Here is a 196882-nt window from a genome sequence, read left to right on the forward strand (position 1 = left end):
GTCACCGTTATCCACCCTGGGTGTCCAGTGGTTCATGGCGGAAGCCAGTTGGTTGGTGTGTTGCCCGCGCAAATCCTCCAGTTTCGCACGATTGTAATTAATCACGTCATTGCCGTACGACCATTGGAAAAATATACTCAAATCAAACCCTTTATAAGAGAAATTATTCGTGAAGCCTCCGGTATGGACAGGCAGTCCGTGTCCGATTACAGTCTGGTCTTCCGTAGTCACCTTGCCGTCTCCATTGATATCGCGCAACTTCATGTCGCCCGGCTGGATTGTATTGCGTTCCTGGGTGTTATTAGGAATGCCGTCTTTTAAAACAAACACCCCCGGCGACACTTCATTGAAATCTTCATACTGATAAACGCCGTCATACACATAGCCGTACATCTCCGAAAGCGGATGCCCTACACGGGCAATGTACAAATTGTCAATCGTGGGATACTGAATCCCCGACACCAGAAAATCCTGGTCACCGGACAGGCCGGTGATTTTGCTCTTGTTAAAGGAGATGTTAAAATTGGTCGTCCATTTAAAACGTCCTCTTTCTCCGGTAAAGTTCACTGTGTTGACAGAGATTTCCAGTCCACGGTTGCGGATGCTTCCGATATTCTGTTGTATCTTATCAAAACCGATGGACAAAGGGACGTCGGCATTTAACAGCAAATCTTCGGTCTCTTTATTGTAAATATCAATCTCACCGCTGATACGGTTATTGAACAAGCCGAAGTCAAGCCCGATATTCGTCTGGTAAGTCGTTTCCCATCTCATCTCTTTGTTGGGCATCTGGGAAATGTATATGGCCGGATTATCTATGGAATTATTAAACGCATAGTTCTGGTCTCCCGAATACAACAATTGCGAAGGATAATTACGGTATGTATTGCAGTTGCCGGTAGCTCCCCAGCCGACTCTCAACTTCAGATTGGACAACCATTTACGCACAGGCGCCATGAAAGCTTCTTCCGAAATACGCCATCCGAAAGAACCGGAAGGGAAATATCCCCATTTGTGGTAAGGGAAACGTGAAGTCCCGTCGGCACGTATGGTAGCGGTCAGCAAATAACGCGATTTCCAGTCATAGTTGAAACGGGCAAAATAAGAAGCCATCTTATCGTCAAAATTGGTAGAAGTCAACTTGTCGGGCGTACCGTTGGAAATTCCCCAGAAACCGAGAGCGTCCCAAGGAACCATAGAAGAACTGGCTCCCAGCACGGAAGTGGTACGGCTGCTCAACGAACCTCCCAGCATGGCGGTAATGTTATGCCCTTGCAGCTTTTTCCGGTAGGTCAGCGTATATTCGTTCGACCATCCGTCCCATTCCTTATAACTGAAATTACCGTTCGAATGCTTGGCCGAATAACGCGGGTCTCCCCAATAAGTGTCCGCATTGTTGTAAGTCTCGCTACGGTCGGTGCGCCAGTTATAAGCAAATGTCGCCCTGAACGTCAGGTCCTTTGCAATGTCCCAATTCAAATAAGCATTCATGCTTAACTGGCGGCTTCGCGTTTTCGAATAAATGTTCTCGATAGTCTTGACCGGATTATACGGATAGTTGGGATTGTCCTGCAACAATTCATCTTCCGCTTCTTCCGAATCCGAATAAAAAACCGGACGATAGGCCAATACCTGATACAAGAAGTACTGGGTAGACCCTCCGCCGCCCTGTGAAGGCGCGGAACCTCTGGATATATTATTGGCGAAGTTAAAGGTGACGCCGGTTTTTACTTTTTTGGAAATCTGCTGGTCAAGAGTCATGCGCGCTTTCAAACTTTCATAAGAAGAATTGATGATGATTCCCTGTTGGTTGTAGTAGGATACGCTTGAACTGTATTTCGTATTTTTAGTGCCTCCCGTCAACGACAAATGATGGTTAGTCATCGGAGCGGCACGAAACACTTCATCCTGCCAGTCGGTAGAAGGGATGCCGGTATAATCGTCCAGAACGCGGTTGCGTCCCAATGCCTCGTCATACCTGTAATAGGTTCTCGCCATTTCCGAATCGCTGAGTATCTCTTGCTGCAGGGCGACAAAGTCCCGTCCTTGAAGCAATTTCAAGAAATGGGGCTTGGCCTGGTAAGTAATGTAACCGTCATAAGTGACGCGGGGAGCGCTTTCCATCCCTCGTTTGGTCGTAATGATAATAACTCCGTTTGCCCCCCGCGCACCATAAATAGCGGTTGCGGACGCATCCTTCAATACGTCGATAGATTCTATGTCATTGGGATTCAAAGCCGCCGGATTGGCATCTTCCGTGGCAAAGCCGTCAATAACATACAAAGGAGTGCCGTCCGAAGTGTCGGAAATGGTATTGCTGCCCCGAATCACGATATTGGCCTCCGCTCCGGGCTGCCCGTCACTGCTTACCACTTGCACGCCGGCTATCCGTCCTCCCAAAGCCTGGTCAAAAGAAAGCACCTGGCTTTTATTCAGCTCCTCCATATTGACTTTGGCGACAGAACCGGTCAAGTCGCTTTTTTTCACGGTAGCATACCCCACAGCCACGACTTCGTCCAAAGTGACTCCGTCTTCTTTCAATACTACATTCAACGTCTTTTTGTTTCCCACGGTCACTTCTTTGCTTGCATAACCGATAAATGAAATCACAAGTACGGAAGATTTGCCCGGGACAGAAATCTTAAACATCCCGTTCATGTCCGTAATAGTCCCGGTCTTCCCGCCCTTCAACATCACATTTGCCCCGATGACAGGCTCATTCGCCTCATCCATCACTTTACCGCTGACCGATATCTGGGCACACACCAAAGTGAATGAACAAAACATCATCAGCAGCAAACCGATACGTTTCGAAAGTTGTCCATTTTTCATAATATAAATCGATTGAGTTATTAATTAAGTTTTCTTGATTTCATTTTCTTTTCCAAATCCCGTTTCCGGCCCAAAGCTCCCGGGAAATGATAATCGGCAGTTTTGTTTGAGTCGCACCCTGCCGTCAGGACAAACATGCCCGCAAGAGTTAAAATAGTGTATTTCATATCCGATTTGTTTTCCGGTTACCGTTCATTGACGGCACAAATATAACCGCAGCCCGCCAAAGGCTCCCGGGCCATGCATACAAAATACATACGCTATGCGTACAACCGCATCCGGAACCGGTTATGTATCCACAACGCATAAATTATGTACTCACATTACAGCTCTATTTTCACAAAAGGCGTATATTTGCGTTGCGAATTTTAGTATCCTGACGTCTATGATTATAAAAAAACACCTCTTTCTTATCTATCTATCCGTTGCCTGCATCATAAAAGGACAAGCGCAAGATATTTCCTTTGGACATTTGACAACCAATGAAGGACTTTCCAACAATGCAGTCATGACAATGTACCAGGACGAACGGGGGTTTATCTGGTTAGGGACCAGGAACGGAGCGAACCTGTACAATGGAAACGAATTCAAAATATACAAATTCAAAAAGAACGACCCCAACAGTTTAATTTATAACAACGTCAACCAGATTACAGGAAATAAAAACGGAGAAGTCTATTTCATGACTTCCAAAGGCATATCCGCCTTCAACATCAGGAACAATACGTTCACGACACTGATACGAAAAGAAGTGAGGGCCATGTTTTTCCATAAACAGCTATATGCGGCCCACAACAACAAGCTGTATAAATATGACGGGAAACAATTCGGAACTTATTACGAACTGCCTCAAGGGAACAAAATAACAGCGCTTCACGTAAGCGACAACTACATTCTGATTGGCACGGAAAATCATGGCTTATTCCGCCTGAACCGGCAACGCCAACTGTCACATCCCATATCCAAAGGAAACATCTCCACTATCTTCCAGGACTCGTCCGGTAAATACTGGATAGGAAGTTGGGAACACGGGCTTTTCGTCATGGATGACAATCAGACCGTTAACTTCCGGTATGAAGAGAAAGACCCGTCCAGCATCAGCTCCGACTTTATCCGCTGTTGCTGTGAAGACAAACAGGGTAACTTATGGATAGGGACTTTCAACGGGCTCAACATGTTCCGCCCGGACTCCCGGACATTCACACGGCATCTGAAACGTGAAAACGGGCTGAGCCACTCTTCAATCTGGAGCCTTCTCTGCGACCATCAAGGCAGTATATGGGCGGGGACTTATTTTGGAGGGGTCAATTACTTCAACCCGAAAAGCCAGATATACAATCATTACCAGGCATCGAAAACTACGGATGAAGGATTAAGCTCTTCCATCGTAGGACGCATCACGGAAGACAGCCGGCACAATTTATGGATAGGGACCGAAGGAGGAGGACTAAATAAATACGACCCGCAAAAACGGAAATTCGAATGGTACAAGCACAACAACCTGCCCGGCAGCCTTTCGCATGACAATGTGAAGGCGCTTTATTACGACCCGCTACGCGAGATTATCTGGATAGGGACTCACTTGGGCGGGCTCAATAAAATGGATCTGAAAACGAAAACATTCACCCACTATCTCCACAACGAGAATGACCCCGAATCGCTTCCTTCCAACATCATCAGAGATATCATCCCTTATAAAAAGCAATTGCTCATAGCCAGCCACGCAGGTGTCTGCATATTCAACCCGGAGACCGGCAAAGTCAAACGCCTGTTCCAAACTCCGCCTTACAAGATAACAGACGCCAAAGGACTTTTTATCGACCACCGCGGAACCCTGTGGATTTGCGGAGACGGCAACGGCGTATATTCTTACCGGTTCGACAGCGGGGAAATCACCAATTACAAATACAACCATGCATCGGAACACGGATTGAGCAGCAACAGCATCAACCGGATTTATGAAGACAGCCAGCACAGGCTATGGCTGTGCAGCAATGAAAGCGGCATAGACCTCTACCGGTATGACACTGACGATTTCCTGAACTTTGACGAAGCCAGGAACGAGCTGGCCAGCGACTGCGTGTATGACGTATGCGAGTTGTCGCCCGGCAGACTTCTCTTTACTACGGATGTCGGCTTCTCCATCCTGGATTGCTCCACGCAGAAATTCAAAAACTACGACCGCAAAAACGGGGTTCCCCTTCTGGCTGTCAACGAACGTTCCTTATATAAATCCAAGCAAGGGGAAATCTTCATCGGAGGAATCGACGGAATGGTTTCCTTTAAAGAAAAAGACATCAATTATACATCCGAAGATTATGCAATCTCCCCTTTCCGCCTCATTGTCAACGGCGGGGAAGTTACCGTAAACGATAATAGCGGCATTTTAAAAGAGGATTTAAGCGTGACAGACAGAATCGTCCTCAAATCCAGCCAATCCATGTTCAGCATAGAATATGCCGTATCAAACTACATATCGACCGCTAAGGACGAGATAGAATATTTCCTGGAGGGCTTCTCCAAGACATGGACCGCTACGCGGGGACAAAACACAATTACCTATACCAACCTGAATCCCGGAAAATATACCTTACTGGTGCGTATGAAAAACAACCGGCCACAAATCCCGGAAAGCCGGTTGGAAATTGTCATACTTCCTCCTTTTTACCGGAGTGTATGGGCTTACCTGTTTTATTTCATCCTTACGGGCGGCGTTCTCTATTTCCTGATTCGTACCTATAATAACCGTATCAAATTACAGGAGTCGCTGAAATATGAGCAGAAACGCACCGAAGACATCGAGCGGCTCAATCAGGCTAAACTACGTTTCTTTACCAACATATCACACGAATTCCGCACTCCGCTGACATTGATTATAGGCCAGATGGAAATGTTGCTGCAAGTTCCTTCATTCGCCCCAACTGTCTATAACAAGATATTAAGCGTTTACAAAAGCAGCCTGCAACTACGGGAACTGATTACCGAACTCCTCGATTTCCGCAAACAGGAACAGGGATATATGACAATCAAGGTCAATGAACACAACATCGTTGATTTTCTCTATGAAAACTATCTCCTTTTCCAGGAATACGCCATACAACGGCAAATCACATTCAATTTCCATAAAACCAACGACTGCATCAATATATGGTATGACGCCAAGCAGTTGCAAAAAGTTATGAACAACTTGATTTCCAATGCTTTCAAACACACCAAAGAAGGAGGAGAGATTTCGGTTTCCGTACGCAAGGGCAACCGGGAAGCAATCATAGAGGTGACTGACAGCGGAACAGGTATTTCCCCGGAAGATATCGATAAAATATTCGACCGCTTTTACCAGGCCGACCAGATAGAATCCCTGTCTTATACAGGAACCGGCATAGGATTATCCTTGACTAAAGGCATTATCGAACTGCATCATGGTACTATCGACGTGTATAGCGAACCCGGAGAGGGAACAACATTCTGCGTCCATCTCAAAACCGGCAATGCGCATTTCACTCCCGAACAACTCGACAAACGGCAGGAAGAGGCACAACTGGACTTGGAAAACGTCACACATTTTCAAGAGATGCGACAACAGTCGTTGCTCGACCAGGAAATCATGAACGACAGAACGGTCGAGAAAAGCAAGGAGGCCCGGATACTCATCGTAGAGGACAACGGCTCTCTCCGCGAAATGCTTGTCAGGATATTCGAAACGTTTTATATCGTCAGCACCGCTTCCGACGGGCGCGAAGGATGGGAAAAGGTACAATCCGAACATCCCAATATCGTACTAAGTGACATCGTCATGCCTGAAATGTCGGGAACGGAGTTATGCAAATTGATAAAAGAAAATATAGAGACTTGCCATATTCCCGTAGTGCTGCTTACGGCACGCACCGCAATCGAACACAATCTGGAAGGACTCCGCCTGGGAGCTGATGATTATATCACCAAGCCGTTCAATGTCAATATCCTGCTTTCCCGTTGCAACAACCTGGTGAACAACCGCATCTTGCTGCAAGAGAAGTTCAGCAAACAGCCGCAGGCCACCCACCAGATATTAGCAACCAATCCATTGGACAAGGAGTTAGTCGATAAAGCGATGAGAGTTATCGAGAAACATATCGATAATGTGGAATTCAATGTAGATATACTGGCGCATGAGACAGGCATCGCCCGCACCAAGCTGTTCACCAAATTAAAAGCCATTACCGGACAGACACCTTACGAGTTTATTCTGACCGTCAGGCTGAAACGCGCCGCCATCATGCTCAAAGAGAATCCGGAGTTCAACATCTCGGAAATTTCCGACCGGCTCGGATTTTCATCTCCCCGGCAATTCAGCAAATGCTTCAAAGAGAAATACCACGTAGTGCCGCAGATATACAGGAAAGGAGAAAGCATGAACGACGAAGTGGAAAAAATAGAATAAAATGTATGCAGAAAGTATCATTCATGTACGCATAATACACTGTATTCCGATAAAAACAATCGTTATTTGCAAACGAAAACAGATATAGGTCATTCATTAGTAAAAAAGAAAAGCCATGAAAAAGATTTTTTTACACGTTCTTTGTTGCCTTACAGTTGTCACCTTACCGGTATGTACGGTCTTTTCACAAAAGATAGATAATCTGACAGAACTCAAACGGCAATCGAAAAACGAATTGTTCCACCGGTTGGAGAAGGCTCCGCGTACCCCCGCTTTCGAATCCGAAGGATATTGGGTATGGGGAAGTTCCGTCGTGAAAGGAGACGACGGCAAATATCACATGTTTGTCTCCCGTTTTCCCAAATCACTTCCTTTTCATCCGGGATGGATGATAGCTTCGGAAATTGTGCATGCCGTATCCGGCAATCCGGCAGGGCCTTACCGATTCAGCGACGTGGCTCTTCCGGCACGTGGCGCACAATATTGGGACGGCCGTTCCACCCACAACCCGCGCATAATGAAGTACAAGGGCAAATATTATCTTATTTACATGGGCTCTACCCATCCTTTCACGGAACCGGCATACGACAAACTGACTTTGAGCAGCCCGTGGTGTATCGTAGGCCGTTCCAACAAACGAATCGGACTAGCCGTATCCGACAGTCCTTACGGCCCGTGGAAACGTTTCGACGAGCCGATATTAAAAACAAAGCCTAATACTTTTTACAGTTTCCTGACTTCCAACCCGTCTCCCGTTCTTCAGGAGGACGGCTCGGTGATGATGATTTTCAAAGGACGCGCACATACCCGGAACGGGGAATACTCAAACATGTCGTTGGGTGTCGCTTACGCTCCTTCTATCGAAGGGCCTTACACCGTGCTCAACAACGACCGCCCCATCTTTCAGGTGGACGGGCAAGGAGAAGCGGAAGACCCGTTTCTATGGAAAGACAAAAGGGGATTCCACATCATATTTAAAGACCATGTAGCCAAATTCACCGGCGAAAGAGGCGGCGGCGTTCTGGCGCATTCCCAAGACGGCATCCACTGGACTGTCGACAAAGACCCCAAAGCCTATTCACTGACGATAGAATGGGAAGACGGGAAGATAGAAAAACAAGGACAACTGGAACGCCCGTTCCTTTTATTTGACGAGAACGGGAAAATGACACATGCTTTCTTTGCGACAATGGACGGGCCCGGCGGATTTGAAAACGCAGGCAAATCATGGAATATGGTAATTCCCATAAAACAGGCTGAGTAATTCACTGTATCTGCCCTATTGGGGGACATTTCATCCCAATAGGGTATCTTCCCAATTACCGCCATGCCTCTCCACCACTGTTTTATAACCTGCTTTTTTCAACGTATCCAGCGCTTCGGGACGTCCGCTGTTGATTCGTTCGGGATAGTGCGCATCGCTATTCACCTGCACCCGGATGCCTAACTCTTTCAAGAAGGAGAAATATCGCTCATTGGGGTAGAACGTGCCCAGTTCATGATAGGCTTTGGTATTAATCTCGACAATATACCCGCGTCCGGCAATCGCCTCGAAATACTCACGGACCAACGTATCGTACCAGGTTTCGTCAAGCAGTCCGGGACGGTAACGGGAAGCGTTATAATGCATCTTGTCCGCATGCCCGACAATATCAAACCCTCCCAGCTCTACCATCCGAAGTAAATTCCCGTAATAAAGACGAACGACGTAATCCAGGTCGCCGTCAAAATGCTTATCCACCAATTGACGGAAAATATCCGCCGGTGTGTCAATATCGACAATCGTCCCCGCCGGCGAATACAACATGTGCACGGAGCCGATGCGGTAGTCAAGAGGCAATTCCTGAAAACGGGATGAAGACGGGTTGTTGTCCGCATCCAGGTAATCAATTTCAAGGCCGACGGCGAGTTCTATCCTGTCTGCATATTTTTCTTTCAGGCGGGAGAACTCGGAAAGATAATCATCCATCCGGTCCCACTCCATCGTCCACGCAGTAGAGAAAGGCAACGGGGCATGGGAAGAAATGCCATAAGACGTGAAGCCTTCGCTAATTGCGAAACGAATAAAATCTTCCATATTGGCACGCCCGTCACAATACAGGCAATGGCTATGATAATTGGTCTGGTTTGTCATACAGTTTAATGTTATCAGGTTCTTTCATAATAGCGCCGGATGATCCCAATGCCACAATCCGGATTCGTGCCATCGAAGTGGCACGGTTATGCCATCGCATTGGCACTCCGATGCCACCGCGGTGGCACAGTCATGCCAACAAAGCGGCACGACTCAGTTTTCTATCTCACTCAGTTCCAACCAGCGCATTGTTTTCTCGTCAATCAGGTCGTTCACTACCGGCAAGCGCTTAGACTTCTCCGTCAGCTCGTCTATGGAAAGCGTTCCACTGCAAAGCTGTTCTTCAATCTGTGCTTTCTCGGCTTCCAGTCCGGCAATCTCTTTCTCCAATTGCTCGAATTCACGCCTTTCCTTGAAACTCATTTTCCGCTTATCATTCAGACGGACACGGGCTGTTTTCTCTTCCTGCGTCTTTTCCGCCTCTTTCTCCTTTTGCGTTTTCGCTTCTTTCCAGTTCCGGTAATCCGTATAATTGCCGGGGAAGTCGCGGATGTCTCCCTGCCCGTTGAATACCATCAGATGGTCTACCACTTTATCCATAAAGTAGCGGTCGTGGGAAACGACGATGACGCATCCCTTGAAATTCCGGAGATACTCTTCCAATACATTCAGGGTGATGATATCCAAATCGTTGGTGGGTTCGTCAAGCACCAGGAAATTCGGATTACGCATCAGAACCGTACAAAGGTACAGACGGCGGCGTTCGCCTCCGCTCAGTTTGTAAACGTAACTGTGCTGGGTTTCAGGAGTAAACAGGAAATGTTGCAGGAACTGGGAAGCTGTCAGCTTCTTTCCATTGCCCAGTTCAATCACTTCGGCGATATCCTGCACCACGTCAATCACTTTCATTTGCTCGTCAAATTGAAGGCCGTCCTGGGAATAGTAACCGAAACGGACTGTCTCGCCGACATCTACCGTACCGCTGTCCGGTTGTATCTGCCCCATCAATATCTTGATGAATGTAGATTTCCCCGTTCCGTTGTTTCCCACAATCCCCATTTTCTCATAACGGGAAAAGATATAGGAAAAATCATCCAGAATCTTCAAGTCTCCGAAGCTTTTATAGAGATGTTCTGCTTCGAATATCTTGCTGCCGATATAGGAGGCTTTTACTTCCAGTTTCACATTATCATTCCGGATACGCTGCTTGGCTACTTTCTCCAATTCATAAAAGGCATCTTCCCGGTAACGGGCTTTATGCCCGCGCGCCTGCGGCATCCGGCGCATCCAGTCAAGCTCAGTGCGATAGAGGTTGTTGGCGCGTTCTATTTCCACGCTTTTCGCGTCAATCCGCTCCTGGCGTTTTTCAAGGTAATAGCTGTAATTGCCTTTGTACTGATAGAGCTGCCGGTTGTCTATTTCTATGATTTCCGAACACACACGGTCAAGGAAGTAACGGTCATGCGTCACCATCAGCAGGCTGAGGTTTGTACGCCGAAGGTAATCTTCGAGCCATTCGGTCATATCCAAATCAAGGTGGTTGGTAGGCTCGTCGAGTATCAGCAAATCCGGTTCGGTAATCAGGGCGTTAGCCAAAGCGACCCGTTTCAACTGTCCGCCGGAAAGGTGTTTCACCTTCTGGTCGAAGTTACGGATTTTGAGCTGTGAAAGAATCTGCTTGGCTTTCTGCTCGTATTCCCATGCTTTTTCCCGGTCCATACGCTCCAAAAGCTCGTCCAGCCCCGGATGGCCTTCGGTTTCCATACAACGTTCATATTCCTTTATCAGCTCTACGATGCTGTTGCCATGATGGAAGCAGGCTTCAAGAACAGTCAATTCTTCCGGATATTGCGGGTCTTGTTCCAGGTAATCGACGCGAAGGTCACGGCGGAAGGCTATGCTCCCGCTCTCATACCCCTCTTTGCCTGCGATGATATTCAGCAAGGTGGTTTTCCCGCTGCCGTTCTTAGCGATTAAACCCACACGCTGCCCTTCGGCGATACCGAAGGATATATTTTCAAAAAGGACCAAATCGCCGAAGGATTTGGTCAGGTTGTCTACTTGTAAATAAGGTGCTGCCACAGAATCTAGCGATTTATCGGTTGACAGTTATAAACTGGTAACCAATGATTTATATTCTTCAATTATATTACAGGATTGCCCGGCCTTTTGTTTGCTCCAGACGATTTTCATCGGGTCTATGACACGGTCTTTGTATTGGAGGACGGGGGCTTCGCGGTTACCGTCAATCAAGGTTTTCCACTCCATGCCTTCCACTTCATTGGTAAGTATCACGCATACCGTTATGCCGATTGCCAGCCACTCTTCTTTTTTCTTCCTGCCAATCTTGCCGCTGTCAACCACTTGTTGAAGTTTCTCCAAATCATCTTCTGTTCCCTGGAAGTCTTTTTTCAGCTCCCGTTTTACAGTGGACACCGCCCATTCATACCCTTCATTGACCTGATAAATCTCGGAAAGACGAATCGGAATGAGTTCCGCCGGATATTTCTCTCCTTCCTTACGCACCTCCAACGTGGCGATTATCTCTTCCGCCTCTTTCGTGCTGCCTCCTTTGGGTACGGTAAACGAACATTCGAAAGCGACATCGGCAATGCCTGCAACCCACACATGGGAAGTGTAATAGGTCCCGTCTTCCTGAAACATTTCTTTACTGTAGGCACAGTCTAACGTGCCGACTTTTACCGGCGAAGCCGAATCGTTTTCCTTCAATTCCCGGCGCACGGTATCTTTGCCGTAAGCGGCGTCTCCCTTAAATGCGGATATACGAAAATTTCCCGTCCATACATCGGGGTTATAGAAAAGAAAAGAACCTTCGCCGTCTTCGAACTCATTCCAGTCTGACGGATAATTCATGGAAAACCATGCTCCGGGAGAGATAAACTTCTTGCCTTGCATCCTTTTTTCATTAAAATGATTACCGGACAAAAATACAAATTAATTTTGAATTACGGATTTCGACGGATGAATAAGAGCTGTCATTTCCCGATAGGTTGTATTTTCCTCCGCACTTCTCTGGATATTTCCAGAAACATATAGTTCAATCTCCCGGAATGGATGCCTTCCTTATTTTCTTCATATTTCTTATTGGCATACTGCTTGGATTTCTCAAAAGTGAGCAATGACATTTCATTCTGCGACTTGCCTGCCATCGTGGAGTCCAACTGTTCGTCCGGGAAAAAATCATCCAGATTGACATCGCCAATCATGGTTGTTTCGAGAAAGTTCTTGTTTTTATGGGAATGGTCTGTATAATATCCTACGAACATGTGTCCCGGCGTACGCACCAGGATAGGTTCGATATTGATGGCACGGAGCAGGGATGCCAGCAGCACGCTGCCGTCTACGCAATTGATTTGCGAAGAATCCAGCGCATCGTCAAACGTACGGACACGCTGTGAGAAAACGACATTGCTCGAAAGGCTGGTATTGGAAACGGAACTATAACGGAACTTACGTTTCTGCAATGCGTTCCAAAGGGCATATACCTGCCTGTCTACCGCACCTTCCGCCTTACTCTGATACCCTAGAAAACGGTTTACGATGCGCGTGTCCAGCGCTTCACGGAGCAACCGGTCAATCATCGGATTCTCTTCATTCACATAGGCGGCAAAAAAGATGCTGGTATCATGGAATTTCGTCCCGTTCGCCACGTATCCCAGCAGGCATTCGTTAATGCTACGCACAGAAAAAGTGCGGACCCGCTGCCCCGCGTCTTCCCCGTTCATCTCTATTTTCACCGCTACGCTAACGGGTTCGGCCTGCACGTTATTTTTCAACGCTTCATAGTTCCAGATGATATCAGGATAGACCGTGTAGGTCGTCCGCGGTTTGTTCAACACGAATTCCGAGATGGAACGGGAAAAGAAAGGCGTTTCCGCCACTTCAATGCGCACACGGCTGTAGGCTGTCTTTGACTTGACCCGGACGGCAATACAGGATTTCGGATTTCCCAGGTACATGGAGTCCGAGGGGACGATTACTTGCGCATCGGTAGTAGCCACCGACAATATGGCCGAGGGAAAGATGTTCCCTCCCAAATCATCCGTAATTTCAAAACCTGCGCTTAAAGAGGCGTATTTGAAAACGGATATCCCTCCTATCAAAAGGAAAAAGACGATGAATGCCCCTATCACTTCACGTCTGCGGTATTTCAAATCAAACTTTATCATCGTTTACAAACAACTTTTTCATGTATAGTTCATTTCTCTAACAAAGATAAGGATAAAAAACGAAAATAGAAGCGGATGCAAGAACAGACGCTCTTTTTCAAATGTAATATGATTGTAATATTTGTTTCATTCACCCGTAACAAAGTCTCGCCATCTTTGTCCCGAAATAAAAAAAAGACTAACTTTGTCATATCACATTAATACATGTATCTTTATGAATGATTACCGTATTTTAGTTGTCGACGATGAAGAAGACCTCTGTGAGATTCTGAAATTCAACCTTGAGAATGAAGGTTATGAGGTGGATACCGCCAATTCCGCCGAAGAAGCGTTAAAAACGGATATCGGCAGCTATCATCTGATTCTGCTTGACGTGATGATGGGAGAAATCTCCGGCTTCAAGATGGCGAACATGTTGAAGAAAGATAAGAAAACAGCGAAAGTACCCATTATTTTCATCACGGCGAAGGATACTGAAAACGATACTGTCACCGGCTTTAACCTGGGAGCCGACGATTACATTTCCAAACCTTTCTCCCTGCGTGAGGTCATCGCACGTGTAAAGGCGGTGCTCAGACGCACGGCAACTGCGGAAACGGAAAGAGTGCCCGAACGCCTGACCTACCGTTCATTGGTGGTCGATATCACTAAAAAGAAAGCAAGCATAGACGGCGAAGAAGTGGCATTGACTAAAAAAGAATTTGAGATATTGCTTCTGCTGGTGCAAAACAAGGGACGTGTATTTTCGCGCGAGGATATTCTTGCACGCATCTGGAGCGATGAAGTATATGTGCTGGACCGCACGATTGACGTCAATATCACCCGTCTGCGGAAAAAAATCGGCGAATACGGCAAGTGTATCGTAACCCGTCTCGGATACGGTTATTGTTTTGAAGCTGAATAATTATTTACTATGAACCTGCCTGTCAATCAAAAACATTTCCTCTCTTTCAGCCGGAAGCTTTTTCTATCGGTCATTTCGCTATTCCTTGCGTTTGCGGCCTGCTTCATCGCTTACCAGTACCAAAGGGAAAGGGTATATAAGATAGAGCTGTTGGACACGCAACTGCAGGATTACAACAGCCGTTTGTACGAACAACTGAACGATAGTTCCGACATTGCGGAAACTACCGATAAATATATACATGCTCACGCATTGAAAGATTTGCGTGTGACGCTGATTGACTTGCAGGGGAATGTAATCTACGACAGTTATAAGACTCAAGGGATAAGACTCGAAAATCATCATAACCGCCCGGAAGTACAGAAAGCAATCAAGGAAGGCAACGGGTTTGACGTACGCCGCACTTCCGAAACTACCGGATTGCCTTATTTTTATTCCGCTACACGTTATGGCGATTATATTCTCCGCTCCGCACTTCCTTACAACGTCAGCCTGGTCAATAACCTGAAAGCGGACCCCCGCTACCTGTGGTTCACCGTGATTGTCTCTTTATTGTTAATGGTGATATTTTATAAATTCACCAATAAACTGGGTACTTCAATCAGCCAGCTCCGCGAGTTCGCCATGCGGGCCGACCGGAACGAACCTATCGAAATGGCTATGCAATCGGCTTTTCCCCACAATGAGCTGGGAGAAATCTCACAGCATATCATTCAAATATACAAGCGGTTGCACGAAACAAAGGAAGCGCTTTACATCGAGCGCGAGAAACTGATTACGCATCTTCAAATCTCGCATGAAGGGCTGGGGGTATTCACCAAAGACAAAAAAGAAATTCTGGTGAACAATCTCTTCACTCAATACAGTAACCTGATTTCGGATTCCAACCTGGAAACGACGGAAGAAATATTCGCCATCAATGAACTGAAAGAAATTATCCGTTTCATAAACAAGAACCAGCAACAACGCTCGTACGGCAAAGATGAGAAACGGATGTCTATCACTGTCAATAAAAACGGACGGACGTTTATCGTGGAATGTATTATTTTCCAGGATGCCAGTTTTGAAATTTCCATCAACGACGTCACTCAAGAAGAGGAACAGGTGCGATTGAAACGGCAACTGACACAGAACATCGCCCATGAGCTCAAGACACCGGTCAGCAGCATTCAGGGGTATCTGGAAACCATTGTCAGCAATGAAAACATACCAAGGGAGAAAATGAATGTCTTCCTCGAACGCTGTTATGCGCAAAGCAACCGCCTCAGCCGCTTGTTGCGGGACATATCCGTACTGACCCGCATGGATGAGGCCGCCAATATGATTGATATGGAACGGGTAGATATCAGCGTGTTGGTGAACAACATCATCAATGAAGTCGCCCTGGAACTGGAGGAGAAACATATCACTGTCATCGACTCTCTGAAAAAGGGGATACAGCTTAAAGGCAATTATTCTCTGCTTTACTCTATCTTCCGTAATTTAATGGATAATGCGATTGCGTATGCCGGAACCGATATCCGGATTAGCATCAGTTGTTTCCGCGAAGATGAGAATTTCTATTATTTCAGTTTCGCCGATACGGGGATTGGCGTGCCCGCCGAACATCTGAACCGTTTATTCGAACGTTTTTACCGGGTAGACAAAGGCCGCTCGCGCAAATTGGGCGGTACGGGACTGGGACTGGCTATCGTAAAGAACGCTGTTATCATTCATGGGGGCAGCATATCCGCCAAAAACAGCCAAAGCGGAGGACTGGAATTTGTCTTTACGCTGGCAAAAGAGAAATAGGGTAACAACGGAGAGGCAGAATTTCAATCAGACCACAGAAAAAGCGGAGAATGTTTTGAATAATAGGAAAAGGAAATTATCTTTGTTTTCTCCGATACTTATGAGGACGGAACAAAAACGAGCTTGCCGTCGCTCTACTCCTGCTATTTCCCAACAACCAATCCGGAATTACAGGGCGTCAAGCCGGCACTGGTGATGTTCTCCATAAGTCCGGCATTAAGTATAAAGGTCAAAAAGGTCATGAAAACGAATATAAACTTTCTTTGGATACTGTGTTTCTTTCTTGTAAGCGCTTGTAAAAACGGCAATGCTTCCGGACAAAGCCTGAGCGAACCTTCAAAAGATACGCTCAGCAGTTTTACCTTGCCTTCTATTCCTTCAATAATCATAGCGCCGGAACAACGCACGGAATTCTTGGCGAAGCATTACTGGGATAACGTAAACTTTGCCGATACCAGTTATATCCATCATCCGGAAGTGACCGAACAGGCGTGGGCAAATTATTGCGGCATATTAAATAGCATTCCCCTCGAAATGGCGCAGGAGGCCATACGAAACACCATCGACCGGGCAAATGCGGACAAGAAGGTATTTATCTACATGACTGACCTGGCAGACAAATACTTATACAACCCCAATTCCCCGATGCGCAATGAGGAACTGTACATTCCGGTATTGGAAGCAATGGCAGTTTCTCCTGTCTTGGAAGAAATAGAAAAAGTACGTCCTAAAGCCCGGTTGGAACTGGCTAATAAAAACCGTATCGGAACGAAAGCGTTGAACTTTACGTACACCTTGCCTTCCGGCGTCCAAGGCACTCTTTACCAACTACAGGCTGACTACATACTGGTATTCATCAATAATCCCGGTTGTCATGCCTGCACGGAAACAATCGATGCTTTAAAACACGCTCCCGTCATCGGGCAACTTCTGAAAGAGAAAAAGCTAATCGTGCTTTCTTTCTATCCTGACGAAGAACTGGAGGAATGGCGCAAACATCTGAATGAATTTCCGGAAGAATGGATTAACAGCTATGACAAGGAGCTGACGCTCAGGGAAAAACAACTGTACGACTTGAAAGCTATCCCTACCCTCTACCTATTGGACAGGGAGAAAAAGGTATTGTTGAAAGATGCCACCGCGCAGGTTATCGAAGAGTATCTGATGCTGCACCGATAGCCGAAACACCCGAATCGGTTTTTCTTTTCTATCCCGACGCAAAAGAAAAAGAATACTCCCTTGCAAAAGACAAATAAACTGCCTATCTTTGTCGCGCATTGGTTTGCGACTCCCGCTTACGGGAGAAGCAATTAAAAGGGAATCAGGTGTAACTCCTGAACAGTCCCGCTGCTGTAAGTTCCATAATTATGTTACGGACAACCTACTTTCAGCCACTGGATTATACTCCGGGAAGGCGTTTGTAACAGGAACAAGTCAGAAGACCTGCCATGCAACCAATTTCACTGCTTTCGAGGAAAAAGCGTTGAGTCTAATGAACCGGACAATCCGTCTATCATTTCATTCATCACTCTGATTCAGAGAAAGTATGTTTAAACTAATAAACTCTGCCAAGTTTATTTTTCGTGTCCGGTCGAAGGGATTTCGCCCGGACACTTTTAAGATGTATCAACAGAACGGAGATTAAGAATGAGACATGTAGCATTTTATAAAAGTATGATTGCTGTATTCTGCCATCAGCTCATCTTCACATCTCTTTTTGCACAGCAAAAAGTAGATACGGCACATACATACTCCATTCCGGAAATCACCGTTTCAGATATTTACCAAACCCGCGAGGTGCGGTCTGCAGCCCCGTTACAAATACTTTCCAAAGAGGCCTTAACAAATTTACAGGCTTTGCAGGTGTCTGATGCAGTCAAACATTTTGCCGGCGTAACCGTCAAAGATTACGGAGGCATAGGGGGACTAAAAACCGTATCGATACGCAGCCTGGGAGCGCAGCATACCGCTGTCGGTTATGACGGAATTGCCATAACCGACTGCCAAACGGGGCAGATTGATATCGGCCGTTTCTCACTCGACAATGTTGACCGGCTTTCATTAAGCAACGGCCAGAATGACAATATCTTCCAACCGGCACGTTTTTTCGCATCAGCAGGTATCCTTAACATACAAACGCTGACCCCACGTTTTGAGAAAGGTACTCGCACCCATATAAACGCTTCATTTAAAACCGGCTCGTGGGGATTAATCAATCCCTCTATTTTGCTGGAACGGCAAATCAATCCCAAATGGGCAATTACAGCCAACGGCGAATGGATGTCATCGGACGGGCGATATCCTTATACCTTACATTACGGGAATACTGCGGACGACTTGACTTCACGTGAAAAACGAAAGAACACGGATGTACAGACTTTCCGCGCCGAAACCGGAATTTACGGTAACTTCTCCGACAAAGAACAATGGAAACTAAAAGCGTATTATTTCCAGTCTTCCCGGGGATTGCCCAAAGCTACTACACTTTATAACGATTACTCTACCCAACATTTATGGGACAAAAATACATTTATACAAAGCCAGTATAAAAAAGAATTTAACCGGAAATGGGTGTTCCGGACTTCCGCCAAATGGAACTGGAGTTACCAACGTTATCTGGACCCTGCCGTAAAAAATGAAAAAGGACAGACGGAAAACAGCTATTATCAACAGGAATATTATCTTTCCGCCTCCGTATTATACAGGTTGCTGGACAATCTTTCATTCTCTCTGTCTACTGACGGAAGCATCAACACGATGAATTCCAACATGACGGATTTCACACATCCTGCCCGGTACTCATGGCTGACTGCTTTTGCCGGAAAATATATCAATGAATGGCTTACTTTGTCCACATCTGCATTGGCGACTGTTATCGACGAACATGCCGACGAGGGAGGAAGCGCCGGCAACCATCGGAAACTGACCCCTTATGTGAGTGCCACATTCAAACCTTTCCCGAATGAGGAATTCCGTATCCGTTTTTTCTACAAAGATATTTTTCGTTTACCCAGTTTCAATGATTTGTATTATCAGGAAGTCGGAAACAGAAAGTTAAAACCCGAAAACGCGCGTCAATATAATGTCGGTATGGCATATAGCAGAAATGTATGTGCCTTTTTGCCTTACTTGTCGGCAACCGTCGATGCGTATTACAACAAGGTGACGGATAAAATCATTGCCTATCCGACCAAAAACCTCGCCGTATGGAGCATGAGAAACCTGGGTATCGTGGAAATCAAAGGAGTCGATATCACAGGAAACATATCGCTCTGCCCGGTGGAGAATATCCGTATCAATCTTTCCGGTAATTATACATATCAACGCGCTCTGGATGTCACAGCTCCGGAAGCCGACCCTAATAAATCGACTTATAAACATCAAATAGCCTATACTCCCCGTATTTCCGGTTCAGGACAGGCGGGGATTGAAACGCCGTGGATAAATCTTTCTTACTCATTTCTCTTTTCAGGAAAACGTTATGCATTGGGACAAAATATTGCCGAGAACCGTTTGGACAGTTACAGTGAACATAGTGTTTCAGCCTGCCGTAATTTCAAAATAAGAAAAATAACGACTTCAATCTGCGTGGAAGTATTGAACCTGACAGACGAAAATTATGAGATTGTACAGTTTTTCCCAATGCCGGGACGCTCTGTAAGGGCTACATTACGAATCAAATATTAAAAATTTAAATCGTATATTCACGTGAAAATAAATTTAACATATATATTTTATCTCTGTCTGACGCTATTCTTCTTTTTCGCCGCTTGTGACGACATGGAAGACAAACCTTTCACTTCACCGGACATTACAGGCGATGTGACGGAAACAAATACGGCCGAGCTCTATGTTTTATGTGAAGGATTGTTTAATCAGAATAACAGCTCGCTAATGCGTTTTTCTTTCGGCAACCAGAGAATGGTACGGGATTATTTTAAAACCATCAATCATCGCGGATTAGGGGATACGGCAAATGATTTGGCTATTTACGGAAATAAGATATATATTGTGGTTAATGTTTCCAGTACAGTGGAGGTCGTAGATTTCCAGACCGGTAAATCGTTGAAACAGATTCAACTGCTGGCTGATAACGGAAGTCCCAGGGAACCAAGATACATCACTTTTCACAAGGAAAAGGCTTACGTATGTTCTTACGACGGAACAGTAGCGCGTATAGATACCGCCTCGCTTACCATAGACGCTATCACATCAGCAGGACGTAATCCTGACGGTATCTGCGTACTAAATGACAAACTATATATTTCCAATTCCGGAGGATTGGATTATGCCTCCGGCTCAGGTGTAGACAATACGGTGTCTGTCATTGACATAGCAACCTTTAAGGAGACCGGTAAAATTGCAGTAGGCCCGAATCCGGGCAGGATAATAGCCGACGAGAAAGAACAAGCTGTTTACGTTGTTACCCGCGGGGAAGATGTTGAAACGGGAGATTACAACTTTGTTAAAATAGACTGCCGGACGAATTCGGTCATTCATTACGGCGAGAAGGTCCAGAATTTCGCCATCGACGGGGATATCGCTTATTTATATACTTATAACTACAGTACACAAACTTCTGCTATCAAGACTTTCAACTTGAAAACCGGAAAGACTGTCCGGGAGAATTTCATCACGGATGGAACCGTTGTAAACACTCCTTATGGAATCAATATTAATCCTTATAGCGGCAATGTATATATTACCGACGCTTACGACTATACCGTATATGGGGATTTGCTCTGCTTCAACCAACAGGGACAACTTCTGTTCCGTTTAAATAATATAGGGCTCAATCCCAACACGGTTGTATTCAGCGATAAGGCATCCCGAAGCGACATTGACAGTGATACTGAAGAAACCGGAAATACATTGGCGTTTGCCGACAAGGTCTGGGAATACAGGCCGGCTCCCGGACAGTTTATCAACACTACAACATCGGCATATAAAGAAGGATTCACCTATGAAGAGGTATTGGAAGAGGCTACCCGGAAAATACAGCAAAAATCAATTATTACGTTAGGCGGTTTCGGAGGCTATATCGTTTTGGGATTTCCCCAATCAATTCCGAACATAAAAGGAGAATATGATTTTAAAATAAGAGGTAACGCTTATTACAACTCAAAGACCGGAACCGGTGAATTAGGAGGGAGTGCAGAACCGGGCATCGTATTCGTATCTAAGGATGTAAACGGCAACGGAAAACCGGATGACGAATGGTATGAATTGGCCGGAAGCGAATACGGAAAAGAAACGGAGACCCGAAAATATGAAATTACATACTATCGCCCGGAACCCGGCAAAGATGTCTATTGGAAGGATAATCAGGGAAATGACGGGTATGTGTTTCGAAATGTCTTTCATAATCAGGAATCTTATTATCCTGTCTGGATACGGGAAGACGCAATGACATTCCGGGGAACACGCCTGAAAGACAATGCCGTTTTAGAAAACGGATTATGGGTGGGATATTGTTATCCGTGGGGATATGCCGATAATCATCCCAATAACAGGGAAGAAAGCAATTTCAAAATAGACTGGGCCGTGAACAGCAACGGGGAACCGATGACTTTGGACTGTATAGACTTCGTCAAAATCATGACTGCCGTCAACCAAGATGCAGGACAGATGGGAGAAATATCAACGGAAATAATGACTGTGGAAAATTTACATGCCGAGAATTAACTAATAGAATAATTAACAATTAAAATTAAAAAGAACATGAAAAAATTATCTTTGTTACTATTGTTATCAGTATTTGTATTTTGCGGATGTGACAATGATGATGATGATGTAAAAAACGAAATCGTTGTAAGTTTTGAGAATTTATTGACGGAAGACGAATCCGAGTTTAAGACAACAGAGGGAGAAATAGATGGTTATTACATGAAATGTTACTTCAGAGATTCTCAAAATTTAGTTGAATTACCGCATTATTACAATAACAATGCAGAAGATACCAGTTTCGGAGGCGGCTTCACTTACACTAACCGTACTGATATCACGACTGCCGGATTTTCCAATATCAGCGCTATAACAGCAAAAGGGAAAAACGGGAAAGTATATCTAACGTCAAATACCAATAGCTATACGCCTGCCCAAATCACGAATCTTAACACCGGAAGATATAAATTCAAAGGTGCATGGGTAACAAATACGACTTACGATTATCTTGCTATCAAGGATGGAAATGACGGTAATCCCACACCTTACGTAAAAGGTCCTTTTACCGATGGCGACTGGTTTAAACTAACGGCTACCGGATATAAGAACGACGGCAGTGTCATCGGGAGCATTGATTTTTACCTGGCTGATTTTCGCGACGGCAAACAGGAAATTGTCAATACATGGAAATGGTTTGACTGGAGCAGCATAAGCGATGCCGAATATATTAAATTCGAGATGAGCTCAACGGATGTAGACGAACACGGGATAGTGACTCCTTCATATTTCTGCCTTGACGGTATCACTTTTACCGAGAACTAGAATAACAGCCGGTTTATTCATCTAAAACCAACGACCTGTTTTCAGCGAACCGTCACCGTTGGAATTAAAAACGGTATTCATATTCGGAAAGATTGTATTCCAATAAAAGGATATTATCCTGTTATATAAAAATCAGCGTTTTCCTTTATGAATTCTCTTCTCTTTGAAGGGGTTCATAAAGGAATCTTTTCTCAATTATAAAAGACAGGCTGTATGGGAATACAATCTCTTTTTCTGCCTTATCTCTCCCTCCTCCCCAAAAAATCCGGGTTATGTGCAAAGCTCCTTCCTCATAAGAATAACTTGCCCGTGCAAACAAAAGCTTTTTCCAGGTGTTTATCTAATATCTGACTTAATACGAAGAGATATGATAGAAGATTATAAATTAATTGATAACGAGGAAAAGCATCGATATGAATTTCAAATCGATGGCAAGATAGCCGAAATAGATTATATAAAATCAAATAACGGAGAGATTTATCTCGTCCATACAGAAGTACCGGCATCATTAGGAGGAAAAGGAGTCGGCTCGCAGCTTGCCGAGAAAACTCTACAGGATATTGAACGTCAAGGATTACGATTGGTCCCTCTCTGTCCGTTCGTTGCCGGATATATTCATAAATATCCGGAATGGAAACGAATTGTAATGCGGGGTGTTCATATCAAATAAATTAGCAGATATGGGAAAGAAAATCGAATATAGTAATGGTGAGTTGACTGTCGTATGGCAACCTGAACTGTGCCGCCATGCCGGAATCTGTGTAAAAATGTTGCCTAAAGTGTATCATCCTGAAAAGAGGCCCTGGGTAGAGATTGAGAATGCGACAACGAAAGAACTGATTGCGCAAATTGGCAAATGCCCGTCCGGAGCACTGAGCTACCGACTTCATAAGCCTGAATAAGTAATTCATAAAAGAAATTTTCCGGACAGTTACGAACCGATATATCCCAGGATATGCTATCCCGTAGTCCATGTCAACACGAAGTCCGGAAAAATACGATAACCGACCGGAAAAACCGCCTGCTGTTCCGTTACGTGTTCCCTGACCTGGAAATTACCTTCTTTTTGAGGATTAAAATGTGATAAACAGAGTTTGCGTAAATCTGCATCGGCATTTTCCATGCATTTAAAAACGGTCTCTTTTGCCGACCAATGCAAAAGCAGGCTCCAAGTCGTATCTCCCTGGTAAGGTTCTATCTGTTCGTCAGGACGTATATAACGCTCACTTACCTTATGCACACGTTTTCCATATTGTTCGATATCAATGCCGACAGGAGCTTTCGAACCGGCAATAAGCGCTGCATAACCTTTGGTATGGGAGATGCCGATGAAAAAGGAGTTGTCTGTCAAATAAGGTTTGCCTGTCAAGGAATAATCTATTTGTTTGTCCTCTCCCAGGATAAGATGTAACAAAACACGAACCGACAACCATTCCATTTGCCTGCGTTCTGACGTAAACCGCCGCAGTTCATGTTCGTAGCAGGCTCTTCTCGTATCCGGTAGAAGAGCCAATAATGTATTCAAAGGCTCTTCTATTTTCCAAACAGCCCATTGCACATCATCTGTCTTATCTTGCAGAAATAACCCCATTTAAACTTTCTTCCAATATTCTACACGCTTTATTTTATCTACCAACGGGTTTCTTTTACGGTTTTCCTTACCCGATGATTATCTCCGCTATCCTGAATCTCCCCAAAGAGCGATTCATCCTCCGGCATAATCATTGCTTTCTTATTCTTTCTCTTCCCTGTTATCGGAATCTTTCGGCAAAATCGTGAACTTAACTTTCAATATACGACGACTGTCCATCTCCAGTACTTCGAATTCATAATTATGGTAAGTCACTTTCTCATGCAATGCCGGAAATTCTCCTTTAATCTCAAGTAACATGCCTGCCAAGGTATCGGCATCTCCCGCTACTTTCTCAAATTCATCTTCATCGACTTTTGCTATCTTATAGAAGTCCGTAAGCTGCGTTTTCGCCTCAAATATCCATGTATGCTCATTCAGCACTACGTAGGTACGTTCTTCGTCATCATACTCATCATGAATCTCACCTACAATCTCTTCAATAATGTCTTCCATCGTCACAAGTCCGGAAGTTCCTCCAAACTCATCCACGACAATGGCTATATGAATCTTATTCGCTTGGAAATCACGGAGAAGGTCATCAATCATCTTTGTCTCCGGAACAAAATAAGCGGGACGGATTAATGATTGCCAGCGGAAATTGTCTCCTTTATTCACATGCGGCAAAAGGTCTTTTATATACAGTACCCCTTTAATGTCGTCCCGCGAACCGGAATAGATGGGAATACGCGAATAGGCATTTTCAATAATACACTGCATCACTTCCTTAAAAGGGGTGCGAATATCCAAATCGACCATATCCAAACGCGATGTCATCACTTCCTTTACCGTCTCGCCGCCAAAACGAATGATTCCCTCCAGAATATTGTTCTCTTCGGAGATTTCCGCCTTATCCGTCAATTCCAAAGCATGTGAAAGTTCATCTACGGAAATATTGTGATTCTTTTTCGTGAAATGCTTATTTAAGAAGGCTGTCGAATGGACCAATACGGAAGCAACCGGACGAAATACTTTTTCCAGAAAATAAATTCCCGGAGCGGAAAAACGGCAAAAAGGCAGTATCTTTTGTGCAGAATAAATCTTCGGCATAATTTCACCGAACAGCAGCAAAAGGAAAGTAAGTATGACTGTCAATACCAGAAACTCCGCCAACGGTGAATGGAACACGAACACTGTCATGAAGAAATAATTGCAGAGCATGATAATTGTCACATTCACAAAATTATTCGTAATCAATATCGTTGCCAGCAAACGTTCGGAATCACTCAGCAAAGAGCTGATTTTTTCATCAGCAGGATGCCTGCGTTCATCAATTTCATTCTTGTCCGAAGGGGAGAGCGAGAAAAAAGCTATTTCAGAAGCCGAAGCAAAGCCGGAAGCCAGTAAAAGCACACCTGCCAATACTATGGCAATAATAGCAGAAATAGAAGGGGTGTTTACGGTAATACCGTTAAAAATGTCAGTCAACTGACTTAAATAACCATCTGAGTCCAAAGAGTATCTATTTTAGTTAAACAAAAGATAATGTGCCAACCAGCTTATCGGAAACTTATTGGCACACTATCATATCTTCTAGAACGGTAAATCATCTACCGGATTATCTTGCACAGTTTGTTGCTGGTTTTGCTGCACTTGCTGCTGATTCTGCGGCATCTGCTGCGGCTGCTGCAATGAGGCGGAATAAGGCTGTGCAGGCATTCCGGCACCCTGGCCGGCTCCCTTCGGAGTCAGCATCTCCATATTGTCCGCATAAATTTCAGTGACGTAGCGCATTGCACCCGATTGGTCGGTATAAGAACGGGTCCGAATCTTTCCTTCCAAATACAGTTTATCTCCTTTATGGACGTATTTATCCACAATCTCCGCCAAACGGTTGGATACAACGATATTGTGCCACTCCGTCCTATCGGGTATCTGGGTTCCATTAGCCAATGTGTACCCGCGTTCTGTAGTAGCCAACGAAAAAGTTGCCACAGCCGACCCCGTATCGAAATATTTTACCCGCGGATCCTGCCCCACATTTCCGATCAATATCACTTTGTTCACTGACATATATGCATCTATTTTTTGATTCTAAATTCGTGTCTAAACTGATTTTCAATTTAAATCTGCTGCCAAAATTAAACAGAATAACAATAGAATGCAAGAATTGTTGTAACTTTTATTTCTGTTCGACATATCTCTCTATAAAAGAATGTATCAATCTGGAAACAGCGTACTGCCCGAACTCATCTATCTTTATTCTCCGGAAGTCTGCGAAAGAGCCTGATTCTTCGGGTATGACCACTTCATAGAAATTAGCATAAATCACACGGTGTGACAATACATGCTTCACCTCTCTGCAAACCGGACGTACCACGGGTTCTTCTCCCCCGGTAAACAACGCCCGGAATTCCGGTAAAGCCATAAACTCCTCATCCGACAAAAGCCTTGAGGTTTCTATCAACGGCAATTCAAACAGATTTTTCCATATATCATCCGCTGTCCGCTTATTTATAAAAGTGTACGCGCCCGCACGTACATAAATATAATTGAAGTAACGGTTTGTCGTTTTTGTTTTATGCTGTTTCACGGGCAATTGGGCCACTTTTCCGGCAGAAAGGGCGGAACAGCTCTCCGACAATGGACAAAACAAGCAATCGGGCGATTGCGGAGTGCACTGGATAGCCCCGAAATCCATAATTCCCTGATTGTACAGGGCGGGATGTTCCGGGTCTAACACTTCATTTGCCAACGCGGAAAAACATTTCTTTCCCTCTGTCGAATCAATCGGGATGTCTACCCCGAAATAACGCGAAAGCACCCGGTACACATTGCCGTCTACTACTGCATAAGGCATTCCATAGGCAAAGGAACAGATAGCTGCCGCCGTATATTCTCCCACTCCTTTCAAAGCGAGTACCTCCGGATAACTTCTCGGAAAAACGCCGTTCATGCTTTTTGCAGCGGCATGGAGATTACGGGCACGGGAATAGTATCCCAATCCCTGCCAATATTTCATAACTTCATCTTCGTCGGCATCAGCCAGACTCCGTATATCGGGAAAACGTTTGATAAACCGTAAAAAATAATCATACCCCTGCACTACACGTGTCTGTTGAAGAATAATCTCGGAAATCCATATCAAATACGGATCGGAGGACTCCCGCCAAGGTAATTCACGCTTATTCTCTTTATACCATTCTATAATTACTTTACTAAAGACATTCATTCCAACTCTTATTTGATTACCTAACATTTATCTTGCAAATACTGTGTAAAAGCGGTACAAAAGTAATTCTTTTGACTCTAAGAAGACTTAATGCCTCCACTTTTTTAGAAAAATGTGCAGAATATATTTTTTTAGGAGCTCAAAAAGCTATATATTTGCAGTCCAAAAAATTAGCAAAAACCTAGTAATAATATTTTTTTTAAGGAAAAATGACTAAAGCAGATATTGTAAACGAGATTACAAAGAAAACTGGGATTGATAAGCAGACAGTTCTTACAACAGTTGAGGCATTTATGGATGCAGTAAAGGATTCACTGTCTAATGATGAGAACGTATACCTGCGTGGGTTTGGTAGTTTCGTAGTAAAGAAAAGAGCACAGAAAACTGCTCGTAACATTTCTAAAAACACTACGATCATTATTCCGGAGCACAACATTCCGGCTTTCAAACCGGCTAAGACATTTACAATTTCAGTAAAGAAATAATAAACAAGAGTATTAACCCATAAAATGTGAAGCTATGCCAAGCGGAAAAAAGAAAAAAAGACATAAAATGTCTACGCACAAGCGTAAAAAAAGACTAAGAAAGAACAGACATAAAAGCAAAAAATAATTTTTAAGTCTGGATCACACAGAAATAAAGAACAAACTTGCGAAGCTGATGTCTTTCAAGTTTGTTCTTTGTTTAAGTAGCTAACTCCAACGAACAATTTGTTAAAAAAGTTGTTCATGTAAATGAGATTCAATCAATAATAAGGAAACAAAACAGTGACAAGTGAACTAGTAGTTGACGTACAACCCAAAGAGGTTTCCATCGCTCTTCTCGAAGACAAGAGCCTGGTGGAACTTCAAAGCGAAGGGAGAAACATTTCTTTCTCCGTAGGTAACATGTATTTGGGACGTATCAAGAAATTGATGCCCGGTCTGAATGCCTGTTTCGTAGACGTCGGTTACGAGAAAGACGCTTTCCTTCATTATTTAGATCTGGGACCTCAATTTAACTCACTCGAAAAGTTTATAAAGCAGACTTTAAGCGACAAAAAAAAGCTGACCTCCATCAGCAAGGCAACCCTGCTTCCCGACCTCGATAAAGACGGAACCGTATCCAACACACTCAAGGTAGGACAAGAAGTAGTGGTGCAAATAGTAAAGGAACCTATCTCTACCAAAGGACCGCGACTGACTTCCGAAATTTCGTTTGCAGGACGTTACCTCGTGTTAATCCCTTTTAATGATAAGGTTTCTGTTTCACAAAAGATTAAATCGAGCGAAGAACGTGCCCGGCTGAAACAGTTGCTAATGAGCATCAAGCCGAAAAATTTCGGTGTCATTGTCCGTACGGTAGCTGAAGGCAAGCGTGTAGCCGAACTCGACGGAGAGCTTAAAGTCCTAATCAAGCATTGGGAAGATGCAATGGTGAAAGTACAGAAAGCCACCAAGTATCCGACGTTGATTTATGAAGAGACCAGTCGTGCCGTAGGTTTGTTACGCGACCTCTTCAACCCCTCTTTCGAAAATATCTACGTCAATAATGAGGCAGTGTACAATGAAATCAAAGACTACGTAACACTGATAGCACCCGACCGGGCGAACATCGTGAAACTGTACAAAGGCCAGCTTCCCATTTATGACAATTTCGGTATCACCAAACAGATTAAATCATCGTTTGGTAAAACTGTCTCTTACAAGAGTGGTGCCTATTTGATTATAGAACACACCGAAGCGCTTCACGTAGTAGACGTGAACAGCGGCAATCGGACCAAGAATGCCAACGGGCAGGAAGGTAATGCACTCGAAGTTAACCTGGGAGCCGCCGATGAACTGGCTCGCCAGCTACGGTTAAGAGACATGGGAGGTATCATTGTCGTTGACTTCATCGACATGAATGAAGCCGAAAACCGTCAGAAGCTTTATGAACGAATGTGTGCCAACATGCAAAAAGACAGGGCAAGGCATAATATTCTGCCTCTCAGCAAATTCGGGCTGATGCAGATTACACGCCAACGTGTACGTCCGGCAATGGACGTCAACACAACTGAAATCTGCCCGACTTGTTTCGGCAAAGGCAGCATCAAGTCGTCCATTCTTTTTACGGATACTTTAGAGAGTAAAATTGATTATCTGGTCAATAAACTGAAGGTTAAGAAATTCTCGTTACACGTCCATCCGTATGTCGCCGCTTATATCAATCAAGGGCTCGTGTCCCTGAAACGGAAGTGGCAGATGAAATACGGATTCGGTATCAAGATTATTCCCAGTCAGAAACTCGCCTTCCTGCAATATGTATTCTACGATACACAGGGAGAGGAAATCGACATGAAGGAAGAAATCGAAATCAAATAGACAGAAAAGGCGGCTCATTGGAATGAGCCGCCTTTTTGTATCCATGTCTCTCTTTCCGGCAAAAGCCGGGAACTCATTTTCTTACCTTATCCCAGCGCCAAATGATAAATCTCCTCGCTATCTTTCTTTGTCAGTCTGACATAATTCCCAACAAATTCACCTTTATTACGATGCAGGCTGTTTGCAAGACGGGCAATATCCGGATGTTCGATTCCCAGCTCTTTAAAGGTGACGGGCAATCCGATAGATGTAAAAAAGGTTTTCAAGCGAGCCACCCCTTCAAGCGCTACGGCTTTTTTATCTTCTGATTCAGGCACTCCCCACACACGAACGGCATATCGGGCAATCTTATCTGCATGATGCTCTGCCATCCATGTCATCCATGCAGGAAAAATAACCGCCAGCCCCGCACCGTGGGTCACATTATAAATGGCACTGACTTCATGCTCCAGAAAATGGGAAGCCCAATCTTCTTCACAACCTACACCGCAGGTCCCGTTATGCGCAATGGTTCCGCACCACATCAGATTGGCACGGGCTCCATAATTACAAGGTTCTTTCATCACAACGGCCGCTTCTCTAATAATGGCAAGCAGGGTTCCCTCACACAAACGGTCTCCTATCTCTACCTCTTCCGTATTCGTAAAATAACGTTCCATTATATGCGCCATCATATCGGCAATGCCACAGGCTGTCTGAAAAGAAGGAAGCGTATATGTCAATTCCGGATTCATCACGGCAAATACCGGACGCAACACCGCAGGCGCACGAAGACTTAACTTCTGCAATCCTTCGACTTTGGTAATTACCGTATTGCCGGAACCTTCACTTCCGGCAGCGGGAATAGTCAAAACGACCGCTACTTTCAACGCTTTTTCCACAATAGCCTTTCCGATATAGAAATCCCAGAAATCACCGTCATAAAGTACTCCCGCAGCAATTGCCTTAGCCGTATCAATTACAGAGCCACCGCCTACCGCAAGCATCATATCCACATTTTCTTTCTTGCAAAGGTCGATTCCCTCATATACTTTCGTATCTATCGGATTAGGTTGCACACCTCCCAACATACAATACGGGATGCCTGCTTCCTGTAAGGACTTCTCAATACGGACCAACAATCCGCTACGTATGACAGAGCCCCCTCCATACACGAGCATTACCTTGCGCGCACCATATTTTCGCAACAATACTCCAGTCTGTTTTTCCGTATCCCTCCCGAATGCAAATTCAGTCGGGCTATAAAAAATAAAATTATTCATTGCCGTACTTTTTTTATAGATTTCTTTATAAAAACTCTCCATAGAACTCGGTAAACTATTTATCAGCCTGTCAGCCAACTCAGATTTACAGATGGACAAAGTTATAAATTTAACCAGAATTATTTATTTCCCGATAGATAAAATTGACTATTGCCACACGGAAAAATCATGGATTCTTATTTCCGATTTTCATAAGTACAAGCCCGATAACAATCCAAACCATCTCACGGACACGGGTAATCAATGCAGTATAAACTCCATAAGCCCCGGAAAGGGACAACCCTCCTACGGCTAACGCAAATCCTCCTTCACGACCTCCCAGTTGCATAGGTAAGAAGAATAACAGATTAGCCAATAAGGAAGAAAAAGCCGCTATCAGGCAACAGTCGGCAAAACTGACGTTTGTTGTCAGCACATTAAGTATCAGCCATATTTCAAGACAACTGACAACACGCGCTACATATTCAAGAAGAAGAGCCGTATAAAAAACACGTTTCTTTTGTTGATGGAGAAGAGCGATTTGTCCGTCTATATTCTCCAGTTTTTCTTTATGGGCTTCGGCAAAACGGCACATTTTCTTTTTCAGGAAAGGAAGCCGGCTGCCTATACGGATAAAAGCAACCGCCATTCCATTACGATATCCTTTTATGAAAAAGACTGTAACCGACAAACAGAAAAGAGTGACAGCCCCCAACAGGATACCCGTCGTCCACCCTATCGGATAAAGGCAGATATAAAGCACAACGGAACTCAACCAAAAACAAAAATGAGAGAAAATATGCATCATCACATAGAGAATCACCGAAGATGTCGCCCTTTCTACTCCGATGTAAGGCCGCAATTCCATAATGCGGTACGGTTCGCCTCCCATCAGCCCCACGGGGGTTACATAATTGAGTGCAAACCCTGTAACGGTATATTTATAAAGCCGGACAAACGAAAGTCCCGTTTTACCTCCGCTACGGACAATAAGATACCAAGAGGCCGTATTGATAAGATAAACGAACAACCATAACAACAACACCAAAGGCAGATAAATCCCCGCATTCTTCAGATTCATCCAGAGTTCCCGATAATCCATATCAAAAGTAAACATCATTATCAGGACGGCAACAATGCCGAAGACCAGGAATATGTTACGGTATTTATTCTTCACTATTCCGATTATGCAATTACTTTATATACTCACAATACCGGTTAAAAAATCTACTGAATGCAGGAATCCTCATTAACCCGTGTTCAAATACCAGCCATCCGATTAACGCACAGGAAATGCCAAGCAATACATCAATGACATAATGATGGCAGGAATAAACAGCCGTTCCCCAGATTCCTACCATGATAACAGCGAAGAGAGCAATAACGTACCACTTACATCTTCCTACAATCGCATATATTAACGCGACTACCATATAAGCCGCATGAAGAGAAGGCACCGCTGCAAAAACATTCGCATTACGCCCGTAAATGGAGTCAAAAACCGTTATTCCGAAGAAAGCGTCAAAACGCCCTAGCCCGGCTACGTTGCCCGGAGTATCCAGCACCGGTTCAAAACCATAATTAATAGCATACCAGGGGGGAGCGGCAGGATGTATATAATATCCGGCAAAACCGATTAGATTAACAAACAAAAATACCAATGCAAAACGAAGATAGGTCTTTCTTTTCTTTTTAAAATACAGGCAAAGTCCGAACAAGATGGGTACCGGAACCCAACAAAGGTAGAAAATCCCGGCAAAGACATCCGCAACAGTCCAATGATGGCGGACAAAGTATTCGCACGGAATAACCAAGACACCGTTATCCATCACTCCGAAAAGAGACTTCTCCAGATTATACAATTCGGCTACATCAATCGGATTCACCTCATAATTGGGGCAAATACGCATCCAATCATACGAAATGCCGAAAATGGCAAAAGGCAACAAGGCCACTGCAAGTTTACGAGTAGGCAAACCGGTAAAAAACAAAACCAGGTAAAGCGCCGCCATCAACAGATGCTCGGAACGAAGTCCGATGAAAACAGCCGTTATCAAAAGAAAAAGCGCCATAATGACGACAACCGCCAGGCTTTCTTTCTTTGAGGGCTTTTGAATATTTTTTATCATCATAATAATACGCCAATGTGACAATATACACGCTAACAGGGTAGTATGCCGTGAGAGTGCAACAGAATCGCCGCACTTTTCAATGCATAATCCGATACTTATCCTTTCATCACTTTATAACAATGCCTCACACGTGCAAATGCCGTAATATTGGCAAATACAGCAACAACGGCTAAAGGAACGATTAATATCAAAATCGGTTCGAAAACTGTAATATCCTTAAAAATACCACAGAATAAAGCTCCCAGGCTAGTTAGCACCACCCGCTCCGGACGCTGCATGAACCCGACTTTACATTCGATATCCAACCCTTCGGCACGCGCACGCACATAGCTGACCATTAAAGAACCGATTAATGCTACAAAAGCAACCAACGCATAAAAGAAATAATCTTTCATCGACAGATAATAGCATATACCGAAGAAAGTCATCAGTTCGCTGTAGCGGTCAAGTACAGAATCATAAAGCGCACCGAACTTGGAACTCATATTCCCTACCCGGGCCACACGTCCATCCATCATATCGAATAATCCGGCAAACAAAATAACTCCCCCTGCCCATCCGATGATGCACAGTTCGTTCTCCCCACCGTAAACGCCGGCATAAACAAACATTCCCGCTGCTACCACATTCAATATAAACCCGGTAGTGGTAATGAAATTAGGAGTAATTCCCACCTTAATCATTCCATGTATCAAAGGATTGATAATCTTATAAATCAGTTGTTGCAAATAATCTCTGTAATTCATGTGTCAAAATCTGTTTTTATCCAAAATCTCCGTTTTATCTCAATCTTTTCTTCTGAACAAGCTTCCAATGTTTATATTCCGGTAAACAAAAAAACGCTGCATATTATAATTCCAGAATAACGCCACGACAATCGCCACTATCATTTTCGGAATAATGAAAAAATCACCGAAATATTGACTGAGAGTATCACGTACCCACGGAATCTTCGCCAATGACTCCGTCAGCGTATATGTCCCCCATGTATTCAGCCAAATGCTGCAAACCCATACAAGAATAAATTTTGCAGCGACATGTGTCTTCTTTCCTTTCGACTTAAAGGTCCATTTATAATTGATGACGCAATTGACAATACCCCCATATATAGCCCCTGCCAAAGTTGCATAAACATAGTAAACCTCGAATAAACTTACCAGAAGAATCGTGACGAGAAAGTCTGCAATGGTCGCCATCTGGGCGGAAAGTTGTGCCCGCAAAAACATGAAGACACCCCCCTTCTGGGAAATCATCCGCGCAACTTTTCTCAGCCAATCACCCATCTTACTCCCGCCAACAAGATAAAACTATATACTCCTGCCAATATATCATCCATCATTACCCCTAATCCGCCTTTCAGGTTTTCCATCTTACGTATGCCCAACGGTTTGGCAATATCGAATGCACGGAACAAGACGAAAGCCGCCGTCGCATACCATATCCATTGCTCGTCACCGGGAACGGCCAGCAACGGTATCCACACTCCTACCATCTCGTCTACTACCACGCGGGAAGGGTCTTCTCCCCAATAAGCTTCCAGCTTGTCAGCCGCCCAGACACCCGCAAAAGTAAATACAACCACTAAAGCGGCAGTAATCCATAAAACAACGGAAAAGGGTAGCAACAGATAAAGCGCAATCCAGATAACAGAAGCCAACAACGCCCCCGCCGTACCGGGAGCAAAAGGGGAAAAACCGGAGCCAAAGCCCGTACCTATCAATACAGGAAGAAAAGGAGCCTTCATTAATTATCAATTACTAATTACAAACTACTAGTCGGATGCAGGCAAGGTTCGTTTTGCCTCACACTAGTTTTTAATATAACCGGGGAACTATGCATTTAAAAGTAAAAGTTGAGGTTGAGTATCTACCGAGCTTTTCAGTAAGGCAAATCTCAATCTCAACTTATTATCTTCGATTTCCCGATTAAGCCAGGTAATCGGGTTCTTTTTCGCCAATCATGTTACGCAATGTCTGTTTTACCATTCTCCATTGAGTAAACAAATCGTGTTCCGGCTGGTGTTCGAAATCATGCATCGGGCTCTTGCAGAAGAATGATAGCCAGGTTTGGATGCCGCACATGCCCGCACGCATAGCCAAATCACTGAACAATACCAAATCGAGCGCGATAGGAGCGGCAAGGATTGAATCACGGCAAAGGAAATTCACCTTGATTTCCATCGGGTATCCCATCCAACCGAAAATGTCGATATTATCCCATGCTTCCTTGTTGTCCTTACGAGGGGGATAATAATTGATACGCACCTTATGGTAAACATCTCCATAAAGATCGGGGAATTTTTCAGGTTCAAAGATAGTATCGATTACAGACAACTTGCTGACTTCTTTTGTTTTGAAATTATCCGGATCGTCGAGGACTTCGCCGTCACGATTACCGAGAATATTAGTAGAGAACCATCCGTTCACACCCAACATACGGGTCTTGAACATCGGAGCAAGCACTGTCTTCATAAGCGTCTGGCCGCTCTTGAAGTCTTTTCCTGCGATAGGCACATTATTTTGCTTGGAGAATTCCCACATAGCCGGAGTATCCACACACAAGTTAGGAGCCCCCATTACGAACGGAGCGCCTTCTGCAATAGCGGCATACGCATAGCACATACTCGGAGAAACCACCTGCGTGTTGTTTTCTTTCATTGCTTTTTCCAAAGCGGCAAGCGACATATGCTCTTCCGACAACGGAATATAGATTTCGGTACTTGCAGCCCAAAGAACAACAATACGGTCACAATTATTGGCTGCCTTGAAATCGCGAATATCCTTACGGAGTTGTTCTACCATTTCCCAACGGGTAGCAGCATTCTTGATATGAGTGCCGTTCAGACGTTTTGCCCAATTATGATCAAAAGCTGCCGGCATAGGTTTAATAGCTTCCAATTCATCCTTCACTCCGTTCAGGTCCTTTTCCTTCAGAACCTCAGCGTACATAGCAGCTTCGTATGCGTTATCCGGGAAAATATCCCAACCTCCGAAAACAATGTCGTCCAAATTCGTCAAAGGCACAACGTCTTTGATGAGTTTTTCTTCGTTGTTTTCCATGCGCATTGTGGCTAACTGGGTAATAGATCCTATCGGTTTTGCCAGTCCCTTGCGAGAGGCTAGTGTACCTACAATCATCGTGGTAGCTACCGCACCACCCACTCCAACTACCAGTACGCCAAGACGCCCGGTAGCGGGTTTAATTTCTTGTTTCATTTCTATTCTATTAAAATTAAACTAAAATTGATGCAAAAATAAGATTAATTAATTACTAATACTGCCTTTATTTGTCATATAAACATTGCAATTAGGAGGATTTAACTTTTAAAAGGTCATGTGGAGGCTTATTCTCAAGCCGGACCTATCTATTCCGGGCAAATCACGGTATGTCAGCCGCCAAACATAATCCAGACGTAACACTTTAAAAATGTTCTCAATACCTACGCCTGCTTCCACATAAGGAGTCCTTCCCATCGGACGGGTATCCGCTACCGGAAAAACAAATAACCCGTCACTTGATTCAGGATTATTTTTATCACTCAAATGTCCGTACAATCCACGGCAGGACACAATCTCACGCCATTTCAGTTTCTTTAGCAAAGGGATGCGGTTGAACAGCCATCCGTTAAGAAAATAAGTAACATCCCATGAAAAATATTCATCGTTCATAAACTCCATCGCATTCATCAATGAATACGATTCGGGTTGAATGGTATAGGAAAGATTGGCATTGGGCATAATCAACAGGGGAAAGGGAACTTTATCCCATACTTTTCCCGCTTTCAAAATAACATCCGTATAACCGAAGGCGGAAAACCAGAAACGTTTCTGTATCCCAGCTTCCGTATGATTATAAGTATAATCACTTCCCAACACGCCTTTCCCTGCAATGGTATGGGACAGTGTAAAAACCGGAGCATCCAATGAGACGGGAAAACGATTCCATTGTGTCTGAAAAAATTTCTCATTCGGAGCGTAACGTAATTTCAATTCCGCAGCAGCGGTAGAAAATTTCCTGACCGAAGTCAGAGAGTTTCCGTCTTTCCTCAAAAAAGGAATCAGATAAGAAGATTCGTCAGTCCGGTGGCGAGCCGTCACTTGAAAAGAGAAACCTGAATAAAACTCATTTGTATAAGTCATCTCGGCCTGCCGAAAATAACCGATACGGTCGTCTTTCTCACGTTTCAATGCCAAAAACACATTATCCTTGCTTGTGTACAAATAATTCTGTCCATATTGATTGACGTCCGACTCATAGCGCAATTTCAGCGAATGGATAGGAAACTCATTCGCATATTCCTTCTTTTTCTTAAAAGAATATTCCAACTCAGCCAGTCCTTTCACACGTTTATCTTTGAAACCATAAGCTACATAACCCTTGCCGAAAAGATGCGGATTCAACCATGCCGTAGTCATTCCCCCGGCACGGATACGGGGTCCTTCAAGCGTGTTGCCGCTGATAGTGGCATTCATCGGCCCGATGTAGAAAAGAGGAGCTTCTTTAGAAGTCGGGATATATCCGGTAAAAAGGATGGAAAGAATCTTTTCAGTCCAATAATAAACCGGATAATCGCGCAACTGCGCCATCAATCTGTCAACCGAATCTTCCTGCCGGGAAATCGCGGCGGAAGGACGGTTCTCCGCCCAGAAGTCTGCTGAACGAGACAAGGCTTCCGTCTCTTCGATAATACGTTCCGGTTTGTCAAAAGCCTTGCCGGCTTCTGCTGTCGGAACAAAAGTATAATCGCTATAATCTACCAAACGACGGGCAAAAATCCCATCCTGTCCTTCGGCCAGCTTAAATTCTACCGTAATGCTCTCATGTTCCAGCAAACGTGTACCATCGGCCCCTCGGCCGAACTCCTGTTCGAGCAGCATATAGTCTACAAAATTCAGATTTATCTTCTGGGGGAAATTGAATACGGCGCGCTTTACGAAATACGTGGAATCGAGCGTTACGTACAAATGCCCGTTAAAACCGAAAGATTCGGAATTAAAAGGAGTAAAAGCCAAATCGACACATTGTTCACCCGCTATCTGTAAAGTATCCATAAGATAATATTTATAGAAAGCCGTACCTATACGGGACAAAGGACTGACAAATTTATTAGTGAACAAAGAGATATTATTCTCATAAATATCCACATCCTTGAATACTTCATTTATAGCAGCCTGCATCCCCTGTTTGGAAAGGAATTCATCAACGCCTGCCTGTTTACGTCCCTTCACCCATTGCTTTTCAGAATGAGGAGATTTACGGTAATAATCCGTAGCAAGCAGTTCACGGGCGGATATGGTAAGTATAGGTTTTCCCGTTACGGCAGAAGTATCCACATATTCCGTTAAAAAATCAAATTTACGATAAAGCCATTTTTTCTGTTTTTCCTTATCAAAATTATTCAATGCAAAAGTAGTCTTCTCGTAACGCTCCCTCTGCCAAAAGTCTTTCTCGTCGGGCGAATGGTCGTCACGATGTTCTATTAAACGGCGGACAAACTCCACAGCAGGATTACCCTTTTTACGATAACGTTCCCGTTTGGGCTTTACGACGACTTCATTTAAAGAATATGAGGTAGGGGAAAGAACGACTTTATGAAATGCATTCCGGGCGGGACGGACCACCCGGATATAATCATCATAACCGATAACGGAAACAACCAGTACCGCTTCAGAACGGCCAGTCTTAAAATAAAAACGCCCGTCACTCCCGGTAGTAGTTCCCTCAGTGGTATCTTTCAAACGTACAGATGCATAAGGCAGAGGCTCTTTTGTCACAGAATCAGTCACCACTCCCTGCAAGACATATTGTGCATTTAACGGAATACTGATAATCAAAAAAAGAAAGAGCGTCAGTACACTTTTCACCATTAATCTCATACCTTGAATCCTATTGAATTGAGCGGGGCAAAGGTAAGGGTATTTAAGGACAATCAATAGTTCTATTTGACGGAATAACTGTTCTTATTCGTCACATTCAAGGAAAAAGAATACGAAATTTAGTTAATCCGTCAGCATACGTACGTAAAGAAAAAGTACACCCGTGACGCATTAGGACTTCACGGATAAAGATAAGCCCTATCCCCTGCCCATTCGGTTTCGTAGAGAAAAAAGGAGTGAACAGTTTCGCTTCCGTTTCCTTGCTAATCCCCTTCCCGTTATCCACCACCTCAATAATGCCCGGAGACTGGGTACGAATAATGATTTCACCGTTCGACCCGATACTTTCCGCCGCATTTTTAATGATATTAATCAGCACTTGTTCAAACAAGGCACTATCTAGTTTTATGCACGGCAAATCTTCGTCAACTTCTATGCGAAAAACAATATGACGTTCATTGCACACTCCTTCCATAAAACGTTTACAAGCAAAAGCTATCTCATTCAAATTTGCCAAAGCGAGAGCCGGCTCCGGAATTTTCACCACATCGGAAAAGCGGGTTATAAAACGGTTCATAGAAAAACAACGTTCAATGCACACCCGCATCACATCACAGATATCCTCCATGTTTTCCTCCGAAGAAAGCGCCTGTTCCACAGTATCCAGCGTAGAAATAATTCCTGCAGTAGTATTGTTTACTTCATGGACTATCATACGGATTACTTTTTCATATACCTTCTTCTCGGCCTTTATCACCTCATCCGTCAGACTTTCAATCAGGAAAAAAGGATGTTGGAATCCGCGGTCAATAAAAAAAGAATGAGTACACCGATAAATATTCGAGTCATTCAAACGGACAGTCACAGTTTCCCCCCTCGGAATGCCGGCAAGTTCGATAGCCAAAGGAGAATCAATGTCACCCATTTTTTTCCCGCGCACATCATCGAAACGGACCCCTAACATCCGTAACGCTACCGGATTCAATTCCGAAAGCTCATCATCCGGAGAAGTGACAATGACCCCCATCGGAGAAGCCTTAATCAATAAATCGAGAAAATGGTTTTGTTCCCGGAGACGGAGCCGTTCATTCTTGAGTTGTTCCATCATGCGATTGAAAATATTCACGATACGATCTGCTTCATACTGTCCTACCCGGCTTAAACGACTGCTAAAATCCTGTTCGCGCAGAAGTTCCATACCATTTCCGATTGTGTTCAAAGGCTTCACAATCTTACGATAAAAAAAGACCAGATAAAGCAGGATAAATAAAAACAATCCTTCCCCTATATAAAAGTAAACCGGGCTCAATTGCCCGGAAAGGCAGAGAAGGCCGCCTCCCAAAACCAAAAGTAAAATGACGAGTATATAAAAATATCCCTTAATGCGCACGGCTGTTTATCATAGAGTTATACTATATTTTTCAAGACGACGATAGAGAGCGGCACGACTAATCCCCAATGCCGTAGCCACCTGACTCAAATTTCCCTTATACCGTTCCAAAGCCTGAAGAATCGTCCGACGTTCTATCTCATCCAGAGTCATACCGGCAAAAGACGCGCCGTCCGCACTTTTCGAATCCTCATGACGGATATATTGGGCATCGAAATCCGATGCGTTCAAAACAGGCTTTCCACCCACGAGTATGGTGCGTTCCACCAGGTTTTTCAATTCACGAATATTGCCAGGATAAGGCAGGCGGCTTAGAAACTGCAAAGCGTCGGCAGAGAATTCCGTATGGGGCAATCCGTTTATCTCAGCCTGGCGGTCAGCAAAATGACGCGCCAACAAAGGAATGTCTTCACGACGTTCGCGTAAAGCCGGCAATTTCACAGTTATCAGATTAATCCGATAGAATAAATCCTCACGAAAAGCGCGTTCACTCACCATTTTATGCAAATCGGCATTCGTAGCGGAAACGACGCGGACATCAGCCTTGCGGGGACGGCTATCCCCAAGCACCTCAAAAGTCTGATCCTGCAATACACGTAAAAGTTTCACTTGGCAGGAAGGAGCCAAATCACCTATTTCATCAAGAAAAATCGTACCCTTATTCGCCATCTCAAAACGCCCGATACGGTCAGAGAAAGCATCGGTAAAAGCCCCCTTCTTATGGCCGAACATTTCACTTTCAAACAAACTCTGCGAGATTCCTCCGAGATTCACTTTCACAAACGGCTGCCCGGCCCGCCGGCTGTTAATATGAATTGCTTCGGCAATCAGCTCCTTGCCGGTTCCGCTTTCTCCCGTAATCAATACGGAAGCGTTTGTTTTGGCAATACGGGCAACGGTATCCAATACATCCGTCAAACCTTGGCTACGGCCGATGATATGGCTGCGCTCAAAAGAATCATTCCGGACCTGTGCCGTTTCTTTAGGAGCGGCAGACAAATCCAAAGCAGTTTCGATGCGTTGAAGCAAAGCCGCATTATTCCACGGTTTGGGAATAAAGTCAAAGGCGCCGGCTTGCATTCCTTGCACGGCAAGCTGGATACTCCCCCAAGCAGTCATCAGTATCACCGGCGTTTCCGGACAAAACAACTTCACCTGTTTCAGCAAAGTCAGCCCCTCTTCGCCCGTTGTCGAAAGCGTAAAGTTCATATCCATCAAAATCAAATCCGGAACCACAGAACGCACGACATTCATCGCTTCCTGAGGACCGGGAACCGCCTGTGCCTCATATCCCGCACGTTTCAGCATAAAGCCAAGCGAAGAACGGACTGCGCTGTCATCATCAATTATCAGAATCATAGTTAAAATAATAATTTCCTCAAAACTTATCCTTCACCTTTTATTTTTCAAAAGTACTACAAATTGTCAATACTACCAAGCAATCGAAATACAAAACATAACAGCGCCCTGCAATCTTCTGCAATATCTTTTGCCGCTTTCGTCAAACGATTTACAAATTCAATATTTTGTTTATTGCCGGACAATTTCATCAAAATCGGCTTCCAGTTCGGTATTCGTACGGAAATCCCAAAGCGTCAGGCTACGAATCTGATAAAAATAATACCAATAATAATAAAGCTCGGAAATATGTTTCTGCCGCGCCGCATCCTTGGCACTCTGGGCATCATTCAAATCCAATGTATTAATCTTGCCAATCAGAAAAGTCTCGATACTGGTTTTATAACGTTGTTGCGCAATCATATCGGCTTCCTTTGCAATAGCCAACTGCTGTGCCTGGTTATTGAAATGTTCTACCAACAAAAAGATGTCCTGATTGAAGTTTATCTGTTCCTGGCGAATCTTCGAAAGCACCACCTCACGATTACTCTTGGCAACCCGGACTTTCCCGCGACGCTTCCCCCAATCTAAAATCGGAATCTTGACGCCTACCTGTATAATCTGATTATCCTGCAGATTCCTGTAAACAGAGGAAAAGTCGTGATTCTCCCCCGTATAGCCCACGCTTGCAAACAAATCGATACTGCGTAAATTGCCACGTGCCGTAGCTACTTCATAATCAGCCTCCAACTGGCGCCTGCGAATATTCTGTGCAAAAGAGTTACGCTCCAGCGCTTTATTTAAAACCTGATTATATTCCATTTTTATGTCTCCCACCGCTTCAGGAACAACCGGGCTCAGAACCTCATCTTCTCCCACTCCCAAGAAAGCGCGAAGCTGGAACATCTTGGCATTCAAATCACTCTCCGCTTCGGTCAAAGCCGCTTTAGCATTCAAAGCGGAAAGTTTCAGTTGCAAAAGCTCATTTTCTGAGATTTGTCCCATTTTACGTTTGGCAAGCGCCACCTCGTAAAGATGGTCGGCGTTCGAAAGATTTTGCTTTGCCGTGCCCAAGTTCTCTTCCGCCAGCAAAAGATTGAAATAATAAGTAATCGCCTGCATAGTCACTTCTTCGGTAGCAGTAATAAAAGCGGCTTTTGCTTCCGCATAGCGTACCGGTTCGATACGACGATTCCACTTCACCGTATTCACGCCAAGAATCGGCTGTGTCAGTTTCAACGTTACAGGAACAGACATAAAATGACGGTCGCCACCGGTTCCCAACTGCTTCATATAGTCGAGAGAAGACGTAAGAGAAAGCTTACCGCCGGTAAACCAGATATTCTGGTCAATGGAAAGCTCACCGGAAAGCCCTAACGCGCTGTTTCGGACAAAGCTATACGAACCGTCCGGGTTCTGATAAGAACTGTACGACTTATTATAATCCGGCAATGTACCCGTCAGATTGACTTCCGGAAGAAGTTCCGCACGAAAGGTCCGGTATTCCCAATACGCGGTTTTCAATTCATTCAGGGCAACAGCAGCATCCACGGATTGTACACGTGCCATAGCAATGGCTTCATTCAAAGTAATCTTCCTCTCCTGTTGCGCTGACAATGCTAAAGACAGACAAGAAGCGGCAATCGCAAACAATATACTTTTCTTTTTCATTTATACACGATATTTTTACCAAGAAAAGTTCAAACGATGTGCCAAAGAAATAAACAATTATCAATCAAATGATTACCTCATTATTACAGTGTTCGATAATGGACACTATGCTCAAAAATGAACGTTCGTTCACTCGCAATAATCAGGAAGACGAACAGTAAAACGAGTGCCTTTACCTACCTCCGAAGTAACACTGATAGTCCCTTTCAGACGTTCGACAATCGTTTGACAAATGCTTAATCCCAAGCCTGCCCCCTGCGTAAAATTATCGACTTTATAAAACCGTTCGAAAATATGGCGGATTCCTTCCTCGGAAATACCGACTCCGGTATCTTCTACAAAGATACGGGTATATCCCGGTTCCTCATCCTCTTCATAGCCAAAAGTAATGAAACCCTTATTCGTGAACTTGGCGGCATTGTTGATGAGATTATTAATCACCTGTTGCAGGCGGACATTATCCGTTGTCAGATATTTCTTGTCACTTTCAGGCATATACAACACCAATTCCACCTCCGGGGGCATGTTCAGACGCTGCGAATCATGAACAGTCTTTAACAATAGAGGCAAATTATGTTCTGCAAACATAAATTCCATTGTTCCCGATTCAATCCGTGACAAATCAAGGATATCATTAATCAGAGCCAGCAACAATCCGCAATTCTTATTAATTGTCGCAACGAACTGCGTCACTTCTTCCTCTGTAAAATTATTCATATCGCTTAACAAATCCGAGAAACCAACGATAGCGTTTAACGGAGTACGGATTTCATGGCTCATATTAGCTAAAAAAGCCGATTTCAGCTTATCCGCCTGCAACGCTTTATCGCGTGCTTCCCTCATCTCCTGTTCGGCTGTTTTATAACGTTGAATACTCTGGCATACCCCTAATACATAATAGAGCGAATCCTGGGTCAAACCGGTAATAACGGAAGTACGGTATTCCCACCATTCATATTCTCCTTTTATATTACGCTGACGGAAATTCAAACGGGTACTTGCAATTTCTCCCGATAATGCCTTATTAAAAAGAATACGTATGTCTTTGATATCTTCCGGATGAATCACACGCTCCATTTCGTCACGAGAAAGGGTCGTGGCTCCCCCGTCGTAACCAAGACGTTCCAGAAAACCTTGAGGAAATATAAAACAATTCGTCTCCATCTCAAAACGCCACGGATAGACGGCACTTTCCTCCACCGCCATATCAAAGAAATGCTTCTGCATCTCTTCATCCGATATATTGCGGGCAGAAAGGGCCATACCGGTAATTTCACCCTTCGAAAGAATAGGCACTACCTCGCCTGACACCGGAAAATACTTGTCGCTGTGAACCTCTTTCATAAAAGCCCCCTGGGGAATTAAAACGCTTTTTCCGCTATCCGCCACTTCCTTCAACATTCTGTGAAGAATATCCTCGCCATTATGATATATTTTGAAAATACTTCCCGCTATCATTCCTTCATACACCCTCCCACCGAACTCGGAGGGCAAATGCAGCATCCTCAACAAAGAACGATTGGTGAAATGAATATGCAAATCCGTGTCGTACGTAATGACCCCGTCCCGAATAGAATGAAAGACATTATCAAATTCATTTCTTTGTTCCACCAACTTGTTCTGTACCAGCAAGCGGGTCTGCGCCTGCATCCTCCGTTTGGACTCGCGACGATTAACACGCATCAGCCAAACGATGGAAATAATCAGCAACGCCAGGACAGAAGGATAGAAAAGAATAAAAAGAAGTTTATATTTCTCCCAATAAGGTTCATTCACGACAGTCCCCCTCTGGCTCACCTTATCAGGATTTATATGGAAAAACTCCAGTTGCTTATAATCGTATATGAACTCCTGTTTAATTTCAGCAATCCCCATATCTTCCGGCGATGCTCCTTTCAATACGGAAGAAGCTTTCCGGGCTGCCAAAAACGCGGATGTATAAGCATCGGAATCATAAGCGCTGAACACACCGTTCGTCAAACTCACATTCTGGGTCGCAAATACGGGAGCTTTCGAATTTTTACCGACAAATGAAAGAAAAGGCGACCATTTAGGAGCAATCACCAACCGCTCGTGACTGTTTCGAGGGTAGCAAATGGCAGAAATAATGTGAGTGGTTGTTTGAGTTTGGGTATTATACACCTTCATCGTATAATCAGGATGGTCTTTTTGAAAAATTTTCCACTCATCCTGAAAGTCTTCAAGCCCCTTATTGCTCAAAAAACTATTATCAATGACACAAATCACCTCCTTCCTTTGAGGGAATACCATTTGCGCTTCCCGCAAAATGATATCGAAATCCGGATTGGCAGTAAACCCGCAAATATTCGGATGACTGGCAAATAATTCCTTATCGGGATATTTGATACCAAAAAATACGACCGGAATCTGCAACGGCAATGAATCGCCGCACGCAAACAGAGTATAAAAAGCCTCATCGCTCACCGTCACAATCAAATCGGTCTTCCTTTCACGGGCACGCTGGCAGAAACGGCGCATGATTACCTTTTCCGACTTGAATGCCCAAAAATCCGCATCTAAATATTCCGTCGTTATATTGACTTTTAACCCGTTATCTTCAAATCCTTTAGCCAGTCCTCGGTTTAGGCTGCCATTCCACGGGGTTTGTGAAGTATATGACTGAATAAAAAGTACATTATATACACGTTCCGCCGCTACCGTCTGACACAAGACGACAATCAATAAAAACACAAATACACGGCAATATTGTTGTTTCATAAGCGAAAAATCTGCACTTTTTTCAATAATATAGACGCAAAGATAGGTTATTATATTGAAAGCGATGCAAATAGTTCTAACTTTTTATTTTTCCCGCAAAGCCTCTGCCGGCTGTATATGCATAGCCTGGCGGGCAGGGAACCAAATACCGATTAAAATCATCGATGCCATCAAAAAATAAGTTATGATTAATGTAATAAGAAAACGGACAAATCCCCATTCCGTATATCCGCCAGTCAACCCCAGATATCCCATATTATAACAAATAACGGCAGAAGGCAGAACTGCCAAAGCAAGCAATAAGAGCCCCTCTTTATTCAAATGTCCCCACAGTTGCATCCGGGTAGAACCGACAGCGATACGAAGTGCCAATTCCGAACGACGATGTTGCGTACGAAACCAAAAAGTGCCGACAACCCCTAACAAAATGTTCAGCAATAAAAAAAACATAATCCAGAAACGAGTCTTTACCAAGTTAAAACTGGAACGCTCAAACTCATTCCGTATATCTTCATAATCATGTACTTGCAGAATGAACAGATTACCGACATTCAACTGTTTATCAGACAATTTCATCAGATATTCCGGAAAATCCCCCGATGTGCCCGGCTTCACACGCAAACAAACCTCAATATTGGAAGGGTAAGATTCGCCTTCCAGGGCAGCCACCTGTTTCTCTGTAAAAGGAATACCGATATACCGGTCTGAATAATTGGCCCAAAAATCATTGTAACGGACCTTAGCCGATACGGCTGCTATCTTAAATCTATTGGTAGAATCATCCACATCAACCAGTTCCTTTCCTATCAATGTGCGTTCTCCCTTATAACCAGAAAACCAGAAATTCTCGCCGGTAATCACATTTCCATTCCGTAAAGCTTGCATCAACGGCTGATACCCGCGACCGTCGGCACTCTGGTAACGAAAGACCCGGACGAATTCCGGAGTGATAAAACGCTGTAACGGAGTGCTTACAAGAGTATCCATCCGTACCCTTATCCCCGAATTATTTCCTATGTACGGACGTGAGTTGCTGGAAACGGAGACAGCTTCCACCTCCGGCAATCGTTGAAGGCGGTCTGTCAACTCGATAATATCCTGTCCCAAAGTCGTACTCTTTTTACTTTCCGGAATATAAGAAGCGCTCTTATTGTTTTTCAAGCCAAGCTCCAAATAATAAGTATCGGTAATGTCGAATCCGACCGGTTCATAATAAACACACGCAATCATGTATGTCCAGTCAACCACATTCCACAGGACAACAAAAACAATCAGCAGTTCTGTCCACAACCACCCGTTGGACCGGCGTTCATTCCATATTTGTTTTAACAGTTGCATCTTCATCAAAATTAATTAGATTAAATAACGGATTATCTTTCATTTATAGCATCCACGATATTAGTGCGGGTTATTCTCCACGCAGGAATAGCCGCGCTCAACAAATTGAGCAGAAAACATGACAAGAACGCCAACATGAATACGGCAGGGTCAAACAGCAAATCGACACACAGAGTAGTCAAATCACTCACACCGTCGGCGACAAAATCAATAGAAAATAACATTCCGCCCAAAAGGAATGTAGCCAAATAACTTAATACCAGCCCAAGAATCCCTCCTAAAAGAGAATAGAGCATATTCTCGGAAAGCACCTGTACCATCAGTTCCCTTCTCGAAGCCCCGAAAGCCTTTCGTACCCCCATTTCAGAAAGACGTTTACGCATACGCGACAAAGTAAGCCCCGAAAGATTTACGGCAGGAACAATCAGAAAGACAAGCAAGGTCAATACATATTCCCGGACCGCTTCTTTCACAGCCGGAGGATTATTTGACGAAAGGCGTTGCGCAGCGACAAAATAAGTATCGGGCTGTCCACGATAAAGCAAATCAAAATTAGGATGCCCTGCCATAAATACCTCCTTCAAATGGTCCGCTTCCTGACAAATGGTGGGAAAATCATCCTTTGATTTTCCCAAAATAAACACAGCAGCCATACCCATGATATTCTCATCTCCCCAAGCAGCAGTGAAAGCACTGGTCGAGCTTAAAGGAATCCAGACCTGCGCATAAGCATAACGGGCTAATTTAGAAACCGGACGCACCACTCCGCTAATCATATAAGGCGAATGATTCAAAAGAAAAGTTTTCCCCACCACTTCCGATGTGCCAAACAACTGCCGCGCCATATCTTCGGAAATAACAGCCTTCATCGCTTTCGCGTCAAAATCGGCATCATCATAAGGCCTGCCTGACATGAAATCAAATTTGAAGACTTTCCAGAAAGCATCATCCGTTTGCAACACACTGCAACTTTGCATATCACCCGCCGGTTTAGAGGCTAACATCGTTTCCCTCAAAGCACTGGTTATGGAAACAGCCTCAGGAACCTGCATCCCTTTAAAACAGGCTTTTGCCGTCTGATAAGAAACAGGCCCGTTACTCTGCCAATTGGGATTTTCCTTATTTTGAAGCCCGGCAAACCGGAAAATAAGCATACGATCACGATAAACCTCCGGAGAAAACGGAGCGACTGTAGCACGCAAAGTAATTACAACCACCATAATCATAGCGATAGCCATTGCTGTGCCTATAATAGATATGAAAGAAAGAAGCCTGTTCTCTTTCAACAGATGAAATGCTTGTTTGAAGTAGAGTTTTATCATTATCGTTTCAGTATAAAGTTTCAGTATATTTCTTACTCGTCTCTCAACGCTTCGGCCGGTTGTACCCTCATCGATTGCAGGGCCGGATACAACACGCCCAAAATAATCATTACCGCCATCAAAAGATACGTCATTAAAACGGTTATCAGGAAACGGGGTACTGTAAATGCCATTTGCGATATATCCACCAGTTCAATATATCCGATATTGAATGCGACCAACAGGGCAGGAAGAGCCGACATACTCAATAATAACAAGCCTTCCGTAATCAAGCGATAGAATACGTTTTTCCGGTTGGCTCCCATCGCCATGTGTAAAGCGACTTCTCCCCGACGCTGCTGGGTACGGAACCAGAAAGTGCCAATCACACCCAGAAAGATATTCAACAACAGGAAAAAGAGAATACAGAACCGGGTACGCAATTCATTGTCATTGTCTATCTCACAGGCCGTCCGGACTTTGCTTAACGGGGTGATATCAAGTATATAAACATTCCCTGCCTGATAGATACGGTCGGCATCATTCATAAGACGTTCCGCAAACCCGTCGTCTACACCGTTGCGGACACGCAGGCTCAGTTCAAGATAAGTAACGTTTCCGACCGCTTCCATTTGTTCGTCAGAAAGGTAAGTGCCGATATAAGTCCCGGTAAAAGGTTTTCCGGCCATATTATAATGGTCGTAGCGGACAGGCTCCGTTAAAGCCGCAATACGAAAATTGTCATCACTCATGCGTACTTCTTTACCCAGAAGGTCTTTTCCGCGGAAAGTGGCATCCGGATAATAATCTGCAACATCGACAGGAACGATTACGGTATTTTTCTCCAGAGCCTTCACCAGGCCTTCATGGCCGGAACCATCGATATTCCGGAAACGGAACACCTTATAATATTCAGGAGTCGCCCAACGCTCCATCGTACCTATCCAAACCGTGTCGTTATCCGGGAAACGGAAACTCGCCCCACTACACCCTTCATTATATGGAATACTGTTTTGAGAGATACAGACAGATTCGACTTCCGGATGCCGGGACAAACGTCCGGCTATCTCCCTCAAAGCAGCCATATCATCTTTGACAGTCAGCTCCGGGTTGAAATCGGTCGATTTATCGGTCAGGCGGTTCATACGTAATACATACGTATTTTCTATATCAAAGCCCATCGGCTGATAATAGACATGCAAAGTGACATAAACCAAATCGACGATATACCACAATACGACAAACACCAGCAATAGTTCAATCCATAGAAAAGCATTGCTCCGGCGCTCATTATATATTTGTTTCAATAACTGTTTCATCATTTTATCTTTGGTTTATGGCATCTACAATACTCATTCTCGACACTCTCCAAGCCGGAATACCGGCACTCAACAGATTTAATAACAGGCAGAAACAGAATGCAACGAGGAATGTCGTCGAGCTGAACAGCATATCAGTGGAAAGAGAAGTTTCCCCGGCAAGGCCTGCATTCTCACTGTTACCGAAAAGGAATGAGTTTAACAGGAAAGTAGCAGAATAGCTCAACATCAGTCCCAGTACTCCGGCAAGCAGTGTCAATATCAGATTCTCCCAGAACATCTGTCGCAACAATTCGTTGGCAGTAGCACCGAATGCTTTCCGGACACCGATTTCCGTCATACGTTTCCGCATACGGGATAAAGTCATACTACTCAGGTTGATAGCCGGAACCAAGAGGAGAATCACAATGATAAGGATAAACCGCCCGACAATATATTTCATATCCAGGTCTGTTCCCCAATGGCGGTAAAGGTAGGCAAATTGAGTATCCGGCTGGCCACGATAAATCAATTCCATATCCTTCAGTTTGCTATTGTAGGCCTGGCGGTATTTTTCTACTTCGGCACGGATAGCCGGAAAATCGTCGGACGAACGTGCAAGGATGACCGCCCGCATAGGCCCCATCAGATTTTCTCTCCACGAGAAAGAAGCCAAATCTGTCGATGTATAAGGAATCCAGACTTGTGCATAAGAAGCTGTCGCCAACTTTGATACGTCTTTCACTACTCCTGTAATGGTATAATCGGCTCTATTCAATTGGATGGTACGCCCCACCACGTCAGTTGTACCGAACAGGCGGCGTGCCACACTGGCAGAAACCACTGCCTTGGACAGCCCGCTCTCAAAATCGGCTTTCGTATATGGTTTGCCACATAAAAATTCAAAGCTAAAGACTTGCCAGAACGCTTCATCCGTCTCCATTTCATCTACACTCATCCTGCCTCCTCCGGGAAGAGAAGCGCGCATCTTGTTATTGATGGAAATAATGGTAACCGCTTCCGGTATTGTCAACGCCTTAAAGCATTCACGGGCAGTCGTGACGGACATCTGGCTGCTGGCAGCATTATTGTGTTGCTCTTTATGCCGGGACGTCATTGCCTTGACATACAATGATCGTGAACGGTTAACTTCCGGCACGCAGTCTTTTATCCGTATCTGCAATGTCAGCACGATCACCATTATCATGCAAATAGCCAAAGCTGTACCTACCATACAGACAATACTAATAAGCCGGTTCTCTTTCAACTGGTAAAGAGCTTGCTTTATGTATTGCTTCCACATCTTCTTATTCTTTTTTTGATTTGATTCTACAGGAGTTCACAGAAGAATGTTCTACATTAGAAATTCCAACCTTTCTTTGTTACGTCTTTACACTTCAGGTTTTTGGAGTTGATTTTACCAACGCCATCCCGCTTAAAGAAAGCTGCATCCGCTTTACCGGATACAGTGATATTTCCTACTCCATCCACTTTAGCTTTGATAGTGCTGCAATCAACATTCAACTTCATATTGCCTACTCCGTCAACATCTAGTTTCAACTCATCGCAATATAGACTTTTCACGTTACAGTTGCCTACTCCATCAAGTTCGAAAGCTATATTTTTAAGTTTTAGTTCTTCTTTTGCATCAAAGTTCCCTACTCCATCAATTTTCACTTTACTCAAATCGGGAGCAGTAATATAGCAAATAAGGTTCTTGATATTCCTCGCATTCCTATCTTTATACGAGATAACCAAAGTTCCGTTTTTCACTGTCACCCTTGTTTTTTCTACAAATTCAGAAGGACCTTCCAAACGGCAGGAGCATCCTGCCGATTGAGTAAAAATAATATTCCCGACAGATTGCAGGTTTATGGCAGAAAACTCGTCTACATTATAATCTTTACTCACATTTTGTGCCGATAGCGAACAGAAAGCAACACTTAACAGGACAGCTATCGCAACGATGAAAATATTCTTTGTCATGATGATTTTTAATTTAGAGATACATTAATCAATTTTTCTATTTAGTTCTAATCGTAAGAGGCCGTTTCTATTGTACCTGGCGTCCATCGAAGAAACGAATAGTGCGCGAAGTCTGCTTCGCCTGTTCTTCATTATGGGTAACCATCACGATAGTACGTCCGTCTTCCTTATTCAACCGATGAAGCAGTTCCATTACTTCAGCTCCCATCTTTGAATCCAAGTTACCTGTCGGCTCATCGGCAAGGATTATTTCGGGATTACCGATAATAGCACGGGCAATAGCTACACGTTGGCACTGCCCACCGGAAAGTTGTGTAGGAAAATGTCTCATACGATGGCTTAATCCTACTTTTTCCAATACTTCTTGTGCCAACCGTTTTCGTTCACTACCAGCCATACGTCGATAAAGCAAGGGGAGTTCTACATTATCCATCACATTCAACGAATTAATCAAATGAAAAGACTGAAATACAAAACCGAGCGTTTTATTACGAAAAACCGCCAGTTCCTTGTCTTTCATTCCTTCGGTACGTATTCCGTTGATTTCCACCATTCCCATTGTAGGTGCATCAAGCAATCCCATTATGTTCAGCAGGGTGGATTTTCCGCATCCGGAAGGCCCCATTATACTTAGAAATTCTCCACGTTCTACCGTCAGATTCACATTCTCCAATGCTACCGTTTCAATCTCGTCCGTACGATAAATCTTGGAAAGAGAGCTCAATGTTATCATAACTTCCAGTATTTAGTTTATTTGATTTTCAATTTACCCTTATTCTTATAAGAACTCATGTCGCTCACCACCACCTGTTCACCCGGTTGCAGCCCGCTCAACACCTCCACAAATTCAAAATTGGAATCCCCCAACTGTATCTTACGTTTCACCAGTTCGTTATCCGGCGTACGGACAAAAAGCTCATATTCACCGCGCCCTACATAATAAGAACCGTTGGCAATACGCATCACATCCTCTTTAACAGCATTCATTACATATACATCCGTCTTCAACCCGGAACGCAGACGACGATGATTATCTTCCTTCAACTGTACGGAAAAAGAAATAACCCCATTTTTGGAAAGCGGTGTCACGCTGCTAATGATTCCCTCCAGCTTGTCACTGCCCACTTTCACAATCGCCTTTCCGCCTGCCGCCACGCGGTCGCCATAAGTATCGGCAATCTCTCCCTCCACCTTGAAATGACTTAAATCGGAAATAATAGCCACCTGTTCGCCCTCAGAAATCTGTGCGCCAATCTGGTCGTTGATATAAGTAAGAATAGCCTTACGGGGAGAACGAATTTGAGCATCCTCAAATGTCCGTTTCATTTCAGCCAGGCTCTTACGGAAAATATTAAAATCCAATTCCTGCACTTTCAGTTCGGCAGACGCCACTTCCTGTTCATTCTCATACTGCTGTTGAAGTTGCTCATATTCCAATTGCGCGACATTATAGCTCAATTCCGCCTGGCGGACTTTATCAGTCGTCCCCGCTCCAAGGCTATCCAGATAATGTTCATTTCTCAATTCCACTTTCATCCGGTTCAACTTCATGGCCGACACCTTAATCTGCATTGCCATATCGGAAAGTTTAGTCTGATTATTGACACGAAGCTGGTCGAGCTTGTAACGCCTCATCTGCTCCTCGTCCAAAAGTTTCTGATACTGCGTTTCCGTACTTTGAAGGTCGAGTTTCAAAATCGGAGTGCCGATATCCACACTGTCCCCTCCCTTTTTATAAACTTCGAGAATGCGGGAATTGATAGGAGAATTGATAATCTCCTCAAAAGCCGGAACCACCTTTCCGGACGCACTGACACTGACCTCAATCATACCTTCGTCAACAGTAGAGAACACCAAGTCTTTTTCCCCTACCCCTGCCCTCATCACAGAAATAAGCACACTGATAACAATAATTCCCGTCACTCCTACAGCCGAATAACGAACTATCTTCTTATTACGTTCCTTCCGGCGAACCTCTTTGGGTATTTCTCTATCCATATTCGATTATTTTCTTTTATAGTTATTTCATGTATTCATCCGGCATTAAACATACTAAATCCATGCCAGAATCATAAACCTCTGAAATTGAGACGAAAACAAAAAAACAGGGTGTCCGATATCGGACACCCTGTACGAATTTACCGTTCAAAAAACGGCGGAACTAAAAGAAACTTCCCGGTTTCAAGACACGACCACCCTGAAATCCGGAAAAAAGATTCAACGAACTAACGAAGACGCAGACGGTCGCCCACCTCCGGAATATAATCACCGTCCTTACGGTTCATCTTATATAAATATTTAAGACGAATACCGTACTTCTGCGAAATGCTGTGCATCGAATCGCCGTCTTTCACAACATAGACAGTATGAGGTTCGGAAGCCTTTTTCTTTTTCCCCTTCAGATAAATGATATCTCCCTTCACCAAGGTATATTCGCGGTGTAAATCGTTATACTTCACCAGTTTCTTCCAGCTAATATCGAATTCCTTGCCCAAATCCTTAAAAGTATCGCCATCCCTGGCAACGACATAAGCGATGTCATTGGCGATATATACCTGATGCGGATTCAGCAACCAGGGATTCTTCCTCAGTTTACGCTTGGAATAAATGCCCTTACTATCGTACTTGTACAAATCGTAATCCTCAATGATAGTAATCAAACGGTTCGCATAAGAAGGGTCAGTAGCATAACCGGCCTTTTTCAGCCCCCGCGCCCAACCCTTATAATCGGTAATATCCAATTTAAAGAGAAAAGCATAACGGGCCCCCCTCCTCAAGAAATCGGAATGGTCCTCATACGAATCACGCGCATGTTTATAAGCGCGGAAACATTCGTTACGGGCATCATCATCATGCCGGACAGTGCGTCCCCGCCAACTGCCGCCGCATTTAATCCCGAAATGGTTGTTACTCTTCCGCGCCAACTGGCTATACCCGGCTCCGCTTTCGAGCAACCCCTGCGCCAGCGTAATACTGGCAGGAATCTTATGAAGCTTCATCTGCTCCACTGCCAAGTCACTATACTTCTTTATATATTCCACATAACGGGTGTTCTTCCGCTGTGCCTGTACCCCTATTGCCAAGAAAAAAATAACGGTTAAAAAGACCAGCCTATACAGTTTATTCTCCATTTCATTTCAGATGTGAATTAGATGGCACAAAAATCTGAAAAATAATTGGGATTATCAATCTCTTTCCTAACTTTGTAACATTAATTGTAGAAACCAATCCCCTGAGATATATGAAAGACCTTACTATCACCGCAATTATTAAAATATACCAATTCGACGAATTGAACGAGACCGACCGGGCCCTCATGGAAACAGCCATGAAAGCTACAGAACGCAGTTACGCTCCCTATTCGCACTTCTCCGTAGGAGCAGCCGCGTTATTGAACGACGGGACAGTGGTGACCGGAACAAACCAGGAGAATGCCGCCTACCCTTCAGGACTCTGTGCGGAACGCACCGTTTTGTTCTACGCCAATTCCCGATATCCCGACCAACCGGTCGCCGCCCTTGCCATTGCCGCCAGGACGGAAAAAGATTTCATAGACAATCCCATCCCCCCTTGCGGCGCCTGCCGGCAGGTAATCCTGGAAACGGAAAAACGTTACGGGCAACCCGTCCGCATCCTGCTTTACGGCAAGAAACACATTTATGAAATCAAGAGTATAAGCGACCTGCTGCCGCTATCGTTCGACGCATCAGCAATGGAGGAATAACTATGCTACAACAATATCACACAAAACTAAAAGGGACACTCGCACTCACGGATTCCTACCTCACAGAGAAAGCGCTACAAAAAGAAAAAGGGCTCTATAAGTTCATATGGGTACGCAAAGGAAACATTACGGTAGAAATCGACCATCAGGAAACGCTGCTCTCGCAAAACGACGTCATTTCACTGACACACCTGCAACACCTTGAGTTCAAATCAATAGACGGAGAGTATATGACCCTGCTGTTCAACAGTAATTTCTACTGCATCTACGGCAACGACCATGAAGTATCGTGCAGCGGTTTTCTTTTCAACGGCTCGTCCCATCTCGTCCGTTTCACCCTCAACGAACAGGAATACCGCCAATTGAACGAAATTACCACAGCAATGGAAAACGAATTTTCCGTTTCCGACAGCCTTCAGGAAGAAATGCTGCGCATCCTCCTTAAAAGGTTTATAATCCAGTGCACCCGAATCGCACGTCACCGGCTGGACATTACCCGTGAAAAAGAGTCCGGGTTCGAGATTGTCCGCCAATATTACAATTTGGTAGACGAGCATTACAAAATAAAAAAACAGGTACAGGATTACGCCGATATGCTACACAAATCCCCCAAAACACTTTCCAATATCTTTTCCACCTGCAAATTGCCCTCCCCCTTGCGAGTCATTCACGAACGGGTGGAAGCGGAAGCAAAACGATTGCTGCTGTACAGTAACAAAAGCGCCAAAGAAATCGCAGATATCCTGGGCTTTGAAGACCAGGCGTCTTTCAGCCGTTTCTTTAAAAATATGACAGGACAGAGCGCCGTACAGTTCAGAAACGAACAAAACGGGAAGAATTGATAAGCAATGCGGCGGTATTGCCATTGGGAGGCCATAAGATAAGCACGACCTTTGCGGTGTAAGTTAAACTCATAAACAACAATATGAAAGAAAAATTCATCGCATTGCTGACCTTCACGTCAAGCCTGAAAGAAATTGGAATCAAATTCATCCGTGTAGCCATCTTAATCGTATTCGTATGGATAGGCGGGCTGAAGTATTTCCACTATGAAGCCGACGGAATCGTACCGTTTGTCGCCAACAGCCCGTTCATGAACTTCTTCTATGCAAAAGAAGCTCCGGAATACAAAAACTTCAAGAATCCGGAAGGGGCTCTAGTCCCTGAAAACCGCGCATGGCATCAAGCCAATCACACCTATACCTTTTCTTACGGTTTGGGAGCACTAATCATGAGTATAGGCATTCTGGTATTTTTGGGCATCTTCTTTCCCAAAATAGGATTGGCGGGAGACATCCTGGCCATTATAATGACAATCGGCACGTTGTCATTCCTCGTCACCACGCCGGAAGTCTGGGTTCCCGACCTGGGAGGCGGAGAATCCGGCTTCCCGTTATTGTCCGGTGCGGGACGGCTGGTGGTTAAAGACATCGTTATCCTGGCAAGCGCAGTAGTGCTTCTGTCCGATTCGTCACGACACGTACTCAAAACACTAAAAAAAGACTAGCATTCAGACTTTTCTGTCGCATAACTTCTTGAAACATTGAAAACAAATATTCCTTCTGTCTGTTATATAGTTGAATATTAACAGTTAATGAATGAAGTTATGAAACAATATGACGCAATTATCATAGGGTTCGGCAAAGCAGGAAAAACTCTTGCGGCCGAACTTTCAAACAGAGGATGGCAAATAGCCGTCGTAGAACGTTCAAGTCTGATGTACGGAGGAGCATGCCCCAATACAGCATGCATCCCTACCAAAGCCCTCATACATGAAGCAGGAATCTCCACCCTGCTTTATTACAATGATTTTCCCAAACAAGCAAGATGGTACAGGCAAGCCGTTAACCGGAAAAACAAACTGGCATCTTTTTTGAGAGACAACAATTACGAAAAGCTGAACAAACGCCCGAATGTCACTATCTATACAGGAGAAGGGTCTTTCACATCGGCAAATACCGTCAAAGTCACACTTCCGGAAGGAGAAGCCGAATTGCAAGGCAAGGAAATTTTCATCAATACGGGCTCCACTCCTATCATTCCGGCAATAGACGGTATCCGTCAAAGCCGGAAAGTATATACCAGCGCCACTCTCTTAGACCAGGATATCCTGCCCCGGCACCTGATAATCATAGGCGGCGGATACATCGGGCTGGAATTCGCTTCAATGTATGCCGAATTCGGCAGCAAGGTGACCGTCCTGGAAGGAAGCGACAGGTTCATGCCCCGCAATGACCGGGACATAGCCAACTGCGTCAAAGAAGTACTGGAAAGAAAAGGCATCGAAATTCATCTGAATGCCCGCGTACAATCCATTCACGACACCAATGACGGCGTGACATTGACCTATTCGGATGCATCCGACGGAACCCCCTATTTTGCAGACAGCGACGCCATTCTTCTGGCAACCGGCCGGAAACCGATGACAGAAGGGTTAAACCTACAAGCGGCAGGGATAAAAACAGACGCTTACGGAGCCATTGCGGTAAATGACCAGCTACGCACCAATGTCCCTCATATATGGGCAATGGGCGACGTAAAAGGAGGACCGCAATTTACTTACCTCTCGTTGGATGATTTCCGGATTATCCGTAACCAACTTTTCGGAGATAAGAAACGGGACATTAATGACCGTGCTCCTGTCCCTTACGCCGTATTCATCGACCCTCCACTGGCTCATATCGGACTCACGGAAGAAGAAGCCTTGAAAAGAGGATACTCCTTTAAAGTTTCCCGGCTGCCGGTCACCTCCGTCGTCCGTTCACGCACATTGCAACAAACAGAAGGCATGCTAAAAGCCGTCGTCAACAACCATACCGGAAAAATTATGGGATGCACCCTGTTCTGCGCCGATTCTCCGGAGCTGATAAATCTTGTCGCCATGGCTATGAAAACAGGGCAACCCTCTGCATTCCTGCGCGATTTTATCTTCACGCATCCCAGCATGAGCGAGGGATTGAATCAACTGTTTGACGTATAAGATAAACAGGCTGTCTGCTTGCAAAAAACAGAAAAAATAACGTACTTCGTCCCGTCATTGGTTGAATACAGGAAACCTCCGTAATAAAAAGGAGGTTTCCGTTAACGATACGGAATTATGATAAGGAAAGCAGATTCGGAAGACGCAGAAGCAATTGCAGCCATCTATAACGAATACGTCATAAACAGTACGGCCACATTCGAAACCGAACCCGTAACTGTCGAAGAGATGCGTGAGCGCATCACACAGATTTCCGCCGGCTTTCCTTATCTTGTTTATGAAACAGGCAATGAGGTGGCAGGCTACTGTTATGCACATCCGTGGAAAGAAAGAGCCGCCTATAAATACACTTTGGAAACAACCGTCTATCTGTCCGCCCGACATACCGGAAAAGGAATCGGGAAACTGCTTATGGAAAGACTCATAGACGAATGCCGGAAAAGAGGCTACCATGCGCTGATAGCCTGCATAACGGAGGGAAACGAAACCAGTTGCGCCTTACATTCGAAACTGGGTTTCAAACAAGTGTCCGGATATGAACAAGTCGGACGGAAATTCAATCGCTGGCTGGGAGTAGCGGACTACGAATTACTGCTCGTCCCATAGTCATGAACCGCCACAGAACACAGTTTCCGGACAAGGCAGACAAAAGCCGTATTTGAAACAATCGGAAACTCTGTTTCTCATGCAAAGCCCCGAATAAACAAATCTCATTCTTTTTTCCATCCCCATAGAATGAAATCCGGCAGAAAGCGTTATCTTTGCCGTCAAGTTAAACCATATACCTACCGCGATGAAAATTAGCAAGTAAGACAACGCTTCCAGTCAAACATCACTTTTTCCAATGCTTTTTCCATATTGCCAAGCATCACGAAATCCGTGTTGTCCGGCCGGTATTGTGTTTGTCGTCCCCCCATCCCGTGATTTTCCCTCACTCCGTTTCCAACCTCAAACCCAATAACCAACCATGTCTATCAGCATCCGACAAATCAGTTATATCCATCCGGATAAAGAAGTATTATTCAGCAATCTCAATTTCACCGTCAACAAAGGGCAGAAACTGGGATTAGTCGGCAACAACGGCTGCGGCAAATCCACTTTGCTGCAAATTATTGCCGGCCGACTTTCACCCTCCTCCGGCACCGTCACCCGTCCGGACGACCTATACTATATCCCTCAACACTTCGGGCAATATGATTCATGGACCATCGCCCAGGCGCTCCGGATAGAACGTAAGCGGCAAGCCCTCCACGCCATCCTGTCAGGAGATGCTTCAAATGAAAATTTCTCCGTCCTGGACGATGACTGGAATGTGGAAGAACGTTCCATTGCCGCCCTCGATTTATGGGAACTGGGTCAGTTTCCCCTCTCCTACCCGATGAACCTGCTTAGCGGAGGTGAAAAGACCCGTGTATTTCTGGCAGGGACGGACATTCATCACCCATCCGCCATACTTATGGACGAACCGACCAACCACCTCGATTCTTCCGGCAGGCAACGTCTATACGGATGGATAGAGAAATGCCGCTCCACGCTGTTAACGGTAAGCCACGACCGCACCCTGCTCAATCTCCTCCCCGAAATATGCGAACTGGAAAAACAGCAAATCAATTACTACGGCGGGAATTATGAATTCTACAAAGAACAAAAAACACTGATGCAAGAAGCCTTGCGACAACGCATCGAAGAAAAAGAGAAAGCACTGCGCATTGCCCGCCAGACAGCACGCGAAACAGCCGAGCGCAGAGACAAACAAAATGTACGCGGAGAAAAGAACAACATAAAAAAAGGACTCCCGCGCGTTGCGCTCAACGCACTTCAAGGAAAGTCCGAAAAAAGTACCGGCAAACTTAACAGCATCCATCAGGAGAAAGCCGGAAAGTTAACAGACGAACGCAACCGGCTTCGAAGTTCACTCTCCCCGGCCGCCACATTAAAAACCGATTTCAACAGTTCCCCGCTCCACACCGGAAAAATATTGGTGACGGCAAAAGAGATTAACTTCGGCTATCCCCCACATCCGACCGACAATCATATTCAGACAACCAACGAAACAAATCCTTCCGATACAGACAATCGCCCCGGTCAGGACAATACCGGTATCCAATACGATAGCGGCTCCAGACAACAGCTCTGGCAACCTCCCGTCAGCTTCCAGTTAAAGAGCGGAGACCGCCTCCGCATAGAAGGGGCCAACGGCAGTGGGAAAACAACCCTTTTAAAATTAATCGCCGGACAACTCCAGCCACAGGAAGGAAACCTGACACGAACGGAATTCACATCTGTCTACCTGAATCAGGAATATTCCATCATCGACGACCGGAACAGCGTTCTGGAGCAAGCTTACGCTTTCAATAACCGGAACCTGCCGGAACATGAAATAAAAATGATTCTGAACCGTTATTTATTCCCCGCTTCCGAATGGGACAAATCCTGCCGGAAGCTTAGCGGCGGCGAGAAAATGCGCCTTGCTTTCTGCAGCCTGATGATTGGCAATAATACCCCCGACGTGTTTATCCTGGACGAACCGACCAACAACCTGGACCTACAGAGCATTGAAATCATCACTGCCACCGTCAAGAATTATACGGGTACTGTCATAGTAATCTCGCACGACGATTATTTTATTCGGGAAATCGGCATCAAACAACATCTTTTATTAGACCGGCCTGCTGATATTTTATCCGGTAAACCTAAATATCAACCCGTTTTTTTATAACTTCGCAACGTAAAAAAAGAGGTAGAATAAAATGAATCAGACAACACAATCCTGGTGGTTTATCTTTTATAAAGACCAGCTACTGCTTGAGAAAAAAAACGATGGCACATACGCCATCCCATACGAAAACCACTCACCCGTCACCATTAAAGAAAACACAACAGTACATAATGTCGCCACACTGGAAGGGAAAAGCTGCAAAGCCTTCTCCCTTCCTTCCCCCGTCGAAGAATCGGAGAAATACATCATGACCGGCCTCCGCGCCTCCTATGACTACCTCCCTTCCCTTCACTACCAGACAGCAGGAAAAGCGCACGAAATCCTGCACTGGGACAGAAACAGCCGCTTCTGTTCCGCCTGCGGCACACCGATGGAACAGAAAGAGTCTATCATGAAACGTTGTCCGAAATGCGGCCGGGAGGTATATCCTTCCATATCCACAGCGATTCTTGTACTAGTGAAGAAAAAAGACTCGCTGCTCTTAGTGCATGCCCGCAATTTTAAAGGAACATTCAACAGCCTTGTCGCCGGATTCCTGGAAACCGGAGAAACATTGGAAGAATGCGTAGTGCGTGAAGTGAAAGAAGAAACCGGACTGGACGTAAAAAACATCACCTACTTCGGTAACCAGCCCTGGCCTTATCCCAGCGGACTGATGGTGGGTTTCATCGCAGATTATGCCGGAGGAGAAATCAAACTCCAAGACGAAGAACTGAGTGCGGGAAACTTCTATACAAGAGACAACCTCCCCGAACTTCCCGGAAAACTCAGCCTTGCGCGAAAGATGATTGACTGGTGGATTGAACACCCGAATAAGTAACCGGACATGGAAAATATCATCAAAGGAATCCGCCGGTACTATCCGGTGTCCGACAGCTCTCTGGAAATACTCTTCAGCTACATGAAGAAAATGGAACTTCCCCAAAAACACTTACTGATACAGGGCGGCATACCCGACCGTCACGTCTACTTTATCGAAAAAGGATTTTGCCGGTCCTATTGTCTGCGCGACGGCGAAGAAATCACCATCTGGTTCTCACGCGAGGGAGACATCACCTTTGCCATGAAAGACTTATATCACGACGAACCGGGATACGAATTCGTAGAATTGCTCGAAGATTGCGAATTATACGCCATACGCATTGAAGATTTAAACCGGATTTACGAAACCAACATAGAAATCGCCAACTGGGGACGTGTCATTCACCAGGAATGCCTGCTGTATATGGATATTCACCATATCAACCGCCTATACCTTCCGGCCAAAGAACGCTACGAACAACTTTTACGCGAACAGCCCGATGTCATTCAACGGGCCCAGTTGGGATATATCGCCTCCTTCCTCGGCATGACACCCCAACATCTCAGCCGTTTACGTTCCGAATCCTGATTCTTTTTAATCTATGTGAATTTTTATATTGCAGAAAAACCGTACATTTGCGGGAAAATACCCAAATAGATAAACACCGTGATTAATACGCTGACCTCTTTACGAATTTTATTTGCCTTGATGGTATTCGGCGCACATTGTTATGTGCTGGATTCAAGTTTCGATACCCACTTCTTTAAAGAAGGATTTGTCGGAGTCAGCTTCTTCTTCATCCTTAGCGGCTTCATCATCGCCTATAACTATCAGAAAAAGCTATCGGAAAAGACCATTTCCAAACGCACTTTCTGGATAGCGCGTATCGCCCGCATTTACCCCCTTCACCTCCTTACGCTATTAATAGCCGCATGTATAGGGGGATACGTCCAATACAGCGATACGGCAGACTGGATAAAACACTTTGCCGCTTCCGCTTTTCTGTTGCAGCCTTTCTTCCCTTCCGCAGATTATTTCTTCTCATTCAACAGCCCTTCGTGGAGCCTGGGGTGCGAACAGTTGTTTTATTTCTGTTTTCCTCTTATCATACCATTCCTGACTAACAAACGGAACCTGTGCGCCACCCTTTTCATCTGCCTGCCGGTCATGCTGGTTGCCATGCACCTGACTCCCGAAGAACAGATTAAAGCATATTGGTATGTAAATCCGCTCACCCGCCTGCCGGACTTTTTGGTAGGAGTCTTACTTTACCGGTTATACCAGTCCATACACGATAAAAAGATTTCCCATTCCGCCGGAACCCTGTTAGAAGCAGGAGCCGTCGCCTTGTTTTTCATTTTCTATTTCTGTGCCGCAGATATTCCCAAGGTGTACCGCTATTCCTGTTATTACTGGCTGCCCGTTTCCCTGGTCATACTTGTCTTCTCCATCCAAAGAGGATACCTATCCCGGTTACTGTCCGGCCGTATCCTGGTGATAGGAGGAGAAATCAGTTACAGCTTCTACCTGATACACTTATTCATTATACTCACATATACACAAATGGCTGCTCACTATCAATGGCAGATACCCTGGACAATAAGCGTCCCCGTCATTTTCAGCATCACCATTGCACTGAGCCTGCTCTCTTATTACTATTTTGAAAAACCCGCCAATAAATGGGTAAAACGAATACTAACTAAAAAACAATCATAAATCAACCCATGGAATTATCAACAAAAACACCACGAATTGAAGTAGTAGACGCCCTTAGAGGCTTCGCCGTAATGGCGATTCTCCTGGTACATAACCTGGAACATTTCATTTTCCCCGTTTATCCGGAAAGTTCTCCCGAATGGCTCGCCATTCTGGACGCAGGAGTATTTAATGCGACATTCTCGCTGCTTGCCGGAAAATCCTACGCCATATTCGCCCTGCTTTTCGGATTCACCTTCTTTATCCAGTCGCACAACCAGCAATTAAAAGGAAAAGATTTCGGTTACCGTTTTTTATGGCGAATGGTATTGCTTGCAGGATTCGCCACTCTCAACGCAGCATTCTTTCCCGCGGGAGATGTCCTGCTGCTGTTCGTCGCAGTCAGCCTCGTACTGTTTATCGTACGCAAGTGGAGCGACAAAGCCATCCTAATCACCGCTATCCTGTTCTCGTTGCAACCGATTGAATGGTTCCACTACATAATGAGCCTTTTCAATCCCGCCTATACCCTGCCCGATTTGAATGTCGGAGCAATGTATGCCGAAGTAGCCGAATATACCAAAGCCGGCAACTTCTGGGATTTCCTGATAGGCAACATAACCCTGGGACAAAAAGCAAGCCTGTTCTGGGCCATCGGCGCCGGACGCTTTCTGCAAACTGCCGGGCTCTTCCTGTTCGGTTTATACATCGGCCGCAAGGAATTGTTCGTAACCTCCGAATCCCACCTGAAATTCTGGACGAAAGCGCTCATCATCGCAGCCATCAGTTTTGCGCCGCTGTATTCCTTAAAAGAACAAATCATGCAAAGTGACAGCAGCCTGATTCAGCAGACAGTAGGCACAGCCTTCGACATGTGGCAGAAGTTCGCATTCACGATTGTGCTTGTCTCTTCCTTCATGTTGCTCTATCAGAAAGACAAGTTCAAGAAAGCCGTATCCAACCTGCGGTTCTACGGAAAAATGAGCCTGACTAACTATATTTCCCAATCCATCTTAGGAGCCATCATCTACTTCCCGTTCGGGCTTTATCTTGCCCCTTACTGCGGGTATGCCCTCAGCTTGATTATAGGCATCGTTCTTTTCCTGTTGCAGGTTAAGTTCTGCAAATGGTGGCTGTCCAAGCATAAACAAGGACCACTGGAAACAATATGGCACAAATGGACCTGGATAGGAAGCGGGAAATAACATGAAGAGAGCGTATCGGAACTAAGATAAACACTTAGAACAGTTACAGAATCCGACTGGCAAACATAAAAATAGAGTTGATACGGCTTTTTATTGCCGATGAAAAGCAGGCTACGAAATACGCACAACTACAAACGAACAACTTATGGATATGAAACTGAACGTATCACTCTAAAGCATCAACAAAACGCGCGTATCCGCAGCCTGCCAGTTGAAATTGAGATGATGCCAATACAACAAGATTCCCGCAAGAAGGATTAGCCAGTGGACTTAAAGAATGCAAAGGAAATGAAAGAACTGTACCAAGCGAGGGAAAATGCCCGGAAACAGACATAAAAAAGCCGTGTACAGAGAAAAAAAGAAGCGCCTCCGTAGTCTTTTGAAGATTGCGGAGGCGCTATTTAATTATTTATCTTCTTATTTCCTATCCGGAATAGCAGAAAGCCAATCAGATACCCAACGATTTCTTCACAGCTTCAATCTTTTCCATAGCGGCAGACTCAGCGGAAGCATAACAGTTGCGGCATCCCATTTCACCCTGGACTTCCATATAGAACTTAATCTTCGGTTCCGTACCGGAAGGACGAACGGAGACCTTGCTGCCGTCTTCCGTGAAATATTGAAGAACGTTAGAAGATTCCGGCATATCAATCGCACTAACGTTGCCCTTATCGTCCGTCTGTTCCAACGTCTTATAATCTTTGCTCAAAACCACTTTGGAACCGCCCAATTCCTTCGGAGGATTGGCACGGAAGTTTTCCATCATCGCTTTGATTTCTTCAGCGCCGCTCTTGCCCGGCTTCACCACGTTCACAGTAAACTCTTTCGAGAATCCGTATTCCACGTAAATATCGAGCAACAACTGATACAGGGATTTGCCGTTGTCTTTCGCCCAGGCGGCAACTTCGGCAATCAGGCAGCAAGCCGATACGGCATCTTTATCGCGGACAAAATCTTCCGCAAGGAACCCGTAGCTCTCTTCGCCGCCACCGATATATTTCTGTTTGCCTTCACGCAGACGAATTTCACGGGCAATCCACTTAAATCCGGTGTAGCAGTCAAGCATTTCGATATTGTTCTTATCAGCGATTTTCTTGATAAGTTCGGTAGTGACGATTGTCTTCACACAGAACTCATTCCCTTTAATCTTGCCCAGTTGCTTGTATTGGGTCAGAATATAATAAAGGTACATCATGCACGTCTGGTTACCGTTAATCAGCACCCATTCGCCCTTGTCATTCTTGCAAGCGATACCCACACGGTCGGCATCCGGGTCGGAAGCCATCACGAGGTCGGCGTCAATTTCTTTGGCAAGGTTCACAGCCATAGAAAGAGCTTCCGCATTTTCCGGATTCGGAGAAACGACCGTCGGGAAGTTACCGTCCTTAATCATTTGTTCGGGCACGGTAAACACGCTTTCAAATCCCCACATCTTCAACGCGCGCGGAATCAGCATCATACCCGTACCGTGAATCGGAGTATAGACAATCTTCATATCCTTGTGGCGGGCGATAGCTTCCGGGTCGATAGAAACGGTTTTCACCATGTCCAGATAAACCTTATCGATATCTTCGCCGATAATCTGAATCAAATCGGGATTCCCCTGGAATTTGATGTCGGCGGCGGAAGCGATGGCATTCACCTCGTCAATGATGCCTTTATCATGCGGAGCCAGCACCTGTGCGCCGTCATCCCAGTACGCCTTGTAACCGTTGTACTCTTTCGGGTTGTGGGAAGCAGTCAGAATGATACCGCTCTGGCAACCGAGGTGACGGATGGCAAAAGACATTTCCGGAGTCGGACGCATGTCGTCGAACAGATATACTTTAATGCCATTGGCAGAGAAAATGTTAGCGGAAGTCTCCGCGAACAAACGGCTGTTGTTCCGGCAGTCGTGGCCCACTACCACGGAAATCTGCGGCAAGTCTTTAAAATTCTTTTTCAGATAATTGGAAAGCCCCTGCGTAGCAGCACCCACCGTATAGATATTCATGCGATTGCTGCCCACTCCCATGATACCGCGCAAACCGCCCGTACCGAATTCAAGGTCTTTGTAGAATGCTTCAATCAGTTCGGTTTTATCATTATTCTCCAACATGCGTTTTACTTCAGCCTGAGTTTCAGCATCGTAAGCCGGCGTCAGCCACTTTTCAGCTTTCTCAGTGACCTGTTTGATAAGTTCCTGATTTTCCATTTCGATTATTATTTATTGGTTAATGAATTGTCACCTCAATATCTTGAGCACACAAATGTAAAATAATAAGTTTATAAATCCTAGGTATTCAATTAAAAATTAGAAATTAAAAATCAAAAAACGGGGATTAAAAGCAAATGGCCACCCCACGACAACAACCCTCCGCCTCATTCCAACCTTCCATCTTCAAATCTTATTATTTTACCAAATACCTGTCACCGGTCTGTTTAACATATTCCTGCAAGAATTCTTCCGGATATCCGGGGCGGAGCACACCGGCAGGCTGCCCGATGGAATTACGTTCAAATTGCCCGTCCTTCACACGTTTCACCACTCCGTCATTATACTTCACAACCAGAAAAGTCCCCAATTGTTTCCAAGTATCGAACGTGCTCTGCGCCGTCATATTGGTGTAATTTGTCAGGAAATCCACTGCTGCGCTTTCATCTTTTTCCAACAGCTTCGCCGCCATCTCCTCAATGCCGTCCTGCGCATTATTAAAAGTAGCCTCCAATTCTTTCTGCGTCTCGCGCACATCGCCAATCATCAAACTGTAACGCGGATAAACCATATTGGACACCCAATTGAAAATCCAAAAAGCGGAATTCCAAGAAAACGTGATATAATCGGCCCCGTCCACACGGGTATAACATACCGGAACTTTAGTCGCACAACAATAAACAGGCGTAAACACTGTCATATTCGCGTCATCCACCCCAAACCAAAGCACGCCGCCTATCGGGTCCGGCTTGTGGGCGCGCATCTGCGCGACAAAAACGAAACCGCTCTGCTGGGTGGAAATAGGACGCTCGTTAAAATATTCCTGCTCGCCCACCTTGAAATTCAACGGAGAAAGGCGGTATGGAGTCTTATACGGGCCGGCTCCAAAATCATTGGAAATGTCAAGCGGCGTACCCTCGTAATGGTCGCGCATCATATCCTTCACATCCTGTACGGAAAGCTTTTGTTTCGGCTTCACGAAAAGAGGCATCGGCGTATCGGTCTTCCCTTCGATGTAAGGAAGATAATCCTTTCCGTTATCAGTGAACCTATTGAAAAAGCTCCATACGCGCGCTTCACAAAACCGGCGGGCGCCGAAATCCAACGGCGCGTAAGCCTCGGCAAAACTGAAATCCTTGTTAACCCCGCTAAAATACCCCTTCTCGCGGGCAAAAGACACGACATCCGGAGAATACAGGCAATTTTCCTTGTCAGTCATGTCAAACCGGTGAATACGCGATTGATTGGCATGGGCCGAGATGCAATCATCCGGAACACGCACAGCCACCCACACCGCTCCGCGGATGCCGGGTCCCTTGCCAATCATCTCCATTATCCAAACCTCATTCGGGTCTGCAATAGTGAAAGACTCCCCTCCGCTATAATACCCGTATTGCTGCACCAGGTCCGTCATTATCTTAATCGCCTCACGGGCTGTACGCGAACGCTGCAAACCTATATAAATCAGGCTTCCGTAGTCAATGATACCCGTAGAATCCGCCAATTCCGGACGTCCGCCGAAAGTCGTCTCGCCGATAGTCACCTGGTATTCATTCATATTGCCCACCACATTATACGTCTGGCGTGCCTGCTCTATTTCTCCCAGATACTTACCGGTATCCCATTCATACACTTTCAACATCGTCCCCTTCGGATAAGTAGCGGCCGGATAATGATAAAGTTCACCGAACAGCCCGTACGAATCGGCAGAATAAGACACGATGGTCGAACCGTCGGAAGAAGCGTTCTTGCCGACAATTAAATTGGTACAGGCGAAAGTCTCCGCCGCAGCCGCCAAAAATACGGCAGCGCAAAAGATAATTTTTCTTTTCATAAACAGATGATTCACATTTAATAAATTACCAAACAAAACTAGTGCGCGACACCGATTCATTGCCGCAATGGTCGGACACCGTAAACTCGACGACATGCTTTCCTCCCTTTTTTACATATTTCGGATCAAGCGTGCACTCCCAATACGATTTCACAATGTTCGGCCGTCCGAAAAGCGCATACTTGCCGTCAATTGTTCCCCGGTACGAAGCAATTCCCGCTCCCTTGTCCTTCAAACGGTAAACAATCTTCCCGGTCCTCCCCCAAAGATTTTTGTTCACAGGAATAATTTCGGGCGGAACCGTATCCACGGCAACCGCATACGTTCCCAATTCCCGGATAACCGTCTTCATATACCCGTTCTCATACTTGCCACCCACACTGTACTTTCCCCCCTTCGGAGTGATGCGGGCCACATAATATTTGGCAGTGTCCGCCACCGGTTTCCTGCGCAACCCGATACGGAGCTCACAACCGGCATGAAGCGAAACCGGCTTGTCATTCAACCGGTAAACGAATGACACGGCGCCGCTGTCCGCCTCCACCTCATAATTCAGGGACACATCATCATACAGCATCCCTTTCGGAACAACCAGGCTTAATCCCGGCTCCTGCAAATAATTCGTTTTATCCCATTCAAAAACATATTTCTCCCGATGTTGCAACGGCTCAATCGGCTGTTTCCGTCCCCGCACCGTAAAATGATACCTGGAAGTATTTCCGAACACATCCTTGAGCGTATATGAAAACCGGTAATCACGTTCCTCGTCGATAGTAACCAACCCGCGATTGCCGTTCGAAGCTTTCAGCATGCGCAAAGAATTCCCCGGCTCGATAAAAGATTTCATATATTGCCCGTAAGTCCAAGAATTTATCATCCGGTTCTCCTCTTCCGAAAAACGATCGACAGTACTGCGGAAAACCTCCTTACCATCCACGGCAAGAACCACGGAATATACCCCGTAACGATTGCTTGTCCCGTCCATATAATCATACGCCTTAATCCCCACGCCAATCACTCCCCATGCTTCCACCGGACGGCCGCTGCCTGGAAGAATCACCTTATTCCTCTGTTTTCCCTCCACCGTTCCTTTGCCGGGCTGCGGAAAAAACAGAATACCGTCCGCTTTGGGAGCGCGCGAATCCTTTATCCGTTTCTTAAAAAAAGGCATAGGGTCTATATAGTCTCCGGTCTCCGTTTCAAAAACATCCAGATGAAGATGCGGGCCGAACGAATAACCGGTATTCCCGCTCCATGCAATCTGTTGCCCGGCCTTCACCGGGTATTCGTCCGGTTCAGGAATGATTTCCACCTCCCAGTCCTCCTTCTCATATTGCAGCTTTTCCACCCTTTCGGCTATGGGAGAAAGAAAACCGCTCAAATGGCGGTTAATCGTAGAATAACCGTTATCATAACAGACATCAAGCACATAACCGGAACCGTTAGTGACGCGGATACGTGAGATGTAGCCGTCTGCCAATGCACGGACAGGCTTGCCGATTACTCCCCCTGTCTTAAAATCCAATCCGCCGTGAAAATGATTCGAACGTATCTCGCCGAAATTTCCGCTCAACGTAAGAGGAAAATCAAAAGGCGGCACAAAGGTTGCTTGCTTCCTATCCTGTCCGTACCCTCCGATGCAGCAAGCCAGCATCAAAGCAATGACATATCGTCTCATCATTCCATACACTTATTTACTCCCGCAAATGTACATTATTCCCGCTAAATTACGAAATATCCGGGAACGTACTTTACGCATTCCGCCAAACAACCTCCCATTCAATAAGGAAACCGTATCTTTACCCGCATTTGTACGATTAATAACGCAGAAACATTCAGAATATTATCTCCATTCAGATAATCCAAAGACAAAATGCGGGCATCTACTGATTCAGTATCCCGTCAATTATATATTCAATTCATTTTGTCATATTTCAATTCATTATACCATCGGAAGATTTTGTCCAGAATCCGACAAATAGGTGACATTACATTCCCAATTCCTTTTTCAGCCACACTTTCATCACCGGATCGGGAATGACAACCCGGCGTTTTTCGATTTCTATAAGTTCTTTTTTGACCAATGCCCGTTTCACGATACTGACATTGGCCGATGAACCCAACTGATATTCATGTATCACTTCCTGTGTGGAGAATTCACTATGGACACCATCAATAATAGCCCGCAGAAAATTCATCTGATAAGTGAAAGGCTTATTCTCCATAATCTCCAATATTATTCCAATGTAAAAACAGGTAATATAACCATTACTAACAATATTATTACTAATAAGATTATTATATGCCTCGTTTTTTACATGGCTCTAATGGTTGTCCTCCGTCGGTATCGGACAATACAGCTTTCCCCTGAATACCGACTTCTTGTCCGAAGAATATCGCTAGGTTGTGTATCGATGAATTATTGCAGCCAAAAGTTCGACGAAAGATTCAACTAAATCTTAACATCAGATGAGTTTTTTACGCGAAAGCTCTGAAAGAGGTCCGGATAGAATCACAAAGAGCAATGAATACAAAAAGTTCTCCCTCCAAACAATGAAGTTATTGCAATCGGAGAGATGGCGATGGGTATATTGATGCGTCATTCATTATACATTCCACGAAATATTTGTAATTTTGTATTTCAAAACAAATCCAATTAAAAATGAACACACCCATTATATTTCTTGATGTGGACGGTACTTTAGTCAGTTTCAATACACATAAGGTACCAGAATCGGCTATCACCGCATTAAAGGAAGCGCATAAAAACGGGGCGAGAATTGTGATAGCCACAGGACGTCCTATAACAGACCTTAAAGAAATCTCCGAAATTCCATACGATGCAGTAATAGCATTGAATGGTTCGGACATATCTCTTCGAGACGGGAAACGAATATCGACCCATCCTATTCCGTCCGAGGAATTTAACAAATCCATGAAACTGGCCGACAAATATGGATTTATCATCGGCATCGAGAACGACAAAGGGGTCATTGTCAACCGTCATGGAGACGTTCTTGTGGAATGGGCAGAACTTGTCGCTCATCGTGTGCCTCCCGTAGTTGATTTATACAAGGAATATTCGGAAAGCATCTGTTGTCAGCTTTGTTTCTTCTGCGACGAAGCGACCCAGAATAAAGTGATGAAGGATTTGCCTTTGTTGAATGCGTCACGGTGGAACCCGTTGTTCGCAGACATAAACATCAAGGGGATTGACAAGTCTACCGGCATTGATGAGATTTGCCGTTATTACGGATGTAGCAAATCAGACACTATAGCGTTTGGTGACGGTGGAAATGACATTCCAATGATTAAAAGGGCAGCAATCGGCATCGCCATGGGAAATGCAGGCGAGGAAGTCAAGTCCGTAGCAGATTTTGTGACAGACTCTGTAGATGACAACGGAATATACAATGCTCTGGTCCGCATGAAAATAATACATACACTCTCTGATATACCTACATAGTTGTCGGAGAATTGCTTACCACCATTGATTTTCAACGTTTCTTGCGCTTTGAAAACCAACAAGGTTATAAATCGGCTATAAAATAACGCTGATTCTCGCCTATCATTAGGAAATTAGGCTACTGATATACAAACAACCGATAATAATTTATATCTCTATAAATTTTTAGACAACTATAAAATGGATAAAATTCTAATTCTGTCACTCTAATGTCACAATAGAATGATGTTGGAAGTCAAAATAGCAAGAGTTTGTGGCTATAAACTTGTGAAGCGATTATGCCGATACGGTAATGGGAACCCAAACAGAAACGGTAAACCGGATTACAGAGTATTTTTCAATATAAACACGTGACTTTCAGTTGTAAATAATTCTTTTCAAAGGATATAATTCTGTGAATTGTAACTATCTTTGTATTTGGAACTCAATTTATCAAATATGAATGGCAAAGATTACAGTAAAAGACACCGAAAGTAAATGGGGTCAAAGTCAATGGTGAAGACTACATTTGTTTGACAGATATGTCGCGTGCAAAAGACGGGGATTTTTTTCAATGAGTCTCTGCCAGAATTAATGCCGGGGTTAAAAGGCATATCGGGAACGGTGCCGGGTGCGTGACGGACAAAAGACTTTCGGAAAAATATACGTGAATATAAACTTATAAACTCTAAATCATAGTAGTATGAAAACTATTTTTGCATTTTTACCAGCACATAAGTTACTGATTATTTTATCCTGCTTGTGTATTTCAGTGAGTATTCAGGCTCAAAATGCTGATGAACGAGTTAGTAAAATGATGAATGAAGCCCGTTGGTTCGATCTTGAACAGGAGTTAAATACCGCTCCGGTGGACTCGCTAACACCATTCTTACGGCAAATGGCTGCATCCATGACACATCATTATTTTAACCGCCCGGATTCAGCATGTATAGAACTTAAGAATCTGCTGGAGAACCATCAGCAGGATTTAGGAGGCAATACGATGAATATGGTTATCCTGTTGGGTATGAATATGGCACGCACGGAAAATTATACGGAGGCTGCCGGACTGATGAAGAACCTTTGCGACCAACTTGCAGTTTTGGGCATGGACAGCACACAGATTGCTCCTTATCGTGAACAGGCACAACAATATCGTGCGTTGGCCGCATGCGGCTCCTTATGCCAACCGTTGCACAAAACCGGTGAGTACCGTTTCCCAATGCTGATTGATAATGAAAACGATCAACATTCGATTGAAACGGAAGGAAGCCTTAATGGGAAAGAAAGTCGCATATTGTTCGATACCGGTGCCGGCGTCAACATAATAACACCGGAGTCGGCAAAGAAATATGGTCTACGTTTTCTGGATAAAGACATAGCTGTCGGAGGTGTTGGAGGTACGGGGCAGGGGCGCCATGCAATTGCAGACACTTTACGTATCGGCGAAATGTCATGGACCAATGTTCCTTTTACTGTGATTGACATTCAGACAGGGCATACCGAAGCAGATAAGGCAATTAAGAAACTCCAGTTACCGCCAGTCATAGGACTTCCTATCATGCTTCGTATGCAGGAAATCCAGTTGGATTTTGCTCATCGTGAAATCATAATCCCGGCAATGCCTACACAGAATCCACTCACTGAAAGCAACCTGCTCCGTACAGACACTGAAGGGTTACAGTTAAAAGCGACAAACGAAACAGGATGCCCGCTTTATTTCCATTTCGATACAGGTTCCTATTTCACCTATATGCAACCGGCCTGGTACGCACGCCATCAAAAAGAAGTGGATGCAACAGGAATTCCCGATTCGCTCCGCATAGCCGGAATAGGAGGTGTGTCGATAACCCGCACCTACCTACTGCCGCAGTTAAAGTTCCGTATAGGAAACGGTGACATTATGCTTGATTCACTCAGCGTAAACACAGGAATCGACCTGCATACCGGACAGTCGAAGACACCCGCCTTTTCCAACGGTAAGGAAGATGGTGTCCTCGGCTTGAATGCCCTTGAAAAGTTCTCAAAAGTGGTTCTCAACTTTAAAGATATGTATATGGAAGCAATACCTTATTAATATATTTCTAACAACAAGTCTCTGCCAGAATTAACGCCGGAGTTAAAAGGTCTATCGGGAACGGTGTGCCGGGTACGTGACGGACAAAAGACCTTCAGAAAAATACACATAAATACGGAACTATAAATCAAAGTGATATGAGAACGAATCATTTATTGGGAATGTTGATGTTATCCCTGTTTACATTTATCTTTATCAGTTGTGATAAAGAAGAAGGGTTTTCCAAAGAAGAAATTCAACAGGTTCTTTTTGAACTCAAAGGAACTTATAATGGCACTGTACATGTTAGCGGTCCAAACGGGCTTGACCTCACATTGCAGAATGCTATAGCCGTTTCACGCGACTCTCTAAAATTTAAGATGTCATTGCAGCCATATATAGAATTAATTTCAGATAAAATTCTGTCAGACCGTTTGCATGAGACAGGCGAAGTAGAAGTCATTGCCGGATATCATTTTAACCAACGGGATGACAATACTATAAACTTTTCATTGAATCCTAAAGATGTTAATATATTGGGGGGATTTGGTGCGCCTCCTGCCGTCAGGCTTGTATTTTCCAAAAACTACGGCGGTGATGCCATCGTCAATACAAATTTTATAATGTTCAATATTTCCCCTACGGAATTATGGGTGGACGGTGAGAAATATGAAGATTTTCCAAGGATAGTATATCATTTCGAGGGAGTGTACGAATAACATCAAGCGGCTATCCGATTGTAGTAGTCAATCAATGAGGTATCACCGATTTCAGATGCTACCCACATTTCGTTTTTCGCCATAAGGTCAGTACGGATGTAGAGCTTTTCCTTGCGGATATTGGCAAGATATTCCACTAACCGTCTGTTGTGTACCCCACTGCTTCCGACGAGGCAGGGCTTCATATTGACCGATGTCTTCTATGCCATAAGTCCACTTGTCTTTTAAGTTTCACATGGGGTTATCAGGGCTGCACCTTAATCGGTGGATGCAGGAAAAGGGTCACTTCGATGGCGTAAGGAAATGTTTCATACATCCGGGCATGTCAAACCTTTCATACCTTTCACAGCGGAGGACAAGCCATCCCTCACATCAAAACAAATAATCCCTTTCCACTGCCTGCCGATAGGCTTCCACCAGTTCCTCCATCACCTCTCCTACAGACTGCCGGCGGGAGAGTATGGACGAGATTTGCCCTATCTCCAATTCGCCTTCCTCAAGATTCCCCTCAAAGATTCCCTTTTTGGCGCGGCCGCGGCCTAACAAAGCCTTCAACTCCTCGACAGAAGCACCGCTATCTTCCGCTTCTTCCACAGCCTCCCGGAAACTGTTCCTCACCAGGCGCGTGGGAGCCAGCTTCTTCAACAACAGCTTAGTATCCCCCTCTCCAAGACTCAGACAATACTCCTTGAACACCGGACTGGCCGAACTCTCATCAGTCAGTGCAAACCGCGTCCCAATCTGTACGCCTTCGGCTCCCAGCACCATGGCAGCCAGCATCCCTTCTCCCGTGCCGATGCCCCCGGCGGCAATCAGAGGCAATGTCGTCGCTTCACGCACGGCAGGAAGCAGGCACAAAGTAGTAGTCTCCTCACGCCCGTTATGTCCGCCGGCCTCAAACCCTTCCGCCACCACCGCATCTACTCCCGCCTCCTCGCACTTCATAGCAAAACGGGAAGAAGAAACAACATGCACTACAGTCAGCCCGCGTTCCTTTAGCCATCCGGTCCATGTTTTCGGGTTCCCGGCAGAAGTAAAGACAATCTTCACCCCTTCCTCCACCACTATATCCATGATTTCCTCTATTTGCGGATACATCAAAGGAATATTCACGCCAAAAGGCAGGCCGGTGGCAGCACGGCATTTACGAATATGCTCGCGTAAAACATCCGGATGCATGGAACCGGCGCCAATCAGCCCCAACCCGCCTGCGTTACTTACCGCGGAAGCAAGCCGCCAACCGCTGCACCACACCATTCCGCCCTGAATAATGGGATACCGAATCCCCAAAAGAGAAGTAATCCTGTTCATAAACCAATCATTTATTTGTCAATGCACTAATAAAACTGTATATTATTATAAACAATTTCACCCGCCAAACTGTTCAACCGGTTTATTCGCCTACAAACAACGAAGCAACCTTCTCCGCCAACTCCTCTCCTCTCAAATCCTTAGCCACAATTCTCCCTTCACGGTCGATAATATAAAATTTAGGAATAGCCAGCACCTCATAAGCCTTGGCTACCGGACAACGCCCCATTCCCTTCAAAGAAGAAACCTGCAGCCATGGAAGCTGCTCTTTCCCTATCCCTTTCAACCAGGCTTCTTTCTTATGGTCCATCGAAATGCCGACCACCTCCAGTCCCCGCCCGTGGTATTTAGCATAAAGATTCTTAACGTTCGGCATCTCCCCCATACAAGGAGCACACCAGGACGCCCAAAAATCAATCAAGACGATTTTGCCACGGAGGTCTTTCAAAGAAAGCGTCTTTCCGTCTGCCGTCGCCAATGTAAAGTCCGGCGCCGGAGCGCCCGGAGCCAATTTCTTCATCGAAACCAAACGCACATTGATTTCCTTTCCTTTAGCCGACGCTTTCACCGGTCCGGACAAATAGTTGAAGAAATCGTCTATCTGCTCCGTCGTGCAAGGACGCAACATATTCAGCTCGATAAAATAAGGAGCCACATAACAATCGGCATAACGGACCTTGTAGTCAGCCAGCAAAGAATCCATTGACAATTCCAGCTTCCGGATAACATTCCTCAACGAATCCTTTTTATGCTCATCCGTTTCCTTCTCCAGAAAACTTTTCGCAAATCCCTCACTGAAATTATTAGTAAACGACCGGACATAATACGAAAACATGGCATCCGCCGCCAACTGCTCCTTATTCCCCTTAACCAACCGAATCACCGTAGCCGGTTTCACCCGCCCCAGCACGGTTTCCGTCGTATCCTTCACCAATACCTCCACAGGAGAACCGTCAAAAAAGAGCATACGGGTCGCTCCGGTTTTCCCTTTTACATATAACGACCCGTATCCTGTCTGCGGCACAGTCCCCTTCAACGAGAAAGTCCCGTCAGAGGCAACCGCAACCGAATCCAGCGAAACAGTCTTCAACTCACCGTCCTCGCAAAGTTGAAGTATCACCTGCCGGCCGGCTCCTTCACGCCATGTCCCCTTGACAGAATAAGGAACCTGAGCCGCCGCAATAGCGTACAGACTCATCAAACAGACACCCAAAGTTATGATTCTCTTCATATCTCCTATTTTATATCCCCTCATCTGTCCTTAAAAAGCTCATCCATTTTTTCCATCAACTTCTCGCCCCGCAAATCCTGCGCTATAATCTTTCCGGTCTCGTCGATAATATACATACGGGGGATTCCGGTCACGTTATACAGTTTAGTAACCGGGCATTTCCACCCTTTCAAAGAAGAGATATGTTTCCAGTTCAACCCTTTTCTGGCAATCGCATTTTTCCAGTCGTCCAGCTTGTCGTCCAATGAAACGCCGAGAATCTCCAGTCCTTTAGAATGATACTTATCATATATTTTTTTCAGATTCGGCACTTCACGCAGGCAAGGGCCGCACCAGGAAGCCCAGAAATCGAGCAACACCACATGTCCCCTCAAACTATACAAAGCCAAAGTTCCCCCTTCCGGAGTAGGCAACTCGATATTGGGAGCAATCCCTCCCACATTGGCGCGCGCCATCGCCTCCACCCGAATCTTCAACGCTTTCCCGCGTTCCGAGTTCTTCACGCGGTCGGTCAGGTTATTATAGCACTGCTCCAATACGTCAAACGGCTTATGCTTGCCTATATACTCGTCAATAAAATAAGTCACCGCACAACTGTTCCGCGTAGAATCCAGAAAATTCATAATATCCTTATCAATAGACTCCCTCACCATTTTATAAATGTTCTGAATAGAGTCCACCTGATGTTTCATCTCAACTGAATCCTTTATATCCAGCGCTTTCTTTAAAGAGAACATCTCCCCCAATTGCATTATTCCGGACATATAGACCAGCTCGTCCGCCCTCTCCAATACCTTATGTTCCCTGCTGCCGTCCACCAAAAGCAACATGCGCGTCCTCGCCTTCCCTTTCACCGTATCCGTCTTCTCGACCGCTTCCACCTTTATCGGCTCACCATCTACAAAGATTTTCTTCTTGCTTTTCAAACAAACGAGCTGCATCCGTTTCATTTCGGGAACCGAGCCTTCCAACAGAAAACATCCTCCCTTCACAACCGCCGAATCAACGGCAACCAAACTGTCCGAAGCGATATAATCATTCAAATAAACCGTCTTTCCTTCACCGTTTTTCCAAGTCCCGTCAATCCGATAAGAGACCTGTGCACAAAGATCCGATTCTCCCAACGCTCCCAGGAGCAATGCTGCAATCAGCAATAATTTACTTTTCATATCCATATTCTTTCAAGTTATACTATCATTCGTTACCTATCAGGCTTTCCAATTCAAATCCCAGCGTATCGGCACAAAAGCCCTTTACGATTTCCTCTTTCTGCGCAAACACTTCGCTTTGCCCGTACACAGCCTCTTTCTCCTCTTCCGGACGATACATGGCAAAAGCGATGAAAAGAGACAAATCCTGCGCTTCCGTCATTGAAGCCGAATAATTAAGCTGCGTCAGTTCTCCGGTACTCGCATTCGCAGTACCTATCACAATCTGCTTGCATCTGACATATGAATCTTCCAGAAAACCGTAAGTCATCATCGTACGGTTGCTTCTCCAGGAAGCGGTCAGTTCATAACCGGCCGTATTTCCGGACTTTTGCGCCGCCACAATCTGCTTGAACTCCTCAGGAGCCTCATAATCCTCCAACGCCCTTTCAAAGAAAATATTCGTCCACGTTTCATACAGCTTGATTTTCTCCTGCAACGGAAACGACTTTCCGGCAAAACCCAATACGATGAAATTAGTCACATTATAAGCCATCACCCCCCGTACCGGAGAATCCACCACTTCGGAACCGGCAGAAATGTCATACTGGTTTTTCAAAGAATCGACCAGCAACACGTTGGAAGGCAAACGTTCCAACAAGAATCCGGGCATCTTTTCCAACACCCCTTTCACCTCTTTCAGAAACTCAACCGTATGCGCATGTTCACTCTCCGCAACCCGGACCACTTCAAAAGAATCGAACGTCTTATTCCAATCAAACTCAAAAAACACCTCTTCATAATCAGGAGTGAAATTCACATGATAAGTATCATACAACTCTTTCCTCAGTTGTCCCAGCTCCGTATCGTCAAACGTGGGAGCCGGATATTCAAACCGCCAGTCATCATCAATGTCGTCAGACTTATCGCAACCCGCCAAGCAACAAACGCTCAGCATTCCACACAATAAATACAATATATATCCTTTCTGTTTCATAAACTCATCATTTTAAAGTGCTCCGGCCACCCGTGTCGGACGCTTATTTACAATACTGGTATCAAAATTACGTTCCAATTGCGGAATGCTCAATACATATCCCTCATCTCCCTGCTCCAACGTATATACAGTTCCGCCTATCCATTTATGCTTCAACTCCGGCTGAGTGGTACGCCGCAAATCCCACCAGCGATGGCATTCCTCAAAACACAGCTCACGCCTGCGCTCGTCCCAGATAAACCGGACAAGCTCCTCCGCGGACGTAAAATCCGCCATCGTCAAATCCTGGTAACCGGCGATTCTTTTTCTGCGCAACTCGTTCAGATAATAAAGCGCCTTGTCCATATCCGGAGCTGCCTGGCGCGCATAAGCTTCGGCAAGGTTCAGATAAGCCTCAGCCGTCCGGAAAGCCTGTTGCAGCGTATTATTGCTGTCATATTCATCATATTTCACCACAGCGGAATTATATAAATACGACGGCATGGAAGAATACACCGCAAGAAGCATGTCCCGCCCGTACTCATAATATACCGAATTAGGATAAAGCACACCCCAATAAAGCCCCAGGTTGAAGAAGAAACAATGCCTTCTGTCCGCCATATCATCCTGCGTCTTATTCAGCTCCGGCAAATAGCTCTCCAATAAAGTCCCTTCCCCGCCTTGAGGTTCGACTTGCGAGATTCTGAACCCGGTATCTTCAGACCAGAACATCATGCCCGCATACCTGGAATAATAATCCGTATTGTCCCTCTCGCAAAAATTCCACAAGATTTCCGGATTCGAATCATAATCAATGAATCCCACATTCTCGCTCGACCGGCTGTATTCAGGCTCCGCCAGCCATTTTGAAGAAATATCGTACAACTCCGGTTTCTGGCGCAACAACTCGCCGGCATACTGCGCGGACTCCTCGTATTTCTCCATATACAGCTTCACGCGGCTAGCCAGGAGCAAGGCCGCATATATATTCATCTCATGTTTGCTCACAGGCGCATAACCGTCCAGCAATTCGATGGCCTCTTCAATATCTTCCTCCACCTGCTCCCAGATTCTGCGCGAACTCTCCCTGGGATAAATCTCCGAACTCGGAGTCGGGTCCAGCCTTAAAGGCATGCACGCCTCATCCACGGAAGTGCTGTTATAAGGATAACCATACGAATTCACCAACAGAAAATAAGCATAAGCCCGCTGGAACAAAGACTGCCCCCTCAATATCCTTTTCTCGCTTTCCGTGCCTTCCGCCTCTTCCAATCCGTCCAGACAAGCGTTAGCTACGAGCACCTGGGAATAAAGCCAGGCATACATGCCGTCAGTGAACGACTCGTTCTCAATCTCGCGCATCCAGCAATAAGCATAATTCATAATCTCAATCTGTCCATTAGTAGACAAACCGGCATCATAATCGATAAACTCAACATCATCCGTCATATAATTCAAGAAATAGGTCTGGTCATTAAAATCCTTGAAATAACCCTCCCCCTGCAACAACTCCTTGTATTGCGCCACCGTAGTAGGGATAATCAAATCCTGTGCAGACCTTTCCAGAAAATTCTCACATCCGCCCAGAGCCGAAGCGGCGCACAATATGAATGTTAATTTATACAGTATCTTTTTCATATCCAATCTTAATAACTTTAGAAATTGATATTCACATTAAACGTGTATGTAGGTTGCGTCGGCACACTGGCAGTCCCGCTTTCCGGGTCGCGGCCGTTCCACGCCTTATCCGCCCAGAAACAAAGATTAGTCCCGGACAAAGACAGTTGCATATCGCTGATGCCCACCCTTTTCAGACACGGCAGATGCAAATAATAGCTGAGACTGATGCTGGACAAACGCAAAATATCGGTCGGAGCCACACGTACCGTACTGTTGTTATACATAGTCAGGCCGGAGATTTCTTCCCGGTCGCGGTCATACTTCTCAAGAACCAACTTGCTATATTCATTATAATTATACATTTTCGGAATATTGGTATGAGCCTCATCCCCCGGTTTGTACCATCGGTCGGCATATTCCCGCGTCAGGTTCGTTATCGGCCGGAAAGCATTCGACTGCTCGCTGTCATAAAGTTGCGGCAAACGTCCCACCGCTCCCCATGAATAACTGAAAGTCGCCGACAAACGTAAATCCTTGTAACGCCCGCTCAATGTAAAACCTCCCGAATGCGGGGGAGTAGTCACTCCGGACTGCACCATCTCCACCTCGTCCGTATAAAGAGTATAATTCTTAACCGTTTTTCCCTCAGCCGTCACCGAAGTAGTCTTCCCGTCTTTCCCGTAAAACAGCGGATAACCGGTTTCCGGGTCCAGACCAGCAAACGGATACGAGAACAGGAGTCCCAAAGGTTCGCCCTCAATCATGGCATTTCCCGCAGCCATTTCGGAAAACGAATAAGTAACATCCGGATTAGCCTTTATCAGTTTATTCTTTACATAAGAATAATTCAATATCACATTCGCTTCCCAGTCCTTGCTGCGGTAAGGCGTCAGCCGCAATCCCAAATCCACCCCGCTGTTGTTCATCTTGCCATAATTCACTTTCACGGAACTGGCTCCCACCGCCTGGGAAACCTTGGCAGCCATAATCATATCGACTCCCTTTTTCTTATAGACATCGACAGTTCCGTTAATCCAGTCATTAAACAACTGAAAGTCCAGCCCGAAATTGTAGGAAGTCGTCTTTTCCCAACGCAAGTCCGCATTCGGCAGATACTCGAAGAAAGACTCCTCCAACTGGGTAGTGCCGTTCAAAGCCCCCACCCGGATTACCAAGTCCGGAGAAGTGCTGGAATCCACATTTCCCTGCACCCCGTAAGAAGCCCTGAAAGCCAGATAATTTATCACATCCTGATTCTGCATGAATTTCTCATTGCTCAACGTATATTTGCCCGCCACAGACCAAACAGGAAGAAAGCGGTATTTCGGGTTACTGCCGAACTGGTTGGAACCGTCCATGCGGATATTGCCGCTGACCGTCAATTTGTCCTTGTATGAATAAATGAAATTGCCCAACCAGGATACGTAATTCTGGGTGTAACCGGTGGCAACGGGCGACGCCAGCAAGTCGCTTTTAAGATAAGCGTCCGTCTTCACCGGGTTAAACGTATTGCCGCGTTCCGGATACCATCCGGCATAATCGCCGGAAAGCCCTTCCGTCTTAATGGTACGTATCTCGGAAACTCCCATCAGGCCGACGGTGTGATGCTTGGCGAACGTCCGGTTGTAACGCAACGTATTTCTTAAAATAGCGGTTTCCACATTCGTGTTGTTCTGGGAATAAATTCCGCCGTAAGGCAACGGAGACAAAGACTCGTATTCGGAACCCTTCTCCACATCCCCCTTCATGTAACCGCGGATATCGGCGACGTAAGTAGAACCCTCCTTCGCCCAGTCCGTCACCTTCCGCGTATTCTTCTCATAAGAGCCGAACAACTCGTAAGTCAAATCCGGAATCACCTTCCAATGAAAATCCAAAGAGCCCGTAAAAGACGAAAGGTCCGACTTCATGCCGGTATTCGCAATCTCATTCAGAATACTGTACCTCTTCGTGCTGGGCACACCGGTAATCGCCGTGCCGAACGTGCCTTCCGACGCATACCGGGTTTCATACATATAAGGCTCACCGTTGCTGCCATAGGCGGGAACCGTGCGCGAAGTATTATAAGCATACGAATTCGGATTCACCCCCGCCATAGTGCTATACCCTTCATTCTTTGTCGTATATGCGCAGATTGCCACTCCCAGGTATAATTTCTCAGGTTTCAGCCAGGAATTGATTTTCGAATTAAAATTATACCTCTTGGAATCCGAAGAGCGTCCCGTCGATTGGGTATCCGAATACCCCAAAGAACCGTAATACGTAGTCTGTTCCGTTCCCCCGCTCACCGTCAAAGTATGGTTGTGGCTGAACGAGTTGCGGAACAGCAACCCATACCAGTCCGTATTCCTCTCCGCCATATTCTGCACTTCCGACACAAACTGGCTGTAAGTAAGCCCCCCGTTCAGATAGTTAAGATATGCCCCTTCATATCCGAAATCATAGGGCACTTGTATGTAACGGTAACCGTTATCTATAATCTGCCGGGAGAGGTCGATGCGTTCCGCCGCATTCATCAAATTCAAGTCCCCGTATCCGATGCGTTCGCTCACCGAGACAGAACCGCTATACCGAACCTGCGGCTTTCCAATCTTGCCCTTCTTGGTAGTCACCACAATCACGCCGTTAGCGGCCTGCACACCGTACAACGCCGTTGCGGAAGCATCCTTCAAGACGGTAATGGATTCGATGTCCTGCGGGTTAACCCCGGCAATGGCATTCCCCACCAGGTAAGCGGCATCGTCCCCGTTCAACTGCGAGTGGTCTACCGTGACATCTTCGGTCAGGATAATCCCGTCAAGCACCCACAACGGCGCCTTATTCCCCAAAATGGAAGAAGTGCCGCGGATACGAATCTTGGGTGTCGCCGTCGGTTCGCCGCTTGTCTGCATCACTAAAAGCCCCGGCACATTTCCGCTGAGCATCTGGTCTACGGAAGGCAATCCCGGAGACATGATATCATCCATCTTCAACTGGGTAACCGCCCCGGTAGAACGCGCCTTCGAGATATTCTGGTAACCGGTAATCACCACTTCGTCAATCGAGCTCAAATCATCCTGCATGATAAGCGGAGAAACCTTGATATTCGCCCCTTTCGACACCTGAATCTTTTCCTCCACCGTTTTCATCCCAATATAAGAAGCCTGCAGGACATACTGCGAATTATCACATTTGACAAGCATGTGAAATTCCCCATTCTCATCCGTCACCACTCCTCTGGAAGTATCTTTGATACGCACCGTAGCCCCCGGAAGCGGATTCCGGCCGCCGTCCAGCACCCTGCCGTAGACAAAACACTGGTTTCTCTTTGCCCTGGCAACAGACGACTGCGGGTCCAGATACACCGTAATGAACTGCCCGCGTTCCTTATATAAAAGCGGCGTACCCGCAAGGATTTGCTGCAAGGTTTCAATCACCGTCTTATTCTGCACGTTTGTGTTGACCTTATACGGCACCACGTCTTCATAACTAAAACTAATCTTCTGATCGCCCGCCTGAGCAATCCTTTTCAGGGCCGAAGGCATCGACTCATTCCGAAAATCCAATGAGATTCTTTTCTCTTGTGTAAATGAATATTGAATGCATAGCAATAACACCAGCACAAGTCCAATCTTCACTTTTTCCATAACTACCTTGATTTAACGATTTATACACTTTTTTCGACATCTTATATATACCTCGTTAACCGATACGGAATGGGTGACACAAAAAATGAGGAAAAGTTATTTTTTTCCTCATTTTCATATCAAAACGCACACTTTTGCCAAGTGTTTATTTATATACAGAAATATCTTAACGCTTTTTAATTACGACTTGTTTTTTCGCCGCATCAATGGAAACTTTCACCGCGCCGATTTGGTTCAACTGTTCAACCGCCTCTTCCAAAGTGCCCGTGCGTTCGGCCCAGAAAGTGAAATGGTAAGATTCCGCCTCTTCATCCCTAAAGACAACCGTCACATTATACCAGCGCCCTAGAATCTGCATGATATCCAGGAGCTTGGTCTGTTCAAAATAAAACAAGTCTTCCGTCCATGCGGTAAACTCACGCAGGTTGACCTCTTTTATCACCACATTGGACAAGGAGTCATATTCCATATCCTGCCCCGGCACAAGGAGCTGCTGCCGGCTGGAAAGAGTATCCGACACCATCACGCTGCCTTCCACCAATGTCACATGCTTCCTTCCGCCCGGATACGAACGGATATTAAATTCCGTCCCCAAAGCCTGTGTCATGGTTTCGTGATGCTTCACGATAAAAGGTCGCGCCTTGTCCTGCGCCACCTTAAAGTAAGCCTCCCCCTCCAGCTCTACAGTCCGCGTCCCTTCCGCAAAAAAGGAAGGATAACTCAGACGGCTGTCGGCATTCAGCCATACGGCCGTACTGTCGCTCAACACCACCTTGATGCTCTTCCCGCGCGGAGTAGCCAACGTCAATCTCTTTGCAGCCGTCTTCACCGTGTCCCGCGTATAATCCAGCACTTTCTCATAAACGGACGCAGGCGCTTCCTTCCCGGTGTACAAAAGAACCGGGGTAACCTTCTCTACGGCCTCGATAGCCACCAATGCATGCCCGTCCGCCGGACTGTCCGCCACACACCCCTCGATGGCCGCAGGCAACTCCTCACAGTCTTTGCCTTTATCATGGAAATAAAATCCGAGTAAGAAAACAATCGCCAACGAAGCGGCCGCGCCGACAGCCCCCATCCGGAGAAAACGGGTACGGGCGGCCTTCTTTTTCCCCAGTCCGCCATTCCGCCTCTTCACGCGCTCCCATTGGGAACCGACATCAGGAATATTTTCCGGGGACACTCTCCAGGCGGCTTCCCGGCAATCACATAGCCCGACGAACCACTCCCCATGTTTTTCATCCTCATCCAGCCATTTCAGAAACTCTTCCGACTGCCTGAGCGCAGGTTCCTGCAAAGCCTCCCATACAAAATCCGGTATTTGGTTGATATCTATCATGTTACTATCTTTTTTACTTATAACACGGTCTGTATTATTGAAAAGGTGACAAACATCATTTCTTTTTGTGCTTTATTAATATTTACCTGTTACTCTTCTCCCGTAAGAATTGCAATGCCCTCATTATATGAGTCTTAACCGTATTCACGCTAATATGGAAATCTTCCGCCACTTCCTTATACTTCCTTCCTTTGAGAAAACACTCGTCAAACACCTTACGGGTCTGGAACGGCAACAGTTCTATTCCCTCCATGATTCGGTTTATTTTCCGCTCATGCTCAATCACCTCCTGTATGGAACGCCCGTACCATTCTTCCAGATGAATGTTAGACCGGTTTTTCTGTTCCACTTCCTTATGCCGCAGATAATCGATGCAATTGTTCCGCACCAGGGCATACAACAACGGCAAAGGCGATGTCTCCAGGTTCAGCCGGTCATACTTTTCCCAAAAATAACAAAATACATCATTCGTAATATCCGCAGCGCATTCCGTATCATTCACCATCCGGTGTGCATAATAAAATAATTCCCGATAATGTGCTTTGAATATAGCCTCGTAGTATTTGTCTTTTGGCAGCCCTTTCTTCATTCCTTCTTCTTACATTAGCAACGCAAAATTACATAAAATTATTGATTCATGGCTGTATCTCCTAAAAATAAAGAATATTCTATTCCCATATTGCCGATAACGGTGATAAAATGACAGAGGAAACTCCTGATATGCAGAAGTCCCGTCCCAAGCAGGCGGGCGGCGCAACAAGCATGCCCCTATTTTGTCCGGACAACCGCCGAATCTCCGTAAGCCCTCAACACCTCCAGCGTACGTTCACGGCGTTCCCGTCCTTTCCTGTCCCAGAAGTTTTTCGTAAAAACAGCCATCAGGTCAAGCCCGCCGATGGCTCCTCCATTGATATACACCCCGCTGTGCCCTATCGGGATAGGGTCGTCCGACGCTACCGTACTCACCATCCTCCCATTGGCGCGTTCGCCCAACAGGCAGACACGCACGCCGGCAGCCCGTATCTCCTCCAGGGAATTGCGCGCGCCTCCCTCCAACGGGCGACGGGCACGGTTGGTATATGACCTCTGGGTACGCAACTCATAGAACGGGTCTCCCCGCCAGGTGTTCTTGTCTACCCTTATCTTCTTCTGGTAGACCGGGTCCCAGTTATAACGGGTATTGGCAGTATAAGGCCTTAAAGTCAACTGCAACTTCGGTCTGGGCAAAGCCTCAGGAAGCGATTCGTCAGGCAACATCCAGCCCTTCTCTTCAGACATCCGCGGACTCCCCGCCGCACCGCCGAAATCAATCTGCCTGACTGCTTTCGGATTCAGTTTCAGCTCTTTACCGCTTTCCAGCAGTTTCTGCAAATTCAGCGAATCCCTGGCAGACCATTGGGCATAGCACGCCCCTGTCAGCAGCAATGACACTGCCGATATAAACAAACGTTTCCTCATGTTATTGTTTTTTATTTCCCGAAAGCCTCCCTTTTCTTACCACCAACGATAGCCTGTTCCGCAAAGCGGCTCGTCATAACACGGGTCAATCGTCCACGGGGTCTTCGGATATTGCCTTTCCTCCCACCAGCGGCGGTAACAGGCAACGGCGTCAAGCACTTCCTCATCCGTCAGGAAATAGATGGCTTCATAATTCTCGGCATTAGCCAGCACCATTTTACAGCCCAACGAAGGAGGCGTCCCCTGGCGGATATATTCAACCACCCAAAGCATGCACTCGCCCAAACGGATTTTACCGTTATTCATGTTATATACCGACGGGAAAGAAGGGATAACGGTGAGCTCTTCCGCATATTTCAAAAGTTCGGGAATATCCTCCTCCGTAAAATGAGGCACTTCCACCACTCCCTTGTCATTCTTCATTTTATATGTACCCGCTTTCAACTGCTTCACAAAAAGGGCAACGTCCGGATTGTCATAATCCATTTCCTCGCTGCTGCATCCGGTAACGGACACAATCAGGCAAACCGCCATCCACAGCATCACAAGTGTTTTTTTCATTTTCATTAGAATTAATACGTCATGCGGAGTCCGCAAAGTAAATTAAAGTTCGTCGGCCGTTTGGTGCGTACCGTAGCCAGTTTCGAATCAGTCTTGAAATGATGGGAAACACCGGGTTCGGCAAACAACGCCAGGCGGTCGTTAATCTTATAATTGATTCCGATACCGGCCGTCAATGCCAGTTGGACAGGTTCTTCCTTAAAACCATTGTCCGGCGCGCCGGCTATGCATTTATCCGCAACGCCTCCCACCGTAGCATAAATGCCGACTTTCCTCGTATCCGCCAAGGTAACGTTAATCTTCACCGGGATGCCCAGATAATGCAAATGTTGTCCTGCCGAACGAAGATTCGAATAAAGCAGCCCGGTTTCTATGCCCAGGTATTCATTGATTTTCCTCTCTACCGTCACCCCTGCCGAAACCGGCATCTTGTATGCGCCGTGGTCTGAGGGAAGCGCCGTTCCTGCCTGCACCTTCACCGCCCAGCGGTTTTTTTTCACAGCCGCCTCCCGCACCGCCGGTCCGGCCGGCTCTTCTTGCGAGGCGGGAGCTTCCATATTTCCGTTCGCAGCCTGCCAGTAAGTGTGATGCCCCCGGTTTCCGTACCGTTCCCCGCTTCCGGCAGAAGCGGTTGCCGAGAAAGAGAACTCCATGGAGAAAGTGACGGAAAGCGAATCCTCCTCTCCCGCATATTGGGAGAACATGCCGTAAGATTTGGGAGCCGGCTTGGGCAATACCGGTTCCACCGGCAACGGCAACTGGTTGACACGCACCCCGTCACCGTCCATCTGTCCTCCGCCCGTCACGGCTATCTTGGTAAACGCTTCTTCCATCTCTTCCTTCGGAGAGAAATACAAGAAGGTGGCCGATGATGCGGCAAGCACAAGCAGCACGGACGCCGCAGCCGCCACACGGAAGAACAGCAACCGACGACGCTGCTGGCAAGCCACGGGAATGTCCCGCGAGAGTTCTTCCCAGAAACCTTCCCGGACACTCATCTCCGCATCAGCGAGACGGGTGCGGAACAGGCCGGTTATTTCATCATTTTCTTTCTTCATGATTCCTATACTCTTTAATTCTTTTCGCTAACAAATATTTGGCACGGTGCAACTGTGAAGTAGACGAGTGCTCTTTGATATGGAGTATCCCCGCTATTTCCTTATGCGACTTCTCTTCAAACACATAAAGGTTGAAAACGGTTCGGCAACCATCCGGCAATTCGGCAATAAAAGCCATCAACTGCTCTTCGGAAATTCCAGCCCCTCCTCCCGAATCCGATATATCCGGTATATCGGGAAGCTGCTCTTCATGCACTACCAACTGGCTGACTCGCTTCTCCCGTCGCAGGAAATCGAGTGATTGAGTAACCATCACCCGGGTAATCCATGTACAAAGTGAAGACTCACCCCGGAACGAAAAGTTGGTAAAAATCTTGATGAAACCGTCATGCAGTACATCGTGCGCCGCATCCATATCGCCCGTATAGCGGAAACATACCGCCAGCATCTGTTTGGAATAGAGGGTGTAAAGTTCCTTTCGGGCTGAATCCTTTCCTGCCCGACAGCCCTTTATAAGTTCTATCTCGTTTTCCAAAGTCAATTACTTTTTTTAAAATCGAACGTATGTCTGCGTCGTTTGCTCATTAGACGCGAGAGTTTGAGGAATGCTGCAAGGAATATTGCTAAAAGAAGTTAAAGGATAGAAATAATAAACGGGAAAGAAAAAACGGTGAACGATAAACGGTAAATGATGAACAAAGCTGCGCATAATCATGCTACAAAATATCCACCGTTTACTGTTTATCGTTCACCGCTTACAGTTCACCGCTTATTATACTATCAGCATGCTTTGAAACTCATGTCCAGTCCTTTCACTGAATGAGTCAAAGCTCCTACAGAGATGAAGTCTACGCCACATTCGGCATACTCACGAAGAGTATCAAAGGTGATACCACCCGAAGATTCGGTTTCGTATTTGCCTGCTACCATCTCTACTGCTTTCTTTGTCATTTCGGGAGTGAAGTTATCAAACATGATACGGTCTACTCCGCCGAGATCAAGAACTTGCTGCAGTTCGTCGAAGCTGCGGACTTCTATTTCTATTTTCAGGTCTTTACCTTTTTCCTTGCAATATTCTTTGGCACGAGTGATTGCTTTGTCGATACCTCCGGCAAAGTCCACATGATTGTCTTTCAGAAGAATCATGTCGAACAGACCAATACGATGGTTTACTCCGCCACCGATTTTCACTGCCATTTTTTCGAGGATACGCATACCGGGAGTTGTTTTGCGGGTATCAAGCACACGGGTATTTGTTCCTTCCAATACCTTTGCATATTTACGCGTCATTGTTGCAATACCGCTCATACGCTGCATCACGTTCAACATCAGGCGTTCGGTTTGAAGTAAAGATTGCACTTTTCCTTCCACTACCATTGCTACATCACCCGGTTTCACTTCTGTTCCGTCATTAATAAACACTTCCACTTTCATGGTAGGATCAAAACGGTTGAAGATTTCTTTAGCTACTTCGATGCCAGCCAACACACCGGCTTCTTTGATAAGCAATTTTGATTTTCCCATTGCCGTAGCGGGAATACATGAAAGGGTGGTATGATCGCCATCACCTATATCTTCTGCAAAAGCAAGATCGATCAACTTGTCGATCAGTTCTTTTTCCTTATTCATTGATCTTGTCAATTCTTATTTGATGTATTAAATATTGATTCTGCACTTTCTTCAGGAAGCAGTTCACACGAAAGTTCCCATTAGTAGTAGCCAACGTACCGATAACGAAACTCGATTCGTCCCGTTTTCCCTGATGGTTCACATTAAATCCGCTGACTTTATTCTTCGTAAAGAATTCCTGCATCGCAGCTGTTGCTTTCTGTTTGTCAACGTTTGTCGAGCGACCTTGGAGCACCAGGTTTACCTTGTCCCCCATATACTTACTTAGCTCTTGCGAGCTTCCTCTTTTAAATGCCGTAATCACTCCTGCCGGTATCTCTTGCGCCATTAGCAACGAGAGGGAAAGAAGCAATGCGGTCATTCCTACGAGCACTCGTTTTTTCATAATTACAAGCTTTTAAGTTGAAGTTTAAAGGCTTAAACTTTCAACTAATGATAGGCAAAGGTAAGCATTAATTGCAGAATAACATAAAAAATGCCTATTTTTGTGCATTAATCAGAATCACAGGCGCATGAAAACAATCCTGCTCGTCGTAGGACGAACCGTAGAACAACATTATATCACTGCTATCAATGATTATATACAACGTACAAAGCGTTATATCAGCTTCGACATGGAGGTGATTCCGGAATTGAAAAATACGAAAAGCCTTTCGACGGAAGTGCAGAAGGAGAAGGAAGGGGAACTGATTCTCAAAGCGCTCCAACCGGGGGATGTAGTGGTGCTGCTCGATGAGCACGGAAAGGAAATGCGTTCCCTTGAATTTGCCGAATATATGAAACGGAAGATGAATACGGTCAACAAACGGCTGGTTTTCATCATCGGGGGGCCTTACGGCTTTTCCGAAAAGGTCTATCAGGCCGCCCATGAGAAAATATCAATGTCGAAGATGACTTTTTCACACCAGATGATACGGCTGATATTCGCGGAACAGGTCTACCGGGCAATGACGATATTGAACGGGGGGCCGTATCACCACGAGTAAAACTTATTCCGCGCTGTCGCCGCCGGTTACTCCCTGCCCGCCAAACGCTGTTCCGCCAGTTGTTCGAACTTAGTCCCCGGCCGCCCGTAATTGGCATACGGATAGATGGAAATGCCTCCGCGGGGGGTAAAGATGCCGGTCACTTCGATGTATTTGGGATTCATCAGCCTGATGAGGTCTTTCATGATGATATTCACGCAATCTTCATGGAAAGCTCCATGATTGCGGAAACTGAAAAGATACAGTTTCAAGCTCTTGCTTTCCACCATTTTCATATCGGGAATGTAGCTGATGCGTATTTCGGCGAAGTCCGGCTGTCCGGTAATCGGACACAGGCTCGTGAACTCCGGGCAGTTAAAACGTACCCAGTAATCATTTTCAGGATGCTTGTTGTCAAAAGCTTCCAGTACTTCAGGAGCATAATTCTGCTTATACTCGGTTTTTCTTCCTAATAAGGAAAGTTGGTCTTTTAATTCAGTCATTATCATTTGTTTATTACAATCTCTGCCTTAAATGAAAAATGCATTTTCTCTTTTACCTGCCGCCATCCAATCCCAAAAGGCTTATTTAACAGCCGGTCTTGTCCTGTTATACTACAACTTTATCCGGACACTAAAAGGCTACGCCGTGTTTCACCACCTGAAACAAAGTGTTTCATTACTTGAAACTGTAGTTTCAAGCGCTAGAAACTAAAGTTTCATCCTAGTGGAAACTATGGTTTCATTCTGTTGAAACTATAGTTTCTCGCCGACGAAACTAGAGTTTCTCACCGATGAAACAACGGTGTCAAGCTATTGGAACAAATCTAAGCCTTATGCATCCCCGGAGGAAAGCCGCTGCCATTTATCAGCCGGAGCTTACCGGCAGCAACAGATGTGACGGCAAAATACCGGGTTTAGCTGCTGTCACCGCTTGCTGTCACAATCTATATATTTTATAATCAAGCATTTATCGGCAACAATGTGACAGATGACAGCAAAAAATACATTTTTAATCTCCAGGTAGAGATATTATTGATTCTTACTTTTTAAATATTTCTCCAGTCCTTGCCGACGCAACGTGCATGCCGGACAGTGTCCGCAACCATCTCCCCGGATGCCATTATAGCAGGTCAGAGTCTCGGTGCGAATCAGTTCCAGCACTCCCAGCTCATCCGCCAACGCCCATGTTTCCGCCTTGTCAATCCACATTAAAGGGGTATGAATCACGAACTGTTCATCCATCGCCAGATTGAGAGTGACATTGAGCGACTTGACAAAGGTATCCCTGCAATCGGGATAACCGCTGAAATCCGTCTGGGAAACTCCCGTCACCAGATGATTGATGCCGCGTTCGCGGGCATATACCGCCGCGATACTCAAGAAAAACAGGTTACGGCCCGGAACAAATGTATTGGGGACATCGTCTGCGGGCTTTTCCCAATCCATCTCCATAGTAGTATCGGTCAATGAGTTACGTCCCAGCCGGCCGATGAAGGAAACATCCATCGCATCAAATTCCACTTCCGCTTTCCGGGCTATCTCCCGCGCAAGCTCCACTTCTTTCTGATGTTTCTGACCGTACAGGAAACTCAAGGCATATACTTTCTTAAAGTTACGTTTCGCCCAAAACAGGCAGGTGGTAGAATCTTGTCCGCCACTAAATACGACTAATGCTGCGTCTTTATTCATGATTAATATTTTTTCAACAGGCGGATATGCCTGCATGCCGGTTTTCATGCGGACTGAGAGCGCCCGGCCGGTATGCAGGCACACCGGCATTCAATTACAGTTCTTTGACTTTTAATATATTATAGGAGATTCCGGTGTCGTAGACATCACTTCCGTCTATTTTCTTGACGGCTTTCACCACCCGAATCGTGACCGGAAGGATGATAACTTCATAAAGGGATTTCAATACTATCTGAACTCCCATCATGACGAGCAGTTCTTTCCAGGCGATAACGCCGCCAAAAGCTACAGGGAAGAAAATGAACGAATCGGCGGTTTCGCCGGCAAGGGTAGACAAAATGGCACGTGCGGAAAAGTTACGTCCTCCGCTTGCGACTTTCATCTTACTCATCACATACGCATTGAGGAAGGAACCGGCAAGAAAGGCCGTCAGGCTGGCAGCGACAATGCGGGGAGCCATTCCGAAAACGAAATTGAAATGTTCTTCTCCCTCCCAAAAAGGAGCGGCGGGGATGGCAACGGCTACCAGTCCGAGGGAAACAACGAAAACATTCATGGCAAAACCGCTCCAGATGATAAGGCGCGCTTTCTTGAATCCCCAGACTTCGGCGATGCAGTCGTTAATTATATAAGAAATAGGAAAAACCAACAATCCGGCTGTTACAGTCAAGCCGCCGAGCTGGATTACTTTCGTTTCAAGAAGGTTGGCTGCAATGAGGCATACATTAAAAAGAATGCCCAGCAACATAAAAGGTACGGATACTTTCTCTTTCATAACTCCTGTTTTTTACGTGGTGTTCTAGAATACACGACCGTTATTCACGGCATCATACAACTTATTTGCGCCGCAAAGGTAGGAAATAAAACCGGAATTTCCTCTTTGTCTTTCCGGATTCTGCATTCCGGAAGCGGAAAAATAGTCTGATGTACCTTTCTGCCCGTATCGTATCCCGGCAGAAAGGCGCGTTGTTCCGGTTTTAAAAACGTATCATTCAGTACGGCTTAAAACCGTTGTCCGGAAAAAGGAACTGTCCGGAAAAGAAAGTTTTCCGAAAAAGAATGTATGGTGGAGAATATCCAGAAAGGGATGTTTAGGGAAGAATATCCACCAAAAGAATATTCAGGAGAAAGATTCAGAAAAGAACACTCAGGGAAAAATGTCACCAAAAATATTCAGGAGAAAGATTCAGAAGAGAACACTCAAGGGAGAATGTCCCCCAAAGAATATTCAGAAGAAATATTCCAAAGAGAACGCTCAAGGGAAAACATCACCAAAAATATTCAGGAGAAAGATTCAGAAGAGAACGCTCAGGGAAGAATGTCACCAAAAGAATATTCAGAAGAAAGATTCAAAAGAGAACACTCAGGGGAGAACGTCCTCAAAAGAATATTCAGAAGAAATATTCAGAAAAGAATGCTCACGGGAGAATGTCCCCCAAAGAATATTCAGAAGAAAGATTCAAAAGAGAACACTCAGGGGAGAACATCACCCCAAAAAATATTCAGGAGAAATCTTTCAGTTCTTCTTTCAACCGCTTGCGGATAAAGAACAGACGGCTTTTCACAGTCCCCATCGGCAGCCCCAGCTTTTCGGCGATTTCCCTGTATTTAAATCCTGCCACAAACATCTGAAAAGGAACTTTCATATCTTCGGGTATGGAATGTATCACACGGTACAACTGCTTCATGTCATAGGCAAACTCGAATCTGTCGCCTTCTTCATCTTCTATCTGGCTCTGCTGGCTGATAGAATAAGTATCGTCTATGAGATTCATTTCACGGATGGACCGGCGGTAATTGTTGACGAAAATGTTACGCATAAGCGTGTACATCCATCCTTTCAGATTTTTAGCATAGGTAAATTTCTCATGGTTGTCCAACGCCTGCAATACGCAATCCTGAACTAAATCATTGGCTGAATCGCGGTCTGCGGTCAGCTTGTATGCGAAACGGTGCAAATCCGGCTGTATATCTAATATCCCTTGTGTAAAATCCCTTTTTTCCATCGTCGTATTTTCTTTTATCTGATTAGTACGATACAAAGTTCCGTTTTTCTAGAATCATTATAAATAGCAATTCTTCCGGTATGTTTGGCAATTTTTCCCTCTCCCCTTTCAACCATTTCTTTTTTTAGTTGTTCATTGGGCATTCACCTAAAACTTAACTTATAATGAAAACAAGCTTTAAAATGGTAGCTATGCTACTGGGGATGGGAATTTTCCCTGTCTGTGCCCACGCACAAAAAAAGGTAATCATTGAAGATGAGGAACCGAATTCGATTATGTTTGTCTCACGGGACAAGGCGGGCGATGAAATCATCCGAATCATGAACGACCGCCAGCAGATGCGTTTCCACGACCCGAAGGCTCCCCGCTTCCTGCTGACCGACCGGAAAGGAAAGTTTGCTCTGGGCATCGGCGGCTATGTCCGTGCGACGGGAGAGTATGACTTCAACGGAATAGTCAATGACGTGGACTTCTATCCGGCACTGATTCAACAGCCGGGAAAAGGCAATTTTGCCAAGAACCAGTTCCAGATGGATATCACCACTTCCACTCTGTTCCTCAAACTGGTAGGACGTACCAAACATCTCGGTGATTTCGTGGTCTACACCGCCGGAAATTTCCGGGGTGACGGAAAAACGTTCGAACTGCAGAACGCTTATGTACAGTTTCTGGGTTTCACCATCGGATATAACTACGGTTCGTTCATGGACCTTTCGGCGCTGCCTCCCACAATTGACTTTGCAGGCCCGAACGGTTCGGCTTTCTACCGCACCACCCAATTAAGCTATATGTATGACAAAGTAAAAAGATGGAAATTCGGTGTCGCTATGGAGATGCCTTCGGTAGACGCCACGACCAACCATGAGGTATCCGTCAACACCCAACGGATGCCGGACTTCGCCGCTTCCGCACAATTCAACTGGAACAGCAGTAGCCATGTCAAGCTGGGCGCAATCGTCCGCAGCATGACCTACTCAAGCAACGTGCATGACAAGGCTTATTCTGCCACAGGCTTCGGATTGCAGGCTTCCACCGCATTCAACATCACCCGAAAACTACAGGCATACGGACAGTTCAATTACGGGAAAGGCATCGGTTCTTACTTGAATGATTTAAGCAACCTGAACGTAGACCTCGTGCCCGACCCCGACAAGGAAGGAAAAATGCAGACTCTCCCAATGCTGGGATGGTATGCGGGATTGCAGTATAACTTTACTCCGAACGTATTCGTTTCGGGAACTTACAGCTTATCCAGGCTTTATTCGGAAAACGGATACCCCAGCGAGAATCCCGATGCATACCGCAAAGGGCAATATCTGGTAGCCAATGCTTTCTGGAATGTCAGCAGCAACCTGCAAGTGGGCATTGAATACCTCAGGGGCTGGCGTACCGATTTCGGTTCTTCAACGAATCATGCAAACCGGCTGAACATGCTGGTGCAGTACTCTTTCTGACCGGCATGCGGCGGTATCGCACTTCTATAAACCGATACCATAAAAAATGAGGCCGCATGAATGAAAAATGAGGCTGTATCAGGAAGACAGTTAACCCTAATGCTCTGCCACCCGGAGAATGCGGTAAAGAATCTCTTCTTCCGGTCATACAAAGAAAGGAGCCCCTTTGACAAATTCAGGATAACAGTATGACGGACCCGTCTCTACCTCGATACAGCCTCTTCTAACACATATATTTAAAACGGATTATGAAATCAGAATTTATAGTCGACTCCCAGGCCGAATACTTTGTTGGTACGGCTATATGTAGTCGCAGACACTCCAAGCGCGGTTTCGGACGCTTTATTATAATCCTTGTAGTTCGTCCAGAAATAGGCGATATTCATAGTCAGATGTTCCGTCATCTTAACGGCGGCGCCGAAACCCAACGAATAGGAGTCGCATGAGAAACTGATGTCACTCTGGAAGTCGTCTGCCAACCCGTAATCCGTATTCTGATAACCGCCGCTGATAGTCAGCCGTTTGGTAATGTCCCACTCGGCGCCGACCAGAACTTCGTGCGTGCCGTGTTTCAAGGCTTTCTGCTTATCATTCGCCATCCCGGCTGCTTTGTCAAAGAAATGGTGGTATTCTACAGATGCCCGGAGGCTGGGAAGAATCTCGTAACCGACGGCAGCCGTCAGCAAAGCGGGAATGTCGCTCGGAGTGTTGACTCCGTCTTTGTAGTCGGCCAACGGATTGCCTTCTTCTCCCATCGCTTCTCCGTTTTGTAGAACTTCTGCTACCTTGGTTTTGTTTTCAAGGTTCAGGTTGGTCATGAATTCATATTTCAGGCCGATATTCCATTTGCCCAGTTTCACGTCGGCCCCCAGGATAGGAGTCAGCCCCCAACCTGTCTGGTCACAGTCCAGCTTCATGGATGCCAGTTCCGTACCGCCCAGTTGCGGGATATCGGGATTGACCGTCGCAGTCAGGAATCCTTCGTAGCCTCCGCTAAAATAGTTCATGCGTCCGCCGGCAAAAACAGAAAGCCAGTCTGTCACTTTATAAGAGAGCCCCAACTGGACGCCGTAGATAAACTGGCTTCCGTCCATCGCGCTATTAATAGAATACATGCCAGGATTAATGCTACCCTGGGTCGCCCCGTAGATTTTACTCATTATCATTGCATCGAACATCCCCAGGCCATCGTCAAAAGAGGCTTTTCCGCCTCCGCCCACAACAGCGAAGCTTCCGGAAATAGTCCAGTCTCCTTTTTTATACGCTCCCTGAAAGCTGGGTACGAAAGGTGCGGAAGCTTTACCTTTATAATAACGCCTGTTCCCGTCTTCCGGAAACAGCGGGAACGTCATGTCGATGTTGCGGGTCTGATATGCGCTTTGCCCGTTCAGGGAAAGGTAGAGGCCGTCGCCCGGCAGGAAAGCCAGTCCGGCAGGATTGGAATAAACACCGTCAATATCAATGGATGCGCCGCGCGCCAACATTCTAAGGAAAGCTACATGTTGATTCGTATTTGTCAGAAGACCTCCGGCAAAAGTTGGAATTGAAACGATTAACATTACCAATCCAATCAAGGAAATTTTTCTCATCTAAATCTTTTTTAAATTATTTTCGCGGCAAAGATACAATATTATTGCACATGAAAGGTATCTCTGTGCATTTATTTTTACTTATCTCCCCATTTAATTGAAAAAACAAACTGTTTCTAATGAAACAATTCCTGTTTCTAACCGAATGAATAATAAACAATTCTTCCCGTCCCGGCGTTTATTATAAATAATGAAAACTGAATATATCATGGCATATACAATTGCGTTTTTTGGCACAAAGCCTTATGATGAGTCTTCTTTCAACGAGAAGAACAAGGAGTTCGGATTCGAGATGCGCTTTTACAAAGGACATCTGAACAGAAATAACGTATTGCTTACCCAGGGGGTGGATGCCGTCTGCATCTTCGTCAACGACACCGCCGACGCAGAAGTGCTCCGCATCATGGCGTCAAACGGAGTGAAACTGCTGGCCTTGCGATGCGCCGGCTTCAATAACGTGGATTTGAACGCCGCTGCCGCCGCCGGAATTACGGTTGTGCGTGTTCCCGCTTACTCGCCTTACGCCGTTGCCGAATATACCGTGGCGCTGATGCTGTCGCTCAACCGAAAGATTCCGCGTGCTTCCTGGCGCACCAGAGACGGGAATTTCTCGCTTCACGGGCTGATGGGGTTCGACATGCACGGAAAGACGGCGGGCATCATCGGCACAGGAAAAATCGCAAAGATTCTAATCCGTATCTTAAAAGGATTCGGCATGAATATACTTGCTTACGACCTTTATCCGGACTATAACTTCGCCCGCGAAGAGGAAATCGTATATACCTCGCTGGACGAGTTATACCACAGTTCCGACATCATTTCCCTGCACTGCCCGCTGACCGAAGCTACCAAATACCTGATTAATGACTATTCAATCAGCAAAATGAAGGACGGGGTCATGATTATCAATACCGGCCGCGGACAACTGATTCATACCAATGCGTTGATTGAGGGGTTAAAAAACAAGAAAATAGGTTCTGCGGGACTGGATGTTTACGAAGAAGAAAGCGAGTATTTCTACGAGGACCAGTCCGACCGCATCATCGACGACGATGTGCTGGCACGCCTGCTTTCGTTCAACAATGTCATTGTCACGTCGCACCAGGCGTTCTTCACGCGGGAGGCTTTGGAGAACATCGCATCGACGACATTACAGAATGTGAAGGATTTTATCAACCGTAAGCCTTTGCTAAATGAAGTGAAGAGATAAACTTTTCCGCCTTTCTTTTTGTTCACAGTAATATATGAACAATAAGAAAAGGAGAAGATAATGAAAAAAGTAATACATAAAGCGGACACGAGAGGCCATTCTCATTATGACTGGCTGGATAGTTACCACACATTCAGTTTTGACGAGTATTTTGACTCCGACCGTATCAATTTCGGCGCTCTCCGCGTATTGAATGATGATAAGGTGGCTCCCGGAGAGGGGTTTCAGACGCATCCGCACAAGAATATGGAAATTGTCTCTATTCCGCTGAAAGGGCATCTGCAACACGGCGACAGCAAAAAGAACAGCCGGATTATCACTGTCGGAGAGATTCAGACCATGAGTGCCGGGACGGGCATTTTCCACAGTGAAATGAATGCAAGCCCCGTGGAACCGGTGGAATTCCTGCAAATCTGGATTATGCCGCGGGAACGGAATACGCACCCTGTCTACCGCGACTTCGACATCAGCGGGCTGGAACGCCCGAACGAACTGGCGGTTATCGTATCGCCGGACGGAAGCACTCCCGCTTCCCTGCTGCAAGACACCTGGTTCTCCATCGGAAAGGTGGAAGCGGGCAAGAAAATCGGCTATCACATGCACCAGAGCCATGCCGGTGTTTATATTTTCCTGATTGAAGGAGAAATCATCGTAGACGGAGATATCATGAAATGCCGGGACGGAATGGGGGTTTACGACACCGGAAGTTTTGAACTGGAAACGTTAAAGGATTCGCACATCCTGCTGATAGAGGTTCCCATGTAAGGGGCAACCGTTTTTTGAAGAACGGACTTTAAATTGCCGGACGGTTTTATGGTAAAAATGAATATGGCAAATATCCGGCAAGAATATGCGGAAGACGGGTTACGAGGAAGTTTATTCCCCTGTAACCCGTTTTCACATCTGTCTTCCACATGTTTTGGAAGGATACGGGGAACGGGAAATCAATCGTCCCGTTCCTTGATTTCGTCGATTTTTCTTGGCAACTCCAACTAGATTACGTAATATTGCAAGGTTAAAATATTCAGCCTATGATACTGGATTACATTTATCACAGCGGCTTCGCCATCGAAGCGGAAGGCGTGACTGTCATCATCGACTATTACAAAGATTCTTCGGAAACCGGACACGGCAGGGGAATCGTGCATGACTGCCTCCTGCAGAAGCCGGGCAAACTTTATGTATTGGCGACTCATTTTCATCCGGACCACTTCAACCGTGAAGTGCTGGCGTGGAAGGAACAGCGTCCCGATATCCGTTATGTCTTTTCCAAAGATATACTGAAATCGCATCGTGCGGAGGCCGGAGACGCCATATATATAAGGAAAGGAGAAACGTATGAGGACGGGACGGTCCGCATCGACGCTTTCGGCTCGACGGACGTGGGCAGTTCATTCCTGCTCCACCTGCAAGGCTGGCGTATCTTCCATGCCGGCGACTTAAACAACTGGCACTGGAGCGAGGAGTCTACCGAAGAGGAGATTCGGAAAGCCAACGGAGATTTCCTTGCAGAAGTTAAATATTTAAAAGAAAAAGCCCCGATTGTGGACGTGGCGCTATTTCCGGTGGACCGCCGGATGGGAAAAGACTATATGAAAGGGGCGAAACAGTTTATCGAACAAATAAAAACTACTATATTTGTGCCCATGCATTTCAGCGAAGATTATGAAGGGGGAAACGCATTCCGCAGTTTTGCTGAGAAAGCCGGATGCAGGTTTATCGGCATCACGCACCGGGGCGAGAGTTTTGAAATTACCAAATAAACACGTGATAATTATGAATAAATTTACAATCTTGTTTCTTACGCTGCTCCTCGCATTGCCTATGGCGATGAGGGCAGATACCGCAAAAGAGAAGAGAGACGATACCAGGTATCTTTCAGGGGCTGTCCCGGAGGTAGACGGTAAAGTAGTGTTCTCCAAAGAATTCCAGATTCCCGGAATGAGCCAGGCGCAAATCTACGACACAATCCTGAAATGGATGAATGAGCGTCTGAAAGAGAATAAGAATATCGAAAGCCGCGTTGTCTTTTCCGACGAAGCGAAAGGTACGATTGCCGGCGTGGGGGAAGAATGGATTGTATTCAGTTCCAGCGCCCTGTCATTAGACCGCACGTTAATCAACTACCAGCTTACTGTTACCTGCAAGCCTGAGAACTGCCTGGTGGAACTGGAGAAAATCCGCTTTACTTACCGCGAGACGGAAAAGTATAAAGCGGAGGAGTGGATTACCGACAAGTATGCGCTCAACAAGGCGAAGACCAAACTTGTACGCGGACTGGCAAAATGGCGCAGAAAAACGGTAGATTTCGCGGATGATATGTTTATGGATGTGGCAGTGGCGTTCGGAGCGCCGGATACCCGTCCTAAGACTGAGAAAAAGAAGAAAGAGGAAGAGCAGCAGAAACCGCCTGTCGTGGCTGCCGCCGGCCCGATTGTTATCGGCCAGGGGGGAAAAGTCACCACTGCCGGTTCTACCCCTCAAACCGTTCCCGCCGCAACCCTGACTCCCGCCGTTCCGACAGGCAAGGCGTCGGCAGACATGCCCGGATATGTGGAAATCGACCTGAAACAGATTCCGGGAGAGGTATATGCGCTGATGGGAAGCGGGAAACTGGTTGTTTCCATCGGCAAGGATGAATTCAATATGACGAATATGACTGCCAATGCCGGCGGCGCACTGGGATACCAGTCCGGCAAAGCTGTCGCTTACTGCACGCTTTCCCCGGACCAGCCTTATGATGCGATAGAGAAAGCGGACAGTTATGTATTGAAGCTTTATGCTCCGGACCAAACGGTTCCACAAGCTGTTATCGAATGCAAGAAGTTATCTTCTCAAACGACTCCGCAGGCAGGCCAACCCCGCACTTATGTCGGCGAGATTGTAAAACTCTTAATGAAAAAATAAAGAAGATTGCAACTATGGAAATTAAAAGCAGGTTCGACCATTTCAATATCAACGTAACTAACCTGGAACGCAGTATCGCTTTCTACGAAAAGGCGCTGGGTTTAAAGGAGCATCACAGGAAAGAGGCGTCTGACGGTTCGTTCGTCCTTGTTTACCTGACGGACAGCGAAACGGGATTCCTCCTGGAGCTGACATGGCTGAAAGACCATACGGCTCCTTATGAACTGGGGGAGAATGAAAGCCATCTCTGTTTCCGCGTGGCAGGCGACTATGAGGCCGTCAGGGCATATCACAAAGAAATGAATTGCGTGTGTTTCGAGAATACCGCTATGGGGCTTTATTTCATCAATGACCCGGATGATTACTGGATAGAGATACTTCCGCAGAAATAAATGGTTGAGGCTGGCTAAAAAGGCCCGGTCACCGCTTATGCCGTTCCGAACCGACGGAAAGGAAAGGATAGCCGGATTACCGCTTTTTAGCCAGCCTCTGTTTTTTTATTCTTTTTATTCAAGGTATCCGGTGACTTATTTCACGTTACTTGATATTTTACGCTACTTGATTTATTTTACGTTTCAGGGACTTTTCTATTTTTTATGCCGGTTGGCTCTTTTCTTCCGGATTTCGGCTTTCATCTTAGCGGCTCCCGAACCGTGTTGCCCGCGAATATAGGTCGCTTTCCTGGCTTTTGTCCTCACTCTTTCTTCTTCCTGGGGTTTATCTTTCTTTCCTTTAAAGACGATTCCCCCCATGATTGCATCTTCTATACTCATACATGTATTTATTAAATCATTTATATTTCCGGCGGCAAAGATAATACAAAAAATGAGATACCGAGCAAACCACAGAAATACAATTGAAAATTAATGATTTATGAGATTTATACAACCGATGTGAGTGCCAATTGAAACCGACGGAAAGCCAACTTGAACCGAAGTTACGTCACTATCCCGTTACCAAAATCCACGAGAAGAAACGACAAGGAAAAAGTAGGCAAACCGAAGCAAAATCGCCAATCTCACAGGTATTTGCACTGGTAAGTAATGAAAAAACAAGAGGTATCATATCAATCGAAACAAAGACTGTCGTCGTACCGGACATGGAAGTGTGGCTGACGGCCGGGGAAATCGCCGAACTGCTCCATGTACGGGGAATCTCGATTGAATCCGCCATACGGAAACTGAAAAAAGACGTGATAAGTCAAAATCGTTATATTGCCCGGCGGGGGCATTATCCGGTAGAATGTCCGGCGTTGAAAAAAATGCATGAGAAAATCGTCGCTTTCATGGAAAACCGGCAGTCTAATTAATAACTGTGGTATAGACATGGGAACAGACGACATTTTCAGCCCTGCGTACCCGCCGAAGTCTTCCCGTCCCCCCCCTGAGTTGACGGGATTCACAATGGAAATCATTATCGAATAAGGAATAAGGTTTGTGAAAATCAATACTTCAAAAACCTTATTCCTTATATTAATTATTACGATGTGACTATTTATCCACTATTTTGCCATCCAATAAGTAAATGATTCGGTTGGCATAACCGGCATCTCTTTCTGAATGCGTGACCATTATGATAGTAGTTCCCTGTTCATTAAGCTGGCGGAGCAATGACATGACTTCAATGCCATTTGTCGAGTCCAAGTTGCCTGTCGGCTCATCCGCCAAAATCAAAGGACAATCCGTAACGATGGCACGAGCGATGGCTACTCGTTGTTGCTGTCCTCCTGACAGCTGTTGTGGAAAATGTCCGGCACGATGGACCATATTCATTTGCTTTAATACATTCATGACTTTTTGTTTCCGCTCAGCCTTCCGAATACCTAAATAAACCAATGGTAATTCTACATTTTCAAATACGGTCAACTCATCTATCAGATTGAAACTTTGAAAGACAAAGCCGATATTTTTCTTGCGAAAATTACTCAACTGGCTCTCACTCATCTTGGTCATTTCTCTCTCATTGATAAAATATTTGCCGGAAGTAGGCGTGTCTAACGTTCCTAAAATATTCAGCAGGGTGGATTTACCACATCCGGATGGTCCCATGATAGCCACAAATTCACCTTGCTCAATCTCTAAATTTACATTATTCAATGCTCTGGTCTGCACATCTTCTGTGGTGAAGATCATGGAGAGATTCTCTGTTTTAATCATATCGTTAACTATTTTAAATTACTCACTTCTTAAAATACGCATCGGTTTCAAGCGAATCACACGCCAAACTTGACGAACGACTGTTAATAAAGCAACACATATCATTAATACAAATGCTACTATATATCCCCACCAAGGCAATATGATATGGAAAGCATAAGTCTTGAGCCATTCATCCATCAAAATGATGGAAATAGGTGTTCCCAATATTGTTGCCAATATTGTAAGCAGTATCAATTCTCGCGTTAAAACCATGAAAAGACTTCTTTTATTAGCCCCTAAAACCTTTCTTATTCCAATTTCCCTCACACGGGCCATCGTGGAAAAGAGAGTCATAATCCACAGCCCTAAACAAGCTACAAATATTGCAAGTAATGACGCACAAGTGAAAATCCAACTGAAATTGCGGTCAGACTTATACAGTTCATCATTGTAATCACTCAACTTAAAATAAGAGAAAACCGCTGAGGGAAAATAAGCTTTGTATATTTGCTCTATTTCTGCAAGTCGTTTTGAATTAATCTCCGTCTTCACTTGAATAGAAATATACGGTGTGGCAATAAAAGGAACACGTTCTTTCATGAAGAACATAATCGGTTTATAAGGTTCGACAAGTGACTGTTGATGATAGTTTTTCACGACCCCGATCACCTCAAGCGGCTCTTCCAAGACTTCCATTGCTAATTGTTTTCCTAAGGCTTTTTCGGGAGAAGAGTATCCAAGCAGCCGGGCAGCTTCTTCGTTCAGGACAACTTTGTTTAGCTCATTGCCATAATTTTCAGAAAAGCTGCGGCCACAAAGGAGTTCAGGAGAATACAAAGTCAAATAATCATAATCGACAGCAAACATTTGTATCAGTTTTATTTCTGAAATGTCGCTTCCATAAGGACGGTTCGTGAAATAATTTGCCACTTCCACACCCGGAACAGCACCGGATACGGCCACATGGCCTATATAGGATTCCTGTTCCAGTCTTTTCTTAAAGTTCATCATCTGCACGGACATGTTTTCCGTTAAAGCCGGATACTTCAATACTAATACACGGTCGAACATGGCAGAAGAAGTTTCCTGTTGCATGTAATGTATTTGCTTAATGACTACAAATGTCCCCGAAACCAGAATGAAAGAGGCGATGAATTGAATGACAATCAATAGCTTTCTTATTTTGTTACCCTTCCGGCCATGTAATAGTTTTCCTCGCATAATATCCGAAGGCTTGATATAGGTAAGTAGAAACGACGGGTATAAACCGGTAAAAAGAATCCCGCAGATGAATATCGCCAATACCATGCCCCAACATTCCCATGACTTGAATACGTCAAAGGCAAAATCCTGCCCCACCCAACGGGAAGCAACAGGTAACAAGACTTCTATCCACCCAAATGCTAAAACCAGTGCCAGCAAATTAAATAATCCGGATTCCAATAGCCCTTGTATAATAATTTGACGGCGAGAAGCCCCGAATACTTTACGAAGTCCAAATTCCCTTCCTCTTTCCAAATAACGGGCGATAGTCAAGTTCAAGGCATTTACCCAACCAATTAGTAATAAGGCAACAGCCATAACGGAAAGAATATGAACGGCTGTCCTACTTCCTTTTTCCTCTTTCTCATAGGATTTACGAGGAGTCAAATGTATATCCTTTAAAGGAATCAGTTCGATCCTCCAATCTTTATGCTTTAACGCAGCCGTCTTATACTTCTGCGATATGGAATGAAAAGCCTTTTCTATATCACGTGGATTTTTATCCGGTTCAAGGCGGATATAAGTATATACACCATGAATATACCAAATGTCGCGCCGTGCTTCCGGAATAGAAGAATACGATAATAGAAAATCATAACGTAAATGAGAATTATACGGCATATCTGCAATTACTCCAGTAACTTCAAAATGCTGTTCTGAGGAAGGAGTTTTAAAAGTCAGGATTTTACCGATAGGATCACTCTCTGAAAAATAGCGATGAGCAGCGCTTTCTGTAATGATAACGGTATTGGGACGAACCAATTGTCCTTCTTTTTCCCCTTTAATGACAGGAAAATTGAACAAGTCGAAAAAGGAGGGCTCCGTATAGCAATAATGTTCTTCTATAAACTGGCGGTCGTTATATGTCACCTCCTGTTCGCGGTCTTGTGCCGTTACCCTCACATATTGTTCGATTCCGGGAATCTCACGAAACATGACTGGAGCGTGGCCGAATGTCGTCGTCGCCCAATTGTCCGTCAATATATCCCCTTCATACAGGCGGCTTTCTACACGATAGGTTCGTTCGCCATCATGGAACGAGTCAAAACTTAATTCAAATCTCACATAAAACAGAATCAACAAGGCTGTACCGATACATACGGAAAGACCGAACACATTGAGAGCGGAAAGAGACTTCTTCGTTCGCTGGCTTTTAATAATCTGAGATAAATATTCCATTATCGTAAATTTAAACATTCATTTTTACCGAATAAATCATATCCTGAAACAATGACTTTTTCTCCGGGATTCAAGCCGTCCAAGACTTCGTAATACAAAGGATTCTGCCGTCCCAAGCGTACTTGCCGCCGACGGGCAATCTTTTCTTCCTCATCCACCACATATATATATTCACCTCCACTTGACTGATAGAAACTTCCGCGCGGAACAAGAACTGCCTGTACCGGGTCGCCCAGTTGCAAATCCAAGTGGTAGGTCTGTCCGGAACGGATATTGACCGGCCTGTCGGAAACAAAATGCAGGTCGGTACGGAATTGACCATCCTGTACTTCCGGATATACTTTAGTCATTTTCATACCGTATTTTTTCCCTTCCCGTTCAAAATTAGCTAAGAGCCCGGGATGGATGCGTTCCACATAATGCTCGTCAATTTTAGCTTCCACTTTTAATTCCGGGGTAATGATTTGTCCAATACGTTCACCCTGGGATATGGATTGCCCTATCTGGGCTTCTATATTTCCCAATTGCCCGTCAACAGGGGCTTTTATCTTCAAATTTTCCAAGCGTTCACGTACAAGCAAAAGGCTCTTCTTTATGTTCCGGATATTTTCATCCAAGCTTTGAAGCTGGTTGTCACGTAACCGGATGTCCTGTTCGATTCTTTCATCCAAGACTTTGATTTGCTCGGATGCCGAGTTATAATCTTCTTGGGCTTGCAGGTAATCTTCGCGCGATAGCAAGTTCTTCCCATATAAACGTGAATACTGTTCATAGTGGCGTTTCTTTTGTACCAAATCCTTATTCAATGCAATGCGGTCTTGTTTCAAACGAAGATGCTCCTGCTCCATATTCAGACGGGTATTGCGAAGCTCGTTTTCTTGATAGGCCAAGTTTGCCTCACTCTGTAAAATGCCAATATTTAACAGGGGATTACTGAGACGGATGATCACATCTCCAGCTTTTACTTGCGCCCCTTCCTCTATCAGGCGTTCTTCCACACGTCCACCCTCTATGGCATCCAAATAAATAATATGGTCAGGAATGACTTGTCCGACCACCCGGATGTAATCATTAAACTCTCCCTTTTGTACTGTGGAGATTGTCAGGCTGTCTTTGTTTACGTTCATGGAGGAAGAGGTGTCACAGAACACGAACCACACCAGGCCCATAAGAATGACTATCGAACCCGTTGTCATATAAACAAATTTCTTCGTAAACCGGGACTTCGGTTCGATTCTCGTATCCATGCCGTCATAATCAATCTGCTTCATCGTTGTTTCCTATTTTAATATCAAACTGTTATTACAAAAATGTTCCCTCTTGATAGAACCGTATCATCCTTTTCTTCAGGTTATACTGCAACTTTGTACGTATTATCTCTGCCTTAGCCCGCATGTACCGGTTGCGCTTTTCCAACAATTCAAATACAGGTATCATGCTTTCCTTCCATTTTTCTTCACTTTCTTTCCATATAATGGAATCTGCACGGAGTTGTTCCTTTGCCAATCGGCATTCCTGGAATGCAGCCTGAAAAGAAAGATACGTGTCATGGATTTCTTTATAAAGCGACAAGCGTTGCTGTTCATTTTCATTCTGTACTTGTTGCAAACGAAGCTTTTCCTTCCTCACGGCTCCCATGCGGGACAATCCATTAAACAGGGGTAAAGATACGCATACTCCAATATACTTGTTCATATTGTTGTTTAATTGCTCCCGAAGCGTGACAATATTTCCATAATTGTTTTTCTCTGTGTCATAATATCCCGTATTCAAGTTAAATTCCATACGGATTGACGGATAAAAAGCCCCATTGGCTATGGACAATGACTTGCGGGAAGTTTTTTCCTGCATTTCCATGATATGAAATTCCGGAAGAGTTGCTTCGGAGACGAAATAAAGCTCCTTTAAGCTCAAAGGACATGCGACCACTTCAATCTTCTCATCCGCCATGACAACAGACAATGTATCGGTATCTTTCATGTTCATGAGTTCCTTCAGGGACAATAGGGAAAGACAGCAACTGTTCGATTTCACGCTTTCTTGATAGACATCCGATTGTAAGCGGGCTTTCACTTCCTGCAAATCGGAAAGGGAACGCATTCCTAAGTCAACATACTCAATCATCTGTTTGGAATAGCATTCACTCAGTTTCCGTTGTTCAACAGCAAGTTTGTACATTTCCTTGTCGAAACAATAACGATAGAATGCTTCAAGAACTTCAAAAGCCAAATTGTTTTCTTCCACTTTGCTTGAAAGCACATTGATTCTTTTATTCAATTTATAAAACTGCAATTTATTGATACGCGAGAATCCTTCAAATATAGGCAAAGAAACAGTCAGACCGATTGTACTTTCTAAAAAAGATTCAGAAGTATATTGGTTCGTTTGCGGGTCGATAGAACGTCCGAACCGCCTCCCCAACGCACCGGTGGTATTGATAGAAGGCAAGAAATCTCCATAAGCGGTTACCACATCTGTATGGGCAATCTTTGTATCCAATCGCTTATTTCGTATCCGGGGATTATGGTCAATGGCATATTTCATGCACTCATCTTCCGTCCATCCGGACTGGGCTTTACTGATTTCAGGCACAATGGAAGAACAGATTGATAAAAGAATCAATAAACTTTGTTTGACTGATGTTTTAACATTCATACCAGTTACTTTATATCATTATATATGCTTTTTATTATACAAACCGTGTGCCAGCAGCATAAACAACTAATAACAAGAGTATTATAAAATAAGCACAAGAGAAAACGTCCATTTTATTGACGATTCAATATCCATCTTTTTGACATTGCTTCGGATTGTTCCTGCCTGCTCCTTCCTATGCTTCATAAATGCCGGAAAAACCACATTGCAATGGAACTCCAATTCCAAAGCAGCAAGAGTGGGGAAATTTCAGTCCCGCCAATGCTTGGTTTACTACTATGAAAACAGGGTAAGGAATATTATAAAAAGCCGAATGTGTCAAATAATTAGACGTTTTTTTGCCGGGTATCTATAAAACCGATACCTTTACTCCTCAAAAAAAAGACTATGCAAACCGGTACGATCCTGATTGTCGATGACAATGAAAGTGTATTGACTTCCCTCGAATTACTTTTGGAAAGGGAATTTGAAAGAATAGAAACAATATCTGAGCCCAACAAGATATTTTCTGTTTTAGACAAACATGCAATCGATTTGGTCATCTTGGATATGAATTTTTCTGTCGGCTTCAATACAGGCAGCGAGGGTTTATTCTGGCTTCAGCGCATACACGAGATCAAACCGGAACTACCGGTCATCATGCTGACAGCTTATGGGGATATTGACCTTGCGGTGAAATCATTAAAAAACGGGGCGACAGATTTTGTTTTGAAGCCTTGGAACAATGACAACTTGATAAAAAAGATACAGACCGTTTTGCAGGAAACAAAAAACAAGTTACCAGCTAAACCGGTTAAAGGCCCCTGTGAGCCTGCAATGATTATTGGGCATTCCCCTGCCATGATAAAGATAATAAAGCTCGTAACCAAAGTGGCCAAAACGGATGCGAACATCTTAATCTATGGCGAGAATGGTACAGGCAAAGAAATGCTGGCCCGTGAAATCCATCGCCTATCACTTCGCTGCCGGCATGAAATGTTCAATGTGGACATGGGGGCCATCAGTGAGTCACTATTTGAGAGTGAACTGTTCGGCCATGAGAAAGGGGCTTTTACGGATGCCTTCGAGAAGAGGATTGGCAAATTTGAAGCGGCCAATGGGAGCACGCTCTTTCTTGACGAAATAGGAAACCTGTCGTTAAGGCTGCAAGCAAAGTTGTTGGTTGTCCTGCAAAACAGAGAAATAATCCGTCTCGGAAGCAACAAAAAAATTCCAATCGACATACGGCTGATTGCTGCCACCAACCGCGACCTGCGCGAAATGGTAAAACAGTCGCTTTTCCGCGAGGACTTGTTTTACCGCATTAATACCATACAAATAGAGATTCCCCCTTTACGGCATCGTAAAGAAGACATAGCTCTTTTTGCGGATTACTTCTTAAAAAAATACGCCGCCCTGTATAAACAGCCAGGATTGGCCTTACATCCCCAAACGATAAAAAAACTGGAAAACCACAACTGGCCGGGAAATATCCGGGAATTGCAATATACGATTGAAAAGGCTGTAATTTTAGCGGAAAAGGACGTAATCAAACCCTCTGAATTATTTATGCACTCCGACAAAATATTTTCTCTTGACAAAGTCCCCAAATTAAAAGAAGTGGAGCGGAAAGCCATATTGACTGCCATATCCCAAAATGAGGAGAACCTGACTGCTGCGGCAGAACAACTGGGCATAAGTAGGCAAACATTGTACAACAAGCTGAAACGCTTTAATTTCTAAATCGCCAATGTTCAGCATTCGTTTATACATACATATCCTTTTGTTCGTATCGCTCATTGTCCTGACGTTCGGGCTGGGGCTTGCGGGCATTATTTCCGGGCGGGCCGTCATACTGGGGACGATTGCTGTCTTGATTGCTTTTTGGCTTATCGGCGCACTTGTCCACTACCTGAACTCCTGCAACCGGAAAATAAAACTCTTTTTTGATTCCATAGAAGACAGTGAATCCATGCTTTATTTCCCGGAAAATACAGGTACCTGGGAACAGCGTTATCTACACGCCTCTTTTAACAGGATATACACATTGGTTACGGAGCATAAAAAAAGGGAGTTCGAACATAAACTGCATCAAAAAGAATATGAGTCCTGGGAGAAACTTATGCGGGTACTGACCCATGAGATAATGAATTCCATCACTCCCATCGTTTCGCTCTCCGAAACCCTTCTTTCTTATTTTCCGGTCAAATGTGGTTCAAAACATGCAGGAGATATTACAGACCTTACTATCGAAAAAACAATACGTGGATTGAAAACCATTAAAGACCAAGGAGAAAATTTGATTTATTTTACGGAGTCATATCGGCAATTTTCAGGCTTAAACCAACCTGAATTTAGCAGTTTTTCTTTAACGGAGTTGATACAAAACATTCAGACACTATACCAAGAAGATTTGCTACGGCAGCGCATAGAGCTTTCCATCGACTTTTTCCAGCCGGAGATACAAATTTATGCGGATGAGAAAATGCTGTCGCAAGTTTTAATCAACCTGTTGAAAAATTCCATACAGGCTCTTACGGAACAGCCTGATAAAAAAATACATATAAATGTATATAGCAACGAAACGATGTTATTCATAAAAATAACGGATAACGGTTCGGGCATTCCATCCAATTTGCTTGAAGACATTTTTATTCCCTTTTTTACAACCAAAAAGCATGGAACCGGTATCGGCCTCAGCCTGTCACAGCAAATCATTCGTATGCATGGCGGAGAACTATCTGTAATCTCCCAACCCCACCATGAAACCTCATTTACGGTTTCCTTGCCATTGAAGTCATATTTTTCTTCTTTTGGTCAAGGTGTATTCAAACAACAATTATAAAGTTGCGCCAGGAAACAACCCTCCCTTCCCTCCATAAGGAGTGATAGAGGATAGCGGGTAGCCGGCAAAGGGTTTACGTACGGTACGTTTTTAGCAAAAACAAAGCCCGTTGCATACCTAAATCACAAAAACTTTAAACCTAATTGTAACTGTTATTTTCAAGAAAATAGCGACCTTTATAACCTAAAAAATTATATGAGTATGAAGGAAAACAAATAAAGAAATCTCATCAAAACCATAGACTCTCTACTGTCAAAGGAGTTGTGAAAGAAGTAATACATTGTGGCGAGGGAACTTGTTGCTATCAGCAAGTTTCTTTATAATAGAACAGTTGTAGAGCAAAAGTAAGGTACGGTATTCGTCCATCGTCCGGAACTTGTAAGTGCCCATACCCCTTTGCGGTATTCGCCACCTGCCGTTTCACATCGCCTCCAGACATGTCCACCTTACGGAACGGATTGTCATGGCGATGCTGTTTTTTTGTCTGCCAGATACAGCCCGTATTTCCTCTCCCATTCTGTGGTGATGTCCTTGCTTCTCCAGTGGATGAGATTCTTGTTCAACCGCCTGTCCGCTTCGTTCACATTGACTGAAACGATGTGCAGATGGTGACGGTCTAAGTGTACATACACGCATAAGTATAGGAACAGCGAAACGGCGCAGTGAATCGTCGTAACACCAAATTGATGACACTTAAAATATATATAAGAATGAACAAGGAGAACCAACATTCTGTTCCTTTCATTGCTTTTATTTTTAATAGGTTTAGACAATATTCTGTAAAATCTCTAAACTTGCATTACCTTATGATAAAGTTCTTTCTTTCCGCCTTGTTCACCTCATAATAAAACAGAAAGGCCTGACCTTGCATCTCCGTTAAAATACCAGAATTACCTTTGCGCCTGTAATGTGGACGACTACCTGAGGCAATTTATGAAAGACGAAAAATGGAGGCAGACGAAAAAGAGGCAAAACTGAAATTGAAGTAAGAGGCGGCGCAACGATGACAGGAAAGTCGGTTTGGAGATAGACATATCATATGGATAACCGAAGAAATATTACCGGACAAGGCATATGAGAATTATGTAATTTCGGCTGTAACAATTAGAAAGGAATATGCGAAAAATAATCAAAATGACAGTACCATTTCAGCACAAATACACAAAAAAGGAAAGCACTTTGGGATGACGGTGTCACTTATGACTTCGTTTATCTCCGAAGACTTTCCTTTTCCGCTTGTGCTATTTCTAAAATAGACTTCTGTATGTCAAACGGTAGCGGTTTTCAGACAAAAACAAAACGGGGAACATTGAAAAGGATATGAATTTGGGGTTATGGTACAGAATATGTATATTCGTAAAAACAAAGAGTTGTTTGAAAGTGTATGGTAAACTACAGCATATTAAAGCATTCTGAATGTCGCTAAATCGTTACCCAAAATCTTATATCCAACTTTTCAATTCTGAGTATCATTCAGATACAATTTTTTATATTATCTTTCTACAAAGATAATCCTTTTCTACAGATTTACTTATCTTTGCCGGATAAAACAACCGACCGTTAAAATGGCAACAACAATTCTCAGCCCGGAAAAGGACCCTATGGGAGCTGCTATCTCCGACTATTTCAATCGGCACAAGGCTGATTGCCTGCGTGTTTTCTCTTCACAGTTTGACGAGGACGAGATTCCTGTCAAGGAACTGTTCCGCAATATGCAATCCATGCCTGCTCTGGAACGCACCGCACTGCAGATGGCTGAAGGAAGGATACTGGACGTGGGAGCGGGAAGTGGATGCCATGCATTGGCTCTTCAGGGGATGGGGAAAGAGGTTTGCGCCATCGACATCTCTCCGTTGTCTGTCGGAGTCATGAAACAACGGGGTGTCAATGACGCCCGCCTTGTCAATCTTTTCGACGAGACATTTAACGAGACATTCGACACTGTTCTGATGCTTATGAACGGTTCGGGAATCATCGGCAGGTTGAGCGGCATGCCCGAATTCTTCCGGCGCATGAAAGGTATTCTCCGCCCCGGAGGAAGCATTCTGATGGATTCGAGCGACTTGCGTTATCTTTTTGAGGAAGAAGACGGCAGCATCGTAATCGACTTGGCGGGGGATTATTACGGAGAAATAGATTTTCAAATGCAATACAAGGAGATAAAAGGGGATGTATTCGACTGGTTGTATATAGATTTCCAGACACTTAGCCTATATGCATCCGAATACGGGTTTAAAGCGAAACTCGTGAAAAAAGGAAGGCATTATGATTATCTGGCCCAACTCCGTGCCATTTAGAGATTCGGCTAAAGACGGCGTATTCTTTTCTTACAGGGGATAGGACGGTCTGCTTATCATCCGCAAGCCGGAGCCAATCCCAAGTTTTCCTGTATTTATAGGAATTATGGCAATTCATTTGTCAGTTGCAAACCGGATATGATAATCTATTTCTTCGCCGTTACTCCGATATTGATATTACGAAGGGGGCATGTAATAAAAATGCAAAAGCATAACCATCAAGCGTTATAATGTGATACGGTGAAGAGTAAGTTTGCCTCTTTCACGGGCATTTACTCTTCACCGAATCTCAAACATACGGGATTTTCCGGATGTCCCTCCGTAGGTTTTTCAATCGATACAGCCTGTCTCTGGAGACTGTTCCATTTCCATACATATTATCGGAACTGTCTCACGGACTGTCTTCATTTCAGCATTTCATCAATCATCCGCACCAAAGAGGCGAATTCTTCCTCGTTATACAAACGGGTCAGCTTTACAATCTTCCCTTCTTTGTCTATCAACACATTCCGCGTGATACCGGACTCGCGCAATGCATATTTCGCGAAGATATCAGCACCGGGGTCCAACCCTAACGGATAGGTCACGCCGGTAGATTTTGCAAAAGCCTGCACCTTATCGAGCGGCTCGTCACGGTCGATGCCAATCAGGGCAAAACCGGCATTTTCTTTATGTTTCAACCAGATGTCTTTTTCAATAAACGGCATTTCCTTACGACAAACGCCGCACCAGCTTGCCGTAAACTGCAACATCACGACTTTGCCGCGGAGAGAAGATAAAGTCACTTGACTGCCGTCCGTCAACGTTATCGTAAAGTCCGGAGCCATCTCTCCCACTCTGACAATGTATCCTGTACTGTCTGCCTGCACCTGCTGTACGTCACGGGAAGCAGCTACGCTGTCTGACACCGTTTCAACCGGCGCCGTTCCTTTTTTCTGACCGGAACAAGCCAACATGCTTACGGTTAGAAATACCATACCGCACACATTCATTACTTTCTGTTTCATCTTCTTTTAATCATTTATGAGACTGCAAAGATAAAAAAAGTGTATGAGGTATTTGTGTTTTTAGAGGAAATTCCTACCTTTGCACCCGCAAAAGTAAAAAATGCCTCTTTAGCTCAGTTGGCCAGAGCACGTGATTTGTAATCTCGGGGTCGTTGGTTCGAATCCGACAAGAGGCTCTCCGATAAGAACGGGTTCAGCCGTAATTCGTGCGGGGGATTCTCTCCTCTTTGTTTCATTCCTCCCTTACGTATCTTTTTCAGTTTATTTTATTCCGTTTCTTGCCGCTGTTGCCGGTACACGACGATACTTACAGCCGCCACAATCAATGCAATGCCGATAACACTATTGACCGTAAAAAGCTCATGAAATACACAGACACCGATTACAACGGCGGTCAGCGGTTCCATCGCTCCTAAAACCGAAGTGAGCGTAGGACCTGCATATTTTATCGCCTGCACCAACGTTATATTGGATATGGCCGTAGCCGGCAATGCAAGCCCTAAAATAATCAGCCAAGTATATCCATCTGTCACCAGGCGTATCCCGGAAGTACAAAATGCGCCTGTCAGGTAGAACAGAGTCCCCATTCCCATCACGTAACAGGTCAGTACGGTCGAGTTTATCTCTACGGCCCTGGTTTTACGCACTCCTATGATATATCCTCCATACGAGAACACCGAAATACAAGCTGCTATCAACCCCAACGCTACATTCCCGTTTTCCGATTCGAGCTCACCCGACGATAACAAAGAGGCTCCTAGCAGGGACATCAGCACAGCAACTATTATCCAAGATGATTTTTTCTCCCGGAAAAGGAACATCATAGCCAAAGCAACCGCCAACGGATACATGAAATGGATGGTAGAAGCTACCCCACTGGCAATATTCCGGTAAGCGACAAGCAGACTGAATGAAGTGACCGCCCGCAACAGGCTTAGGAAAAAGACGGTCACAAAGTCTTTTTTCGATAACCGGAAATCACAACCTGTAGCCATCCCCAGTATCGTCAACACGACTGACGCGACTCCCCAACGGTAAGAAAGTACCTCAAATGCCGAGAAGCCCGCCAGCAGCAAGGTTATGGAAAAGAACGGAGCCAGCCCGAATGTGGAAGAGGAGACCGCCGCGTAGAATATGCCTTTTATACGATTCATTTCACCGGATTATCTTGTCACGTACAAAAGTATAAAATAAAATCCGATTGAAAGGTTATCACCGGATTCTTTCCCATGAATAGGCACGAACAATTCTCCAATCAGTCTCCGAGAATGATTTTTTTGAAAATATCTTCTTCAATGATTTGGCGGCATCTCCGGCTGTCCTTAAGTGTCTCATTCCCGAGAACATCTTTTCCAATCGTTTTCCTGTTGCCTTTATTATCTTCGATAATGATATTGCCGAAGATGTCTTCTTTAATGGTTTTTCTGTTGCCTTTATTATCCTCGATAATGGTATTGCCGAAGATGTCTTCCTTGATGGTCTCCCTGTTGCCTTTATTATCTTCGATAATAGTGTTGCCGAAGATGTCTTCTTTGATGGTTTTCCTGTTGCCTTTATTATCTTCCACAATGGTGTTGCCGAAGATGTCTTCCTTGATGGTCTCCCTGTTGCCTTTATTATCTTCGATAATGGTATTGCCGAAGATGTCTTCTTTGATGGTCTTCCTGTTGCCCTTATCATCTTCGATAATGGTATTGCCGAAGATGTCTTTCTTGACGGTCGTCTTGTTGCCTTTGTCATCTTTAATGATAATATTGCCGAAGATATCTTCCTCGACGATCTGCCGCTTCTGATTAATTGTCGAACAAGCACGGTTGTCTCCGACAGAACCCGCTCCGTAACTTTTTATCATATAAGGAACGAAAGCAAACTGAATTGCAAATAGCATGAACAGAATCTTTTTCATAACGTTTTCTTTTTGGTTTATAACAAAGGTAGTTCAGGAAAACCATAATAGGCAGGTAAATTCTATAATTGCCGGTAGGAAAAAGCCTAAAAGTCTTCATTCCCTGAAAATCCGGGTAAAGGTTTCGGAAGGAAACCGGTGTCGTCTCTCAAAATTTGAGTATCTTTGGCAAGTACAAACAGGCTGTTTATTTATCAGAACCGGTATAATACCGGGCATCGTAAAGTTTGTGATGGAAACAGAAAATAAGATTAAGTATTTCGAAGACCGGGAAGCATGGAGGAAGTGGCTAACGGACAATTTCGACAGTGCCAATGAAGTATGGTTCGTGTTTCCCGGCAAGTCGTCGGGCAGGAAAAGTATTTTATACAATGATGCGGTCGAGGAGGCTCTCTGTTTCAACTGGATTGACAGTACAATAAAGTCGCTTGACAAGGAACATAAAATTCAGCGTTTCACGCCCAGAAATCCTAAAAGCACTTACTCGCAAGCCAACAAAGAAAGACTTCAAAGGTTATTGGAAAATAAAATGGTACACCCGCAATTTGAGGACAAAATACAGGACATCTTATCCGTACCTTTCGTTTTTCCCGATGATATCATCGGCAGATTGAAAGAGGATAAGGTTGTATGGAAAAACTATCAACATTTCTCCGATTCATACAAACGAATCCGAATTGCATACATCGAATCCGCCAGGATGCGTCCTAAAGAATTTGAAAAGCGGTTAAATCACTTTATCGGCAAAACGAAAGCCAACAAAACGATAATAGGATTCGGCGGAATTGAAAAATATTATTGAGGCAATCTTGAAAATACAGAAACGAGCAGGCAGACAGTGATTCCATCTCTGTGATTCGTTCAATCCGTCTATTCAGAAAATAAACTGGCATGGCGGTTACAATCTTCCGTTTCATTAAGTCACAACATCAATTGGAACAGGCATGAATCATTTACTCCTACTTGCTTTTAGCCTTATTTTCTTCTAATGCAGAATAAGAACCCGCCATCATAGCTTTTATCATGAAATTATGGTATAGAACTAACACGCGACAAAGATTTTCTCCGTAGTCATTACTCAGATGAAAAAGATAATTCCCCCATTTCACCCTAATTTTTGGGCATTACACGTATGAGAAAAAGAAATCCATTTCTCCTACTCTCATTTTATAGTACCGATGTGGGAACATTTCCAATAACAAATTAAAGAAGGTGGGAACAAAATGGAAACATTTTCAGCTAGGAGCAAAGAAAACCCCTCTAGAATCAATCTAAAGGGGTCTTATGAGGTTCCTGGCGGATTCGAACCGCCGTACACGGTTTTGCAGACCGCTGACTAAGCCACTCATCCAAGGAACCGTTTTTTCTCGTTTGCGGTTGCAAAGGTAGTACAAATTTTGAAATTACCAACTATCCGCAACAATTTTTCTTCGTACTTTTTTTCTTTACACTGCATTCCCTACGTTTCTTCTCCATCAGCTCCCTTAATTCACAACCACTTACACAGCTTTCGCAAGGATCGTTATTTTTCTGCGTACGACGAAAAAAAAGAAAAATTCCATATACGAATCGGGCAATACAGAGTACAACCAGTACTCCGACTACCCATTCTTGCCAATTATTCATACAAACAATCCTCCAATCTGATAAACCACAAACGATACGAGCCATGCCAGTGCCGTTGTATAGAAAGCTGCGAAAAGCGCCCATTTCCAACTGCCGGATTCCTGTTTTATGGCTGCAATCGATGCTATACAGGGGAAGTAAATCAATACAAACAACATGTAACAGAAAGCAACCAGAGGAGTGATAGGAATACGTTCCGCCAAACTTACCGAATCAGCATCCGGGTCGTCTGCATACAAAACGCCCAACGTACTTACAACCAGCTCCTTCGCTCCTACTCCGGAAAGCAGGCCGATACCTAACTTCCAGTCAAATCCCAAAGGCTTTATCACCGGTTCTATTCCCCGTCCAAGCTGGCCTATATAAGAATTCTCCTGTTGCTCGGCAACCGTCTCATAACCTTCGTGGTTCGGATAATAACCCAAGAACCAGATAATGATAGAAGCAATCATAATAATTCCTCCCATTTTCTTCAAATACTGCACTCCCTTTTCCCATGTATGGCGGAAGATGGATTTGGCCGTCGGCATCCGATAAGGCGGAAGCTCCATCACAAAAGGAGTGTCATCCCCCTTCACTAAAAACTTGCTGAACAAACGCGCCATTACCACAGCCAGCAAAATGCCAATCACGTAGATACTTAACAATACCAGGCTCGCATTGTTCGGGAAAAAAGCTCCCGTCAACAATAAATAAATAGGTAGACGGGCGCTGCAGGACATCAACGGATTAACCAGCATCGTAATCAGCCGGCTCTTCCGGTTTTCAATGGTACGGGAAGCGACAATGGCGGGAACATTGCATCCGAATCCCATAATCAACGGAATAAACGACTTTCCGTGCAATCCCATTTTATGCATTATCTTATCCATAATAAACGCGGCACGCGCCATATAACCGGAATCTTCCATCAACGAGATACAGAAATACAAAATCAGAATATTCGGTAAAAAGACAATGACAGCTCCTACTCCACCGATAATTCCGTCAATCAACAAATCCTTGAACGGACCTTCCGACATATGGTTGCGTAACAAATCGCCGGCTTGTTCCACAAGCCACTCAATCCCCATCATCGGATATTCACCGATAACGAATGTACCTTCGAACATAAGATACATAAAAAGGAAGAATATGGGAAATCCCCAGATACGGTGAGTGACGATGGAATCCAGCACCTTCGTGGTCTGTGCCTGCTCCAGGTGATTATCGGTAAACGTCTCTTTCAACGCTCCGCTGATAAAACCGTATTTGGCATCGGTAATAGCCGATTCGCAATCTTCGTTCAATGTGTCCTGTATGCGTTTAGACATCTTGTCACGCACTTGAAGAATCTCTTCCGCATTAGGAAGCGTACGTACGATACGCTCGATATCCGGGTCATTCTCCAACAGCTTGATGGATAGGAAACGGGTGGAATACTTATAACGGATAAATTCATTCTTAGAGATTTCTTCTTTTACAGCCTCGATAGCTTTTTCCAGGTCAGGACCATGATTGATATGGATATGCCGGAATACCCTTCCCTGTCCCCGGTCTTCCCGGATATAATCTTCCGGATGTTCTTCTTCATTCTGTTTCCTATCTTCCAGGGAGTTATGCCATTCGGTCAGGTCTTTCAGGACCTCCGGATTCATATTTCCTTTCTTATCAAAGAAATCCACTCCTTCGTAAAGGTTAATGACTACATGGAACAAGGTATCCAGCCCGCGGTTCTTCTTGCTCACGGTAGGAACCATCGGGACTCCGAACAATTTACTCAATAAACGATAATCCAATGTATTTCCACTGGCTTCCAGTTCGTCGTAAATATTCAAAGCCACCACCATACGGACATTCATGTCAATCAACTGAGTAGTCAGGTACAAATTGCGCTCCAGGTTCGAAGAATCGACCACATTGATAATGACATCCGGCGTTTCGTCAATAATATGGTGACGAACATAAATCTCTTCCGGCGTATAGGCGGACAAAGAGTAGGTTCCCGGCAAATCGACGATACGGAAATGATAACCTTCGAAGTCGAAATACCCTTCTTTGGCATCGACCGTCACACCGCTGTAATTCCCCACACGCTCATGGGCGCCGGAAGCCAGGTTGAACAAAGAAGTCTTGCCGCTGTTCGGGTTTCCCACCAAAGCGACATTTATGGTCCGGCGTTTCCCTAACGCCAACCGTTTCATATCTTCTTCTTTTATGGAAATATCCTCCGCCAGCCCTTCATGATAGACAGTCTCTTCAGCCAGCCTCTTGGCTTCTTCCTCACTGATGACCTCTATCATTTCCGCCTCCTTACGGCGCAAAGAAATTTCATAACCTAAGACTTTATATTTAATGGGATCTTTTAGTGGAGCATTCAATAATACTTCAACCGTTTTACCTTTTATAAAACCCATCTCCACAATACGTTTACGAAAACCCCCGTGTCCCAATACTTTTACGATGACACCTTTTTCTCCTGTTCTTAATTCGGACAAACGCATAACTTTCAAAAAATTTTCGGCAAAGATAATTCATAACTTCATTGCACGCAAATTATTTAGATTGTTTTTAAATAAGAGAAATGCTGCAAACGGCTATTTCCATGCCCGAAACAGGAAATAAAAGAAATTTGTAAAAGAAAAACTCAACCTTGAAACCGCTTTGCCCATCCAATGCCTTCTTCCCAAGCCGTAGGATTCTTATCAATCCTCCCTCCCCCAAAAAATACCCGGAACATGAGGATTCCATACTGCACGATTAAGAAATCCGGAAGCGGATGTCCTTGTTTATCCTTGCAGAAAAACAGATTTTTCATCCGGCAAGCATATAAATCAATATTTATTATGTAAGTTTGCAGGGTATGATACAACAAAAGGTTACACAATATATAAAAGAGCATCGTTTGTTTTCACCGGAAGACAAGATTCTCGTAGCATTAAGCGGAGGCGCTGATTCCGTAGCGCTGCTATGTCTTCTCCATACAGCAGGCTACCGTTGCGAAGCCGCACACTGTAATTTTCATTTACGCGGTGAAGAATCCTGCCGGGACGAATCGTTTGTCCGCGGACTTTGCCGGAAATATGATATCCGGTTACATACCGTCGATTTCAATACAACCCGATATGCCGCCGAGAAACATATATCAATAGAAATGGCGGCGCGGGAACTCCGCTACGACTGGTTTGAGAAAATAAAAGACGAATGCCGGGCAAAGGTTATCGCCGTCGCCCACCATCAAGACGACAGCATAGAAACCATGCTGCTCAATCTAATCCGGGGAACAGGAATCACCGGACTTCTGGGAATCCGCCCCCGTAACGGCAATATCGTCCGTCCTCTTTTATGTATCGGCCGTGAAGAAATTATCCGTTACCTGCAAGGCATCCGCCAGGATTATGTCACGGACAGCACAAACCTGGAAGACGAATATACCCGGAATAAAATCCGGCTCAACCTTCTTCCGCTCATGCAAAAGATTAACCCGTCAGTCAAAAACAGCCTGATAGAGACAGGCCGCTATCTGAACGACGTGGCTGCCATATACAATAAATACATAGCGGAAGCCAAGACCAGGATTATTTCTCCGGAGGGAATCAGAATCAATGACCTGTTAAAAGAACCCGCTCCCGAAACCGTCTTGTTTGAAATCTTACATCCGCTGGGATTCAATTCCGCACAAATCAAGGACATTGCGAACTCGCTCCAAGGACAGCCGGGAAAACAGTTCGGCAGCAAAGAATGGAGGGTGATTAAAGACAGGGAATTCTTATTGTTGGAAACCAATGAATGCGGCGGAAACAAGGATGTCCTTCCGTTCCGGCTCATCAGGGAAGAAAGGGAATACAACCGGAATTTCCGGATTCCCAAAGAAAAGGAAATAGCATGTTTTGACGCAGACAAATTAAACGGGGAAATTTACTGCCGCAAATGGAAAGCCGGAGACACATTTATTCCTTTCGGAATGACCGGCAGAAAAAAAGTAAGCGATTACTTGACCGACCGCAAATTCTCCATCAGCCGGAAAGAACGCCAATGGGTGCTATGTTGCGGGCAACGCATTGCATGGCTGATAGGCGAACGGACAGACAACCGCTTCCGGATTGACGAAACGACTCGACGCATCATTATCTATAAAATGGTCTGAGGCTGTTTTTGCTTTTTAAAACAGTCGGATAACAAAGCGGCAAAAGGAGTGTCATAGACTTTCGCCTTCCTGGAACAAACCTTTACACAAGCACAGCATTTGATACACTTCGTTTCATCCACCGCCAGTTCATTCCCTTTAGTAATGGCTCCCGTCGGACAATGGGCGGCGCACACCCCGCAATGCGTACACAAATTTTCATCCTTTACCCAAGGAGCGCGGGGAACCGGCACACCGCTTTTACGTAATTTGACAACCTTCCTTAAAAAACGGAATAAAGGGAAAAACGGCTGACTCGGACGCTTAATGGCACGCACGTCTACCGGATAAAGAGTATCCGCACCGGCAGCCGCCTGTATTTTTTCCATAATCTTAGCTCCGAATTCTTTTGCAAAAGCCAAATCCCCGTCATCCGGACGACCGGCGGCAACCGGATGTTCATCCGTACTGAACGAGTGTTCTCCGATAAAAGTTGCACCGGCAATCACTTTCATCCCGTGTGGAAGGGCGAAAGCATCCAGCTCCATCAACGCTTTTTCATAAGCGCGGTTACCGTAAACCACCGCCAGCACGGCAGGTGTGTCCAGACCGCGGATATTCTGCAAACGTTCCATTGCCAAAGGAGCGACATGTCCCCCATATACCGGAACGGCAATAACCGCCAATGCGGACGCAGGTATCGTAATCTCTCCGGCAGCCTGCAAGGTTATATCGACAGGAATAACATTTTTTATTCCCGTTCCGTGAACAATCGCCTCTGCAACTTGTTTTGATGTGTATGTAGGCGAAAAATAAATTAAATATGCTTCATTTACCGTCATACTATTTTCTTTTATCTGGCAAAGATACACTTTTACATTGAAAAAAATGTTTGATTGTTTATGAAACCAAAAATATTTATTATCTTTGCCCCGTTGAAACATCCTACGATTCAACACATACATCCCTAATTCATAACAAAAAACAAAACGTATGCTCGCATATCTGTAGTCGAGAAGCTATAGTAATGCTGTCCATAATTCAGCAAAAAAGAAATATTAATAACTTACCATACTATATGTATAACATTATCCAATTAAACGACAAAGACTTGTCGGAACTTCAAGTTATTGCCAAAGAGTTAGGCATAAAAAAAGCAGACTCCTTTAAAAAGGAAGACCTTGTTTATAAAATACTGGATGAACAAGCAATTGCCGGAGCCACTAAAAAAGTGGCGGCAGATAAACTCAAAGAAGAACGTAAGGAAGAAAAGAAAAAGCGTTCACGGGTGAGCCCCGCCAAAAAAGAAAGCAAAGTAGCTTCTGCAACGAAAGAGGGAGAAGTGACCAAAACCAAAGAAGCGGCCCCCGTTCAGACACAACAACCCTCCAAAGAGGAAAGTACAAACAAAGAAAAAGAAACTCCCGCCGCAGATACCAAAGCTGAAAACGCAACCGCTCCCAAACGTAAAGTAGGCCGTCCGCGTAAAAATGCGGAAACTGCGGATAAAAAAGATAAAGCAGACAAAGCAGATAAAAAAGAAGCAGAAAGCGTAAAGGCGGAAGCTGCCGTTTCCTCTCAAACAACGGAAGAGAAAGCCGTTGAAGAAAAAAGCGTTGAAGCGGTAAAAGAAAAGGCGCCGGCACAGCCTGCGGAAAAGAAAGCCAAGCCCAACAAGCCTGCAGCAGAAAAAAAAGCGGCGGCAAAACCGCAGAAGAAAGCAGAGCCCGTTGTCGATGAAGAAAGCAACATCCTGTCTAATATCGATGATGACGATTTCATTCCAATCGAGGAACTCCCGTCAGAGAAAATAGAACTTCCGACCGAACTCTTCGGGAAATTCGAGGCGACCAAGGCGGAACCCGTACAACCGGTTGCCGAACAAGCGCCCCAACAGCAGCAGAACCACCAACAGCAACGTCCGCGCATTGTCCGTCCACGCGACAACAACAATAACAATGCGAATAATAACAATAACAACAATAATAACTTCCAGCGTAACAATAACAACAATAACCAGAACCAGCAGCGCGTACCGGCCCCGCGTCCTGTCCAGCCGAACAACGCTAACGAAAACCTGCCGGTGCAACAGCAGGAACGTAAAGTTATTGAACGTGAAAAGCCCTACGAGTTCGATGATATCCTCAACGGGGTAGGCGTATTGGAAATTATGCAGGACGGATACGGTTTCCTCCGTTCTTCCGATTACAATTACCTCTCTTCTCCCGACGACATCTATGTGTCACAATCGCAAATCAAACTGTTCGGCCTGAAAACCGGCGATGTGGTAGAAGGTGTCATCCGTCCGCCCAAAGAAGGGGAAAAATATTTCCCGTTGGTAAAAGTATCAAAAATCAACGGACGCGACGCGGCTTTTGTCCGTGACCGCGTACCTTTCGAACATCTGACTCCCCTCTTCCCGGACGAGAAGTTCAAACTCTGCAAAGGCGGTTATTCGGATTCCATGTCCGCCCGCGTCGTAGACCTTTTCGCCCCAATCGGCAAAGGGCAACGGGCGCTGATTGTCGCACAGCCGAAAACCGGTAAAACAATTCTGATGAAAGACATCGCCAATGCGATTGCCGCCAACCACCCGGAGGTATATATGATTATGTTGCTGATTGACGAACGTCCGGAAGAAGTAACGGACATGGCGCGCAGCGTCAATGCGGAAGTTATCGCCTCCACTTTCGACGAACCGGCAGAACGTCACGTAAAAATTGCAGGTATCGTATTGGAAAAAGCCAAAAGACTGGTGGAATGCGGACATGACGTCGTTATCTTCCTCGATTCCATCACCCGTCTGGCACGCGCTTACAATACCGTATCCCCGGCATCGGGAAAAGTGCTTTCCGGAGGTGTGGATGCAAACGCGCTCCATAAACCCAAACGCTTCTTCGGCGCTGCCCGTAACATTGAAAACGGCGGTTCGTTGACAATCATTGCAACCGCATTAATCGATACCGGTTCCAAAATGGACGAAGTTATTTTCGAAGAATTCAAAGGAACAGGCAATATGGAATTGCAGCTCGACCGCAATCTATCCAACAAGCGTATTTTCCCGGCAGTCAACATCACCGCATCCAGTACTCGCCGCGACGACTTACTGCTTGACAAGACAACTCTCGACCGCATGTGGATTCTGCGCAAATATCTTGCCGACATGAACCCGATTGAGGCTATGGATTTCGTAAAAGACCGTCTGGAAAAGACTAAAGACAACGATGAATTCCTGATGAGCATGAACAGCTAACCGACAGGAAACACCCATATTAACCAGAACCAGAAGACGGTGGGCAGACTGCATGACAACGGCAGTCTGTCCACCGTCCCTGTTATCCGGCTCTATCGCCCGTCTTAGAATCTTGAAATCCCGGCATCTTACAATTTCGAAATCCTCATCCCCGGCAAACTGTTCATCCCCCATCACCTCCCCCTTTCTCCCCTGCCATCTACCATCCGGTATCAAAACCGCACCCGTCCCCCGCTTACCAACCGTCCGTCCGATTAACCGTTTATCCTCCGAAGCGCATCCGCCTGTTTCATTTTTGTACAAATTAGTTTCACTTACGTCCAAAACTATCTTTCCCCTCTTTTTCGTTTTCCCTTTTTTCCTACTTTTGTTCCAAAATCAAAACACTTAATTCTCACCTGAAAATGAAAACGATTTATCCATTCATGGGATTAGCGTTGTGCAGCGCAGCAACCCAGGCGCAAGAAAAGCCGAACTTCCTGATTATCCAATGCGACCACCTGACCCAACGTGTCGTAGGCGCTTACGGACAAACCCAAGGTTGCACCCTTCCTATCGATGAAGTTGCCTCACGGGGAGTCATCTTCTCCAATGCCTATGTGGGCTGTCCTCTCAGCCAACCCTCCCGTACCGCTTTATGGAGCGGCATGATGCCCCACCAGACCAATGTACGCTCCAATTCAAGCGAACCCATCAACACGCGCCTGCCGGAAAACATACCGACACTGGGAAGCCTTTTCTCTGAAAACGGTTACGAAGCCGTACACTTCGGAAAAACACACGACATGGGTTCATTAAGAGGTTTCAAACACAAAGAACCGGTGGCAAAACCATTTACCGACCCCGAATTTCCCGTCAACAATGACAGTTTTCTGGATGTGGGGACTTGCGAAGACGCCGTTGCTTATTTAAGCAATCCGCCGCAAAAGCCATTCATTTGCATTGCCGATTTTCAAAACCCTCATAATATCTGCGGATTCGTAGGAGAAAACCAAGGAATACACACAGACCGTCCCGTCAGCGGACCCCTCCCGGAACTCCCGGACAATTTTGACGTGGAAGACTGGAACGACATTCCCAAACCCGTGCAATATATTTGTTGCAGCCACCGCCGCATGACGCAAGCCGCCCATTGGAACGAAGAAAATTACCGCCACTACATTGCCGCTTTCCAGCATTATACCAAAATGGTATCCAAACAAGTAGACAGCGTATTAAAAGCCCTTTATTCCACTCCCGCCGGGAAAAACACCATCATCGTCATCATGGCCGACCACGGCGACGGCATGGCCTCACACCGGATGGTAACCAAACACATCAGTTTCTACGATGAAATGACAAATGTGCCGTTCATCTTCGCCGGTCCCGGCATCCAACATCGGGAGAAACCGGTAGACCATCTGCTGACACAACCTACATTGGACCTTTTGCCGACTCTCTGCGAGCTGGCAGGTATTCCTGTCCCGGCAGAAAAAGCAGGCATCAGCCTTGCACCGACATTAAAAGGAAAAAAACAAAAGAAAACTCACCCGTATGTCGTTTCAGAATGGCATAGCGAGTATGAATACATCACGACTCCCGGACGTATGGTACGTGGCCCCAGATATAAATATACCCATTATTTGGAAGGTAACGGAGAAGAACTGTACGATATGAAAAACGATCCGGGCGAACGGAAAAACCTCGCCCACGAGCCTGCATACGCCAAAGTCCTTGCAGAACACCGCGCCATGCTCGACGATTACATCGCCCGCTCAAAAGACGACTACCGCAGCCTGAAAGTAGACGCCGACCCCAGATGCAGGAACCATGCTCCCGGATATCCCAATCATAAAGGCCCCAGCGCACGGGATATCATCAAAAAGAAATAGAGCGGCAGGAAACATCCCACACCGGAAAAGATAGGACAAGTCCGCCTATAAACTTGCAGTCATATTAACAATCCCCTTATTTTGCCTGGCATTCCTTGAAATCAAGGCAGAAATAAGGGGATTCCCTTTATACGAATCCTTCAACCCGGAAGACCGGAGTTCCAACTTTCAGAACCCATTTGGAGACGTCCGGCCTTTTCCCGCTCTTTTGCCTTACGCCAACCGCCGCCGAACAGATGGCATCTGCCGGCTCCTCCCGAAAACCAACCGTATCCCTACTGAAATCTCCGAAAATACAGCGTTTGTTTTTCACTTTTCCTATAGCCTCCGAATCGGAAGAAAGCGTTATCTTTGCAAAATGTAAACTTAAATACTTGATTATGTACACCAACAAACAGATTTGGAGTGTCAGTTATCCGATACTGCTAAGCTTGCTGGCACAAAATGTTATCAATGTCACCGACACAGCATTTCTGGGGCATGTAAGTGAAATAGCCCTCGGAGCTTCTGCTATGGGCGGATTATTTTATATCTGCGTATTCACCATCGCGTTCGGATTCAGCACCGGTTCGCAAATCGTCATAGCAAGACGCAACGGCGAAGGCCGCTATTCGGATGTAGGTCCGGTCATGATTCAGGGAGTCATGTTTCTTTTTTTAATGGCCTTATTGCTATTCGGCTTTACCAAAGCCTTCGGCGGCAACATCATGCGACTGCTGGTCTCTTCGGAATCCATTTACGAAGGAACGATGGAATTTCTGGATTGGCGTATCTACGGATTCTTCTTCTCATTTGTCAATGTCATGTTCCGGGCATTATATATCGGCATCACACGCACCAAAGTATTAACGATTAATGCGGTTGTCATGGCACTGACCAATGTCATACTGGACTATGCACTGATTTTCGGCAAATTCGGACTGCCCGAAATGGGAATCAAAGGAGCCGCCATCGCATCCGTACTGGCCGAAGCGTCCTCCATTCTTTTCTTCCTGCTCTATACGTATATAACCATCGACCTGAAAAAATACGGATTGAACCGCCTCCGCACATTCGACCCGGCGCTGTTGATGCGGATTCTCAGTATCTCCTGCTTCACCATGCTCCAATACTTTCTGTCAATGGCGACATGGTTTGTATTTTTCGTTGCCGTAGAACGCCTGGGGCAACGGGAACTGGCAATCGCCAACATTGTCCGAAGCATCTACGTCGTCCTGCTGATTCCGGTCAATTCATTGGCAACCACAACAAACAGCCTTGTCAGCAATGCCATCGGTGCGGGAGGCATCAAACATGTAATCCCTCTCATCAACAAGATTGCCAGATTCTCCTTTTTCATCATGTTAGGGCTGGTTACGCTCACGGCAGTGTTTCCCCGGCTCCTGCTTTCCGTCTATACGAATGAGACCGCACTCATCACCGAATCGGTCCCGTCGGTATATGTCATCTGTATCGCCATGCTCATCGCATCGGTAGCCAATGTGGTGTTCAACGGGATTTCGGGAACAGGCAACACGCAAGCCGCCCTGTTGCTCGAAACAATCACAATCATCATCTACGGCTCATACATCATTTTCATCGGAATGTGGCTCAAAGCGCCGATTGAAATCTGCTTTACCATTGAGATTGTGTATTATACCTTACTGCTGGTAACGAGTTATATTTACCTCAAAAAAGCAAAATGGCAGAATAAAAGGATATAAATACGAGAGATTTTTGTACATTTGCTGGCTCAAAATATTAATTAGTAATTAAATAACTATGTTCGATAATTTAAGTGAAAGACTGGAACGGTCATTCAAGATTCTGAAAGGTGAAGGCAAAATCACCGAAATCAATGTGGCGGAAACGCTGAAAGACGTACGCAAGGCACTTCTCGACGCCGATGTAAACTACAAGGTTGCGAAAAATTTCACAGACACGGTGAAAGAAAAGGCCCTTGGACAGAATGTGCTCACAGCAGTAAAGCCAAGCCAGTTGATGGTGAAAATCGTACATGACGAGTTAACCCAACTAATGGGCGGGGAAACCGCCGAAATCAATATCGACGCCCGGCCGGCAATCATTCTGATGTCAGGTCTGCAAGGTTCGGGCAAAACGACTTTCTCCGGCAAACTGGCGCGCATGCTGAAAACCAAAAAGAATCGCAAACCGTTACTGGTCGCTTGTGACGTGTACCGTCCGGCGGCTATCGAACAGCTACGTGTACTGGCGGAACAAATCGAAGTGCCGATGTATTCCGAACCGGAAAGCAAGAATCCGGTGGAAATCGCACAACATGCCATCCAGGAAGCCAAAGCCAAAGGATATGACCTCGTCATTGTCGATACAGCCGGACGTCTGGCCGTAGACGAGCAGATGATGAACGAAATCGCCGCTATCAAAGAGGCAATCAACCCGAACGAAATCCTGTTTGTCGTAGACTCCATGACAGGCCAGGACGCCGTGAATACAGCGAAAGAGTTCAATGAACGTCTGGATTTCAACGGCGTGGTGCTTACCAAACTCGACGGTGATACCCGTGGCGGTGCAGCCCTTTCCATCCGTTCGGTAGTCAACAAGCCGATTAAGTTCGTAGGTACAGGCGAAAAGCTGGAAGCCATCGACCAGTTCCATCCCGCCCGTATGGCAGACCGTATCCTCGGCATGGGCGACATCGTTTCATTGGTAGAACGCGCACAGGAGCAATACGACGAAGAAGAGGCAAAACGTTTGCAGAAAAAGATTGCCAAGAACCAGTTCGACTTCAACGATTTCCTCGGTCAAATTGCCCAAATCAAGAAAATGGGTAACCTGAAAGACCTCGCTTCCATGATTCCGGGAGTAGGAAAAGCGATTAAAGATATTGACATCGACGACAATGCCTTCAAAAGCATTGAAGCCATCATTTATTCCATGACTCCGGCAGAACGTTCCAATCCGGAAATTCTGAACGGCTCACGCCGCACACGGATTGCCAAGGGAAGCGGCACGACCATTCAGGAAGTCAACCGCCTGCTGAAACAGTTCGACCAGACCCGTAAGATGATGAAGATGGTAACCAGCAGCAAAATGGGCAAAATGATGCCGAAAATGAAAAGATAACCCTATAAATACGATGAAAATATGACTCTGATAGACGGAAAAGCCATTTCCGAACAAGTGAAACAGGAGATAGCAGCCGAAGTGGCTGAAATTGTTGCCAACGGCGGCAAACGCCCCCATCTGGCAGCTATCCTTGTCGGACATGACGGCGGCAGCGAGACGTATGTAGCCGCCAAAGTGAAAGCCTGTGAAGTCTGCGGGTTCAAATCTTCCCTTATCCGTTATGAAAACGATGTAACCGAAGAAGAACTGCTGGCTAAAGTACGCGAACTGAACGAAGATAATGACGTAGACGGATTCATCGTCCAACTTCCGTTGCCGAAACATATCTCCGAACAGAAAGTGATTGAAACGATTGACTACCGTAAAGACGTAGACGGATTCCATCCCATCAATGTAGGTCGCATGTCTATCGGACTCCCATGTTACGTATCCGCCACCCCTAACGGCATCCTCGAACTGTTGAAACGCTACCGCATCGAAACTTCGGGAAAAAAATGCGTCGTACTCGGCCGAAGCAACATTGTCGGCAAACCGATGGCTTCCCTGATGATGCAAAAAGCAACTCCGGGAGATGCAACGGTGACCGTATGCCACAGCCGGAGCAAAGATTTGGCAAAGGAATGCCGGGAAGCCGACATCATTATCGCAGCTTTAGGGCAACCGAATTTCGTAAAAGCCGAAATGGTTAAAGAAGGGGCCGTAGTGATTGACGTAGGCACTACCCGCGTCCCGGACGCAACAAAAAAATCAGGATTTAAACTGACAGGCGACGTGAAATTCGATGAAGTCGCCCCCAAATGTTCATACATCACCCCAGTCCCCGGCGGTGTAGGCCCTATGACCATCGTATCGTTAATGAAAAATACACTTCTGGCCGGTAAGAAAGCCATCTACCGATGAGACATGCCCTGTTTCTGGTAATCTTATTTCTCTCCTTGCCCTGTACCTCACGGTCACAGGCAAGGAGAGACAGCATAATATCCTCCGACACCCTGAAACTTCTTTTCGCAGGAGACCTCATGCAGCACCAGGGACAAATCAACGCTGCACGTACCGCAACAAATACTTACGACTATTCCACCTGTTTCGACTACGTAAAAGAAGAAATAGGCAAAGCCGATTTTGCAATAGCCAATCTGGAAGTTACTTTAGGCGGAAAACCCTATAAAGGTTATCCGGCTTTCAGCGCGCCGGACGAATTCCTTACCGCCATTCGCGACGCCGGCTTCAATGTCCTCGTCACAGCCAACAACCATAGCCTGGACCGCGGCAAAGCGGGATTAGAACGTACCATTCGTCTAATCGACTCTTTAGCCATTCCTTATGCCGGAACATATATCAACTTGGAAGAACGCCAAAAAAGATACCCCCTTTTACTCGAAAAAAAAGGCTTCCGCATTGTCCTGCTCAATTATACGTACGGTACAAACGGGATTCGCGTCACTCCCCCCAATATCGTAAACTACATCGACACAACGGCAATTACCCAAGATATAGAAACCGGCAAAGCCCTGAAACCGGATGCTATCATTGCCTGCATGCATTGGGGAACCGAATATCAACCGCTCCCGGACAAAGGACAGAAATTTCTTGCGAAGTGGTTACTCCAAAAAGGAGTAGACCACATCATCGGTTCCCATCCCCATGTAGTCCAGCCGATTGAAGTCCGCACAGACAGCCTGACAGACAAAAAGCACCTGGTCGTCTATTCATTGGGAAATTATATTTCCAACATGTCCGCCCGCCGTACGGACGGAGGAATCATGGTAAGAATGGAATTAGTAAAAGACAGTACAACCCGCCTCAACAACAGCGAATACAGTTTAGTATGGACAGCCCGGCCGGTACAGTCCGGGAAAAAAAACTATCAATTGCTCCCTGTAAACTTACCTGTGGATTCTATACCGGCAAGTGCCCGTAACTCATTGAAAATCTTTGTAAACGATACAAGAGCCCTTTTCAGCAAACAGAATCGGGGAATAAAAGAATACATTTTTTATAAAAAAAAGTAGCAGAATCTTTTGGAGATTAAGAGATAATATCTATCTTTGCACCGCGTTAGAGAAACGCAGACATGGTGGCTGTAGTTCAGTTGGTTAGAGCGTCAGATTGTGGTTCTGAATGTCGTGGGTTCGAGTCCCATCTGCCACCCGATAAAACCCTTGTAAGTTAAATACTTATGAGGGTTTCTTCTTTTATTGGCAGTGGGTATTTAGAGACTGAAATCATGCTAAATATTGCTTAATCTTCCTTGTTGTTGACCTATTGTTGCCCCCAAATTAATAGATTAAGATGCTGACAATTAAAGCAGAAGTCCAAAGGGATAAACAAAGAAGTGACGGAACTTACAACGTCAAAGTAAGATTTACACAGGACAGAAAGGTTAAAAGGCTATCAAGCAGTCTGTTTGTAACCTCTAAGGATTTAACCAAGTCCTTGAAATTAAAGGAAGGTACTACCGTAAAGAGAGAGGTGGACAAGCTAATCCATACTTATCAAGAGAAGTGTGCTAAACTCCAACTGGAAGTAAATCACTACACTTTGGATGATATATTGGAGTATCTAAAAGCGGAATGTACACGAACTCAGCCTATAGACTTCATGGGTCAACGTAAAAACCTGAGGGATTCATAAATTAAGCATAAATATTTGTTAGCCTGAATAAAAAGAAAGCCCTGTCCTTTACTCCTCTGAACTGTGTTCTGAACTCCTTGATTTTGGCATTGAACGATTTGGAAGCTGCATTGGTGGAACGCCTGTCGAAAAAGTTGACGATTTCCAGATAATATTGCCTAATCTTCCTTGTTGCTGGCCTATTGTTACCCCCAATTGTAATATACAACATCAGGACGATATCAAAATCACTTCGATATTTTATTTTACTTATTGGAAGTTTACTTAAATACCACATTTTCAAATCATATAGTCCTTTATTTCAGCAATTTTCTACTCCTGTCATCCTCTAACACTCTCATCTGATGAATAGCTATTTGATTGAGTTTGACAAGCCTTTCTCCCTGCGGATATGCCTTACTCAATGAATACAGCATTGAGGTTTTCCATATTGGAAAGGCAAATCAATCAAGGCTCAACGTATCCATTCAAGAGTAAACAATTTGAAGTAAACAACTTGGAAAAAGCCCGATAGGAATTAAAAGGCAGCTTGCTCCAAGAGATTATTGATTGGCAGGCACACGCTCTATCCATTACTTATGAAATTCATTAATATATTCCATAAATCATGTAACTACGGGGCTATGCAAAGGCAGCCAATCTATTTGAATCCGGCAAAATGAAGACGTGTTAGTGTACTGCCTTTCAATGAAATTTATTTATATTATATACCCCAACTCAAATTTAGGAGTATCTAAATCAATCCCCCGTCCCTTAGAAACGAATCAATACAATTCCAATCCGAACTCATCTTTCAAATGCATTAACGCCCGGTTCTTTTGAGCCATCAACTGGAACTTTTCCACACGTCCCACAGCACGGACCGTTTCCTTCGGCGCGCTTACCCGTACTGTCATTACGACTTTACTGTTTTTCAACTGGACACGAAGATAATTCTGTATTTCGGGAATCAAAGCCATAAAATCCCTTGCAGCAATTTCATTATCCACCACTATTTCAAAAGTCGTCGAATTATTGAGCAATACCGGACGAAGCATCTGCATGCGTTTTGCGATGGCAATCCGCTCCTTGGGCAACTGGCCGGCATATTCTTGCCAGTAATAATTCAAATCCCGTTCATTAAAAATAAAATCTTCCGCCGGTTGCTGCACTTTAGAGACATCATGAGAGGCAGACGTACTCTGTACAGCCTGTTCGTGTTGCTGCGGGTTTTTAATGGATATTCCCAAAGTAGACATTTTCATCACCGGAATCTTCCGTCCCTCTTTAGCAGCCGGCTGAATTCCTGCTCCCGGTGAAGAAGCAGAAGCAGACGCTCTCACGGAAGAAGCCCCCCCCTGAGACGGCACGGATGCCTGAGCCGGCGATACGGAAGCTACATTGGCAGCAGCCTGCTGTGCCGGAGATGAAACCGTAACTTTCGCCGGAGACGGAGCCGCAGATTGCATCGGAGACGAAGCAGCAGGTTGCACCGGAGACGGCTGGACCGGATTCTGCCGGACGGGCGGTGCGGAAACCGCCTGTGTCGCCTGCGAAGCAACGGTGGCAGCCTGATTGTTGAATACGGGTTTTAATGTCTGTTTAGGGCTATGCCCGCCATTTATATTCTCTCCCTCCATCGTAAGCTGTGCAAGCTGGATTAAAGTAAGCTCCACCAGCAAACGCTTATTCTTACTAATCCGGTAATTCAAGTCGCAATCATTGCAAAGCTTCATCGCTTTATACAAAAACGGCAACGCACATTTCTGCGCCTGCTCCTGATAACGCTGGCGTATCCCCGCCCCGACCTCAAGCAAAGGCAAAGTCACCGGGTCTTTTCCCACCAGCAAATCCCGAAAATGGGAAGCCAAACCCGTTATAAAATGATTTCCGTCGAACCCCTTGTTCAACACATCATTGAAAAGCAATAACGCATCGCTTACCCTGTTCTCAAGAAAACAATCCGTCAGACGGAAATAATATTCGTAATCAAGTACATTCAGATTATCAATTACACTCCGGTAAGTGATATTCCCCCCGGTAAAACTTACCACCTGGTCAAAGATGGACAATGCATCGCGCATTCCCCCGTCCGCTTTCATGGCAATGACATTCAACGCTTCCGGTTCTGCCGCAATCCCCTCCTTCGAAGCGACATACGAAAGATGGTTCACCGTATCCTCCACAGTAATCCGGTTGAAATCATAAATCTGGCAACGGGAAAGAATCGTCGGAAGAATCTTATGCTTCTCCGTCGTAGCCAATATAAAAATAGCATGGCGGGGAGGCTCTTCAAGAGTTTTCAGGAAAGCGTTAAAAGCGGATGCGGAAAGCATGTGCACCTCGTCGATAATATAAACCTTATATTTACCGATTTGAGGCGGAATACGCACCTGCTCCACCAACTGACGAATATCATCTACCGAATTGTTGGAAGCAGCGTCGAGCTCATGGATATTATAAGACCGTTGCTCATTGAAAGCGACACAAGACTCGCACCGGTTACACGCTTCCCCCTCCGCGGTAGGCGCCATGCAGTTAATTGTCTTGGCGAAAATACGCGCACAAGTAGTTTTTCCCACTCCACGCGGCCCGCAAAATAAATACGCATGCGCCAGTTTCCGGGTAGCAATCGCATTTTTCAGCGTAGTAGTCAGCGCCCGTTGCCCTACCACCGATTCAAAAGTGGACGGACGGTATTTGCGGGCTGATACGATATAGTTTTCCATATTCGGGATTCTCTCTGTTTTTGCTTTTTCTGCAAATGTACAATAAAAAAGTGATAAGTAATAAGTGATATAAAGAGAAGTTTTGAAGTAGAAGCGATAAGTTTTTAAGTTATTAGTTTTATCTTTGCAGGCATCAACAAGATAAATTATGAGTAAACTAATCAATATCTGGGAATTCATCTGCAGGCGCAAATACCTCATCACCATTGTCGCATTTGCCGCCATCATCGGTTTTCTGGACGAAAACAGCCTGCTTCGCCGTTTTGAATACGAACGGGAAATCAACCAGTTGAAACAGGAGATAGACAAATACCGGACGGATTATGAAGAGAACACCCGACGCCTGAATGAGTTAAGCACCAATCCGGACGCCATCGAACAAATCGCCCGTGAGAAGTACCTGATGAAAAAGCCGAATGAAGATATTTACGTTTTTGAAAATTAAAGGATGAAACAATTAGTACCCGCACTTTTCGGCGTAGGAGCCGTAATGGTTCTCACCGGCGCCGCCGTATTCATTACCGGATGGATTTACGCCCCCTACGTATATACCATTGGAGCCGGTTTTATCGCATTGGCACAAGTAAACACACCGGTAAAAGGAAAAAGCAAAACATTGAAACGCCTCCGCATCCAACAAATATTCGGGGCACTCGCGCTTATATTGACAGGAGCCTTCATGTTCACCACACGAGGCAATGAATGGATTGCCTGCCTCACCATCGCCGCCATACTCGAACTTTATACCGCCTTCCGCATCCCGCAGGAAGAAGAAAAAGAAAGAAAATAAAAAAGAAACCGCGCCATAAAACCCGGTTTCAACGTCCGGACACCTCAGAGGGGTATCCCATAAACACCCCACTCCTTTATTCCGAACTTCTTGTACTTTATATTGATGCCCCTATCGGACATTCCCCCACCGAGATTCACTATCCCTTAAAACAGGCGTTTTCCAAAACGATTCCCCCACCTGTCCCTCCTCCAATGAAAGAGAACGAACCATTCTTGTTTCCGTGTTCCGAAGCCTCCCCCCCTTCCCCGACCGGACAGCTCCTTCACGACCGGACAGCCCCTTCACGACCGAACAACCCTTCCTCGACCGAACAGCTCCTTCCCCGACCGGACAACCCCTTCACGACCGGGCCCAAAGCAGGACATCTTACGGATTTGTCCGTCTTTCTCAAAAAAAATCCCCCTTGTTTAAGCCGTGAACGATAATCGTATCAGGCAAAACAAGGGGGATGATTATACTAAAAAAACGGCCTGCTCCGGACAGCAACCGTTATAAACTCATTTCTTGGCAGGAGAATATCTGGCATTCAAACCGTCTACAATCTCCTTAGTGATATTGAATGCGCTATCGGCATAAAGCAGATTGTCAAAACCCGTATTGCTGAAAATCAGGCTATATCCGTGAGTCTTATTATATTCCTTCAAAAATGCGTTGATAGAATCACGGAACTGCAAGCTGTTCTTATTATTTTCCTCCATCAGGCCATTTTGAAGTTTATTGCTCAACTCTTGCAAATCCTGCTCCAACTTCACCAAACGATTATACTCCTGCTGTGCCCTATCCTGTGACAAAAAAGCATTGTTCTCAACCTTTTTCTGAAAATCCTGTTTTTCCTTGTTCAGACTGTTAGCCTTCTGGTTCAACGTCAGACGCACATTTTCACTCTTCTTTACCATCGCTTCGTTCAAGTCAATACAGAAATTGTATTTAGCCAACAACGTATCGATTTCAACATAGGCGATTTTCATACCTGACAGTCCGGCGCTCACCTGAGTCGGGTTAACAGAAGTTTGATTGTCAGTTTTGCCGGCACATTGTGAAAATAAAACGATAAACGCAAGAGCAGCCAAACCGTTCATGAGATAGTTCATTCTGTTCATAATTTAAAAAAGTATTGTTTTTAATAATTTATTCATACTATCGTTCAAGGCTTTTTTCCAGCTCATCAATAGAAAAGCGCGGTTTCCTTTGCGCCTCGCGGTCCTGAGACTGTGCACACCCAATCCCTTTACTGCGTAATGCCTTATTCCCACTTACATGGCCGTTCGGGAATTTTCCTCCCTTCGTGAAGAAGACTTTCACCCCTAATAAAACAAGGGAAATAGCAACTATTAACAAAGTTATCAGTATAGTCTCAACCATTTCTATTAATTTTGTGAGTGCAAAGATAGGCTTTAATGAGATATGAGTTCAGATAAGTCAATCAAATTAACCATATTTAGCAATAGAAGAAGTCGTAACAGCCCTTCTATTCCCATTATAAACATAAAAGAACATGGAAAAAAAAGACCTGAAGCCGGCAGGCATATTCAACTATTTTGAAGAAATCTGCCAGGTGCCTCGCCCTTCAAAGAAGGAAGAAAAAATGATTGCCTACCTAAAGGCGTTCGGAGCAAAACATAATCTTGAAACCCAAGTGGACGAAGCAGGCAACGTACTGATTAAGAAGCCCGCCACTCCGGGAAAAGAAAATCTTCAAACCGTCATCCTGCAATCGCATATCGACATGGTATGTGAAAAAAACAGCGATGTCCGGCACGACTTCCTGACCGACCCTATCGAAACGGAAATCGACGGTGAATGGCTGAAAGCGAAAGGCACTACACTGGGGGCGGACAACGGCATCGGCGTAGCTGCGGAACTGGCTATCCTGTCTGACGACAGCATTGAACACGGCCCGCTGGAATGCCTGTTCACCGTAGACGAAGAAACCGGACTCACCGGAGCCTTCGCTTTGAAAGAAGGCTTTATGAACGGTGACATCCTCCTGAACCTCGATTCGGAAGACGAAGGAGAAATCTTTATCGGATGTGCCGGAGGCATCGACTCCGTTGCCGAATTCACTTATAAAGAAACAGAAGTCCCCGCCGGTTATTTCTTCTTCAAAGTCGAAGTAAAAGGACTGAAAGGCGGACATTCCGGAGGAGATATCCATCTGGGACGCGGCAATGCCAATAAGATACTCAACCGTTTTCTTAGCCGGATAGCCGCCGCACATCCCCTGTACCTCTGCGAAATCAACGGCGGCAACCTGCGCAACGCCATCCCCCGTGAAGCATACGCTATCTGTGCCGTTCCCGAAGACGCCAAACACGACGTCCGCACCGAACTGAATCTCTTCACAAGTGAAATAGAGAACGAATTATCAGTCACCGAACCGGAATTGAAACTAATCCTCGAATCGGAGACTCCCCGTAAAACAGCCATCGACCGGGATACCGCCGACCGTCTGCTGAAAGCCCTGTATGCGGCTCCCCACGGCGTATATGCCATGAGCCAGGACATTCCCGGACTAGTGGAAACATCCACGAACCTCGCTTCCGTCAAAATGAAACCCGGCAATATCATCCGCATCGAGACCAGCCAGCGCAGCTCCATCCTGTCCGCACGTGACGATATGGCAAATACGGTCCGGTCCGTCTTCCGGCTGGCGGGCGCCGATGTCACATTCGGCGACGGCTATCCGGGATGGAAGCCCAACCCGCATTCGGTTATCCTCACAATAGCCGCCGAATCCTATAAACGCCTGTTCGGTGTAGACGCCAAAGTAAAAGCAATTCATGCCGGACTGGAATGCGGCCTGTTCCTCGACAAATATCCCGCACTCGACATGATATCCTTCGGGCCGACACTCACAGGAGTGCACTCTCCCGACGAACGAATGCATATTCCTTCCGTAGAAAAATTCTGGAAACACCTGTTGGATATCCTGGCGCATATACCGGCAAAAGCATAACCGGCACGGTGAGCCTGCAATTTTCAAAACAGACATACAAGCCGTCCGCCTTTACTCGCAGAATGAGTAAAGGCGGATTCGCATCCCCGATAGCCGGACACCCCTCTTTCCGCCAGATCCTTGCGGCCCTTTTCATCGCCATCTCTTTCCTTCCGTCCTGCCGCTGCACGGCACAACACTCTTCACCGGAAGAAATCTCCATCCCGTTCCGCGTCATGGAATGGAACGTAGAAAACCTGTTCGACACCCGCCACGATTCCCTGAAAAACGATTATGAGTTTCTTCCCGACGCCCTCCGGCACTGGAATTACAGCAGATATAAAAAGAAACTAGCCGACATAGCCCGTGTCATTACCGCCGTCGGAGAGTGGAACCCGCCGGCTTTAGTAGGACTCTGCGAAGTCGAGAACGACACAGTACTCCGGGACCTCACAGCCTATTCCCCCTTGAAAGAATCAAGATACCGCTACGTCATGACCCATTCCCCCGACCCAAGAGGCATCAATGTAGCCCTGCTCTATCAACGGGACCTGTTCAAACTCCTGTCCCATCGTTCCGTCCCCATCCCCGTACTCAAAGCCCACCGTCCTACAAGGGATTTGCTGCATGTCAGCGGTTTGCTTCTCACCGGAGACACGCTGGACATCATTGTCTGCCACTTGCCGAGCCGTTCCGGCGGAGCCAAAGAATCCGAGCCTTACCGCCTGCATGCGGCAAAAATCATGCGTGCGGAAGCCGACAGCCTTTTGAAGTGCCGTTCCCATCCCCAACTCATCATTATGGGAGACTTCAATGACTATCCGGACAACAAATCCATTCGGGAAATACTCGAAGCCGAAGCTCCCCCGATATTTTCCGATGCTTCAAAATCGGCATCCGCCCCGGACTGCCCCGTCAATCCGGCCGTCCCCGTCTCCCCTCTAAAACTCTACCACCTACTTGCACGAAAAGCGAAAATTTCAAATTCCGGGTCCTACAAATATCATGGAGAATGGGGGCTACTCGACCATATAATCGTATCCGGCACTCTGCTCCCTGGCACATCCGGACCGTTTTTTACCGATGAAAGAAAAGCAAACATCGTCCGCCTGCCTTTTCTGCTGGCCGAAGATGAGAAATACGGCGGCAAAGAACCTTTCCGTACCTATAAAGGAATAAGATACCAGGGCGGTGTCAGCGACCATCTGCCCATCTGCACAGACTTCAAACTGACCTTTCACTAATCCCCTCTTCCGTCCCTGCGGCACATCCCTCAAGCCCGCCGCCGGCCTATGCGGCTTCCCGGCGCCGGACCCCTCCGGAATAAAAAACGCCTGTCAGTCCGAATACTGATACAACTTCAAGTCAAATTTCGGAGCCATCGCCAGCAAATGGTCGAAAATATCCGACTGGATGCGCTCATATTCCTTCCAAACCTTATTGCGGGAGAAAAAATAAACCTGAATCGGAACCCCGTACATCGTCGCCTCTTTCTGGCTGATAATCAAATCCAAGTCCTGGTTCACTACGGGCAAACTGCATAAATAACGTTCGATATACACACGATACACCTGCGAATTGGTAGGGACCACCCCCTCCTCAGGCTGATAATCCGCCATCAGAGGAATCTCTTTCCGGTAACGGTCCAGCATCTCCGAAGTGCAGAACTGAAGCGTAGTCAGGTCTAAAGTAATATTCTTCATCACCCGCCGTCCTCCCGACTGCACCATGCCCCGCCAGTTCTGAAAAGGACTGCTCACCAAAGTATAAGGCGGAACCGTAGAAATCGTATTGTCAAAATTCTGAATCTTGACCGTGTTCAATGTTATCTCCTGCACAACGCCGTTTGCTGCACCGGAAGGCAGCGTGACCCAGTCCCCCGGACGTACCATATCATTGGCGGAAAGTTGAATCCCCGCCACAAAACCCAATATGGAATCTTTAAACACCAGCATCAGAATGGCCGCCGAAGCGCCCAGACCCGCAAACAAGCTGGCAGGAGACTTATCCACGACGATGGAAACAATTACAATCCCCCCGACAAAGAACAACAACACCTGCAATACCTGGATAAATCCCTTCATCGGCCGGTTTTTCATAGACTCCTTGCCATCATAGATATCCATTATCATCAACAGGATTCCGTTGACCGCCAGCAGTAAAGAAAAAATAATATAAATGGCGCAAGCCTTCTGGGAAATAAGCAGCAACTCCTTACCGCGGACAAAAGCCACCGGCAACAGGAAATACACCAGAAAGGCCGGAATCGTATGAATCAGGTTATGGAAAACTTTGCGTTTCATCAATAATGTGTTCCAAAGATGCGGTTTCCGGCGGGTGTACTGTTTCATGCCTCCCACAAGAATCGCCTGGCAGAGGTAATTCAGCCCGATAGCAATCGCTATCATCAGCAAAGCAATGATGGTTTCGTCAAAACGGTCGGCAAACGTCGGGTCCACCCCCATATCAATCAGGATTTTATTCATCCATCTTCCCAAATCTTCTACTAGCATAACTTATATTCTTTTTAATGAACAACAATAAAACACCCGTTTTGTTTAAAAAAAAGACTGGCGCCCGGTTCGTTCAGAATCAGGCAGCCAGTCCTTACTACTCTTTTTCCGGATATTCCCCGGATAGGGGCGGTCCTTGTCAAGGAACCGCTATCACTCCTATTTCATTCATTTCCACTTTCGCGGGTGTCGCATCAGGAGTCGTAGCCTCCAGCTTGATATAACGCGCCCGTACCTTCCGGGCGAACGTCACGGTTTGCGGCAACGGATTGTGCATGATATTGCTGAACTCGCCGCTTGCAGGCACTTCCTTCCACTCCTTGCCATCCATGCTTACAAAAAACTTATACCGAAACGCCATCGTAGGTTTCGCCTCCGCCTTCCAAGGCGCATAGGTGAAACTGCTCAGCGATACGGACTTGCCCAAATCAATCGTCAACGGAGATTCCGCAATCTTCGTCCATCCCGAACGGGGCAGGTTATTCCATTCCACAACCTGTTCCTCCTCCTGCAAAGGAGGCGCATAATAAGCGGCCACCCGATTAATATGCGCGGTCAGGCGGCATTCGTTGATTCTGACCCGCAACCGGTCGGCGCTAACCGCCGGAAAACGTAAAATACGCTTATATCCTATTGTCGTGCCTTTGCCCACTTCTTTCCAGCCGTTATCCGTCAACGCTTCCACCGTGAACGACTCCACCCTCTGGCCTTTCGTTATGTCCTCTTGAAGCATCACGACATTGATTTCCGATTCCGGCTTTAAAGAATAGACAGCCTCACTGCCCGAAACCGCATCCCAATATTTCCGTCCTTTCTTCACCCGGTTGTCCGCGAACACCCGCTTCCGGTAAGCTGCGAAATCTTTCAACCGTTTTATATCCGCCTCATGAATCAGCCCCCTGCGGTCAGGAGGAATGTTCAACAAAAGTACGGAATTATACCCAACAGACTGGAAGTAGATATCCGACAGATGTTTCAGAGACTTTACTTTGCCGTCCTCTTCCGCATGGTAAAACCAACCCGGACGGATAGACACATCCACTTCCGACGGATACCAGAACAATTCGGTAGCCTTTTCCAACATCTTGCGGCTTCCCAAGTCCGGCGCCTTACTGAAAACGCCCAGACGTTTGTTGTTCTCGCCCGAACGGGCGTAAATCCCCGGAGTCAATACGGTGGCGCTCCATTCCGTCTCGCGTCCCATTCCTTTTTCATTTCCTACCCAGCGCACATCATCGCCCATAATCGCCATCACCGCTTTAGGCTGCAAACGCTGAATCGTTTCATAAAAGGCATCCCAGTCATATACCTGCTTCTTACCATTGGGGCCTTCCCCGTTCGCACCGTCGAACCACACCTCGTGTATCTCTCCGTAATTGGTAAGCAATTCAGTCAACTGACGGATAAAAAACTCATTATAACGGGGAGAATCCCCGTAACATTCCGCATTTCTGTCCCAGGGAGAAAGGTAGACCCCGAATTTCATCCCGTATTTATCACAGGCCTCCCGAAGTTCTTTCACAACATCGCCCTGCCCGTTTTTCCAAGGAGAAGAAGCCACGGAATGTTTGGTAGTGGCGGTAGGCCAAAGACAAAAGCCATCATGATGTTTCGCCGTCAGAAGCACCATCTTGAATCCGGCCTCTTTAAGGTTGCGCACCCATTGTCCGGCATCCAGCTCCGAAGGATTGAAGAGCACCGGATTTTCCTTTCCGTCTCCCCATTCGCGTCCGGTGAACGTATTGATGCCAAAATGAAGAAAAGCGGTCAGCTCCATTTGCTGCCAGGACAGTTGCTGGGGAGTCGGTACCAGGCGGGCCGCCATATCGACTTTCTGTTCAAGAGTCGCATTCGGAGGAAACTCAAGGTGTTTTACATAATACTCCTCCGCCTTCTGCGCCTGTAAACCGAGTGCCGCGGCAGAGAACAATAGTACGGTCAGTAGTCTATTCATAATATAAATATTGATTATATGCTAACAGCACAAAGATAATATAAAACAAGGATTTTACTGCCATTACAGGATTCTTTTGACAATATTCAACAAAAACAGCCTCAGATACCGCCGTGCAAATAAAAATAAATGTCCTATTTTTCAGTTCCGAAGAAAAAACAAAAGCAATCGAAAAAGGGAGTTGAAAACGTAAATACGCAATGATAATACATATATATGCATATAACAGACATAATACAGCATATTTTTTCACAGAATATGCATATATCCTCTAAAAAGAGACCTCCTTCCTCGTTGAGAAAGCCCCGGTTCCTTTTAAAGGAAAGACCCGTTGTTCACCGAGCAACCTCACCAGACTCACCGGGCAAGCGGCATATCCTTTCAAACAAGCGTATTTGCACGCTAACTCATCCGTACGCACGGACAAGAAAAATAAGACAAAATGAAGGGAAAGACAACAGATAAAGACCATATTTGCAGTCAAGAATGATTTACCCGGACTTTAAGCCATCATTTTCACAAATCTGCAAACATACGGGAATTTCCTAATCTAAAATGCAGGGCTTTTTTCCGCCGTCCCCGGTAAACGAGCGGGAATACTAAAAAATACAAGGATATACTATACGATTTTTCAGGCAGAACCTTTTCATCCTCTCTTTCTCAACCCGACGAACTTCCATCCAATCTTCATATCCCTTTTTTAAACCCAAAGAGAACAACCGCTTTAAATATCCCGATGCAATGTCCCGGCACAAAACTCTTCCGCCTTAGCCAATGTTTCCGGCTTGCCGATATCCATCAACCGTAAATCCTCCGCCAGATATCCGGAGAAGTCCACCTGCCGGCAAAGAGCCAAATAAAAATCCATAATGGAAAATTTACCTTCCCAACGGGGCGCGTCCATCCAATGAAAGACGGAAGGCGAAAGAACATGGATACCGCTAAAGGCATATTCCCGATAAACGGCCCCGTCATACAGCAGGCCTTCCGGTTTTACCTGTCCCGTATTTTTGTTTATCCATCCGCACAGCCTCCCGTCCTCGTCAAAAAGCAAATAACGGGAAGTTTTACGCCGGCTTGCCAGCAACGTCGCCACACCGCCGTTCCGTAAATGGCAGTCATACAACTTCTTTAAATCCATATCCGAAAGAATATCCACGTTGTGCACGAGAAAAGGCTCGTCGGGATGTTCCAGGAAAGGACGCGCCTTTCTGACCCCTCCCCCGGTGTCAAGCAACAAATCCCGTTCGTCAGAGATATGGACAGTAAGCCCGAAGTTATCATTGGCTTTCAGGAAATCAAGTATCTGCCCACCGAAATGATGAATGTTAATCACTATTTCGGTAAAACCGGACGCTTTCAATTTCAAAATCACATGCTCCAACATCGGACGCCCGGCTACGGGCACAAGCGCCTTAGGCATCGTATCGGTCAGCGGTTTCAGCCGGCTGCCCATGCCGGCCGCGAATATCATTGCTTTCATTGCTCTTCCATGCGTTTTTTTATACAGTCGCTTCAAACGTCTGTTCTATGTTCTGTTCCCGATGCACCAGCTCGACCCTCACCCCGAATTTCCGGTTCAAATGTTCCGCCAAATGCTGCGCCGAATAAACAGAGCGGTGTTGGCCTCCGGTACACCCGAAGCAGACCGACAAATGGCTGAATCCGCGTTCCATATAACGTTCTACGGAAGCATCCGCCAACGCATAGACATGCTCAAGGAAACGGAGAATCTCCCCGTCCTCTTCAAGGAAAGCAATCACAGGCTCGTCCAATCCGGTAAACGGTTTGTAACGTTCATACTTACCGGGGTTATTGACGGCACGGCAATCAAAGACATAGCCGCCTCCATTGCCTGTCGGGTCGTCGGGAATCCCCTTCTTATAAGCGAAACTCATCACCCTGACAGTGAGCCGGCGTTTCTTCAAATCATCGGCGAACTGTTTCAATCCGGTAAGCTCCCGCAATATTTTGCAGAGATACGGATATTCCGGGTAATCCTCCTTCAACAGTTCGCGCAAATTCTCAATCGCATAGGGGACACTCTGGATAAAATGAGGCTTTTTCTCGAAATAACCGCGGAAACCGTAAGCGCCAAGCACTTGCAAAGTACGGAAAAGGATAAAATGGCGAAGCCGGCTATAAAAAGAAGCCTCGTCAACCGGCCTGTATTTGCGGAGAGCCGCCATGTATTCCTGCAACAGCTCTTGACGGAGACTGTCGGGATATTTCGCTTTCGCCTGCCATAAAAAAGAAGCCACGTCATAATAAAACGGCCCTTTGCGGCCACCCTGAAAATCAATGAACCAGGGTTCTCCGTCTTTTACCATCACATTGCGGCTTTGAAAATCACGATACATGAAAGCAACGGAAGAATTGCGAAGCAGGACATCACCCATTTTTTGAAAATCATCTTCCAGTTTATCCTCCCGGAACTCCAGGCCGGTGGCCTTGAGGAAACAATATTTGAAATAATTCAAATCCCAGAGGACAGAACGCCGGTCAAATTCCGGCTGCGGATAACAGCGGGAGAAATCAAACCCTTCGGCTCCGGCAAACTGGATGGCGGGCAACAGGCGCACCGTCTTGCGGAGCAACTCTTTTTCCTCTTCGGAAAAGACATGGGAAACACGTCCCTTTTCAATCGCATGAAACAGTAAAACATCCCCCAAATCCTCTTGCAGATAGCAAGTCCTGTCTTCCGACACGACATACACCTCCGGAACAGGCAGGCCATTTCTGCGGAAATGGTCTGCCATATAGAAAAAAGCCTCATTCTCTTCAACGGAAGTTCCATGCACTCCGATTAACGCCGGCATCCCTTTCAGTCGAAAATAACGGCGGTTAGACCCGGAAGACGGCAATTCCGTCACACTTTCGGGAGAAACTCCCGTAAACGAGCGATACAGCTTCTGTAATTCTTCGGTTATCATAGTCGTAATTTTCAGGCAAAGATAGGGATTATAACCTATTCAGGCAATAGTAACCGACGAATCAAGATAAACATCCTGGATGGCATTCAACAATTCCACTCCCTTATTCATCGGTTTTTGAAACGCCTTACGCCCACTAATCAGCCCCATGCCTCCGGCACGCTTATTCACGACGGCCGTAATAACGGCATCGCGCAAATCGGAAGTTCCATGAGATTCTCCGCCGGAATTAATCAGCCCGACACGTCCCATGTACCCGTTGGCTACCTGATAACGGCAAAGGTCAATCGGATGTGCGGAAGCAAGTTCCGTGTACATGCGTTCGTCCGTCTTCCCGAAACCGATAGCTTTAAAACCGCCGTTATTCGCCGGAAGTTTCTGTTTGACGATATCCGCCTTAATGGTAACCCCCAGACGGTTTGCCTGCCCCGTAAGGTCGGCGGAAGCATGATAATCCGTACCGTCTTTCTTGAAATGGCTATTGCGCAGATAACACCACAAAATAGTCGCCATCCCCAACTCATGCGCGTATTCGAAAGCTTCGGCTATCTCCACCAGTTGCCGGCGGCTCTGCTCCGAACCGAAATAAACGGTGGCCCCTACGGCAACGGCCCCCATATTCCACGCCTCCTTAACCGTGCCGAACAACACCTGGTCATAAGAATTCGGGTACGACAACAACTCATTGTGATTCAACTTGACTACAAAAGGTATCTTGTGGGCATACTTGCGTGCCACTGCCCCTAAAATGCCGAAGGTAGAAGCGACAGCGTTACAGCCGCCCTCAATAGCCAGCTTCACGATATTTTCCGGTTCGAAATAAATCGGGTTCGGAGCAAAAGACGCTCCGGCGGTATGCTCGATATCCTGATCGACAGGAAGAATCGAAACATAACCGGTATTCGCCAGACGTCCATGTCCCAGAAGAGTCTGCAAACTGTTCAGCACCCTTACATTCCTGTCGGAATCTACCCATATCCTGTCTACCGTATCCGGAGAAGGGATATGAATCAACGACTTATCAATGGTTTTACAAACATGCTCCAGGTAGTAACCCGCCTTATCTCCCAACAAATCAACAACTTTACTCATAATTTTATTTTTTAATATACAACAATTTCATTTCTTCTTACCCTGGTTGGCTACCGCTTCCATCAGCTTCCTGATTTCCTCCGGATTGCCGAGGAAGTAATCATTAGCCACCTTCAGCTCTTCGTCAAACTCAAAAACATAAGGAACAGCCGTAGGTAAATTCAATTTCACAATATCCTCATCGGAAATATGCTTCAAATGTTTGATAATCCCCCGCAAGCTATTGCCGTGCGCCACCACCAGCAAAGCACGGGCATTCCTTAAACCGGGAAATATATCGGATTCCCAATAAGGCATGATACGCCCGATGGTATCTTTCAAAGATTCCGTGCGGGGCAGCCCGGCGTCGGGAACCGCATGGTAACGATAATCAAAACGCGGATTCCTCAAATCATTATCCGAAAGCGCATCAGGGGCCACATCATAACTGCGACGCCAGACCAATACCTGCTCCTCGCCGTATTTCTCCGCCGTTTCCGATTTATTCAGCCCTTGCAGCGCGCCATAATGTTTTTCGTTCAAACGCCAGTCTTTCTCCACCGGAATCCAGTCGAGATTCATTTTATCAAGTACGCAATTCAAAGTCTTGACAGCTCTTTTCAAATAGGAAGTATAGGCTTTATCAAAATTAAAACCATATTCTCTCAACGTAACGCCCGCTTTTTCAGCTTCGGCTATTCCTTTTTCCGTCAGGTCTACATCCGTCCAGCCCGTAAAACGGTTTTCTTGATTCCATACGCTCTCCCCATGACGAAGCAATACGATTTTTTTCATTTCCAGTAATCTCCTTTCTCTTTTTATTAATATTGCATTGTATATAGAACATTTTATTTCTTCACAAAGTTCACAAAAGAACCGGGAGCCGCCAATACCCAGAAATAATTAAAAAATGAGGATATATCCCAATCGAAAGCCTTTCCGGAAAAGTCGCGCGCTGCAATAGACCAATGCCGGAAAAGCCGTAGCCAACCCTATATCCGTACAGAAGAGGCTATTTAAAACAGAAATTAAAAATCTTACAGATTGGAAATTGAAAAGGAAAATCCCCCTATCCTGCCTTGCACGGCGATGAAACAAGGCTAAAATAGCAGGGATTTTTATGTTATAGCTTGATAAATAATAATATAAGGAAGGCTGCCCCGTTTTTCCATTTTGAGACAGCCCCCTCCGTATATTTCGAGTGATGATATAACTCCTTACACCTCTCTCCACCTATCCTATTTAAGGATAACCCGCCTTATTCCTTCCATTCCTGACGATTGCCGGTGGAAGCGTGCGCACCGGAGTTTTATTGAAAAATATTAGAATTGTAATAAAAATGCCTACCGCCGATTTCTTTCGATTTATTCGCCGGAATCCCCGATTTCCGGCGCTTCATTCCTCCTTAAAAAAATACGGTCGGTTATTATATCAGGAAGTTCCGATTCATAATGGGTCACCATAATCATCGTCTTGTCTTTACGCCGGCAGAAAGCCTCGATAATCTTCTTCACGCGACGTCGGTTGTAAGTATCCAGGCCATGCAGCGGCTCGTCCAGAATCAACAGTTCCGGATCTTTTACGAAAGCCCTGGCAAGCAGCGCCAACCGCTGTTCGCCGCTCGAAAGTTGCAGGAAAGGCTTATCTTTCAGGGCTGCAATGCCGAATATATCCATCCACCACTCACAAATAGCCATCTGTCCGGGCTGAGGACGCTTATACAGGCCGATGCTGTCATGCAGGCCGCTGGCTACAATCTCGATAGCGGGCAGGTTCTTGAGGTAAGCCCGGTGCATCTCCGGACTGACATAACCGATATGTTTCTTGATTTCCCAAATGCTCTCCCCGGTTCCCCTTTTACGGCCGAAGAGACTGATATCGCAAGCGTACGATTGCGGGTTATCCGCACAGACAAGGCTCAACAAAGTCGATTTACCGGCCCCGTTCTCACCGCTCAACGCCCACTTCTCACCGCGACGCACCGTCCAGTCAAGTTCTTTAAGGATGGTGCGGTCGCCGTAACGGATACTCACCTTGTTCAATTTTACCACTTCGTCGGAATCATAACGAACGCCGTCATAAGGCAAACCGATGATACGTTGCTGCAAACCGTCAAAAGAAACGGCAGCATCCCTCGAACGAAAAGCCGCCAGATAATCCTCACGCTCCATTTTAGGAAAAACCTCCATCTTGTCCACAGGAATGACATGGGTGATAAATGAAGGTATGTCGTCCAACATGGAAAGTACCAGAATGATTTGCACCGACGAGAGTTTCGCCAGCCGTTCGAGCAAAGAAAACAGCAATTCACGGGTAGGAGCATCCAGCCCGATAAACGGGTTGTCCATTATCAATATCCGGGGAGCCGTCAACAACGTCTTTGTCAACTGGAATTTCCGCAATTCCCCACTGGAAAGAAGGATGATTTTTTTGTCAAGCAACGGCTCGATACGGAAAAGCCCGAACAGTTCATTTTTAAGCCGCTCGTCTTTAATCTCCCCCAACATTTCACGAACATCCGGCGCCTCGTCCTGGTCGTGCGCATTCCAGCGTTGCTGATAGTAATAGTTGGCGTCAGCGGCTCCGTACGTATCACGGAAGGCGATATATTTCACATTATCATAAACGGTCCGAGTCGCCGAAGGAGCAAAATCATATTGCAGCGTCCCCTCGCGCAACGGGTATTTCCCGATTAAGGTATCTACAAAAAGGCTTTTACCGCTGCCGTTAGGCCCTACGATAGCAATGTGTTCGTCCGCCCCGACAGTTACCGTAACGGGTTTGGCTAAACGCACAAGCGGGTTGCGTGCCACGCCCCCCGCCATGCTGAATGTATTTTGACTCATATTCTTTTATTCTGTTTCATAATCGACCGCAAAGGTAACAATTTTATCACAGAATCAACCGGATTACAAACATATTCTTATCATATCGCGTTGTCCGGTAAATCCATAGGCCCGGACACCCGCGGCTTGCAACCCGCTTTCCGCCGAAAGTTATTTATGCATAATCAATGCGGACTGGCCGGGGATTATAACTTCCGTGCCTGTCTGTATTCCCAACCCGCGCACATCTATCACGCCGTCTTTGCATACCACTGTATATTTACCGGCAGGAACCTCCAGACGCGCAGGAGTAAGCCGGGAATTAAAAGCGACGATAATATCTCCCCACCGGTCATTGTTCGCATGGTCTTTCAAACGGAATGCAATCAGGTTCTTCCCGTCTACAGGCAGGAACTCCAGGTGCTTCCGGACCATCTCCGCATCTCCCATACGGAAAGCCGGATGAGATTTACGAAGGTCAATCAACCGTTTATAATACATGAGAAGATCTCCGTAGGCAGTCTTATTCCGCCAGTCAATGGCATTTACGGCATCCGGGCTCTTATAGCTGTTATCTATCCCTTTCTTGTCGCGCATTATTTCCTCACCGGCATAGATAAAAGGAATGCCTTGTGAAGTAAACACGACTGTCTGCGCCAATTTATCAAGACGGACAAGCTGTTCGGGAGTAATCCCCGGCATGCTTGCCTTCAACCGGTCTACAAGGCATAAACCATCGTGGCAAGAGACATAACTAATCATCTGCCCAGGCTGTTCCGCCCACGGCTTCCGGCTATAATTCACCGAATCATACCGTACTTGCGGATGTTCCACCGCCCCAACGATGCCGAACTTGACACTCTCCTCACCTCCCGGAAGCCCGGCAAGGAAAGCTCCTTTCTCTTTTTCCCACACGGGGCCGCAAAGCCCGTCACGCAATTCGTCCGAAAAGACAGCGATTCCCGGCATACGGGACACATTTCCTTTCATAGCTAGCGAATCCGCCGGATACTGAGGAGCCTCCGCCGCCCATCCTTCCCCGTAGATGCAGATGGTCGGGTCGACGGCATTCACCGCTTTCCGGATTTCATTCATCGTTTCAATATCATGGATGCCCATCAAATCAAAACGGAAGCCGTCGATATGGTATTCATTCACCCAGTAAAGGACGGATTCTATCATGAATTTACGCATCATCGGCCGTTCGCTTGCAGTCTCATTTCCGCACCCCGAACCGTTTGCCAACGAGCCGTCTTCCTTCTGCCGGTAAAAATAGCCGGGAACGGTACGTTCGAAATTACTCTCCAAGGTATTGAAAGTATGATTATAGACCACATCCATTATCACCCGGATACCGGCTTTATGCAATGCCTGCACCATCTGTTTAAACTCCCTGATGCGGGTAGCGGGCTGATACGGGTCGGTAGAATAAGAGCCGTCGGGCACATTGTAATTTTGCGGGTCATACCCCCAGTTATAACGGTTCTCATCCAGTTTGGTTTCGTCTATGGAGGCGTAATCGCAGGAAGGGAGCAAATGCACGTGTGTGACTCCCAGTTCTATCAGATGGTCGATACCGGTCAGATATTTATCGGAATTCATTGTCCCGTGTTCGGTCAGCGCGAGGAATTTCCCCTTATTTTTTACTCCGGAAGTAGAATCTATGGAGAAATCACGGTGATGCATTTCATAAATAATCATGTCGGAAGCGGACTTTAGCGGAGGACGCCGGTCGTCTTCCCAGCCTTCCGGGTCTGTTGACTTCCAATCGATGATAGCGGCGCGCTTGCCGTTCACTCCGACAGCACGGGCATTGATTCCCGGCGTATCTCCCTGCCATTTATCATTGATTTTAACATTAAAAGTATAGAACTTGCCTACCAGGTCTTTATTCACCGCCGCTTCCCACGTGCCGTTCTCTCCCGGTTTCATCTTCACCGTCTCATAAGCGTGCCCTCCTTCACCCTCATCATAAAGCATCAGGCGCACCTCATCAGCCGTAGGAGCCCAAAGAGTAAACTTTGTCACCGCAGGGGTATATTCCATTTCTATCAGATTCCCCGGACGAACCGGATATAATTCATAAGAAGTATAGCCTTTTTTCACCGGGGAACAACTCATTACCGCTGTCACCGTAGTCGCTCCCAATATTACCAAACAATTAGTTCTCATACATATCCTATATTACGGTTTACGAATCACCCGCACGGTCAGGAGGTCATAAACCAAACCTTATCAATCATTTTACTTTATCCGGATTCTTCGCCACATAGTCTTTCCAACTGTTATATCCTTTTTCCGGAACCGGCCGTCCCATCTGCAGGAAATGGCAATAAGCGGCTGCCAGCCCGTCCGTCGCATCCATAAAAACGGGCATATCTTCTTTGGAAAGATGAAGCATCCGCTGTAACATATCCGCCACCTGTTCCTTCGACGCCTGCCCGTTTCCGGTAATAGCCATCTTGATTTTCAGCGGCGCGTATTCAGTGATTGGTATGTCACGGCTCAACGCCACCGCCATCGCTACTCCCTGTGCACGCCCCAGTTTCAACATCGACTGTACATTCTTGCCGAAAAACGGGGCTTCAATAGCAAGTTCGTCCGGCAGGTAGCTTTCGATAATGCCCAATACCCGTTCATGGATATGGCGCAATTTCAGGTAGTGGTTAGCAAATTTGCGCAAATCGATAATCCCCATCGCGACCATTTCCGGCCGGGTCCCTCTGATTCTGATAATTCCGTATCCCATGATGGTCGTACCGGGGTCAATACCTAAAATTATCTTCTCCTTTACCGGTTGTATCACTCTACTACCTCCATTAAAGTGGGAAATCCGATTACTTTATCCTTGAATATCTTCGTAAGTTCCTCATTCAGACGTACTCCCTGTTCCAGATGCCAACGATGCAACAATTTGCTACTCTCCACTTCCCACTGCAAAGAATAGGCGCTTCCCTCTTCCTGATGGCTCAGTATCCGGCACATACGCGGTGTTTTCAATATGCCGTGCTTCTGCACCTCAGGAATATAAGACTCTTTTATCCAAATCAGAAAGTTATCGCGAACATCATCATCCACTTGAAAAGTCGTATTATAAATCAGCATATCTTTTTTTATATTATTTGTCGCAAACATAGCAATTATTTCAGAATATTGCATTATATTTGCGGCGTAAAAATGATTCGTTTGCAAATGTTATCAATTATAGAACATTAAAGGGGGCGTTAGCTCATCTGGCTAGAGCGCGACACTGGCAGTGTCGAGGTGACGAGTTCGAGTCTCGTACGCTCCACATTAAAACCGTTAACTATCAATTAGTTAGCGGTTTTATTTTTTAGAGATATCAAAGGAGCACCTAAGGACAAGAAAACCGACTCCTGTGTTTTTTTCGGTAAGAATAATGAGGTAAATCGTTTTAAATTTACCACCAATACAAAACAATGGAATTAACAGTTATAAAAAGCGTGAGTGTATGTCAGTCCAATATTGAATAATACGGACAATCAGGACAAATGAATACGAAACCATTCATATAGTTACGTCATTTAAAAACAATTTCAGTGATATGTGCAGGTAAAAGAAAACGAATCGGAATAAATTTGATGAGATTGTCAAAGCAATTCAAGAAACGATTTATTATGATACAGCCTTGAAAAACGGGACATCCATATAAGCATTGTGTATTACGATTTGTAGGTGGATATGAAATACGGAATTTCTATCCTTTTACATATAGCCTTGGCGAGATTGATTACGAAGAGTGATACGTTGAAGTGTAAAGCCAGTTTTGAAGTCGGTCGACCGACAGTTTGTTATTCCTGCTCACTGTCCTTGAATCAGAATTCCAACTGGAAGCGTGTCCTATAATAGTCCGGAACATCACAGACCGACAGATTTCGGTCAGTTGAAAAAGTAAAGCTTATCTATCCGTCCTCTCTCCTTCAAAATACCATACGGCAAAAGATACAAAATACTTAAGAGCCTTTGAATAGACTTCCAATCCGTACAGCCTGCCCTTGTCTGTTTGGAGTTCTGTACATCTGGATGTATCCAGATTCCTGAAGTCGTTCCTTCTGTCATGTCATTTGGAGTATCTGCACGTTCCGTTTTTTTCCAATGTCAGATAGAATAGGACTGTGTCATTCCAGAATCGGCTGGAAAGAGTCATTCCCGAAATAGTTGCAGTAGGTCTGCCTGAAGAATTTTCCGTACCTTCCCAACTGTAAGAAGTTGATACGTTCAGATATGGCTATGAATAATTTCATCGTGTCCATGAAAACTTTTTCAACACATGATTCTTTCTGCTTGTCTATTCGTTTTCGACAATATTTCAATGAACACTTGTGTGTATTTTAAACCGGTGTAAGTCGATTCTGTTGTTTAACATTTAAATTCCCCGCAAAAATTTATCGAAGTATTGTTACTTTTGCAAAGTCCTTTTATTAACATGTTACCTATTTCCACAAAAGAAGTGTTTATATGGATGCATATTCTATTTTATATTCGTTACATTACCAAGTTATCAGACCCGTTTTACTGTGCATAGTATTCGGTTTTGTTATTATACCGGTCGGCGCAGTAATACCTGTACAAATAGATTCGGTATTATCTGCCCTTGATACAGAAATCGACAATCGTCACAGTTATATCGCGGTAAAGGAAAGACAGTTGGTTTTACTTAAAAACAAGTTGGCTAATTTGCCCCGTGGCGAATCCCGTTTCGACTTGTGCAGCATTCTGTATAGCGAATATCAAAACTATCAGTTTGATTCAGTGTATGCCTACGCCGACAGGATGTATGAGATTGCTATTGAAAATCACAATCGGTCAGAACTTGTTCTAGCGTATATAGCTCTCCTTGACTGTTACACCTCGGTGGGCTTCTTTAAGGAAGCTGCTGAAGTGGATAAGTTGATTGAAATCGCTACTATTCCCAAAACGGTTCTGCCGCACTATTATATCTTAAAAGCGCGTATGTTTCAGAATCTGGAGTCGTATGTAGGACGTGAATCTAAGTTGGGCATTCGTTATGCCTATTCAAGAGAAGCATGTTATGACAGTATTTTGTCTCTGGCCCCTGTCGGCAGCTATGAACATGATTATGCAGCTATTGAGAAAAAGACGATATGGGAGTCTCTGCCGAGGGAATCGATTGATGAACGCCTCCGGTTGCTTACGACCCATCATTTAAATGATCATCAAAAAGCAATCAACTGTTCCCTGCTGAGTAATACATATAAAAGTGTGGAGGAAGTGGATTCTGCCATATACTTCGCTGCCCTTGCAGTGATTTATGATATTCGCTCATCGACCCGGGAAAATACAGCAGCAAAAGACCTTGCTATATTAATGCAGCAACGCGGCGATCTCAGTCGGGCAAGCCGGTATATTCATTTGGCTCTTGACGATGCCGAAACCTATAATTCACGGATTCGGCAGATTGAGGTCAACTCGGTTCTTCCATCAATAGAAAATGCACGTTATATGTGGCTTCGCAATACAAAAACCATGTTAATATATGCCATTTCACTATTTGTTCTGTTGCTTTTTCTTCTGTTTTTGATGTATGCCAAAATTAGAAGACGCAATAGAAGTCTGAGTGAGTCAAATGTGGCTATCCGTAGTAAAACCGAAGAACTCGACAAATCTAATGAACAACTCTCTGAGCTGAATTCGAGGCTGAAAGAAGTGAATGAAATCAAAGACCGTTACATCATCGAATCCATCAAAGCCAATCAATATGTAAACGAAGTAGCCGAAATGAGTAAAACTGCTATACGTAAGTTGAATGACAGGAAATATGATGAAGTGAAATATCTGTTGTACGATATGGGAGTTAAAAAGGAATGGCAACGGTTATTTTCGGCTTTTGATAGGGCTTTCATGAAAATGTTTCCTAATTTCGTCGATGAATACAACAAACTATTCCCCAAAGAACATCAGGTCAGCATCGATAGTTCCGGTGCATTGTCCACTGAAATAAGAATTTTTGCTCTGATGCGTTTAGGTATTGACAATCCGACGGATGTGGCTAAATACCTTAATCTGTCTACCAACACGATATATGTATATAAAGCTAAGACCAAAGCTAAAACGCTTGTTCCTAAAGAGGAGTTTGATGATTATATTATGGCAATTCCCAAACCGTGAGGAATAAACCCGGTTACAGCGTCTGAGAAAATCTTTATAAGACCTTAATTATTATATAGGAGAACAATGAGTAATAAGCTGGTTATCACCTTATTACTCATTTTATTTTTCTTAATTGTCAGTTTTGTGCTTTTATCTTACATAATTGCCTTATATTTTTGTGATAGAGTTTTTAATCTTATAATTTAATATCATATCCATGAAAAATTTACTATCAAGATTTGTATTATTGTTAACCTTGTTGGTCCTGTCTGGTTGGACAACTGTGTCGTTTGCACAGTCGATCAATGTTTCGGGAACAGTTGTAGACGCAGAGACTGACGAACCGCTCATCGGTGCAACTGTCAGGGTGAAAGGTGTAGCTTCACAAGCTTGCGCCACGGATATCAATGGCAACTTTTCTTTTACAGGAATTTTACCTGAAGCAGTATTGGAAATCAGTTATGTCGGTTATAAGAATCTGGCTGTTTCGGTTAATGGAATGAGAAAACTCACTATCAAGCTATTACCAGATAGTGAACAACTCAATGAAGTGGTGGTGATCGGCTATGGTACTATGGATAAGAAGGAGTTGACTTCTTCCATATCCCATATCAATGAGAAAGATTTTCTGAAGTCTACTTCTCTCGATGTATCTATGATGATTCAAGGTAAAGTGCCGAGTGTATCGATTACTAATACCGGTGCAGCCGATCCCAACAATCAAGCCAGTATCCAGATTCGTGGTGTATCGTCGAGAAGTGCCGGAACCGGTCCTTTGATTGTGATTGACGGAATTCCCGGCGGAAATCTTACGAATATCAACCCCAACGATATAGCCAGTTTTGACATACTTAAAGATGGAGCGGCGGCTGCTATTTACGGAACACGTGGTTCTAACGGAGTGATTCTTGTGACAACCAAGAAAGGAGTGCGTGACGGGCAGGTGCATACGTCTTATATAGGAACGGTTTCGGCAAGTGTTGCAAATCATGAATTAGACATGCTTACTGCCAAACAATATCGTGCATTACGTATTCCGGGTGGTTACGGGAATGATCTCGGCGGGAATGATGATTGGTTGGATGCTGTGACAAGAACAGGTTGGATGCATCAACATACACTATCGCTCAGCGGAGGGAACAATAAGAATAACTATCGTGTATCGGTTGATTATCGTAAGGCTGACGGAGTGGATTTGTATTCGTCGCGGGAAGAATACGGTGCAAGGGCAGGCATACAACAGACAACACGCAACGGGCTCTTCACTTTTACGGCCAATGTTATCCCAAGGCTTATTAAGCGCAAAAACTCATCTTGGGATGTATTTCGCAATGCGTTGGAGATTAATCCCACGACTCCTATTATGGATGTAGATAATCCTGGACAATATACCGCAATCATCGGCCAATCTGCCGGATATAATCCTGTGGAGTTGCTCAATCTTGAAGAGAATACTTCGGAAACGAAACTGTTAGACTATGATGCTACCGCTAAACTTAACTTGTTGCCTTTGTTGTGGAAAGATTCTGAAAATGGGCACATTTTGGATACACAGATTACATTTGCCGGACACGAATCATCAAATTTCGATTATTGGTTCCGTCCTTCTACCTCTACGCAGGCAATGGCCCAAGGATATTCCGGTGAAGGATCGCGCAAATATGCAAAACAGTCCCAACGTATCCTGGAATGGATTACCAACTACAGCGGTTCATTCGGCGGACATCATGTAAAGGCTATGGCCGGTTATTCTTATCAGTACATAAAAGATCAGAATATCTCAGGCGAGAATAAAGACTTTGTAAACGACGGCATAGGTGCCAATAATCTCGGTACGGGCGATTGGGCTAAGGAGGAAGGTCATGTAGGAATGGGCTCATGGGCCGAAGATTCTAAGTTAATAGCCTTCTTTGGTCGTATCAGCTATGACTGGAAAGGCCGCTACCTGCTGACCGCTTCACTGCGGCATGAAGGCTCTTCAAAATTCGGCAGAGACCATAAGTGGGGAAATTTTCCTGCCGTTTCAGCAGGTTGGCGTATATCAGAGGAACTGTTTATGCAGGATATAGATTGGATTAATGATTTGAAAATCCGTGGTGATTACGGTGAAACTGGCAATCAAGATTTCGGTAACTACAAATCACTCAGTACCATGTCTGGGTTTGGCTATTACTATTATAACGGACAATGGCTGCAAGTGTGGGGACCTGGTAAAAATGTGAATACTGACCTGCATTGGGAGAAGGCGAAAAACTGGAATATCGGCATTGATTTTTCACTATTGAATTATCGAATCTCCGGTTCTTTCAATTATTATAACCGTAAACAGCAGGATCTTTTGGGGGATTATAATGTCCCGGTTCCACCATATTTGCATGCCACGACTTTCGTTAATGTGGGAACAATGAAAAATTCCGGCTTTGAATTCGAACTTCATTGGGACGCAGTACGGTTAAAAGATTTCGACTACTCTATCGACTTTGTAGGAGCCACGATGGATAATAAGTTTGTCAATTTCAGTAATTCCGAATATGTGGGACAGGATTATTCCGATATGGTGACTACTGGCGACCCTTATCCGAATTATACTTTACAGCGTATCTCTGCTGGGGAACGTATCGGTAATTTCTATATGTGGAAATATGCCGGCATCGACAAAAACGGTGAGTTTATGATTTATGACCGGGAAGGCAATATAAAACCTGCTGCTAACGGAACCGATGACGATAAGCAGATTGTCGGCAACGGACTGCCAAGGTTTACCGCATCGATGACCCATAATTTCCGTTGGCGTAATTGGAATCTCTCCATTTTCTTCCGCGGTGCGTTCGATTATGACATTTTCAATATACATGATTTTTATTATGGCACTCAGAGTTTTACAGGTAATGTCTTACAAAAGGCATATACAAAAAACGCAATGATAAAAGGGAAAAACGTAGTGACTGATTATTATTTGGAAAAAGGAGATTATGTAAAGCTCGACATGCTTTCGTTGGGATATACATGGCCTGTTGAATCTCGTTTTCTTGAATCCGTCAAATTTTCGTTTACGGCCAAGAATCTTGCCACTTTCACCCGTTACAGCGGGGTAGACCCTTCTTCCATACAGACAAATGGATTGACTCCGGGAGCTATGGATTCACGTACATATTATCCGAGTTGTCGCCAGTTCGTTCTCGGCGTACAACTTGATTTTTAAACTTATAAAATCTTAAAATCATGAAATCTAGAATATTGGCTATTATAGGCGGATGCGTTTTCACTGTCATTACAGCTGGATGCACAGATTTGAGTGAGACGGTATATAGTGATGTCATGAGTGATAATTACTACAATACCAGGACAGATGTCATACGGGCTGCTCTTCGCCCCTTCGAACATGCATATTGGTCTATCCAAACAAATATTCCTCTTAATGAATTGACGGCAGACCAAATAATGACCTGTACACGTGATGGGTGGTGGGACGATGCCGGACAATGGAGAGTTCTCCACTACCATGAGTTGGATCCTGAGACTCAATATATTGATACGGAATGGGATGGTTGCTACACCGGTATTATGCAAAGTAATTACATTATAGATGAATTGAATAGGTTGAATCCTGCTGAATTTGGCTTTTCCGACCAGGAATTCAGCAATCTGAAAGCCCAGAATCGTACGCTTCGGGCTTGGCTGTATCTACGCTTGCTCGATAAGTTCCGGAATGTTCCTCTCTATACTTCTTCCGATCCTAAAAGCAGTTCCGGTGGACAAGTCTCTCCCCAAGAGTTATTTACCTTCATAGAAAAGGAATTGATAGAAATCCTCAATCTTGTTGATGCCAAGTCGGGTACCGGCGGTAATGGTAACGAACAAGGGCAATGGACCAAAGCCGGAGTGGCGGCATTATTGGTGCGTTTGTATCTGAATGCCGAGGTATATATCGGAGAAGCACATTGGACAGAGTGTGCCATGTATGCCCAAAAAATAGTTGATGGGGAATATGGAATCTATCAGGTGGCAGACCGTTGGGATGAAGTGTTTGATTGGAATAACGATACTTCCGATGAGGTTCTCTTCGCGTTTCCCAGTAGCCAGAATTATACCTTTTGGCTCTACAAAGGCGATACATTTTGGTGGAGCGTTCCGCAACAGATGGAATATTACGTCAATGATTCCAAATGCGAAGGCGGTGATCATAACTGCAAATACGCCCTTACTCCAAGTTATGACCTGAATGGTAAACTTTACAGTTATACACTCGGCAATACGGCTCAAAAATTCCGTAACTATCCCGAAGATGTCAGGCTGAAACTTTACAAAAATTTGGGTAACAACAAACGTGAGGGGATGTTTTTATTCGGTTCTATCCCTGTTGTGAAGAATGGAGTGAGGGGGAACATGACCTCTCCCGACGGCAGTTATGAATTGTATATCCGTGATGCCGTGGGACAGTTTAAAGGGTTACGTCCCGATCAATGGCCTGTCAACAAGATCAGTAACCTTCGTTCGGGAGATCATCAGTCCGGCTGGCATTACGTAAAGTATCCGCTCTATAGTGATGAAGAATCCGGGCAGATGGAATCGGACTTTGTGGAAATACGCCTTCCGGAAGTCATTTATGCATTGGCCGAATGCCATTTCCGTTTGGGGGAATCGTCGAAAGCCGGGAGCTTGCTCAATTCCGTGCGTAAGCGTAACTATCCGCAAGAGAGGTGGAACGAATACCTTTATATTCCGGAAGGAAGCGTTACGCTTGATGAACAGGAGCTTCTGGATGAGTGGGGACGTGAGTTTCTCGGCGAAGGACGTCGTCGTATCGATTTGATTCGTTTCGGAAAGTTCAATACGGGTTCGTGGTGGGATAAGACACCCGATAAAGATGACCATACGAAAATTTTCCCCATTCCGCGCAAATCGTTGGAAACGAACCACAGCCTTAAACAAAATCCCGGTTATTGATGTCACGAATTTATCGAACTTTTAAATAATGAACAAGATGAAGACAATATATGATTATTTATTGCTGATGATGGGATTCTTCTTCCCAATGCTGCTGAATGGCTGTGATGCGGAAAAGAAACTGAGAATTGTTGAAACAGGTGATGCGGCACTTTATAAACAGATTTATATCCTTGGTTATGGAGCAGAAAACAATTTCGAATCTAATCAGGCTATTCCAATGGAGAAAACATCCAATCCGAACATATTTACTTATCAGGCTAAATTACGTTATTATGACGACAATAAACAATTCAAGTTCTGTACGGCACAAGGCAACTGGAATGAAATCTATTATATTATTCCTTCGGCAGGCGTGGTAGGTGGAAAATCGTATGCCTATACCACCTACGGAGAAGACGCCCCTAATAGTGCCCGTCTTTGCTCCGAACTGACCGGAGATCTTGACGATCATTTCTGGGGTATTCGTGAAGGAGAGGATGGTATCTATGATATCACTCTCAATGTGAAAGAGATGACAGTTACTGTTGTGCTGGTAGAAAAACTCGATGAGGAAGAATTTGAATTAAATCAACTGTTTATAATTGGTGATGCGACTCCATCAGGCTGGGACATCAATAACCCTTATCCAATGGAAATGATTTCGACCAATGTATTTCAGTATGAAGGTCCGCTCAGATTAGGAGAGATGAAGTGTCCGATCAACAATAACGGAAAGTTTGAAGACGAGTTTCTTATGCCACTCGTAGCGGGAACTGTTATCAATAAATCGGGTGTGGCCGATCCAGCTGTGGAATATGTACCGACCGGCAATCCTGATAGTAAATGGAAGATTGAGTATCCCGGCAATTATAGAATTATCATAGATGCATCGGGTGGTAAAAAGAACATTACCATTAGTGTGACCTGGTTAAGTGATTTAGAGTTGGAGCCAGAGCTTTATATGTTGGGAAATGCATCCGGTAAATGGTATTCAACCGATGGATTCTGTATGGATTCAGCAGACGGGAATATCTTTACATGGGAAGGCGAAATCAATTATAATACGGAGAATAAACAGTTCAAGTTCTGTACTGCAAAAGGAGAATGGGACCAGGTAGAATTTCTTGTTCCGGAGAATGCAACCGCCGATGGCTATATAGAAGTCATACAACCGGGTACTTATAAACTACAACGTTGTTCGCAGAGTGAGGGTACATTGAAGGATGCGTTTTTCGGTATTCCAGAAGACGGTAGTGGGGTGTACAAAATAAGCGTGAATGTTGAGACCTTAACCGTTACATTAGAAAAAGTACAAGGCATCGATGAACCGGAAATTACCGAACTGTACATGCTGGGAGTTGCCGGAAATTCCGGGACCGATTCCAATCATCCGGGAGTACAACTGACATACGATGAAACATCCGGGCGTTTTAGTTGGGAAGGGGAACTTTATTATACCGAGAATGAAGGAAACCGGCAATTTAATTTCATCACTTCCAAAGGGGATTGGGATCAGGTAACTTTCCTTATACCTGAAAAAGGTGACAGTGACGGATATCGCGAGCTGGTAGAGGACAACGGAGTCTATAAGATAAAGAAAGTCCGGGGAGCTGGCAATCCGTTGAGTGCATCATGGGGTATTTCTCAAGAAAACAGTGGTAAATATCGTATCGAAGTCGATGCAGAAGATATGACACTTTATGTGTTTAAAGCAGAGTAGATTTTCAATGTATTAAACCATTAAATTACAATAAAATGAATATTAAAAGTATATTTTTGTGTGGGCTCGCCATCGTTTCTATGGCAGTCAGTGCTCGCGATAGTAAATTCACGAGACATGGTGCTGGTCCTCTTTATTGGATGGCGTATGAACAGTGTTACGTGACCAACAGTCCATTGGCAGAAGACCGCTATCAGAAGTCTGTAGATTGGGTAGCCGAGAATTTTCTTTCCTACGGTTACGATATGATTTGTACTGATGGCTGGATTGAGGGGGCACAAACTGTTAATGAGAATGGGTACATTACGAAATATAACGATGGTTGGAATCACGACTTTGCTTATTGGATTGATTATAACAGGAAGAAAGGGTTGAAAACAGGGGTTTATTACGACCCGTTGTGGATGTCGAGAAAGGCCTACGAGAGCAATCTGAAAGTAAAAGGTTCCGAAAAGACCACCCGTGACATCAAAGGGGATGTTAATTTTAACGATTTTCTTTATTGGGTAGATACAGATAAGGAAGGCGCCGAGCAGTGGGTAAAAGGATATGTCCGCTATTTTATCGACCTTGGATTTTCATTTCTCAGAATAGATTTCCTGAACTATTATGAAGACGCTTATGGTACGGAACGCTATGTGAAGGCTCTCCGGTGGATTAAGGAGGAGGCAGGTGATGAGATTTTCATTTCTTTGGTCATGCCCAACTGCTTCGAACATGCAGCAAACGAAATTCCCTACGGCGATCTTTTTCGTATCAGTGAAGACGTGTTCGGTGGAGGATGGGATTTTATCAGTAACCGTCGTCGGGGTGTCCAACAAAATCGTTGGGCACAATGGGGCAATGCTTTCGATGGCTTTGTAGGATTCAGTGATGTTGCTGCTCGTGGACAAATTATGATGGATGGCGATTTTATCAGGCTGAATACGTGCGAAAGCGATACGGAACGCCAGTTTTGGGTATCATTGATGGCTATTACCGGTTCGCCCATCGCTATTGCCGACCAGTATGATACAGCCAACGGTTGCGAGCGTTTTTATCAGAATGAAGAAATCCTGGCTCTTAATAAGATGGGATTCAGTGCACGACCGATGTCGGGTAATCCGTCGGAAATTGCAAGCTCGAAATGGATGGGGCAATTGCCTAATGGCGAGTGGATTGTCGGATTGTTCAACCGTGAGGAAGAAGCCTCGGATATGTCTATCAATTTCTCGCGTGATTTAGGTATTAAAGAAGGCAAAGTCAGCAATATACGTGATCTTTGGACTCATTCCGATTTGGGCGCTTTTGAAGGTGTTTATAAAGTGAATATACCTGCACATGGATGCCGCATTCTTCGTATCACATCTTCATGCAAACGTTATCAGGCTGAAGTTGCCGCTCTGCGTGGCAATGTGAAAGTTCGAAAATAACAACCGATTATTAATTTGTAAGAAACGACCGCAATGAAAAAGATTATATTTCCCTTCTTGGCAATAATAGCCATAGGACTGATGTCTTGCAAAAACGATTGGACAATAGACGATGCAGATTTGCCGCCGATTGTCGAAAATTCCGACGGGTTCGGCTCTGTGGGCGATTTTACGGGTGAGGGGGCTTCCGTGCTCTTTGCTGTAGAAGTGCCTGTGACTGATGATTATACAGTTATAGTACGTGGACGTGCTTCCTCCGATATTCCGGGGACCGGTATCATTAAGGTGAATGGAAGCGAGGAGCAGGTTTCTTTCAATGAGCAATATGTTTGGAAAGATCAGACTGTGACTGTGAGGCTTGAGCAAGGTATGAATGACATTGATATCTGTAAAGGTAGTGGTAATGGAATGTTCTTTATTGATTATATCGAACTGAAATGATACGTAAAATTTTAATTAGTTGTCTCTTTGTAGTCTATTCGGGTCTGTTGATGATGGGTAATACGACCTATCACATAACATCCCCTGACGGACATATAATGGTAGCATTCGAGGTTTCTAAGAAAGGAGAAATCTTTTATCAGGTGACTCGTGGCAAAGAGACGGTATTGTCGAAATCGAGATTGGGGCTAAAGCTAAAAGATATTCCCGATATGGTTGCCGGATTTTCAGTTACCGGCATTCGGCGCAATACTGTTTCAGAATCGTGGAATCCGGTCTGGGGTGAAGAATCAGTTATAGAGAATAACTATAATGAGATGGTTGTCGATCTCATGCAGAAAAAAATAGCTCCGACTCGTAAGATCAGTGTGGTGTTCCGTGTGTTTAATGACGGTATCGGGTTTCGTTATGAGTTTCCGCGGCAAGCACAATTGGGCGACTTTGTAGTTATGGATGAACTTACCGAATTTGCCTTTACGGATAAGCATACAAGCTGGTCGCTTCCTGTAGAAGGGATACGTTTCTACGAAGGCTTGTTCCGTGAACTTCCCATCGATGAGATAGGATGGGCAAGTACACCGGTCACGATACGTACTGACAAAGGACTGCATTTAGCTCTTCATGAAGCTAATTTGACAGATTTCGCCGCCATGAATGTACAGGCTACGCCTGGAAGCAATACGCTTCGTGCCGCACTTACACCATGGAGCAGCGGTGAGAAGGTGTTCGTGACTGATGTACGGGTAAGTCCGTGGCGTACACTGATCATCGCCGACAACGCCGGTGATATGATGCTTTCACGTATCATGCTTAATTTGAATGAGCCTTGCCGGATAACGGATACTTCGTGGATCAAGCCGCAACGTTATATCGGTGTTTGGTGGTGTTACCACATGAAAACCCACACATGGTATGATGGACCACAGCACGGGGCTACAACAGAAAATGTGCTCCGTTATATGGACTTCGCTGCTAAGAACAATTTTGGCGGAGTGTTGGTGGAAGGTTGGAACCCTGATTGGAAGTCGTGGAATTTTGATTACGTGCATCCGTATAAGGATTTTGACATTACACGCATTAATGACTATGGACGTAATAAAGGAGTTACCCTTATCGGTCATCATGAAACGGGTGGGCGTATTACCAATTATGAAAGGCAGATGGAAGACGGATTCGAACTTTATCGGCGAAACGGTATGCACTATGTCAAAACAGGTTATGTCGGTGATCTGCTCGATGGTAAAGAACGTCATAGCAGCCAGTTCGGGGTGAGACATTATCGTAAGGTGATTGAAACCGCCGCCAAATACCAGATTGCCATCGACAATCATGAGCCTGTCATTCCTACGGGATTACAGCGTACTTGGCCGAATTTAATGACTCAAGAAGGAGTGCGCGGACAGGAATGGAATGCGTGGAATGAGGAAGGCGGTAATCCGCCTGCACATACGGTGACCTTGCCATTCACGCGAGGTTTGGCCGGTCCTATGGACTTTACTCCGGTCATATTCAGTTTTGAAAATAAAGCAATGCCGCAGACACATCCCAATACGACACTTGCCAAACAACTGGCCCTGTTTGTGATTCTCTATTCACCGCTCCAGATGGCCGCCGATATGATTGAGAATTATGAGAATAATCCCGGTCCGTTCCAGTTTGTTTGCGACTGTCCTATCGACTGGGATAAAACGGTTTATCCGGAAGCTGAGATCGGAAAATATATAACCGTTGCCCGTAAAAGCAAAGATGGTAATTCATGGTATCTGGCCACCGCTACTGGTACGGAAGCCCGTATAGCCAATATCAGTCTTTCATTTCTTGATACCGGCAGTAAATATAAAGCCGTGATTTATCGTGACGGATGTGATGCCGATTGGGAAAAGAACCCTTATCCGGTAGAAATTGAAACCCGTGAAGTAACTGCCGGCACGACGCTTTCAATTCCTATTGCTCGTGGCGGTGGTGCTGCTGTAAAATTGTTTAAAATATAACTTCTGTATTATTTTGATAATTATGATAACTCGACTATGTAAATCTTTAAGTTTGGCATTTTGTTTAGTATGTGCAACGTCTATCTCTGCCGGACATCCGTTTTCATCGCCTGACGGTAATCTGAAAATGAACTTTTCTTTATCTTCCGAAGGGCGTCCGACATATGCGTTGTATTATAAGGGGAAAACTGTGATCAGGCCGAGTGGCCTTGGATTTATACTAAGAAACTCAGATCAGTTGCTTGAAAAGTTTGAAGTGACTGCTGTGACGAATGATTCGTTGAATGAAACATGGAAACCTGTATGGGGAGAAGAATCAGTCATCCGTAACCATTACAATGAAATGGTAGTGGATCTCAAGCAGGCGGACACCAACCGCCGGATGTCTATACGTTTCAGGCTTTTTAATGACGGACTCGGTTTTCGATACGAATTCCCACAGCAACGTGAATTGAGTTATTTTGTCATCACAGATGAATGTACGGAGTTTGCGATGTCAGGTGATATGACAGCCTATTGGATTCCGGGGGATTATGATACACAGGAATATGATTACACACGCAGCAGGCTTTCGGAAATACGTGGGTTGATGGAACAATCGATTTCCGATAACCTGTCACAAACGTCCTTCTCACCTACCGGTGTACAAACCTCATTGATGCTGAAAACCGATACCGGCTTATATATTAATCTTCATGAAGCGGCTTTGGTCAATTATCCGGCCATGCATCTCCATCTCGATGATAAAAATTTTGTATTTAAGTCGTGGCTCACGCCTGATGTCAATGGGGATATGGCATACATGCAAAGTGATTGCTGCACACCTTGGCGTACCATCATTGTTTCCGACGATGCCCGCGACATTCTCGCATCCCGTATCACGCTCAATCTGAATGAGCCATGTAAAATCGAAGATACTTCGTGGATATCCCCTACCAAGTACATAGGTGTTTGGTGGGAGATGATTACCGGCAAAAGCGATTGGAGTTATACATGGGACTTCCCCAACATCCATCTCGGAAAAACAGATTATGCCCATGCTAAACCTCATGGACGTCATGGAGCCACTACTGAGAATGTGAAACGGTATATCGATTTTGCTGCCAAACATGGTTTTGATGCCGTATTGGTCGAAGGGTGGAATGTCGGTTGGGAAGATTGGTTCGGTAACTTTAAAGAAGATGTATTTGATTTTGTCACTCCCTACCCTGATTTTAATTTGCCGGAAATTCGAGATTATGCCAAATCTAAAGGCGTAAAAATGATTATGCATCACGAAACATCTGGCGCTGTACGCAATTATGAACGCCGTATGGACCAAGCATATCAATTTATGGTGGATAATGGATATGAAGCCGTTAAAAGCGGTTATGTGGGTGATATAATACCTAAAGGTGAACATCATTATACTCAGCGGATGGTCAATCACTACCAATATGCTGTTGAAAAGGCAGCCGCTTACAAAATTATGGTAAATGCCCATGAGGCGGTGCGTCCCACCGGTCTTTGCCGGACATGGCCCAATCTGATTGGTAATGAATCTGCACGCGGTTCTGAATATCAAGCTTTTGGAGGAAGTAAACCGGGCCATACGACTATACTCCCGTTTACCCGTCTTATCGGCGGCCCGATGGATTATACTCCGGGATTGTTTGAGAATGATATAACTCGGTATAATCCGGATAAAAAATCGTGGGTGAACACCACACTTGCCAATCAGCTCTCGTTATATGTCACGATGTCGAGTCCGCTTCAGATGGCTGCCGATCTTCCGGAAACTTATGAGAAATATCTCGATGCTTTCCAGTTTATTAAAGATGTGGCACTCGATTGGGATGAAAGTCACTACCTCGAAGCCGAACCGATGGAATATGTAACTGTAGCCCGACGTGCAAAGAATGTTGACAACTGGTTCATTGGCGGTACTAATGGAGAAACTCCCCGCGTTGCGACAATTGATTTCTCATTTCTTCCTGCGGGACGAAAGTACACCGCTACGATTTATCGTGACGGTAAGGAGGCTCACTATCGGAACAACCCTACAGACTATGTGATTGAGACAAAGACTGTCAATCATAAAACAAAGTTGAAAATCAACACAGCATCCGGTGGAGGTTTTGCGATTTCACTTATACCGAAAGCTTCTTAAAACCTGCCTGAATCTTGCATGTTCTGCCCTCATTAGAAGTATAGAATAGAGATGCTCGGACATGCCAGTGCCGCCATTGCGTCTTATCCGTGGCTCGGAACAGTGAATGCTCCCATAGAGGTGCCGGGCAAATTCGGAGTCCATTACAATACCTACAACATAGCAGACCCGCAAGTGGTGGAGGCATTGAAAAACATTCTGGAAGAAGTGATAGCGCTGTTTCCTTCGCCCGTGGTGCACATCGGCGGGGATGAGGTGAAATACAACCAGTGGAAAGAATCGCCTGCCGTGCGGGAGTATATGAGGAAACATTCGCTGAAATCACCGGCAGCAAACTACATGACTACCAGTCTGCCACCGATACGGAGGTGATGAATGAGCAACTGGCAAAAAATGCCATCGTCCATTGCTGGAAAGGTGATTATTCGTTAGTCAAAGAGGCGATTGAGAATGGGTATGACATAGTGAATGCTTATCATGAGTTTACCTACATCGACTATGATTATGAGAAAATCCCTCTGGAGAAATCTTACCGGTTCCATCCCGTCCCGGAAGGCATCGCACGGGAAAAAGAGAAACAGGTATTGGGACTGAGCTGCCAGATGTGGGGAGAATTCATCCCGACGGTAGAAAACATGGACCGGTTGCTGTTCCCCCGCATCACGGCATATGCGGAAACGGGCTGGACGTTAAAAGAAAACAAGAATTACCAGAGATTTTTGAAGGCATTGGACAATTATAAAAAAACGTATAAATAAAAAAATGGATATGAACAGGCATTTTGCATGGCTATTGCTATTGATAAGCGTGACAGCGGAGGCGCAGGTAAAGTTATCGCCCTTATTTTCTGACAACATGGTGTTGCAGCAACAGACGGAAGCACCGATATGGGGAAGCGCCCGACCGGGGAAAACAGTGGAAATCACAACGTCTTGGGACCGGAAGGAATACACAGTGAAAGCGGACGGACAAGGACGGTGGAAAACGGAAGTCGCCACGCCGGAAGCAGGAGGGCCTTATAGGATTACCATCTCTGACGGGCAACGCTGAAGTTACCCTCCCGTTTGCAGTCCGTTATGCCTGGGCAAACAACCCGGAGGGTAATCTGTGCAACGGTGCGGGACTCCCCGCTTCTCCTTTCCGTACGGACGACTGGAAGGGGATGACCTATGGCAAGTGATATCTGTATATATCCAGTCTTGATAAAACTAAGCAGGGATATTCAGTAAATGTCCTAAAAATATAAGATGGCATGTGTGAATGAGTATAGAATTTCTCATTCCACATACCATCTTTATTTCGTATCTCAGCCATATCTTCGGAGAAGGATTCCCCCCGTTTTGACTGTCAAACCTTGCATTAGTTCTATACTGACAAATGCAGATAGTCTAAAATTCAATAACCCCACTTCTAATAACCGTCTAAAAAAAGCAGAGTTCAAAACTTATTATCCTTCTATCCCCACTGTCAATAAATCGTGCTCTACATTCTAGAAATTAATATTCAACCTTATAATCCTTTTTAATTTTCTCACCTGCCCACGCCTTCTTTGTTGTCCAGTCTGCCGGTGCATCCGTCCAAAACGGGTTGTCCGCCGGCAATCCTAAAGGAAGAAAACTCAAAGTAGCCATATACAAACTACCGGTAGAGGTATATCCATCCGCCACTTCCGGCTGATGACCGTTAAAGCCTAAAACAAGCCATCCGTTTTTATCAAAATTTTGATTTCCCTCATACATATTTTTATGTACGGCTGTCAAAGCACAACGTACCTGTGCCGGAGATACATGAGCCGGTAATTTTTCCCGTAATGCAACATCCGCCAAAGATTGAAAAGCCGCTGTGCGATATGTAACGGAGCGTCCGAAAGCAGGATAAGTTCCATCAGGACCAATGATACGCTCCGAAAATTCCGAATGACGTACCATTCTGTTCATGGCTTCGTCATACTCTTTTTGACTGGCCCTTTTCTTCGATAACAAAGTTTCAAGCATCGCCACCATCATGGGATTCAAAACATAAGCGTTATAATAATCCATGCTGAATTTACTGCCGTCACTATACCAACCGTCACCCACATACCATTCTTTTATCTTATTTTTAGCGATATTGATACGAAACGGGTCAGACTCCGCCCCCTGTTGCAATAGAAAAGCTTCCGTCAGCCCTGTAAACAACAACCAATTATTATATGCTCCCGTACGATTGCGTAAGGCCTTGAAAGACTCAAAATAACGTTGCTTAGTAACATCATCCAACGGCTCCCATAGAGCTTTCGGGGCACGTAAAAAAGCATGTACCAAATAAGCAGCATCTACAATGGGTTGTGCATATTCAGTGAAATTCAGCTTATCCGGCGATGAAGGATCAACAGCATTCTTCAACCCTCTCAATACTTCCTCACGCATCTGTTTACGCAGTTTGCCTTCTTCCGTATCATCATCGGGCAATGCTAGCCAAGGTGCTACTCCTGCCAAAGTACGTCCTACAGCTTCCAAATGAGTCATAACTTTGAATCCGTCTGTCTTCCCACTGGCTGTTTCCACCGGCATATTTTGCCGCAAAGTATTTTCTGACAGATTATGTATGACAGGATAGGAAATCTTCCATAAATACTTTACCCACAACGCACGGTCCTGTTCACCCGTAGTTACTTCTTCCACCAGTTGTTTTGCTGTTTTTTTATTCTTCTTATTTTGTGCATGAGTTACCATCATAGGCATCATGAGTAACATCAGCAAAAATACTGAATAATTTATCCGTTTCATGATTATAGTTGTATTAATTTATTAGATTTAGATGACAAGATTAGAACAAAGGTAAACCGTCCAACATTCGGCTATAACGGTAAAGTGCCTCAACGAAATAGTAATCTGCATATGTCAATGGTACATCAATCTCTGAATTATGCGGAATCGAACCTACACTGTGCATAAGAATGAAATTTCCGTTCTCTCCTTCTTCCGCCCGATAAGCCGAACTACCCAAAGAATGCATTATTTGTTTCGCTACTTCCAGATACTTTTTACCTTTTAACCCTCTAGTATAGGTACTTAGCTCCAACAAAGCGGATGCTGTACAAGCAGCGGCAGAAGCATCACGATAGTTAGTTACCACTTGATTGGCATTAGAACGGATACCCGGTATATATCCCTCCTGATTGGCATTAAAATCCCAATAAGCGACCTTATCCGAGGGTAAATTGGGATGGTTAATGTAAAAATCAGCCATACCTTGTGCCGTCTTCAGGAAACGCGGGTCTCTTGTCTCACGATATACCATCGTGAAACCATAGATTCCCCAAGCCTGTCCTCTGGACCAGGCTGAGTTATCCGAATACCCTTGCGAGGTTTCACCTTTAATCGGTTTTCCGCTTTCTTTATCATAATAAATAATGTGATAACAACTGAAATCGTCACGTACCTGATTCTTCATTACTTTTTCCGCATGAGAAACGGCGACCTTGCTGAAACTATCGTCACCTGTCACTTTACTGGCATGAAACAAGAGTTCCAAATTCATCATATTATCTATAATAACCGGAAAATCGTACACCTTATCTCCATGCCAAGAACGAAAACCATTCCAGGACTGTATTACTCCCGCCTTTTCCCGAAAACGGGTACAAAGTGAACGGGCCGATTCAATCAAAATATCATCGTATGATTTTTTCGGTTCAAAACGGTTGGCATTTCCATAACTGCAATACATCATAAAACCGATATCATGATTATCGGTAAAAGTCTTTACCGGCTCCATCTTCCGAGTATAGGCTAATGCCGAATCCTGTAATGTTTTGTCATCAAGATACTCAGATACATACCATAATGTCCCCGGAAAAAATCCTGCTGTCCACAAATAAATACTTCCTTTAGAGGGCATACCATTCTTCGCCAGGCTATGAGGCATTACTCTTTTTTCATTACCTGGAGTTTTCAGCATCAGGTTGCACTGTTTCGCCGCAAACTCCATGTTCTCTTTCACAAATTGTTTTTCGGTCTCTTGTCCCCAAATATGGTTTAAAGTACAAGAAAACAAAAAAGCACCGATTAAACTTATTCTACATTTCATCATCGAATCATTTTATATTACCGTTCAACATACTTTTCACCTTTGTATATTATGACTTTAGTCATTACTTGTAGTTCCAAAGGCAAAAGTAGAACAATAAGTATCGCCCCAGGGGTAAATTCATTTATTTCAGGGGTAAATAATCACATCTTTTTTAATTTAACATTTGCTGCAAAAGGGACATTTATGTACAAAAAGACACATTTACGTACAAAGTATAAAAGCAAATACATTATTCGTTTCTGAATTCCTGAGGAGTCTTCCCCAATTGTATTTTAATGATATTACGGAAACTACGCAAAGTATTAAAGCCTAGCATATAAGCAATTTCACTGATTTGCAGCTCTTTATTATGTTTCAACATATAGGCGGCTTTCTTCACTTTAATGCTTTGTATATAATCATTAGGAGTCATACCGCATAGTGCCTTCAATTTGCTATACAACGAACTTCGACTGACTCCGACCTCCTGCGCCAATATAGCCGTATCAAATTCCGGTTCGGCAATATGCTTCTCCACTATCTCATTCAAACGGGTCAAGAACTCTTTATCCATTGAATTCATTGCCATATCCTGAAACTTATCCTGTACTCCGTCTTTATACAGATTATCCGTATATTTCTGATGAATCAACATCCTGTTACGTATTAAATTGCAACAGCGGGACAGAAGCAGCTTCATATTAAAAGGCTTATTGATATAATCATCGGCACCACACTGCAATCCTTCCAAATTTTTCTCATCTGAAGTCAAGGCTGTCAACAACACAACCGGGATATGACAAAGTTCAAAATTGTTTTTAATCTTTGCGCACATTTCAATTCCATTCATCTCAGGCATCATTATATCACTTAATATCAAATCCGGCTTTTCCTCACTGGCTTTCTTCAACCCTTCCTTACCATTCATTGCAATAGTGACACGGAATGTAGAAGAAAAAACTTCTGCCAACAGTTGAAGTAATTCATCATTGTCTTCCACAATCAATATGGATGCCTTGTGGCTATCCACATCTGCAACCATATTTCCTCCGGATTCCACTTCATTATCAGTTGTTGCCATTTCCGTATCCTGCACATAATCATCTATCAGGAACGAATGGTGTTCTCCCTGACCGAAAGTCTCCGTTTCTACCATCAAATATTCACCTTCTTCAAAGTGTGACTTCCCCTTTTTCAAGGTCACAATGAAAATCGAACCATATCCTAACTGGCTGCGCACCTCTATCAAACCGTGATGCAATTCTACAAGACCTTTGGCAAGAGCCAATCCGATACCGGTTCCCTGTACATCTGCATTCTGTCCGTTTCCAGCCTGATAAAAACGGTCAAACACTTTAGCTAATGATTCGGGAGCAATTCCGACTCCATTATCAATCACTCTTATGACGATTTCCTGCTCATTTTCTTCTATATGAATCATCACATTGCTTTGTTCCGGACTATATTTAATAGCATTCGACAATAAATTATTAAAAACCTTCCTTAATTGTGAAATATCTCCCCAACACAAAATCACTTCAGAAGAAATCTGCAACTGTAGCTTTATGCCTTTGAGTGCAGCTTGTGCCGTAAACGCTTTCAAGGTAGCCTGTACCAGTTCCACGATATTGAACTCGGAGACTTTTAGCCGGATACCGCCCTGCTCCATCTTTCGAAAATCCAGTAGTTCCGATACTAATTCCCGAAGCTGGAAAGTAGTCTTATACATTTTCGTTAATCGCCGACCAATCGACTTATTCACATTGCAATTTTGCAGTAGAAGCTCTATTTGGGCAATAATCAAAGTCAACGGTGTCCGCAATTCATGAGAAATATTGGCAAAAAAGCGCAGTTTCTCCTGATTGATTTCTTCGTCCTTCTCTCTCTCACGACGTTCATTGTCCAATGACAACTTCAAAGCCAGTTTTGACTTCCAATTACGATAAATGAAATAGCAGATACACCCCAGCAGAGAGAAATAAATCAAATAAGCCCACCATGAAGCAAACCAAGGGCGATTGACAACAATTTCCATTTGGATGGTATGGGCAGATTGTTCAAGTTCGTTTTGATTCTTTTCACGCACAACCAGACGATAAGTACCGGGATTCAAGTTAGTGTACGTGATATTTCTCGAAGAACTGGTCACCCACGTTTTATCAAATCCCTCCATCATATACTCATATTCCGATTCGTCAAATCCGCCACAGTAGTTATTCGAAGAAAAACGAATCATTATATTATTCTGATTGTATTTTAATTGCAGGCGATTGATAAAAGGTATAGCTTGCTTCAAAGCATCGGATTCATTAGGTACAACCAACTCATTATTTATATAAAGAGAAGAGAAATACAGATTATAAGGTTTCGGAGCTTTTATCTGATTTTCATTAAATACGGTTAACCCGTTTATTCCGCCGACAAACACGTCTCCATTCTCACATGCCAGCAATCCATTATCCTCATTCAATCCAGACAGAAGCAGGCGTTCGGAAGAGATGCTCCGAATGGTTTGACTTTTCTTGATATCCCAAAACATAATACCTTTGTCTGTCGATATAATTAATTCTCCCGATTTTCTTGACGCTATTTGATAGCAATAATCACTGATTAAGGAACTATTATCTGTCTTATATCCGGTAAAAATACCATTATCCTCTTCAAAACGATACAATCCTGAACCATATGTACTTAAAAAGATAGTACCATTCTCATCTTCAATAACTTCATAAGCCGGAAATTCTCCCAAACCATTCTGCCCAAGGTTATAAACGCTCACTTCTTCTTCATTCAGCAAATTTATCCGGGTCACTTCCCATTGACCGACAATCCAAATATATCCCTTGGAATCTATCGTGAACCGGGCACCGCCAACAAAACTATTCTTAAATAAAGGTTGAGCCATCCCGGTATGCGGATTCATCCTGAACAATCCCCGATTAGACAAAACTATAAGATCGGACTTATAGAATCCGATATCCCCGACTATTCCTCCCAATTGTCGTATATCTCCCAACTGCCTGACAGCACCGGTGGATATATCAAAAGTAAGAAGACCGCCCGTATGAGTACCAATATAAAGTTTATCTTCCCGGCTGTCATAAGTGAAACACTTCATATTCAAATAAGGCAATACTGCTGTTTGCCGATAGTGAGTGAACTTCTGCGTTGTTCTATCATATGAATTCAGTCCGCCGCCTTCTGTGCAAATCCATATAGTTCCTCTTTTATCCTCGAGCAGATTACCGACAAAAGAAAAGCTGACTCCTTCACTCTCCTGTTGGAGATTCTCCGCATAGTAGCTGAAAATATCCGCCGCAGGGTTGTAGTAATGCACACCACCATAATAAGAACCCATCCAAAGGGTTCCTTGTACATCTTTATAGATGGAATGAATAGAATTATGCCGTAAGTTTCCCGGAAGTCCTTCTTTAGTATAGGCTGTAAAGACTCCATTACTGTCCAGCCTATTAACTCCCTGAAAAGTTCCAAACCATAAATTACCTGAATCATCTTCAGCTACGCAGCGGACATCATTATTCAATAAAGAATTCATGTTTTCTTTTTTCAGATAGTGAACCACTGAAGACGCATCGCCTGATATCTTATAAATCCCGTGCCTTAGTGGAGCCGCCCATATCTGCTGATGAGAATCTTCGTACAGAAAACGAATATGGATATCCGGAAGCACGCATTTGGTTTCATCTCCTGCTCCATGTCGTTTTAATACATACAAGCCTTTATTAGTACCTATCCACAACGATTCTTTTGAATCATACCACAATGCAGAGATAGAACTTCCCATCTCCTGAGGCAATACATATACAGACTCAAATTCAAGTTTTTCCTTGTTCCATTGAAATAAGGAGTCCGATACTGCCATCAATATATGTTCGTTACAGTTCACCAGGCAGTCTATTTTTCCTCTACGCAAACGGGAAAACCGGTCTAAATGAAGTTCATATCGAATCAAAGAACGATCGGACACAAAAAAGATATTTCCGTTATGATCGCCTGTTATAGCATTTATCTGATTACCGACTTTTACATCTTTTTGCTTGAAATAAGAGGTTTTGAGAGCTTTAATTTCATCTCCGTCATACACATTGATACCTTCTAACGTTCCAAACCACATCCGCCCCAATTCATCCTGATAGATAGAAAGGACGGAAGTCTGAGACAATCCATCCTTTACATCTAAATTATGAAAATGTACACGGGCATTTATTTGCAGACAAAACAATACAAACACTAGAGTAAGTGTCAGAGAGGATTTCCACTGCATTAGACTGTTTTTCATCATTATCCGAATACTATATTACAAATTTCCAACAATATATAATCCGCTTCTTAAAAGCAAATGTACACAAATTATCCTGTATCCGCAAAAAATCATCCTTTATTGCAAGATGTCCTCTCTGTCACAGTTAATCCATAAAATAGACAGGCTTTCCTTTCAACTCCACAGTACCGTAAACAAGACCTGCCGTAAACTTCTCCGGAGCATTGGGACATACTCCGCCTACACTGAATTTTATTGTTCCCGGTGTTATGTTTATCCCACCGGTCTCATCCACATAAGCCAAATTCCTAGGAGAAAGTTTAAATTCCACCACCCTGCGCTCGCCCGGTTTCAATTCTATTTTCCGAAATCCTGCCAATTGACAAACAGGTACTTCCTTTGCAATCGCCCTATGAGATAAATAAAGTTGCACGACCTCCTCGCCTTTGTATTTACCGGAATTACAGACCTCTACTTTCACAGTTATGCTATCTCCAGTCTGTACTTCTTTAGGGAGTTCTAACTTCCGGTACTTAAATGTAGTATAACTCTGTCCATAACCAAACGGATATAATACATCCCCTGTAAAATAACGATATGTCCGGTTCGCCATTGAATAATCCTCTAAAGCAGGAAGGTCTGAATCGGAACGGTAAAAAGTAACCGGCAGCTTGCCGGACGGGTTATAACGTCCGAACAATATGTCGGCTAATGCCGTACCCGTAGCCTGACCACCATACCAAGCTTGAATAATAGAAGATACATTCTCTGCTTCCCAATTAAAGGCCATTGCACTGCCGGACATACAAACAAATACCATAGGTTTGTTTAACTTATGCAATTGTTTCATTATTTCCGTCTGTATGGCAGGTAGCTTTATGGTAGTTCTATCGCCTCCTGCAAATCCTTCTATATTGCCATTGCCCGCATCCCCCTCTTCTCCTTCCAACAGTGTAGAAATACCACCTGCATAAATGATCAAATCTGCATCTTTGTACTTTTCAGCCAAATTACCTATCTCGACGCCTTCATTCAGTTTCGTAAAATCAGATAAAGCATCATATACTACTTCAATTCCTCTTTCGGCCCGTAAAGCATCCAATAAGGTCACATTCTCACTGGGTATGCCGTTATAATTTCCCAATTGTGTTGTCTCATTATCAGCATTCGGCCCCAACAAAGCTATTTTCTTTATCTTACCCGACAGAGGAAGCAAATGTATCTCATTCTTCAATAACACCATGGATTGACGGGCCATTTCAAGAGCTTGTTTCTGATGTGTTTCCGACTCAAGTACATCTTGTGAAATCTTAGAATAGGGCACCTTTTCCTGCGGATCGAACATCCCTAAGCGAAAACGTATCTTAAAAAGTTTCTTTAATGAAATATCCAACTGTTCTTCAGTTATCAACCCGTTTTCTATTGCTTTTGTCAATGACCGATAGACATCACCACATTCCAGGTCTGTGCCATGCAACACTGCATCAGCCGCTGCAGAGATTGAATCTGTATGTGTCTTATGTCCTGTGATAAAGTCTGTTATCGCCCAACAATCCGATGTTACATATCCGTCAAATTTCCAGTCATGCAACAATATCTTCCTCATAAACAGATTGCTCCCGCAACAAGGCTGCCCGTTGAAGCTGTTATATGCACACATCACACCGGAGACATCAGCTTCTTTTATCAAACGATAAAATGCCGGCAAATATGTCTCACGCAAATCATGTTCACTAGCTGTCGCATTAAATACATGCCTTAACGGTTCTGGCCCGCTATGTACTGCAAAATGTTTGGCACAGGCTGAAGTTTTCAAATAATGCGAATCATTACCTTGCAGGCCTTTCACCATAGCAATACCCATTTCAGCAGTTAAAAACGGATCTTCTCCATAGGTTTCGTGCCCGCGTCCCCAACGAGGATCACGGAAAATGTTGATATTAGGGGTCCAAAACGTCAACCCGGTATATCGCCTGAGCGTATTTCCTTTTTTCACTGATATATTATACACTGCACGTCCTTCATCCGATATCATTTCAGCGGATTTGAATAATTCCTCCGGATTGAACGTAGCCGCAAGCCCGATAGGTTGCGGAAATACCGTAACCTTTTCCGTCGAACGGGCCACACCGTGCAAACACTCATTCCACCAGTTATAATCAGGGATGCCCAACCGCTTTATACCTTTGGAAGTATGAGTCATCTGCGAAACTTTTTCCTGCAGGGTCATCCGTGACACCAAATCCGTGACACGCTCGTCTATGGATAAACTTGTATCTAAATAAGGATATCGGGTTTGTGCTGTGAGAGAGCAAGTTATCATCAATCCCAATATAAACAGTAAAGTTTTCATTATCCTAACTTTTAATTATTCCAATCCTTGGCACCTTCGGCCTTCAATTTTTCCGTAAATTCCTTTGCAGCCTCCATTGCCGCAACTTCTTCTTCAGGAGTAGCATAAGCATGTCTGTATCCTTTCACTTCATTCCAATGTCCACGGGTAAAATCGGGAAACGCAACCGAAGCGGAATTATTGTCCATTGACAATTCGCCCAACTCTGCCAGACAACACCATTCTGCCAGGTCATATACATCCATATCGAGCGGCAATCCATTCTGAAGGCAATAAACCAGACGACTGTCCATGATAAAATCCATTCCACCGTGACCGCCTACCTCTTTCGCCATTTCACCGTATCTCTTCAAAATCGGGTGCTGATATTTAGCAATTAAGGCGTCCTTATCCTTCTCCGACATGAAACTGTGAGAGTTCAGTTTGTCTACTTGCGGCTGTACTCCTGCAGCTTGCATCTGCTTAGCATCCAGTGCATAACCTTCCACCGGATATTTATTGGCAAAGCCTTTTGTACCCGTCAGTTGATACAGACGGTTATACGGTTGAGGAGTCATCACATTATGCTGAATTTCAATCACTTTACCATTTTCGGTGCGAATCAGTGTAGTGGTATGGTCACCATTACGGAAATTCTCACACTCTTTGCCCGTCGCTTCTTTGACATACTCTTTTCCAAGTACAGACTTAGTATCCATCGCTACCAAAATTTTCATCCGATCTCCCCGGTGAATATCCAAAACCTGTGCTACCGGACCAAGACCGTGAGTGGCGTACACATCCCCACGATGCTTCATGTTATATTCCAAACGCCAGCCCAGTTTGTCTTTCTCCCCATTCTTCCAGTACCATTTCCAGAAAGGTTCCAAATTATGGATATAGGCTCCCTGTGCACGAATAATTTCTCCGAATACTCCGTTTTGAGCCATATTCAGACTATTCATTTCGAACCAGTCATAACAGCAATTTTCCAGAATCATGCAGTGTTTGCGGGTTTGCTCACTTAAATCTATCAATTCCCAACATTCTTGCAGATTCATAGCCGAAGGAACTTCTATGGCTACATGTTTACCATTTTTCATCGCACATACCGCTACCGGAAAATGATGTAACCAATCTGTTGCGACATAAACGATATCGATATCTTTACGTTTGCATAATTCCTCATATCCTTTTTCCCCATTATAGACAGCCGCTTTAGGCATAGAAGCCTTTCTCAAGTATTCCTGGCATCTCTCGGCACGTTCTTTTTCATAGTCACATAACGCTACAATCTGCACGCCGGGAATATGCGTCCATCGTTCTACAGCACCCGGACCGCGCATTCCCAAACCGACAAAGCCGACCCTTACAACAGGCAATTTGGGAGCTGTCAATCCGATTACATTTTTTTGTCCTGCAGGACGTTCGGGAGTTTCCACAACTATTGTTCCTTTATCCCAATGCCACTTTGTTTGTCCTATGGACAAATGGCAATTAACTATCAACAATAAATAACAAAAGCCCGACAATCCAAAGATTCTTTTCATATTTCTATCTTATTTAGTCAAATAATCACGATAACGTACCAATGCTTCCAAGAAATAATAATCCGCATAATCCAGTGGCACATCAATGCTTCCACCATGAGGTAAACTACCTACCGAGTGCATCAGCAGAAAATTACCATTTTCTCCCAAAGGAGCCCGAAAATCGGGAGATGCCAGCCGATGCAGTATTTTGATGGCGACATCTGTATATTTACTGTCTTCTGACAAATCTCCCAGCTCAAACAATGCAGAACAGGCAATGGAAGCAGCCGAAGCGTCTTTATATGGAATTTTAGTCTTCACTGCCTTCGATTTACCTTCGGGAGTATATCCCTTTTGTCCCACATTAAAATCCCACAAAGGTATAAAGTCTTCCGGCAGATGAGTAATGAACCAGTCGGCAGCCCCTCTGGCAACTTCCAGGTATTCAGGTTTGCCGGTCTCTCTATACATCATCGTATAACCATACACGGCCCATGCCTGTCCGCGTGCCCAAGTGGAATTATCACTATATCCCTGACAAGTGGCCCGGTCTTTTACCGCACCGCTAATCGTATCATAATCCACCACATGATAGGTACTATAATCCTTACGAAAATGATTTTTTACAGTTGTATCGGCATGTCTCACCGCAATATCCGTAAAGCAACTGTCACCACTTAATTTGGAAGCCTCGCAAAGCATCTCCAAATTCATCATATTATCTATAATCACCGGACAGAACCATTCCGTTTCTCCATTCCAGGCTTTTCGATAATTCCATGATTTTATAACCTGGATTTTCGGAAGAAACCGCGTAGAAAGTGAACGGGCGCTCTCTATCAGCACCTCCCGGTAATACTCGTCAGGAGCCAGCCGGTAACCATTACCAAAACTGCATCCCACCATAAAACCCAAGTCATGATTTCCTGTAAACGTTTTCAAATATTCCAAACGTTTTGTCAAACGCGCCGCACGGTTTTTCCAAATCGTATCTCCGGTCAGCTCATATACTTTCCATAAGGAGCCTGGAAAAAAACCAATAGTCCAACTATAAGGATGGCAAGTGTACACCTTATCCTGAGACGGCTCATAAGTAGCAGGAATTATCTTGCCGACAGCAGCCGTATCCAAATTCGGCAATGATGCAATCATGTTATCCATCTGCTTAGTCACATAACTGATATTTTCTATTACAAAAGCCAGTTCCTCTGTTTTGTCTTTTGTCTGACAAGCAGTTATTATCAACAATACACATGCAACTTCTAAAATCTTTTTTCTTACCATATATTAAAATTTAAACTAAGTCCCGGATATATTCCGGAACTTAGAATAACACACCTGTTTTTATTATTCACTAAAGATTGTCTTTGCATCCCCAGAAGCGGGTATTGCGCGAACCTCTATTTTCTTAGGTAAAAATACACTCGAATCAATCACAAAACTATTTTCAGCGGGAGAAACATAAACCAATTCGCCTGTTTCTTTATCATACACCTCGTAAGCAACAGCATTACTGCATCCGGTCACAGTTATGGCATCATTTACCCGGTCTACATTTACGACAGCTCCATTAGTACTCATCGGAAGATTTTGTTTGAATATCGTCTCTGTCTTTTCAGTGATATACCAAAAGTTATGCCGTGGCTTAGGAAGCCCCAATCCTGAAATACGTCTTTTTATATCAGCCAGTTTTGCATCGTCAATTTTGAAGACCCCCGTAGTCCCATAATCTTCAATCTCCATATCTACTTTGCGTAAGAATCCCCATTTTTCAAAAAACTCGGTCAAGTCCAGCCCCGCAGCCTTACTCGCTATATAAGCAAATTCTATTTGATGTTCTCCTGCTGTTTTCTTCTTATCCTCTGCCGGCTCAGTCAGTCGTACAGCTTCATACGTATCCGGGTAGAAGTCATCTTTTCCCAGCACATATGCCATATAGAGTTGCAATTGCCAAAAAGGAACCAATTGGCAGAACACATCGGCAGTCCCCTTTCCTTCCAGCTTACCGACAGTAATATGCGGCCTTCCGGTAAATGCGGTTGTCATTGCATGAGGATAATATCCTTTTATCTCTAAACGGGAATTACCGTTCGTAATACGTTGGATATACATGGAGTGAATATTATTCGTTACTTCAGTCATTCCGGTCCATCTTAATCCCGGACGAGTCTGATTACTATGTCCTACTTCATGTGCCGGTCCCCATGAATCGCTATTTATTTTATTCAAATCACATAGCTCTCCTAAGGTAGATACATTATAAGAGGTACGGTAACTGGTAGAATACATATAATTAGTGTACATGACATTGAAATACATCCGGTTTTTGAACATTTTGTCATATTTTACCAATCCCAATAATTTCTGTTCCTCATATACCAGGTTGTCATAGAATTTAATCCATTCCACCGGATCAGCAACCGCTTTCAAGTTAGCTACCGGGAAAGTAATATGGGCGTATCTGCCTAAAGCATCGAAATAAGGACTTGAGGCATTGTTCAATAACCCGAACCAGTCTTCCGGCTTGTTATGTTTCTCATCATATAGGTCAAAATATCCATTCACCTGACCGGAAGCGAAATGTATTCTGACCGGTTCTGCCGTTTCATAAGCATCGGTATGGTACAACACATAGATTAATCCTTTCTGTTCCATCGTATGCACGTTCATACCCGGTTTCAATGCATATTCCTTGTAGGTATTAAATCCATCACCATTGGGGGTATCCAAATCGACTACACGCAATGTTACTGTCTGATTATATAAGTCTCCCACCATTGTAACTAATTTCTCACCTTTTTTCACATAAATGCCGGTAGGATTATCCAAAAGGCTATAAGTCGAGGTTTTATTCCTTGCAGCCGCTTTGTCGGGATGTTCCCACGCCTTGAAATCCGCTACTCGGAAATCCGTTTCATAACAGTCATAATACATATAAAGGGCGATATTCTTAAAGAACGGATAAGGACATGCCTCGATTTCTTCTAAAGTGATGCCTTCTTTCAAGGCTGTACATAATTCATCCTTGAATAAAGTGGAAGTATCAAATGATTGTGAACTTTTTCCAAAAAATTCCATTTCAGTACAGGAAATAAAATTATCTCTCCCGCTTCCTATTTTTATCCAAACAGTATGAGGATTACGAATAGGTTTACTAAAATAAATCGTACGCACCTGGGAAATCATCTCACAATCATAATTTTGAACTACCGTTTCGAAAACATCCGGGTGTTCGTAAGTCGAGACTGAAACTTCAGTTATCAATCCAAAAATTCCGGCACCATTGTTCGGACGAGGATAATACATCATGTAGTCTATGCGTTCGGTTCCTTCTTTTAAAGTAAATTTCAGCTCGTGAGGAAAAAGAGCCTGTTTTGCCTGTGTCAATTCATCACCGGTCAAACCGGGAAACCATTTGTCAGCCCAAGGAGAATTACACATACTCGTATTCTGCCCTTTATTACCATCCCACATCAACGCTACATTAGGTCCTGTCGTTTCGGTAGGTCCTCCTGTATTATTACCATGTTTAATCCAGCCATCTATAATCTCCAGTTGTATATCATTCAAATCGCCAAAACCGCTCATATCGTCACTTGGAACATAGGTACTCATTTTCTGCTGGATTACTTGTGTCATTCTCTGCTCACTTGCCCCGCGAAAGTAAATTTCCCCTTTGCGACCCTCTTTTGAATAATAAGCAGGCACACTGAAAGTAAAAGCATATTGTCCGTTACGGGCAATGGTTTCGTCCAGATTCACCCACTCAGGACAATCCAGTTTTATCTCTGCATCAGAGGTTACATATAAAGTAAACGAACCTCCTTCTGCTCCTACCGATACAGAAGCATTATATAATGCGATGGAATCATCTTCATTACAACCGATACACAAGATTACAAGTAATATCGACAACAGATTTCGTATATTCATAATATTCTTTTTAAAATTCATCCATTAATTATTCTCTTCAGAAAACAACTTCGGTTCTCTTTCCATCCACTGCAATAGCATACATTTTAAATATATCCGGTAGTTCACAATCCACCCGGAAAGAGGATTTGGGAGATACAAACAATAAGTTATTTTCCATATCATAGATTTCATAAGCTACGGCATTTTCCCAGCCACGCATCATAAAAGAATTTCCTTCATGTACGGCATTTCCTTCTATCACAGTTCCATTCTTCAGATAAAGCGATTCGTTTCCCTCACAGATATACTCCAGACGATGCTTGGGTTTAGGTAGATTTAATGCGGCGATACGTTTTTTCGTATCAATAATCTGTTGTTCTGTGATGCACAGCATCTTCACGGTCCCATACTCTTTCACTTCCTGATTAATCGGTACCAGGAATCCCCACTTCACAAAGAAATCAGTCAAATCAAGTCCTGAATATTTACAGCAGAGATAAGTGAACTCCAACAGGGATTCTCCTTCAGAGGATTTATCTTCATGTGTACGTACATGTTCGTAAATATCTTTATAAAAATCCGTATTCCCCAAGATATATTCCATGTAAAGTTCAAGTTGCCAAAAAGGAATCAGTTTCTCAAAATGGTCTTTTATAAAATGATGATGGATACGGGAGCGGAATACTGTATTCATAGACAATTCATACTTATTCAGCATCTGCATGCGTGCCGCACTTCCGAACAAACGCTGAATATACATTGCCTGGATGTTATTGGTTGTCTCTGCCGTACCAATCCATTTCAACCCGGGGCGGGTTTGATTACAGTGTCCCACCTCATGAGCCGGCCCCCAACTGGAGGTCAGCAGTGAACGAACATTGCACAAATCATTCATGGTATTTGCATTATAGGCTGTATGATACCCTGCGGCATACATATAAGAAGTGTACATCACACTGAATAACATACGATTATTACGCATCTTCCCATATTTCTCCAAACCCATGAAACGCTGTTCCTCATATACCAACCTATCGTAAAAATCTATTAAATCCTGTCCGTTACATTTTGCCAGGTTTGCAACCGGAAAAATTAAATGTGCATAATATCCCAATACGTCATAATGCTTGTCAACAGCAGTTTTAATCATCGTTTTCCATTGCTCGCGGTTGTTTCTGGTTACATCAAAATAACCGTTTACTTTCCCGCCCTTCGCAAAATGTATCTTCACGGGAGCTGCCGTACGAAAATCGGGTGTATGATACATCACATAGACTAATCCCTGATTTTTTGTCACTATTTTATTTTCACCCGACTCCAGAGGATAGTCGGATTTCACATAAAAACCATCTTTTCCCGGTACATCCCAGTTATGTATTCGCAGACTAATGTTTTGATTATGCGTATCAGCTACCAACACTAGTAATGTATCTCCTTCCGCCACTGAAATACCTGTCGGATTATCCAACAGGCTATATGTACTGGTCTTTAACTGTTTCGCCTGTACATCCGGATGTTCATAAGCTTTGTAGGAAGCAATACGATAATTACTATCGTATTGCTTGTTATACATTAAAAGGGCAAGTTCTTTATAAAAAGGAGAAGTGCATGCGTTAATCTTCTTCAACGTCACTTTATCTCTCAATTTTGAACAGGAAGCATCTGTAAACAGAGTAGTCGGTTCAAACTCCCTGGAAGCTTCAGATATTTTTCCATCCGCTGAAACATGACATGCAAGAAGTGAAAAGACACAGATTAAAAGAATATTGCTTTTTATTTTCATATCCTATATTTTATCAAGTTTGTCATTCAAAAAAATAGAATCAGTTATAATAAGGATTCTGTATCACCTGTGGAATTTTCTGTACCTCACTGAAAGGTATCGGCATCAAATACTGCCCTTTATGGAATTTCCTTTGAAGATCCAACTCCACTACATTAAACAAAGCTTCTTCTGTCTCTCCCAATGTATTCAGTGCCTTGACCGGAACTCCCAAGAACTGCTCCGCTATTTTCCAACGACGAATATCAAAGAACTGATGACCTTCCAGATAAAGTTCTACCATACGTTCACGACGTACAATATTCTGCATACCTTCATAAGTATCATCATAATTCGGATCAGTGGAATAGTTATTCCAGGCTTCTTCTACTCCCGGAATACCAGCCCGGAGACGTACTTCATCCAATACCACCTTCGCTTCATCCAGTCTCTTCAGTTCAACCAATGCTTCTGCATAATTCAAATAAAGCTCTGTCATGCGGAACAACGGCAACGGATAGTCATAAACTGCATTATTCCAGGCCGGATGGCACAATTTCTTATTATTATATCCGGTCACCGAATAGTTGGCATCTTGCGGAGTGCCGCCTACATTATTTCTTCCATGATCTTTGCCAAATAAGAAATTGAGTACTACTGCCCTGTCGGCATCATTCTTGCCCGGAGTTGAATTGTTATATCTTGCGATTTCAGTATATCCCCCATGAAAACCGATATTTGCATAAAAACGCGGTTCACGATTAATATGCTGCTGCATGGTTTTCATTCCTGAATTACTTGTTGAATAGTTATTTCCATCAATATTGGCCGGAACGGAAACAACAGCATAACGGTCATAAGCCGGATTGCCGTCAAATTCTTTATCATATTCCATAGGAAGTCCGTTCTTTGTTAGAAAACGTTCTACAGACTGAAAAGTCGGGCAAATACATCCGCTGACCTCTACTACATAACCGGATTTTTGACGGGGCATCGAACGTCTCTGAATACCATAGTTTCCTTCTTTACGGGTATCACACCAAATAACTTCAGGATTGTCTCCGTTTTTAGTGTCTATTACGGAATAACGTACTCTACGTTCTGCCATATTGGAAATACTTGGTTTCGCTGACGAAGGTTTACCCGCTGCCGCATCATCATAAAGACGGAAGTTGGCTTTCTTCATTTCTTCTATCGCATCATAAGCTGTTTTTGCAGCTTTTTCCCATTTCTGCTCGCTATACTCTTGAGAAATCAAATTGCGGCCGTCTATCGGACTCTTGAAATCGGCGTACCAGTCATTTCCATTGAATAAAGGAGATGCTGCATACAAATACATCCTGGAACGTAAAGCCAAAGCTGTATATCTGGTAACCCGTCCATATTCCGTACCACTATGTTGTTCAGCCAATCCCGGAAGTGCTTCTTCCAACAATCCGTCAATAAACGCTACAACTTCATCATAACTGCTGCGTTCGGGATAATCAGCCGTAGGAGTATTCACTGTATAAAGTTTACGGATAATCATTGTAGGACCATAAGCACGCAATGACAGAAAATGATAATACGCCAATAAGAATTTAGCTTCCGCTCTGTAATGTATCAATTCTTCCTCACCCAAATCCGGCATATCATGTACTTTATCCAAAGCATCCAGAAAACGGTAACATTGGGCTATTCCTTGCCAAACAGTGCCCCAAGTATTGGAAGTCATATGCAGATTGGTAGGACCATAATCTCCTTCATTGAAAGTAGAAAATAACTCTTTACGGAAATATGAAGTCTCTTCCGCACAAATCATCCAATAAGATTTAGTCAGAAGCCCCTCCCGGTTATCGGGCAGATAGGCATAGCAAGAAGCAAGAAATTCTTTCAACCGTTTCGGAGTAGAATAAGTATCTTCTTCTGTCGTGCGTTCTTCGGGCACAATGTCAAGGTAATTGCAAGCAGAACAGAGCGTCAACGCCACCAACATGATTATGTATATATTCTTCTTCATAGTTTTCTGTATTAAAACATTATTTAAAAGTCATTTGGAAACCGAGATTAAATACACGCTGTGTCGGATATTTCAATCCGTTTCCGCCACCCATTTCCGGGTCCCAATGTTTAAACGGAGAAAATGTCAACAGATTGGAACCACTTACATAAACACGCATATTCTTAAATGAATACCCCACTTCGGCGTTTTTCAATTTCAGGAAAGCAGCATTGCGTAACCAAAAATCTGAATTCTGTGTATTGTGTGAGTTGCTAGCTGCCGACAAGCGAGGATATTTGGCATTTGGATTAGGATTGGATTCCGACCAATAATCATCTGCTATAAATTGTCTGACACCTACCATTGCATTGTCTCCAAAAGGATGAAAACCTGACATCATCAATGACGTACGGGCTACTCCCTGAAAGAAAAACGAACAATCCCAATTTTTCCACTTCATAGAAGGACCGAAGCCGTAAACGATTTCCGGCGTAGTAGGATATCCCATATATACTTGGTCGTTGTCGTCAATCGTTCCGTTACTTACTCCATATACATTTTTTTGATCTATATACCATATATCACCTGGTAACACCGGTAGTCCTTTACCTTGGTCACAGGCGTTCCTGATACTTTCTTCATCCGGGAAAAGACCATTGGAAACAAGTCCCTTCAACATATCCATAGAATGTCCTGTTTTTGAGAGCCAAGGATATTCCTGGTTATCAGGCTCATCCTGTACCAATATAGTATTGTGTGCATACGTGAAAGTACCCTTGAAAGACAAAAAGAAATCTTTGGTAAGTTGTTTATTATAGTCCAATGACAATTCCAGACCTTTATTTTCCATCTTTCCATAATTGGCCTGTAATGTAGCACTACCAAAACCTGCAAAATCCGGAATGGTTCCTTTACGAGACATAAAAATGTCTGAACGTATTTCTTTGAAAATATCTACATTCAATCCTATCGAACCCAGAAATTCCATATCCAATCCAATATTCCACTTCTCACCTGTCTCCCAAGTCATTGAGTTATTCTGAAATCTGCTCCATACCGGCCCTTTAAATGTTTGGTTCTGCGCAATACCGAATACATAACTTGGCGATGAGGCCAAAGCCAAATCATAAAGATAAGCAAACCGTCCTGCACCGGTTTCATCATTACCAACCAGTCCCCACGAACCTCTGACTTTCAGTTTAGATACATACGGACGGATATTTTCCCAAAATTTTTCTTCTGATATGTTATATCCGACTGCAAATGACGGAAAAAAGCCAAAACGATTTTCTTTTGCAAAATTCTCTGAACCGTTATAACCGAAGTTCATCTCGGCCAGATACTTACCATCATAAGCATAAGAGACACGTCCGGCAATACCTTGCTTGCGTTTTGGCAAAGTTTCCAGAAAACTTTGAGGTGAATTTACATTATATTGATTTTGATTATAGAGAAACATCACATTCAAATCATGCACATCATTAAATGTATGCTGATAATCCAACATGGCCTGTACATACATCCTACGATCACCAAAACTTACTTTACTCGGATCTTGTTTTCCAAAATTAAGTTCAGTCGAGTGTTCTGACGAATTGACACGGGTCAATGTATATTCCATCGTCTCACGATTATAATCGCTAATGGCAAATTTATTATAAGCACTTGTCTGTGTATTTTGCGTATATGACCAATGTTTAAAAGAAAAAAGACCGGAAAAACGAAGTCCTTTCAATATCATGTCGAGCTTTTGGTCTACTTTAAAATTCGCAACGATAGATGTTTCGAATTTTTCCTTGTAGCCAGTCACATATTCAGCCACCGGATTACGGTATCCTCCGTCATAAATACCTCCCGGCTTATCTCCCCATAATACACCATCGTAATTGGGGTACATCCCCGACGGGAACATCACTGGAAAGTCCACCGGACTAGATATTTGCGACAAGGCAAATATATCATTGGCAGACTTTTCCGGACCACTCCAGTCACGTATAGAAAGAGTAAGTCCCAGCCCGATTTTTGTAGTCGGAGTTGCATTGACATTCAGATTGTTAACGAACTCATAATTATAATAATTGATATTATTATCGTAGGAGAAGTAATCTTTGCTGATAGAACGCAAGTTACCGTCACTATGCCTGAAACTGGCACTCATGAAGTAATCCATTTTTTTACTGCCACCACGGATATTGAAATTGGCGCGTTGCGAGAAAGAGTTCTTCTTAAACATCTCATCATACCAATTCACGTTAGGAAAGATATAAGGATTCTTACCTTCAATAGTTCCCCTGATTTTTTCATCGGTATATAATGTCAGACCTGAATTGGGGCGGGAAGCTCCTTCATTATACATATTCATATAAGTAACGCCATCTGTCATCTCCCCTACATTTGTCAACTGGCTCATCGAAGTTTCCAAACGGAAGTTGATAACCGGTTTATCCAAATCTTTTCCCGACTTAGTCGTTACAATCATCACACCGTTAGCCCCCCTGGTACCATATAGTGCCGTAGCTGTAGCATCTTTCAAAATCGAAAAACTTTCGATAGCTTCCGCATCGATACGATTCAATTCTGATGAAGAAGCTTCTACACCGTCAATCACAATCAATGCACCCGTAGCACCACTGAATGTAGATTTACCACGTATCCAAAAACTTGCTCCGTCAGCTCCCGGCTCTCCGCTTCGCTGTACGGCTATAACACCTGCCATGCGTCCGGCAAATGCAGAGCTCAAACTGGATGAGGGCACTTGAAGTTCCGCAGGCTTTATCTGTTCTACAGAACCTACCATAGAAGCTTTTTTCTGTCCGGCTCCAAAAGCAGTCACAACGACTTCTCCCAACTGAGCCGTAGATTCATACAACTCTACTGAATATACTTTGAGGTTTGTAACTGTTATTTCTTTAGCTTCATAACCTATATACGAGATAGCAAGTATATCCCCTACATTACAATCCAGTTTAAATTCACCGTCAATATTAGTAACAGTTCCTTTACCTTGTCCTTTAACGGCTACCGAACCGCCAATAATCGGTTCCTTGGTATTGCCGTCATAAACTATACCACTCACCGTTATCCGGACTTTCTTTTGTTGTTCGATTTTCAACATTTCATACTCTCCGGCCTTCATAGTTGCTTCTTCAGCATAAGCAGACGTGACATAAAGAAAAAAAGGAAATGTAACTTTAGCCAATTGAAATGCTAATTTTGTTTTTAGTGTCATTTTCTTCATTATTAGTTTTTTTATTAGATTTAGTTAGATAGCTACTTCTTTACAGATGATTGAAGTAACCTCTGTTCAAAGGTGAAAAATTGCGTTATGTCATTCTCATTATCATTTTAAAAGGTTAAACATTCATTTCACTTATCACTTGCAAATGTATTGACATTATTATCAAGCAAAGGGAAGTAAATTACATATTATGATACCTTTTTGTGTAATCTGCAAAATAAATATCCTTTTAACATCAGACTCCGGAATCACATATTTGTTCCCCAAAGTGTCGTATTTATCCAAACTTCAAATGTTAATTGGATTTTATTGCGGAATGAACACAAACAACTCCTTTTTGAATATTTCCCACTTTATATTTTAACCGCTTTCTTTACAAACAGAACAAATCAAGCCCTAACACCATAAAAACAATGACATATACCACCTTATCGGATACTTTGGATTCGAAAACTTACCAGTATCCTCATCAAGAGAATTTCAAACTCTACGTTATGAAAATCAAGGCGAAAATAAACACAAAAACAATTATAAGAACTAGCCGCAATGTGATGAGGCCGAATCTAGCATACCCAAAAAGAAAGACTGCCAATCAAACAATTAACAGTCTTTCTTTTTCTTCATGACTTAATATCAAGTCAATTTATAGTCCTGATTTAAATACCTGCCATTCCTTATGAGAACAAATACCCTACCCCTCCACCTACATGTCTGTTACTGCAGATATTGCCAAATCGAACGGACAGGAATCAAACGGCAGTGTTTGAAACGTCCGGTAAGAATCATCTCATAAAATTACCCGTTATTTGTATTAAAGACAGAAAGTCCTTATTTCTTCTATCATTATTCCAAAGGAGTGAATTCTTTATATTCGCGGGACATATTCATCTCCCCATATTCCCCTCTCCTGTCATAAACCGCAAATTTCTTAGCCGTAAGTTCTTCTATATCCCAATAATGGTCATAACCGAAACAAATCGTATTGGAACTCTGATTGTAGAAAGCCCACCGCCCGTTGACGTTATTCCGGCGTTCTTCCCCGTCTTCATCGGTAACTATCGAGGTGCGCGTATATGTGCCGTCCCTCCTGAATTCATACGTTTCCCGAATTGTCTCGCCATCATCGCCGTTAGCTGTCTTTTGCCCGCCCCATGTAATATCGCATATCAAGGATATGATTTCATTTTCCCCTTCGGTATAATATCCGGTCTTCTCCACACAACCCGTCATCCAGAAACAAATGATAAGAACCGGCAATATGAAAACCTTTCCTCTCATCAATCCAAGAATTTAAAGTTCGCGATATGAGACTCTCCGCCGACTAGGCTCGTCGTCTCAAAAGTACATGCGACAGGAGTTCCCTGATTGATTACCCATTCAAAACAAGGGTTGATATGATAGCCTACGCCGCAAAACAAAACGCTTGCAGTCTCTTTATCACTGCCGTTTCCCATTTCGCAGGTTACAAGAAACGCCCAGCCGGCATTCCGGTACGAATGCGGATTCAACTCTACCGACGTTTCCACATGATTGGTCTCACCCATATAATAATTGTCCTGGTAATCCGCTACGCGAAGCAACGCGACCGTGGAAGAATAGCTACTGTCAGATGTCTTTTTCTTCAACTCAACCGGCGAATCGCTTTTTATCCGATTGACATATATATCGCTCTCCGTTATCATGACAATATAATCTACCCCGTGAGAGGCCGTCAACTGCCTGGACAAATGATTCACCTGGGCAAGGCTCTCCCTAAAAATATCCAGATTCAGAGGATTGACGGAGTTCAGCTCTTCCGCATCCGCATTCGTTATATAGGACAATGCAGAACTGCGTTTGTTCGAATTGATATAATACTCGTATGTAGTTTTATTTATATCTACAAAATTATTCAATGCCGCCGCGTCCTGCTGGTAATTCCGGCTCACGGCAACCGGGACTGTAAGATTATCTTTACAACTTTGAAAAAATAAAGACAATGAGATTATCGCCAAAAATAGAATGTGTTTCATATACCAACCAGTTTAGATATTGTTGCCACTTATTATGGTCTTACAAAGATAGAGTTATAAATAGCAAAAGAGGAGTTCTATAAATTAAAATATTGTAGTACAGTTGTTTATATGGTTCCAA

At 44.7% G+C, this 196882-nt stretch carries 150 protein-coding genes, 4 tRNA genes, 5 pseudogenes and 1 riboswitch (1 of these 160 running past the window's edge); of the genes and pseudogenes, 64 read left to right on the forward strand and 95 right to left on the reverse strand.

From position 1 onward, the window contains the following. Positions 1–2832, reverse strand: the 5' portion of a protein-coding gene (locus tag Q5076_RS00240) for a TonB-dependent receptor (RefSeq protein ID WP_303010182.1). Its footprint begins 333 nt before the window's first position; only the first 2832 of its 3165 coding nucleotides appear in the window; the start codon lies at positions 2830–2832; its stop codon lies off the left edge, out of view. A gap of 376 nt (positions 2833–3208) precedes the next feature. Here Q5076_RS00240 and Q5076_RS00245 point away from each other — a divergent pair, with 376 nt between their 5' ends. Continuing rightward, positions 3209–7252, forward strand: a complete 4044-nt coding sequence (locus Q5076_RS00245; RefSeq protein WP_303010355.1) for a two-component regulator propeller domain-containing protein — start codon at positions 3209–3211, stop codon at positions 7250–7252. A 115-nt stretch (positions 7253–7367) separates the two neighbouring features. Continuing rightward, positions 7368–8516: a glycoside hydrolase family protein gene (locus Q5076_RS00250; RefSeq protein ID WP_303010183.1), complete on the forward strand. Its 1149-nt coding sequence runs from the start codon at positions 7368–7370 to the stop codon at positions 8514–8516. A gap of 30 nt (positions 8517–8546) precedes the next feature. On the opposite strand, the gene Q5076_RS00255 is transcribed toward Q5076_RS00250, so the two are convergent. The 4 genes from Q5076_RS00255 to Q5076_RS00270 all read right to left on the reverse strand — a co-directional run bounded on the left by Q5076_RS00255 (position 8547) and on the right by Q5076_RS00270 (position 13516). Continuing rightward, positions 8547–9386 carry a histidinol-phosphatase gene (locus Q5076_RS00255; protein ID WP_303010185.1) on the reverse strand — a complete coding sequence of 280 codons (840 nt, stop codon included), beginning with the start codon at positions 9384–9386 and terminating at the stop codon, positions 8547–8549. 153 nt (positions 9387–9539) lie between these two features. Then, positions 9540–11408, reverse strand: coding sequence for a ribosomal protection-like ABC-F family protein (gene abc-f, locus Q5076_RS00260; protein ID WP_303010187.1), 1869 nt, complete (start codon positions 11406–11408; stop codon positions 9540–9542). Positions 11409–11435: 27 nt separating this feature from the next. Beyond that, positions 11436–12242 carry a DUF3805 domain-containing protein gene (locus Q5076_RS00265; protein ID WP_303010188.1) on the reverse strand — a complete coding sequence of 269 codons (807 nt, stop codon included), beginning with the start codon at positions 12240–12242 and terminating at the stop codon, positions 11436–11438. Between the two features lie 80 nt (positions 12243–12322). Next, entirely contained in the window at positions 12323–13516 is a 1194-nt protein-coding gene (locus Q5076_RS00270; RefSeq protein WP_303010190.1) for a hypothetical protein, read from the reverse strand. Positions 13517–13730: 214 nt separating this feature from the next. Here Q5076_RS00270 and Q5076_RS00275 point away from each other — a divergent pair, with 214 nt between their 5' ends. The 8 genes from Q5076_RS00275 (at position 13731) to Q5076_RS00310 (ending at position 23599) form a co-directional block, all read left to right on the forward strand. Continuing rightward, the gene (locus Q5076_RS00275; RefSeq protein ID WP_303010191.1) at positions 13731–14420 is read left to right on the forward strand and encodes a response regulator transcription factor; all 690 of its coding nucleotides are present in this window, start codon (positions 13731–13733) and stop codon (positions 14418–14420) included. Positions 14421–14429: 9 nt separating this feature from the next. Then, positions 14430–16211: a cell wall metabolism sensor histidine kinase WalK gene (locus Q5076_RS00280; RefSeq protein WP_303010192.1), complete on the forward strand. Its 1782-nt coding sequence runs from the start codon at positions 14430–14432 to the stop codon at positions 16209–16211. Between the two features lie 240 nt (positions 16212–16451). Then, entirely contained in the window at positions 16452–17390 is a 939-nt protein-coding gene (locus tag Q5076_RS00285) for a DUF5106 domain-containing protein (RefSeq protein WP_303010193.1), read from the forward strand. 82 nt (positions 17391–17472) lie between these two features. Further along, positions 17473–17677, forward strand: a riboswitch (cobalamin riboswitch). 208 nt (positions 17678–17885) lie between these two features. Continuing rightward, positions 17886–19898 (forward strand): TonB-dependent siderophore receptor, encoded by a 2013-nt coding sequence (locus Q5076_RS00290; RefSeq protein WP_303010194.1) that lies wholly within the window; start codon positions 17886–17888, stop codon positions 19896–19898. A gap of 93 nt (positions 19899–19991) precedes the next feature. Continuing rightward, positions 19992–21896 (forward strand): YncE family protein, encoded by a 1905-nt coding sequence (locus Q5076_RS00295; RefSeq protein ID WP_303010356.1) that lies wholly within the window; start codon positions 19992–19994, stop codon positions 21894–21896. A gap of 36 nt (positions 21897–21932) precedes the next feature. Continuing rightward, positions 21933–22697, forward strand: coding sequence for a DUF4465 domain-containing protein (locus Q5076_RS00300; protein WP_303010195.1), 765 nt, complete (start codon positions 21933–21935; stop codon positions 22695–22697). 367 nt (positions 22698–23064) lie between these two features. Next, a complete protein-coding gene (locus tag Q5076_RS00305) occupies positions 23065–23367 on the forward strand; it encodes a GNAT family N-acetyltransferase (RefSeq protein ID WP_303010196.1) in 303 nt (100 codons plus the stop codon). Between the two features lie 10 nt (positions 23368–23377). After that, entirely contained in the window at positions 23378–23599 is a 222-nt protein-coding gene (locus tag Q5076_RS00310; protein WP_303010197.1) for a (4Fe-4S)-binding protein, read from the forward strand. A 56-nt stretch (positions 23600–23655) separates the two neighbouring features. Here the strand turns inward: Q5076_RS00310 and Q5076_RS00315 are convergent, their stop codons facing one another. From Q5076_RS00315 to mutY, 4 genes are all read right to left on the reverse strand, one after another. Next, positions 23656–24288 carry a 4'-phosphopantetheinyl transferase superfamily protein gene (locus Q5076_RS00315; RefSeq protein ID WP_303010198.1) on the reverse strand — a complete coding sequence of 211 codons (633 nt, stop codon included), beginning with the start codon at positions 24286–24288 and terminating at the stop codon, positions 23656–23658. A 141-nt stretch (positions 24289–24429) separates the two neighbouring features. Then, positions 24430–25782, reverse strand: coding sequence for a gliding motility-associated protein GldE (locus Q5076_RS00320; protein ID WP_303010199.1), 1353 nt, complete (start codon positions 25780–25782; stop codon positions 24430–24432). A 78-nt stretch (positions 25783–25860) separates the two neighbouring features. Further along, entirely contained in the window at positions 25861–26340 is a 480-nt protein-coding gene (locus Q5076_RS00325; protein ID WP_303010200.1) for a single-stranded DNA-binding protein, read from the reverse strand. A 109-nt stretch (positions 26341–26449) separates the two neighbouring features. Continuing rightward, entirely contained in the window at positions 26450–27499 is a 1050-nt protein-coding gene (gene mutY / locus Q5076_RS00330; protein WP_303010201.1) for an A/G-specific adenine glycosylase, read from the reverse strand. 209 nt (positions 27500–27708) lie between these two features. On the opposite strand from mutY, the gene Q5076_RS00335 reads away from it, so the two are divergent. Both Q5076_RS00335 and Q5076_RS00340 read left to right on the forward strand, forming a co-directional pair. Then, positions 27709–27984: an HU family DNA-binding protein gene (locus tag Q5076_RS00335; RefSeq protein WP_004300646.1), complete on the forward strand. Its 276-nt coding sequence runs from the start codon at positions 27709–27711 to the stop codon at positions 27982–27984. A 282-nt stretch (positions 27985–28266) separates the two neighbouring features. Next, positions 28267–29841 carry an Rne/Rng family ribonuclease gene (locus tag Q5076_RS00340; protein ID WP_303010202.1) on the forward strand — a complete coding sequence of 525 codons (1575 nt, stop codon included), beginning with the start codon at positions 28267–28269 and terminating at the stop codon, positions 29839–29841. A gap of 86 nt (positions 29842–29927) precedes the next feature. On the opposite strand, the gene Q5076_RS00345 is transcribed toward Q5076_RS00340, so the two are convergent. From Q5076_RS00345 to Q5076_RS00440, 20 genes are all read right to left on the reverse strand, one after another. Beyond that, entirely contained in the window at positions 29928–31103 is a 1176-nt protein-coding gene (locus tag Q5076_RS00345; protein ID WP_303010204.1) for an iron-containing alcohol dehydrogenase, read from the reverse strand. Positions 31104–31269: 166 nt separating this feature from the next. Further along, positions 31270–32259: a lysylphosphatidylglycerol synthase transmembrane domain-containing protein gene (locus Q5076_RS00350; RefSeq protein WP_303010205.1), complete on the reverse strand. Its 990-nt coding sequence runs from the start codon at positions 32257–32259 to the stop codon at positions 31270–31272. A 16-nt stretch (positions 32260–32275) separates the two neighbouring features. Continuing rightward, complete coding sequence (locus Q5076_RS00355; protein ID WP_303010358.1) at positions 32276–33211, reverse strand: phosphatase PAP2 family protein; 936 nt, start codon at positions 33209–33211, stop codon at positions 32276–32278. Positions 33212–33309: 98 nt separating this feature from the next. Beyond that, entirely contained in the window at positions 33310–33960 is a 651-nt protein-coding gene (locus Q5076_RS00360; protein ID WP_303010206.1) for a CDP-alcohol phosphatidyltransferase family protein, read from the reverse strand. Between the two features lie 39 nt (positions 33961–33999). Further along, on the reverse strand, positions 34000–34467 hold the full coding sequence (locus tag Q5076_RS00365; protein ID WP_303010207.1) for a GtrA family protein: 468 nt from the start codon (positions 34465–34467) through the stop codon (positions 34000–34002). Between the two features lie 14 nt (positions 34468–34481). Then, positions 34482–34958: a phosphatidylglycerophosphatase A gene (locus Q5076_RS00370; RefSeq protein ID WP_303010209.1), complete on the reverse strand. Its 477-nt coding sequence runs from the start codon at positions 34956–34958 to the stop codon at positions 34482–34484. A 181-nt stretch (positions 34959–35139) separates the two neighbouring features. Then, the gene (locus Q5076_RS00375) at positions 35140–36429 is read right to left on the reverse strand and encodes an inositol-3-phosphate synthase (protein WP_303010210.1); all 1290 of its coding nucleotides are present in this window, start codon (positions 36427–36429) and stop codon (positions 35140–35142) included. A gap of 108 nt (positions 36430–36537) precedes the next feature. Beyond that, on the reverse strand, positions 36538–39090 hold the full coding sequence (locus tag Q5076_RS00380) for a DUF5686 and carboxypeptidase-like regulatory domain-containing protein (protein WP_303010212.1): 2553 nt from the start codon (positions 39088–39090) through the stop codon (positions 36538–36540). A gap of 97 nt (positions 39091–39187) precedes the next feature. Continuing rightward, positions 39188–40480: a PAS domain-containing sensor histidine kinase gene (locus tag Q5076_RS00385; RefSeq protein WP_303010213.1), complete on the reverse strand. Its 1293-nt coding sequence runs from the start codon at positions 40478–40480 to the stop codon at positions 39188–39190. A 9-nt stretch (positions 40481–40489) separates the two neighbouring features. Then, positions 40490–41839, reverse strand: coding sequence for a sigma-54 dependent transcriptional regulator (locus Q5076_RS00390; protein WP_303010215.1), 1350 nt, complete (start codon positions 41837–41839; stop codon positions 40490–40492). Positions 41840–42010: 171 nt separating this feature from the next. Next, the gene (locus Q5076_RS00395; RefSeq protein ID WP_303010216.1) at positions 42011–43489 is read right to left on the reverse strand and encodes a TolC family protein; all 1479 of its coding nucleotides are present in this window, start codon (positions 43487–43489) and stop codon (positions 42011–42013) included. Positions 43490–43618: 129 nt separating this feature from the next. Continuing rightward, positions 43619–46228 (reverse strand): ABC transporter substrate binding protein, encoded by a 2610-nt coding sequence (locus Q5076_RS00400; RefSeq protein ID WP_303010217.1) that lies wholly within the window; start codon positions 46226–46228, stop codon positions 43619–43621. A gap of 84 nt (positions 46229–46312) precedes the next feature. Continuing rightward, entirely contained in the window at positions 46313–47566 is a 1254-nt protein-coding gene (locus Q5076_RS00405) for an ABC transporter permease (protein WP_303010218.1), read from the reverse strand. 32 nt (positions 47567–47598) lie between these two features. Continuing rightward, entirely contained in the window at positions 47599–48888 is a 1290-nt protein-coding gene (locus Q5076_RS00410; RefSeq protein ID WP_303010219.1) for an ABC transporter permease, read from the reverse strand. A 32-nt stretch (positions 48889–48920) separates the two neighbouring features. Next, complete coding sequence (locus Q5076_RS00415) at positions 48921–50189, reverse strand: ABC transporter permease (RefSeq protein WP_303010220.1); 1269 nt, start codon at positions 50187–50189, stop codon at positions 48921–48923. Position 50190: 1 nt separating this feature from the next. After that, the gene (locus tag Q5076_RS00420; protein WP_303010221.1) at positions 50191–51468 is read right to left on the reverse strand and encodes an ABC transporter permease; all 1278 of its coding nucleotides are present in this window, start codon (positions 51466–51468) and stop codon (positions 50191–50193) included. Between the two features lie 56 nt (positions 51469–51524). Further along, complete coding sequence (locus Q5076_RS00425; RefSeq protein ID WP_004326571.1) at positions 51525–52151, reverse strand: DUF2807 domain-containing protein; 627 nt, start codon at positions 52149–52151, stop codon at positions 51525–51527. Between the two features lie 67 nt (positions 52152–52218). Beyond that, positions 52219–52884, reverse strand: coding sequence for an ABC transporter ATP-binding protein (locus Q5076_RS00430; protein WP_303010223.1), 666 nt, complete (start codon positions 52882–52884; stop codon positions 52219–52221). A 17-nt stretch (positions 52885–52901) separates the two neighbouring features. Next, positions 52902–54149: an efflux RND transporter periplasmic adaptor subunit gene (locus Q5076_RS00435; RefSeq protein ID WP_303010225.1), complete on the reverse strand. Its 1248-nt coding sequence runs from the start codon at positions 54147–54149 to the stop codon at positions 52902–52904. Positions 54150–54376: 227 nt separating this feature from the next. Further along, positions 54377–55282 (reverse strand): glucosaminidase domain-containing protein, encoded by a 906-nt coding sequence (locus Q5076_RS00440; RefSeq protein ID WP_303010226.1) that lies wholly within the window; start codon positions 55280–55282, stop codon positions 54377–54379. Between the two features lie 110 nt (positions 55283–55392). Between Q5076_RS00440 and cdd the strand changes: the two genes are divergently transcribed. The 10 genes from cdd to Q5076_RS00490 all read left to right on the forward strand — a co-directional run bounded on the left by cdd (position 55393) and on the right by Q5076_RS00490 (position 65276). Continuing rightward, the gene (gene cdd / locus Q5076_RS00445) at positions 55393–55875 is read left to right on the forward strand and encodes a cytidine deaminase (protein ID WP_303010227.1); all 483 of its coding nucleotides are present in this window, start codon (positions 55393–55395) and stop codon (positions 55873–55875) included. Between the two features lie 2 nt (positions 55876–55877). Then, complete coding sequence (locus Q5076_RS00450) at positions 55878–56717, forward strand: AraC family transcriptional regulator (protein WP_303010228.1); 840 nt, start codon at positions 55878–55880, stop codon at positions 56715–56717. Positions 56718–56800: 83 nt separating this feature from the next. Continuing rightward, positions 56801–57382, forward strand: a complete 582-nt coding sequence (locus tag Q5076_RS00455; RefSeq protein WP_303010229.1) for a DUF417 family protein — start codon at positions 56801–56803, stop codon at positions 57380–57382. Between the two features lie 99 nt (positions 57383–57481). Continuing rightward, positions 57482–58855: an FAD-dependent oxidoreductase gene (locus Q5076_RS00460; RefSeq protein WP_303010230.1), complete on the forward strand. Its 1374-nt coding sequence runs from the start codon at positions 57482–57484 to the stop codon at positions 58853–58855. Between the two features lie 117 nt (positions 58856–58972). After that, positions 58973–59461 carry a GNAT family N-acetyltransferase gene (locus Q5076_RS00465; protein ID WP_303010232.1) on the forward strand — a complete coding sequence of 163 codons (489 nt, stop codon included), beginning with the start codon at positions 58973–58975 and terminating at the stop codon, positions 59459–59461. 361 nt (positions 59462–59822) lie between these two features. After that, on the forward strand, positions 59823–61574 hold the full coding sequence (locus Q5076_RS00470) for an ABC-F family ATP-binding cassette domain-containing protein (RefSeq protein WP_303010233.1): 1752 nt from the start codon (positions 59823–59825) through the stop codon (positions 61572–61574). A 31-nt stretch (positions 61575–61605) separates the two neighbouring features. After that, on the forward strand, positions 61606–62394 hold the full coding sequence (gene nudC / locus Q5076_RS00475; protein ID WP_303010234.1) for an NAD(+) diphosphatase: 789 nt from the start codon (positions 61606–61608) through the stop codon (positions 62392–62394). A gap of 6 nt (positions 62395–62400) precedes the next feature. After that, entirely contained in the window at positions 62401–62964 is a 564-nt protein-coding gene (locus tag Q5076_RS00480; RefSeq protein WP_303010236.1) for a Crp/Fnr family transcriptional regulator, read from the forward strand. Between the two features lie 78 nt (positions 62965–63042). Continuing rightward, complete coding sequence (locus tag Q5076_RS00485; RefSeq protein ID WP_303010238.1) at positions 63043–64092, forward strand: acyltransferase; 1050 nt, start codon at positions 63043–63045, stop codon at positions 64090–64092. A gap of 8 nt (positions 64093–64100) precedes the next feature. Continuing rightward, the gene (locus Q5076_RS00490; protein ID WP_303010240.1) at positions 64101–65276 is read left to right on the forward strand and encodes a DUF418 domain-containing protein; all 1176 of its coding nucleotides are present in this window, start codon (positions 64101–64103) and stop codon (positions 65274–65276) included. Positions 65277–65724: 448 nt separating this feature from the next. On the opposite strand, the gene Q5076_RS00495 is transcribed toward Q5076_RS00490, so the two are convergent. The 4 genes from Q5076_RS00495 to Q5076_RS00510 form a co-directional block, all read right to left on the reverse strand. Beyond that, positions 65725–67470 carry a phospho-sugar mutase gene (locus Q5076_RS00495; protein ID WP_303010242.1) on the reverse strand — a complete coding sequence of 582 codons (1746 nt, stop codon included), beginning with the start codon at positions 67468–67470 and terminating at the stop codon, positions 65725–65727. A 196-nt stretch (positions 67471–67666) separates the two neighbouring features. Next, the gene (locus Q5076_RS00500; RefSeq protein WP_303010243.1) at positions 67667–69304 is read right to left on the reverse strand and encodes a C69 family dipeptidase; all 1638 of its coding nucleotides are present in this window, start codon (positions 69302–69304) and stop codon (positions 67667–67669) included. Positions 69305–69329: 25 nt separating this feature from the next. After that, positions 69330–70982 carry a M23 family metallopeptidase gene (locus tag Q5076_RS00505; RefSeq protein WP_303010359.1) on the reverse strand — a complete coding sequence of 551 codons (1653 nt, stop codon included), beginning with the start codon at positions 70980–70982 and terminating at the stop codon, positions 69330–69332. A gap of 310 nt (positions 70983–71292) precedes the next feature. Next, positions 71293–71529, reverse strand: coding sequence for a hypothetical protein (locus Q5076_RS00510; protein ID WP_303010244.1), 237 nt, complete (start codon positions 71527–71529; stop codon positions 71293–71295). Between the two features lie 437 nt (positions 71530–71966). On the opposite strand from Q5076_RS00510, the gene Q5076_RS00515 reads away from it, so the two are divergent. From Q5076_RS00515 to Q5076_RS00525, 3 genes are all read left to right on the forward strand, one after another. Then, positions 71967–72770, forward strand: a complete 804-nt coding sequence (locus Q5076_RS00515; RefSeq protein ID WP_303010246.1) for a Cof-type HAD-IIB family hydrolase — start codon at positions 71967–71969, stop codon at positions 72768–72770. Between the two features lie 682 nt (positions 72771–73452). Further along, a complete protein-coding gene (locus Q5076_RS00520; RefSeq protein WP_303010247.1) occupies positions 73453–74826 on the forward strand; it encodes a pepsin/retropepsin-like aspartic protease family protein in 1374 nt (457 codons plus the stop codon). A 137-nt stretch (positions 74827–74963) separates the two neighbouring features. Further along, positions 74964–75524: a DUF4840 domain-containing protein gene (locus Q5076_RS00525; protein ID WP_303010249.1), complete on the forward strand. Its 561-nt coding sequence runs from the start codon at positions 74964–74966 to the stop codon at positions 75522–75524. A gap of 5 nt (positions 75525–75529) precedes the next feature. Here the strand turns inward: Q5076_RS00525 and Q5076_RS00530 are convergent. From Q5076_RS00530 to Q5076_RS00600, 15 genes and pseudogenes are all read right to left on the reverse strand, one after another. Beyond that, positions 75530–75709, reverse strand: a pseudogene (locus Q5076_RS00530) (mobilization protein); the annotation flags it as partial. Between the two features lie 187 nt (positions 75710–75896). Further along, positions 75897–76835 (reverse strand): nitronate monooxygenase family protein, encoded by a 939-nt coding sequence (locus Q5076_RS00535; RefSeq protein ID WP_303010250.1) that lies wholly within the window; start codon positions 76833–76835, stop codon positions 75897–75899. Between the two features lie 82 nt (positions 76836–76917). Then, on the reverse strand, positions 76918–78066 hold the full coding sequence (locus Q5076_RS00540) for a TlpA disulfide reductase family protein (protein ID WP_303010251.1): 1149 nt from the start codon (positions 78064–78066) through the stop codon (positions 76918–76920). A gap of 20 nt (positions 78067–78086) precedes the next feature. Next, positions 78087–79235 carry a TlpA disulfide reductase family protein gene (locus Q5076_RS00545; protein WP_303010252.1) on the reverse strand — a complete coding sequence of 383 codons (1149 nt, stop codon included), beginning with the start codon at positions 79233–79235 and terminating at the stop codon, positions 78087–78089. A 25-nt stretch (positions 79236–79260) separates the two neighbouring features. After that, the gene (locus Q5076_RS00550) at positions 79261–80211 is read right to left on the reverse strand and encodes a hypothetical protein (protein WP_303010254.1); all 951 of its coding nucleotides are present in this window, start codon (positions 80209–80211) and stop codon (positions 79261–79263) included. Positions 80212–80223: 12 nt separating this feature from the next. Continuing rightward, complete coding sequence (locus tag Q5076_RS00555) at positions 80224–81828, reverse strand: RagB/SusD family nutrient uptake outer membrane protein (protein WP_303010255.1); 1605 nt, start codon at positions 81826–81828, stop codon at positions 80224–80226. Positions 81829–81845: 17 nt separating this feature from the next. Then, positions 81846–85436, reverse strand: coding sequence for a SusC/RagA family TonB-linked outer membrane protein (locus Q5076_RS00560; protein WP_303010257.1), 3591 nt, complete (start codon positions 85434–85436; stop codon positions 81846–81848). Between the two features lie 166 nt (positions 85437–85602). After that, positions 85603–86775 (reverse strand): FecR family protein, encoded by a 1173-nt coding sequence (locus Q5076_RS00565; protein ID WP_303010258.1) that lies wholly within the window; start codon positions 86773–86775, stop codon positions 85603–85605. An 82-nt stretch (positions 86776–86857) separates the two neighbouring features. After that, entirely contained in the window at positions 86858–87364 is a 507-nt protein-coding gene (locus tag Q5076_RS00570) for an RNA polymerase sigma-70 factor (RefSeq protein WP_303010259.1), read from the reverse strand. A gap of 179 nt (positions 87365–87543) precedes the next feature. Further along, complete coding sequence (locus Q5076_RS00575) at positions 87544–88233, reverse strand: DUF4858 domain-containing protein (protein ID WP_303010260.1); 690 nt, start codon at positions 88231–88233, stop codon at positions 87544–87546. 36 nt (positions 88234–88269) lie between these two features. Continuing rightward, complete coding sequence (locus Q5076_RS00580; RefSeq protein ID WP_303010261.1) at positions 88270–88794, reverse strand: DUF4943 family protein; 525 nt, start codon at positions 88792–88794, stop codon at positions 88270–88272. A gap of 11 nt (positions 88795–88805) precedes the next feature. Continuing rightward, positions 88806–89852, reverse strand: coding sequence for an outer membrane beta-barrel protein (locus Q5076_RS00585; RefSeq protein WP_303010262.1), 1047 nt, complete (start codon positions 89850–89852; stop codon positions 88806–88808). Then, a complete protein-coding gene (locus tag Q5076_RS00590) occupies positions 89836–90387 on the reverse strand; it encodes an RNA polymerase sigma factor (RefSeq protein WP_303010263.1) in 552 nt (183 codons plus the stop codon). Before Q5076_RS00590 ends, Q5076_RS00585 begins: the two co-directional genes overlap by 17 nt. 245 nt (positions 90388–90632) lie before the next feature. Next, entirely contained in the window at positions 90633–91481 is an 849-nt protein-coding gene (gene nadC / locus Q5076_RS00595; protein WP_004300759.1) for a carboxylating nicotinate-nucleotide diphosphorylase, read from the reverse strand. After that, positions 91474–91866 carry a DUF4783 domain-containing protein gene (locus tag Q5076_RS00600; RefSeq protein ID WP_004326554.1) on the reverse strand — a complete coding sequence of 131 codons (393 nt, stop codon included), beginning with the start codon at positions 91864–91866 and terminating at the stop codon, positions 91474–91476. The genes nadC and Q5076_RS00600 overlap by 8 nt, the downstream gene beginning before the upstream one ends. Positions 91867–91993: 127 nt before the next feature. On the opposite strand from Q5076_RS00600, the gene rlmH reads away from it, so the two are divergent. Beyond that, positions 91994–92467 (forward strand): 23S rRNA (pseudouridine(1915)-N(3))-methyltransferase RlmH, encoded by a 474-nt coding sequence (gene rlmH / locus Q5076_RS00605; protein WP_303010264.1) that lies wholly within the window; start codon positions 91994–91996, stop codon positions 92465–92467. 26 nt (positions 92468–92493) lie between these two features. Here rlmH and queF read toward each other — a convergent pair whose 3' ends face one another. The 3 genes from queF to Q5076_RS00620 form a co-directional block, all read right to left on the reverse strand. Beyond that, positions 92494–92949 carry a preQ(1) synthase gene (gene queF, locus Q5076_RS00610; RefSeq protein WP_303010266.1) on the reverse strand — a complete coding sequence of 152 codons (456 nt, stop codon included), beginning with the start codon at positions 92947–92949 and terminating at the stop codon, positions 92494–92496. Positions 92950–93477: 528 nt separating this feature from the next. Beyond that, on the reverse strand, positions 93478–94137 hold the full coding sequence (gene queC, locus Q5076_RS00615) for a 7-cyano-7-deazaguanine synthase QueC (RefSeq protein ID WP_303010268.1): 660 nt from the start codon (positions 94135–94137) through the stop codon (positions 93478–93480). Between the two features lie 94 nt (positions 94138–94231). After that, on the reverse strand, positions 94232–94912 hold the full coding sequence (locus Q5076_RS00620; RefSeq protein ID WP_303010270.1) for a queuosine precursor transporter: 681 nt from the start codon (positions 94910–94912) through the stop codon (positions 94232–94234). A 288-nt stretch (positions 94913–95200) separates the two neighbouring features. On the opposite strand from Q5076_RS00620, the gene Q5076_RS00625 reads away from it, so the two are divergent. After that, the gene (locus tag Q5076_RS00625; RefSeq protein ID WP_303010271.1) at positions 95201–95683 is read left to right on the forward strand and encodes a hypothetical protein; all 483 of its coding nucleotides are present in this window, start codon (positions 95201–95203) and stop codon (positions 95681–95683) included. On the opposite strand, the gene Q5076_RS00630 is transcribed toward Q5076_RS00625, so the two are convergent. Next, positions 95640–96143, reverse strand: coding sequence for an RNA polymerase sigma factor (locus Q5076_RS00630; protein ID WP_303010272.1), 504 nt, complete (start codon positions 96141–96143; stop codon positions 95640–95642). The two genes, Q5076_RS00625 and Q5076_RS00630, sit on opposite strands and share 44 nt — an antisense overlap. Positions 96144–96307: 164 nt before the next feature. On the opposite strand from Q5076_RS00630, the gene Q5076_RS00635 reads away from it, so the two are divergent. After that, positions 96308–97597, forward strand: a complete 1290-nt coding sequence (locus Q5076_RS00635; RefSeq protein ID WP_303010273.1) for a DcaP family trimeric outer membrane transporter — start codon at positions 96308–96310, stop codon at positions 97595–97597. 254 nt (positions 97598–97851) lie between these two features. Here the strand turns inward: Q5076_RS00635 and Q5076_RS00640 are convergent, their stop codons facing one another. Next, a complete protein-coding gene (locus tag Q5076_RS00640; protein ID WP_303010274.1) occupies positions 97852–99186 on the reverse strand; it encodes an OmpP1/FadL family transporter in 1335 nt (444 codons plus the stop codon). Positions 99187–99394: 208 nt separating this feature from the next. Between Q5076_RS00640 and Q5076_RS00645 the strand changes: the two genes are divergently transcribed. The 5 genes from Q5076_RS00645 to Q5076_RS00665 all read left to right on the forward strand — a co-directional run bounded on the left by Q5076_RS00645 (position 99395) and on the right by Q5076_RS00665 (position 103695). Continuing rightward, positions 99395–100396 carry a 2-hydroxyacid dehydrogenase gene (locus Q5076_RS00645; RefSeq protein WP_303010360.1) on the forward strand — a complete coding sequence of 334 codons (1002 nt, stop codon included), beginning with the start codon at positions 99395–99397 and terminating at the stop codon, positions 100394–100396. A gap of 60 nt (positions 100397–100456) precedes the next feature. Next, a complete protein-coding gene (locus Q5076_RS00650) occupies positions 100457–101161 on the forward strand; it encodes a pirin family protein (RefSeq protein WP_303010276.1) in 705 nt (234 codons plus the stop codon). A gap of 266 nt (positions 101162–101427) precedes the next feature. After that, positions 101428–102159 carry an MBL fold metallo-hydrolase gene (locus Q5076_RS00655; protein ID WP_303010277.1) on the forward strand — a complete coding sequence of 244 codons (732 nt, stop codon included), beginning with the start codon at positions 101428–101430 and terminating at the stop codon, positions 102157–102159. Positions 102160–102172: 13 nt separating this feature from the next. Next, positions 102173–103303 (forward strand): DUF4468 domain-containing protein, encoded by a 1131-nt coding sequence (locus Q5076_RS00660; RefSeq protein ID WP_303010279.1) that lies wholly within the window; start codon positions 102173–102175, stop codon positions 103301–103303. A 14-nt stretch (positions 103304–103317) separates the two neighbouring features. After that, positions 103318–103695 carry a VOC family protein gene (locus Q5076_RS00665; protein WP_303010280.1) on the forward strand — a complete coding sequence of 126 codons (378 nt, stop codon included), beginning with the start codon at positions 103318–103320 and terminating at the stop codon, positions 103693–103695. A 195-nt stretch (positions 103696–103890) separates the two neighbouring features. Here Q5076_RS00665 and Q5076_RS00670 read toward each other — a convergent pair whose 3' ends face one another. Next, positions 103891–104076 carry a hypothetical protein gene (locus Q5076_RS00670; protein ID WP_303010282.1) on the reverse strand — a complete coding sequence of 62 codons (186 nt, stop codon included), beginning with the start codon at positions 104074–104076 and terminating at the stop codon, positions 103891–103893. Between the two features lie 131 nt (positions 104077–104207). Here Q5076_RS00670 and Q5076_RS00675 point away from each other — a divergent pair, with 131 nt between their 5' ends. Next, the gene (locus Q5076_RS00675; protein WP_303010283.1) at positions 104208–104612 is read left to right on the forward strand and encodes a hypothetical protein; all 405 of its coding nucleotides are present in this window, start codon (positions 104208–104210) and stop codon (positions 104610–104612) included. Positions 104613–104793: 181 nt separating this feature from the next. Here the strand turns inward: Q5076_RS00675 and Q5076_RS00680 are convergent, their stop codons facing one another. Genes Q5076_RS00680 through Q5076_RS00695 form a run of 4 tightly spaced genes read right to left on the reverse strand, consistent with a single transcriptional unit; the run spans position 104794 to position 110538 of the window. Further along, positions 104794–105459 (reverse strand): ABC transporter ATP-binding protein, encoded by a 666-nt coding sequence (locus tag Q5076_RS00680; protein ID WP_303010285.1) that lies wholly within the window; start codon positions 105457–105459, stop codon positions 104794–104796. 18 nt (positions 105460–105477) lie between these two features. Then, the gene (locus Q5076_RS00685) at positions 105478–107883 is read right to left on the reverse strand and encodes an ABC transporter permease (protein WP_303010287.1); all 2406 of its coding nucleotides are present in this window, start codon (positions 107881–107883) and stop codon (positions 105478–105480) included. Next, the gene (locus tag Q5076_RS00690; RefSeq protein WP_303010361.1) at positions 107883–109130 is read right to left on the reverse strand and encodes an efflux RND transporter periplasmic adaptor subunit; all 1248 of its coding nucleotides are present in this window, start codon (positions 109128–109130) and stop codon (positions 107883–107885) included. Before Q5076_RS00690 ends, Q5076_RS00685 begins: the two co-directional genes overlap by 1 nt. A 55-nt stretch (positions 109131–109185) precedes the next feature. Then, positions 109186–110538, reverse strand: coding sequence for a TolC family protein (locus tag Q5076_RS00695; RefSeq protein WP_303010288.1), 1353 nt, complete (start codon positions 110536–110538; stop codon positions 109186–109188). Between the two features lie 387 nt (positions 110539–110925). Here Q5076_RS00695 and Q5076_RS00700 point away from each other — a divergent pair, with 387 nt between their 5' ends. Then, positions 110926–112260 (forward strand): sigma-54 dependent transcriptional regulator, encoded by a 1335-nt coding sequence (locus tag Q5076_RS00700; protein WP_303010289.1) that lies wholly within the window; start codon positions 110926–110928, stop codon positions 112258–112260. A gap of 7 nt (positions 112261–112267) precedes the next feature. After that, complete coding sequence (locus tag Q5076_RS00705) at positions 112268–113362, forward strand: ATP-binding protein (protein ID WP_303010290.1); 1095 nt, start codon at positions 112268–112270, stop codon at positions 113360–113362. Positions 113363–113823: 461 nt separating this feature from the next. On the opposite strand, the gene Q5076_RS00710 is transcribed toward Q5076_RS00705, so the two are convergent. Then, a complete protein-coding gene (locus tag Q5076_RS00710) occupies positions 113824–113994 on the reverse strand; it encodes a hypothetical protein (RefSeq protein WP_303010291.1) in 171 nt (56 codons plus the stop codon). 933 nt (positions 113995–114927) lie between these two features. On the opposite strand from Q5076_RS00710, the gene Q5076_RS00715 reads away from it, so the two are divergent. Beyond that, a complete protein-coding gene (locus Q5076_RS00715) occupies positions 114928–115659 on the forward strand; it encodes a bifunctional 2-polyprenyl-6-hydroxyphenol methylase/3-demethylubiquinol 3-O-methyltransferase UbiG (protein WP_303010292.1) in 732 nt (243 codons plus the stop codon). A 404-nt stretch (positions 115660–116063) separates the two neighbouring features. On the opposite strand, the gene Q5076_RS00720 is transcribed toward Q5076_RS00715, so the two are convergent. Further along, positions 116064–116666 (reverse strand): TlpA disulfide reductase family protein, encoded by a 603-nt coding sequence (locus Q5076_RS00720; protein WP_303010293.1) that lies wholly within the window; start codon positions 116664–116666, stop codon positions 116064–116066. Between the two features lie 102 nt (positions 116667–116768). Between Q5076_RS00720 and Q5076_RS00725 the strand changes: the two genes are divergently transcribed. Beyond that, positions 116769–116842 (forward strand) — tRNA-Thr (locus tag Q5076_RS00725). Between the two features lie 90 nt (positions 116843–116932). Here Q5076_RS00725 and Q5076_RS00730 read toward each other — a convergent pair. After that, a complete protein-coding gene (locus Q5076_RS00730) occupies positions 116933–117820 on the reverse strand; it encodes a DMT family transporter (protein ID WP_303010294.1) in 888 nt (295 codons plus the stop codon). Positions 117821–117921: 101 nt separating this feature from the next. Continuing rightward, complete coding sequence (locus tag Q5076_RS00735; RefSeq protein ID WP_303010296.1) at positions 117922–118572, reverse strand: hypothetical protein; 651 nt, start codon at positions 118570–118572, stop codon at positions 117922–117924. A gap of 232 nt (positions 118573–118804) precedes the next feature. On the opposite strand from Q5076_RS00735, the gene Q5076_RS00740 reads away from it, so the two are divergent. Next, positions 118805–119374 (forward strand): YdeI family protein, encoded by a 570-nt coding sequence (locus Q5076_RS00740; protein WP_303010298.1) that lies wholly within the window; start codon positions 118805–118807, stop codon positions 119372–119374. 485 nt (positions 119375–119859) lie between these two features. Here the strand turns inward: Q5076_RS00740 and Q5076_RS00745 are convergent. The 4 genes from Q5076_RS00745 to Q5076_RS00760 all read right to left on the reverse strand — a co-directional run bounded on the left by Q5076_RS00745 (position 119860) and on the right by Q5076_RS00760 (position 122995). Next, a tRNA-Cys gene (locus Q5076_RS00745) sits at positions 119860–119931 on the reverse strand. Between the two features lie 51 nt (positions 119932–119982). Continuing rightward, positions 119983–120198 carry a hypothetical protein gene (locus tag Q5076_RS00750; RefSeq protein ID WP_303010299.1) on the reverse strand — a complete coding sequence of 72 codons (216 nt, stop codon included), beginning with the start codon at positions 120196–120198 and terminating at the stop codon, positions 119983–119985. After that, positions 120195–122681 (reverse strand): ferrous iron transport protein B, encoded by a 2487-nt coding sequence (gene feoB, locus Q5076_RS00755; RefSeq protein WP_303010362.1) that lies wholly within the window; start codon positions 122679–122681, stop codon positions 120195–120197. The genes Q5076_RS00750 and feoB overlap by 4 nt, the downstream gene beginning before the upstream one ends. Positions 122682–122824: 143 nt before the next feature. Continuing rightward, the gene (locus tag Q5076_RS00760) at positions 122825–122995 is read right to left on the reverse strand and encodes a hypothetical protein (protein ID WP_303010300.1); all 171 of its coding nucleotides are present in this window, start codon (positions 122993–122995) and stop codon (positions 122825–122827) included. 45 nt (positions 122996–123040) lie between these two features. Between Q5076_RS00760 and tilS the strand changes: the two genes are divergently transcribed. After that, complete coding sequence (tilS, locus tag Q5076_RS00765) at positions 123041–124324, forward strand: tRNA lysidine(34) synthetase TilS (RefSeq protein ID WP_303010301.1); 1284 nt, start codon at positions 123041–123043, stop codon at positions 124322–124324. On the opposite strand, the gene Q5076_RS00770 is transcribed toward tilS, so the two are convergent. After that, entirely contained in the window at positions 124309–125145 is an 837-nt protein-coding gene (locus Q5076_RS00770) for a 4Fe-4S binding protein (RefSeq protein ID WP_303010302.1), read from the reverse strand. The two genes, tilS and Q5076_RS00770, sit on opposite strands and share 16 nt — an antisense overlap. 236 nt (positions 125146–125381) lie before the next feature. Between Q5076_RS00770 and rho the strand changes: the two genes are divergently transcribed. From rho to Q5076_RS00810, 8 genes are all read left to right on the forward strand, one after another. Then, on the forward strand, positions 125382–127556 hold the full coding sequence (gene rho / locus Q5076_RS00775; RefSeq protein WP_303010304.1) for a transcription termination factor Rho: 2175 nt from the start codon (positions 125382–125384) through the stop codon (positions 127554–127556). 404 nt (positions 127557–127960) lie between these two features. Then, the gene (locus Q5076_RS00780) at positions 127961–129427 is read left to right on the forward strand and encodes a sulfatase (RefSeq protein ID WP_303010305.1); all 1467 of its coding nucleotides are present in this window, start codon (positions 127961–127963) and stop codon (positions 129425–129427) included. Between the two features lie 380 nt (positions 129428–129807). Beyond that, positions 129808–131130, forward strand: a complete 1323-nt coding sequence (locus tag Q5076_RS00785; RefSeq protein WP_303010306.1) for an MATE family efflux transporter — start codon at positions 129808–129810, stop codon at positions 131128–131130. 58 nt (positions 131131–131188) lie between these two features. Next, entirely contained in the window at positions 131189–132511 is a 1323-nt protein-coding gene (gene ffh / locus Q5076_RS00790) for a signal recognition particle protein (RefSeq protein WP_303010307.1), read from the forward strand. A 21-nt stretch (positions 132512–132532) separates the two neighbouring features. Continuing rightward, entirely contained in the window at positions 132533–133414 is an 882-nt protein-coding gene (gene folD / locus Q5076_RS00795) for a bifunctional methylenetetrahydrofolate dehydrogenase/methenyltetrahydrofolate cyclohydrolase FolD (RefSeq protein ID WP_303010309.1), read from the forward strand. Then, complete coding sequence (locus tag Q5076_RS00800; RefSeq protein ID WP_303010310.1) at positions 133411–134526, forward strand: CapA family protein; 1116 nt, start codon at positions 133411–133413, stop codon at positions 134524–134526. Before folD ends, Q5076_RS00800 begins: the two co-directional genes overlap by 4 nt. A gap of 65 nt (positions 134527–134591) precedes the next feature. Beyond that, positions 134592–134665: transfer RNA gene (locus Q5076_RS00805), tRNA-His, on the forward strand. A gap of 141 nt (positions 134666–134806) precedes the next feature. Beyond that, positions 134807–135148, forward strand: coding sequence for a hypothetical protein (locus Q5076_RS00810; protein WP_303010311.1), 342 nt, complete (start codon positions 134807–134809; stop codon positions 135146–135148). A gap of 1 nt (position 135149) precedes the next feature. Here Q5076_RS00810 and Q5076_RS00815 read toward each other — a convergent pair. The 3 genes and pseudogenes from Q5076_RS00815 to Q5076_RS00825 form a co-directional block, all read right to left on the reverse strand. Then, positions 135150–135311 (reverse strand): annotated as a pseudogene (locus Q5076_RS00815) (transposase); the annotation flags it as partial. Positions 135312–135444: 133 nt separating this feature from the next. After that, positions 135445–135595, reverse strand: a pseudogene (locus Q5076_RS00820) (KilA-N domain-containing protein); the annotation flags it as partial. Between the two features lie 317 nt (positions 135596–135912). Further along, complete coding sequence (locus Q5076_RS00825) at positions 135913–137856, reverse strand: DNA polymerase III subunit gamma/tau (RefSeq protein ID WP_303010312.1); 1944 nt, start codon at positions 137854–137856, stop codon at positions 135913–135915. A gap of 148 nt (positions 137857–138004) precedes the next feature. Between Q5076_RS00825 and Q5076_RS00830 the strand changes: the two genes are divergently transcribed. Continuing rightward, positions 138005–138301 carry a septum formation initiator family protein gene (locus Q5076_RS00830; RefSeq protein ID WP_303010313.1) on the forward strand — a complete coding sequence of 99 codons (297 nt, stop codon included), beginning with the start codon at positions 138005–138007 and terminating at the stop codon, positions 138299–138301. Positions 138302–138304: 3 nt separating this feature from the next. Beyond that, positions 138305–138646, forward strand: a complete 342-nt coding sequence (locus Q5076_RS00835; protein ID WP_303010314.1) for a hypothetical protein — start codon at positions 138305–138307, stop codon at positions 138644–138646. Positions 138647–139146: 500 nt separating this feature from the next. Here Q5076_RS00835 and Q5076_RS00840 read toward each other — a convergent pair whose 3' ends face one another. Both Q5076_RS00840 and Q5076_RS00845 read right to left on the reverse strand, forming a co-directional pair. Then, positions 139147–139749, reverse strand: a complete 603-nt coding sequence (locus tag Q5076_RS00840) for an OmpH family outer membrane protein (protein WP_303010315.1) — start codon at positions 139747–139749, stop codon at positions 139147–139149. Positions 139750–139752: 3 nt separating this feature from the next. Further along, positions 139753–140011: pseudogene (locus tag Q5076_RS00845) on the reverse strand (hypothetical protein). A gap of 133 nt (positions 140012–140144) precedes the next feature. Between Q5076_RS00845 and Q5076_RS00850 the strand changes: the two are divergent. Continuing rightward, the gene (locus Q5076_RS00850; protein WP_303010316.1) at positions 140145–141605 is read left to right on the forward strand and encodes an aminoacyl-histidine dipeptidase; all 1461 of its coding nucleotides are present in this window, start codon (positions 140145–140147) and stop codon (positions 141603–141605) included. A 62-nt stretch (positions 141606–141667) separates the two neighbouring features. Further along, positions 141668–142828 carry an endonuclease/exonuclease/phosphatase family protein gene (locus tag Q5076_RS00855; protein ID WP_303010317.1) on the forward strand — a complete coding sequence of 387 codons (1161 nt, stop codon included), beginning with the start codon at positions 141668–141670 and terminating at the stop codon, positions 142826–142828. Positions 142829–142921: 93 nt separating this feature from the next. Here the strand turns inward: Q5076_RS00855 and Q5076_RS00860 are convergent, their stop codons facing one another. The 10 genes from Q5076_RS00860 to Q5076_RS00905 form a co-directional block, all read right to left on the reverse strand. Continuing rightward, positions 142922–144097 carry a mechanosensitive ion channel family protein gene (locus tag Q5076_RS00860; RefSeq protein ID WP_303010318.1) on the reverse strand — a complete coding sequence of 392 codons (1176 nt, stop codon included), beginning with the start codon at positions 144095–144097 and terminating at the stop codon, positions 142922–142924. Positions 144098–144236: 139 nt separating this feature from the next. Next, positions 144237–146051, reverse strand: a complete 1815-nt coding sequence (locus tag Q5076_RS00865; RefSeq protein WP_303010319.1) for an alpha-L-fucosidase — start codon at positions 146049–146051, stop codon at positions 144237–144239. 724 nt (positions 146052–146775) lie between these two features. After that, the gene (locus Q5076_RS00870; protein ID WP_303010320.1) at positions 146776–147534 is read right to left on the reverse strand and encodes a nucleotidyltransferase family protein; all 759 of its coding nucleotides are present in this window, start codon (positions 147532–147534) and stop codon (positions 146776–146778) included. Positions 147535–147553: 19 nt separating this feature from the next. Beyond that, positions 147554–148984, reverse strand: a complete 1431-nt coding sequence (locus tag Q5076_RS00875) for an RNase adapter RapZ (RefSeq protein WP_303010321.1) — start codon at positions 148982–148984, stop codon at positions 147554–147556. Between the two features lie 39 nt (positions 148985–149023). Continuing rightward, positions 149024–150076, reverse strand: coding sequence for a class I fructose-bisphosphate aldolase (locus Q5076_RS00880; protein WP_303010322.1), 1053 nt, complete (start codon positions 150074–150076; stop codon positions 149024–149026). Positions 150077–150103: 27 nt separating this feature from the next. Beyond that, positions 150104–150850, reverse strand: coding sequence for a 2,3-diphosphoglycerate-dependent phosphoglycerate mutase (gene gpmA / locus Q5076_RS00885; RefSeq protein WP_303010323.1), 747 nt, complete (start codon positions 150848–150850; stop codon positions 150104–150106). 569 nt (positions 150851–151419) lie between these two features. Further along, positions 151420–152901 carry an ATP-binding cassette domain-containing protein gene (locus tag Q5076_RS00890; RefSeq protein WP_303010324.1) on the reverse strand — a complete coding sequence of 494 codons (1482 nt, stop codon included), beginning with the start codon at positions 152899–152901 and terminating at the stop codon, positions 151420–151422. Positions 152902–153051: 150 nt separating this feature from the next. Beyond that, positions 153052–155052: a type I pullulanase gene (gene pulA / locus Q5076_RS00895; RefSeq protein WP_303010325.1), complete on the reverse strand. Its 2001-nt coding sequence runs from the start codon at positions 155050–155052 to the stop codon at positions 153052–153054. A gap of 67 nt (positions 155053–155119) precedes the next feature. Beyond that, positions 155120–155686, reverse strand: coding sequence for a crossover junction endodeoxyribonuclease RuvC (gene ruvC, locus Q5076_RS00900; RefSeq protein WP_303010326.1), 567 nt, complete (start codon positions 155684–155686; stop codon positions 155120–155122). Beyond that, positions 155683–155985: a DUF4286 family protein gene (locus tag Q5076_RS00905; RefSeq protein ID WP_303010327.1), complete on the reverse strand. Its 303-nt coding sequence runs from the start codon at positions 155983–155985 to the stop codon at positions 155683–155685. The genes ruvC and Q5076_RS00905 overlap by 4 nt, the downstream gene beginning before the upstream one ends. 113 nt (positions 155986–156098) lie before the next feature. On the opposite strand from Q5076_RS00905, the gene Q5076_RS00910 reads away from it, so the two are divergent. Then, positions 156099–156172, forward strand: a tRNA-Ala gene (locus Q5076_RS00910). An 847-nt stretch (positions 156173–157019) separates the two neighbouring features. Here the strand turns inward: Q5076_RS00910 and Q5076_RS00915 are convergent. Then, entirely contained in the window at positions 157020–157154 is a 135-nt protein-coding gene (locus Q5076_RS00915; protein ID WP_303010328.1) for a hypothetical protein, read from the reverse strand. A 394-nt stretch (positions 157155–157548) separates the two neighbouring features. Between Q5076_RS00915 and Q5076_RS00920 the strand changes: the two genes are divergently transcribed. From Q5076_RS00920 to Q5076_RS00970, 11 genes and pseudogenes are all read left to right on the forward strand, one after another. Beyond that, complete coding sequence (locus Q5076_RS00920; RefSeq protein WP_303010329.1) at positions 157549–159030, forward strand: DUF6377 domain-containing protein; 1482 nt, start codon at positions 157549–157551, stop codon at positions 159028–159030. Positions 159031–159229: 199 nt separating this feature from the next. Further along, positions 159230–162214 carry a SusC/RagA family TonB-linked outer membrane protein gene (locus Q5076_RS00925; protein WP_303010330.1) on the forward strand — a complete coding sequence of 995 codons (2985 nt, stop codon included), beginning with the start codon at positions 159230–159232 and terminating at the stop codon, positions 162212–162214. Positions 162215–162234: 20 nt separating this feature from the next. Continuing rightward, a complete protein-coding gene (locus Q5076_RS00930; RefSeq protein ID WP_303010331.1) occupies positions 162235–163959 on the forward strand; it encodes a RagB/SusD family nutrient uptake outer membrane protein in 1725 nt (574 codons plus the stop codon). Between the two features lie 37 nt (positions 163960–163996). Beyond that, complete coding sequence (locus tag Q5076_RS00935) at positions 163997–165661, forward strand: SusF/SusE family outer membrane protein (RefSeq protein WP_303010332.1); 1665 nt, start codon at positions 163997–163999, stop codon at positions 165659–165661. Positions 165662–165696: 35 nt separating this feature from the next. Continuing rightward, complete coding sequence (locus Q5076_RS00940; protein ID WP_303010333.1) at positions 165697–167073, forward strand: hypothetical protein; 1377 nt, start codon at positions 165697–165699, stop codon at positions 167071–167073. 33 nt (positions 167074–167106) lie between these two features. Continuing rightward, positions 167107–167514, forward strand: a complete 408-nt coding sequence (locus Q5076_RS00945; RefSeq protein ID WP_303010334.1) for a CBM35 domain-containing protein — start codon at positions 167107–167109, stop codon at positions 167512–167514. Then, positions 167511–169505 carry a glycoside hydrolase family 97 protein gene (locus Q5076_RS00950; protein WP_303010335.1) on the forward strand — a complete coding sequence of 665 codons (1995 nt, stop codon included), beginning with the start codon at positions 167511–167513 and terminating at the stop codon, positions 169503–169505. Before Q5076_RS00945 ends, Q5076_RS00950 begins: the two co-directional genes overlap by 4 nt. 22 nt (positions 169506–169527) lie before the next feature. Continuing rightward, a complete protein-coding gene (locus tag Q5076_RS00955) occupies positions 169528–171654 on the forward strand; it encodes a glycoside hydrolase family 97 protein (protein ID WP_303010336.1) in 2127 nt (708 codons plus the stop codon). Between the two features lie 51 nt (positions 171655–171705). Beyond that, positions 171706–172026 (forward strand): family 20 glycosylhydrolase, encoded by a 321-nt coding sequence (locus tag Q5076_RS00960; RefSeq protein ID WP_303010337.1) that lies wholly within the window; start codon positions 171706–171708, stop codon positions 172024–172026. After that, positions 171924–172412, forward strand: a complete 489-nt coding sequence (locus Q5076_RS00965; RefSeq protein ID WP_303010338.1) for a family 20 glycosylhydrolase — start codon at positions 171924–171926, stop codon at positions 172410–172412. Before Q5076_RS00960 ends, Q5076_RS00965 begins: the two co-directional genes overlap by 103 nt. Positions 172413–172422: 10 nt before the next feature. Continuing rightward, positions 172423–172701, forward strand: a pseudogene (locus Q5076_RS00970) (9-O-acetylesterase); the annotation flags it as partial. A gap of 449 nt (positions 172702–173150) precedes the next feature. Here the strand turns inward: Q5076_RS00970 and Q5076_RS00975 are convergent. From Q5076_RS00975 to Q5076_RS01030, 12 genes are all read right to left on the reverse strand, one after another. Next, positions 173151–174422 carry a DUF2264 domain-containing protein gene (locus Q5076_RS00975; protein ID WP_303010339.1) on the reverse strand — a complete coding sequence of 424 codons (1272 nt, stop codon included), beginning with the start codon at positions 174420–174422 and terminating at the stop codon, positions 173151–173153. Positions 174423–174462: 40 nt separating this feature from the next. Beyond that, positions 174463–175725: a glycoside hydrolase family 88 protein gene (locus Q5076_RS00980; protein WP_303010340.1), complete on the reverse strand. Its 1263-nt coding sequence runs from the start codon at positions 175723–175725 to the stop codon at positions 174463–174465. 232 nt (positions 175726–175957) lie between these two features. Further along, a complete protein-coding gene (locus Q5076_RS00985) occupies positions 175958–180010 on the reverse strand; it encodes an ATP-binding protein (RefSeq protein ID WP_303010341.1) in 4053 nt (1350 codons plus the stop codon). A 124-nt stretch (positions 180011–180134) separates the two neighbouring features. After that, complete coding sequence (locus Q5076_RS00990; protein WP_303010342.1) at positions 180135–182342, reverse strand: glycoside hydrolase family 3 C-terminal domain-containing protein; 2208 nt, start codon at positions 182340–182342, stop codon at positions 180135–180137. A gap of 11 nt (positions 182343–182353) precedes the next feature. Further along, a complete protein-coding gene (locus Q5076_RS00995; RefSeq protein ID WP_303010343.1) occupies positions 182354–183871 on the reverse strand; it encodes a Gfo/Idh/MocA family protein in 1518 nt (505 codons plus the stop codon). 9 nt (positions 183872–183880) lie between these two features. Further along, positions 183881–185137 (reverse strand): glycoside hydrolase family 88 protein, encoded by a 1257-nt coding sequence (locus Q5076_RS01000; RefSeq protein WP_303010344.1) that lies wholly within the window; start codon positions 185135–185137, stop codon positions 183881–183883. 63 nt (positions 185138–185200) lie between these two features. Beyond that, complete coding sequence (locus Q5076_RS01005; protein WP_303010346.1) at positions 185201–187786, reverse strand: M60 family metallopeptidase; 2586 nt, start codon at positions 187784–187786, stop codon at positions 185201–185203. Between the two features lie 37 nt (positions 187787–187823). Continuing rightward, positions 187824–189551 (reverse strand): M60 family metallopeptidase, encoded by a 1728-nt coding sequence (locus tag Q5076_RS01010; RefSeq protein WP_303010347.1) that lies wholly within the window; start codon positions 189549–189551, stop codon positions 187824–187826. 40 nt (positions 189552–189591) lie between these two features. Further along, positions 189592–191529: a RagB/SusD family nutrient uptake outer membrane protein gene (locus Q5076_RS01015; protein WP_303010348.1), complete on the reverse strand. Its 1938-nt coding sequence runs from the start codon at positions 191527–191529 to the stop codon at positions 189592–189594. Between the two features lie 19 nt (positions 191530–191548). Further along, a complete protein-coding gene (locus Q5076_RS01020; RefSeq protein ID WP_303010349.1) occupies positions 191549–194749 on the reverse strand; it encodes a TonB-dependent receptor in 3201 nt (1066 codons plus the stop codon). A gap of 843 nt (positions 194750–195592) precedes the next feature. After that, positions 195593–196027, reverse strand: a complete 435-nt coding sequence (locus Q5076_RS01025) for a hypothetical protein (RefSeq protein ID WP_303010350.1) — start codon at positions 196025–196027, stop codon at positions 195593–195595. Further along, on the reverse strand, positions 196027–196761 hold the full coding sequence (locus tag Q5076_RS01030; RefSeq protein ID WP_303010351.1) for a hypothetical protein: 735 nt from the start codon (positions 196759–196761) through the stop codon (positions 196027–196029). The genes Q5076_RS01025 and Q5076_RS01030 overlap by 1 nt, the downstream gene beginning before the upstream one ends. Between the last annotated feature and the right edge of the window lie 121 nt (positions 196762–196882).

The sequence above is a fragment of the uncultured Bacteroides sp. genome, from assembly GCF_958445495.1.
In the GTDB taxonomy this organism is placed as follows: domain Bacteria; phylum Bacteroidota; class Bacteroidia; order Bacteroidales; family Bacteroidaceae; genus Bacteroides.

Excerpts from the sequence above, each read along its gene's own strand:
- Q5076_RS00400 (WP_303010217.1), bottom strand. The coding sequence starts at position 46,228 with ATGAAACAACAATATTGCCGTGTATTTGTGTTTTTATTGATTGTCGTC.
- Q5076_RS00860 (WP_303010318.1), bottom strand. The coding sequence starts at position 144,097 with ATGCTAGTAGAAGATTTGGGAAGATGGATGAATAAAATCCTGATTGAT.
- nadC (WP_004300759.1), bottom strand. The coding sequence starts at position 91,481 with ATGAATAAGGAAAAAGAACTGATCGACAAGTTGATCGATCTTGCTTTT.
- Q5076_RS00280 (WP_303010192.1), top strand. The coding sequence starts at position 14,430 with ATGAACCTGCCTGTCAATCAAAAACATTTCCTCTCTTTCAGCCGGAAG.
- tilS (WP_303010301.1), top strand. The coding sequence starts at position 123,041 with ATGATACAACAAAAGGTTACACAATATATAAAAGAGCATCGTTTGTTT.
- Q5076_RS00735 (WP_303010296.1), bottom strand. The coding sequence starts at position 118,572 with ATGAAAAAGATTCTGTTCATGCTATTTGCAATTCAGTTTGCTTTCGTT.
- Q5076_RS00355 (WP_303010358.1), bottom strand. The coding sequence starts at position 33,211 with ATGATAAAAAATATTCAAAAGCCCTCAAAGAAAGAAAGCCTGGCGGTT.
- Q5076_RS00440 (WP_303010226.1), bottom strand. The coding sequence starts at position 55,282 with ATGGAGAATAAACTGTATAGGCTGGTCTTTTTAACCGTTATTTTTTTC.
- Q5076_RS00740 (WP_303010298.1), top strand. The coding sequence starts at position 118,805 with ATGGAAACAGAAAATAAGATTAAGTATTTCGAAGACCGGGAAGCATGG.
- Q5076_RS00890 (WP_303010324.1), bottom strand. The coding sequence starts at position 152,901 with ATGAGTCAAAATACATTCAGCATGGCGGGGGGCGTGGCACGCAACCCG.
- Q5076_RS00310 (WP_303010197.1), top strand. The coding sequence starts at position 23,378 with ATGGGAAAGAAAATCGAATATAGTAATGGTGAGTTGACTGTCGTATGG.
- Q5076_RS00620 (WP_303010270.1), bottom strand. The coding sequence starts at position 94,912 with ATGAAAGAGAAAGTATCCGTACCTTTTATGTTGCTGGGCATTCTTTTT.
- feoB (WP_303010362.1), bottom strand. The coding sequence starts at position 122,681 with ATGCGTTTGTCCGAATTAAGAACAGGAGAAAAAGGTGTCATCGTAAAA.
- Q5076_RS00390 (WP_303010215.1), bottom strand. The coding sequence starts at position 41,839 with ATGATTCTGATAATTGATGATGACAGCGCAGTCCGTTCTTCGCTTGGC.
- Q5076_RS00420 (WP_303010221.1), bottom strand. The coding sequence starts at position 51,468 with ATGTGGAAGCAATACATAAAGCAAGCTCTTTACCAGTTGAAAGAGAAC.
- Q5076_RS00250 (WP_303010183.1), top strand. The coding sequence starts at position 7,368 with ATGAAAAAGATTTTTTTACACGTTCTTTGTTGCCTTACAGTTGTCACC.
- Q5076_RS00880 (WP_303010322.1), bottom strand. The coding sequence starts at position 150,076 with ATGAGTAAAGTTGTTGATTTGTTGGGAGATAAGGCGGGTTACTACCTG.
- Q5076_RS00520 (WP_303010247.1), top strand. The coding sequence starts at position 73,453 with ATGAAAACTATTTTTGCATTTTTACCAGCACATAAGTTACTGATTATT.
- Q5076_RS00660 (WP_303010279.1), top strand. The coding sequence starts at position 102,173 with ATGAATAAATTTACAATCTTGTTTCTTACGCTGCTCCTCGCATTGCCT.
- Q5076_RS00995 (WP_303010343.1), bottom strand. The coding sequence starts at position 183,871 with ATGAAAAGAATCTTTGGATTGTCGGGCTTTTGTTATTTATTGTTGATA.
- Q5076_RS00460 (WP_303010230.1), top strand. The coding sequence starts at position 57,482 with ATGAAACAATATGACGCAATTATCATAGGGTTCGGCAAAGCAGGAAAA.
- mutY (WP_303010201.1), bottom strand. The coding sequence starts at position 27,499 with ATGAATGTCTTTAGTAAAGTAATTATAGAATGGTATAAAGAGAATAAG.
- Q5076_RS00345 (WP_303010204.1), bottom strand. The coding sequence starts at position 31,103 with ATGAATAATTTTATTTTTTATAGCCCGACTGAATTTGCATTCGGGAGG.
- Q5076_RS00465 (WP_303010232.1), top strand. The coding sequence starts at position 58,973 with ATGATAAGGAAAGCAGATTCGGAAGACGCAGAAGCAATTGCAGCCATC.
- Q5076_RS00550 (WP_303010254.1), bottom strand. The coding sequence starts at position 80,211 with ATGAAACAGAAAGGATATATATTGTATTTATTGTGTGGAATGCTGAGC.
- Q5076_RS00780 (WP_303010305.1), top strand. The coding sequence starts at position 127,961 with ATGAAAACGATTTATCCATTCATGGGATTAGCGTTGTGCAGCGCAGCA.
- rho (WP_303010304.1), top strand. The coding sequence starts at position 125,382 with ATGTATAACATTATCCAATTAAACGACAAAGACTTGTCGGAACTTCAA.
- Q5076_RS00405 (WP_303010218.1), bottom strand. The coding sequence starts at position 47,566 with ATGCAACTGTTAAAACAAATATGGAATGAACGCCGGTCCAACGGGTGG.
- Q5076_RS00450 (WP_303010228.1), top strand. The coding sequence starts at position 55,878 with ATGCTACAACAATATCACACAAAACTAAAAGGGACACTCGCACTCACG.
- Q5076_RS00975 (WP_303010339.1), bottom strand. The coding sequence starts at position 174,422 with ATGAAACGGATAAATTATTCAGTATTTTTGCTGATGTTACTCATGATG.
- Q5076_RS00275 (WP_303010191.1), top strand. The coding sequence starts at position 13,731 with ATGAATGATTACCGTATTTTAGTTGTCGACGATGAAGAAGACCTCTGT.
- Q5076_RS00565 (WP_303010258.1), bottom strand. The coding sequence starts at position 86,775 with ATGATAGATATCAACCAAATACCGGATTTTGTATGGGAGGCTTTGCAG.
- Q5076_RS00810 (WP_303010311.1), top strand. The coding sequence starts at position 134,807 with ATGCTGACAATTAAAGCAGAAGTCCAAAGGGATAAACAAAGAAGTGAC.
- Q5076_RS00865 (WP_303010319.1), bottom strand. The coding sequence starts at position 146,051 with ATGAATAGACTACTGACCGTACTATTGTTCTCTGCCGCGGCACTCGGT.
- Q5076_RS00425 (WP_004326571.1), bottom strand. The coding sequence starts at position 52,151 with ATGACAAAGAATATTTTCATCGTTGCGATAGCTGTCCTGTTAAGTGTT.
- Q5076_RS00770 (WP_303010302.1), bottom strand. The coding sequence starts at position 125,145 with ATGACGGTAAATGAAGCATATTTAATTTATTTTTCGCCTACATACACA.
- Q5076_RS00925 (WP_303010330.1), top strand. The coding sequence starts at position 159,230 with ATGAAAAATTTACTATCAAGATTTGTATTATTGTTAACCTTGTTGGTC.
- Q5076_RS00655 (WP_303010277.1), top strand. The coding sequence starts at position 101,428 with ATGATACTGGATTACATTTATCACAGCGGCTTCGCCATCGAAGCGGAA.
- Q5076_RS00935 (WP_303010332.1), top strand. The coding sequence starts at position 163,997 with ATGAAGACAATATATGATTATTTATTGCTGATGATGGGATTCTTCTTC.
- Q5076_RS00670 (WP_303010282.1), bottom strand. The coding sequence starts at position 104,076 with ATGAGTATAGAAGATGCAATCATGGGGGGAATCGTCTTTAAAGGAAAG.
- Q5076_RS00600 (WP_004326554.1), bottom strand. The coding sequence starts at position 91,866 with ATGAAAAAACGAGTGCTCGTAGGAATGACCGCATTGCTTCTTTCCCTC.
- Q5076_RS00950 (WP_303010335.1), top strand. The coding sequence starts at position 167,511 with ATGATACGTAAAATTTTAATTAGTTGTCTCTTTGTAGTCTATTCGGGT.
- Q5076_RS00955 (WP_303010336.1), top strand. The coding sequence starts at position 169,528 with ATGATAACTCGACTATGTAAATCTTTAAGTTTGGCATTTTGTTTAGTA.
- Q5076_RS00315 (WP_303010198.1), bottom strand. The coding sequence starts at position 24,288 with ATGGGGTTATTTCTGCAAGATAAGACAGATGATGTGCAATGGGCTGTT.
- Q5076_RS00560 (WP_303010257.1), bottom strand. The coding sequence starts at position 85,436 with ATGGAAAAAGTGAAGATTGGACTTGTGCTGGTGTTATTGCTATGCATT.
- Q5076_RS01030 (WP_303010351.1), bottom strand. The coding sequence starts at position 196,761 with ATGAAACACATTCTATTTTTGGCGATAATCTCATTGTCTTTATTTTTT.
- Q5076_RS00585 (WP_303010262.1), bottom strand. The coding sequence starts at position 89,852 with ATGAAGAAAGAAAATGATGAAATAACCGGCCTGTTCCGCACCCGTCTC.
- queC (WP_303010268.1), bottom strand. The coding sequence starts at position 94,137 with ATGAATAAAGACGCAGCATTAGTCGTATTTAGTGGCGGACAAGATTCT.
- Q5076_RS00945 (WP_303010334.1), top strand. The coding sequence starts at position 167,107 with ATGAAAAAGATTATATTTCCCTTCTTGGCAATAATAGCCATAGGACTG.
- Q5076_RS00855 (WP_303010317.1), top strand. The coding sequence starts at position 141,668 with ATGAGTAAAGGCGGATTCGCATCCCCGATAGCCGGACACCCCTCTTTC.
- Q5076_RS00375 (WP_303010210.1), bottom strand. The coding sequence starts at position 36,429 with ATGAAACAAGAAATTAAACCCGCTACCGGGCGTCTTGGCGTACTGGTA.
- Q5076_RS00695 (WP_303010288.1), bottom strand. The coding sequence starts at position 110,538 with ATGAATGTTAAAACATCAGTCAAACAAAGTTTATTGATTCTTTTATCA.
- Q5076_RS01005 (WP_303010346.1), bottom strand. The coding sequence starts at position 187,786 with ATGAATATACGAAATCTGTTGTCGATATTACTTGTAATCTTGTGTATC.
- Q5076_RS00495 (WP_303010242.1), bottom strand. The coding sequence starts at position 67,470 with ATGGAAAATCAGGAACTTATCAAACAGGTCACTGAGAAAGCTGAAAAG.
- Q5076_RS00840 (WP_303010315.1), bottom strand. The coding sequence starts at position 139,749 with ATGAACAGAATGAACTATCTCATGAACGGTTTGGCTGCTCTTGCGTTT.
- Q5076_RS00835 (WP_303010314.1), top strand. The coding sequence starts at position 138,305 with ATGAAACAATTAGTACCCGCACTTTTCGGCGTAGGAGCCGTAATGGTT.
- Q5076_RS00665 (WP_303010280.1), top strand. The coding sequence starts at position 103,318 with ATGGAAATTAAAAGCAGGTTCGACCATTTCAATATCAACGTAACTAAC.
- Q5076_RS00480 (WP_303010236.1), top strand. The coding sequence starts at position 62,401 with ATGGAAAATATCATCAAAGGAATCCGCCGGTACTATCCGGTGTCCGAC.
- Q5076_RS00370 (WP_303010209.1), bottom strand. The coding sequence starts at position 34,958 with ATGAAGGCTCCTTTTCTTCCTGTATTGATAGGTACGGGCTTTGGCTCC.
- Q5076_RS00985 (WP_303010341.1), bottom strand. The coding sequence starts at position 180,010 with ATGATGAAAAACAGTCTAATGCAGTGGAAATCCTCTCTGACACTTACT.
- Q5076_RS00650 (WP_303010276.1), top strand. The coding sequence starts at position 100,457 with ATGAAAAAAGTAATACATAAAGCGGACACGAGAGGCCATTCTCATTAT.
- Q5076_RS00760 (WP_303010300.1), bottom strand. The coding sequence starts at position 122,995 with ATGAAAAATCTGTTTTTCTGCAAGGATAAACAAGGACATCCGCTTCCG.
- Q5076_RS00580 (WP_303010261.1), bottom strand. The coding sequence starts at position 88,794 with ATGAAAAAAACACTTGTGATGCTGTGGATGGCGGTTTGCCTGATTGTG.
- Q5076_RS00535 (WP_303010250.1), bottom strand. The coding sequence starts at position 76,835 with ATGAACAGGATTACTTCTCTTTTGGGGATTCGGTATCCCATTATTCAG.
- Q5076_RS00515 (WP_303010246.1), top strand. The coding sequence starts at position 71,967 with ATGAACACACCCATTATATTTCTTGATGTGGACGGTACTTTAGTCAGT.
- Q5076_RS00730 (WP_303010294.1), bottom strand. The coding sequence starts at position 117,820 with ATGAATCGTATAAAAGGCATATTCTACGCGGCGGTCTCCTCTTCCACA.
- Q5076_RS00290 (WP_303010194.1), top strand. The coding sequence starts at position 17,886 with ATGATTGCTGTATTCTGCCATCAGCTCATCTTCACATCTCTTTTTGCA.
- Q5076_RS01020 (WP_303010349.1), bottom strand. The coding sequence starts at position 194,749 with ATGAAGAAAATGACACTAAAAACAAAATTAGCATTTCAATTGGCTAAA.
- Q5076_RS00570 (WP_303010259.1), bottom strand. The coding sequence starts at position 87,364 with ATGAAGAAAGGGCTGCCAAAAGACAAATACTACGAGGCTATATTCAAA.
- Q5076_RS00630 (WP_303010272.1), bottom strand. The coding sequence starts at position 96,143 with ATGGAAAAAAGGGATTTTACACAAGGGATATTAGATATACAGCCGGAT.
- Q5076_RS00335 (WP_004300646.1), top strand. The coding sequence starts at position 27,709 with ATGACTAAAGCAGATATTGTAAACGAGATTACAAAGAAAACTGGGATT.
- Q5076_RS01025 (WP_303010350.1), bottom strand. The coding sequence starts at position 196,027 with ATGAGAGGAAAGGTTTTCATATTGCCGGTTCTTATCATTTGTTTCTGG.
- Q5076_RS00395 (WP_303010216.1), bottom strand. The coding sequence starts at position 43,489 with ATGAAAAAGAAAAGTATATTGTTTGCGATTGCCGCTTCTTGTCTGTCT.
- Q5076_RS00555 (WP_303010255.1), bottom strand. The coding sequence starts at position 81,828 with ATGAAAAAGATACTGTATAAATTAACATTCATATTGTGCGCCGCTTCG.
- Q5076_RS00850 (WP_303010316.1), top strand. The coding sequence starts at position 140,145 with ATGGAAAAAAAAGACCTGAAGCCGGCAGGCATATTCAACTATTTTGAA.
- Q5076_RS00430 (WP_303010223.1), bottom strand. The coding sequence starts at position 52,884 with ATGATAACATTGAGCTCTCTTTCCAAGATTTATCGTACGGACGAGATT.
- Q5076_RS00690 (WP_303010361.1), bottom strand. The coding sequence starts at position 109,130 with ATGGATACGAGAATCGAACCGAAGTCCCGGTTTACGAAGAAATTTGTT.
- Q5076_RS00645 (WP_303010360.1), top strand. The coding sequence starts at position 99,395 with ATGGCATATACAATTGCGTTTTTTGGCACAAAGCCTTATGATGAGTCT.
- Q5076_RS00705 (WP_303010290.1), top strand. The coding sequence starts at position 112,268 with ATGTTCAGCATTCGTTTATACATACATATCCTTTTGTTCGTATCGCTC.
- gpmA (WP_303010323.1), bottom strand. The coding sequence starts at position 150,850 with ATGAAAAAAATCGTATTGCTTCGTCATGGGGAGAGCGTATGGAATCAA.
- Q5076_RS01015 (WP_303010348.1), bottom strand. The coding sequence starts at position 191,529 with ATGAAGAAGAATATATACATAATCATGTTGGTGGCGTTGACGCTCTGT.
- Q5076_RS00540 (WP_303010251.1), bottom strand. The coding sequence starts at position 78,066 with ATGAAGAGAATCATAACTTTGGGTGTCTGTTTGATGAGTCTGTACGCT.
- Q5076_RS00715 (WP_303010292.1), top strand. The coding sequence starts at position 114,928 with ATGGCAACAACAATTCTCAGCCCGGAAAAGGACCCTATGGGAGCTGCT.
- Q5076_RS00940 (WP_303010333.1), top strand. The coding sequence starts at position 165,697 with ATGAATATTAAAAGTATATTTTTGTGTGGGCTCGCCATCGTTTCTATG.
- rlmH (WP_303010264.1), top strand. The coding sequence starts at position 91,994 with ATGAAAACAATCCTGCTCGTCGTAGGACGAACCGTAGAACAACATTAT.
- Q5076_RS00915 (WP_303010328.1), bottom strand. The coding sequence starts at position 157,154 with ATGGACACGATGAAATTATTCATAGCCATATCTGAACGTATCAACTTC.
- Q5076_RS00410 (WP_303010219.1), bottom strand. The coding sequence starts at position 48,888 with ATGATAAAACTCTACTTCAAACAAGCATTTCATCTGTTGAAAGAGAAC.
- Q5076_RS00505 (WP_303010359.1), bottom strand. The coding sequence starts at position 70,982 with ATGAGACGATATGTCATTGCTTTGATGCTGGCTTGCTGCATCGGAGGG.
- Q5076_RS00720 (WP_303010293.1), bottom strand. The coding sequence starts at position 116,666 with ATGAAACAGAAAGTAATGAATGTGTGCGGTATGGTATTTCTAACCGTA.
- Q5076_RS00800 (WP_303010310.1), top strand. The coding sequence starts at position 133,411 with ATGAGACATGCCCTGTTTCTGGTAATCTTATTTCTCTCCTTGCCCTGT.
- ffh (WP_303010307.1), top strand. The coding sequence starts at position 131,189 with ATGTTCGATAATTTAAGTGAAAGACTGGAACGGTCATTCAAGATTCTG.
- pulA (WP_303010325.1), bottom strand. The coding sequence starts at position 155,052 with ATGAGAACTAATTGTTTGGTAATATTGGGAGCGACTACGGTGACAGCG.
- Q5076_RS00365 (WP_303010207.1), bottom strand. The coding sequence starts at position 34,467 with ATGATTTCCCAGAAGGGGGGTGTCTTCATGTTTTTGCGGGCACAACTT.
- Q5076_RS00870 (WP_303010320.1), bottom strand. The coding sequence starts at position 147,534 with ATGAAAGCAATGATATTCGCGGCCGGCATGGGCAGCCGGCTGAAACCG.
- Q5076_RS00295 (WP_303010356.1), top strand. The coding sequence starts at position 19,992 with ATGGAAGACAAACCTTTCACTTCACCGGACATTACAGGCGATGTGACG.
- queF (WP_303010266.1), bottom strand. The coding sequence starts at position 92,949 with ATGACTGAATTAAAAGACCAACTTTCCTTATTAGGAAGAAAAACCGAG.
- Q5076_RS00300 (WP_303010195.1), top strand. The coding sequence starts at position 21,933 with ATGAAAAAATTATCTTTGTTACTATTGTTATCAGTATTTGTATTTTGC.
- Q5076_RS00255 (WP_303010185.1), bottom strand. The coding sequence starts at position 9,386 with ATGACAAACCAGACCAATTATCATAGCCATTGCCTGTATTGTGACGGG.
- Q5076_RS00500 (WP_303010243.1), bottom strand. The coding sequence starts at position 69,304 with ATGAAAAGAAAAATTATCTTTTGCGCTGCCGTATTTTTGGCGGCTGCG.
- Q5076_RS00305 (WP_303010196.1), top strand. The coding sequence starts at position 23,065 with ATGATAGAAGATTATAAATTAATTGATAACGAGGAAAAGCATCGATAT.
- Q5076_RS00640 (WP_303010274.1), bottom strand. The coding sequence starts at position 99,186 with ATGAGAAAAATTTCCTTGATTGGATTGGTAATGTTAATCGTTTCAATT.
- Q5076_RS00830 (WP_303010313.1), top strand. The coding sequence starts at position 138,005 with ATGAGTAAACTAATCAATATCTGGGAATTCATCTGCAGGCGCAAATAC.
- Q5076_RS00270 (WP_303010190.1), bottom strand. The coding sequence starts at position 13,516 with ATGATAAAGTTTGATTTGAAATACCGCAGACGTGAAGTGATAGGGGCA.
- Q5076_RS00625 (WP_303010271.1), top strand. The coding sequence starts at position 95,201 with ATGGTGGAGAATATCCAGAAAGGGATGTTTAGGGAAGAATATCCACCA.
- Q5076_RS00360 (WP_303010206.1), bottom strand. The coding sequence starts at position 33,960 with ATGAATTACAGAGATTATTTGCAACAACTGATTTATAAGATTATCAAT.
- Q5076_RS00930 (WP_303010331.1), top strand. The coding sequence starts at position 162,235 with ATGAAATCTAGAATATTGGCTATTATAGGCGGATGCGTTTTCACTGTC.
- Q5076_RS00285 (WP_303010193.1), top strand. The coding sequence starts at position 16,452 with ATGAAAACGAATATAAACTTTCTTTGGATACTGTGTTTCTTTCTTGTA.
- Q5076_RS00700 (WP_303010289.1), top strand. The coding sequence starts at position 110,926 with ATGCAAACCGGTACGATCCTGATTGTCGATGACAATGAAAGTGTATTG.
- Q5076_RS00415 (WP_303010220.1), bottom strand. The coding sequence starts at position 50,189 with ATGATGAAACAGTTATTGAAACAAATATATAATGAGCGCCGGAGCAAT.
- cdd (WP_303010227.1), top strand. The coding sequence starts at position 55,393 with ATGAAAGACCTTACTATCACCGCAATTATTAAAATATACCAATTCGAC.
- Q5076_RS01000 (WP_303010344.1), bottom strand. The coding sequence starts at position 185,137 with ATGGTAAGAAAAAAGATTTTAGAAGTTGCATGTGTATTGTTGATAATA.
- Q5076_RS00325 (WP_303010200.1), bottom strand. The coding sequence starts at position 26,340 with ATGTCAGTGAACAAAGTGATATTGATCGGAAATGTGGGGCAGGATCCG.
- Q5076_RS00525 (WP_303010249.1), top strand. The coding sequence starts at position 74,964 with ATGAGAACGAATCATTTATTGGGAATGTTGATGTTATCCCTGTTTACA.
- Q5076_RS00470 (WP_303010233.1), top strand. The coding sequence starts at position 59,823 with ATGTCTATCAGCATCCGACAAATCAGTTATATCCATCCGGATAAAGAA.
- Q5076_RS00265 (WP_303010188.1), bottom strand. The coding sequence starts at position 12,242 with ATGCAAGGCAAGAAGTTTATCTCTCCCGGAGCATGGTTTTCCATGAAT.
- Q5076_RS01010 (WP_303010347.1), bottom strand. The coding sequence starts at position 189,551 with ATGAAAATAAAAAGCAATATTCTTTTAATCTGTGTCTTTTCACTTCTT.
- Q5076_RS00545 (WP_303010252.1), bottom strand. The coding sequence starts at position 79,235 with ATGAAAAGTAAATTATTGCTGATTGCAGCATTGCTCCTGGGAGCGTTG.
- Q5076_RS00575 (WP_303010260.1), bottom strand. The coding sequence starts at position 88,233 with ATGAGGAAACGTTTGTTTATATCGGCAGTGTCATTGCTGCTGACAGGG.
- folD (WP_303010309.1), top strand. The coding sequence starts at position 132,533 with ATGACTCTGATAGACGGAAAAGCCATTTCCGAACAAGTGAAACAGGAG.
- Q5076_RS00750 (WP_303010299.1), bottom strand. The coding sequence starts at position 120,198 with ATGAATAATTGGCAAGAATGGGTAGTCGGAGTACTGGTTGTACTCTGT.
- Q5076_RS00510 (WP_303010244.1), bottom strand. The coding sequence starts at position 71,529 with ATGGAGAATAAGCCTTTCACTTATCAGATGAATTTTCTGCGGGCTATT.
- Q5076_RS00960 (WP_303010337.1), top strand. The coding sequence starts at position 171,706 with ATGCTCGGACATGCCAGTGCCGCCATTGCGTCTTATCCGTGGCTCGGA.
- Q5076_RS00825 (WP_303010312.1), bottom strand. The coding sequence starts at position 137,856 with ATGGAAAACTATATCGTATCAGCCCGCAAATACCGTCCGTCCACTTTT.
- Q5076_RS00435 (WP_303010225.1), bottom strand. The coding sequence starts at position 54,149 with ATGGATAGAGAAATACCCAAAGAGGTTCGCCGGAAGGAACGTAATAAG.
- Q5076_RS00685 (WP_303010287.1), bottom strand. The coding sequence starts at position 107,883 with ATGGAATATTTATCTCAGATTATTAAAAGCCAGCGAACGAAGAAGTCT.
- Q5076_RS00635 (WP_303010273.1), top strand. The coding sequence starts at position 96,308 with ATGAAAACAAGCTTTAAAATGGTAGCTATGCTACTGGGGATGGGAATT.
- Q5076_RS00905 (WP_303010327.1), bottom strand. The coding sequence starts at position 155,985 with ATGCTGATTTATAATACGACTTTTCAAGTGGATGATGATGTTCGCGAT.
- Q5076_RS00490 (WP_303010240.1), top strand. The coding sequence starts at position 64,101 with ATGGAATTATCAACAAAAACACCACGAATTGAAGTAGTAGACGCCCTT.
- nudC (WP_303010234.1), top strand. The coding sequence starts at position 61,606 with ATGAATCAGACAACACAATCCTGGTGGTTTATCTTTTATAAAGACCAG.
- Q5076_RS00980 (WP_303010340.1), bottom strand. The coding sequence starts at position 175,725 with ATGAAATGTAGAATAAGTTTAATCGGTGCTTTTTTGTTTTCTTGTACT.
- Q5076_RS00680 (WP_303010285.1), bottom strand. The coding sequence starts at position 105,459 with ATGATTAAAACAGAGAATCTCTCCATGATCTTCACCACAGAAGATGTG.
- Q5076_RS00455 (WP_303010229.1), top strand. The coding sequence starts at position 56,801 with ATGAAAGAAAAATTCATCGCATTGCTGACCTTCACGTCAAGCCTGAAA.
- Q5076_RS00990 (WP_303010342.1), bottom strand. The coding sequence starts at position 182,342 with ATGAAAACTTTACTGTTTATATTGGGATTGATGATAACTTGCTCTCTC.
- Q5076_RS00785 (WP_303010306.1), top strand. The coding sequence starts at position 129,808 with ATGTACACCAACAAACAGATTTGGAGTGTCAGTTATCCGATACTGCTA.
- Q5076_RS00380 (WP_303010212.1), bottom strand. The coding sequence starts at position 39,090 with ATGAGATTAATGGTGAAAAGTGTACTGACGCTCTTTCTTTTTTTGATT.
- Q5076_RS00875 (WP_303010321.1), bottom strand. The coding sequence starts at position 148,984 with ATGATAACCGAAGAATTACAGAAGCTGTATCGCTCGTTTACGGGAGTT.